This window comes from uncultured Collinsella sp. (genome assembly GCF_959026545.1).
Lineage (GTDB): Bacteria > Actinomycetota > Coriobacteriia > Coriobacteriales > Coriobacteriaceae > Collinsella.
The window spans coordinates 1-180,001 of the sequence record NZ_CAUFLV010000003.1 but is presented as its reverse complement, the minus strand read 5'-3'; the positions used below and the strand labels follow the sequence as shown (position 1 = coordinate 180,001).

160 protein-coding genes and 1 other RNA gene are annotated in these 180,001 nt (G+C 62.3%); 123 read left to right on the top strand and 38 right to left on the bottom strand.

Translation table 11 applies throughout. The features are described from left to right. Positions 1 to 85: 85 nt before the first annotated feature. The gene (locus tag Q5Q88_RS02845) at positions 86 to 2,305 is read right to left on the bottom strand and encodes a transglycosylase domain-containing protein (RefSeq protein WP_302741719.1); all 2,220 of its coding nucleotides are present in this window, start codon (positions 2,303 to 2,305) and stop codon (positions 86 to 88) included. A gap of 181 nt (positions 2,306 to 2,486) precedes the next feature. Between Q5Q88_RS02845 and Q5Q88_RS02840 the strand changes: the two genes are divergently transcribed. The 17 genes from Q5Q88_RS02840 (at position 2,487) to Q5Q88_RS02760 (ending at position 24,439) form a co-directional block, all read left to right on the top strand. Further along, positions 2,487 to 4,583: a U32 family peptidase gene (locus Q5Q88_RS02840; RefSeq protein WP_294159518.1), complete on the top strand. Its 2,097-nt coding sequence runs from the start codon at positions 2,487 to 2,489 to the stop codon at positions 4,581 to 4,583. A 113-nt stretch (positions 4,584 to 4,696) separates the two neighbouring features. After that, entirely contained in the window at positions 4,697 to 5,911 is a 1,215-nt protein-coding gene (gene tyrS / locus Q5Q88_RS02835) for a tyrosine--tRNA ligase (RefSeq protein ID WP_302741718.1), read from the top strand. 319 nt (positions 5,912 to 6,230) lie between these two features. Beyond that, positions 6,231 to 8,114, top strand: coding sequence for an adenine deaminase (locus tag Q5Q88_RS02830; RefSeq protein WP_302741717.1), 1,884 nt, complete (start codon positions 6,231 to 6,233; stop codon positions 8,112 to 8,114). Between the two features lie 177 nt (positions 8,115 to 8,291). Beyond that, positions 8,292 to 9,095, top strand: coding sequence for a Cof-type HAD-IIB family hydrolase (locus tag Q5Q88_RS02825; RefSeq protein WP_302741715.1), 804 nt, complete (start codon positions 8,292 to 8,294; stop codon positions 9,093 to 9,095). 226 nt (positions 9,096 to 9,321) lie between these two features. After that, positions 9,322 to 9,609 carry an ACT domain-containing protein gene (locus tag Q5Q88_RS02820; RefSeq protein WP_118653592.1) on the top strand — a complete coding sequence of 96 codons (288 nt, stop codon included), beginning with the start codon at positions 9,322 to 9,324 and terminating at the stop codon, positions 9,607 to 9,609. A gap of 116 nt (positions 9,610 to 9,725) precedes the next feature. Next, positions 9,726 to 11,174 (top strand): citrate synthase, encoded by a 1,449-nt coding sequence (locus Q5Q88_RS02815; RefSeq protein WP_294122516.1) that lies wholly within the window; start codon positions 9,726 to 9,728, stop codon positions 11,172 to 11,174. A gap of 181 nt (positions 11,175 to 11,355) precedes the next feature. Further along, positions 11,356 to 11,796 (top strand): 50S ribosomal protein L31, encoded by a 441-nt coding sequence (rpmE, locus tag Q5Q88_RS02810; protein ID WP_118653590.1) that lies wholly within the window; start codon positions 11,356 to 11,358, stop codon positions 11,794 to 11,796. A gap of 337 nt (positions 11,797 to 12,133) precedes the next feature. Continuing rightward, positions 12,134 to 15,109, top strand: coding sequence for a preprotein translocase subunit SecA (secA, locus tag Q5Q88_RS02805; RefSeq protein WP_118653589.1), 2,976 nt, complete (start codon positions 12,134 to 12,136; stop codon positions 15,107 to 15,109). Further along, positions 15,109 to 16,239, top strand: a complete 1,131-nt coding sequence (prfB, locus tag Q5Q88_RS02800; RefSeq protein ID WP_302741712.1) for a peptide chain release factor 2 — start codon at positions 15,109 to 15,111, stop codon at positions 16,237 to 16,239. Before secA ends, prfB begins: the two co-directional genes overlap by 1 nt. Before the next feature lie 7 nt (positions 16,240 to 16,246). Continuing rightward, entirely contained in the window at positions 16,247 to 17,134 is an 888-nt protein-coding gene (locus tag Q5Q88_RS02795) for a YitT family protein (protein WP_294159510.1), read from the top strand. Between the two features lie 109 nt (positions 17,135 to 17,243). Continuing rightward, positions 17,244 to 18,407, top strand: a complete 1,164-nt coding sequence (ftsE, locus tag Q5Q88_RS02790; protein WP_302741710.1) for a cell division ATP-binding protein FtsE — start codon at positions 17,244 to 17,246, stop codon at positions 18,405 to 18,407. After that, positions 18,394 to 19,341 carry a permease-like cell division protein FtsX gene (ftsX, locus tag Q5Q88_RS02785; RefSeq protein ID WP_302741709.1) on the top strand — a complete coding sequence of 316 codons (948 nt, stop codon included), beginning with the start codon at positions 18,394 to 18,396 and terminating at the stop codon, positions 19,339 to 19,341. Before ftsE ends, ftsX begins: the two co-directional genes overlap by 14 nt. A 421-nt stretch (positions 19,342 to 19,762) precedes the next feature. After that, positions 19,763 to 21,877: a ribonuclease R family protein gene (locus Q5Q88_RS02780; RefSeq protein ID WP_302741708.1), complete on the top strand. Its 2,115-nt coding sequence runs from the start codon at positions 19,763 to 19,765 to the stop codon at positions 21,875 to 21,877. A gap of 119 nt (positions 21,878 to 21,996) precedes the next feature. Beyond that, positions 21,997 to 22,854 carry a lipopolysaccharide assembly protein LapB gene (locus Q5Q88_RS02775; RefSeq protein ID WP_118653583.1) on the top strand — a complete coding sequence of 286 codons (858 nt, stop codon included), beginning with the start codon at positions 21,997 to 21,999 and terminating at the stop codon, positions 22,852 to 22,854. A 2-nt stretch (positions 22,855 to 22,856) separates the two neighbouring features. Further along, complete coding sequence (gene smpB, locus Q5Q88_RS02770) at positions 22,857 to 23,345, top strand: SsrA-binding protein SmpB (protein WP_118653582.1); 489 nt, start codon at positions 22,857 to 22,859, stop codon at positions 23,343 to 23,345. A gap of 219 nt (positions 23,346 to 23,564) precedes the next feature. Then, entirely contained in the window at positions 23,565 to 24,074 is a 510-nt protein-coding gene (locus Q5Q88_RS02765; RefSeq protein ID WP_302741707.1) for a flavin reductase family protein, read from the top strand. 227 nt (positions 24,075 to 24,301) lie between these two features. After that, positions 24,302 to 24,439 (top strand): rubredoxin-like domain-containing protein, encoded by a 138-nt coding sequence (locus Q5Q88_RS02760; protein WP_118653581.1) that lies wholly within the window; start codon positions 24,302 to 24,304, stop codon positions 24,437 to 24,439. A gap of 108 nt (positions 24,440 to 24,547) precedes the next feature. Here the strand turns inward: Q5Q88_RS02760 and Q5Q88_RS02755 are convergent, their stop codons facing one another. After that, positions 24,548 to 25,270, bottom strand: coding sequence for a M48 family metallopeptidase (locus Q5Q88_RS02755; protein ID WP_302741706.1), 723 nt, complete (start codon positions 25,268 to 25,270; stop codon positions 24,548 to 24,550). Positions 25,271 to 25,542: 272 nt separating this feature from the next. Between Q5Q88_RS02755 and Q5Q88_RS02750 the strand changes: the two genes are divergently transcribed. The 3 genes from Q5Q88_RS02750 (at position 25,543) to Q5Q88_RS02740 (ending at position 28,243) form a co-directional block, all read left to right on the top strand. Next, a complete protein-coding gene (locus Q5Q88_RS02750) occupies positions 25,543 to 26,826 on the top strand; it encodes a uracil-xanthine permease family protein (RefSeq protein ID WP_302741705.1) in 1,284 nt (427 codons plus the stop codon). A gap of 114 nt (positions 26,827 to 26,940) precedes the next feature. Beyond that, complete coding sequence (locus tag Q5Q88_RS02745) at positions 26,941 to 27,711, top strand: AAA family ATPase (RefSeq protein WP_118653578.1); 771 nt, start codon at positions 26,941 to 26,943, stop codon at positions 27,709 to 27,711. Positions 27,712 to 27,814: 103 nt separating this feature from the next. Further along, positions 27,815 to 28,243 (top strand): peptidylprolyl isomerase, encoded by a 429-nt coding sequence (locus Q5Q88_RS02740; RefSeq protein ID WP_039910319.1) that lies wholly within the window; start codon positions 27,815 to 27,817, stop codon positions 28,241 to 28,243. 117 nt (positions 28,244 to 28,360) lie between these two features. On the opposite strand, the gene Q5Q88_RS02735 is transcribed toward Q5Q88_RS02740, so the two are convergent. After that, a complete protein-coding gene (locus Q5Q88_RS02735; protein ID WP_302741704.1) occupies positions 28,361 to 29,776 on the bottom strand; it encodes a hypothetical protein in 1,416 nt (471 codons plus the stop codon). A gap of 282 nt (positions 29,777 to 30,058) precedes the next feature. Here Q5Q88_RS02735 and Q5Q88_RS02730 point away from each other — a divergent pair, with 282 nt between their 5' ends. From Q5Q88_RS02730 to Q5Q88_RS02695, 8 genes are all read left to right on the top strand, one after another. Further along, the gene (locus Q5Q88_RS02730; RefSeq protein ID WP_302741703.1) at positions 30,059 to 30,859 is read left to right on the top strand and encodes an SDR family NAD(P)-dependent oxidoreductase; all 801 of its coding nucleotides are present in this window, start codon (positions 30,059 to 30,061) and stop codon (positions 30,857 to 30,859) included. A 697-nt stretch (positions 30,860 to 31,556) separates the two neighbouring features. Then, positions 31,557 to 32,015, top strand: coding sequence for a hypothetical protein (locus tag Q5Q88_RS02725; protein ID WP_294122536.1), 459 nt, complete (start codon positions 31,557 to 31,559; stop codon positions 32,013 to 32,015). Between the two features lie 213 nt (positions 32,016 to 32,228). Continuing rightward, positions 32,229 to 33,368, top strand: a complete 1,140-nt coding sequence (gene tgt / locus Q5Q88_RS02720) for a tRNA guanosine(34) transglycosylase Tgt (protein ID WP_302741702.1) — start codon at positions 32,229 to 32,231, stop codon at positions 33,366 to 33,368. A gap of 245 nt (positions 33,369 to 33,613) precedes the next feature. Then, positions 33,614 to 34,327, top strand: coding sequence for a zinc metallopeptidase (locus tag Q5Q88_RS02715; RefSeq protein WP_302741701.1), 714 nt, complete (start codon positions 33,614 to 33,616; stop codon positions 34,325 to 34,327). A 199-nt stretch (positions 34,328 to 34,526) separates the two neighbouring features. Then, positions 34,527 to 35,984 (top strand): exodeoxyribonuclease VII large subunit, encoded by a 1,458-nt coding sequence (gene xseA, locus Q5Q88_RS02710; protein WP_302741699.1) that lies wholly within the window; start codon positions 34,527 to 34,529, stop codon positions 35,982 to 35,984. Positions 35,985 to 36,043: 59 nt separating this feature from the next. After that, positions 36,044 to 36,310, top strand: a complete 267-nt coding sequence (gene xseB, locus Q5Q88_RS02705; RefSeq protein ID WP_294122546.1) for an exodeoxyribonuclease VII small subunit — start codon at positions 36,044 to 36,046, stop codon at positions 36,308 to 36,310. A gap of 201 nt (positions 36,311 to 36,511) precedes the next feature. Continuing rightward, positions 36,512 to 36,847: an HIT family protein gene (locus Q5Q88_RS02700; RefSeq protein ID WP_294122549.1), complete on the top strand. Its 336-nt coding sequence runs from the start codon at positions 36,512 to 36,514 to the stop codon at positions 36,845 to 36,847. A gap of 135 nt (positions 36,848 to 36,982) precedes the next feature. Then, positions 36,983 to 38,152, top strand: a complete 1,170-nt coding sequence (locus Q5Q88_RS02695; RefSeq protein WP_118653569.1) for an acetate/propionate family kinase — start codon at positions 36,983 to 36,985, stop codon at positions 38,150 to 38,152. A 63-nt stretch (positions 38,153 to 38,215) separates the two neighbouring features. On the opposite strand, the gene Q5Q88_RS02690 is transcribed toward Q5Q88_RS02695, so the two are convergent. Both Q5Q88_RS02690 and pta read right to left on the bottom strand, forming a co-directional pair. Further along, positions 38,216 to 38,698, bottom strand: a complete 483-nt coding sequence (locus Q5Q88_RS02690; RefSeq protein ID WP_302741695.1) for a universal stress protein — start codon at positions 38,696 to 38,698, stop codon at positions 38,216 to 38,218. A 159-nt stretch (positions 38,699 to 38,857) separates the two neighbouring features. Then, positions 38,858 to 39,838, bottom strand: coding sequence for a phosphate acetyltransferase (pta, locus tag Q5Q88_RS02685; RefSeq protein ID WP_302741693.1), 981 nt, complete (start codon positions 39,836 to 39,838; stop codon positions 38,858 to 38,860). Between the two features lie 186 nt (positions 39,839 to 40,024). Here pta and glf point away from each other — a divergent pair, with 186 nt between their 5' ends. From glf to polA, 3 genes are all read left to right on the top strand, one after another. Further along, positions 40,025 to 41,227 carry a UDP-galactopyranose mutase gene (glf, locus tag Q5Q88_RS02680; RefSeq protein ID WP_118653566.1) on the top strand — a complete coding sequence of 401 codons (1,203 nt, stop codon included), beginning with the start codon at positions 40,025 to 40,027 and terminating at the stop codon, positions 41,225 to 41,227. Beyond that, positions 41,220 to 42,353: a glycosyltransferase family 2 protein gene (locus tag Q5Q88_RS02675; RefSeq protein WP_302741692.1), complete on the top strand. Its 1,134-nt coding sequence runs from the start codon at positions 41,220 to 41,222 to the stop codon at positions 42,351 to 42,353. Before glf ends, Q5Q88_RS02675 begins: the two co-directional genes overlap by 8 nt. Positions 42,354 to 42,557: 204 nt before the next feature. Beyond that, complete coding sequence (gene polA, locus Q5Q88_RS02670; protein ID WP_294122555.1) at positions 42,558 to 45,356, top strand: DNA polymerase I; 2,799 nt, start codon at positions 42,558 to 42,560, stop codon at positions 45,354 to 45,356. Between the two features lie 357 nt (positions 45,357 to 45,713). Here the strand turns inward: polA and Q5Q88_RS02665 are convergent, their stop codons facing one another. After that, complete coding sequence (locus Q5Q88_RS02665) at positions 45,714 to 46,547, bottom strand: HAD family hydrolase (RefSeq protein ID WP_118653563.1); 834 nt, start codon at positions 46,545 to 46,547, stop codon at positions 45,714 to 45,716. A gap of 312 nt (positions 46,548 to 46,859) precedes the next feature. Here Q5Q88_RS02665 and Q5Q88_RS02660 point away from each other — a divergent pair, with 312 nt between their 5' ends. The 7 genes from Q5Q88_RS02660 to Q5Q88_RS02630 all read left to right on the top strand — a co-directional run bounded on the left by Q5Q88_RS02660 (position 46,860) and on the right by Q5Q88_RS02630 (position 55,835). Next, positions 46,860 to 47,780, top strand: coding sequence for a transporter substrate-binding domain-containing protein (locus tag Q5Q88_RS02660; RefSeq protein WP_233546131.1), 921 nt, complete (start codon positions 46,860 to 46,862; stop codon positions 47,778 to 47,780). Between the two features lie 169 nt (positions 47,781 to 47,949). Further along, complete coding sequence (locus tag Q5Q88_RS02655) at positions 47,950 to 49,143, top strand: amino acid ABC transporter permease (RefSeq protein WP_199588893.1); 1,194 nt, start codon at positions 47,950 to 47,952, stop codon at positions 49,141 to 49,143. Positions 49,144 to 49,146: 3 nt separating this feature from the next. Further along, entirely contained in the window at positions 49,147 to 49,923 is a 777-nt protein-coding gene (locus Q5Q88_RS02650; RefSeq protein WP_294122561.1) for an amino acid ABC transporter ATP-binding protein, read from the top strand. A 779-nt stretch (positions 49,924 to 50,702) separates the two neighbouring features. Then, a complete protein-coding gene (locus tag Q5Q88_RS02645) occupies positions 50,703 to 52,004 on the top strand; it encodes an argininosuccinate synthase (protein ID WP_302741686.1) in 1,302 nt (433 codons plus the stop codon). A 37-nt stretch (positions 52,005 to 52,041) separates the two neighbouring features. Further along, the gene (gene argH / locus Q5Q88_RS02640) at positions 52,042 to 53,469 is read left to right on the top strand and encodes an argininosuccinate lyase (RefSeq protein ID WP_118653561.1); all 1,428 of its coding nucleotides are present in this window, start codon (positions 52,042 to 52,044) and stop codon (positions 53,467 to 53,469) included. Between the two features lie 392 nt (positions 53,470 to 53,861). Further along, complete coding sequence (gene ndk, locus Q5Q88_RS02635) at positions 53,862 to 54,269, top strand: nucleoside-diphosphate kinase (protein ID WP_118653560.1); 408 nt, start codon at positions 53,862 to 53,864, stop codon at positions 54,267 to 54,269. A gap of 201 nt (positions 54,270 to 54,470) precedes the next feature. Further along, positions 54,471 to 55,835, top strand: a complete 1,365-nt coding sequence (locus tag Q5Q88_RS02630; protein WP_302741722.1) for a serine dehydratase subunit alpha family protein — start codon at positions 54,471 to 54,473, stop codon at positions 55,833 to 55,835. Between the two features lie 177 nt (positions 55,836 to 56,012). Here the strand turns inward: Q5Q88_RS02630 and Q5Q88_RS02625 are convergent, their stop codons facing one another. After that, positions 56,013 to 56,759: an HAD family hydrolase gene (locus Q5Q88_RS02625; protein ID WP_302741682.1), complete on the bottom strand. Its 747-nt coding sequence runs from the start codon at positions 56,757 to 56,759 to the stop codon at positions 56,013 to 56,015. 523 nt (positions 56,760 to 57,282) lie between these two features. On the opposite strand from Q5Q88_RS02625, the gene Q5Q88_RS02620 reads away from it, so the two are divergent. The 8 genes from Q5Q88_RS02620 to Q5Q88_RS02585 all read left to right on the top strand — a co-directional run bounded on the left by Q5Q88_RS02620 (position 57,283) and on the right by Q5Q88_RS02585 (position 64,464). Then, positions 57,283 to 58,368: a DUF871 domain-containing protein gene (locus Q5Q88_RS02620; RefSeq protein WP_302741680.1), complete on the top strand. Its 1,086-nt coding sequence runs from the start codon at positions 57,283 to 57,285 to the stop codon at positions 58,366 to 58,368. Positions 58,369 to 58,515: 147 nt separating this feature from the next. Next, positions 58,516 to 59,835 carry a 6-phospho-beta-glucosidase gene (locus Q5Q88_RS02615; RefSeq protein ID WP_302741678.1) on the top strand — a complete coding sequence of 440 codons (1,320 nt, stop codon included), beginning with the start codon at positions 58,516 to 58,518 and terminating at the stop codon, positions 59,833 to 59,835. Between the two features lie 196 nt (positions 59,836 to 60,031). Beyond that, positions 60,032 to 60,337, top strand: a complete 306-nt coding sequence (locus tag Q5Q88_RS02610; protein ID WP_118653556.1) for a PTS sugar transporter subunit IIB — start codon at positions 60,032 to 60,034, stop codon at positions 60,335 to 60,337. Between the two features lie 90 nt (positions 60,338 to 60,427). Beyond that, the gene (locus tag Q5Q88_RS02605; protein WP_233546129.1) at positions 60,428 to 61,849 is read left to right on the top strand and encodes a PTS sugar transporter subunit IIC; all 1,422 of its coding nucleotides are present in this window, start codon (positions 60,428 to 60,430) and stop codon (positions 61,847 to 61,849) included. Between the two features lie 141 nt (positions 61,850 to 61,990). Beyond that, positions 61,991 to 62,164, top strand: coding sequence for an LPXTG cell wall anchor domain-containing protein (locus tag Q5Q88_RS02600; protein WP_118653555.1), 174 nt, complete (start codon positions 61,991 to 61,993; stop codon positions 62,162 to 62,164). A gap of 4 nt (positions 62,165 to 62,168) precedes the next feature. Next, entirely contained in the window at positions 62,169 to 63,551 is a 1,383-nt protein-coding gene (locus Q5Q88_RS02595; protein ID WP_302741673.1) for a glycoside hydrolase family 1 protein, read from the top strand. 51 nt (positions 63,552 to 63,602) lie between these two features. Continuing rightward, positions 63,603 to 64,145, top strand: coding sequence for a DUF3284 domain-containing protein (locus tag Q5Q88_RS02590; RefSeq protein ID WP_294123896.1), 543 nt, complete (start codon positions 63,603 to 63,605; stop codon positions 64,143 to 64,145). Between the two features lies 1 nt (position 64,146). After that, entirely contained in the window at positions 64,147 to 64,464 is a 318-nt protein-coding gene (locus Q5Q88_RS02585) for a PTS lactose/cellobiose transporter subunit IIA (protein ID WP_294123898.1), read from the top strand. 105 nt (positions 64,465 to 64,569) lie between these two features. Here Q5Q88_RS02585 and Q5Q88_RS02580 read toward each other — a convergent pair whose 3' ends face one another. Beyond that, complete coding sequence (locus tag Q5Q88_RS02580; protein WP_118653552.1) at positions 64,570 to 65,571, bottom strand: LacI family DNA-binding transcriptional regulator; 1,002 nt, start codon at positions 65,569 to 65,571, stop codon at positions 64,570 to 64,572. Between the two features lie 300 nt (positions 65,572 to 65,871). On the opposite strand from Q5Q88_RS02580, the gene rpsA reads away from it, so the two are divergent. From rpsA to Q5Q88_RS02540, 8 genes are all read left to right on the top strand, one after another. Then, positions 65,872 to 67,032, top strand: a complete 1,161-nt coding sequence (rpsA, locus tag Q5Q88_RS02575) for a 30S ribosomal protein S1 (RefSeq protein WP_118653551.1) — start codon at positions 65,872 to 65,874, stop codon at positions 67,030 to 67,032. Positions 67,033 to 67,145: 113 nt separating this feature from the next. Next, positions 67,146 to 67,820: an HAD family hydrolase gene (locus Q5Q88_RS02570; RefSeq protein ID WP_302741669.1), complete on the top strand. Its 675-nt coding sequence runs from the start codon at positions 67,146 to 67,148 to the stop codon at positions 67,818 to 67,820. 150 nt (positions 67,821 to 67,970) lie between these two features. Next, on the top strand, positions 67,971 to 69,398 hold the full coding sequence (locus tag Q5Q88_RS02565; RefSeq protein WP_294159457.1) for a Sapep family Mn(2+)-dependent dipeptidase: 1,428 nt from the start codon (positions 67,971 to 67,973) through the stop codon (positions 69,396 to 69,398). 713 nt (positions 69,399 to 70,111) lie between these two features. Then, on the top strand, positions 70,112 to 71,044 hold the full coding sequence (locus tag Q5Q88_RS02560) for a phosphate ABC transporter substrate-binding protein (RefSeq protein ID WP_118653548.1): 933 nt from the start codon (positions 70,112 to 70,114) through the stop codon (positions 71,042 to 71,044). A gap of 33 nt (positions 71,045 to 71,077) precedes the next feature. Then, positions 71,078 to 71,989, top strand: coding sequence for a phosphate ABC transporter permease subunit PstC (gene pstC / locus Q5Q88_RS02555; RefSeq protein ID WP_294159455.1), 912 nt, complete (start codon positions 71,078 to 71,080; stop codon positions 71,987 to 71,989). Beyond that, complete coding sequence (pstA, locus tag Q5Q88_RS02550; protein WP_233546127.1) at positions 71,982 to 72,923, top strand: phosphate ABC transporter permease PstA; 942 nt, start codon at positions 71,982 to 71,984, stop codon at positions 72,921 to 72,923. The genes pstC (Q5Q88_RS02555) and pstA (Q5Q88_RS02550) overlap by 8 nt, the downstream gene beginning before the upstream one ends. A gap of 62 nt (positions 72,924 to 72,985) precedes the next feature. Beyond that, a complete protein-coding gene (gene pstB / locus Q5Q88_RS02545; RefSeq protein ID WP_118653628.1) occupies positions 72,986 to 73,795 on the top strand; it encodes a phosphate ABC transporter ATP-binding protein PstB in 810 nt (269 codons plus the stop codon). 297 nt (positions 73,796 to 74,092) lie between these two features. Beyond that, on the top strand, positions 74,093 to 76,105 hold the full coding sequence (locus Q5Q88_RS02540) for an ABC-F family ATP-binding cassette domain-containing protein (RefSeq protein WP_302741661.1): 2,013 nt from the start codon (positions 74,093 to 74,095) through the stop codon (positions 76,103 to 76,105). 191 nt (positions 76,106 to 76,296) lie between these two features. Here Q5Q88_RS02540 and ppk1 read toward each other — a convergent pair whose 3' ends face one another. Then, positions 76,297 to 78,681, bottom strand: a complete 2,385-nt coding sequence (ppk1, locus tag Q5Q88_RS02535; RefSeq protein ID WP_302741659.1) for a polyphosphate kinase 1 — start codon at positions 78,679 to 78,681, stop codon at positions 76,297 to 76,299. A gap of 283 nt (positions 78,682 to 78,964) precedes the next feature. Here ppk1 and Q5Q88_RS02530 point away from each other — a divergent pair, with 283 nt between their 5' ends. Then, positions 78,965 to 80,047, top strand: coding sequence for a 6-phosphofructokinase (locus tag Q5Q88_RS02530; RefSeq protein WP_302741657.1), 1,083 nt, complete (start codon positions 78,965 to 78,967; stop codon positions 80,045 to 80,047). 5 nt (positions 80,048 to 80,052) lie between these two features. Here the strand turns inward: Q5Q88_RS02530 and Q5Q88_RS02525 are convergent, their stop codons facing one another. After that, positions 80,053 to 80,757, bottom strand: coding sequence for a response regulator (locus tag Q5Q88_RS02525; RefSeq protein WP_302741656.1), 705 nt, complete (start codon positions 80,755 to 80,757; stop codon positions 80,053 to 80,055). Beyond that, on the bottom strand, positions 80,750 to 83,485 hold the full coding sequence (locus Q5Q88_RS02520; protein WP_302741655.1) for a sensor histidine kinase KdpD: 2,736 nt from the start codon (positions 83,483 to 83,485) through the stop codon (positions 80,750 to 80,752). The genes Q5Q88_RS02525 and Q5Q88_RS02520 overlap by 8 nt, the downstream gene beginning before the upstream one ends. Before the next feature lie 321 nt (positions 83,486 to 83,806). Between Q5Q88_RS02520 and kdpA the strand changes: the two genes are divergently transcribed. The 7 genes from kdpA (at position 83,807) to Q5Q88_RS02485 (ending at position 93,221) form a co-directional block, all read left to right on the top strand. Continuing rightward, positions 83,807 to 85,630 carry a potassium-transporting ATPase subunit KdpA gene (kdpA, locus tag Q5Q88_RS02515; protein ID WP_302741654.1) on the top strand — a complete coding sequence of 608 codons (1,824 nt, stop codon included), beginning with the start codon at positions 83,807 to 83,809 and terminating at the stop codon, positions 85,628 to 85,630. A gap of 16 nt (positions 85,631 to 85,646) precedes the next feature. Beyond that, entirely contained in the window at positions 85,647 to 87,701 is a 2,055-nt protein-coding gene (kdpB, locus tag Q5Q88_RS02510; RefSeq protein ID WP_302741652.1) for a potassium-transporting ATPase subunit KdpB, read from the top strand. A 12-nt stretch (positions 87,702 to 87,713) separates the two neighbouring features. Continuing rightward, positions 87,714 to 88,304 carry a potassium-transporting ATPase subunit KdpC gene (kdpC, locus tag Q5Q88_RS02505; RefSeq protein ID WP_118103666.1) on the top strand — a complete coding sequence of 197 codons (591 nt, stop codon included), beginning with the start codon at positions 87,714 to 87,716 and terminating at the stop codon, positions 88,302 to 88,304. 174 nt (positions 88,305 to 88,478) lie between these two features. After that, positions 88,479 to 89,063, top strand: coding sequence for a hypothetical protein (locus Q5Q88_RS02500; RefSeq protein ID WP_302741648.1), 585 nt, complete (start codon positions 88,479 to 88,481; stop codon positions 89,061 to 89,063). Between the two features lie 186 nt (positions 89,064 to 89,249). Then, on the top strand, positions 89,250 to 90,620 hold the full coding sequence (locus Q5Q88_RS02495; RefSeq protein WP_302741647.1) for an FtsX-like permease family protein: 1,371 nt from the start codon (positions 89,250 to 89,252) through the stop codon (positions 90,618 to 90,620). Positions 90,621 to 90,661: 41 nt separating this feature from the next. Next, on the top strand, positions 90,662 to 91,381 hold the full coding sequence (locus Q5Q88_RS02490; RefSeq protein WP_147587979.1) for a metallophosphoesterase family protein: 720 nt from the start codon (positions 90,662 to 90,664) through the stop codon (positions 91,379 to 91,381). A gap of 223 nt (positions 91,382 to 91,604) precedes the next feature. Next, positions 91,605 to 93,221, top strand: a complete 1,617-nt coding sequence (locus tag Q5Q88_RS02485; RefSeq protein ID WP_278540685.1) for a CTP synthase — start codon at positions 91,605 to 91,607, stop codon at positions 93,219 to 93,221. 26 nt (positions 93,222 to 93,247) lie between these two features. Here the strand turns inward: Q5Q88_RS02485 and Q5Q88_RS02480 are convergent, their stop codons facing one another. The 3 genes from Q5Q88_RS02480 to Q5Q88_RS02470 are packed head-to-tail and all read right to left on the bottom strand — an operon-like array spanning position 93,248 to position 96,647. Beyond that, a complete protein-coding gene (locus tag Q5Q88_RS02480) occupies positions 93,248 to 94,441 on the bottom strand; it encodes an ABC transporter permease (RefSeq protein WP_302741643.1) in 1,194 nt (397 codons plus the stop codon). Beyond that, positions 94,428 to 95,651 carry an ABC transporter permease gene (locus tag Q5Q88_RS02475; RefSeq protein ID WP_302741641.1) on the bottom strand — a complete coding sequence of 408 codons (1,224 nt, stop codon included), beginning with the start codon at positions 95,649 to 95,651 and terminating at the stop codon, positions 94,428 to 94,430. The genes Q5Q88_RS02480 and Q5Q88_RS02475 overlap by 14 nt, the downstream gene beginning before the upstream one ends. Before the next feature lie 9 nt (positions 95,652 to 95,660). Further along, on the bottom strand, positions 95,661 to 96,647 hold the full coding sequence (locus tag Q5Q88_RS02470; RefSeq protein ID WP_302741639.1) for an ABC transporter ATP-binding protein: 987 nt from the start codon (positions 96,645 to 96,647) through the stop codon (positions 95,661 to 95,663). Positions 96,648 to 96,809: 162 nt separating this feature from the next. Here Q5Q88_RS02470 and Q5Q88_RS02465 point away from each other — a divergent pair, with 162 nt between their 5' ends. From Q5Q88_RS02465 to Q5Q88_RS02460, 3 genes are all read left to right on the top strand, one after another. After that, a complete protein-coding gene (locus tag Q5Q88_RS02465) occupies positions 96,810 to 97,637 on the top strand; it encodes a helix-turn-helix transcriptional regulator (protein ID WP_302741637.1) in 828 nt (275 codons plus the stop codon). 110 nt (positions 97,638 to 97,747) lie between these two features. After that, a complete protein-coding gene (locus Q5Q88_RS09250) occupies positions 97,748 to 97,888 on the top strand; it encodes a DUF4160 domain-containing protein (RefSeq protein WP_368076127.1) in 141 nt (46 codons plus the stop codon). 3 nt (positions 97,889 to 97,891) lie between these two features. Further along, complete coding sequence (locus Q5Q88_RS02460) at positions 97,892 to 98,338, top strand: DUF2442 domain-containing protein (protein WP_281656462.1); 447 nt, start codon at positions 97,892 to 97,894, stop codon at positions 98,336 to 98,338. A 128-nt stretch (positions 98,339 to 98,466) separates the two neighbouring features. Here Q5Q88_RS02460 and Q5Q88_RS02455 read toward each other — a convergent pair whose 3' ends face one another. Continuing rightward, positions 98,467 to 99,585 (bottom strand): 5-methyltetrahydropteroyltriglutamate--homocysteine S-methyltransferase, encoded by a 1,119-nt coding sequence (locus tag Q5Q88_RS02455; RefSeq protein ID WP_302741635.1) that lies wholly within the window; start codon positions 99,583 to 99,585, stop codon positions 98,467 to 98,469. Positions 99,586 to 99,731: 146 nt separating this feature from the next. After that, positions 99,732 to 100,631 carry a LysR family transcriptional regulator gene (locus tag Q5Q88_RS02450; RefSeq protein WP_302741633.1) on the bottom strand — a complete coding sequence of 300 codons (900 nt, stop codon included), beginning with the start codon at positions 100,629 to 100,631 and terminating at the stop codon, positions 99,732 to 99,734. 163 nt (positions 100,632 to 100,794) lie between these two features. Here Q5Q88_RS02450 and Q5Q88_RS02445 point away from each other — a divergent pair, with 163 nt between their 5' ends. From Q5Q88_RS02445 to Q5Q88_RS02425, 5 genes are all read left to right on the top strand, one after another. Further along, entirely contained in the window at positions 100,795 to 101,052 is a 258-nt protein-coding gene (locus Q5Q88_RS02445; RefSeq protein ID WP_281656465.1) for a 2-keto-3-deoxygluconate permease, read from the top strand. A 390-nt stretch (positions 101,053 to 101,442) separates the two neighbouring features. Beyond that, a complete protein-coding gene (locus tag Q5Q88_RS02440) occupies positions 101,443 to 101,844 on the top strand; it encodes a helix-turn-helix domain-containing protein (RefSeq protein WP_302741630.1) in 402 nt (133 codons plus the stop codon). Positions 101,845 to 101,998: 154 nt separating this feature from the next. Further along, positions 101,999 to 102,754 carry an ABC transporter ATP-binding protein gene (locus Q5Q88_RS02435; protein ID WP_281656466.1) on the top strand — a complete coding sequence of 252 codons (756 nt, stop codon included), beginning with the start codon at positions 101,999 to 102,001 and terminating at the stop codon, positions 102,752 to 102,754. Beyond that, positions 102,751 to 104,118 (top strand): hypothetical protein, encoded by a 1,368-nt coding sequence (locus Q5Q88_RS02430; RefSeq protein ID WP_302741623.1) that lies wholly within the window; start codon positions 102,751 to 102,753, stop codon positions 104,116 to 104,118. The genes Q5Q88_RS02435 and Q5Q88_RS02430 overlap by 4 nt, the downstream gene beginning before the upstream one ends. A 144-nt stretch (positions 104,119 to 104,262) precedes the next feature. Then, a complete protein-coding gene (locus tag Q5Q88_RS02425) occupies positions 104,263 to 105,339 on the top strand; it encodes an AAA family ATPase (RefSeq protein WP_302741621.1) in 1,077 nt (358 codons plus the stop codon). Positions 105,340 to 105,434: 95 nt separating this feature from the next. Here the strand turns inward: Q5Q88_RS02425 and Q5Q88_RS02420 are convergent, their stop codons facing one another. From Q5Q88_RS02420 to Q5Q88_RS02405, 4 genes are all read right to left on the bottom strand, one after another. Beyond that, entirely contained in the window at positions 105,435 to 106,394 is a 960-nt protein-coding gene (locus Q5Q88_RS02420; RefSeq protein ID WP_302741619.1) for a DUF4097 family beta strand repeat-containing protein, read from the bottom strand. Further along, positions 106,387 to 107,097, bottom strand: coding sequence for a DUF1700 domain-containing protein (locus Q5Q88_RS02415; protein WP_294123961.1), 711 nt, complete (start codon positions 107,095 to 107,097; stop codon positions 106,387 to 106,389). Before Q5Q88_RS02415 ends, Q5Q88_RS02420 begins: the two co-directional genes overlap by 8 nt. Then, positions 107,094 to 107,408 carry a PadR family transcriptional regulator gene (locus tag Q5Q88_RS02410; protein ID WP_294123963.1) on the bottom strand — a complete coding sequence of 105 codons (315 nt, stop codon included), beginning with the start codon at positions 107,406 to 107,408 and terminating at the stop codon, positions 107,094 to 107,096. Before Q5Q88_RS02410 ends, Q5Q88_RS02415 begins: the two co-directional genes overlap by 4 nt. A 204-nt stretch (positions 107,409 to 107,612) precedes the next feature. Beyond that, complete coding sequence (locus Q5Q88_RS02405; protein WP_294159362.1) at positions 107,613 to 108,443, bottom strand: helix-turn-helix domain-containing protein; 831 nt, start codon at positions 108,441 to 108,443, stop codon at positions 107,613 to 107,615. 506 nt (positions 108,444 to 108,949) lie between these two features. Between Q5Q88_RS02405 and Q5Q88_RS02400 the strand changes: the two genes are divergently transcribed. The 7 genes from Q5Q88_RS02400 (at position 108,950) to Q5Q88_RS02370 (ending at position 113,127) form a co-directional block, all read left to right on the top strand. Continuing rightward, positions 108,950 to 109,777, top strand: a complete 828-nt coding sequence (locus Q5Q88_RS02400) for a hypothetical protein (protein ID WP_302741615.1) — start codon at positions 108,950 to 108,952, stop codon at positions 109,775 to 109,777. A 9-nt stretch (positions 109,778 to 109,786) separates the two neighbouring features. Then, complete coding sequence (locus tag Q5Q88_RS02395) at positions 109,787 to 110,188, top strand: hypothetical protein (RefSeq protein ID WP_302741613.1); 402 nt, start codon at positions 109,787 to 109,789, stop codon at positions 110,186 to 110,188. A 21-nt stretch (positions 110,189 to 110,209) separates the two neighbouring features. After that, a complete protein-coding gene (locus Q5Q88_RS02390) occupies positions 110,210 to 110,548 on the top strand; it encodes a hypothetical protein (protein WP_302741611.1) in 339 nt (112 codons plus the stop codon). 127 nt (positions 110,549 to 110,675) lie between these two features. Further along, a complete protein-coding gene (locus Q5Q88_RS02385) occupies positions 110,676 to 111,581 on the top strand; it encodes a hypothetical protein (protein ID WP_302741610.1) in 906 nt (301 codons plus the stop codon). A 103-nt stretch (positions 111,582 to 111,684) separates the two neighbouring features. Further along, on the top strand, positions 111,685 to 111,999 hold the full coding sequence (locus Q5Q88_RS02380) for a TfoX/Sxy family protein (RefSeq protein ID WP_302741609.1): 315 nt from the start codon (positions 111,685 to 111,687) through the stop codon (positions 111,997 to 111,999). 35 nt (positions 112,000 to 112,034) lie between these two features. Further along, positions 112,035 to 112,316 (top strand): hypothetical protein, encoded by a 282-nt coding sequence (locus tag Q5Q88_RS02375; RefSeq protein ID WP_302741607.1) that lies wholly within the window; start codon positions 112,035 to 112,037, stop codon positions 112,314 to 112,316. Between the two features lie 34 nt (positions 112,317 to 112,350). Then, positions 112,351 to 113,127, top strand: coding sequence for a class I SAM-dependent methyltransferase (locus Q5Q88_RS02370; RefSeq protein WP_302741605.1), 777 nt, complete (start codon positions 112,351 to 112,353; stop codon positions 113,125 to 113,127). A 191-nt stretch (positions 113,128 to 113,318) separates the two neighbouring features. Here Q5Q88_RS02370 and Q5Q88_RS02365 read toward each other — a convergent pair whose 3' ends face one another. Beyond that, positions 113,319 to 113,753, bottom strand: coding sequence for a hypothetical protein (locus Q5Q88_RS02365; protein WP_302741603.1), 435 nt, complete (start codon positions 113,751 to 113,753; stop codon positions 113,319 to 113,321). Positions 113,754 to 113,940: 187 nt separating this feature from the next. Between Q5Q88_RS02365 and Q5Q88_RS02360 the strand changes: the two genes are divergently transcribed. The 3 genes from Q5Q88_RS02360 to Q5Q88_RS02350 all read left to right on the top strand — a co-directional run bounded on the left by Q5Q88_RS02360 (position 113,941) and on the right by Q5Q88_RS02350 (position 115,212). Next, entirely contained in the window at positions 113,941 to 114,573 is a 633-nt protein-coding gene (locus Q5Q88_RS02360; protein ID WP_302741601.1) for a GyrI-like domain-containing protein, read from the top strand. A gap of 77 nt (positions 114,574 to 114,650) precedes the next feature. Next, complete coding sequence (locus Q5Q88_RS02355; protein WP_072414369.1) at positions 114,651 to 114,917, top strand: hypothetical protein; 267 nt, start codon at positions 114,651 to 114,653, stop codon at positions 114,915 to 114,917. Continuing rightward, the gene (locus Q5Q88_RS02350) at positions 114,907 to 115,212 is read left to right on the top strand and encodes a type II toxin-antitoxin system RelE/ParE family toxin (protein ID WP_302741596.1); all 306 of its coding nucleotides are present in this window, start codon (positions 114,907 to 114,909) and stop codon (positions 115,210 to 115,212) included. Before Q5Q88_RS02355 ends, Q5Q88_RS02350 begins: the two co-directional genes overlap by 11 nt. 121 nt (positions 115,213 to 115,333) lie before the next feature. Here the strand turns inward: Q5Q88_RS02350 and Q5Q88_RS02345 are convergent, their stop codons facing one another. Together Q5Q88_RS02345 and Q5Q88_RS02340 are read right to left on the bottom strand one after the other, a co-directional pair. Continuing rightward, a complete protein-coding gene (locus Q5Q88_RS02345) occupies positions 115,334 to 115,540 on the bottom strand; it encodes a helix-turn-helix transcriptional regulator (protein ID WP_294159341.1) in 207 nt (68 codons plus the stop codon). 7 nt (positions 115,541 to 115,547) lie between these two features. Then, entirely contained in the window at positions 115,548 to 115,862 is a 315-nt protein-coding gene (locus tag Q5Q88_RS02340; protein WP_294159339.1) for a DUF6442 family protein, read from the bottom strand. Positions 115,863 to 116,556: 694 nt separating this feature from the next. Here Q5Q88_RS02340 and Q5Q88_RS02335 point away from each other — a divergent pair. The 6 genes from Q5Q88_RS02335 (at position 116,557) to Q5Q88_RS02310 (ending at position 121,544) form a co-directional block, all read left to right on the top strand. Next, on the top strand, positions 116,557 to 116,814 hold the full coding sequence (locus Q5Q88_RS02335) for a hypothetical protein (RefSeq protein ID WP_118654193.1): 258 nt from the start codon (positions 116,557 to 116,559) through the stop codon (positions 116,812 to 116,814). 67 nt (positions 116,815 to 116,881) lie between these two features. Next, on the top strand, positions 116,882 to 117,568 hold the full coding sequence (locus Q5Q88_RS02330) for a response regulator transcription factor (RefSeq protein ID WP_302741592.1): 687 nt from the start codon (positions 116,882 to 116,884) through the stop codon (positions 117,566 to 117,568). Further along, positions 117,555 to 118,460, top strand: coding sequence for a hypothetical protein (locus Q5Q88_RS02325; protein WP_302741590.1), 906 nt, complete (start codon positions 117,555 to 117,557; stop codon positions 118,458 to 118,460). The genes Q5Q88_RS02330 and Q5Q88_RS02325 overlap by 14 nt, the downstream gene beginning before the upstream one ends. 153 nt (positions 118,461 to 118,613) lie before the next feature. Next, entirely contained in the window at positions 118,614 to 119,045 is a 432-nt protein-coding gene (locus Q5Q88_RS02320; protein ID WP_118654190.1) for a YjdF family protein, read from the top strand. A gap of 162 nt (positions 119,046 to 119,207) precedes the next feature. Then, positions 119,208 to 120,095 (top strand): helix-turn-helix domain-containing protein, encoded by an 888-nt coding sequence (locus Q5Q88_RS02315; RefSeq protein WP_302741587.1) that lies wholly within the window; start codon positions 119,208 to 119,210, stop codon positions 120,093 to 120,095. A gap of 138 nt (positions 120,096 to 120,233) precedes the next feature. Then, positions 120,234 to 121,544: an MFS transporter gene (locus Q5Q88_RS02310; protein ID WP_302741585.1), complete on the top strand. Its 1,311-nt coding sequence runs from the start codon at positions 120,234 to 120,236 to the stop codon at positions 121,542 to 121,544. Between the two features lie 35 nt (positions 121,545 to 121,579). Here the strand turns inward: Q5Q88_RS02310 and Q5Q88_RS02305 are convergent, their stop codons facing one another. Both Q5Q88_RS02305 and Q5Q88_RS02300 read right to left on the bottom strand, forming a co-directional pair. Beyond that, positions 121,580 to 122,038, bottom strand: coding sequence for a zinc ribbon domain-containing protein (locus Q5Q88_RS02305; protein ID WP_302741583.1), 459 nt, complete (start codon positions 122,036 to 122,038; stop codon positions 121,580 to 121,582). A gap of 356 nt (positions 122,039 to 122,394) precedes the next feature. After that, positions 122,395 to 122,757 (bottom strand): helix-turn-helix domain-containing protein, encoded by a 363-nt coding sequence (locus tag Q5Q88_RS02300; RefSeq protein ID WP_302741581.1) that lies wholly within the window; start codon positions 122,755 to 122,757, stop codon positions 122,395 to 122,397. A 916-nt stretch (positions 122,758 to 123,673) separates the two neighbouring features. Between Q5Q88_RS02300 and Q5Q88_RS02295 the strand changes: the two genes are divergently transcribed. Continuing rightward, positions 123,674 to 124,747 carry a helix-turn-helix transcriptional regulator gene (locus Q5Q88_RS02295; protein WP_302741579.1) on the top strand — a complete coding sequence of 358 codons (1,074 nt, stop codon included), beginning with the start codon at positions 123,674 to 123,676 and terminating at the stop codon, positions 124,745 to 124,747. A 200-nt stretch (positions 124,748 to 124,947) separates the two neighbouring features. Here Q5Q88_RS02295 and Q5Q88_RS02290 read toward each other — a convergent pair whose 3' ends face one another. Further along, positions 124,948 to 125,568, bottom strand: coding sequence for a helix-turn-helix transcriptional regulator (locus Q5Q88_RS02290; RefSeq protein ID WP_302741577.1), 621 nt, complete (start codon positions 125,566 to 125,568; stop codon positions 124,948 to 124,950). A gap of 343 nt (positions 125,569 to 125,911) precedes the next feature. Between Q5Q88_RS02290 and Q5Q88_RS02285 the strand changes: the two genes are divergently transcribed. Further along, complete coding sequence (locus tag Q5Q88_RS02285; RefSeq protein ID WP_302741575.1) at positions 125,912 to 126,718, top strand: hypothetical protein; 807 nt, start codon at positions 125,912 to 125,914, stop codon at positions 126,716 to 126,718. After that, positions 126,705 to 127,256 (top strand): helix-turn-helix domain-containing protein, encoded by a 552-nt coding sequence (locus Q5Q88_RS02280; protein WP_302741573.1) that lies wholly within the window; start codon positions 126,705 to 126,707, stop codon positions 127,254 to 127,256. The genes Q5Q88_RS02285 and Q5Q88_RS02280 overlap by 14 nt, the downstream gene beginning before the upstream one ends. 108 nt (positions 127,257 to 127,364) lie before the next feature. Here the strand turns inward: Q5Q88_RS02280 and Q5Q88_RS02275 are convergent, their stop codons facing one another. From Q5Q88_RS02275 to Q5Q88_RS02250, 6 genes are all read right to left on the bottom strand, one after another. Continuing rightward, positions 127,365 to 127,985, bottom strand: a complete 621-nt coding sequence (locus tag Q5Q88_RS02275; RefSeq protein ID WP_302741571.1) for a helix-turn-helix domain-containing protein — start codon at positions 127,983 to 127,985, stop codon at positions 127,365 to 127,367. Between the two features lie 459 nt (positions 127,986 to 128,444). Next, entirely contained in the window at positions 128,445 to 130,130 is a 1,686-nt protein-coding gene (locus Q5Q88_RS02270; protein ID WP_302741569.1) for a hypothetical protein, read from the bottom strand. A 6-nt stretch (positions 130,131 to 130,136) separates the two neighbouring features. Then, positions 130,137 to 130,856 carry an ABC transporter ATP-binding protein gene (locus tag Q5Q88_RS02265; protein ID WP_302741567.1) on the bottom strand — a complete coding sequence of 240 codons (720 nt, stop codon included), beginning with the start codon at positions 130,854 to 130,856 and terminating at the stop codon, positions 130,137 to 130,139. A gap of 205 nt (positions 130,857 to 131,061) precedes the next feature. Then, positions 131,062 to 131,394 (bottom strand): MGMT family protein, encoded by a 333-nt coding sequence (locus Q5Q88_RS02260; RefSeq protein WP_302741565.1) that lies wholly within the window; start codon positions 131,392 to 131,394, stop codon positions 131,062 to 131,064. A gap of 38 nt (positions 131,395 to 131,432) precedes the next feature. Then, positions 131,433 to 131,624, bottom strand: a complete 192-nt coding sequence (locus Q5Q88_RS02255; RefSeq protein ID WP_302741563.1) for an Arc family DNA binding domain-containing protein — start codon at positions 131,622 to 131,624, stop codon at positions 131,433 to 131,435. 140 nt (positions 131,625 to 131,764) lie between these two features. Further along, the gene (locus Q5Q88_RS02250) at positions 131,765 to 132,796 is read right to left on the bottom strand and encodes an SPFH domain-containing protein (protein WP_302741561.1); all 1,032 of its coding nucleotides are present in this window, start codon (positions 132,794 to 132,796) and stop codon (positions 131,765 to 131,767) included. Between the two features lie 448 nt (positions 132,797 to 133,244). On the opposite strand from Q5Q88_RS02250, the gene Q5Q88_RS02245 reads away from it, so the two are divergent. From Q5Q88_RS02245 to Q5Q88_RS02225, 5 genes are all read left to right on the top strand, one after another. Continuing rightward, positions 133,245 to 134,495 carry an MFS transporter gene (locus tag Q5Q88_RS02245; RefSeq protein ID WP_302741560.1) on the top strand — a complete coding sequence of 417 codons (1,251 nt, stop codon included), beginning with the start codon at positions 133,245 to 133,247 and terminating at the stop codon, positions 134,493 to 134,495. A gap of 105 nt (positions 134,496 to 134,600) precedes the next feature. Continuing rightward, complete coding sequence (locus Q5Q88_RS02240) at positions 134,601 to 135,695, top strand: hypothetical protein (protein ID WP_302741559.1); 1,095 nt, start codon at positions 134,601 to 134,603, stop codon at positions 135,693 to 135,695. A gap of 235 nt (positions 135,696 to 135,930) precedes the next feature. After that, positions 135,931 to 136,374 carry a MarR family winged helix-turn-helix transcriptional regulator gene (locus tag Q5Q88_RS02235; RefSeq protein WP_302741558.1) on the top strand — a complete coding sequence of 148 codons (444 nt, stop codon included), beginning with the start codon at positions 135,931 to 135,933 and terminating at the stop codon, positions 136,372 to 136,374. 136 nt (positions 136,375 to 136,510) lie between these two features. Further along, positions 136,511 to 138,271, top strand: coding sequence for an ABC transporter ATP-binding protein (locus Q5Q88_RS02230; RefSeq protein ID WP_294121777.1), 1,761 nt, complete (start codon positions 136,511 to 136,513; stop codon positions 138,269 to 138,271). Beyond that, positions 138,272 to 140,512 (top strand): ABC transporter ATP-binding protein, encoded by a 2,241-nt coding sequence (locus Q5Q88_RS02225; RefSeq protein WP_294121780.1) that lies wholly within the window; start codon positions 138,272 to 138,274, stop codon positions 140,510 to 140,512. Positions 140,513 to 140,797: 285 nt separating this feature from the next. On the opposite strand, the gene Q5Q88_RS02220 is transcribed toward Q5Q88_RS02225, so the two are convergent. The 3 genes from Q5Q88_RS02220 to Q5Q88_RS02210 form a co-directional block, all read right to left on the bottom strand. Further along, positions 140,798 to 141,628, bottom strand: a complete 831-nt coding sequence (locus tag Q5Q88_RS02220; protein WP_294121782.1) for an HAD-IIB family hydrolase — start codon at positions 141,626 to 141,628, stop codon at positions 140,798 to 140,800. A gap of 1 nt (position 141,629) precedes the next feature. Continuing rightward, positions 141,630 to 142,679 carry a tryptophan--tRNA ligase gene (gene trpS / locus Q5Q88_RS02215; RefSeq protein ID WP_294121784.1) on the bottom strand — a complete coding sequence of 350 codons (1,050 nt, stop codon included), beginning with the start codon at positions 142,677 to 142,679 and terminating at the stop codon, positions 141,630 to 141,632. Between the two features lie 73 nt (positions 142,680 to 142,752). Continuing rightward, on the bottom strand, positions 142,753 to 144,009 hold the full coding sequence (locus tag Q5Q88_RS02210; RefSeq protein ID WP_302741554.1) for an MraY family glycosyltransferase: 1,257 nt from the start codon (positions 144,007 to 144,009) through the stop codon (positions 142,753 to 142,755). A gap of 656 nt (positions 144,010 to 144,665) precedes the next feature. On the opposite strand from Q5Q88_RS02210, the gene arcA reads away from it, so the two are divergent. The 29 genes from arcA (at position 144,666) to Q5Q88_RS02065 (ending at position 177,011) form a co-directional block, all read left to right on the top strand. Next, positions 144,666 to 145,907: an arginine deiminase gene (arcA, locus tag Q5Q88_RS02205; protein ID WP_118654171.1), complete on the top strand. Its 1,242-nt coding sequence runs from the start codon at positions 144,666 to 144,668 to the stop codon at positions 145,905 to 145,907. Between the two features lie 99 nt (positions 145,908 to 146,006). Continuing rightward, positions 146,007 to 147,002, top strand: a complete 996-nt coding sequence (gene argF / locus Q5Q88_RS02200; RefSeq protein WP_302741551.1) for an ornithine carbamoyltransferase — start codon at positions 146,007 to 146,009, stop codon at positions 147,000 to 147,002. A 144-nt stretch (positions 147,003 to 147,146) separates the two neighbouring features. Continuing rightward, positions 147,147 to 148,739 (top strand): YfcC family protein, encoded by a 1,593-nt coding sequence (locus Q5Q88_RS02195; protein WP_330005776.1) that lies wholly within the window; start codon positions 147,147 to 147,149, stop codon positions 148,737 to 148,739. A 287-nt stretch (positions 148,740 to 149,026) separates the two neighbouring features. Further along, positions 149,027 to 150,508 (top strand): DUF1846 domain-containing protein, encoded by a 1,482-nt coding sequence (locus Q5Q88_RS02190; protein WP_118654169.1) that lies wholly within the window; start codon positions 149,027 to 149,029, stop codon positions 150,506 to 150,508. A 12-nt stretch (positions 150,509 to 150,520) separates the two neighbouring features. Then, entirely contained in the window at positions 150,521 to 151,429 is a 909-nt protein-coding gene (locus tag Q5Q88_RS02185) for a site-specific tyrosine recombinase (RefSeq protein WP_302741548.1), read from the top strand. 352 nt (positions 151,430 to 151,781) lie between these two features. After that, entirely contained in the window at positions 151,782 to 152,216 is a 435-nt protein-coding gene (locus Q5Q88_RS02180; protein WP_118654167.1) for a division/cell wall cluster transcriptional repressor MraZ, read from the top strand. A 36-nt stretch (positions 152,217 to 152,252) separates the two neighbouring features. Continuing rightward, on the top strand, positions 152,253 to 153,203 hold the full coding sequence (gene rsmH / locus Q5Q88_RS02175; RefSeq protein WP_302741546.1) for a 16S rRNA (cytosine(1402)-N(4))-methyltransferase RsmH: 951 nt from the start codon (positions 152,253 to 152,255) through the stop codon (positions 153,201 to 153,203). 72 nt (positions 153,204 to 153,275) lie between these two features. Continuing rightward, entirely contained in the window at positions 153,276 to 153,749 is a 474-nt protein-coding gene (locus Q5Q88_RS02170) for a hypothetical protein (RefSeq protein ID WP_118654165.1), read from the top strand. A 17-nt stretch (positions 153,750 to 153,766) separates the two neighbouring features. Then, positions 153,767 to 155,608, top strand: coding sequence for a peptidoglycan D,D-transpeptidase FtsI family protein (locus Q5Q88_RS02165; RefSeq protein ID WP_368076126.1), 1,842 nt, complete (start codon positions 153,767 to 153,769; stop codon positions 155,606 to 155,608). An 88-nt stretch (positions 155,609 to 155,696) separates the two neighbouring features. Next, positions 155,697 to 157,145 carry a UDP-N-acetylmuramoyl-tripeptide--D-alanyl-D-alanine ligase gene (murF, locus tag Q5Q88_RS02160; protein ID WP_302741543.1) on the top strand — a complete coding sequence of 483 codons (1,449 nt, stop codon included), beginning with the start codon at positions 155,697 to 155,699 and terminating at the stop codon, positions 157,143 to 157,145. Beyond that, positions 157,135 to 158,166, top strand: coding sequence for a phospho-N-acetylmuramoyl-pentapeptide-transferase (gene mraY, locus Q5Q88_RS02155; protein ID WP_118654163.1), 1,032 nt, complete (start codon positions 157,135 to 157,137; stop codon positions 158,164 to 158,166). Before murF ends, mraY begins: the two co-directional genes overlap by 11 nt. Before the next feature lie 9 nt (positions 158,167 to 158,175). Next, positions 158,176 to 159,573: a UDP-N-acetylmuramoyl-L-alanine--D-glutamate ligase gene (gene murD / locus Q5Q88_RS02150; protein ID WP_302741540.1), complete on the top strand. Its 1,398-nt coding sequence runs from the start codon at positions 158,176 to 158,178 to the stop codon at positions 159,571 to 159,573. A 6-nt stretch (positions 159,574 to 159,579) separates the two neighbouring features. Beyond that, positions 159,580 to 161,283 (top strand): putative lipid II flippase FtsW, encoded by a 1,704-nt coding sequence (gene ftsW / locus Q5Q88_RS02145; RefSeq protein ID WP_302741538.1) that lies wholly within the window; start codon positions 159,580 to 159,582, stop codon positions 161,281 to 161,283. Continuing rightward, positions 161,273 to 162,403, top strand: coding sequence for an undecaprenyldiphospho-muramoylpentapeptide beta-N-acetylglucosaminyltransferase (gene murG / locus Q5Q88_RS02140; protein WP_294121798.1), 1,131 nt, complete (start codon positions 161,273 to 161,275; stop codon positions 162,401 to 162,403). Before ftsW ends, murG begins: the two co-directional genes overlap by 11 nt. 177 nt (positions 162,404 to 162,580) lie before the next feature. Continuing rightward, positions 162,581 to 164,005: a UDP-N-acetylmuramate--L-alanine ligase gene (gene murC, locus Q5Q88_RS02135; protein WP_302741535.1), complete on the top strand. Its 1,425-nt coding sequence runs from the start codon at positions 162,581 to 162,583 to the stop codon at positions 164,003 to 164,005. 3 nt (positions 164,006 to 164,008) lie between these two features. Beyond that, complete coding sequence (gene murB, locus Q5Q88_RS02130) at positions 164,009 to 164,920, top strand: UDP-N-acetylmuramate dehydrogenase (RefSeq protein WP_302741534.1); 912 nt, start codon at positions 164,009 to 164,011, stop codon at positions 164,918 to 164,920. After that, on the top strand, positions 164,877 to 166,259 hold the full coding sequence (locus Q5Q88_RS02125) for a cell division protein FtsQ/DivIB (RefSeq protein ID WP_302741533.1): 1,383 nt from the start codon (positions 164,877 to 164,879) through the stop codon (positions 166,257 to 166,259). The genes murB and Q5Q88_RS02125 overlap by 44 nt, the downstream gene beginning before the upstream one ends. A 260-nt stretch (positions 166,260 to 166,519) precedes the next feature. Then, a complete protein-coding gene (gene ftsZ / locus Q5Q88_RS02120) occupies positions 166,520 to 167,647 on the top strand; it encodes a cell division protein FtsZ (RefSeq protein ID WP_118654156.1) in 1,128 nt (375 codons plus the stop codon). Positions 167,648 to 167,885: 238 nt separating this feature from the next. Next, on the top strand, positions 167,886 to 168,713 hold the full coding sequence (locus Q5Q88_RS02115) for a polyphenol oxidase family protein (protein ID WP_302741530.1): 828 nt from the start codon (positions 167,886 to 167,888) through the stop codon (positions 168,711 to 168,713). A 274-nt stretch (positions 168,714 to 168,987) separates the two neighbouring features. Further along, positions 168,988 to 169,830 (top strand): phosphate uptake regulator PhoU, encoded by an 843-nt coding sequence (locus Q5Q88_RS02110; RefSeq protein WP_302741528.1) that lies wholly within the window; start codon positions 168,988 to 168,990, stop codon positions 169,828 to 169,830. A gap of 144 nt (positions 169,831 to 169,974) precedes the next feature. Then, on the top strand, positions 169,975 to 170,910 hold the full coding sequence (locus tag Q5Q88_RS02105) for a phosphate ABC transporter substrate-binding protein (protein WP_233546222.1): 936 nt from the start codon (positions 169,975 to 169,977) through the stop codon (positions 170,908 to 170,910). Continuing rightward, positions 170,907 to 171,815, top strand: a complete 909-nt coding sequence (pstC, locus tag Q5Q88_RS02100; protein ID WP_294159285.1) for a phosphate ABC transporter permease subunit PstC — start codon at positions 170,907 to 170,909, stop codon at positions 171,813 to 171,815. The genes Q5Q88_RS02105 and pstC (Q5Q88_RS02100) overlap by 4 nt, the downstream gene beginning before the upstream one ends. A 3-nt stretch (positions 171,816 to 171,818) precedes the next feature. Further along, positions 171,819 to 172,754 (top strand): phosphate ABC transporter permease PstA, encoded by a 936-nt coding sequence (gene pstA / locus Q5Q88_RS02095; protein ID WP_233546221.1) that lies wholly within the window; start codon positions 171,819 to 171,821, stop codon positions 172,752 to 172,754. A 10-nt stretch (positions 172,755 to 172,764) separates the two neighbouring features. Continuing rightward, positions 172,765 to 173,568, top strand: coding sequence for a phosphate ABC transporter ATP-binding protein PstB (gene pstB / locus Q5Q88_RS02090; RefSeq protein ID WP_302741523.1), 804 nt, complete (start codon positions 172,765 to 172,767; stop codon positions 173,566 to 173,568). Positions 173,569 to 173,643: 75 nt separating this feature from the next. Then, positions 173,644 to 174,480 carry a PhoU domain-containing protein gene (locus Q5Q88_RS02085; RefSeq protein WP_302741522.1) on the top strand — a complete coding sequence of 279 codons (837 nt, stop codon included), beginning with the start codon at positions 173,644 to 173,646 and terminating at the stop codon, positions 174,478 to 174,480. 6 nt (positions 174,481 to 174,486) lie between these two features. Then, positions 174,487 to 175,224, top strand: coding sequence for a YggS family pyridoxal phosphate-dependent enzyme (locus tag Q5Q88_RS02080; protein ID WP_302741521.1), 738 nt, complete (start codon positions 174,487 to 174,489; stop codon positions 175,222 to 175,224). 39 nt (positions 175,225 to 175,263) lie between these two features. After that, complete coding sequence (locus Q5Q88_RS02075; protein ID WP_302741520.1) at positions 175,264 to 176,004, top strand: cell division protein SepF; 741 nt, start codon at positions 175,264 to 175,266, stop codon at positions 176,002 to 176,004. 12 nt (positions 176,005 to 176,016) lie between these two features. Further along, entirely contained in the window at positions 176,017 to 176,295 is a 279-nt protein-coding gene (locus tag Q5Q88_RS02070; RefSeq protein ID WP_302741518.1) for a YggT family protein, read from the top strand. 62 nt (positions 176,296 to 176,357) lie between these two features. Then, positions 176,358 to 177,011 carry a DivIVA domain-containing protein gene (locus Q5Q88_RS02065; protein ID WP_302741516.1) on the top strand — a complete coding sequence of 218 codons (654 nt, stop codon included), beginning with the start codon at positions 176,358 to 176,360 and terminating at the stop codon, positions 177,009 to 177,011. Between the two features lie 433 nt (positions 177,012 to 177,444). Here Q5Q88_RS02065 and Q5Q88_RS02060 read toward each other — a convergent pair whose 3' ends face one another. The 3 genes from Q5Q88_RS02060 to rnpB all read right to left on the bottom strand — a co-directional run bounded on the left by Q5Q88_RS02060 (position 177,445) and on the right by rnpB (position 179,731). Beyond that, entirely contained in the window at positions 177,445 to 178,068 is a 624-nt protein-coding gene (locus tag Q5Q88_RS02060) for a DUF47 domain-containing protein (RefSeq protein WP_302741514.1), read from the bottom strand. A gap of 42 nt (positions 178,069 to 178,110) precedes the next feature. Further along, complete coding sequence (locus Q5Q88_RS02055; protein WP_294121823.1) at positions 178,111 to 179,160, bottom strand: inorganic phosphate transporter; 1,050 nt, start codon at positions 179,158 to 179,160, stop codon at positions 178,111 to 178,113. Positions 179,161 to 179,364: 204 nt separating this feature from the next. Beyond that, positions 179,365 to 179,731, bottom strand: an RNA gene (rnpB, locus tag Q5Q88_RS02050) — RNase P RNA component class A. Positions 179,732 to 180,001: the final 270 nt, after the last annotated feature.

The following is a 180,001-nucleotide window of genomic DNA, read 5'->3' as shown; positions in this document are numbered from 1 at the left end:
AACCTCCCATCTCGAGGACTTTATTTTCCAGTCCAAGAAATGGGAGGCAGTTCACTGTGGACGAGGGTTTTTGTATGGCTGTCTCCTATGCGGTTGGCGTCGTGGTTTGTCCGCCGCCCGTTGTACCGCCACCGGTGGTGCCGCCGTCGGGCACCTCAGGCTCGGGTTCGGGCGTGGGCTCAGGCTCGGGTTCCGGAGTAGGCGTCGTGGGCTCCTGAGGCGTGGTCGGCCGCTCCGGCGTGGGCGTCGTGGTCTGCTGCTGTTCGGTTTCCTCCGTCGTCTCCTCTTCCTTCTCCTCTGTCTCCTCATTCTCGTCTCCGCCCTTGGGGTTGGTCTTGGAGAACTTCCACTCGGAGTCCTTCTTGTAGGTGGGTGTTTCTCCGGTGGGGAACTCCTCGCGAGCAAGCCCGTTCAGAATCTGTTGCATCAGGCTCTTGAACACCGGGAGCGTCATCTGGTTGCCCATAAGGGAACCGAGGTCGACGGTGCCGTTGTAGCCGCCCACCCAGATTGCGGTGGCATACTGCGGGGTGTAGCCCACAAACCACAGGTTGGTTGCGGTGTCCGCGGTGCCGGCCGTACCAGTCTTACCGGCGACGGGCTGGTTCATGTACGGGTTGCCAGGAGCGCCCAGGCCGTTGGTCATGACGCCCTCGAGGACATCGGTCACGGCTGCGGCCACTCCAGCGGAAATGACCTGCTTGCCAGCGTCTTCGTGCTTGTACACGGTTTTGCCGCCGCGCCCCACGATCTCGGAGATCGCGACGGGCTCACGATAGTAGCCACCGTTCGCGAAGACGGCGTAGGCGGATGCCATCTCAACGGTGGAGAAACTGCCCGTACCAAGGGTCATGGACAGGACATCGTTCATCTCGGAGGTGTCGAGCCCAAGCTTCTTGCACATGGCGATGATGTTCTGGTTGCCGATGGTCTCTGCTACCTGCAGGTAGCCGGTGTTGGACGAGAGCTCGGTCGCGCGGGCGAGCGAGATGTAGCCCATGCTCTGGTTGCCGTAGTTTTGCGCCACGTAATCTGCCTGCCCGGCGATCTTCCAGGTGAGCGGCGAGTTGCAGTTGATCGTGATGTTGGGGTTCATGCCCATCTCGATGGCGGTGGCGAGCGTGAACGTCTTGAACGATGAGCCGGGCTGGTTGCGCGAAGTCGCATGGTTGATGTGGAGGACGCTGCCGTCGTCCTCGACGCGGTTGTAATCGCGCCCGCCAACCATCGCCTTGATGTACCCGGTCTTAGGGTCGATGACCGTCATGCCGATGTCGAGGTCCTTGGCGTCGCGTGCGGCGGCGGGGTACTTGTTGATGTTCTCCACCGCGGCGGTCTCAGCGGCCTGCTGCACCGCGGGGTCGAGCGTCGTCTTGACGGTGAGACCGCCTTTGAACAGGACGTCGGTCGAGAACTCCTCTTGAAGGAGGGTTTTGACGTAGTCGACAAAGTACGGCTGTGAGAAGACGTTGATGCCGGACTCGGAGACCTCGGTCACGTTGAGCGCGAGCGGCTCGGCCACGGCGGCGTCGTATTCTTCTTGGGTGATGGTGCCCAGGCGGAGCATGTTGCCCAACACCTTGTTGCGTCGCTCGACGGCGACGTCTGGATTAACGGTGGGGTCGTAGTATGAGGGCGAGTTGGGTAGGCCGATGAGTAGGGCTGCTTCGGCGAGCGTGAGGTCGCTCGCGTTTTTGGAGAGGTACGTTTGTGAGGCGGCTTGGATGCCGTAGGCTCCGTGGCCGTAGTAGATGCAGTTGAGGTACATCATCAAGATCTCGTCTTTGGAATAGATCTTTTCCATTTCGAGGGCGATGTAGGCCTCGCGCACCTTACGCTCGATGGTCTGGTCGAATTGCTCCTCCGAGAGGATGGTATTACGCACGAGCTGCTGGGTGATGGTCGAGGCGCCCTCGGAGCGACCGGTGAGCTGCGCGAGCACAGCGCGGCCGATGCCGATGATATCGACGCCCGGATGCTCGTAAAAGCGCTCGTCCTCAACGTCGACGGTGCCCTGGAGAACCCACGGCGATACCTGGTCGGCGGTGACGCTCTCGCGGTTCTGGACAAAGAACTCGGCGATCTCGTTGCCCGCGGCGTCAAGGATGTGCGTGGGCTCGCTCACGAGGTACTCGTCGGCATTCGTGTAGTCGGGAAGATCGGAGAGCCAGCGGTTCACGTTACCGATCATGCCAATGCCGAACGCGATGCCCGCCACGAGCAAAAAGCCGAGAGCGGAGACGAGGATGACGGGGACGGCGTGCGTTTTTGCGCGGCTGCGCGCGTAGCGCTGTCGATGACCCATAAACGACCTCCCATATACAGGTGGGCGCGTGCCCAAAAGCCGTAACACATAGATATTCATACGATAGCGCAAGCGGCGCAGACGTCCGCTCGGGTATCCTTACTCAATGCGAAAAACACGTTGGAGCGTTCAGATTGCGCCGTACAGGTTGATGGGGCGCGTGAGAGGGGAGGCATCGAGTATGGTCGAGTTGCTGGCTCCGGCGGGCACGCCGGATGCGTTTCGAGCGGCGATTGCGGCGGGGGCGGATGCCGTGTACGTGGGGCTCGGCTCCTTTAATGCGCGTGCGGCGAACGGCGGGTTCTCGCTCTCCGAGCTTTCGCGCGGCTGCGCCCTCGCCCACGCACATGGCTCACGTGTTTATGTGGCCCTGAACGTCTGCATGCACGATGACGAACTCGCTTCTGCGCTGGAGCTTGCGTCGGCCGCGCTTGACGCGGGCGCCGATGCGCTGATCGTCGCCGATGTGGGTCTGTGCGACCTCATTCATCGCGAGCTGCCCGGCGTGGAGCTCCACTTGTCCACGCAGACGGGCGCGCAGTCCGTTGGTGCCGTCCGCCTTGCCGTGCGCGAGCTGGGAGTGTCACGCGTGACGTGCGCGCGCGAATTGTCCTTGGCGGAGCTCGCGGGTCTTTGCGCTGGGGGAACGCCCATCGAGGCGTTCTGTCATGGCGCCATCTGCATCTGTTATTCGGGCGCGTGCTCCTATTCGGCTCTCATGCGCGGGCGTTCGGCCAACCGCGGGGACTGCACCCAGCCCTGTCGTCTGGCCTATGCGCTTGAGGACGATGAGGGCCGTCTGCTCGCGGGCGGGGCGTGGGAGCGGGACGTTTCCGAGGCGAGGGGCGCCGGACGCTCCGCCGCACAGGGCGACCGCCTGCTGTGCCCGCGTGATTACCTGGGGATCCGTCATGTTTCCGCGCTGGTTGGCGCCGGAGTCGCGTCCCTTAAGATCGAGGGTCGCATGAAGGGGCCCGATTACGTGTACAACGTCGTGGGCTGTTATCGTGAGGCGCTCGATGCCGCGCTCGCCGGGGTCGAGCTCGATGAGTGCGAGCTGGACGAGTTGGAGGCACGGCTCGCACGGTCGTTCAATCGCGGATTCACCGATGGCTACCTGCGTGGAGGTCACACCGCGACGGGGGCTGGGCTTATGAGCGTAGAGCGCGCCATCAACCAGGGTCTTGAGGTGGGCATCGTAGATGAACCCGGATACGAGGGCGCATGGGTGAGATTTACCCGCGAGGTCGCAGCCGGGGATATGTTGGAGATTTGCTCGACCCCAGGTGCCAATGCCCCTGCCGACGTGCCCAAGCGCTGGCCGATCGTCCCGTGCCCGGCCAACGTGGGCGCCCAAGACCGCGCGTTCGTGCGATGCAAGCGCAAAGTCGAGGTGGGCAGCGCGGTTCACCTGGTTAGGTCTGCTGCGCTGGTTGCTGCCTCGCGTGCCGCCGTCGATATCGTGCGAGACGAGGAACTCTCGTTGGGCTCGGCCCTTACGGAGCCGTGTGAGGGGGATGGGCGTCTGGACGACGGAGGCCGATTCGCCCACGCGCGCCGTAAGTCGCCGCATCTGTCCCCGGCGGAGCGGCGACCTGTCCGCGAGAGTGAACTCTCGCGGCACGATTGCGCGCAAATGAACGATTTTGCTCATCGAGAGTTAACTCTCGGGGCTGCGGGAGGAGCCGAGGGGGCGAGAGCCGCGGGAGGAGCCGCGGAAGGAACTGGGGATGCCGTGCGCGAAGCAGGCGAGCTCGATGGCGTCATCGATTTGGGTGAGGTCTGCCGAGCGGGGGACATACCGTTCGTGGTCGAGGCATGCGCGGCGGTTGCGCGTGGCGAGGCCGACGCCTTACTCTGTCGCAACATCGGGCAAGTCGACGCTGCGTGCGAGGCGGCAGTTGCGTGGGAGGTCGCACCGCCGCTCAATGTGTGGAACGCACAAACGGCGCGCGTCCTACAGGGTTTGGGCGCTCGTCGTATCTGGTTGCCCGAGGAGCTTTCCGATGAAAATGTTGTCGGCGTGCAGAATGCCGCCCGCCTTGCAGGTGTGTCTGTTCCCGTTGCGCGGGTCGCAAGCGGATCGACTCCGCTGATGGTCATGGAGCATTGCGTACTTACTGCCGAGGGACCCTGCGATGGTGCATGCGCGACGTGTTCCCGGCGCCTGGCGAGCGAGCGCGGCGATCGCTTTTTGGTGGAGCTCGACCGAAATGCCTCCGATGCCCGTCTTGCGGTGCGCGTGGACGAGCGGGGGAGGACGCGGCTGTACCGCTGAGGGCGGTTCTGCGTTACACTAATGCCCATATGTCGTTCCCCAGCACCGCCCGTCCGCGCGAGTTCCCGTCGGCACGTGGCGAGGGTGCTATGACCTTGCAGAAAGGTGCACCTATGTTGCCCGTAGACGAGCAGATGCGCATCATCACCTCCGGCGCCGCCAAGATCGTGCCCGAGGCGGACCTCAAGAAGAAGCTCGAGCGCGGCGTCCCGCTCAACATCAAGCTCGGCGTCGACCCCACCAGCCCCGACCTGCATCTCGGCCACGCCGTCCCGCTGCGCAAGATGCGCCAGTTCCAGGACCTCGGCCACCGCGTGACCCTCATCATCGGCAACGGCACCGCCACCATTGGCGACCCGTCCGGTAAGAATTCCACGCGCCCTCAGCTCACCCAGGAGGAGGTCGAGGCCAACGCCGCGACTTACGTCTCCCAGGCCATGAAGATCCTCGACCCCGAGAAGACGACCATCGTCCACAACGGCGACTGGATGTTCCCCATGGACCTCAAGGAGCTCCTCTCCATCGCCTCCAAGTTTACCGTCGCCCGCATTCTCGAGCGCGATGACTTTACCAAGCGCTATCAGTCCCAGACGCCCATCGCGCTGCACGAGTTCCTGTACCCCATCATGCAGGCGTACGACTCGGTCAAGATCGAGGCCGACGTCGAGATGGGCGGCAGCGACCAGCTCTTCAACCTCCTCGCCGGCCGCGAGCTCATGGAGAAGATGGGTATGGAGCCGCAGATCGCGCTCACCATGCCGCTGCTCGAGGGCACCGATGGCACCCGCAAGATGTCCAAGTCCTACGGCAACTACATCGGCCTCACCGATGCGCCGGCCGATATGTTCGGCAAGACCATGTCGATTCCGGACGAGATGATCGGCAAGTACTATCGCTTGGCAAGCTCGCTCGCGCCCGCCGAGGTCGACGCCATCGATGCCGCGCTGGCCGACGGCTCCGCCAACCCCTACGAGCTCAAGCGCGCTCTTGGCCGTGATTTGGTGACCACCTATCACTCCGCCGAGGACGCCGTGGCAGCCGAGGCCGAGTTCGACCGCGTTCACAAGAATCACGACCTTCCCACCGACATCGCCGAGGTTTCCGTCGAGGTCTCCGTCAATGACGAGGGTCTCGTGTACCTGCCCGCCGTGCTGCAGGCCGCCGGTCTGGTCCCGAGCGCCGGCCAGGCTCGTCGCGACATCGACGGCGGCGGCGTCAAGCTCGACGGCGAGGCCATCGCACCCAAGACCTACAACGTGGACCCCGCGGCCCTCAAGCCCGGCACGGTCCTGCAGGTCGGCAAGCGCCACTTCGCCCGCCTGGCGTAGGGCGTGCCCCTGCGTGTACGACTCCCTGTCCTCGGATGGCGGCGGCGCCTGTACGTCCTTTGGACCGCAATAGCGTCGAGGCGCCCTTCGTCCGCGCTCGCATCCGGTATCCGGATATTGAAGAAAGGTCGACCGGTTTTCTCGGTCGACTTTTTGTTTTGATAAGCGTTTGGGTGCCCTTGCGAAACGAACCCCATTCAGGAGCGGTTTCCCGATGCGCTCGCTCGCGGAAAGGCTGCGCCTGCGATCAGCCGTGAAGGGGCCACGACCAAAAAGGCAACGCTCCTTTCGCATCGGTTCGGCTGCCGCATTGGGTACCATGGATGAAATGACGGCTCACATGAAGGGCGGTGCCAAGGATATGGAACCCAATCTGGTCAAATTGATGCAGGCTCTCATCGACACGGCGGAGGGTCGCGTGCCGGCGGACACGGTGTTCGTGAACGCGCAGATCGTCGACGTGTACCGTTTGCGCGTGGCACGCGGTCAGGTCGCGGTTACATGCGGCTGCATCGCGGGCGTCCTGTTCGAGGGGCGCGACTGCGCAGACGCGTCCGTTCCCGCCTGGGAGGCCGCCCGCGTCGTCGATTGCGAGGGCCGCTACCTCGCCCCCGGTTTCATCGACGGCCACCTGCACATCGAGAGCTCCAACATTCGCCCGTCCGAGTACGCCCGCATGGCGCTCACCCGGGGCACCACCACCGCCATCGCCGACAGCCACGAGATCGCCAACGTATGCGGCCTCGAGGGCCTTGCGTTCATGATCGAGGACGCCTCCCGTGCGCCGCTCGACATCAAGTTCATGATGCCCTCCTGCGTGCCCGCCCTGCCTGACGAGCAGGCCGGAGCCGTGATCACCGCGGCGGACATGGAAGCCTTTATGAACGAGCATCACGGTGCGATCTTCGGCTTGGGCGAGATGATGAACCTGCCCGGCGTGTACGGCGCGGACGAGGAGACCTGCCGCCGCATCGCGGTGGGCGCGAAGACCGCATCCGGCCAGGTGGACGGCCATGCGCCCATGGCGTGCGGCAACGACCTCAACGCCTACGTCGCCGCGGGCATCATCGCCGACCACGAGAACACGGGCGTCGAGGAGGCCCTCGACGAGCTCTCCCGCGGCATGTACGTAATGCTGCGCGAGGGCACCTGCAGCCACGACCTTGCGAACCTCGCCCCGCTCATCGTCGAGAACCCCGCGCTCGCGCGCCGCTGCTGCTTTGCCACGGACGACCGCGCCCCCTCGGACGCCCTCAACATCGGCATGATCGACAACGCCTGCCGCGCCGCCGTCGAGGCGGGCATCGACCCGGTGGTCGCCATCTCCATGGCAACGCTCTCAACTGCCGATGTCTTCGGCTTCGACCATGGCAGGCTGTGTGCGCTTCACCGTCGCGGCGCCATCGCCCCGGGCAAGCGGGCGGACATCCTGCTGCTCGACGACCTCGCGTTCGAGACCGCGCCGCATCGCGTGTACAGCGCGGGCGAGCTCGTTGCCGAAGACGGCGTCTTTGTGGGGACGGTCGCGTCGGCCGGCTCGCGTCGCGGCCTCGACAAGCTGGAGTTCCGCTTGCGCAACTCCGTCCGGCTGCCCGAGCTCTCGCTCGACGTCTTCTCCTACGTGTTCCGCCCCGGCGAGGCCGTCATCGACGTGATTCCCGGCAACGCCGTCACCGGCATGGCGCGCCCCGAGTCCGCCGAGGGCCTTCGCCGCATCATGCTCATCGAGCGGCACGGGCGCGGCGTCGAGGCGCAGGGCGCCGGCATCGACGGCGATGGCGCGCCGGGCACGGGGCTCGCGGGCAGGCACATCGGGCAGGGGTGGGTGCGCGGCTTTGCCATCCGCGGTGCCATCGCGAGCACCATCGGCCACGACTCCCATAACGTCTGCGTGGTGGGTGATAACCCCACCGACATGCTCGCCGCCGTGCGCGCGGTGGGGCAGGGCGGCTTTGTTCTTGTGCGCGATGGCGAGGTCAGGGCCAAGATCGACCTGCCGCTCGGTGGTCTCATGAGTGACAAGACGGCCGAGGAGGTCGCGCGTGAGCACGACGCCTTCATGGACGCCGGGCGCGCGATGGGCATCGAGCCCCCGCTCGACCCCATCATGGGCATGATCTTCCTGCCGCTGCCGGTTATCCCCACCCTGCGCATCCGCCCCGAGGGCATGTTCGACGTCACCACGTTCGCCTACGCCGAGTAGTTTGTGACGCCTCCCGGCTCCCTTAGCAAGGCCCCAAAAAAAAGTGCTGGGTAAGGGTTTCGGGCTCTTTTGGTGAGTGGTGCTTGCGTCCGGCTTCATGGGGGTACGCTTCTCGACAGGTTGCGCCCCGCGGCCGCATGGCTGCCGCGGGGCCTGTACGCGTAAGGAAGCGTCATCATGGCACGACACATCAAGCTCATCGCCTCCGACATGGACGGCACCCTCCTCGACGAGAGCGGAATAGTTCCCGCCGAGACATACGATCTCATCCTCGAACTCAAGGAGTACGGCGTTCACTTTGCGGCAAGTTCGGGCAGGCGGTATGACCGACTGTGCGAGTTCTTCGCCCCCATAAAGGACAGCATGGACTTCGTCGCATCTAACGGGGCCCAAGTCTACGCGGATGGTGTGCAGATTGACCGAGAGGTGTACTCGCACCTGGCGATTCGCCGCCTGGCACGGACCGTGGCCATGTTTCCTAACATGCATCTGGCGTTATTCGATCGTACAAAGTCCTACCTGCTCGACGATGAGGACATATTTGTACGGGAGGTCGATAAGGACCTTCCCAATGCGGAGCGTATCTATGAGCTTCCGTCGCCGAAGGTCAACATCATCAAGGCGAGTATCTTTTGCGACGATGGTAACGTGATGGACAACGCCTATGTCCTCCAGCGCGAGCTCGGCGATCTGTTCACTTTCGCGCCTTCGGGCAACTCCTATATCGACGCGATGCAGCCCGGGGTGTCCAAGGCGTCGGGCATCGCGTTGCTCATGGACCATTACGGCATCGAGCGTGATGAGGTCATGGCCTTTGGAGACGCGATGAACGATTACGAGATTATCCGATTTGTCGGCACGGGTTGCGCAATGGCCAACGGCCGCCCCGCCTTGCAGGCTGTCGCCGACAGGGTCGTTGGGTGCAACGCCGACCATGCCGTGCAGGCGGAGATGCGCCGAGTCCTCGAGTCGCTGCGGTAACGCGGAGATTTGCAATTTGATTGCATTTGTCGATGCGGGGGTCTCGGCGTGCCTTGTGACACGCGAAATCGGCTAGACTGGGAACACTGCATCGCAATGGAGTGCGCTTGGACATGCCGGATGCTGGCTTAGCGCCGCGTGGCTCCACCCGTCTTCCGCACGCCGTCGAGGGCGGGCACTTTGCAACGATTTGGGCGGCATCGCCGCATGACCCGAAAGGAACCCCATGGCAGAGACCTCTTCCAGCCGCGTCGTCATCACTGTCCTCGGTAAGAACCGCCCCGGCATCGTCGCCGGCATGACGTGCGTCCTATCCGAGGCGAGCGTCGATATCCGCGACATCACGCAAAGCATCATCGAGGACATCTTCACCATGACCCTCATCGCCGACGTGTCCGCCTCGACGCTCGGCTTCTCCGAGCTCCAAGAGGCGCTTTCCGCTAAGGGTGATGAGCTCGGCGTCACCGTCGAGATGCAGCGCGAGGATGTCTTCCAGTTCATGTACCGCCTGTAGCCTGTGCCATTTGGTGACGGGTGCATGTTTGCGCACGGCGTGATCCTCGACTCCGTCCATCGTTCCTCGTTCGCCCCGGCGATATGCCGGGGCGCTTGCCAAATAAGGAGCCCGCTATGTCGTACGACGCCCACAACATCTACTATCGCTTCGACGATCACCTGAGCCGCTTGGTTCTCGATTACGAGGCGAGCCGCCGCGTTGATGAGAATTCCGACCGTCTCTACCACGATATTCCCTCTGAGGAATACTCCGAGGACCTGTTCCGCACCCACAACGTGAAGCGCGGCCTGCGCAATGCGGACGGCTCCGGCGTGGTCGCCGGCCTCACGCGTATCTCGGACGTGCACGGATACAACGTGGTCGACGGTCGGGTCGTGCCCGACGAGGGCCATCTTATCCTGCGTGGTTACGACATCGAGGACCTTATAGAGAATGCCCAGAAGGAGGACCGTTTTGGGTATGAGGAGGTCGCGTATCTGCTCATCACCGGCGAGCTGCCCACTGCCAGCGAACTCGACGATTTCAACGGTCGCCTGGGCGCGTATCGTCATCTGTCGAGTGAGTTCGTGCGTCAGTTTCCCATCACCACGGTGAGCCCCTCGATCATGAATGCGCTGCAGCGCGCCGTGCTGCTGCTCTACGCCTTCGACTCCGATCCGGATTCCATAACGCCCGAGCACGAGGTCGACGTCGCCATCTCGCTGCTGTCCCGTCTGCCCCGTCTTGCCGCCTTTGCCCAGACGTTCCGCACCGCCCAGGTGAGCGGCAAGCGTGCGCCCGTTCCCATTCCGGAGCCCGGCTTCTCCACGGCTGAGGCGATTTTGCAGATCCTTCGCGGCGAGGACGGGTATACCCGCGCCGAGGCCATGCTGCTCGACGTCATGCTCATGCTCCATGCCGAGCACGGCGGCGGTAACAACTCGACGTTCGCCTGCCGCGTGCTGTCCAGCTCCGCAACGGATGCGTATTCCGCTTATGCCGCCGCCATCGGCTCGCTCAAGGGTCCGCGCCACGGCGGCGCCAACGCTAAGGTTGTGGCGATGCACGAGGACATCCGCGCGCACGTGACTAATTGGGATGATGAGGATGAGCTCGCCGCGTACCTGGAGAAGATCTTGCGCCGCCAGGCCTTCGACGGCAGCGGTCTTATCTACGGCATGGGGCACGCGGTCTATACCCTGTCTGACCCGCGCGCCGTGCTGTGCAAGCGCTATGCCCGCGGCCTGGCCCACGCCAAGGGCATGGGGGAGGAATTCGAGCTGATCGAGCGCATCGAGAAGCTCGCCCCGCAGGTGATGGCCGATGTGCGTGGTACCACCAAGCCCATCTGCGCGAACATCGACTTGTACACGGGCTTCATCTACAAGATGCTGGGTATCCCCGACACCCTGTTCACCCCGTTGTTCGCCGTGGCACGCACTGCCGGTTGGGCGGCACACCGCATGGAGGAGCTCATCTGCGCGCACCGCATCATCCGCCCCGCGTATCGCTCGGTGCTCGAGTCGGGCAGATACGTGCCGCTGGCTGAGCGCAAGGGCCGCCGCGAGTGCTTGGCGGGGTAGGTCCTCGCATAAGGAACGCGGTGAGGCACGCTGCCCCCATGCGCCCATGGACCTTTTGTGCACGTTCGCTGCCGCGCGGTGCGTGTGGTAGCATTGACAAGCTATTTTGACTTGGTCGGAAACCAAGTCACCCCTTTGTCCTGGTCGGTAACCAGGACGTGACCAGAAGAGGAGCCCTGCCATGAAGTCTGGCATCCATCCCGAGTATGTGGAGTGCACGGTGCGCTGCAGCTGCGGCAACACCTTCAAGACCCATTCCACCAAGTCCGAGATCCAGGTCGAACTCTGCAACGAGTGCCATCCGTTCTACACCGGCCAGCAGAAGTTCGTCGACACCGGTGGACGCGTCCAGCGATTCGCCGACAAGTTCGGTGGCGCCGCTCAGGCCGCCCTCGAGCGCGAGGCCGCCAAGAAGGCCGCCAAGCAGGCCGCTGCCGAGGAGGCCGCTGCCAAGAAGGCCGCCGAGCGCGAGGCCAAGGCCGCCGAGAAGGCCAAGCGTGCCGCTGAGTACGAGAAGAAGGCCGCCGCTGAGGCCGCCAAGAAGGCCGCTGAGGCTCCTGCCGAGGAGGCTGCCGCTGAGGCCGAGGTCGCTGCCGAGGAGACCGCTGAGGTCGCCGAGTAGCCTTCGCCTTTAGACGTACGCGTGAAACCCCGCGCCCATCTGGGTGCGGGGTTTTCATTTTGCGATCATCTTTTTCCCCGCCTTTCGGCGATATCCGTAACGTTTTCCGGTATTCGAATCGAGTGAGCGCAAAACCAACGTCTGGACCATCGCAAACGTAGGTTTTGCGCTCACTCGGCCCGCCGCCGTGTACAGGGTCGTTTTGTGTGCACATACATCCTGCGCATAGCTTGTGCGCCATTTGGCTAAAGTTTCCTTAACTGTGTCTATGCGTCAACGCGAGTATCGCGCGCGAATGTGCGCTGCCCGCTCTGGCGCATCGTGAAGAGGAAACCACATGGGATTCGTTTCTAAGCTGCTGTCCTTCGGCTCCGACAAGGACCTCAAGCGCTATTGGAAGACCGTCGACGCCATCAACGCGCTCGAGCCCGCGTATGAGGGCATGGGCGACGAGGAACTCCGTGACCAAACGCGTGTGTTCCGCGACCGCCTGGCCGCCGGGGAGACGCTCGACGCCTTGCTGCCCGAGGCGTTTGCCGTCGTGCGCGAGGCGTCCAAGCGCACCATCGGTCTTCGCCACTTCGATGTGCAGCTCATCGGCGGCATGGCTCTGCACGAGGGGCAGATCGCCGAGATGAAGACGGGCGAGGGCAAGACGCTCGTGTCCACGCTCGCCGGCTACCTGAACGCGCTTTCCGGCAAAGGCGTGCATGTCGTCACGGTCAACGATTACCTTGCCAAGCGCGACTCCGAGTGGATGGGCTCCATCTACCGCTTCCTCGGACTCAAGGTGGGTCTGCTTCAAAACGGCATGCCGCTATCCGACAAGCGCGACGCCTATCAGTGCGATGTCATCTACGGTACCAATTCCGAATTTGGTTTTGACTACCTGCGCGACAACATGGTTTTGCGCGCCGGCCAGCGCGTCCAGCGCGATCACGCCTTCGCCATCGTCGACGAGGTCGACTCCATTCTCATCGACGAGGCGCGCACCCCGCTCATCATCTCGGGCGCGGGCACCAAGAGCGCCAGCACCTACAAGGATTTCGCCCGTGCCGTGCGCGGCCTCACGCAGGGTGAGGAGGCCCAGTTCGACATGCTCGCTGCCGGTGAGCCCGTGGAGGCGACCGGAGACTTCGTCATGGACGAGGCCAAGCACACCATCGCCGCCACTGAGCAGGGCTTGAAGAAGATCGAGCAGCGCCTCGGCATCGACGACATCTACAGCGACCTCTCCGGCGCCCTCGTCAACCACCTGCAGCAGGCGCTCAAGGCGCAGTACATGTTCCATCGCGATAAGCAGTACGTCGTCACCAACGGCGAGGTCAAGATCGTCGACGAGTTCACGGGTCGCATCATGGAGGGTCGCCGCTACTCCGAGGGTCTGCACCAGGCGATCGAGGCGAAAGAAGGCGTGCTCGTGCGCGAGGAGAACCAGACGCTCGCCACCATCACGCTGCAGAATTATTTCCGCCTGTACGACAAGCTCTCCGGCATGACCGGTACCGCCATCACCGAGGACGCCGAGTTCCGCGAGATCTACAACCTGCCGGTCCAGGTGATCCCCACCAACCGACCCGTCGCCCGCGTCGACCACGATGACCTGGTGTACCGCACCATCGACGCCAAGTTCAACGCCGTCGCCAGCGAGATCGAGGTGCGCCACGCGAACGGCCAGCCCGTGCTGGTGGGCACCGTCTCCATCGAAAGCTCCGAGCGCCTCTCCCGCCTGCTCAACAAGCGCGGCATCAAGCACGAGGTCCTGAACGCCAAGTTCCACGAGCGCGAGGCACAGATCGTGGCCCAGGCGGGACGCTTGGGCGCCGTCACCATCGCCACCAACATGGCCGGCCGCGGAACGGACATCCTACTCGGCGGCAACGCCGAGGAGATGGCGCGCGACGAGCTCATGCGCTACGACTTCGGCATCGACGCCGAGGTGCTCGATCGCATCCTCCACGAGGCCAACTGGCGCCTGCTCGCCAAGGACGAGAAGGAACTCGAGCCGGTGGAGCGCACCGTCTTCAACCAGGTACTCGAAGGCATTCGTGCACTTGGCATCGATATCGACACCGCAACCTTCGCCGAGATCGCCCGTGTCTACGAGGACCTGGTGCGCAAGACGAAGGCCGTGTGCAGCGCCGAGCACGACCAGGTGGTCGCCGCCGGTGGCCTCACGGTGATCGGCACCGAGCGCCACGAATCCCGCCGTATCGATAACCAGCTTCGCGGCCGCGCCGGCCGTCAGGGCGATCCCGGCGAGACCCAGTTCTATCTCTCGCTCGAGGACGACCTCATGCGCATGTTCGGCGGCGAGCGCATGGACAAGATCTCCAACCTCATGATCGCGTCCGACATGGGCGACGATATGCCCATTCAGCACAAGATGATCTCCAAGGCCGTGGAAGGCGCCCAGCGCAAAGTCGAGAACATCAACTTCTCCATGCGCAAGAACGTCCTCGAGTACGATGACGTTATGAACAAGCAGCGTCAGGTCATCTACGCCGAGCGCAACAAGATTTTGGACGGCAAGGATCTCTCTAACCACATCGACGAGGTCATTGACGACACCATCAAGCGCTGCGTGACCGAGTTCTGCCCGGTTGACTCGCATGAGGGCGAGCGTGATCTCGAAGGTCTGCATAAGTGGGTCGTGGAGCTCACCGGACGCCCGGATGCCCCTCAGTTTGCGGACGCCCCCTATGGGGAGCTCTGCGATGCGGTGCTCGCGTTTGTGGAGAAGGCCTACGACGCCAAGGCCGAGCGCCTGGGCGAGGGCCTCATGCAGGAACTCAACTGCCAGGTCATGCTGCGTGTCATCGACACCCGCTGGATGGGCTACCTCCAGGAGATGGACTATCTCAAGCAGGGCATCGGCTTGCGTGGGTTCGGTCAGCGCGATCCGCTCGTCGAATACAAGACCGAGGCGTTCCGTGCGTTCCAGACGCTCGTCAACACCATGTACGAGGACTATCTGCGCACGGTGATGCATGCCGAGTTCAAGAACCCCGATGCCGCCCGCGCGCGGATCGAGGGGGAGCGCAACCCCGCCCTCGCCGGCGCCCGCATGAGCGGTCCGGCCGAGGTCGATGGCGACACCGGCTCATCCACCATCCAGCGCCAGGCCGCGCAGCAGGCGGTGACCGCCGGTGCTGGGCGGGCACCCCAGGGGACCTTGGGTAACGCCGGTTCCACCGTGCGCACGTACCGCAAAGACCAAAGCGGCGACCCGTACTCAAACGTGGGTCGCAATGATCCGTGTCCGTGCGGCAGCGGCAAGAAGTTCAAGAACTGCCACGGTAGGAATCGCTAATGGCGGCGGATGCAAGCGCTGAGTCGATTCTGACAGAGCTGGATGCCCTCGCCGCGCGTTTGACAGAGGTCGAGGCGTATCTGCATATCGACGAGGCCAGGGGTCGTGTGACCGAGCTCGAGCAGGCCAGCTCTGCGCCGGGATTTTGGGATGACGCCGACGCTGCTCGCGCGCATATGGCGGAGCTCTCCCAGGTGAAGGGCGACGTCGAGCTGGTTGACCGCGCGCACGAGCGTCTTTCCGACGCCCGCGCCGCACTCGAGCTGGCCGAGGAAATGGGGGAGGACGGAGCCGAGTTCGTGGCGGAGGCCGTGACGGCTGCCGAGGAGCTTACCCGCGCCATCGATGAGATGGAGCTTTCCAGCTGGTTCACGGGAGAGTTCGACCACGGCAGCGCCATCTTGTCCATCAAGCCCGGCCAGGGCGGCCTAGAGGCCCAAGACTGGACCTTCATGCTGTTCAAGATGTACATGAAGTACTGTGCCCGTCGTGGCTGGAAGGTCACGGTGAACGATTGCCCCGCAGCGGAGGTCATCGGCATCGACCGCGCCACCATCACGGTCGAGGGCAAGGACGCGTTCGGCATGCTCCGTGCCGAGGCGGGCGTGCACCGCCTGGTGCGCATCAGCCCCACGGATGCCAAGAAGCGCCGCCAGACCACCTTCGCCGGCGTCGAGGTCATCCCCGTTCTGCCCGATGACATCGAGATCGAGGTTGCGCCCGACGACATTCGCGTGGACGTCTACCATGCGAGTGGCCCTGGTGGACAGGGCGTCAATACCACCGACTCCGCCGTTCGCGTCACGCACATGCCCACGGGTATCGTGGTCACCTGCCAAAACGAGCGTAGCCAGATCCAGAACAAGGCGGCGTGTATGCAGATCCTGAAGGCACGCCTGTACGAGCTGGAGCTCGAGAAGCGCGGTGAGATGCTAGACGAGATTCGCGGACCCAAGACCGACATCGGCTTTGGCAACCAGATTCGCAGTTATGTCCTGTACCCCTATCAGATGGTGAAGGACCTGCGCAGCGGCGTGGAGACAAGCAACGTGGACGGTGTACTCGAGGACGGAGATCTCGATCCGTTCATCATCGGCTACCACCGCTGGGCTACCGAGCAGGCGGAGTAAGGGTCATATGGCACGGCGCATCGACATCAACCGCATCATCCAGTCGCAGTTCGTGAGCGACCTGCCGCTTATCATCGCGGGTTGCGCGATCGCCGCGTTCGCGACGGATGCCTTCATGATTCCCAACGGCCTTGCCGCCGGTGGCCTGACGGGTCTCGCCACCATCATCGCCGAGCTCGGGCGACGCGTGGGGATTAGTCTGCCCGTTGGCTTGCAGACCATTATCATGAACGCGTTGCTGCTGCTCGTGGTCGTGCGGTCGGGCGGGCTCAAGTACGTGGTGCAGACGGTCACGGGCTTTGTGCTCTTCGGTTTCTTCACCGATCTGTTCGCCCCGTTCGTGCTCCAAGTGAGCCATAGCGACCTCATGCTTTCGGCGTTGTGGGGCGGTATCATCTCGGGTATCGGTTACGGGCTTGTGTTCCGCTGCGGAGCCAACACGGGCGGTTCGGATACCATTGGCCAGATCATCGCACGTAAGAGCTCGCTGCCGGTGGGTGCCACGGTCATGGCGATAGACGTCGCGGTGTGTGCCGCCTCCGCCCCGGTGTTTTCCCTCACCAACGCACTGTACGCCGCCCTTGCCATGGTCGTCATGGGATATGTCGTGGATGCGGTGGTCGATGGTGGCAACAGCCAGCGCGCCGCCTTCATCATCTCCGATGCCTACGAGGATATCGAGCACGATATCCTGCATGCCATGGACCGCGGCTGCACACGTCTCATGGCGCAGGGGTCTTGGACCAAGAAGGACCGGCCCGTGCTGTTCTTTGTGTTGAGCCGCCGCGAGGTCTCGATCATCAAGACGGTCGTCTACGAGCACGATGCCAACGCTATGCTTATCATCACCGATGTCAACGAGGCGATTGGATACGGGTTTAAATCCATTGGGTAGAACTGGTCCCCGATGCCCCGGCGCTTGCCGTGTTGCTTTGATGGTAGACCCGCCGTATTGCTAAAATAAGAGAGTCTGTAGTTCAAACGCACGACTCTAAGGAGCTCTAGTGGGTAACCACTTCCGTACCCCCGGAGACGAGCAGGCTGCACCTCAGGTGCCCCAGGTTGATCCTGTGAGCCCTTTGCACGCCGCTCCGTCACCGGATGTGCAGGACCGGTTGTTCGATCAACCCGTTCCGCAGAACACCCCCCAATCCATGTTCGATGCTCCGGCCACGCCCGATGCGCTCGAGTCTCAGGTGTTCGCCGCCGCCCAGCAGGGCGAGGCGGCTCCGTCTCCGCAGCCTGCGGCGAATCCGCTGTTCAGCGTGCCCGCGCCCGATGCACCCGCCGCAACGCCCCTGAGTGTTCCGTCCCCCATGGACGCACCGGCCCCTGCGGTTACGCCCGACCAGGCCGCCGAAGTCGCGTCCCTCGATGCGGCGCTCGCGAACAATCCGGACTTCACCACGGTATTCGCCCCGGTCGATGATTCTCGCGTCCGCCAGGCCCGCGAGGCCGGTGTCGAGCCCGTCATCCTCATGGAGCACGTCACCAAGATCTACCCGGCGCAGCCCAACAAGCCCGCGCTCGACGATGTGAATATCGAGATCTATCCGGGCGAGTTCGTCTTCTTGGTTGGCCACTCCGGTTCTGGCAAGACTACCCTGCTCAACACCATGCTGCGCAATGTTAAGCCGACCAGCGGCCGCGTGATGGTGGCGGGCCAGGATCTCATGAAGATCAAGAACCGTAAGATCCCGTTCCTGCGTCGCCAGATCGGCGCCGTGTTCCAGGATTACAAGCTGCTGCCCAACCGCACCGCCTACGAGAACGTGGCCTTTGCCCTGCAGTGCATTGGCAAGCCCAAAGCGGTCATCAAGGCCCAGGTCCCCGAGGTCCTGCGTCTTGTCGGCCTGGGTGATCAGATGGATTCTCTGCCAGACCAGCTTTCCGGCGGCGAGCAGCAGCGTGTCTCCGTTGCCCGCGCTATGGTCAACCGGCCGCCCCTGCTCATTTGTGACGAGCCAACGGGCAACCTCGACCCGGCGATCTCGCTCGGCATCATGAAGCTCCTTGAGCGCATCAACCGTACCGGCACGACCGTGATCGTGGCCACGCATGACCGCGCCATGGTCGATTCCATGCAGCGTCGCGTCATCGCCCTTGAGGGCGGTCGAGTGGTTCGCGACCAGGAGAGGGGAGGCTACGGCAACTATGGCGCCTTCTAATCTCGGATATTCCACCAAAGAGGCCTTCCGCCACTTCTTCCGCAATTGGACGACGTCGTTCGGCGCCGTCATCACCATCTTCCTGTCCCTGTTCATCATCGGCTTGTTCATCGTCGGCTCGGTGCTCGTCAACTCGGCCATCGGCAACGTCGAGGACCAGGTCACGATCCAGGCCTACATCTCCGATGACGCCTCCGATGAAGCCGTCGAGGCCTATCAGGACAAACTCGAGCGCATGGACAACGTCAAGAACGTCGAGTTCGTGAGCAAGGAGGACGCTCTCGAGGAGTACAGATCCTCGATCTCGAGCAATGCCGACGCCACCCTCTCGGCGCTTGACGGCCAGAATCCGCTGCCGCGCTCCTTCCGCATCGAGATGGAGGATCCCTCTCAGGTCGAGGCCATGGCCGATGAGATCAAGGCCGACTCCGACTTCCGCGAGATCGTGGACGATGCCAACACCGACGTCGACGACAAAGACGCCGATGTCGCTGAGAACGTTCGTTACGGCCAGGAGGAGGTCTCCCGCCTGTTCCAGCTTACCAACTACATTCGCATCGCGGCTGTGGTGTTGGTTGCCTTGCTGACTTTTGTGGCGTTCATCTTCATCAACAACACGATTCGCCTGTCCATCACCGCGCGTCGCCGTGAGATCGCCATCATGCGACTCGTTGGCGCGTCCAACGGTTTCATTCGCGGGCCGTTTATCACCGAGGGTGTGCTCCAAGCTCTGCTTGGCGCGCTGTTCTCCATTGGCGTGCTTGAGCTGTTCCGCAACCTGGTGATTCCAAAGGTAGCTTCCGGCATCAGCTTCATGAGCTTCAATGTGCCCATGGAGATCTACTATGCCACGTACGGCGCACTCGTCCTCCTCGGCGTGATCATCGGCCTGTTTGGTTCGGCGATTGCGATGAGGCGCTATCTCAAGGTGTAGAGCGCGAACGTCGTTCGATCCCATCGGAGACCCCCTGGGTCATCCCACGTAAACGTCCTCGGCCGGCGAGCTTTGCTCGGCGGCCTGCGGAATGTTTACTTAGGGATGACCCAGGGGGTCTCCTGCTCTCACGGCGCTGCGCGCGTGGTGGCGGGGGTTTGGTGTTGTGGGGTTGACGTTGGGTCTGACGGGGTCTTTGTTGTGGCGGCCTCGGGTTTTGCCGGGGACGGGGCTGGTGTGCAGTGACCTGAGGTTCGGTTGAGGGTTTGTCGGGCACCCTTGGGTTTGGGTACAAGAGAGCTGGTTTGAATCGGCTCTATTTGGACGAGAGGAATGCATGGGTAGAGGAAAGCGCGGGAAGAACGGACGGCACGGGCCTGCTCGGTCGCGGCGGTTGCCGGGGCTTACGGGGACGGTGCGCGTGTATGACTCGCACGCCGAGGTCGAGACAGCGGAGGGTACGTACCGCTTGGGCTCGCGCTCGATGCGCGAGGCGATGCCTGGCGACCGTGTGTACGTAAGCTTGCATCGCGGTCGCGGCGGAGCTCGTCGCGCGGTTGTGGAGCACGTGATCGAGCGTGCGGCCGAGGCCGTTGTGGGCACCTTCGAGCTGGCTGGTCCTCTGGGCGCCGTACGTCCGCTCGACGCGCGCATCAAGCAGGATTTCTTCGTCCTTCCCTCTGATGACTCCCCTGCGCGTCTCAAGGTCACGCCAGGCGATATCGTCGCAGCGCACATCGTCGAATATCCTTCCCGTGCGGAGGCCGGTGTGGTCACCATCGAGCGCCGTATCGGCGATGCCAACGAGCCGAGCCTGGGCATCGAGTGCATCATGGCGCGGTATGGACTTACGGACGGGTACCCTCAGGAAGCGATCGATGAGGCCGCGGGGCTCTCGGTCGATGTCGAGGCCGCTTTGGCCGATCCGCTGCGTCGCGATATCCGCGATAGGTTCGCCATCACGATCGACCCCGTCGATGCTCGTGATTTTGACGACGCGATCTCCGTTGCGCGCACCGTGCGTGGCGGGTGGATGCTCGGCGTGCACATCGCTGACGTGTCCCATTACGTTGACTGGGAAAGCTCGATTGACCTGGAGGCGCGTCGCCGCTCGACATCGGTGTACCTTGCCGACCGCGTGTTGCCCATGCTTCCCGAGCGCCTGTGCAACGATCTGTGCTCGCTGCGGCCCAATGAGGACCGGCTCGCCTTTACCGTCGACATCGAACTCGACGCGCGAGGCCGCGTTCGTGCATATGAAGCGTATCCGAGCGTGATTCGCTCGCGCGTGCGCTTGGATTACGGTGCTGCAGACGCCCTACTTGCTGGAGATGTTCCCGCTGCGGCGTCTGCTGTACACGACTCTGTGCCCGCGCCCGTTCATGGAGGACCGGGCTGTGGGGCCGGCGACGCGCTTGATTGCCCACGGACGCCTGAACCTGGCACGGCGGACGCTGCGACCGTTCGCCGTGCCCACGCCGCCCTCGACGCTGCTCGCGTCTCTGGCGTCGACCTCGCCTCCTTCCTCAGAAACGCAGACGCGCTTGCCTGCGCTCGGCGTGAGGTTCGTCGTAAGCGCGGCTCGATCGATTTCGAGACGTCCGAGGTTCACGTGCTCTTGGATGACGAGGGCATTCCCATCGACATCGTCACGCGCGAACGTAGTGCCGCCACCAGCTTGGTTGAAGAGGCGATGTTGCTCGCCAACGAATGCGTCGCTGAGTTCCTCTCCGACCACAATCTGACTGCGGCGTACCGCGTGCATGAGGAGCCCTCGGCAGACACGCTAGCCTCTGCCGTCAAGACGCTCACCGAACTCGGTGCACTTGAGGGTGGTCTTGCAGCGGGCATCATGCTGGGGGAGCCGCGTGCCATCGCCAGCGCGGTCGTCGATGCCCATGGCACGCCGATGGCGCCGCTGGTGAACGCCCTGCTCCTGCGTGCTCAGCAGCGTGCTGTGTACCGGTCGGAGAACGGCGGGCACTATGCGCTCGGTGCCCGCGCGTACTGTCACTTCACGAGCCCCATCCGCCGTTACCCCGACCTTATCGTGCACCGTGTGCTCAAGGTGGCGCTTGCCAAGCGCGAGCTGGGGAAAAAGGAAGCTGCGGCCCGATCCCCCCGTCTCGTGGGCAAGGGGCCCCAGTCGCTCGTGCAGGTGTGTTCCGCACTCTGCCGACAGGCGAGCGACAACGAGCGTGCTGCCGACGCGGCGGCGACGGCCTCGCAAAAAATCAAGGTCGCACAGTTCTTCGCGGGGCGCGTGGGGGAGCGCTTTGCTGGAACGGTTTCGTGGATTTCGGACATGGGCGCATTCGTGCGTTTGGATGACACGGGTGCCGAAGGCCTGATGCGCATGGCGGCGCTTGGTGCCGAGTGGTGGGAGTACGACGACATCCGCCTGCGTCTTGTGGGTGAATCGAGTGGCACGGTGATCGAGCTCGGGCAGCGTGCGATAATCGAGGTGGCTTCCGTCGACGTGTTGCGTGGGCACCTGGATTTCAAACTCATCCATATCGAGGGCCCCAATCGCTAGCCCGTGAGGGCTCCCGTATGCCGATGAGATGGGGCGTCCGGCACCGGGTCTTTCGTGTGTTTCGTACCTGTACGCTTCTGCGCTACACTGAAGCCTCGACTCTTTTCTAGGAGGACACCATGGATATGCCCATTGCGGCGCATGACATCGATTATGCCGAGGATCTGCTGGCGGAAGGCGAGCTCGATACGGCGCGCATGCTGCTCGAGGAACTTGCCGCCGAGGCTGGTGAGTATGCCGATACCGCTTGCATCGCCACCGAGGCACGCCAATGGTTCAGCTTTGCCAACCCGTTCGAGCGTCTTGCCTATCGTCGCGTGGAGCAGGATCCCCGCGAGCTCACGCAGGTAGACGCTCCGCTCGATCGTCTCTATGCGGCACTTGCCTATGTGTACGTGCAAAAACGCGACTATGAGCTTGCGCGCGATGCGCTCAAGCAGGCCGTGCGCTGGAATCCCATGAATTGCGCCCACCGCCTGAACCTCGCCGAGGTCTATCGTGCGCTCGGGGACACCAGGGAGTGGGCGGCGCTTTCGGCTTCAGTTCTCGAGCGTGCCACGACTCCGCAAGCGCTTGCGCGTGCCTTTGCGAATTTGGGCCATTTTTTCCTGTCGTGCGATAAACTCCCCGCCGCGGAGGGTTGCCGTCGGGCGGCGATTCGCGCGTGCGCCGATGACGCCGCCGCCACGGCTCTCGCCTCGCACCTTGACCGTGAGCATCCCGAACTCGCCGAGCTCTCCGATGCCGATGCGAACGCTGCGGTCGAGGGGGAGGGCCTGGCAACCGGTGCCAATGCCGAGATCGCCGTGTGCCTGCTCATGTGCGCAACGGACGCGGCCGATGAGGGCGACCGCAATGAGGCCACGCGCCTCACCCTGCTCGCCCGCGATTTGGTCGGAGCTCCGGCGTGTGAGGCCCTCCTTCGCCTCATTCGCGAGTCTGACGCGGAGCTTTCCAACGAACAGGGAGGTGAGTAACTATGGCAGACGGATTTGCTCGTAAGCCGCGCAGGGAAAAGAAGCTTATCGCCAAGAACCGTTCGGCTCATCATGAGTACTTTATTGACGAGACCTTCGAGTGTGGGGTCGAGCTTGCCGGTACCGAGGTACGCAGCCTGCGTGAACGCGCCTGTCAGATCACGGACTCCTTCGCCCTTATCCGCAACGGCGAGTGCTGGCTTCATAACGTGCACATTCATCCGTATTCCAACGGATCGATTTTCAACCGTGATCCCGATCGCCGTCGCAAGCTGCTGCTTCACCGCAAGCAGATCGACTATCTCGACGGTAAACTGCGCACGCGCGGGGTGGCGCTCGTGCCCTTGGAGTTGTATTTCAACGAGGATGGCCGTGTCAAGCTTCTGCTTGGCCTTGGCCGAGGTAAGAAGCTGTACGACAAGCGCGAGGACATGGCCAAGCGCGACGTGCAGCGCGAGATCGATCGGGCTCTCAAGCAACGTAGCCGGTAATCGCCCATTTTCCTTCAGACGGGCACCCATGTGCGATCGGGTGCCCGTTTGCGTTTGAGGCTCTCGGCATTCGATGCCCATGCAATGGACGCTGCCTGCGCGGACGCGTTCGACGTCCCTCCCACCGACTCATACGGATGCGACCGTCCCCGCGCCTTTGTAATCCCTATACTGGTGATAAGCGCGTGGCACGCGAGACATTTGAGAAAGGGGAATGTCATGGCTATCGATTCCACGGCGATGTTCGCGATGAGCTATGGGTTGTATGTCGTGTCTGCAGAGGCGGACGGCACCAAGGCGGGATGCGTGGTCAATACGGCGGTGCAGGTGACCGCCGAGCCCATTCGCATGACGGTCGCGGTGCACAAGGACAACGTGACATCTGGGGTCATCGCAAAGGCGGGGGCGTTCACAGTTACCGCAATCGATCAAACGGCGGACATGCCCTACATCGGCAACTTCGGCTTTCGCTCCAGTGACACCTATGACAAATTCGAGAAATACGAGACGGCAATCTCGGAGGTGGAGAGCCCCTATTGTCCGGAGCACGCGTGCGCGGTATATGCATGCAAGCTGATCGACAGCGTCGACGTGGGGACACATTATCTGTTCGTCGGCGAGGTCGTGCAAGCCGAGCGGCTTTCCGATGAGCCTCCTCTCACGTATGCTTACTACCACAGCACGCTCAAAGGCAAGACGCCCCCCAAAGCGAGTTCGTATCAGGGGTAGCGTCCCCGCTGGCATGGCCGGCTTGAAGTCTAGCGGGACGGTTACTGCGCGCTGCCCGATGCGTCGCATCCTTAGAGAAACTGCTTGATAATAGGAAACCATTCCGATAACATATCGGAACGTTTGAGGGAGATCCGAGATCGTTCATGGGAAGCTTGGCGTGTCTCATGTTCGGTAAACTTGGGTATACTCAACCTACGTTCAATCGCCTGTGAAAGGAGCCAATCATGGCTGACAAGACTTACAAGTTCGTTTGCGTTGTTTGCGGTTTCGAGGTCGAGGTCGACACTCCCGAGCTGCCCGAGGATTATGTCTGCCCCGTCTGCGGCGTTGGCCCGGATCAGTTCGAGCTCGTCGAGGAGTAGCTTCGAGTTTCGAGGGGCGATTCGTTCGCTCGTAACAAGCAACTCAATTTGCAGCAGGGACGTCTCTTCGGAGGCGTCCTTTTCATTGTGGGAGATATGCCGGGGTAATTACAAATCAGCCATAGGCAGTTTTGCCTCGAGCTCGTCGTCGTGATCGCTCCGCTTCTCCGTGTCAGGCGAAACGGGGCCTTGCCTGAGACGCCGGGCGAGAGCCCGGTTGTCGGGGCAGAATTCGTCGAGTAATGCGTGGAAGCGTGCGTTGTGGTTGGGTTCCAGCAGGTGGACGAGTTCATGGGCGACCACGAACTCAAGGCATTCGGGCGGATAGGCGGCGAGGCGAGCGTTGATGCGAATGGCGCCTGTGGACGGGGTGCACGAGCCCCATCGGGTTTTCATCGTGCGGATGCTCCACCGCGAGGCGCGGACGCCCATCCTCCGCTCCAGTCGAGCAGCGATGCGGGGAAGGACGCGCCCCAGTTCTTCGCGGTAGAGGTTGTCGATGAAGTCTTGACTGCCGTGATCGAAGCCGAGGGGCGTGAGGTCTCCCCACAGCGGGTACGAGGTTCGTCCATCGCCGTCGCTTTCCCCCTCGGTTGGGGAAATACGCGTGTTCCGCATCTGGGCGCGGCGGACGCGTTCGATTATCCAGCTTGCCTTGCAGTCCAGAAACGCCTGCGCGCGGGTGAAGGAGAGGCGCTGTGGAATGCTGAGTGCGACCGACCCGTCGCCGCGGACGCGCAGGTTGAGGTTCTTTACGTGTTTGCGAGTGACCTCGACGGGGATCTCGAGCCCATCGGCGTGCAGGGTGAGGACGAGGCGGGTGTCGCTCATGCGTTGCGGGCTCCTTTCGAGGTCGGCGGGCCTTTGGTTGGTGGCGCCTTGTCGCGCCGCTGGTGCACCGCGCATGGACGAGCGGCCTCGGCCGCGGGTTACGTGGCTGACGTGAACTGGGGTGCAGCGAGTCGCGGGGCGAGACGGATGGATCAGCTGCAGTCCGCATCACATCGCTGCGCAAACTCTTCTAGCTTGCGCGCGTCGTCGCACTTCTGTTGCGGGTTACACGGTACCATAGACTGAACTGTCGCCTACAGAAAGGACCGCCCATGAGCAACCGCGAACGCGAGGTCATCGGCGTCGACGACCGGGTCTCCCCGGCGCGCGCCATTCCGCTGGGAATCCAGCACATGATGAGCATGTTCGGCTCCACGGTGCTCGTACCCGTGCTGACCGGCCTCGATCCCAACGTCGCCATCATGTGCTCGGGCATCGGCACCATCTGCTACCTGCTCGTGACCGGCAACAAGATTCCCAGCTATCTGGGCAGCTCGTTCGCCTTCATCAGCCCCATCCTCGCGGTGGGCGCCACGCGCGGTCTCGACGCCGCCATGTCCGGTGTGATTGTGGCGGGCGCAGTGTTCCTCGTGGTGGCGGGCATCATCAAGCTCGTCGGCACGGGCTGGCTTGACCGCCTGCTGCCGCCCGTGCTCGTTGCCTCCGTCATGGTGGTCATCGGCGTGGGTCTGTCCGCCACCGCCGCCAACATGGCCTTTATGGGTACCGACGCCGCGGGTGCATCGGTGTTCAACCCGCAGGGCGCCCTGGTCGCCGCCGTCACGCTGCTCGCGGCGGTGATCTTTTCCGGGCGCGGCGGCATCGTCGGCACGGTGCCGGTGCTGCTCGCCATCATCGTGGGCTATGCGGTCGCCGTGGCGTTCGGCATGGTGGATTTCGCGCCCATCGCCCAGGCCGCATGGATCGGCCTGCCCAGCATCAGCTTCCCCAAGTTCGACATGGGCGCCATCGCGCTCATCGCGCCGGTCGCCGTGGTCACGGTCATCGAACATATCGGCCACCTGCTCGCCGTGGGCGAGATCGTCGACAAGGACTATCGCCCGCTGCTGCCGCGCTCACTCGCCGGCGACGGCCTGTCCACCATGATCTCGGGCTTCCTGGGAGGTCCTCCCACCACCACGTATGCCGAGAACATCGGCGTCATGAGCGTCACGCGCGTCTACTCCACCCAGATCTTCTGGTACGCGGGCGGATTCGCGCTCATCGTCGGCGGCCTGTGCCCCAAGCTCGCTGCGCTCATCAACTCCATCCCGAGCCCGGTCATGGGCGGCGTGTGCCTGCTGCTGTTCGGCCTCATTGCCTCCAACGGCCTGCGCATGCTCGTGTCCAATGGCGTGGATTTCGACGTGAACCGCAACCTCATGATCGCTTCGGTTGTCATCATCCTGGGCGTGGGCATGGAGACAGCGGGCATTGCCATCCCGTTGGGCGACTATACTCTGCCCGGCATGGCGACCTCCGCGCTCGTGGGCATCATCTTGAACCTGGTGCTCCCGCCGGAGAAGAACGCCGAGCCGAAAGGGTCTGACGAGTAACCAACGAACTGCCTCATGTGACGAAAGCCCTCTGTCACCTCATCGTGACGGAGGGCTTTGTCTTGGCGCGCGCGTACAATGACAGCATTTGGGGCACGGACGATAGGGGGCGTCATGCTCGATGGTGAGCTGTTCATATCTTCCGTTTCGATTCTGTGGGAGCTTGTCCACGGAGACGAGTACCTGCGCCGTATCTCCGCGCTCGCGTCGCTGGGCGAGCGTTCGCTCGCCTTCGACTCGAACGTCACGTTTTTCGTTGGCGAGAACGGGTCGGGTAAGTCGACCCTGCTCGAGGCCATGGCGGTCGCGTATGGCCTCAACGCCGAGGGAGGCACGTCCAACTACACGTTTGCCACGAGGGATTCCCATTCCGTCCTCCACGAGGGCATTTACATGGAGCGGGGGCGTTTGGCGCCGCGCAGCAGCTTCTTTTTGCGGGCGGAGAGCTTCTATAACGTCGCGTCCGAGGCCGATCGGTGCAGCATGAGGCCGGGGCTTCCGGGTGCGATGTACACGAATCCCGTTACAGGCGCAAGGGTCCCGCTGCACGAGATGAGCCATGGGGAGGCGTTTCTCGGATTCATCCAAGACGGCTCCCGGGACAATGGCCTGTATTTTCTCGATGAGCCCGAGGCGGCCCTTTCGCCTGCGCGGCAGCTGACCTTGCTGTACGAGATGGACCAGCTTGCACATCACGGCAGCCAGCTCATCGTGGCTACGCACTCGCCCATTCTCTTGGGGCTTCCGGGTGCGCGCATCATCTCATTTGACGATGGTGAGTTGCATGAGATCGGTTACGAGGAGACTGAGAGCTATCAGGTCACGGAGCTCTTTATCAATAATCGGGAGCGCATACTGCATGAGCTGCTCGAGCCTCGGGTATAGTGGTTCAACGTGCCGGCGGGGAGGCCTGAACTCGCCTTCGGCCATTTTGCAAGCCTTCCGCCTTCATCCGGGCGGGGATTACTACTATTGAAAGAGGATGCACATGTCCAACCAGGGTAAGACGGTCAAGGCCCACTACCGCGGCACGCTCGACGACGGCACCCAGTTCGATTCCAGCTACGATCGCGGCGAGCCCATCGAGTTCGTGGCCGGCGCCGGCCAGATGATCAAGGGCTTCGACGCCGCCGTGCTCGACATGGAGGTGGGCGAGAAGAAGACCGTCCACATCCCGGCCGCCGAGGCGTACGGTGAGCGCTCCGAGGACATGATCCTCTTCTTCCCGGCCGATCAGGTGCCGGATTTCGAGAAGATCGAGGTCGGCATGAAGCTCTTCCTGCAGGGTCCCGGCGGTATGCCCGTGCCCGTGACGGTCGTCGAGGTCTCGCCCGAGGGCGTCAAGCTCGACGCCAACCACGAGCTGGCAGGCTGCGACCTCAACTTCGACATCGAGCTCGTCGAGGTCGTGGAGTAGCGTCGCGTTCGCGCCGTCGCTAGGGCCGATGGCCCCTTGGCTCAAGTCGAAGCCCGGCTCCTCATAGCGGGGGCCGGGCTTTTGCGTGATTGCCGCCGTCACGTCGGGGCAATGGGGCTATTGGGCGAGATACGTCCAAACCAGCATGAGCACCACGACGAGCACGATGCTGGCAATTGCAAGTACGAGCTTCAAGCGCGCCCCTCGCGTGCGCTCGCGGACGGTCTTTTCGGCGGCGGCGAGCTCCTCGACTTCGGCGACGCGGTCAATGCGCTCGGCACGATCTGCCTCGAGGGCATGGGCAAGAGATACGGTCGCCTCGGGATGCGCGTGGATCTCATTGGCTTCATCAAGCGTCGATTGGGCGGCGTCCGCCTCCTTTTGCGCAACTTGGGCGGCGTGCTCTTCGGCTTTTGCCTCCTTTTCGCGTTCGGAAATCTCGCCACGCAGTTTTTTCTGACGCTTCTCGGCGTCATCTTTTGCCTCGCTGTACGCATCTCGCGCGCGGTCCGCCGCCGCTGCGACGGCGTTGAATGCCTCGCGTGCCGACGCCATGGGCTTCTCTGCCTCGGCGACGGCGGCGCGAGCCTCGTCAATTGCCGCTTGGGTTTCTTGTTCGATGCGCGGAACGTCATCCTTTGCCGTTCGCAGCGCGCACGCCGCGTCGGAGATCTCATCTTCGAGCTCGCGTTTGCGCACGGAGTACCCAGCGGGATTGGCGGAAGGGTTGCGCTGGATCTCGGCGTATTCGGCATTGAGCGTCGCCAGCAGCGACTCGGCGCTCTTGACCGTCTGCTGTGCGGCCGAGACGCCTTCGTCGTGCTCCTTGACCGTACGCTCGAGATTCTCCTGCGCATCATCGAGCCGACGCTGAAGGCGTTTGCCGGATTCGCGCGATGACCGCTCCTTGTCCTTCGCCGCATCGACGGCGGACTTGAGGCGACGCTCAACGGAGGCGTCCTCGTCTCGCATCTTCTCCAGGTTGTTTTTGAGTTCGGCGACTTCTGCGGCTATTGCGGCGCGACGCTCCTCGGCGGCCTCACGTGTCTGAACGGCGGCGTTCTTGCGAGCTGTTTCTTCTGCGACGATCTCGTCATAGCGCGACTCGATGTCGCGGCGGCGCGCGAGTTCGCGTTCGCGAGCGGCTATGGTGTTGTCCAGGCGCTCGAGCTCTCCGCGCGCCTCGCTGTGAGCGCGATGGGCTGCGCTCATCTCCTTCATGCTCGCCACGCCCTCTGCAAAGAACGCACCTACTGCCCGCGCGGCGTTGGTTTCTGTCCGGTCAGGCATGTTGGCCAAATCGGTTGAGCCGGCTGGCTCGGTGGTGCCGGTCGCGCCGGTCGAATCAGCCGAGATGGCCGAACCTGTCGAATTGGCCGAACGGGCCGAACCGGTCGGCTCAATGGCTCGGTTTTCGGGCTCGACTGCGACCCCATCTGCGTGTACTTCTTTGGCTGAGTCGCTGTTGGTTGCCGTCTCGTCGTTTGGGTTTGACGTCGCATCAACAGGCTGCATATCGTCACGTTCGCTCATGGTGCCCCTTTCGCATGCGGTCGATGCCCGCCGTTCGTATGGCTCTATCATACGGCGCGGTGCGGACGCATGGCTTTGGCTACCTTGATTCCAAGACGTTTTCGCATACTTGTCTTAGCGCTGCCTCTGGGAATGGGCGGTCTTGTTTATCCGTTTGGCGAATCGCGGAACGCCGCTTAACGAACAGCGTTGCCGGCTTTGATTGCGTGAGGTGTAAGAGGGGTATGGTTGCGGTAGTTGTGTGCAGGTTTCTGCACAATAATTAATTGAGAGGAGAAAGACATGGGGCTTTTCACCGGTAAGACCGTAATCGTCACGGGTGGCGGCAAGGCCACGCTCCAGGATGGTTCCGCCGGATCCATCGGTTACGGCATTGACATCGCATTCGCCAAGGAGGGCGCCAACCTCGTCATCACTGGCCGCAACGTGGCAAAGCTCGAGGCGGCCAAGGAATCGCTCGAGGCCGAGTACGGCATCGAGGTCCTTCCCGTCCAGGCAGACGTCTCCGCCGGCCAGGACAATGAGGCTATCGTGCAGCACGTCATCGACGAGGCGATTGCCAAGTTCGGTCGTATCGACGCGCTCGTGAACAACGCCCAGGCCTCTGCATCCGGTGTCACCATTGCCGACCACACCATGGAGCAGTTCGACCTGGCCCTGTACTCCGGACTGTACGCGACGTTCCTCTACATGCAGAAGTGCTATCCGCACCTCAAGGAGACCAAGGGCTCCGTGGTGAACTTCGCCTCCGGTGCAGGCCTGTTCGGCAATTACGGCCAGTGCTCATACGCCGCCGCCAAGGAGGGCATCCGCGGCCTGACGCGCGTTGCCGCGAACGAGTGGGGCAAGGACGGCGTCAACGTCAACATCGTCTGCCCGCTTGCCTGGACCGCCCAGCTGGAGAACTTCCAGAACGCGTATCCTGAGGCCTTCGAGGCCAACGTCCACATGCCGCCGGCGGGCCACTACGGTGACGTCGAGACCGAGATCGGCCGCGTCGTCGTTCAGCTGTGCGGACCCGACTTCAAGTACATGAACGGCGAGACCCTCACACTTGAGGGCGGCATGGGCCAGCGCCCGTAAGGCAAGACTGCGTTGCAAGGCCACATCGGCGGACCTGATGCCGATGTGGCAATCGCCCCCGGCGAACGGCCTAGCACCGAATCGTTACCGCCTTTGACGGGTGGAATCAAGGCGTGCTTTGGGTTGTAATCGATGCGTTCATGTTCCCATTGGCAAGGGGCGACTGGATTGGCGTGCGATTCGGTCGGACGGACCCGCATTCGGCCTCCCATTTCCCGGCAAGAGGCAAAAGCTGGGGGTGGGAGGCTTTTGCATGGCTTCGCGAGGCGAGGCGAGCCGCCTTTCCGCAAGGGTGAGCCGACTGCCCGTAAGTCTGAGCCGCCTTTCCATGGTCGAAACGGCACGCAAGCCGCCTTTCCCGTGGCCGAAGCGGCTCGCAAGTCGCTCATTGCTCACAAACTTGAGCTTTTTCGTATTGAAAATTGGTTTCGTGAAGTAGGGGCGGCTCTGCGTCCATAATCGCCACAGGTCATGCGCTTGCCACTGTTGTCGCTACTTTCTATTTCTCGATATCGATACGAAAAACCTCAACTTGTCCTGTCTCTCGCCCGTTCCGTATGCTCGTGGCGCGTCTCGCGCACTCGGAGTCGGCTGATTTGCCATCGGCTGGTGCATGCAATGCCGCCATCCCTGCGCTTGGAAGAACGAACGGGTCCATAGCGGGTAGAATTGAGCAACCGACTTGGAAGGGAAGACGATGGCACGTCAGGATATCGAGATTGATGAGGCGCTCACGGCGGTGGAGGACGCGCTTAACTGCCTTGACGCCGCGGCGCGTGATCTCAAGAGCGCCGGCAACTGGGGATGGTTTGACATCTTCGGTGGGGGATTCTTTAGTTCACTGATTAAGCACGACAAGATGCAGGCCGCGCGCCGCCACCTCTCCGCTGCTCAAGCGTCACTGGCACGCCTGGCAGACGGGCTGGATGACGTTCAGGGCTTCGCCGGGCTCGGCCCCGACGTCGGCGACTTCCTCCTCACTGCCGACTGGCTGTTCGACAACGCCTTCATGGACGCCATGGTCCAGCAGCGCATCATGGAGTCGAAGGGGCGCGTTGACAAGGCGATTTCCCAGTGCGAGCAGGTGCGCGATCAGCTCCTCTCTCTCAAGCGTCCCAACCGCGGCGCAAATAACGGACTACCGGGCGCGGAGTAGGCAAAACGACAGATGTAAAAGGGTTTGGACAGACATATTTTGTGCTGCTCAGGCGGGAGTGCGCGGAAAGGGCGTGCCCGATAGTACAATAAGCGGCTGATATCGCGCGGTGCCGCCGGCGCGCGGATGCGAGGTCCCCTTCGCGGGAGCGCCTCGCACGGAAGGGTGATCGCCCCGTGTGCGCCCGGCACCGAATAACCGAGGAGCCGTTTCATGGATCAGTCCCTGTTCAAGTACGAGATCGTCGCCGAAGACCCCAAGACGCATGCCCGTGCGGGCATTCTACACACGCCGCACGGTGATATCGAGACCCCGATTTTCATGCCGGTGGGCACCAAGGCGAACGTCAAGGGCATCCCCACCGAGACGGTCAAGGACCTTGGCGCCCAGATCGTGCTCGCCAATACCTATCACCTCGCCATGCGCCCCGGCGCGGACACCGTGGCGGAGCTCGGGGGCCTGCACGACTTCATGAATTGGCACGGCCCCATCCTCACGGACTCGGGTGGCTTCCAGATCTTCTCCCATTCCGACGCAGTCAAGCTCACCGACGAGGGTGTGCGCTTCATCGCCACCGATTACGACGGCTCTCACGTCTTCTGGACGCCCGAGGACAACATGGAAATCGCCATGAAGCTCGGCAGCGATATCTGCATGCAGCTCGACCAGTGCCCCGGGTACCCCGCCACGCGCAAGTTCGTGGAGCGCGCCGTCGAGCTCTCCAGCATGTGGGCCGAGCGCTGCTGCAAGGCCCATACCCGCGACGACCAGGCCCTGTTCGGCATCGTCCAGGGCGGCATGCACCTCGATCTGCGCTTGCGCTCCCTCAAGCACCTCGAGGAGATCGGCGACTTTCCCGGCTACGGCATCGGCGGCTATTCCGTGGGCGAGCCCCACGAGGTCATGTTCGAGACGCTCGAGCCGCTCGTGTCCGAGCACATGCCGCGCCGCAAGCCCCGCTACCTCATGGGCGTGGGCAACCCCACTACGCTCGTGCGCGGCGTGGGCTGCGGCATCGACATGTTCGACTGCGTCCTGCCCACGCGTACCGGCCGTATGGGCACGGCGTTCTCCAGCACCGGCCGCATGAATCTCAAGAACGCCAAGTTCGCGAAGGACCCGCGCCCCATCGACGAGAAGTGCACCTGCCCGGTGTGCACCGGCGGCTACTCTCGCGCGCTCATCCGCCACATGGTCACACAGAAGGAGATGCTCGGCGGCATTCTGCTGTCCCAGCACAACATTTACTTCCTGCTCGACCTCATGCGTCGCGCGCGTCAGGCCATCATCGAAGGCCGCTACGCCGAGTTCCAGGCCGAGTGGATGGCTGGCGAGGGAGCCGTGGACTTCTAGTCTGCCCGGCAATTGAAAGAGCGGAGGGTTCATCGCCCCCGTCCGCATTGCGCAATCGTCCCCGTTTGCGCTGCGTAGAGGGTAGGAATGTCGAAAATCGAGCCTCTCTCGCCCTCGTTTTTCGACATTCCTACCCCCTTTTGGTTCTCTTTTCATTGTGGGCGCCCATCTCCCGCGCCTTGGGCGCTGTTTTGGGTAGAACTACCTGCATGTGCGAATGGACGCGTGCTTGAAAGGATTCGCAGATGCCTTACTACGGCTATGGATATGGCTACGGGTTTGGATTTGACCCGTTGTATCTCGTTATCGTGCTGGTTACCACGGTTATCGGCCTGATGGCGCAAAACTACGTCAACTCGACCTATCGTCGCTGGTCCAAAGTCGCCTCGGACGGGGAGACGGGCGAGCAGGTTGCGCGTCGCATGCTCGACGACCTCGGGTGCGGTCGCGTGGGCATCAGGGGCACCTCGGGTCACCTGTCCGACCACTACGACCCGCGCGATAACAACCTCTACCTCTCCCGAGAGAACCTCAGCGGCGGATCGGTCGCGAGTGTCGCGGTCGCCTGCCACGAGGCGGGCCACGCCGCGCAACGCGAGAGCGGGTATTTTATGATGAAGGTCCGTCATGCGCTTGTGCCCGTGGTGAACTTCACCCAGAACATTTGGACCATCGTGTTCTTACTCGGCATCATGATGAATGTGGCCGGACTCACCACGTTCGCCATCGCACTGTTCGCGTTCTCCGTCATCTTCCAGCTGGTTACGCTCCCCGTCGAGATTGACGCCAGCCGCCGTGCGGTGGCCTATATCGAGCGTTCGGGCATGAGCGAGGTCAACGTTCGCGGTGCCCGCAAGGTGCTCACCGCAGCCGCCCTCACCTACGTGGCGGCAGCGCTTGCCAGCGTGATGCAGCTGCTCTATCTGCTCGCCCGCACCAACAGGAATCGCGACGAGTAGCCCTTCGCGAGCAGCCATACGTGAGCAGCCCCTGCGCGGTGCCCCACGCACCGTTGCGTGGCCGTGCTCGGGGCGCGTGGCTGCGAGGGGGCGCGGCGCGTGCCCGGGTGCGGTTCTGCTCGCTCACGCGGTGCTTCGTTTTGTCCGCACGCGTTGCTACACTGGTTCGAGTTCGAAGATACGAGTGAGAGGAGGGCATATGAACGCGTGGAACCTGACGGGCTCCTCGCCCGAGGCACCTTCCGCGGTGCCCGATGAGGACGCGCTTTCCGTCTCGCAAGCGGCAGAGCTCGCCGCCGGTGCGCTCCACGACATTCCCAAGATCACCGTGCTCGGCGAGGTGACCGGCTTTCGCGGTCCAAACGCTCGTAGCGGCCATTGCTATTTTCAGATCAAGGACGAGTCTGCGGCGCTCGATTGCATCGTGTGGAAGGGCACGTACGACAAGCGCGCCTTTGATTTGCGCGACGGCCTGCAAGTGCTGTTCACGGGGACGTTCGACCTGTACAAGCCCACGGGGAAGATGAGCTTCAAGGCGAGCTCCTTCACCTTGGCGGGGGAGGGCCTGCTTCGTCAGCAGGTTGCCCAACTTGCGGAGAAGCTACGCCGCGAGGGCCTCATGGAACCCGAGCGCAAGCGCCGCATTCCGGTCTTTTGCACGCGCATCGCCGTCGTCACGTCGCTATCCGGTGCCGTCGTCAACGATGTCAAGCGCACGCTGCGCCGCCGCAACCCGCTGGTCGAGGTCGTCTGTGTGGGGGCGAAGGTCCAAGGGGAGGGTGCTCCCGCCGAGCTCATCGAGGGGCTGCGCCGTGCGGCCGCGATTTCGCCCGCACCCGATTGCATCCTGCTCGTTCGCGGTGGTGGTTCCTTCGAGGATCTCATGACCTTCAACGACGAGTCCCTCGCCCGCGCCGTCGCGGCCAGTCCCGTGCCCGTGGTGACCGGCATCGGACACGAGCCCGACAATTCGATTTGCGATATGGTGAGCGACCGCCGGTGCTCCACACCCACAGCGGCGGCGGAGTCGGTGGCCCCCGAGTTCGCCGAACTCGTTAATGTGCTGAATATGCGTGAGCAGCGGCTGCAGCGCTCCCTGGTATCGTTGACCGCTTCCGCGGATGCGGAATGTGAGGGCATGCTGGGGAGGATCTCCCGCGCGATGTCCATGCGGCTCGAGCGTCTTGCACTCGAGGTCGATGGCTATGCGTCGCGTCCGTGCCTGGTCGACCCCACGAATGTCGTCGATCGTCGCCGTGCCGAGCTCGCGCAGACGGCGGATCGATTCGCCGTCGTGTGCGACCGCTCGCAGGAGCGCTTTACCGGTGCGCTCGACCGCCTGGCACCGCGCCTGGAGGCGAGCGTTTCCGGTCTGGGCGTCAAACGTCACGCCCTGGACCTGTACACCTCTAAGCTACGTGCCAAGGGTTCGATCATCTTGAGCGGCCCCTTGGCGGATCTGGGGAAAAACGCGGCAGCACTCGATGCGCTCTCGCCGCTCAAGGTCCTCGGCCGCGGGTACTCCATCGCCTACGACGGTGCCGGGCGCGTCGCGACGAGCGTGGACGTGTTCGCGCCGGGTGACGAAGTGCGGGTACGCATGGCCGACGGCGAAGTGAGTGCATCTGTCCGCAACATCACACATGCTGGGAAATAAGCCGAGAAGATACAGGAAGCTACGCGTCGCCCGGAGTGGCGCCGAGTAAGGAGAAGAACATGGCAGATCGCAAGAACGTTGAGGAGCTTACCTACAAGGAGGCGTCCACCGAGCTTGAGCTTATCATCCGCAGTCTCGAGTCAGGTGATATGGAGCTCGAGGAATCGCTCGAGAGCTACACGCGCGGCGTGGAGCTTCTCAAGAGCCTCCGCGGTCGTCTGGCAGCGGCCGAGCAAAAGGTCTCCGTCCTGCTGCAAGATGTCGACGGTACCGATCAGCTTGTCCCGGGTGAGCCCGCGGATGACGCCGACAGCCTCAACCTCTAAGAGCCATCCCCTCAACCCGTAGTCGCCCTTTCGATGCGATAATCGAGGGGGACGTCGTTTGTCGGTAGGGGGCATATCGTCCCGCGCGCAGTTCCGCAAGAGCCGGACCGTCCGGTGGACGGTCCGTGCGAGCCGGGACTGTTTGAGCACGGGTCGATATGCCCCCCCTGCCGACACGGGAACACAATTGAAAGGAGCCCCATGTCCGACTGCATCTTCTGCAAAATTGCCGCCCACGAGATCCCCTCGACCATCGTCTACGAGGATGACCTGGTCATCGCGTTTGACGACCTCAACCCGCAGGCGCCCGCGCACACGCTCGTGATTCCCAAGGAGCACTACGACAACATCATCGATGGCATTCCCGCCGAGACGCTCGCCGCCATGATGCACGCAGTGGCCGAGGTCGCCCGCATCAAGGGCCTCGATGAGGGCTTCCGCGTGATTTCGAACAAGGGCGAGGCCGCCGGTCAAACCGTCATGCACGTTCACTTGCACGTGCTCGGCGGCAAGCCGCTCGGCGAAGGACTCATTTGAGGCCGCAGGGCCCGCATGCAAAATATCGTTGTGCGCGCGGTGGGATGCCTGCGTGCGCACATTCGCGCTATGATAGAACCGTTGTAACGTCCTGCGCGACGCACGATTGTCCGCGCATCATTTGTAGGGAGTGTCATGAACGTCCTCGTTCTCAACGCCGGTAGCTCGAGTCTCAAGTTCCAGCTCATGAACACCAAGACTCGCGAGGTCTTCACCAAGGGCAACTGCGAGAAGATCGGCCTCGAAGAGGGAATCTTCGGTCACAGCGAGGGTGGGGAAAAGGTCAAGGAGGCCGTCGTTCTACCCGACCACGGCACGGCCGTTCGCATGGTCATCGATCTTATCAACGAGCATGGCTTCGAGATGGACGCCATCGGCCATCGTATCGTCCAGGGCGGCTGGCACTTCACCGATTCTGCCCTCGTTGACGACGACGTGCTCGCCAAGATCTACGAGGTGGCGCCCCTCGCCCCCCTGCACAACTACGCTGAGGCCGGCGTAATCGAGTTCTGCCGCGATGCCTATCCGAGTATTCCGAACGTCGCTGTGTTCGACACCTCCTTCCACATGGGCATGCCCGAGATGTCCTACACCTACCCGCTGCCTCGCGAGGTTCGCGAGAAGTACCACGTGCGCAAGTACGGCGCGCACGGCACGAGCCATCGCTATGAGTGGAAGACCGCCAAGGAGATGCTCGGCGACCGCTGCCACCGCCTGCTGTCCTGCCACTTGGGCAATGGCAGCTCCCTGTGCGCCATCGAGGACGGCGTGTGCCGCGACACCACGATGGGCCTGACCCCGCTCGACGGCCTCATGATGGGCACCCGCTGCGGCTCCATCGACCCCGCCACCGTCTGCTACCTGCAGCGCGTGGGTGGCTACACCGCCGACGAGGTCGATACCATGATGAACAAGCAGTCCGGTATCCTCGCCATGTATGAGAAGACGAGCGATGCGCGCGACATTCGCGAGGCGGCGCTCGAGGGCGACGAGAAGGCGCTGTTCACGCTCGACCTGTTCGCCTACAAGGCGATGCTGCACTCCGGCTCCATGATCTTCTCCATGGCCGGCGTCGACACCATCACCTTCGCTGGTGGCATTGGCGAGAACGACTGGGCGACCCGTCAGGCGTTCTGCGAGTTCCTCGAGTGGCTCGGCGTTCGCGTTGATCGCGCCAAGAACAGGGAGTGCGTGGGCGGCAAGGGCGGCGTCATTTCCGCTGCCGGCTCTAGCGTCACCGTCGTGGTCATTCCCACGGACGAGGAGTATATGATTTCGCTGGACGTCGAGCGCTTGGCCAAGTAACCTCGCTCACCAGAGCATCACGCGAAGCGGCCCCTCACATGAGGGGCCGCTTTCAGTTGGGGACTACTTGACCGTGAGGACGGGAATCTCGGACGAACGCAGAACGCCGTAACTCACGCTGCCGAGCATGCCGCGCAGGGCGCCCAAGCCGCGCCGGCCCATGATGATGAGGTCGCAGCGATGGTCGGCGGCGTAGTTGGTGATCCCGTCCACAGGGGAGGGTGCCAGGCGCGTATCAATGACGACCTTGGCCTTGATGGCATCTAGGTCCTTGCCAAGGATGCTGCCGATGCTGTCGCGCAGCTCGCGGTCAGAGCGCTCGGCGATCGAGGTGAGGAGTGACTCGTAGCTCGTGTAGTCGATGGGGGCCTCTCCAAAGGCACCAGCGGCGGAGATCATCGAGGGCGGCATGATATCGTTCGATACGACCGTGACGATATGGATCGTCGCCGTGGGGTCGTCCCCCACGAAGTCGATGGCAAGATGGAGCGCCGCCTGCGCGTGCTCGGACTCATCGAAGGGAACCAAAACGTTCTTGAACAACATGGGTGCCCCTTTCTCTCGCCTTGGCATCCGTTATGACATCTGTACCCTTTGGCGGGCAACCGTAGTCGTTTCGGCCGCACCTTGCGTTTTGATAGGGAAAGGGCCGGGCGCTGCCAAAGCAACGCCCGGCCCCATGGCCACGTGCGATGAATCGGAGGCTTACTCGGCCATCTGAGCCTGAACGGCCGTGATGGCCACCACGCCCACGATGTCCTCGGCCGAGCAGCCGCGCGACAGGTCGTTCACCGGTTTGGCGATGCCCTGCAGGATCGGGCCGTAGGCATCCGCACCGGCGAAACGCTGCACGAGCTTGTAGCCGATGTTGCCGGCCTCGAGGTCGGGGAACACGAGTACGTTCGCCTTGCCGGCGACCGGGGAGCCCGGGGCCTTGAGTTGCGCCACGGTGGGCACGATGGCGGCATCGAGCTGAAGGTCGCCGTCGATGGCGAGCTCGGGAGCCTTGTCCTTGCAGAACGCCACAGCCTCCTGGACCTTCTTGGCGACCTCGCCGCCAGCCGATCCCATGGTGGAGTAGGAGAGTAGCGCCACGTGCGGCTCGGCACCTCCCATGAAGGTCTGCCAGCTCTTGGCGGACGCGATGGCGATCTCGGAGAGCTCGTCGGAGGTGGGGTTGATGTTCAGGCCGCAGTCGGCGAAGATCAGCGTGCCGTCGGTGCCGAACTGCGGGGTCTGGGTGCACATGATGAAGAATGCGGAGACGAGCTTGGTGCCCGGGGCGGTCTTGAGGATCTGCAGGGCGGGGCGCAGCGTGTCGGCGGTGGAGTGGCAGGCGCCGGACACGAGGCCGTCTGCATCTCCCATCTTGACCATCATGGTGCCGTAATAGGTGGCGTCGTTCATTTGGGCGCGGGCCTGTTCGATGGTCACGCCCTTCTTTGCGCGGAGCTCGGCGAACTTCTGGGCGTACTCTTCGTGCTTGGGGCCGCACTTGGGGTCGATCACGGTGACGCCGGGGACGTCGATCTTCTCGGGATCGCCCAAGATGACCAGGTTGGCGAGATCCTCCTCGACGATGATCTTCGCTGCGTCGATGGTGCGCTGGTCTTCGCCCTCGGGCAGGACGACGGTCTTTTTATCCGCCTTGGCGGTGGCTTTCATGCGGCTCAGGAAATCGCTCATGTACGCTCCTCAGAATGAATCGCTCATCGCGTGCCGCTGCGCGCGATGAGCATTATTGGTGTGACAGAGGTAATTATATGACTCGACCGCTATAATCATTTGGATGAAAACGCGATATGCGGGCCATGGCGACCCCGCTCGTCGCTTCATGGGAAGAGATGTCGCCACCGCCTGCAAGGAGCTGTCATGCAGATCACTTTCGGTCTCCCGGAGGACTTCAACCCGAACGCGTACGACATGATCGTCGTCGGCGCGGGATACGCTGGCGCCGTGTGCGCCCGTCGCCTCGCCGAGACCGTCGGATTCCGCGTCGCCGTCTTGGAGCGTCGCGACCATATCGCCGGCAACGCGTATGACTATTACGACGAGGCCGGGATTCTGGTGCATATGTACGGCCCGCATATCTACCATACGTTCAACGAGAACGTGCACAATTTCCTCTCCCGCTTCACCGAGTGGACCGATTATCAGCACAAAGTGCTCGCCAACGTTCACGGCACGTTCATGCCGGTGCCCTTCAACCACAAGAGCCTGTTGCTCGCTTTTGGCGATCAGCGCGGTGAGGAGCTCTACAACAAGCTCGTCGACACGTTCGGCAAGGATGTGAAGGTTCCGATCCTGAAGCTTCGCGAGAAAAACGACCCGGACCTGGCCGAGGTCGCCGACTACGTGTACGAGAACGTATTCCTGCACTACACGATGAAGCAGTGGGGTCAGACGCCCGACGAGATCGATCCGTCCGTCACTGCGCGCGTCCCCGTGTTCGTGGGTGACGATGACCGTTACTTCCCCCAGGCCCCCTTCCAGGGTATGCCCGCGGAAGGCTACACCGCCCTGTTCGAGAACATGCTCGACCATGATTGCATCGATGTGTTCTGTGGTGTCGACGCACGCGACATCTTCGAGCTCGACGAGACCACGGTTAAGGTTCGCGGCAACGTCTACGGTGGCGAGGTCATCTACACCGGTCCGCTTGATGAGCTGTTCAACCTTGATCTGGGCGCTCTGCCGTACCGTACGCTCGACATGAAGTTCGAGACCCTCGACATGGATCGCTTCCAGCCGGTTGGCACGGTTAACTACACGGTGTCCGAGGACTTCACGCGTATCACCGAGTTCAAGAACATGACAGGGCAAGAGGTCGAAGGCAAGACCACCATCATGAAGGAGTACAGCCACGCTTACGAGCCGGGTAGCGGCCAGACCCCGTACTACGCGATTCTCGACCCCGACAACCGCAAGCTCTACGAGCGGTATCTCGAGCGCGTGCAGCACATCACGAATTTCCACCCGGTCGGCCGTCTTGCCGAGTATCGTTACTACGATATGGATGCCGTGACCGCTTCCGCCCTTAACCTCTCCGACGAGATCATCGCCTGCCATGCCTAATACCGAACAGAACTGCGTTGCGACTGCTTACGATATCGAGGCTGCCCGCGTCGCGTTTCCCATCAGGACGATTTCTGTGACGCCGGCGGGGGAGGGCCACAAGGTGCTCTCTTTTGGCATCCCCAGTTACAATGCCGCTAAGGATATGGATCACTGCATCACCTCAATCCTCGAGGGATCCAAGTTCGCGTCCGACATCGAGATCATCATCGTCGATGACGGCTCGGAGGACGAAACGGGCGCCAAGGCAGATGAATGGGAGGCGCGGTATCCGGGCATTGTCCGCGTGGTGCATCAGGAGAACGGCGGCCATGGCATGGCTGTGCGTGCCGGCCTGCGCGAAGCCCAGGGTACGTACTACAAGGTCGTCGATTCCGACGACTGGCTCGACGCCGCCGCGCTTTCCACCATGCTCACCATTCTTCGCGGATTTGAGGAGCGTAACCTGCGCGTTGACCTGTTCATCTCGAACTACGTGTACGAGAAGGTTCACGAGGGCACGCACACCACGATCAGCTATCGCATGGCGTTGCCGCGCAAAAAGGTCTTTTCCTGGGAGGAGATCGGGCGCTTCCGCCCCGATCAGAACCTGCTCATGCACTCTTTGTGCTACCGCACGGATGTCTTGCGCGGGCACGACCTCCCCATGCCACCGCACACCTTCTACGTGGACAATATCTACGCGTACGTGCCGTTGCCCAACTGCAAGACTCTCTATTACGCCGACGTCGACCTGTATCGTTACTTCATTGGTCGTGAGGGTCAGAGCGTAAACGAGGCCACTATGGTCAAGCGCCTGGACCAGCAGTTCCGCATTACGCGCATCATGATGGAGTCCTACCACCTGTACGAGGACGTCGAACAGGAGAAATTGCGCTCCTACATGATGGGTTACTTCACCATGATGATGGCCATCTGCTCGGTGTTCACCAAGCTTTCCGACAAGCCGGGCATCGATGATGAGCTTGCTGCCCTATGGAACGATCTGCGCACGTATGACGAGAAGATGTACCGCAAGGCGCGCCACGGCGTGATTGGCTGGGGCACGAACCTGCCGGGCAAGCTGGGAGAGAAGACCACCATCGGTATGTACCATCTTGCGTCTAAGATCTTCAAGTTCAACTAGGGTTTGCCGAGCGGACGTGCTCGGTCGGCCCCGGAAAGACATCCCTCCCCAAACGCCCTCGGATCTGCGCTTTGCGCAAATCCTCTGGAATGTTTAGTGAGGGATGTCCTTCCGGGGCCTACTGCCATCTATCGGCCTGCGCCTACTTGTCCGGGCGGTGGGGTAGACTGGTTTGCGAGAGAAAACGGACGAGAGAGGTCCTCCATGCCTGATTTCACGCCTGCCCGTGCCCGACGCGTCATCGCCGTCATCGATGGCAACTCGCTCATGCACCGCGCCTTCCATGCTGTGCCCCCCACCATGAACGCGCCGGACGGCCGCCCCACCAACGCAGTATTCGGCTTCCTCAACATGTTCCTTAAGATGGTCGACGAGTTCTCGCCCGACGGCGTGGTCTGCGCGTTCGACAAGGGCCGTCCGAAGGTCCGCATGGAGATGCTGCCCCAGTACAAGGCCCAGCGTCCACCCATGGATCCGAATCTTCGCAGCCAATTCCCCATGATCAAAGAACTGCTGAAGAACCTCTCGATCCCCGTGATCGAGCTCGAAGGCTGGGAGGGCGACGATATTCTGGGTACGCTCGCCCGCCGCGGTGAAGAGGCGGAGTGCGATATGTATCTCGTCACCGGTGACCGCGATATGTATCAACTTGTGACAGAACACGTGCATGTGGTCTCCACGCGCAAGGGCCTTTCCGACATCGCTATCATGACACCCGAGAGCGTGGACGACCTCTACCATGGCATCACGCCCAATCTCGTACCCGATTTCTACGGTCTCAAGGGCGACTCTTCCGATAACATTCCCGGCGTGCCGGGCATCGGCCCCAAAAAGGCGAGCGCATTGATCGCCCGGTACGGCAGCTTGGACGAGGTTATTGCCCATGCCGACGAGGTCAAGGGCAAGATGGGCGAGAACCTGCGCGCGCACATCGATGACGCGCTCATCTCCCGCAAGATCGCCACGATCATGACGGACGCGCCCATCGAGTGTGACCTGACCGAGGTGGCGTTCCCGGCGTTCGACGCGTCGTCCGTTTCTGCCGCCCTGGGTGAGCTCGGCATCATGGCGATGCAGAACCGCTTCCTCGCGCTGCTCGGGGAAGGCGCCGCTTCGGCTCCTGTGGCTACGAGCCTGGAGATGCCCGAGGTGCTGCGTGTTGCCCTCGACGCCTCTGCGGCCCAGAAGGGCGATGAGGAAGAGCGGGCCGCATCTGAGGAGATGAACGCGTGCTTCGACGAGCTCTGTCGTGCCCTCGATGCGGACGAGTGGCTGGGTGTCGCCATGGAGGATGACAAGGAAGATGGAGCGCTCTTCGGCATGACGCGTCGCCTGTGGGTCGCCACCGACCGCGCCCTGCTGTCATTCGAGGAACCGCTCGGCCCCTGTGCGATATCCACGATCGACCTTGACCTCTCGGCGGGGGTCATTCCTGGGGTGCTGCATCATATCCTGAGCGAGGGGCGCGTGATCTCTTGCGACGTTAAGGCGTTGCTCCACGAGCTCTCGCCCGTCGATTCGAGTGAGACGGAGCTCCTGGACCCGCTGTTGGTTGACTCTTCGCGGTTATTTGACACGGTGGTTGCCGCGTACCTGCTCGATTCCGTGCGTTCGGATTTTGCCGATTCCTATCTTGCCGAGACGTACCTGCATGCCTCGTTGCCACCCGCGGCGGGGGAGGCGGGCGCGCCGGCGGATGCCGTGAGCGCCTCTGCTCGATCCGCCTGGCTCGCCCGCATCCTGCGTGAGCCGCTCGCCGCCGCGCTTGGGGCTCAGGGCGCGGAGGACATTTTCACCAAGATCGAGATGCCGCTCGTGCGCGTGCTTGCGTCCATGGAGCGCGCGGGCATGTACGTCGACCCCGCACGATTGGCGGCGCAGTCCGAGGAACTCGTTGGTCAAATCCAGTCGCTCGAGCTTCGCATTCGCGAGCTTGCGGGTGGCGAGGAGTTCAATCTCTCGAGCCCTATGCAGCTCTCCCGCATTCTCTTCGACAAGCTCGGCTTGCCCACGGCTGGCCTCAAGAAAACCCAGCGCGGCTACTACTCCACCAACGCCAAGGTCCTCGAGGATCTCGCGAAGGACCACGAGATCGTCCGCCTCATCCTTGAGTACCGCGAGAAGACCAAGATCAAGTCGACGTACCTGGACACCCTCGGCGGCCAGCGCCGCAACGACGGCCGCGTACACACAACCTACAACCAGACCATCACCGCGACGGGCCGCCTATCGAGCTCCAATCCCAACCTGCAGAACATCCCCACTCGCTCCGAGCTGGGCCATGCGGTCAAAAAGGCGTTCTCGGTGGAGGAGGGCTCGGTCTTTGTGGCCATCGACTACTCGCAGATCGAGCTGAGGCTGCTGGCGCACCTCTCGGGCGACGAGCATCTGGTGAGTGCCTTCAACGAGGGCGAGGACTTCCATGCCGAGACCGCCGCGCGCGTGTTCGGTGTCGCGGTTGACGAGGTGACCCCGCAGCTGCGCAGCCGCGCCAAGGCGGTGAACTTCGGCATCGTGTACGGCCAGCAGGCATACGGTCTGTCGCAGACGCTCGATATCCCCATGGCGGAGGCCCGTGAGATGATCGACGCCTACTTCCGCGCGTACCCGGGCGTGCGCACATACCTGGATGAGACGGTGGCCTTCGCGAAGCAGACCGGATATGCCGAGACCATGTACGGGCGCCGCCGCCCCATCCCTGAGTTGCGCGTGCCCGCGCAGCGCATGTTCGGCGAACGCACGGCGATGAATCATCCGATGCAGGGCTCCGCTGCAGACATCATCAAGATCGCCATGGTGCGCGTGGCCGAGCGACTGCGTGCCGAGGGCTTTGCCGCCAAGATGATTCTGCAGGTGCATGACGAGTTGGACTTCGAGTGCCCGGCATCCGAGGTCGACGCGCTCGTGGCCATGGTGCGCGAGGAAATGGAGGGCGTGGCTCAGCTCCGCGTGCCCCTCATCGCGGACGCCAGCATCGGCGAGACCTGGGCAGAGGCGAAGTAGCTCTTTGCGATATCGCGGTTTTCCCGCCGAGCTACCGCGAATCGCTCGATTTTGTAACGAGTTTCGAGACGCCCCGAGTAGACGGCCGGTCTGGATGGTAAAACCCCAGTTGGCAGGAGGCCAAAACCCCCGTCTACTCGACCCCTTCGAGAATTCGTTACATTTTCGTCCGATTCGCGGCAGAGTCTCGCTGGCCGTGCGTTGGTAGATGGAAGAAGGGGCGTGGAGGCTGGTGCTGGGCCTCTGGCTTCTGATCATTCCGCATCATCAGCGGTGCGAAACTCGATTTTTAATCGACTGCATGTCGCTGGTGATGGGCTTCGCGGTTTTGGTTTGCGAGTCGATCGTGATGGGGCTTTATGCCATCGCCTCGATGATGCGGTCGATGACGGTGAGCACGCCCGCCTCGTTGTTGCTCGGGGCGAGGAACTTGCCGTGGGCATGCATGTGCTCGGCGGCATTGGCCATCACGTAGCTGTGGCCTATGATGTCGAGCATGGGGATGTCGTTATAGGTGTCGCCGAAGGCGGCGATATCGGTGAGCTTGATGCCCAGATGTTCCGCTAGATGGCGAATGCCCGACCCCTTGTCGATACCGAGGTTCATGAAATCGAGCCATTCATCACCGGCGCACGTGACGTACAGGCGCTCTCCGAATTCCGGCCCATACACCTCATCGAAATTGCGCTTGCTGTCCCAGTTGGGGAAGTATATCGAGATCTTATTCGAGTCGACATCGATTTCCTCGAAGGTGTCGATGTAGATGATATTGCGGTAGTAGATGCTCACCACGTCATGGTGCACACGGTCGCGCTCAAGCGCGTACGCGACGTCGAAGGCGCAGAGCACGGGGACGCCGCACCCCGATTCGACGCAACGCGTGAGGACCTCGCGGTACAGGTCGTGATCGATGAGGTCGCGGTAGATGAGCTCATCGCGCAGGTAGACGGATGCCCCGTTGTCGGCGACGAGCGCCATATCTTGGTGATGGGCCGGGAAGGATTCGCGCAGGGCGAGCGCGGGCCTGCCGCTCGCCGCGCAGAACACGACGCCGCGTCGCGCGAGTGCGTCAATGCGTTCGTCAACGCCCTCGGGCATGGATTTGTCATCGGCGAGCAGGGTGAGGTCCATGTCGGTGGCGACGAGTCTGATCGAGGAGAGGTCGGTATCGGCGAGGTACGAGGGAAGCATGTGATCCTTTCCGGTTTGGGCGGCGCGCGCCTTGATGTTCGCAGGTATTGTATAGCCTGAGTGCCGCACATCGGTACAAAAGCGGTTACCGCGCTCGATTTCTCTGCCCGCTGAAATTCTATGCATGTGCATGTATAAGAAATGTAACTAATCTATTTCTTGGTATACCTCCTGATTATGCTCCACCAAAACGGAGTATCCTGCCCTACAGCACGCGGAACTTTCACGCATTAAGTTGCAAGGGAGAGGGGGATGGGCCCCCTCTGGTTGCGTCGTGCGGAAGGGGTCTCAGACAAACATTGGAGGTTCATCATGACTCGTGAGACTGTTGACGTATCTATCCAACCCGCTATGCGTTCGCGCAGGGAGTTCCTTAAGCTCTCCGGCATAACGGCTATGAGCGTGGGAGGCATGATGTTCCTTGCGGGCTGCGGCCCCGCTGCCCAGGATGCAGGACAGAGCGGTAGCACCGACGCTTCCGCATCGGCGGCTCAGCTGGGCGATGGCAAGACGCTGCGTGTTGGTATGGAGGCCGCATACGCCCCGTATAACTGGCAGGTCTCCGAGGAGTCTGAGTACACCATTCCAATCGAGAACGTCTCGGGTGCTTACGCCGACGGCTATGACGTCCAAGTTGCCAAGATGATCGCCGAGGGCCTGGGTATGGAGCCCGTCGCGGTCAAGCTCGAGTTCGGCTCGCTGATCGACGCGCTCAACAACGGTCAGATCGATATCGTGTGCGCCGGTATGTCCGTCACGCCCGAGCGCGAGGACGCCGCCGCGTTCTCCGACTCCTATGTCGATGACGACATCATCATGATTTGCAAGAACGATTCGGCCTACGCCGGTGCCACGACGTTTGCCGAGCTTGCGGGCGCCTCGATTCTCGGCCAGGCGGCGACCATGTACGACGACGTGATCGAGCAGATTCCTGACGTCAACCATATGACGCCTGCTGAGACGCAGCCCATGGTCGTCGAGAACCTGATGAACGGTACGTGCGACATCATCACCTATTCCATGCTCTCCGCCCCCAAGCTGCTCGAGGTCTATCCGGAGCTCGTGGTGCTCGACATGGAGGACTCCTTCGAGGATTCCCTCATGCCCGATAACGCCGCGGTGGCCAATGAGAACAAGGCCGTCCTCGACCAGATCAACGAGATCATCGCGGGCATCGATGACGAGGAGCGTCAGGACATGTGGTCCGCCTGCATGGATCGTCAGCCTGCATAACGTATCCAAACCGCCTGCGCGCGGACATAATCTCTTCGGGCGTGGTTGCGCTTCGCTCCACAAAACGCCCTACGAGAATATGTTCGCGCTCGGGCTTTATACATCTTGCTGGGCCGCCATCTCACGATCGGTGGCCGTATCGCTATTATTCAATTAAAGGAGTCGATCCATGACCACCGCATCGGCGGGTGCTCGCCCGCTTGGTCGCTTGGCCTCGTTTGTTTTGGATGATCATCGCTACGTGTTGTTGGGAACGAGTGTGATTGCGGCGATGGGCATGAGCCTGTCCAGCCAGCCGCGCCCCGCACTGAGTTTCCTTGCCGGTGCGTATGCGCTTGAGGTCGTCTTGTACTACCTGCTCGTTGCTTGGCTCGTGCTTGCCGCCGTGGCCTTGGCGTTCAAGCTCGCTCGGTGGAAGACGTACGCGCAGGTGTCGCCCTTTACCCAACCTACCGTTGCGCGCGCGTTGCGCTACGGATCGTATGCGGTGTGCGGTATCACTGCCGTACTCGCGCTCGACCGCCTTGGCATGGGGATCGCATCTGCTTGGCAGGTCGCGGTTACGGCCGAGACGCGTCCCGCCTCCACGCTCGAGAGCATGCTCTATATGCTCTACAACAGTCGCGCCATCTTCTTCTCCGGCTTCAAGACCACCGTCGCGCTCGCGGTGTTCGGCACGGTGATCGCGTTTTTCCTCGCACTGCTCTTGGTGTTCCTGCGCATCCAGGTCATCGACCGTTCCGACAACGATTTCGTTCGCTTTTGGAAAGTCGTGGGCAGCGGTTTCGCGCGCCTTTACAGCACCGTGGTCCGCGGCACGCCCATGATGGTCCAGGCCATGATCATCTTCTTCGGCGTGTTCGCGCTTTTTAAGATGACCGACCTCACCACCACGCAGATCAACGCGATCTGGAGCACGTTTACCGCCGGTCTCGTCACCATCGTCCTCAACTCAACGGCGTATATGATGGAGGTGCTACGCGGCGGCATCGAGTCGGTTGACACCGGTCAGACCGAGGCGGCCCGTTCGCTTGGCCTGTCCCAGTGGGAGGCCATGCGCAAGGTCGTGTTCCCCCAGGGCGTCAAATTCGCCATCCCCGGTCTTTCCAACGAGCTCGTCATCAATATCAAGGACTCGTCGGTCCTTTCCGTCATTGGCACCTTTGACCTTATGTTCGCAACTACCACCGTGGGCGGCATCTACTATGCCAAGTTCGAGGCGGCGCTCGTGACGAGCGTGATCTACCTGTGCCTCACCATGATCGCTTCGTGGCTGCTTGGTCGCCTGGCGAACCGCCTCAACGTCAAGTCGGTGAAGCTTGGCAGCACTTCCGATCAGCCCGTCAACGTCGAGGAGCACTAGACCATGGCTATGAACGACAACACCGCCGTTACGGCTCCCGCCGGCGATTACATGGTGCGTATCGAGGGCCTGCGCAAGTCCTTCGGCGACCTCGAAGTCCTGCGCGACGTCAATCTGGAGGTCGCACCCGGCGAGGTGGTGACGATCATCGGTGCCTCCGGATCGGGTAAGTCGACGCTTCTGCGCTGCATCAACCTGCTCGAGACGCCCGACGCGGGACACGTGTGGTTTCAAGGAAGCGACCTCACCGCCGACCACGTGGACGTGAACTCGCTACGCGAGGACATCGGCATGGTCTTCCAGGGATTCAACCTGTTCAACAACATGGATGTGCTGGCAAACTGCACGCTGGCTCCCGTAACGCGCAAGAAGATGTCGAAGGGGGAGGCCGAGACGGTCGCTCTCGAGCACTTGCGCTCGGTGGGTCTGGCGGATTTTGCCCACGCTGCGCCCTCGACGCTATCCGGTGGCCAGAAGCAGCGCGTGGCGATTGCCCGCGCCTTATGCATGCGTCCCAAGATCATGCTGTTCGACGAGCCTACCAGCGCCTTGGACCCGCAGATTGTCGGAGAGGTGCTCGAAGTCATGCGAGGCCTGGCCAGCGACGGTATGACGATGGTCGTGGTGACGCATGAGATGGAGTTTGCGCGCACCGTGTCCGACCGCGTGGTCTTCATGGACAAGGGCGTGATTGCCGAGCAGGGCGACCCCGAGCAGATCTTCACTGCGCCACACCACGCACGTACCCGTGAGTTCCTCTCGCGTTATCTCAAAGAGTAGACAGGCGCTCGCCGCCCCGCGTCTCGGACCGTATCATCCGGCGCTCGAACAGTTTTTCACCTCATCACTTCAAGGCGAACGCGCCCCCTCCGCCCATATCATCCCGTGCTCAAACAGCGCTGTCGCGAACTGCGCGCGGGACGATATGGGCGGAGGGGGCGCGGCACATGTTTGGGGAGAGGCGTAGTACGTGGAATTTCTATTCGTTGCCGTAGCCCGTCCCCTGGCGCGCATCATCCGCCGCGAGTTCCGCACGAGCCGAAGGCCACTTAATGTGGCCTTCGTGCGAGCAGGATTGTTCGAGCGCCGGATGATGCGCGCCAGGGTACGGGGTGGTAACAAAGTCGCAACATAACAGAACGTCGCGTGAATCGATGTCACTTTAGGCTACTATAGTGACCAACGATTGACACGGCTGGTTTCGAAGGGATGAGTAACCGTGGCACAGCTTCTGGCTACATATGAGGGCATGGCGCACATCGCCATCATGCCTTGCCAGAACGCCGCCGATGCGGCCGCCCGACGCCAGCGTTCAATCTCCCGACGACGATAACTCGTTGTCTCTGTTCGCATGGAGGTCAAGTCCTCCAAGCAGAGTCCAACTGATATCGTCGAGGGAGGGTCCGCCGCAAGGCGGATTTTTCTTACCAAACGGCCGCACGCGACTCGCGGCGCGTTTGGTGCAATGGGGACGTACCCCAATTGCACCATGTGGGGATATCACAATCAGTTGGGCTCACCCGTTCTCAAGCCGAATGGCATATCGAAAGGATGAACCCATGAACACCGTGAACACTGTCTCCAAGGAAAAAGTCGTACTTGCCTATTCTGGCGGCCTCGATACCTCCGTCTGCATCAAATGGCTGCAAAACGAGATGGGTCTCGACGTCATCGCCATGCTCGGCAATGTGGGCCAGGAGCACGACGGCCTGGAGAAGGTTGCCGAGAAGGCCAAGATGCTCGGCTGCATCGCCGTCGAAGTGGTCGACATGACCGACGAGTTCGCCTCGGACTACATCACCTGCGCGCTTGCTGCCAATGCCATGTACGAGAACAAGTATCCGCTGCTTTCCGCGTTGTCCCGTCCGTTGATCTCCAAGCACCTTGTTGAGGTGGCTCACAAGTACGGCGCGGCGAGCGTTGCCCACGGGTGCACCGGTAAGGGCAACGACCAGGTGCGCTTCGAGACCTCCATCACGGCCCTCGACCCCTCTCTCAAGGTCATCGCCCCGGTGCGTGAGTGGGACCTCGGCATGCGCCCCGACGAGATTGCTTATGCCCAGAAGCATGGCGTGCCGGTTGCGCAGAGCATCGAGAAGCCGTATTCCATCGACGATAACCTCTGGGGCCGTGCCATCGAGGCCGGCGTCCTCGAGGATCCGTGGGCGGAGCCCCCGGCGGACATCTGGACGATGACCGTTGACCCCGTTGACGCGCCCGACGCGCCCACCTATGTCGAGATCGGCTTCGTCGCTGGCGTGCCGGCGAGCCTTGACGGGCGGGAGCTGCCGCTGGCGGAGCTCATTGCAAAGCTCAACGCCATCGCAGGCGCGAACGGCTACGGCCGCATCGACATGATCGAGAACCGCTACGTGGGTCTCAAGTCTCGCGAGTGCTACGAGGTCCCGGCGGGTCTTGCGCTCATTCAGGCTCACAAGGCGCTTGAGGATCTGTGCCTGGAGCGCGACGTGCTCCACCACAAGCTCGCCCTTGAGCAGCTTTGGGCCGACCAGGTCTACAACGGCCGTTGGTTCAGCCCCTTCAAGCAGGCGCTCGATGCCTTTATGGGCGCCACGCAGCAGGATCTCACCGGCGCGGTGAAGCTCAAGTTCTACAAGGGCGGATGCGTGGTCGTGGGCCGCAAGAGCGCCGCTGCCCTGTACGACCCCGCGCTCGCCACCTACGACAACGACGATGCGTTCGACCAGAAGGCCGCCAAGGGCTTCATCGACATCCAGGGCCTCTCCATCAAGACGTGGGCCACCAAGCAGGCGCAGCTCGCCGGTGCTGGTCAAGATGTCCATTTCGAGGTCGTGGCGGATGCCCAGTCCACTGCTTGCGACCAGGTCGTGAATTACTAACGAAACCGCATCGAGTTTACCTAAGGAGAGCGGATATATGGCACTTTGGGGCGGACGGTTCGAGGGCGGCGTGGATGTGTCCACGCAGGAGTTCGGTGCATCGCTTCCCGTCGATAAGCATCTGTATAAACAGGATATCGCCGGTTCGCGCGCACATGCCGCGATGCTCGCTAAGCAAGGAATCATCACCGAGGCGGATTATGAAGCCATCGCCAGCGGTCTCGCGGCGATTGAGGCCGAGATCGATGCGGGCGCGTTCGTCTTTGACATCAATGACGAAGACATCCATATGGCCATCGAGAGCGAGTTGACGCGCAGGATAGGCGAAGCGGGCAAGCGCCTACACACGGGTCGCTCGCGCAATGACCAGGTGGCCACCGACACGCGCCTCGCCGCCAAGGCTCTTTCCAAGCAGCTCATGGAGGCCAACCTCAAGCTTCGGCAGGTGTTGGTGCGCGTGGCGATCGATAATGGCACGGTGGTCCTGCCCGGCATGACGCACCTGCAGCACGCGCAGCCGGTCTTGCTCTCGCATCATCTGCTCGCGTATTACTGGATGTTCACGCGCGACTTCAAGCGGCTCGATGCGGCGTTTGAGGCCGCGGATGCCTCTCCGCTCGGTGCCGCTGCGCTTGCGGGCACCACGTATCCGCTCGACCGCGTGGCAACCGCTTACGCCATGGGTTTCACGCGCGTGATCCCCAATTCGCTTGACGCCGTGTCCGATCGAGATTTTCTTCTCGATTTGCACTTTGCCTGTTCGACCATGGCCATGCACCTCTCGCGTCTGGCCGAGGAAATCGTGCTGTGGAGCAGCTCCGAGTTCGGGTACATCACGCTGTCTGATTCCTTCTCGACCGGCTCGTCCATCATGCCGCAAAAGAAGAACCCCGATTTCGCCGAACTTATCCGCGGTAAGACCGGGCGCGTGTACGGTAACCTCATGCAGCTGTTGGTGACCTGCAAAGGTCTGCCGCTTGCGTACAACAAGGATCTCCAAGAGGACAAGGAGGGGGCGCTCGACTCCGCTCGTACGCTTAGCCAGTGCCTCGAGGTGATGGCGGGCATGGTGGACACGATGCACATCAACGCCGAGCGCATGCGCGCCGCCTGCAGGGTCGGTCATTTGGCAGCCACGGATGTTGCCGATTATCTCGCCAAGAAGGGCATGCCCTTTCGTGAAGCCCATGCCGTCGTGGGGCATTTGGTGCTGGAGTGCGACCACCGCGGATGCCAGCTGGAGGATCTGCCGTTCGAGGTCTTCCAAGAGGCGAGCCCGTTGTTCGCGCCCGACATTACCTCGGCACTCGATATCGATGCGATTGTCGCCGCGCGCACCACGGAGGGCGGGACGTCGCCTTCCGCGGTGAAGGAGCAGCTCAAGTTCGTTCGCACGTCGCTCGTGGGCGACGAGGCGCGCGTGGGCGGTCTGGGCTATGTAGTCTCCATGGGTGCGGGCGCGTAGGGACCCTTGGGCTCCGGTTGAAGGCGCGGTTGCGGCTCCTGATGCCGCTCTCGCTGGCCACCCGACCGAGGCCGCGCCTCCGTCGGGTGGCAATTGCGGCAAGACACCAGCTCCGGGTGGTCGCTGCGTCCCGGATACCGATGCGACCCGGATGGCGCCTCTGCCCGAACACCGTTGCGGTTTGGACGTCGTTGCTGCATCGAGAGTTAACTCTCGATGGTGATTTCCCGCAGATAGCTGAATTGAAGCGTTCCAAAGTGAACTTTGGGAGAGGGTGGAGAATCGTCAAGGGTGGCATGGGGTAAGATGAGGCCAGCGCGTCGCCGTCAATGAAGGCTCCTCATGGGTGCCCGACCTGCGCGCACCGTTGATACCTGTTGAAAGGGGACGTCATGCCCGCTATGGAGCAGACCTTCATCATGATTAAGCCCGATGCCGTGCGTGACCGCAAGACCGGGCTCATCATCGACCGCATCGAGCGCTCCGGTCTTACCATCGAGAAGATGGAGAAGTGCGTGCTCGACGACGAGACCGTCAAGGTCCACTACGCCCACCTCGCCGACAAGCCGTTCTTCCCCAATCTCGTCGCGTTCATGACGAGCGGTCCCGTGGTCAAGATGGTCGTCTCGGGCCTCTCCGCAGTCTCCAAGATGCGCACGCTCATGGGCGCCACCAACCCGCTTGACGCCGCGCCCGGCACCATCCGCGGTGACTTCGCCGTCGATGTGAACGCCAACGTCATCCACGGTTCCGATTCGCTGGAGAACGCCGCCATCGAGATCGAGCGCTTCTTCGGCTAGTTTCCCAGTTGGAGACGTAGTCCAATTGCAAGCCGTGTCGGGGGTCGAATCGCACGGTACCCCCTAACGACCCCGCGCCATCTGCCTAACGGCGGACGGCGCGGGGTTTGTTATGGCGCGGAGCCGCTCGGGTTCGCTACACTGAAGAGCATCGGACATACGAACGAGGAGGTTCCCGTGGCAGAGAAGAGCGTAGACGAGATGACAGCCGAGGCGCGCGACGCCGCGTTGGGGGACCTGCTGAACGGAGAGCTCATCTGCGCGCTGGGATGCACGGAGCCGATTGCGCTGGCGTATGCCGCCGCCCTTGCGCGCCTGGTGCTCGGCTGCGAGCCCGAGAAACTCACGGTGGGCTGTTCGGGCAACATCATCAAGAACGTCAAGAGCGTCACGGTCCCCAACTCGGGAGGTATGCGTGGAGTTGAGGCCGCGGCGGTTTTGGGCGCCGTGGGCGGTGACGCTTCGGCCGCCCTTGAGACGCTTGAGCGCGTCACCGATGCCGACATCGCCCACACGCGCGAGCTGCTCGCTCGAGAGGGCTATATTGATGTCTCCCTCATCGAGGGCGTGCCCAATCTGTATATCGAGGTGCGCGCCGAGGCTTTCGGGCATGCGGCGGAGGTCGCCATCTCGGAGCACCACACCAACGTTGTCCGCTGTACGCGCGACGGCGTACCCGCGATCCAATTGTGCCCCGCCGCGCGAGCCGAGCGTGACGTCGAGGACGCGTGCTCGGGGACGTGCGCGCTCATGAGTGCCGTCTCGGTTCAGGAGGCCGCCGAGGATGTGTCTCAGGCGGCTCCGGTGCCGGGGTTGTCGCTCGACGTCATCCTCGATTACGCTGAGTCGGGCGATATCTCTCGCGCCCGGGCATCTCTTGAGCGCCAGCTCGCGCTCAATGCCGCCATCTCTGCCGAGGGCCTTGAGAACGCATGGGGTGCCGAGGTCGGACGCACGCTGCTCGCCACGCGCGGCGACGACCTCGCCTGCCGCGCCCGGGCCCGCGCCGCCGCTGGTTCCGACGCCCGTATGAGCGGTTGCGCCCTGCCCGTCGCGATCGTATGCGGCTCGGGCAACCAGGGCATCACGTGCGCCCTGCCGGTGCTCACCTACGCTGAGGAGCTCGGCATCGAGGGGGAGCGTCTCACGCGCGCCCTTGCGCTGGCGGACCTCGTCGCCATTCATACCAAGAGCTATATCGGAGCTCTCTCCGCGTTCTGCGGCGTTGTGTGCGCCGCGTGCGGTGCGGGCGCGGCCATCTGCTGGATGCGCGGCGGCACGCGCGAGCAGATCGGCGCGACGGTGGTGAACACCCTCGGCAACGTGGGCGGCATCGTGTGCGACGGTGCCAAGGCGAGCTGCGCGGCGAAGATCTCCGCCGCGGTGGATGCCGCCATCCTGGGATGCGACATGGCGCTCGCTGGCCGCGGCTTCCGCGCGGGTGAGGGCATCGTGCAAGACACCGTCGAGGAGACCATCGCCAGCATGGGTTACGTTGGCCGCGTGGGCATGAAGGACACCGACGTCGAGATCTTGAAGATCATGACGGGCGAGACACGGTTGTAGGCGTGCTGCCTCTGCCTATGTGGCAGCTTCGCTTACAGAGATGATCCGAGCGCGTAATGTCGAAAAATGAGGACTGTGAAACGCTTCATTTTCTACATTCCGCTCTCAGCGCAATATTGGTCTTCGTTTGAGTTCGATGCCGCTCCTGGGGTGTATTCGGGTGAAGGCTCCATGGCGTCAGTCGCCCGTGCAGAACCGCTCTTCGATCTCGTCAAAGCCCTTGGCGAAGTCCGCCATGCTGCCGCACCAAAGGGCGCGCGGCTGGTTGCCGTTGCCCACGTAGGCGGTCTTGAGCCCGATTGCGGGGGAGGGGAAGTCGCGCTTGGGGTCGTTGCCTACCATGAGCGTCTCCTCGGGGGCGAGTCTGAGTTTGCCGAGCGCCTCGAGGTAGTAGCCGGAGCACGGTTTACAGCGCGTCGAGTTCTCCCAGGTGGTCACGAGCTCGAAGGGCATGCCGAGCATGTCGCCCCAGCCCATGCGGCACTCGATGCAGGCGCGCGAGAAGCTCGGGTTGGTGAGGAGGGCGATGCGCATCCCGCGATTGAGTACGGCCTCAATCGCCTCGTGGGCTCCCTCGCGTGGACGCGCGGCGATGAGGCGGTCGTTCTTCTTGGGGAGGATCTCGCGCTCGTAGAACTCGAGCATGTCGAGGATTGCGGGCTCGAGCAGGGGCACGCCACAGCGGCGCTCGACCTCATCGGCGAAAAACCGCTGGTTCGTCCGTATGTCGCCCTCGGCGCGCTCTCCGTTGTTGAGCTCCAACATGGCACTTCCCACCGAGGTGAAGAGCGCCACGGTACTCTTGCGTGCCGCTTGGGCGAGAAGGTTTGCCTCATCAAGTGCGAACATGCCGATGAAGGCGTTCAGGTTGATGCTGAGCAGCGTGTCGTCCATGTCGAAAACAACCGCTTTGAGAGCCGTCATGAACGCCTCCTTTCCGTTTATATGGGCATGTTTATGAATTATGCCCATAATCGCTGCGTTCCAGCCATGGAAATGAATGAGGGCTGCAATCTCCTTGTGGCATGGCGGGGGAGGGTGGCCTCGAAGTACCTGAGCCACGCTTTCCCGCCGTTGCCCTGCATCGTCCCTCGTACCTTCGCATCGCCTTAGCCGCGACCGGGCGGGGCGTCGTCTCCCTCATGGCCCTTCGCCGCCGTCGTCTCTGCGCGCGACATGCCGGTGGCTAGCCGGAGACGTTTTTCGTCGCTTGCCCCCATCCGCTCACCGGTAAATCGCTACCGTTCGCGGTTTTACTCGATTATGCAGACTAAAATTAAATCGATACAAATAGCTGGCATTACGCCAAGAAATAGCGTTTTAGCACCTGAGAGGGGTGGAGTATTCCTACTGCCGGACTCCAATTGAATCGATATAATTCCAACCACCAGATGTACACAATTGCCGTGTGCGCCGACGCAGGCCACGTGAGGAAGGACGTCCGCGTATGAAGTGGGGTATCTCCCTGTATCCGGAGCATTCGACGGTTGAGCAGGATTGCGCATACATCGAGCGCGCCGCGGCACACGGCTTTAGCCGCATCTTCTCCTGCCTGCTGTCGGTCGAGGGGGATCCCGATCAGGTCAAGCGCGAGTCTGCCGAGCTCACCTCCTGCGCCCACGCGAACGGCATGGAGGTCGTCTTCGACGTCGCCCCCAGCGTCTTCGCCAAACTCGGCATCTCCTATGACGACCTCTCGTTCTTCCACGAGATCGGCGCCGACGGCATCCGCCTCGACGAGCCCTTCCAGCCCAGCCAGGTCGCCGACATGACCCGTAACCCCTACGGTCTCATGATCGAGCTCAACGCCAGCTGCGCCGATGGCATCCTGGCCGCGACGCTCACGCATGATCCCGACCGTGCGCGTCTCATTTCCTGTCATAACTTCTATCCGCAGCGCTTCAGCGGCCTCGACACTGCCTTCTTCGAGCGTGAGAGCGCAATCGTCTGCGAGCTTGGTGTGAACCTCGCCGCGTTCATCGGCATCCCCCGCGCCGATGCCTTCGGCCCCTGGCCCCTGCGTGAGGGCCTCGTCACCCTCGAGTGCCATCGCGAGCTTCCGCTCGACTTCCAGGCGCGCCACCTGTCCGCCATTGGCCTGGTCGACGACATCATCATCTCCAACTGTTTTGCCACCGAGGAGGAGCTGGCTTCTATTGAGCAGATCGATCGCTCCCTCGTCCAGATGCGTCCTGTCGCCGATTCCGGCTTGACCGACAACGAGCGCATGGTTGCTCTCTATCCCAAGCACAGGGTCCGCGGCGACCTGAGTCCCTATCTGCTGCGCAGCACGTGGTCGCGCGTCGAGTTCGCCGACCTCGACATCCCGGTGCGTCCGGTCGGCCGCGACCTCAAGCGCGGCGACGTGGTGGTTGTCAACAACGCCAGCCCCCGCTATAAGGGTGAGCTGCAGCTGGTGTTGCAGGACATGCCCGACGACGGCACGCGCAACGTGGTTGGCACCTTGCCCGCCTACGAGCAGATGCTGCTCGACTACCTGGATTCCTGGTCGCGCTTCGGCATCCTGCTCTAGGGAAGTACAACGTAACCCAAGAGCTGTTATTCAACCCGTCACACGCCATCGACAAAAGGCAGGACGGCCTCAAGGGCGAGCAGCCTAATTGAGGAATATCGCGTTGAGCAGATCATCCTGAACTTGTTGAAGAGGAGGAGAGGACTTATGGCAAACGGTATCAAGATCGCGACCATCGGCGGCGGCTCGAGCTACACCCCCGAGCTGGTCGAGGGCTTCATCAGGCGCTATGAGAACCTTCCCGTGGACGAACTGTGGCTCGTCGACATCCCGGAGGGCCAGGAGAAGCTCGACACGGTGGGCGCACTGGCCCAGCGCATGGTCAAGCGCGCCGGCCTTCCCACCAAGGTCGTCCTCACGACCGATCGCCGCGCCGCGCTCGACGGCGCCGACTTCGTGACCTCTCAGGTCCGCATCGGCCGTCTTCCCGCCCGCGTGCTCGACGAGCGCATCCCGCTGTCCCACGGCATGCTCGGCCAGGAGACGAACGGCGCCGGCGGCATGTTCAAGGCGTTCCGCACCATCCCGGTCATCCTCGACTTTGTCCGTGAGATTCAGGAGCTCTGCCCCGATGCGTGGATGATCAACTTCTCCAACCCCTCCGGCATGATCGAGGAGGCCATCCTCAACTACACCGACTTCGACCGCGCCATCGGCCTGTGCAACGTGCCCATCAACATGCACGCCGGTATCGCCCGCGTGCTCGACGTCGATGAGAGCCGTCTCGAGCTCCAGCTCCAGGGCGTGAATCACTTCGTCTTCGCCACCGGTGTGTTCGTGGATGGCGTCTCCGTCATCGACGAGGCGGTCGAGAAGTACGCCCACGTCTCCGAGGACGAGGCCCTCTCCATGAAGAACTTCATGTCCATCCCGTTCTCGCCGGCGTTCATCCGCGGCATCCACGCGATTCCGTGCCCCTACCACAACTATTACTTCCATACCGACGAGATGCTCGCCGAGGAGCTCAAGGAGTTCGAGGAGGGCAACGTCCGCGGCGAGGTGGTCTCCCGCCTCGAGGACGAGCTCTTCGAGATCTACCGCGACGAGAATCTCGACATCAAGCCCAAGCAGCTCGAGCAGCGCGGCGGCGCCCGCTACAGCGACGCCGCCTGCAGCCTCATCGAGTCCATCCACACCAACCGCGGCGACATCCAGTACGTCGACGTCCGCAACGACGGCTGCATCGAGGGCCTGCCCTCGACGAGCGCCGTCGAGGTGGCGTGCCGCATCACCGCCGACGGCCCCAAGCCGCTCACCACGGGCGAGCTCAAGCCCCGCATCGCCGGCTACGTGCAGATGATGAAGGGCTTCGAGCGCATGGTGGTCGAGGCGGCGATTACTGGCGACCGCGACCTTGCCGTCGCGGCGCTCGAGATGAACCCGCTGTGCCCCTCCGACAAGCTCGCCAACATCGTGGTGGATGAGCTTATCGAGGCCCACAGGCAGTACCTGCCCCAGTTCGCTTAAGGGGCCTGCGCGAGGCGGTCCGGGCGGGCGACCCCCTGCCCACCCGCCGCTTGCGCGGCGCACGTCAACTTTCGTTGGGTATTCCTCGCTCCACGGCGTATCATCAAGGTGGGGTGATGAGAATATTGCGGTCGCATTTCCACGGCCGCGCAATGTCGTTCCCGCACCGCGCGGGAGAAGGAAAGGAGGAGAGCTCATGGTCAACATTCTGCTTTGCTGCTCCGCAGGCATGTCCACGAGCCTGATGGTCTCCAAGATGCAGGCGAGCGCCGAGGAGCGCGGCATCGAGGCCACCATCTGGGCCGTGCCCGAGGCCGAGGCTCAGGCGAACGCCGAGAAGGCCGACGTCATCCTGCTCGGTCCGCAGGTTCGTTTCCTGCTGGACAAGGTCAAGTCGGTCGCCGGCGACACGCCGGTCGAGGTCATCGACATGATGGCATACGGCATGATGGACGGTGCCAAGGTCCTCGATCAGGGTCTCAAGCTCATCGGCCACGAGTAATCGGCCGCGCGCCCGGCGCGCCCGAACCCGCGGGGGCACCCGCATCCGTGTCTATTCGATCATCACCCCACTTTTTTAAGGAGAGACGACATGGCATCACCCATGGACGGTTTCATGCACTGGATGGAGACCAAGTTCATGCCGATCGCGCAGAGGATCGGCAATCAGCGTCACCTCGTCGCCATCCGTGACGGCTTTATCTCCATCATGCCGGTCACGATGGCCGGCTCCGTCGCAACGCTTCTGAACGTGTTCTTCCGTGACCTCCCCAACACCTGGTGGGGCGCGGGCAACGCCTTCACCGAGGCCTGCACCCAGCTCATCAACGTCAACGTGAACGTGTACAACGGCTCCATCTCCATTCTCGCGCTCTGCTTCGCGTTCACCCTCGGCTACCACCTCTGCAAGTCCTATGACGTCTCGCCGATTTCCGGCGGCGCCGTCTCCCTGGCTTCCGTCGTGGCCACGATGAACTTCGCCCCGAGCTTCGCCTACACCCTGGCCGACGTCACCCCCGATGCGGTCAAGGCTCTCGAGGCCGCCGGCCTCACCGGTCTTACGGTGACGGACGCCGGTGCGGTTACGATGGACGTTGTGGGCTCGAGCATGATCTCCACGGCGCTCACCAGCGCCACGGGCCTGTTCACCGCCCTGATCTTCGGCCTCGTCTGCACGATGATCTACATCAAGCTCATCCAGGCCAAGCTCACCATCAAGCTGCCCGATTCCGTGCCGCCCGCGGTCAACAGCGCCTTCGTGGCCATGATCCCCGGCGTCGCGGCGATCTTCGTGTCCGCCATCATCACGCAGATCTGCGTCGTCGTCTCCGGTTCCTACCCGAACGACCTCATCTCCGAGTTCATCCAGCGCCCGCTGCTCGGCATGTCCTCCGGCTTCTTCACGGTCCTGCTCGTCGAGTTCCTCGCCCAGCTCTTCTGGTTCTTCGGCATTCACGGCATGAACGTCCTCGCCCCCATCACCGAGGGCATCTACACCCCCGCTCTGCTCGAGAACCTCGCCGTCTGGAACGCCACCGGCGACCTCTCCCAGCTTCCCTACATGTGGACCCGCGGCTCCTTCGACGCTTACACCATGATGGGTGGCTCCGGTCTTACCCTCGGCCTGATCATCGCCATCCTCTTTTTCTCCAAGCGTGAGGATTCCAAGACCATCGCCAAGTTGGCCGCTCCCATGGGCGTGTTCAATATCAACGAGCCCATCATCTTCGGCATGCCCATCGTGCTGAACCCGATCTACTTCTTCCCGTGGCTGCTCGTCCCGGTGATCACCGCCGCTATCGCGCTCGGCTTCACCTACGCCGGCATCATTCCGCCGGTCTACATCCAGGTTCCCTGGATTATGCCCGTTGGCCTGTACGCCTTCTTCGCCACCGGCGGCAACGTCATGGCCGCGCTCGTCGCGCTCCTGAACCTCGCTGTCTCCTTCATCATCTGGCTCCCGTTCGTCATCCTTGCGAACAAGGAGCAGGAGAAGACCGAGGCCGCTGCCTAGGCGTTAAGGGCTTCGGCTTTCAACGATTGATTCGCGTGGCCCACAGTGGTTGCATATGCTCCATGCGGGTCACGCCCGTCGGCCGCCGGTGGTCTGCTGACTCGCCGGTGGCCCTTTTACCTAGAGGAAGGTTTGCTACTCATGGGATTTCGATCTCCTTGGGCCGTTTTCATCATGGGCCTGGGCTTCTTCTTCATCGTGATGTCGAATTTCGGTGCCGCCGCCGGCTCTGAGATGAGCCTCGGCCTGCTCGTGGGCGGCTTGGCAATCGTCATCGTGAGCGGCATCTACCTGTTCGTGAAGAGAAAGAGGTAAGACGATGGACGTCAAGTTCCCGGAAGGGTTCTACTTCGGTAGTGCCACGAGCGCGGCCCAGGCGGAGGGCGCTCATACCGCCGATCACAAGGCCCCGGATATCTGGGACCTCTGGTTCGAGGAGGAGCCCTACAAGTTCCACGGCGGCGTCGGTCCAGCCGACACGTCGACGTTCTTCGAGCATTGGCGCGAGGATATCGAGCTGCTGCACGAGACGGGGCATAACTCCTTCCGCACCTCGATCAGCTGGTCGCGCCTGCTGCCCGATCCGGAGGGCGACCCCAACCCCGAGGCCGTCGAGTTCTACCGCAACGTGTTCGGCACGCTGCGCGACGAGGGCATCGAGCCCTTCGTGAACCTGTTCCACTTCGACATGCCCGTCGCCCTGCAGGAGCGCGGCGGCTGGGAAAGCCGCGAGGTCGTCGACCTCTACGAACGCTATGCCCGCATTGCGTTCGAGCTGTTCGGCGACGTCGTCAAGCGCTGGTACACGTTCAACGAGCCCATCGTGCACGTGGAGTGCGGCTATCTGCAGCAGTACCACTATCCCTGCAAGGTCGACCCTAAGGCCGCGGCACAGGTTGCCTACCACACGGCGCTCGCCAGCGCGCTGGCTGTCCGTGCCTGCCATGAGGTCCTGCCCGACGCCAAGATCGGCATCGTGCTCAACCTCACGCCCGCCTATCCGCGTTCCGAAAATCCCGCCGACGCTCGCGCCGCCCACATCGCCGAGCTCTTCGCCAACAAGAGCTTCCTGGACCCGAGCGTGCACGGCGCTTACGATCCCGAGCTCGTCGAGCTCATCAAGAAGCACGGCCTCATGCCCGTGGTCGACGAGACCGATCTCGCCATCATCCTCGACAACACGGTGGATTACCTGGGCGTTAACTTCTACCAGCCCTTGCGCGTCTGCGCCCGTGCGAGCCTGCCCAACCCCGAGGCGCCCTTCATGCCCACGTACTACTACGACGTGTACGCCATGCCGGGTCGTCGCATGAACCCGCACCGCGGCTGGGAGATCTATCCGCACGCGCTGTACGACATCGCCATCAACCTGCGCGACAACTACGGCAACATTGAGTGGATCGTGTCTGAGAACGGCATGGGCGTCGAGGGCGAGGAGAAGTTCCGCGGATCCGATGGCGCCATCCAGGACGACTATCGCATCGACTTCATCAAGGAGCACCTGACCGAGCTCGCCCGCGGCATCGATGAGGGCTCCAACTGCATCGGGTATCATCTCTGGACGTTCATCGATTGCTGGAGCTGGCTGAACGCCTACAAGAACCGCTACGGCCTGGTCGAGCTCGACCTCGAGACGCAGGAGCGCCGCATTAAGAAGAGCGGTCGCTGGTACAAGCAGCTCGCCGAGTCCCGCGGCTTCTAGCGACACGAGGGCGCCCTTGCGCGTGGCGGGGCGCCCCTATGAGGAGGGTTAATGAAAGTACAGGTCAAGATGGGCATCAGTGCCGATGACCTCTTCGACAGCATCGTCACGTCGGTGCTTTACGACGTCGAGCAGGCGCGCGGCAAGAAGGTGCCGGCAAAGAAGCTCAAGGCGGGGTTCACCTATCAGAAGACGCTGAACGCCAAGCTCGGCGGTGCCCAGCATGTCACCACCAAGATCACCGAGTTCGAGCCCCCGCGCCTGTACGCCGCCTCCATCACCTCGTCGCGCGGCGTCAACACCGTGCGCTACGAGATTGAGCCCATCGAGGGACAGGACGCCATCAGCGTCGTCTACGAGGAGGGCTACGAGGGCGACAAGACCCTCAACGACCTCAACGGCAAACTCATGGGTACTCTGTACAGCCCCTTTGCCAAGCGTAAAATCAAGAAGCGTTTGCGTGACATGGAGGCCTACATCAAGGCGAGCGGCGCTTCCGTCCGAGACGACGAGTCCGATTCGGTATCCGCCAACGGCGAACTGCCGGAGGAGAGCCAAAGTGCGGCTGACAACGCCGCGGAGAGCGAGGAATAACATGGAAGACATGAACAAGATCGAGATGGCCTGCTTCGAGATCATCGCCAACGTGGGCTCCGCCCGCAGCTGCTTCATCGAGGCCATCGACCTCGCCGGCGAGGGCAAGATCGACGAGGCCGAGGCCCGTGTCGCCGAGGGCGAGCAGTTCTTCCTGGTCGGTCACGCTAAGCACGGCGAGATGATCGCCCAGGAGGCCTGCGGCGACCACATCGACCCGAGCATCATCCTCATTCACGCCGAGGACCAGCTCATGAGCGCCGAGACCTTCAAGATCTTGGCCGGCAAGTTCATCGACCTTGCGAAGAAGAACGCCTAGGCGCGCTCAACGACCGACCGACATCTTGCAGAAACGCGATGGCCCCGCAACCCAAGTCGGTTGCGGGGCCATCGCGTTATGGGCCGGGCGCCAATTACCAGTGCGCTATGCGTCCAGGCCGATGATGGAGGGCAACCAGGCGATGTCCTCGTCGGTATACGTGATGCGACCCCTGCCCAAACGCCCCTCTTGAATCATGGAGAGGATCTCGCGCGCGGCGTTCGTGCCGATTTCGAGCGAGGGCGGGCACACCGTGGTGATGCTCGGGTGAAAGTAAGTCTTGGTGTCCAGGTAGTCATAGCATGCGAACGAGATGTCTTCGCCGATGCGCAGCCCAAGCTCGTTTAACGCCTGCTGGGCGCCTTGACTACGCCCGTAGTTGAGTGCGAAGACACAGTCCACGTGATCCTCGCAGACGAGGTGCATCATGTCGCGATACCCGCATTCGCGCGGATAGTCGCCAATGCGCACCACGGCGTTGTTGCGCGGCAGGCCCGCCTCGTCAAATGCCTCGAGCACACCTGCCAAGCGCTCGCGCGAGACGTATTCCTCTTGGATGCCGGCGAGCACGCCAATGCGTGCGTGGCCTGCGTGTATGATGCGGCGCGTCACTTCGCGGCAGCTTTTGCGATTGGCGGCGAGCATGTTGTCGACACATGGATAGGGAAGGGGGTTGGATATGGAGATGGTTGGGATCCCGCTCTGCTCGATGAGCTTGCGTGCGCGTTCGTCCTCAATCGCCTCGAAGAGGATGAGGCCGTCCACGCGGCGGTCGATGAGATTTTCGAGCTTGCGTATGAAGACCTCGCGATCCTCGCGAAATCCAGAGAGGATGATATTGTAGTCATTGAGCTCCATCTCGCGTTCCACCTGCGCAACAACGCTCACGGCAAAGTGGTTCAGCATATTGTTGATAAGCAGACCGATGGACATGCTCTGGTTGGAGCGCAAGCTGCGGGCAAGGTAGTTGCTGCGGTACCCGAGTTCCTCAATCGCCGCCTCGACGCGAGATTGATTGCCCGCTTTGAGTTGATGGCCGTTGAGGTAGCGCGAGACCGTTCCCGCCGACACACCGGCCCGTTTGGCGACTTCTTGGATGGTGGACACAAGGGCTCCTGGAATTGAATCGATTTGTGTATAGCATTTTACGTGAGGGCTCGAGGAAGGGGCGCGCCATTCGCGAAAGGTTTATTGCCGAGTACGAAAAAATCGCAGTTGACGCTTGAAAACGACTTTGTTTCCACGTAACCTACTGTTTCGTGAATGCATATGCTTCACGATAGTATCTGTCGGCCCCCGAGATTGTTCCAAACGGTGCGCGCGCGCTGGCGGCGATATCGCCCTCAAAGCACGCAACCATCTGCAGGTCAGGTAATCGGGGCCCCGTAGTTCGAAAGGGGTCCACCTTTGAGTGAGATTCAGAACTCGTCCATCTTCTCCCTCGACGACGTCGATACCGAGGAGATGAACAACCTCATCGACAACTCCATCACCGATTTCGATGAGGGCGACCTGGTCAACGGCACCGTTGTGAAGATCGAGCGCGACGAGGTCCTCGTCGACATCGGCTTCAAGTCCGAGGGCGTCATTCCCGTCCGCGAGCTCTCCATCCGCAAGGATGCCAACCCCGCCGACCTCGTGGCGCTGGGCGACTCCATCGAGGCGCTCGTGCTCCAGAAGGAGGACAAGGACGGTCGTCTGGTTCTCTCCAAGAAGCGCGCCGAGTACGAGCGTGCCTGGAACCGCATCGAGGAGAAGTTCAACGCCGGCGAGAACGTCGAGGGCGAGGTTATCGAGGTCGTCAAGGGCGGTCTTATCCTCGACATCGGCCTCCGCGGCTTCCTGCCTGCCTCCCTCGTTGACCTTCGCCGCGTGAAGGATCTCACCTCCTACCTCGGCACCTCCATCGAGGCCCGCGTCATCGAGATGGATCGCAACCGCAACAACGTCGTGCTCTCCCGCCGCGTTGTCCTCGAGGAGTCCCGCAAGGCCGAGCGCTCCGAGATCCTCTCCAAGCTCAAGAGCGGTATGCGTCTCAAGGGCACCGTTTCCTCCATCGTGGACTTCGGCGCCTTCGTGGATCTGGGCGGCATCGACGGCCTCATCCACATCTCCGAGCTCTCTTGGAACCACGTCAACCACCCCTCCGAGGTCGTCAAGGTCGGCCAGGAGGTCGAGGTCGAGGTTCTCGACGTCGATCTGAATCGCGAGCGCATCTCCCTCGGTCTCAAGCAGACCACCGAGGATCCGTGGCGCGCGCTCGTCAAGAAGTACCCCGTCGGCGCCATCGTCGAGGGCACCGTCACCAAGCTCGTGCCCTTCGGCGCGTTCGTTGACCTCGGTGACGGCATCGAGGGCCTGGTCCACATCTCCGAGATGGCTAACAAGCACGTTGACCAGCCGGCCCAGGTCACCGCTGTGGGTGCCAAGGTCCAGGTCAAGGTCATGGAGATCGACCTCGATCGTCGTCGCATCTCCCTCTCCATGAAGTCTGCTGCCGAGACCCTCGGCATCGAGATCGAGGTCACCCCGCTCGAGGGTGAGGAGAAGGCCGAGGACGCCGAGTAGCACTCCGGTGTAGCGCCTTTGAACCTTAGGTTCGCTGCAGACCCCGACGGGCACGGGCCCGTCGGGGTCTTTTCATCCCAAATGGCATATATGGACGTTGAAGGGAGCCGTATATGATCGCCGACTCCGAGATGCCCGCGCGTCTTCGAGACCGTTCCGTCGTCCTCTTCGACTTCGATGGCACGCTGGCAGACACTGGCGGAGCCGTCATGCGAACTGCGCGCGCCGTGCTCCGCGCGCGGGGCATCGAGCCCACCGATGCCGATTTGCGCAAGCTCCTGGGCCCGCCGCTCGTGTTGGGATTCGAGCGCGCGTTCGGCGTGACGCACGACACTGCGCTCTCACTCACTCAAGAGTATCGCGAGCTGTTCGACAAGACCGTCACTCCCTCCGACTTCCCGCCAATCGACGACGTGCCCTTCCTGCTCGATCGTCTAACGCTTGCGGGGCGGCGTATGTCGATCGCGACGTCGCGTAAGGAGTCGGGTGCTCGGAGTATGGTCGATCAGCTCGGCTGGACCGATCGGTTCGAGTGCGTCATGGGCCTCAATGAGCCCGTTCGCCTCACCAAGGCGGACTCCATCCGCGATGCCCTCGAGTATATGGGCGTTGACGCCGCCGACGTTGTGATGGTTGGGGACCGCCTCAACGATATCGAGGGTGCCCACGCCTGCGGTGTCCCCTGTATCGGCGTGTACACGGGTGCCGCCCAACCCGGTGAGCATGATGCCGCGGATGTGTCTTGCGGTTCTATGCTCGAGGTGGCGCGCGTGCTGGGTGTGGCCTAGCGGAATCGCGGCTCGCACCTCGGTCGCGCCGCGCCGCTTGTTTGCCGAGAGACCCGGGTCCGCTTGCCGAGGGTTTGCTCACGGGCTTTGCCCCATCCGGTTTATGGGGCACAATGGTCTAGATTGAACGTCTTCATGAAGGGAGTGCCCATGCGCACTGGAAGTATGGATGACATTGAGGCATATGTCGATGAGGTCTGGGAGGATGTGGTGGCCGACATCGCCGCCCTCGTCGCGCATCCTTCGGTCGCCGATGCTGGGAAATCGATGCCCGGCGCTCCTTTCGGTGCCACCGTGCGAGATGCCCTCGACTGCGCTCTCGGCATCGCCCATCGCCTTGGATACGAGACGGGGGACGATGAGGGCTACGTCGGCATCGCCGATATCGCGGGGGAGCTTGATGGGCACATCGCTACGATAGCGCATGTCGACGTCGTTCCCGCTGGTCCCGGTTGGGCAACCGACCCCTATGTGATGGAGCGCCGCGAGGGTTGGCTGCTTGGCCGCGGCGTGATCGACGACAAGGGCCCGGCGGTGCTCTCGCTATACGCCGGTGCATACCTGCTGAGCCGCGGTATCAAGCCCCGCTACGGTTTCCGCGCGCTTTTGGGGTGCGATGAGGAGGTCGGGATGACCGACGTCCACCATTACCTCGAGTCTCATGAGCAGCCGCTGTTCCTCTTCACGCCGGATGCAGAGTTTCCCATTTGCAATGCCGAGAAGGGTTGCTTTGGCGGCATGTTCGTGAGTGCGCCTATCAAAGACGGCGCCATCGAGTCGTGGAGTGGCGCGGATGCCACCAATGCCATTCCGAGCGAGTCGGTGTGTGTGCTTGCAGTCCCCGTCTCTGAGCTTCCCGCACCGCGGTCTCATGCGGAGCGCTTGACGGTTGAGCCGCTCGGGGAGGGGCGGTCCCGCATTTTCGCCAAGGGCATCGGCGGACATGCTTCGCTGCCTCAGGGTACCGTCAATGCCATTGCTCTGATTGTCGACTATCTGCAGGAGATCTCGGCCGAGCGGCCCGATCTCCTCTCTGAAGGCGAGCGCACCTATCTCAACCTGCTTTCCATCGTGCATGAGGGAACGGCAGGCGAGGGTTTGGGCATCGAGGCGGAGAGCGCGGCTTTCGGTCCGCTCACCTGCAACGCGGGCACGATCAAGGTTTCTGACGGGCGTATCTCGCAGACCATCGACGTTCGCTATCCCGATTCGATCACCTGCGACGAGATGTCCATGATCTGCCGTGCCCACGCGGCGCGGTATGGTGCAGAATTCGTGCTCGACAGCACCAAGGAGCCGTTCTCAACCTCGGCGGAGAGCCCCGCCGTGCAGGCGCTGCTCGACACATATCGCGAGGTTACGGGCAAACATGCCGAGCCGTTCTCCATGGGAGGCGGCACTTATGCCCGCAACTTCAAGAGTGCGGTGTCGTTCGGCCCCGAGGACAACGACCTCGAACTTCCCGAGTGGGCAGGCACCATGCACGGTCCCAACGAGGCGGCGAACGAGGCGCTTTTGCGCGACGCTCTCAAGATGTATATCTTGGCTATTCTTCGCCTCAACGAGCTCGAGCTGTAAGAGACGCGGGCGCCGCGGAGAAAGAGCCACGGTGCCCCATTGCACGTGTGTATCGTATGCATGCAGGGATAGGACGGGAGGCAATCGTGCCCAATTTCTGGGAGCAAATCTTCGGCTTCGTGATCATTGCGCTTTCCATGGTGTTTGGCGGCTACCTGTACCGCAGACGCCATGGCGACGACTCGGGACGAACGGGTACCGCGGGCCGCCCGAGGACGAAACGTCCCCGTAAGAGGGGTTAAAAAATAGAATATGAGCGGTTATCCCGGCTCGCCGTATGCACACGCTTTAGCTGGACCATATCCGCATGATTCGACGGAAGAACGTGCGTGTATATTCAGCTGTTGCCAAATAAACCCCTCACTTTTTAAATAAAGACCCCCTTTATCGGCTTGGAAGATGCTTCAAACGCCGTTCGCCCTCGAATGGGCAGGGGGAATGTGGCGGGTTGGCCGGGTGGTTGTCCACGGCATAACGCATGGGCGTCAATCTCAGTCGTCTATGTAAGCCGCGGGTAAGCTGGGGCGCAGCGGGCGGTAATGGATGGTCAGAGAGCCGTAAGAGACGGCGAACGTGGAGGAATGGGCGGCGAACGCGCGGTATTGTGCTTGCGGTACGACGGATGGGGAGTTGAAGGTTCCCCATGGGGGCCTTAAGGACACGCCCCGGACCGTCCGCGCGCATTGCGCACGTTTGCTCTCGAAGGGAGAACCATGTTCGATTATTCCTGCTCTCGTCGCTCCTTCCTCGGTCTCGCTGGCAGTCTTGCCGCTGTCGCCGGTCTTGGTCTGGCTGGCTGCGGTGGCTCTGACGCTCCCGCTGCCGGCTCCGCCGATGCCGCCGCTACCGTGACGGGCGAGGTCACCTATGACGGTGCCTCCTCCTTCCAGGCGCTCGTCGAGGCTGCGGCCGAGCAGTTCATGAACGAGAACCCCGACTGCGTCATCTCTGGTTCCGGCAATGGTTCCGGCGCCGGCCTCACCGCCGTTTCCTCCGGAACCGTGACCATCGGCAACTCCGACGTCTTCGCCGAGACCAAGCTCGATGCCGACGCTGCCGCCAAGCTCGTCGACCATGAGGTCGCCGTCGTGGGTATGGGCCCGATCGTCTCCAAGAACGTTACCGTCGACGACCTGACCCTCGAGCAGCTCAAGGGAATCTTCGGCGGCACCATCACCAACTGGAGCGAGGTCGGTGGTGACGACGCTGAGATCGTCGTCGTCAACCGCAAGGAGGGGTCCGGCACCCGCGCCACCTTCGAGGCCGCCGTCTTCGGTGACGAGAAGAATACCTATAAGCCGGCTCAGCCCGAGCAGGACAAGTCCGGCGACGTCCAGACCCTCATGGGCTCCACCGATAACGCCATTTCCTACATCGACTTCTCCCACTTCGATGACTCCAAGTTCACCGCCATCAAGGTGGGCGGCGTGGAGCCGGAGAGCAAGAACGTCCTCGACAACAGCTTCCCCATCTGGGCGACCGAGCACATGTACTGCGCCGAGGATGCCGACGACGCCACCAAGGCGTTCCTCGATTACATGCTCTCCGACGACGTCCAGGGCTCCCTCGTTGAGGAGCAGGGCTTCATCCCCGTCTCCGAGATGCTGGTGACCAAGGATGCCGAGGGCAAGGTCTCCAAGAAGTAACTGTTGAAGTCACGAATTCTCGAAAGGTGCGGTATGGCAAAGCACATGCCCAAGCGCAACCTTGAGAGGGTCGGTCAGGGCGTCACGGGCGCGTGTGTAGCGCTCGTGACGCTTCTTGTCCTTGCGCTGATCGTCATGGTGGCGCAGAAGGGCATCTCGACCTTCGTCAAGGACGGTGTCGACGTCGTTGGGTTCTTTACCGGGACTGATTGGAGCCTCGCCAATGTCGACGAGGCGACGGGATTGCCGCAGACCGGCGCGCTTCCGCTTATCATCACGTCTTTTGCGGTCACGCTGCTTTCGACGGCAATTGCGCTTCCCATCGCGATTGGTTCCGCCATCTTTGCGGTTGAGATCGCCCCGGCGTTCGGAAAGCGCGTGTTCCAACCCATGGTCGAGCTGCTGGTGGGTATCCCGTCGGTCGTGTTCGGTCTCATCGGCTTCCATGTGGTGGTCGCCGCCTGTAAAGCCGTGTTTGGGACGCAGACGGGCATGGGTATCCTGCCCGGTGCCATCGTGCTCTCCGTCATGATCTTGCCTACCGTCACGACGCTTTCCATGGACGCGCTGCGCGCCGTACCCGATGGATATCGTCAGGGCTCGCTCGCCCTAGGCTATACCCGCTGGCAGACGATTTGGCACGTGGTGCTCAAGAGCGCCCTTCCCTCGCTCATGACCGCGGTTATTCTCGGCATGACGCGCGCCTTTGGCGAGACGCTCGCGGTGCGCATGGTCATCGGTGGCGCTGAGGTCATGCCCGCGTCCCTGTTGTCACCGGCATCCACCATCACGACCACGCTTACCACCAGCATGGCGATTTATGCGGATGGCTCCGTGCAAAAGGACGTCCTGTGGTCGCTGGGCCTGCTGCTCATGGGTATGTCGCTCATTTTCATCCTGATCATCCATCTCATTGGCAAGAAGGGGGCGAACGCCCGTGGCTGATATCTCTCAGGCGGCGTCCGCTCAGATGGGGGACATGCGTATCATTCGCCGTTCCCGCCGAGCCGATCGCTTCGCAACCGTGGCGCTTGCCGCCATCGCGGGACTCGTCATGCTCATCGTGGTCTCGATGGTCGCCTACATCCTATATGAGGGCCTTTCGACCTTGTTCACTCCTGGGTTCCTCACGCAGCCCAGCCGCTCCAACGGCGCTGCCGGTGGTGTGGCTTACCAGCTCTTCGATTCGTTCTATCTGTTGCTCATCACGCTGATCATCTCCGTTCCCGTGAGCTTGGGGGCTGCCGTGTTCCTCACGGAGTACGCACCCGACGGCCCCATCACGAGCATCGCGAGTACCGCCATCGAGACGCTGTCCTCCCTGCCGTCGATCGTCGTCGGCATGTTCGGCTTCCTCGTGTTCTCGGTGAATTTTGGCTGGAAGTACTCGATCATTTCCGGTGCGGTCGCGCTCACCATGTTCAATATCCCTATCTTGGTGCGCGTTATCCAGCAGGCCCTCGATGACGTTCCTCAGCACCAGCGCGATGCATGCCTGGCCATGGGCCTTACGCGCTGGGAGGCGACGGTCCACGTGCTGATTCCCGCCGCAATGCCCGCCATTGTGACGGGCGTGGTTCTTTCCGCCGGGCGTGTCTTCGGCGAGGCCGCGGCCCTGCTGTTCACCTCGGGCATGTCGAGCCCGGTGCGCCTGAACTTCCTCTCGCTCAACTTCTCAAGCCCCACGTGCGCATGGAACATCTTCCGACCGGGCGAGTCGCTTGCGGTGCACATTTACAAGATTTACGGTGAGGGAAGCCCCGAGGCGCAGCACATCGTATGGGGAACCGCCGCATTGCTGATGATTTGCGTCCTGCTGTTCAACGTGGCTTCTCGTTTGGCCGGTAAGGCTCTGGCGAAAAGGATGACGGCCGAATGAGTAACAAGTCTAACCAACATGACGTTTCCGCCCCCGTGGAGTCGAGTGCGTCCGAAGCCTTCATGGATAGCGTGCGCGCCGGTGCCGCCTCCGCGCAGCCTCGCGGTGCGACCGATGGCGAAGTCGTTCTCGAGGCGCGCGGCGTCAACGTGTATTACGGCGACAACCATGCGCTGCATGATACGTCCCTCGAATTCCACAAGGGCGAGATCACCGCACTCATCGGCCCTTCCGGTTGCGGCAAGTCGACGTTCCTACGCTCCCTCAACCTCATGAATCGAGAGATCCGCGGATGCCGCGTTGAGGGCGAGATCCTCTACGATGGCCGGAACATCAACACCCGCGAGGAGAACCTTTACGAGTTGCGCCGTTCCATCGGCATGGTGTTCCAGCAGCCCAATCCGTTCCGCAAGTCCATCTACGAGAACATCGTGTTCGCGCCCAAGCGCCATGGCCTCAAGGGCAAGGAGAACCTCGATGCGCTCGTGGAGGAGAGCCTGCGCGGCGCCGCCCTGTGGGACGAGGTCAAGGACAAGCTACACCAGAGCGCCTTTTCGCTTTCCGGTGGCCAGCAGCAGCGTCTGTGCATTGCGCGCACCCTCGCCATGCATCCCGACGTGATCTTGTTCGATGAACCGTGCTCTGCGCTCGACCCCATCTCCACGCTGGCGATCGAGGAGCTCATGCAGAGCATCGTGAAGGAGCGCGCCATCGTCATCGTGACGCACAACATGGAGCAGGCGAGCCGCGCCTCCAACCGAACGGCGTTCTTCTATATGGGCGACATGGTGGAGTACGGCGAGACGGAGCAGATCTTCCAGCGTCCTCGCGATAAGCGCCTGAACGACTACCTGACCGGCATGTTCTCGTAGACCGCCTATCACGCTTCGCGCCGTACCCTCGGGCATATCATCCCGTGCTCGGACAGTCCTGAGCTCGCACGAAGGCCCCACTGGGGCCTTCGGCTCGTGCGGAACTGTGCGCGGGACGATATGCCCGAGGGTACGGCGCGGCACACTGTGGTTAAGTGCTCGTGTCTGCAATGTGGCGGGCGGGGCGGGACATATAAGGTCCGAGTATCGGACCTTATATGTCCCGCCCCGCCTGTCTCGGGTAGACGCCCTGCTAAGATGGATGGCTGTGAATACGATAGCGAGGAGCGTTTCGATATGGCCATTCTGCTCGGTTGCGACAGCGTGCATCTTGAGTTTCCTACCAAACTGATTGCGCAGAACGTGACGCTCGGCGTGAACGAGGGCGACCGCATCGGCATCGTGGGCAAGAATGGTGATGGCAAGTCGAGCCTGCTCGGCATTCTCTCGGGTGCGATCGAGCCGGACGCCGGACGCGTGACGCGCCGTCGTGATGTGACGGTGGGCGTCCTCGGTCAGCGCGATGCGCTTGATGACGGCATGACCGTGCATCGTGCTGTGGTGGGCGACCTTCCCGAATACGAGTGGGCGTCGAGCCCGCGCGTGCGTCAGATTCTTGACGGTCTTATCGCCGACGTGCCCTGGGAGGGCCTGGTGGGCGAGCTCTCTGGTGGACAGCGTCGTCGTGTGGACCTGGCGCGCCTGCTTATTGGCGACTATGACGCGCTCATGCTCGACGAGCCCACCAACCATCTGGACATGCGTACCATCAACTGGCTCGCCGAGCATTTGAAGGCGCGGTGGCAGAAATCGAGCGGCGCAATGCTCGTGGTCACGCACGACCGCTGGTTCCTCGATGAAGTCTGCACCTCCATGTGGGAGGTGCACGACGGGTGTGTCGACCCCTTTGAGGGTGGGTACTCCGCCTACATCCTGCAGCGCGTCGAGCGCGACCGTATGGCGCAGGTAACCGAGGAGCGTCGCCGCAACATGGCCCGCAAGGAGCTTGCCTGGCTCTCTCGTGGTGCGCAGGCGCGTAGTACCAAGCCTAAGTTCCGCGTTGAGGCTGCCCGCGAGCTTATTGCCGACGTGCCTCCCGTGCGCAACGAGCTCGAGCTCAAGCGTCTCGCGGTGAGCCGCTTGGGCAAGCAGGTCATCGATGTGATCGATGTGGACGCGGGTTACGCAAGCTCCTTGGCCGCCGTGCGTGGCTCCAAGGAAGGCACAAGTTCTCTTGGCGGCTCCGCCGTGCCGGACAATCCTTCTGCTGTGGGCAATTCCGCTGCGGCGGACGGCTTCGCTGCCCGCGGCGTGTCTCCTGACGCCGTGGCTTTGGGTCGTCCCGTTCTTTCCGATGTGACCTGGCTTATTGGTGCGGGCGACCGCTACGGCCTGCTCGGCGAGAACGGCGCCGGTAAGACCACCTTGCTCAATATCATCCAGGGCAAACTCAAGCCGCTCCGCGGACGCGTGAAGATTGGTTCCACGGTCCGGTTTGGCGTGCTGTCCCAGCAGCTCGACGAGTTGAAGCCCGTCGAGGACGACACCATTCGCGAGGTGCTTGCCCGCGGCAAGCGTTACGTGATGGTCGAGGGCAAGGAGACGAGCCCCGAGAAGCTGCTCGAGCGCCTCGGATTTACGCAGCAACAGATGTGGAGTCGTATCAAGGATCTTTCGGGTGGTCAGAAGCGCCGTTTGTCGTTGCTGCTGACCATTTTGGAGGAACCGAATGTCTTGATTTTGGACGAGCCGGGCAACGACCTCGATACCGACATGCTCGCTCTCGTGGAGGACCTGCTCGACAGCTGGCCGGGCACGCTCATCCTCGTGACGCACGACCGTTTCCTCATGGAACGTGTGACTGACCAGCAGTGGGCCCTCATAGGAGGCACGCTTCGCCACGTACCTGGTGGCGTGGACGAGTACCTGCGTTTGACGGAGGGCGCGTCTGCCGGCGGAGCGTCCCATCCTCAGGCGCCCGGGTTCGGTGGTGCTTTGGAAGCGGGGTCACCTTTGGGCGGCGGCGCGTCCGGTCAAGGAGCCGTCGCATCTGCCGTGGCGACACCTTCCCAGGCATGCGGACTGTCGAATGCGGAGCGCCAGCGCCTCAAGAAGGAGGTTGCTTCGCTCGAACGCAAAATGGAGACGCGTCGCGGCAAGGTCGAGGAGCTTGAGCAGGGGATGTTCGCCATCGACCCCACCGACTTCGCCGCCCTCACTGCGCAGCAGGAGGCAATTGCCCACGCTCGTGAGGAGCTTGATGAGCTCGAGATGGCTTGGCTCGAGGCCAGCGAGCAGCTCGAGGGCTAATGCGTATAACGTACCTGCCTCCTCGTGCATGATGTGAGGCGGCGCGGCATGTCAGCCGGATTTGACGGATCCGCGCGTAGAATGTCGAAATTGACGCGCTTCAATCGCGTATTTTTCGACATTACACGCGCGGTGCGCCGGCTGCCCGTCGAATACGAAAGCGTCCTCGTCTTGAAAACGGGTAATGGCGGCTAGGAGAGCATCTCGCGGAAGCCGCGCATCACCATGTGCCAGCCGCGCTTGAAGTTGCTCTCTTTGCCCTGTTCGGTACCCTTGTGGCCGTCTGTCTCTTGGGGCTCGACAGCTTGGTTGAGCTCGTTGGTTTCCGTTGTGGAGGCAACCGGTTGCGACGGCGTCGCATCGGCATTCGACGTGTCGGGCGCCCGGCCTGCACGGGGGTTCACCGTTTCCGCGTCATGTGCGATTTCGTCACGCGCGGCACGTTCGACCTCGACGGCTCGAGCCGCGCGTCGTTCCTCTGCGGCGCGAGCGCGGTTGGCAGCCTGCGTCATGAAGTGCTCCTGTGCATTGAAGGGCTCATCGCCCTCCGCTCGGGCAACGGGCTCCCAGGTGCCCTGCGCGCTCAGCTCACGAGCCTTCACGTTGTCGCGCAGCTGATCGGCCATGTAGTCGCGCACCATGGCGCGACACGTGGGGTCGAGAACGGGATAGGCGATCTCCACACGGTGCTCGGTGTTGCGCGTCATCATGTCGGCGCTCGACAGGTAGACGGTGTCGGCGTCCTCACCGAAGGAGTACACGCGCGCGTGCTCCAGGAAGCGACCCACGATAGAGCGGATGTGCACGTTCTCGGTGCTGCCCTCGATGCCCGGCAGCATGCAGGATATCCCGCGGATGATCATATCGATGCGGACACCCGCTCGGCTTGCCTCGGCGATCTTATCGATGACCTCTCGGTCGGTGAGGGAGTTCATCTTGAAGAAGGCGTGGGCGGGCATGCCGGCGCGCGCACGGGCGATCTCGCGGTCGAGGCCGTCCATCACGAGGGGCTTGAGCCCGGCGGGCGCCACGCCGAGGTAGCGGTACTCGCCGCGCAGGTTGCCCAGGGTGAGGTTTCGGAAGAACGCGTTGGCGTCCTCGCCGATGCCCTCGTGCGCAGTCATGAGCATGAAGTCCGAGTACAGGCGTGCGGTCTTCTCGTTGAAGTTGCCGGTCCCCAGTAGGGTAATGCGGCGAATCTTCCCCTGGTCATGATAGGTGAGTTGGCAGATCTTGGAATGGCATTTGAAGCCCTCCGCACCGTAGATGACGGTGCAGCCCGCCTCCTCGAGGCGCTCCGCCCAGGCGATGTTGTTCTCCTCGTCAAAGCGCGCGCGGAGTTCCATCAGCACGGTCACCTCTTTGCCACGCTCGGCTGCGGAGATGAGCGACTCGCACAAACGCGACTGACGCGCTACGCGGTAGAGCGTGATGCGCAGCGAGATACAGGTGTCGTCGTGGGCGGCCTCGTTGATGAGGCCGAGAAGCGTGCCCATCGACTCGTAGGGGTAGAACAGCAGCTTGTCGCCGGCGAGCACCTGATCGCGCATGGAGTCACCCGGGCAAAACAGCGGGCTCGGCTGGGGGGCGAACGGAGGGAACAGGAGCCGGTCGCGCACGGTGGCGGGCAACTTGCCCTCCAGGGAGTAGATATATCCCAAGTCAAGGGGCATGGTAACCGACAGGACGGCCTGCTGGCTCAGTCCCAGTGCCTTGCGGATCGACTTGAGGGACTCGCGGGCGAGATCTCCGTGCACGGCGAGGAGCACGGGCTGGAGGCGCAAGCGCTTCTTGAGCACCTTCTTCATGTGCTGGCGGTAATCCTCGTCTTCCTCGACGCCCTCGCCGTCCGGGTCGAGGTCGGCGTTGCGCGTGACGCGGATTACCGCGCGATCCTGCGGGACATAGGAGCCAAAACACGATTCCAGGCACGCCAAGATGACATCCTCGAGCAGGATGTAGCGCAGCTGGCCGTCGTTTCTCGTGATCTCGACGACGCGGGGGAGCGAGCTTGGGACCTCGATGATGCCGAGGAGCCCTTGTTCGTCTTCGGAGGCGGCGGCGAGCGTGCAGACGATGTAGAGGGCTCCGTTGCGCAGGTTGGGGAAGGGGTGGCGCGGGTCGATGATGAGCGGCGAGAAGATGGGGAGCACGTTGCGGTCGAAGTAGCTGCGCACCGCATCGCGCTCGGCACCTATGAGCTCGGAGGGCGTGATGCGCTCGATGCCCTTGGCGCGCAGGAGGGATTCGATGGCGTCGAGGGACGAGGCGGCTTTGGAGAACAATCCCGGTAACGCCGAGAATACGGCCGCCACTTGCTCGGAGGGGGTCATGCCGCTCTTGTTGTCGCGTGGCTGCCGCTTGAGGGTCGCCAGGCTTGAGAGTCCACCCATGCGGACCATGAGGAACTCATGCATGTTGCTCTCAAAAATCGCGATGAATTTGAGGCGCTCGAACAGCGGCACCGTGTCGTCGAGGGACTCGGAGAGCACGCGTTCGTCGAAACGGAGCCAGGAAAGTTCACGGTTTTGGGTGTAACTCAAATCACGCTGCTTGTTGTGTCCGTCGTTGCCCATGATGGCTCCCTCGTGTTGCGGTGCTTGCCGGAAGTGGTGGTACCTGTGAAATCGCATGGATGTCTTTAGGTTATCGCCGTGCCTCGGTTCATGGTGAGTGTAACGCGCAAGCATGATGGACTCTTTACGCGATGCTTTCGAGCATGTTAAAGAATCGCGCGTATGTAAGCGATACGCGCGGACACGCTGAGCGGGGCCTCGTTGGGCGTACACTGTTGAATATGTGAATAGACCGCGCTCGCCGCCCTTCAGGCGGCGTGTGCCATGAGCGTGAGGGGTACCTATGGTGCGAATCGGCCTTCTGACGAGCGGCGGCGACTGTCAGGCGCTCAACGCCACCATGCGTGGCATCGTAAAGACCGTCGTCAACCTGTCGACGGAGCCCGTCGAGATCTACGGGTTCGAGGACGGGTACCAGGGCATGATCTACAAGCGCTATCGCAAGATGGCACCGGTCGACTTCAGCGGCATCCTCACGCGCGGCGGGACCATCTTGGGCACGAGCCGCACGCCCTTCAAGCGCCTCGACACGCCCGAGGCCGACGGTGTGGACAAGGTCGCCGCCATGAAGGAGACCTATCGCGAGCTCAAGCTCGATTGTCTGTTTATGCTGGGCGGAAACGGCTCCACCAAGACGGCCAACCGCTTGCGCGAGGAGGGTCTCTCCGTCATTGCCCTGCCCAAGACCATCGACAACGACACCTGGGGCACCGACCTTACCTTTGGCTTCACGAGCGCGGTCGAGATCGCCACCAAGTGCATCGACGACATCCACACCACCGCGAGCAGCCACGGACGCGTCTTCGTGATCGAGATCATGGGTCATAAGGTGGGTTGGATTCCGCTGTACGCCGCGGTTGCGGGCGGTGCCGACGTCTGTCTGATTCCCGAGATCCCCTACGACATGGACAACGTGATCGCCGCGATCAATCGCCGCATGCAGGCCGGTGCCCGGTTCACCATCATCGTGGTCGCCGAGGGCGCTATCTCGCGCGATGAGGCGACGCTGTCCAAGAAGGAGTACAAGAAGCTCGTCGCGGCGCGCACCTCTCCGTCCATCGTCTACGACATCGCGCGCGAGATCGAGGCCCGCACCGGTCGCGAGACGCGTGTGGCAATCCCCGGTCACACGCAGCGCGGAGGCCAGCCCGATGCGCAGGACCGCGTGTTCGCCACGCAGTGCGGCGTCGAGGCGGCTTTGGGTTTCCTGGAGGGGGAGAGCGGCTTTATGGTCGCGCAGCGCTCTGGCAAGATGTGCCGCGTGCCGCTGGAGGAGGTCGCCGGCAAGCTCAAGTACGTCGACCCCGGCAGCGACCTGGTGCACGAGGCGCGTTCCCTGGGCATCTCCTTTGGCGACGAGGCCTGATCGGACTAGAGTCGCTGCATGCGGTAGCCCACGCCCACGTGCGTCTGGATCATCGTCGGGTGCGAGGGGTCGGCCTCTATCTTCTTGCGTAGGGTCCGCATGAACACGCGAAGACTCGCGATGTCGCTATCCCAGCTCGTCCCCCAGATTTCGCGCGTGATGAACGTGTGCGTGAGCACCTTGTCGACGTTTTTCGCCAAAAGCACGAGGAGCTTGTACTCGGTGGGCGTGAGCGAGAGCCGCTCGCCGTCGAGCTCGGCGTACCCCGCGGCATAGTCGATATGCAGGCCCCCGTTGTCGAAGGTGCTCGACTCGACGGAATCGGCCGCGGGCATGGCCGAGCGTCGCAAGTTGGCGCGCACGCGGGCGAGCATCTCCTCCACCGAGAAGGGCTTCGTTAGGTAGTCGTCCGCGCCGGCGTCGAGCGCGCCGATTTTATCCGAGTCTTCGGTGCGTGCCGAGATGACGATGATGGGCACCGCCGACCAGCTGCGGACCTTGGATATGACGTCCACGCCGTCGATGTCGGGCAGGCCGAGATCGAGCATGATGAGGGCGGGGTTGCGCGAGGCGGCGTCCAAGATGGCCGTCTCGCCATTCGTCGCCGCCTCGACGTCGTATCCATGCAGGCCGAGCGCGGTCGTCACGAGGTTGCGGACCGCCGGGTCGTCTTCGACCACGAGGATGCTTGGGCGCGCGGCGTCATTCATGTATCTCGATCTCCTCGGCGGGAAGGGTGAAGCGGAAGATCGCTCCATGGGGCTTGTTGTCGGCGACTTCGATGATACCCCCGTGCGCCTCGATGATGGAACGGCACAGCGACAGGCCGAGACCGAAGCTTCGATGGGAGTCGACGGGGCGGGAGCCCTCAGCGATGAAGAAGCGGTCGAAGACGCGGGGTTTGTCGCGATCGGAGACGCCCGGGCCGTCATCGGCGACCTCTACGACGACGGATGAGCCCTCCCGTCGCGCGCCGATCGTCACGGTCGAGCCCTCCGGCGTATATTTGAACGCGTTCGTGATGAGGTTCGTGAGCACCTGCATGATGAGGTGGACATCGATTTTCACCAAAAGGATCTCGTCTGTGTGCGTGATGGTCACGCGGTGCCCGTGCGATTCGCGAGCGACATGGCTGAGCGCCGCGGCGATGACCTCGTCCATGAGCTCCGACGTGAGGTTGAGTTGCATGTCGGCATCTTCGATGCGGGTGATGGCGAGGAGGTTCTCGACGGTGTCGATCAGCCAGAGCGAGTCGTCGTAAATGGCGTCCGCGAGCTCGAGCCGTTTCGCGTCCCCGAGCTTCTTCCCACCATCGCGCAGCACCGCGGCCGACCCCGAGATCGCGGTGAGGGGCGTCCTCAGGTCATGGCCGATGGATCTAAGCAGGTTGGCGCGCAGTTGCTCGTTTTTGGCGAATACGGCGGCCTCCTCCCGCTCCCGCGCCGCCTTGTCGCTCTCGAGGGCGAGTGCGCACTCGCCGACGATCGACAAGACGATGGAGTGCTCGAACGCCTCGAGCTCGCGCCCCTTCAGGTCGATGCCCACGACGCCGAATACCTCGTTGCCCGCGCGCACCGCAAGGTAGAGGCACTGCGCCTCTGGCAGGGTGTGAGTGCTCGCCCCGGCGTGCTTGTTGTTGTTGAAAGTCCACGTCGCCACGGCTCGCTCGTATTCGGTGAGCAGGGACGTGCGGTGGTCTTCGGCCCCGGCGCTCTCATACAGCGGCTCCCCGAGCAGGTCGCCGTCTGCGGGGTAGAAGACGACGTCGAGCCTGAGGAGCTTCACGAGCTGGCTCATGGCGACGCGCGCTCGTGCCTGGGGTCCCTGGGCCCGCTGCAGGAGCTGGTTGGTTTCGAGGAGCACGCGGGTTCTGAAGGCGTTTTTCGCCGAGGTGCGCGCGTTGTCGGTGAGGCGCGCGGTGAGTTCGGCGGCCACCATTGCGGTTGCGAACATGATGACGAAGGTCACGAGGTAGCTTCGGTCGTAGCTGTCGAATGAGAACAGCGGCGTCACGAAGCAGAAGTTGTAGAGCACCACCGAGAGGATGCTCGACACGATGGTGCAGACGCGCCCCGTGGTCGTGACGGCCGTGAGCAGGGCCGTGAGGATGTAGAGGGAGATGATGCTCGAGTCGGCGAACCCGAGTCCGCGGAATGCGGTGCCAACTGCCGTGGCGATGGCGGATAGGCCCAGCGTGAGCAACATGTCCCGCCTGCTCGGCAGATGGGGTTCCGAGGCCGTTGGCCGGTCCTGGCCCCGCCTGGCCGGCACCGGCTGATCGGGGATGATGTAGATGTCGAGGTTCGGCGCGATGGCGATCAGCCTCTCCACGAGCGACTTGCGCCCGAAGAGCGCGTGATGCAGGCCGCGCGCCTCGCCGGTGCGCCCCATGACGATCTTCGAGATGCCGGACAGCCGCGCGAACTCGGCGATCTGAAAGGCGATGTCGTCCCCATACACCGTTTCCACCTGCGCGCCGAGCTGTTCGGCGAGGGCGCTGTTCGATGAGAGGCGCGCACGTTCGTCCTCGTCCATGGTCTGGGTTCGCGGACTCTCGACGAACAGGGCGACGAGTTCGCCGTGGAAGGCCTTCGACAGCCGCGCGGCCGCCCGCACGATGCGCGGGTTCGTGGGGGCGGGGGAGAGGCAGACCAGGATGCGCTCGCTGGTGTAGTAGTCGCGGTTGCCGAGCACGCGCGCGGCGTCGGCGAGGCGCCCGGTGCGGTCCGCGCATCTGCGGAGGGCGATCTCGCGCAGCGCCGTGAGGTTCTCGATGCTGAAGAAGTTGCGCTGCGCGCGGTCGGCCTGCGCCGCGCGGTACACGAGTCCGGCCTTGAGGCGCTCGAGCAGGTCCTCGGGCTCGATATCCACGAGCTCGACCTGGTCGGCGTCATCGAAGACGCGGTCGGGGATGCGCTCGCGCACGACGACGCCCGTGATGGAGGCCACCATGTCGTTCAGGCTCTCGATGTGCTGGACGTTGACCGTGGTGTAGACGTCTATGCCGGTGCGCAGGAGCTCCTCGACATCTTGATAGCGCTTTTCATGGCGGCACCCCGGTGCATTGGTGTGCGCGAGTTCGTCGACGAGGATTAGCTGCGGCGCCCGGGCCAGGGCAGCGTCGAGGTCGAATTCCGCGAGTTCGATGCCGTTGTGCTCGATGGGCATATGCGGGATGCGCTCGATGCCCCGCGACAGGCGCGCCGTCGCGGGGCGCTCATGAGGTTCGATATAGCCGGCGACGACGTCCACGCCGCGCTTTTTGGCGGCGTGCGCGGCCTGGAGCATGGCGTAGGTCTTGCCCACGCCCGCGGCGTACCCGAAGAAGATCTTGAGATGCCCTCGGCGTCCGCGGCGCTCTTGTGTGTGGGTGTCCTGTTCGAGCGCTCTGAGCAGGAGGTCGGGGTTCGCCCGTACGTCGGATGCAGCGCGTGACATTGCGAGGCCTTTCTCGCCGATGTGGATCGATTGCGGCGGCGGGATGGACCGCCTCGGGCATGCGATGAGTATAGGGCTCCGTACGGGGTGCCGCATCCGCCCAACTGCATCTTTACGGCATCTTAAGGCCGGAGGGCATCACTCTAACACCGTTTTAATCCGCTTCGCCGTTTACTGTTCCCAGGCACTCGGGGAAGGGTGCCACCCGTGATTCTCGGAAGGAGCGGTTACATGAACGTCCTGATCCCGATCATAGGCATCACCTGCATCGGCCTGTTGATCTACTACATCTATATTTTGATGAGGAGTGATTCGTAACCTATGAGCGCTGCAATTCAGTACGTCCTGTACGTCGCCGTGCTCGTCGTTTTGGCCATTCCGCTCGGTCGGTTCATGGCCCGCGTCTTGGACGGCGAACACACCTTTTTGTCACCCGTGCTCGCACCCGTCGAGCGGGGCGTCTATCGCCTGCTCCGCATCGACCCGCATGAGCAGATGGGCTGGAAGCGCTACCTGGTGAGCGTCCTTGCCTTCTCGGGTATCGGGCTCGTGGTGCTCGTCGCGCTTCAAATGCTTCAGTCCGTCTTACCGGGTAATCCGCAGCACCTGCCGGGCGTGCCGTGGGACCTGTCGTTCAATACGGCGGCCTCCTTCATCACCAATACCAACTGGCAGTCCTATTCCGGCGAGACCACCCTGTCCTACCTTGTGCAGTTCATGGGCCTCACCGTGCAGAACTTCGTTTCCGCCGGTACCGGCATCGCGGTCATGTTCGCGCTGATCCGCGGCTTCCGTCAGGTCAAGGAGCAGGGTCTGGGTTCCTTCTGGGTCGACCTCACCCGCACCGTCCTGTATGTGCTCATCCCGCTGAACCTCGTGTTGGGCGTCTGCCTGGCTGCCGGTGGCGTCATCTCCAACTTCCAGCCGGCTCAGAAGGCTGAGCTCGTAGAGCCCGTTGCCGTTCAGCCTAATGCAGACGGCGGCTGGAGCGTCATCGACGACGCCCAGATCGAGGGAGACACGGTCAAGGTCGACGGCAAGGTTGTCGAGGACGCGCGCGTGGTCACCGAGCAGTTCCTGCCCCAGGGCCCCGCGGCTCCTCAGGTCGCCATCAAGCAGTCCGGCACCAACGGCGGCGGCTTCTTCGGCGTGAACTCCGCCCATCCGTATGAGAATCCCAGCGCCTTCACCAACATCATCGAGATGACCAGCCTGCTGCTGATCCCGGCCGCCTGCTGCTTCACCTTTGGCATCGGCGTCAAGAACACCAAGCAGGGCAAGGCCATCTTTGCCGCCATGTTCATTCTGCTGGTGATCTTCACCGGCATCATCGCCGTCAACGAGCATGCGGGCACCCCGCAGCTGGCCGATGGCGGAGCGGTCAATATCGAGATGACCGACGGCCAGGCCGGCGGCAACATGGAGGGCAAGGAGAGCCGCTTCGGTATCGCCGCCTCCTCCACGTGGTCGGCTTACACCACCGCCGCTTCCAACGGCTCGGTTAACTCCATGCACGACTCCTATACCCCGCTGGGCGGTTTTGTCCAGATGCTCCAGATGGCCCTGGGCGAGGTCGTCTTTGGCGGCGTGGGCTGCGGCCTGTACGGCATGGTCGGCTTCGCCATCCTCACGGTGTTCATCGCCGGCCTCATGGTCGGACGCACGCCTGAGTTCCTGGGCAAGAAGATCGAGCCGGGCGAGATGCGCTGGGCAGTTGTCCTGTGCCTTGCAACTCCGTTTGCCATTCTGGTGTGCTCGGCCATCGCCTGCATGGTGCCCGGTCTTGCCGACCAGCTCAACAATGGCGGCGCGCACGGCTTCTCCGAGGTGCTGTATGCCTTCACCTCATGCGGCGGCAACAACGGCTCGGCGTTTGCAGGCATGAACTGCAACATTCCCTGGATCAACGTCATGCTCGGCCTCGAGATGCTGTTCGCCCGCTTCATGCCCATCATCGGCACGCTGGCTATCGCCGGTTCGCTGGCCAAGAAGGGTAAGGTCGCCGAGAGCGCCGGCACCCTGTCTACCACCAACGGCATGTTCGTATTTCTGCTCGTGTTCATCGTTCTGCTGATCGGTGCCCTGAGCTTCTTCCCGGCCCTGGCGCTTGGCCCCGTTGCCGAGTTCTTCCAGATGATTGCGTAAAGGAGGGCACAGATTTATGGCTATGCAAAAAGACATGATGGGCCGCGCGGTCCGCGACTCGTTTGCCAAGCTGGATCCTCGCGTCCAGATTCAAAACCCGGTCATGTTCCTGGTGTGGCTTTCCGCCGTCATGACCTCCGTCCTGGCCGTCGCTTCCATCTTCGGTGTGCAGGACGCGGGTGTGCCCACCTACTATGTGGTCGCCATCGCGGTCATCCTGTGGCTCACCGACCTGTTCTCGAACTTCGCCGAGGCGCTTGCCGAGGGCCGCGGTAAGGCTCAGGCCGATTCCCTGCGTGCGGCCAAGAAGGATGTCGAGGCGCATCGCATCGAGTCCGTTGAGGACAAGGAGCACTTCACCGTCGTTCCCGGCACCGAGCTCACGCGCGGCGACCTGGTGATCGTACGCGCCGGCGAGCAGATCCCCGGCGACGGCGACGTCATCGAGGGCGCTGCCTCCGTTGACGAGTCCGCCATCACCGGCGAGTCCGCCCCCGTGGTCCGCGAGGCCGGCGGCGATCGCTCTGCCGTTACCGGTGGTACCACGGTGCTGTCCGACTGGATCATCGTCAAGATCTCCAGTGAGCCCGGCCAGAGCTTCCTGGACAAGATGATCGCGATGGTCGAGGGTGCCGCGCGCAAGAAGACCCCTAACGAGATCGCTCTGGAGATCTTCCTGGTGGCCCTCTCCATCGTCTTTATCCTGGTCACGCTGGCCCTGTATTGCTACTCTTGCTTCTCGGCCGGTCTTAACGACATGGTCAACCCCACGGCCGTGACCACGCTCGTGGCGCTGCTCGTGTGCCTGGCTCCCACTACCATCGGCGCGTTGCTGTCCGCCATCGGCATCGCCGGCATGAGCCGTCTGAACGAGGCCAACGTGCTGGCCATGTCCGGTCGCGCCATCGAGGCCGCCGGCGACGTCGACATCCTCATGCTCGACAAGACCGGCACCATCACCCTGGGTAACCGCCAGGCCGCCGAGTTCATTCCAGTCGACGGCGTCGATCCCGCGGAGCTGGCCGATGCCGCCCAGCTTTCCTCGCTGGCCGACGAGACCCCCGAGGGCCGTTCCATCGTCGTGCTCGCCAAGGAGCAGTTCGGCCTGCGCGGCCGCACGCTCGAGGATAAGGGTATGGAGTTCATCCCGTTCACCGCGGCAACGCGTATGTCCGGTGTGAACTACGAGGGCAACGAGATCCGCAAGGGCGCTGCCGATTCCGTGCGCACCTATGTGGAGGCAGCCGGCGGCGTGTTCTCCCAGGAGTGCGACGAGGTCGTCGAGCGTATCGCCAAGGCCGGCGGCACCCCGCTGGTCGTGACCAAGAACTGCCGCGTGCTGGGCGTTGTGTACCTCAAGGACATCATCAAGTCCGGCGTTAAGGAGAAGTTCGCCGACCTGCGCCGCATGGGCATCAAGACCATCATGGTGACGGGCGACAACCCGCTCACCGCCGCGGCAATCGCCGCCGAGGCCGGCGTTGACGACTTCCTGGCCGAGGCCACCCCTGAGGGCAAGCTCGAGAAGATCCGCGAGTTCCAGCGTGAGGGCCACCTGGTCGCCATGACCGGCGACGGCACCAACGACGCGCCCGCTCTGGCCCAGGCCGACGTCGCCGTGGCCATGAACACGGGCACCCAGGCTGCCAAGGAGGCCGGCAACATGGTCGACCTCGACTCCAGCCCCACCAAGCTCATCGAGGTTGTGCGTATTGGCAAGCAGCTGCTCATGACCCGCGGTTCGCTCACGACCTTCTCGGTGGCCAACGACGTGGCGAAGTACTTCGCTATCATCCCGGCCCTGTTCTCGCCGATCTACCCGGGCCTTGGCGCGCTCAACATCCTCGGTCTGGCAAGCCCGCTGTCCGCGGTTCTTTCGGCCATCATCTATAACGCGCTCGTTATCGTCGCGCTGATCCCCGCCGCGCTGAAGGGCGTTAAGTACCGCGAGGTCCCGTCCGGACAGCTGCTGACCCACAACCTGCTCGTGTGGGGTCTGGGCGGCATCGTTGCCCCGTTCGTATTCATCAAGCTCATCGACATGCTGCTCGCGTTCTGCGGCATTATGTAAGTGGAGGTTTGTATGTTCAAAGGTGTTGCATCGCGTGCACTGGGTGTGTTCGCGCTGTTTACCGTTGTCTGCGGCCTGGGCTATACGCTCGTCGTGACCGGCATCGCCCAGGTTGCGTTCCCGTATCAGGCGAACGGCTCTCTCATCAAGGTCGACGACAAGATCGTGGGCTCCGAGCTCATCGGTCAGAGCTTCGAGGATGAGGACCACATGTGGGGCCGTATCCAGAACGTGACTATCGTCGAGGGGGAGGACGGCGGGCTCATGGCCTACGGCGCCCCGTCCAACCTCTCCCCGGCGAGCGAGGAGTACCGGCAGCTTGTGGACGAGCGCGTCGAGAAGATTCGCGCCGCCAATCCCGACGCCGACATGGATGCCGTGCCCGTCGACCTGGTGACGTGTTCCGGCTCAGGGCTCGACCCCGAGATCTCCCCCGATGCCGCCGAGTACCAGGTACCGCGCCTGGCAAAGGCCACGGGCAAGAGCGAAGGCGAGGTGCGCGACATCATCGCCCAGTGCACCAAGGGCCGATTCCTGGGCGTCTTTGGCGAGCCCACGGTCAACGTGCTCAAGGTGAACCTCATGTTGGATGGTGTGCTGTAGGCGGCGTTTTCGACTAGAGATGCTTGCATGCCCCCGGTGCGACCGCGCCGGGGGCATGATTGTTTTAACCAGCGGTTAGATTTCCTGCCGAAAACATGAGGGCGTGTCAATTGTGCTGACGGTCGCTAGCTGATGAAGAGCGTTGTGCCGGCAGTGAGGGATCAGGCGTCCGCAATGCTCATCGCGAAAGCCATGCAGGAAGAGCGGTATGAGGATACCCAGCGTATCCTGGACGGCATCCCCGACCGCACGGTGGATAAGGAGGAGCGCCAGGCGATCTTGTATGCGCGCGAAGGAAAGGACGAGGACGCCGCGCGCACTTGGGAGGCCCGCGTGATTCGCATTGCCGCCGATTTGATGGGGGCGATTGTCGGGTTGATCGAAATTGCGTTGAGGGATGGCCGCAAAGATGATGCGCTCGAGTGCGCGCACCGCGCTCAGCTGGCATTCGAGGCACTTGGTCAGCCTGCATGGATGAGTCTGATGCCGCGGCTGGCGGCCGTGACGGCATCGGGCGATTCTGGTGAGGCGATTGAGCTTCTCGACGCCGTCATGACCTCGTTGCATGGGGGCGACTCCGCGGCACTCCAGGGGCCGCTTTACCGCTATTCGGACCTGAATGACTTGACCGACTTGACGTCCAGGATGGGTGCGCTGCTGCTTTCGGAAGTCGAGAATGAAGACGAGTATGCTTTTGTGCGCGAAGTCCCTGCCTACCGTTCGTTCGTGGAGAAATGGAAGGCCGTGGGTTCGGTGTAGGGAACTCGGTCCGGTCATCCAAAGTGCGGGTGTTTTCGGCCGTGAACGGAGCGGTTGTCTTTACTTTGGTTCGCTTCGAGGATGAGAGCCTTACATTTTCGTATGCCGCGCGTAAGCCGAATCGATGGCACGGGAGGGACGAGTTCACGAGAATGGGTGCGGTAATAACCCTTGGAAGGACTCGCCATGCAGCTATATCTCAAGCTCGCCGTCGGCAACGTGCGCCGCAGTGCCCGTGACTACTCGGTGTATTTCGCGACGCTCGGGTTCGCGGCATGCCTGCTGTACTCGTTCGTCGCCTCGACCGACCACCTGCGCGCCATGGGGCTCTCGCCCGAGCAGCTGGGCGTGCTGGGGAGCGCGGGCGATATCCTGCAGGCGTTCTCCGTCTTCACGGTGCTCGTGTTCCTCTTCCTGGTGCGGTATGCCAGTCGGTTCCTGCTCCGCCGGCGCAAGCGCGAGTTCGCCCTCTACGAGCTGTGCGGCATGGGGCGCGGTGCGGTATCGGTCGTGCTCGTGGCCGAGACGGCGCTCGTGGGTGCCGGCGCGCTGGCGTGCGGTTTGGCGGCGGGTGCGGCACTGTCGCCCGCGTTCGGCGCGGTCGCGGCCTTCGTGTTCGACGCTCCCTGGCGGCTCGCGTTCTCCTTCTCGCCCGACTCCGCGGCATGGACCGCCGGATGCTTTGCCGTGGTGTTTGCGGTGAACGCTGTGGACGGCGCGCGCGATATCGCGCGGCGCCCGCTGATCGAGCTCATGTCCGCTGAGCGTGCGCCGGAGCGCATGCGCCTCGGCGGTCGGGTCGTTCGGGGCGGCCAGGCGGTGCTCGCCGCGGTCCTGCTCGCGGTCGTATGGGGCTCGTGCGTGTTCCAACCGGTGTACTTCATCGCGTTCATCATCCCCATGGGCTTCGCCGCCTGCTTCGCCACGTCGCTCGTCGCGCGCCTGGGCGTGGCCGCATGGGGTGAGCGGGCGCGCGAGCGCTCCGAGCGGTACTGGGACGGGCTCACCGGCTTCACGGTGCGGCAGGTCGAGGCGCGCGTGTCCAGTACCTCGATGGCGCTCGCCTGCGTATGCGTGCTCGTCGCCGTCGCCGTGTGTATGATGGTCGCGGGATTCGTCTTCAGCATCGGGCTGCGCACGCCCGAGATGGTCTCGGCCGGCATCGCGGCGTCGATGGCGCCGATCGGCTACATCGGCATCTTCTACGGGGCGGTGTTCCTGCTAAGCGCCGTCGCGGTGCTCGCGCTCCAGCAGCTTTCGGGCGCGGTCGATGCACGGCGCGCGTACGGCGTGCTGGGGCAGCTCGGGTGCGACCGCGCCCTTATGCGCGCGTCCGTGCGCCGGCAGCTCGCGCTCTACTTCGCCGCGCCGCTCGCCGGGGCTCTCGTCCACGATGTATTCGGGTTGTTCCTCGTCGCGTTCCTCGCGTTCGCGCTCGGTGCCGAGGGCCTGTTCGCGATCGTTGCGGGCGTGCTCGCCTTCACGGTCGGCCTCATGGCGGCGTACGGGGCGATCACCGCCCACGCCGTCGAGCGGGTGGTGCTGCCGAGGGTATGATTATCGGACTATGTCACTCCGCGTGACGGGAGGTCCGTCTCATGATTTGGTTTACATCGGACACGCACTTCGGCCATGCCAACGTGCTGAATTTCACCGATCGCCCATTTGGCGATATCGCGCATATGAATCGCGCGCTCATCAACGCGATCAACGAGCGTGTGGCGCCCACCGACGACCTGTACATCCTCGGTGATTTCTCGTATCAGATGACCGCGGTCGAGGCGGCGGCGCTGCGCTCGAAGATCAATTGCCGCAAGGTGCACATCGTGCCGGGCAATCACGACAAGGACTGGACGCACAAGGACGTGGCGGGGACGTTCATCGTCGAGCCGCCCATCGTGCGTATCAACATCCACGGGCAGAAGATTGTGCTGTCGCACTATCCGCTCATGGAGTGGCAGTCCATGTCGCGCGGGTCCTGGCATCTACATGGGCATATCCACAGCGCGGGTAGCGTGTATAACGAGCTCAACCGCAAGCAGGGCCTCATGCGCTATGACGTGGGCGTGGATGCGAACGACCTGGCGCCGGTGAGCCTGGAAGAGATTCGCGCCTGGTTCGAGGGCGTGGAGTTCTACGGCCGTGCCCGCTGGTGGGAGTGGGTGAACGGGACGGGTGATCCTGCGGTGGCCGAGGATTGCGAAGCGGTCCGCGAGCTCATGGTCGAGGTGGATCGCGACCATGCGACCGCGCAGGAGTCTGCGGAGGCGTCGCGGCGTTGCGCCTCGGCGCTGCGGGAGCTCGGACTCGGACGCTAGCACCACGCGGAGCACCGGCCTTCACCGCGGCCTTCGCTTCGAATGCATGGGACTTCAACCTCAAATTAGGGACTGTCCCTCATTTGAGGTTGAGAGGGGCAATCGTTTCCAGTGCGTGAATTCGCCATGCTCCCCATCGTCATGGTAGGCGGGTAGTACACTGAAATCCCGTGGAAGCGCCGGACTCCGGTGCAGATTTCGACGGGAAGTGCAGGTAAACACCATGACAAAGCATATATTCGTGACCGGCGGCGTGGTCAGCTCGCTGGGCAAGGGCATCACCGCGGCGTCGCTGGGGCGTCTGCTCAAGTCGCGCGGCTATCGGGTGACCATGCAGAAGGCCGATCCGTATCTCAACGTGGACCCGGGTACCATGAGCCCGTTCCAGCACGGCGAGGTGTTCGTCACCGAGGACGGCTACGAAAGCGATCTCGACCTCGGCCATTACGAGCGCTTCATTGACGAGAACCTCACGCGCGACTCCAACTTCACCACGGGCGCCATCTATCAGGACCTCATCGCGCGCGAGCGCCATGGCGACTTCCTCGGCGGCACGGTGCAGGTCATCCCGCACGTGACGAACGCCATCAAGGCCAAGTTCCGCGGCGTCGAGGAGCAGACGGACGCCGACGTGGTCATCACCGAGCTCGGCGGCACGATCGGCGACATCGAGGGCCAGCCGTTCGTCGAGGCCATCCGTCAGTACAAGAAGGATGCCGGCGCCGAGAACGTTTGCTACATCCACGTCTCGCTCGTGCCCTATATCGCGGCGGCCCACGAGGTGAAGACCAAGCCGACGCAGCACTCCGTCAAGGAGCTGCGGAGCTTTGGCATCCAGCCCGACATCATCGTGCTGCGCAGCGACCATCATATCGAGGACGACGTGCGCGCCAAGATCGCCTCGTTCACCGACGTGGACGTGGATTGCGTGTTCACCTGCGAGGACGCCCCGTCCATCTACGATGTGCCGCGCATGATGGCCGAGCAGGATTTCGACCTGCGCGTCTGTGAGCGCCTGGGGCTCGATCCGCGCGAGCGCGACATGGCGGATTGGGAGGGGTTCCTCGCTGCGAAGGACCATGCGGAAAACGAGGGCGACCCCGTGAAGATCGCGCTCGTCGGCAAGTACACCCAGCTGCCCGACGCGTACCTCTCCGTCATCGAGGCGCTGCACCACGCGGGCACGCACCTGGGCAAGCACGTAGAGGTCGAACTCGTCGATGGTGAGGCGCTCTCCGATGACAACGTCGAGCAGGTGCTGGGCGACGCGTCGGGCATCCTCGTGCCGGGAGGCTTCGGCAAGCGCGCCTTCGACGGCAAGATCACCGCTGCCCGCTACGCGCGCGAGCACCAGGTGCCGTATCTGGGCATCTGCCTGGGTATGCAGGTCGCCGTGTGCGAGTTCGCGCGCGACGTGCTGGGCTATGCGGACGCGAGCTCGTCCGAGTTCGACTCGCAGTGCGCGCACGCCGTGATCGACCTGCTCGATGAGCAGGAGGGCGTGACCGAGAAGGGCGGCACCATGCGCCTTGGCGCATACCCGTGCGCGCTCGTCGCAGGCACGCTCGCTGCGGAGGCGTACGGCGAGGCGCTGGTGCAGGAGCGCCATCGTCATCGTTACGAGTTCAACAGCGCGTACCGCGAGGAGCTGGAGGCGGCCGGCTTGGTCGTGTCCGGCACGAGCCCGGATGGCGAGCTGGTCGAGATGGTCGAGCTGCGCCGCGACCTGCACCCGTGGTTCGTCGCCACGCAGGCGCATCCCGAGTTCAAGAGCCGCCCCACGCGTCCGCACCCGCTGTTCCGTGAGTTCGTCCGCGCGGCTGCGGTCATCTCGATGTAGGGACAGTCCCTGCATCGCGAGGTGCGTTAGACCTCGCGCACGCGCAGGCGGGCGGCCACAAGGCCCGCGGACACGATCGCGACAGCGAAGAGCGCGATGATACCCAAGTCGATACCGACGGTGGCCAGAACGCTCGCATTCACCTCTTGGGCGCCGAGCGCGCAGGTCACGGCATCGTACATCCAGAAGGTGGGCGTGAAGTGCGCGACCGCTTGCACATTCGCGCCCATGAGCGACAGCGGCACCCACGCCCCGCCCAAAAACGACATGATCATGCCGCCCAGGTTGGCGATCGCGTTGAGTGCCTCCTCCCTAAAGCCGAATTGCGCGAGCGTGTAGGCGAGCGAGAGCGGGACGAGTGCGAACGCGCAAAGCGACGCGATGGCGAGCGCCACCTGCGCACCTGCGCTTGAAAGCAGTGCGCCTGCCCCGGAGGCGCCGATGCCGACGAGTGCGACCCATGCGCACACGCCGACCGCCAGCACCGCGCATCCGGCGATGCTCTCGAATCCCATGCGCCAGCTGCTCACGGGCGCAGCGAGCTGTCGCCGCCGCACGTCGGGCTTGTTGAGCGTGGAGAGCACCACGCCGGCGACCACGACGATGGACGAGGTGACGGTGTACGAGCTAAAGGTGAGGTAGAACGCCAGGCGCGATGCCGCGGTGCTTTCCTCGGTCGTCTCAATAGTGTCGACGGCGGGTGCGATGTCGGAAAGCTTGCGCATGCCGTCCAGCACCTGCTCGGCGCTCGCGTGGGACGTGAGCGCGGCGCGGCTCGCGATGAGCGATGCCGTGCGGCTTGCGCGCTGGGATGCCAGCGCCGCCGCCTGCATGTCGCCGCCGGTCGCCGCCTCGAGCTCGGGCAGGTCGCCTCCTGTTCGCGCGGCATCCATGAGGGCATCGCCAAAGCCCGCGGGAATAACGAGCACGGCGTCGGCCTTGCCGGTCGCGAGCGCATCCTGCAGGGCGAGGGGCTCGTCGGCAACGGTTATGAGCTCGTCCGTCTGGAAGAGCATCTCCTCGAGCGATTGTGCTACGGCTGATCCGTCGCGATCGACGAGTGCGATGCGGGCGCGGGGAACCTCGGTGGCCTCCCGCGCGCCGCTTCCGCCCACCTCTCCCATGAGCACAACGCCCATGCTCGATAAAAAGCCGATGTAGATGATGAGGTAGAGCGGGTGGCGAAGCGCGATAGTGAGCGCCCGTTTACAGATGTTCATGCGCGGACCTCCTCATGCAAGCGGCCGATACGGCAAGCAGCACGGCTGCGATGCCGGCGCACGCCGCTAGGCGAAGGGAGAACGGGACGAGTGTGTCGTAGTAGTAGACGGTGTAGAACAGGTCGCGGATCAGGCAGACCGGGTTGAGCCACGTCGCAGCGGGGAAGACATGTGCGACGGTATCGGCGAGCTCCATCGTGGGCTCTCCGTAGAGGCCGGCAAAAAGCGACAGCAGGCAGGTAAGCGCCGTGAGGATGCCCCTGCGCGAGTCTGAGCCCATACGTCCGGGCAACGCGCCCACCAGGGCTCCGATGCCGCAAGAAAGCAAGCTCGACGCCGCGATTCCAACGAGGCAGAGTCCCTCGCGTCCCGAGAAGTCGATGTGCGCGGTCAGGCAGATGTAACCAAAGGCGATAACCAAAAATGTGGTGGAGACCGCCCAGCAGGCGCCGATGGTGGGGATGAGCAGGCGCATGCGGCTCGTGCCCGAAACGGCGCGCCGCGCGCCGGCGGCGGACGAGGTGGGTTGCAGGCGCCAGACGCTTTCCCCGGCGAGCTGCGCGGCAAAGATCGAGGCCATGCCGAGCAGCGCGTAGTAGAAGCGCGCCATGCTATCGGGCTGGGCATGCGTGAACGAGACCTCCCGCACGGAGACGCCGAGACCGAGTGCATCTTCGAGGGCGATAGGGTCGCTCAGCGCCGCGGGGTCATGCGCGGAGAGGTCTTCGATGAGCGCCACGCGTTGCAGATAGCTGGTCGCGACCGATTCGAGGATGGCGCGGTTGACGTCGTAGGAGGCGTCGCTGCTCGTGCCGGACCCGGCGGGGGCGAGGATGATGCGGGGTGCGCCCGCGGCGCTGGCGGAGGGCGTGGCGGTCGACTCTCCCGCAGCGTCGACGACGTACGCCCCCGCCACGGACCCCTCGGCGAGCAGGACGCGCGCCTCATCCTCGCCGGCCACGGGATGAACGGCGAGAAGGGGTTCGTCTGCCTCGCTCAAAGTATCGACTATCTGCGAGAAGGGAGAATCCTCCCAGGCGTCGTCGGCGACGACGGCGACTTTCACCGCCTCGACGGAGCCCGTGGAGCGCATGGGCTCGAACATGAAGTTGAACACCGTGGCAAGCACGATGGGGAAGATGAGCGTCCATATGACGGCGCTCGGCGTGAGCAGCAGCGTGCGCACGGTCGCTTTGAAGGTGGTCCACATGGCGCTCTCCTAATCGCGCAGCTCGCGGCCGGTGATCTCGAGAAACACGTCGTTTAAGGTAGGCGGCGCGCAGGTGATGCGGCCCAGGCGCGCGTTGCTTGCGCGCAGCGATGCGAGGACGTCGGTGAGGTTGTGCTCGCTTGCCTCGCAGGAGACGGTGAGCAGGTTGCCGGCGAGCGAGACGTCGAGGACGTGGGGCAGCGCGCACAGGCGTTCAAGCTCGCGGGTGGGGAGCGCGTCGCCGTCGCTCGCGCGAGAACCCGGTCTCGCGCGTGGGCCCGAGGGGTCTTCGAGCTCGATTACGATGCGCTCGCCCGTGCGGATCGAGCGCTTGAGCTCGTCGGGCGAGCCCTGCGCGAGCGCCCGGCCGTGGTCCATGATCATCACTCGGTCGCAGATCTGCTCGACCTCCTCCATGTAATGGCTGGTGTAAACCACCGTCGCCCCTTCGGCTCGCAAGCGCTGGATGCCGTTGAGGATGGCGTTGCGGCTCTGCGGGTCCACGGCCACGGTGGGCTCGTCAAAGAAGATGAGTTCAGGCTTGTGGGCGATGCCACAGGCGATGTTGAGGCGGCGCAGCAGTCCGCCCGAGAGCTTGCCGGGGCGAAAGCGGACGAATTCCTCGAGCTCCACGAACTCGATCGCCTCGTCCACAAGCGCGCGACGCCGGGCGCGGTCGTTCACGTAGAGTGAGCAGAAGTAGTCGATGTTCTCGCGCACGGTAAGCTCGTCGATGACCGCCACCTGTTGCGGAACGATGCCGATTCGGCGCTTGAGGTCGTAGCGCGTGGGCGCCATGGACTCGCCGAACAGGCGGATGCTGCCGCGGTCGTAGGTGAGCAGGGCGAGCATGCAGTTAATGCTCGTGGTCTTGCCCGAGCCGTTGGGGCCCAGCAGGCCGAAGATCTCGCCCTGGTCGACGTGCAGGTCGAAGTGGTCGAGGGCGAGCAGCTCGTCATAGCGTTTGACGAGCCCCTCGATCGCGATGACGTCCATGGTTCCTCCGCTCCACCTCAATTTGGGGACAGTCCCTAAATTGAGGTTTTCGATTCCGTGCTTGCTGCGAACATGGTGCCCGACGCCCTCGCAACGCGATAGTGACAATTGTCACGACTTGGTTTTACCTGCCCTAACTTGCTTTTGCTACCATGGGGAGCCATGGAGAGAATCATCGACATAGTGTTGGTGCTCGTCGCGTGCGTGCTGTTCCGCGTTGCCGCCGGGGTCGTGGGCGCGGCGTCGGCCGTTGCGGGACTCGCGGGGGATGCACTTGCTGTCCCGACGGTCGTCTGTCTGCTTGTGGCGATCATCGCGGTGCTGACATGTGAGTGGGCGCAGGGGAAGTGGTGCGTGCTCGGCCCGTTGGCGTATTGCGTTGTGAGTTCGTTTGTTCCGGAGGGGCTATTTCTGCTTCCCGCCGTTGTGTACGAGTTGCTCCAATTCGCGCGGGAGCTGCTGCCGTGGCGCGCGGCGCCGATTGCTTTGCTATTGCCCGTCGCGCGCATGGTGGTCGCGCCGCGTGTTTCTGGGACGGAGCTTGCGTGCGTGGGCGCTCTGTCTACGTTGGCGGGGCTGTTGTCCTGGCGGACGAGCATGCTGCTTGCCCAGCGCGACTTGCGGCATCGGACCCGGGACGAGTTTCGCGCGCACGAGCTGTTCGGCGCGGAGGGATCGAGCGGTGTCGTCGCGGCGGATGGTTGTTCGGAGCCTAGCGCGGATGCGGTATCCGAGTGCGCCGTAGCTGACGTTGATGCTGCCGCGCGCTCGCCCGAAGGGCGCTGTCGTGCCGCCTTTTCGGAGTTGACCGAGCGCGAATACGAGGTGGTACGCTTGGTTGCCGAGGGTCTGGACAACCATGAGATCTCCGCCGCCGCGTTCATCAGCGAAGGCACGGTGCGCAATCGGATCAGTTCCGTTCTGCAAAAGACCGGGCACAAAAACCGCACCCAGCTTGCCGTCGCCTGGTGGCAAGCACGCGAGCGGTAGCCTCAAATTGGGGACAGGCACTAATTTGAGGTGAGACCGTGCGAGGGGTGAGTGTCGGGGCTGCTAAAACCTCAGATTGGTGCCTGTCCCTATTTTGAGGTGCTCATGACATCAGATCTGGCGAAATAATAGACGGTCATCTTCCAAAGCGCGCTGCCTCATTGGTGAAAGAGTGGATGACGATGCACAAGGATGAGCGTATTGAAATGTGGGAGACCCAAGAATTCAAGAAGCTCGATTCACTTGAATAGGAGATGCCTGTGTTTCACAAAGTGAAAGAAGTTGTTCCTTTGCAGGACATGAGGCTATGTGTGCGTTTTGCAAATGGATCGACAAAGGAATATGACGTAGAGAAGCTCGTCTCTCGATTTTCCCAGTTTGCCGCTTTGGAAGATGAGCACCTCTTTGAGGAAGTGCAAGTTGATGTCGGTGGCTATGGCATCGTTTGGAACGACGATCTCGACCTTTCCTGCGATGAGCTTTGGAAAAACGGCGTCGACGTGAAGACGCCTTTTGACGGACTCATGGCGTTTTCCGATGCAAGTGAGCTTTGGGGCCTGAGCGAGTCTGCCCTGCGTAAGGCTGTGGCATATGGAAAGATAGAAGCGGGGATTGACGCACGTAAATTTGGTAAGCAGTGGGTTGTGACCCAAGAGGCAATGAGGCGAGAGTACGGTAATCCGGTCGAGGTGCTCCGGTAATTTCGATGTGTCGTTATCGCAAGGCGAGGTTTTGGCTTCTGTTGGCCTGAGCAGGGTGGCTCAACGATCGGAGTCACCCTGCTCAACTTTGCCAAGCTTCTAAGGTCGCTGGGCAACGAGCGGCGCAGCTAGGCCCCCCAGACCTCCTCGGCGATGCTGCGCACGAGCGCGATCTTGGCCCACTGCTCGTCCTCGGTAAGCTTGTTGCCGATCTCGCAGCTGGCAAATCCGCACTGCGGGGAGAGGCAGAGGTCCTCGAGCGGGACGAAGCGCGTGGCCTCGTGGATGCGCGCGATCACGGCGTCGCGGTCCTCCAGCTCGGGGCGTTTGGTGGTCACCAGGCCAAGGACGACCTTCTTGCCCGGCGCCACGTGCGCGAGCGGCTCGAAGCCGCCGGAGCGCTCGTCGTCGAACTCCAGGTAGAAGGCGTCGACGTTCTCGCGGGCGAACAGGACGGGGGCCACCAGGTCGTACGGGCCACTCGAGGCGTGGGTGGAGTGATAGTTGCCGCGGCACACGTGCGTGGTGACGGCCATGTCGGCGGGGCGTCCCTCGAGCGCGAGGTTGTTCACGCGCAGGTACTTCTCGGCCTCGGCCTCGGGCGTGGAGCCGGTGGCGCGGATGCCCGCCTGGAAGTGCTCGTCAACGAGCGCACCCCAGGTGCAGTCGTCGAGCTGCAGGTTGCGGCAGCCCGCGGCGTAAAGTTCGGCGATCACGGTGCGGTACGCGGCGCCGATATCCTCGAGCAGCTCGTCCTCGTTCGGGTAGAAGCTGCGCGTGCGCTCGGCCGCCGCCTCGTCACGGTAAAGCTCGAGCAGGAGCTGGGCGGGGGCGGGGATGGTCTGCTTAGCCGTGTGCCCCGGCTCCTCGAGCACCTGAACGAACTTGAAGTGCTCGACGAAGGGGTGGTTCTCACCGGAGATCTTGCCCGTGAGGACGGCCGAGCCGTGCGTGGTCTCCTCGCCCACGAAGAAATAGCCGTGGTCGAGCTCCACGTGCTCAATCCCGCCGAGTCCCCACATGAAGTCGAGGTGCCAGTAGGAGCGGCGGAACTCTCCGTCGGTGAGCAGCGGCAGACCGGCGTCCTTCTGCTTGGCGACGAGCTCGGCGATGCAGGCATTCTCGACGGCGATGAGACCTGCGTCGTCAAGTTCGCCGGCGGCGTGTGAGGCGCGGGCCTGCTTGAGCGTCTCCGGGCGCAGGAAGCTGCCGACGACGTCGAATCGGGTGGGTGCGATGGCGGCCATGATGGGTTCCTTTCGGTAGATGCGATATCTGATGAAAGGAGTATGCGGGACGCGCATCCGATTGGGAAATACTTAAAACAATCCAATATTGATAGGAAAAACCTATGGGACTGGGTAGGTAGCGAAGGTTTTCGATCTCATGGGTGTCACGGGATATGCGTGCGGATCGCCTCGACGAACGCCTTCCCATAGCGGGAGAGGTGGGTGTCGCGCCGCGTGACGATGCCGACTTCCATGCGGTCGTCGACCTCGAGTGGGACGGCGATGATGTCCTCGCCGTTGAGCTCGTGCGAGATCACGCCCGAGCACACCGTGTAACCATCGAGGCCTATGAGCAGGTTGAACAGGGTCGCGCGGTCGCGCACGCGGATGTTTTTGGGGCGGCCGAGCGTGGACAGTGGTTCCTCGGAGAAGTAGAACGAGTTGAAATCCCCCTGCTCGTAGGAGAGGTACGGATAGTCTGCGAGATCCTCGAGCGTGACCGAGGCACGTTCCGACAGGGGATGGGTCGAGGAGAGGAACACGTGTGCGGCAGTGGAGAACAAGGGCTTGAATTCGAGCTCCTCGGCACGCAGTATGCGGCCGATCACGTCGCGATTTGCATCAGATAGGTAGATCACGCCGAGTTCGCTCTTCATATGGGCAACGTCCTCGATGATCTCGTGCGTCTGCTCCTCGCGCAGAGTGAACTCGTAGCGCGCGGCGTCGTATGCACGGATCACGTCGACGAAGGCATTCACAGCAAACGAGTAGTGCTGGCAGGAGACAGCGAAGCGGGGCACGGGTTCAGTGTCGCGTTTGTAACGCTCCTCGAGCAGGTCCGCCTGTTCGAGCACTTGACGAGCGTAGCCGAGGAACGTCTGGCCCTCGGTGGTGGTCACCATGCCCTTGCTCGTCCGGTCGAACACCGTGATGCCCATCTCGCGTTCCAAATCGCGCACGGCGGCGGTCACGCTCGGCTGTGACACGAACAGGCGCCGTGCCGCCTCGGTGACGCTGCCGCACGAGGCCACCTCGACGATGTATCTGAGTTGTTGGAGTTTCACCGGGTTCCCTTCCGTTTGCAACTGCCCGTGCCGTACATCTCGTAACGGTTTCGACATATTACGACACTCCGACCCTGCCGCTATCCGAGGCGCGAAGCCATCTGTTGGCATGTCAACACTTTACTGAAAGAAAGCGCAGCACGAAAAGACGGAGGACGCGCATATGGCGACTGACGGCAACAGGGCAACGACGGCGCGGGCGCTTAAGGTCCCACGCCTTCCGGGCGACATCATGATCTACCCCATGATCGCGGGTCTGCTCATTAACACCTTCTGCCCCCAGGTCCTGGAGATCGGCGGCTTCTTCACGGCGGCTACGCGCGGGGGTGCCAACGCGGTGGTCGCGACCGCCGTCATCGTGACGGCGCTGCTCGACCCGATTCTCACGGGCTGGTTCGACAAGCGCTTCTGCCGGGGCTGACGTCGTCTGTTTCTCTGTTTCGGTGTGATTGGGGCCCAGCCGCCTTTATCGCAGCTAGAGGGCAGCGGCCTGTAGGATGGCGAACGCCGCGACTCCCGTCACGATGCACCAGACGAGCGACTTGGTTTTGATCCCGACTGCCGCAACGATGCCAACGGCGGGGCGAAGCTGGGTTCGAAGCTGCGAGTATTCGCCCTGCATCCTCACCGCAACGGGCGGTGGCGGAATTGTCGCGATGTGTTGCTACAATTGTCGCTGCTAGATGGTGGAGCGCAACGGCGGTTGCGAGGATAGTCTTGCGCTGAGGCCCGATGGCCAAAGGGGGCGAAAGCATCCCATGACGGCTGCCGTCGGGCCCCGGAATATCAGCGCTACAAGGAGGCTTTCATTATGGATGACGCGACGACGCAGCTAGCCGACCGTCTGCTCGACCTTCGCCGCAAGGCCGGTTACTCGCAGGAGCAGTTGGCGGACCTGCTTGGTGTTTCCCGTCAGGCCATCTCGAAGTGGGAGGGCGCCCAGGGCCGCCCCGAAGTCGACAACGTGGTCAAGCTCGCGCGGATTTACCGTGTGAGCACAGACTTCATCCTCACGGGCTCGGCGAGCGTCCCGTCGGTGTGCGAGACGCCCTCGGCGCCCGCCCCGCGCGAGCTGTCGCGTGAGTACCGCTTCGCCCTCAGTGCCCTCATGGTCATCGCGGGCACTGCGGTTGTGTTCCTGCTGATCGTCGTTATCCTGACCATCCTGTCCACGATACTCACCTCGGGTGCCGACATCCCCGGCTGGAAGTAGCCGCTGGCCGAGGCCTCGTATTCACTATCAACTGATGAGGCGCGTGCAAGGCAACTTGGCGCTTGTCCGATACGCCCTTTCTTGCAGGGTGCAGGGCTCGTGCGCCTTGGCCTTGCATGCTCACGGGCGGGTTGGCAAAAGGAGCGAAAGAATTATGGGCATCCTCGTTGAGGCGTGTGGCGTATGCAAAAGTTATAAGCATGGAAATCTGAACACCGAGGTTCTTCGCCACGTTGATATGAATGTGTTGGCAGGTGAGATGGTATCCATCGTGGGACCATCCGGTTCGGGCAAGTCGACGCTGCTGCATTGTCTGGCGGGGCTTGAGGTCCCCGATGCGGGCGAGATTCATCTTATGGGCGTGGATGTCGTGCGAGCGAGGCGCGGCGAGCGCGCGAAGGTCAGAGCTCGGCATGTCGGGTTCGTGTTCCAACAGTACAATCTCATGCCCTCGCTCTCCGTGGGTGAGAACGTCTCACTGTCCGCGCGCTTTGCCGGTCGCAGGGTGAGCGGGAAGGATGTGTGTGATCTCTTGGAGCGGGTCGGTATGGGAGGGAAGGAGCATGCCCGTCCAGCCGAGTTGTCCGGCGGCGAGGCACAGCGAGTGGCGCTCGCCCGGGCTATCGCTTCCTGTCCGGACATCGTGTTCGCCGATGAGCCCACCGGCGCCCTCGACACGGCGAACGGGAACGTGGTCCTCGACATACTGCGAGCCATGGCGGATGGGGAGAGCCGGGCCGTCGTCATGGTGACGCACGATCTTGAGGCGGCCGCTCGTGCCGATCGGGTGTTTGTAATGCGTGACGGGAAGATCGTCAACATGATGACTCGTCCTGCGTCGCGGGAAATCCTCACCGCGATGGAGATGGCAGGGGCGCGCGATGCCGCGGAAGGGGTGATTTCACGATGATCCGCCTGCTTGTGGGTGATGTTCGGGAGCATTGGCATGTGTGGTTCGGTGTGCTCGCCGTTGCTACCGCATTTGGCTATATGGGAGGTTGGTTCGCATCGTTTTCCGCAACGGCGGCCGCGGACCCGATGGTCTCGACTTCTTTCTTCTTTAGAAGCGCCGCCCAGGCGATTCTCATGTTCTCGGCGATTTCCGGATGCGTCGTTCTCTCCTCAACGGCTCGGGGAAGCGTCGTCTCGTTGCGGCGAACCTACGCCCTGTGGCAGGTGATCAACATCCCTCCGGTTGTGGTGGGCTATGCTGTCATCGTTCAAATTGCACTCGTGGGGGTCTTCGGTTCGTGCTTGGGCTTGGCCTTGTGCTGGGCAAGCTCATCCACCGTGTTCAGCGCTCTGTTCATGGATATCGACTTGTTCGAAGGGGTGCGGCTTCTGCCGGGATTTTCCCTCTGTCCTGCGGTTCTTGGAGTGTCGCTATTTTTGTCGGTGCTGGGCGGGGCGCGCGCCGCAAGGGCGGCGGCGTGTACGCCGCCCGTGATGGCTTTGCGTGACGAGTGGTCGGTCGAGGGCGCATCCGAGCGCATGATGCCGCTGCGCTGGCTTGCCGCCCTTGCCGCATGCGCCGCTGTCGCATGGTGTGTGTCCACGGTTGACCCCGTCTTAGCCCCTGTCGATTTCGGTCAGAGCACCTGGCTCGTCTTTTTGCCTATTGCAATCCCGGCGCTAATTACGGCTCTCGCCCCTGTACTTTTGCCGAGGATCCTGCGAGCGGCGACGTGTCCGTTGTCGCGCTGGACGGCGTGGCTTCTCGCGCGCAGGAGCGCTCAGCACGCCTTGACACAAAGCTTGTCGATTGAGACATCCCTCGTGGTTGCCATGGGTGTCGTTGCGGGCTTCTATTCGATGATGAGCCTGATGGAGCGGTATGCCACGGCATACGACTTGCCGATTGGGAGCGGATTCGGTCTCGACCCGCGCCTCGCGTGCGTAATGTTCGCGGGGCCGGTTATCTTGGCGGCTGTGGGGTCGTGCGCAAACGTGGTTCTCGCCTTGCGTGTGCGGGAGCGTGACGCATCGTTGCTGGAGGTGCTGGGCGCCACCCCACGCCAAGTCTGTGTCGCCTCGGTTCTCGAGGCGTTTATGCATGTGGTAGCAGCGGGTTCGGCTGCATTACTTGCGGTTGTGCTTTCCAACATGATCGCGGCCCATGCGTTGGGCTTGGGTGCTGGGAGCGCGATGCTGTCCGTGCGTTTTGTCCCTGCCGTCCTCATCGCCGTCGCAGGTTTCGTCGTGCTGGTCGTAGCAGGGCTGATGCCGGTGCTGCGCATGATCAGGACCGCACCGGTGCGGTTTCTCAATGAGTGACAGAATTTGCGAGTGAGCTGATTGAGCGGGCGTTTCTTCTATCGAGCCCTCTGTATGAGTTTTGTTCAACTTGTTAAACCTTGTTCAACTTGTTAAACTTTGTTCAACTTGTTAAACTTCTTTGACCGCAGAGGGTGATGTGCGGTGGTGCGCGTTAATCCGTTCAAGCCGACGGCTGGAATGAATCCACCTGAACTTATCGGTCGAGATGAGATTCTCGACGACTTTACCGAAGCGCTTGAAAACGGCCCCGGAGCTCCTGACAGATTACTTCGCGTTTCCGGGGTCCGTGGCGTGGGTAAGACCGTGCTCCTTAACGCATTTGGAGACATCGCGCGCGAGCATGGGTTCCATGTTGTTGACGTCGCCGCGAACGCGGGCTTTTGCGATCGCATTCTCGGTGCCCTCTCGCGGAATCGCGAAGTGTCCTCGCTGTCGATATCCCCTTCTATATTGGGCGTGAGCTTGGGTTCCGTCGAGATATCCAAGTCGGCGACGCAGCTGGGGGAAGCCATGTACGAGGCTTCGCGCAACGGTGGTCTCTTGATCACGCTCGATGAAATTCAAGATGCGCCGCTTGATGAGATGCGCGAGCTTGGTAACGAGATCCAGCTGCTGGTGCGCCAGGGTGCGAACGTCGCCTTTGCATTCGCGGGTCTTCCCGCTTCGGTCGACGGTGTCGTGGTGGACGAGACCCTGACGTTTCTACAGCGGGCCAAGCATGTCGAGCTCAAGCGCCTTATGGACTTTGAGGTCGGAGATTCGTTTGAGGACACGATGGTGCGCGCGGGTAAATCTGTTGCGCCTGGGGTGTCCGGTGTGCTCACGGCCGCCGCTGCCGGCTATCCCTTCATGGTCCAGCTTGTCGGATATTACACCTGGCAGTCAGCTTCGCGCCGCGGTTCTGATGCGGTTGAGCTGCTCGATGCGCAAAAGGGCATCGCGACGGCGCGCAAGAGCTTCGATAACATGGTGATTGAACCGGCGCTCAGGCGCGTCTCGGGCAGGCAGTTCGAGTACCTTGCGGCCATGGCGCGATGTGGGTCTGGACCCGTGGCGTCTGGCGATATCGCGCGCGAGATGGGGGTCGCCCCCACGTCCGTGAGCACCTATCGTCGCCGCCTCGTAGATGCGGCGCTCATCGAGGCGCCGTCATACGGCATGGTCAGCTTTGCGATCCCCTACATGCGCGAGTATCTGATCGAGCATGTGAGGGAGTAGGGCTGGCCCGTTGTTATCGCTGCATGTGCGCGTAGAGGGCGAGCGCGATCACCTCAATTTAGGGACTGTCCCTAAATTGAGGTGAGGGCTGATTCCTATTTCGAGGCGAAGTTGATCTGGATGTCGCCCAGGTTGCTGTCGACGCTAATGGTGCGCGCGGCGTCGTCGGCACCTTGCGGCGACACGATGTCGCCCTGGTTGGTGTGGGTGTCGATGTGGTAGGAGTCTTCTGCCCCCAGGTACGACAGGCAGATGTCCCCGTTCACGCTCTCAATCCGACTCGCGGTGACGTCGAGCCTCTGCGCCGAGATGTCCCCGTTCACGGATTCGCACAGCAGGTCATCCTGCAGCGCCGTGTCCACCAACATGATGTCACCGTTCTCGTTTACGACCTGGGCCTTGCGTGCCGTGGCTCCTCCCAGCGAGATGTCACCGTTGAAGTTGGTCGCGAGGACCGCCTCGGCTTCGACGCCGGAGAGCAGGGTGTCTCCGTTCTCGTTGATCGCGTCGAGCTTGGCGGCGGAGACATTCTTCGCCACGACGTCTCCGTTGCTGTTGGAAGCTCGCAGCCCGGCGAGCCCGTGCACGTTAGTCGCAACGACATCGCCCGAATCGGAGTGCACCTCGATCTCACCGGTGAACGAGGCTGGCACGCGCACTACGGTCGTAGTGTCGTCGACGCCGCCGGCCTCAGCAGGGGAGAGGTCGATCATGACGCCCTCCATGGGCTGCGAGTCGACGTCGATCTTGAGCACACCGTCAGTGTCTTCAACGGAGACACTCTGGCAGTTTCCCGTCCAATACTCGAGTTCGATGGCATCGCCGTCGGCGGGTTCGAGGAGGACGTTCTCGAATTCGGACGTGATGACGATGCTTTTGTGCGGCGAAGTCGCTTCGTCTTCGAGCGCGCTTACCGTTTGATGCCAGTCGTAGTTCACGGTGGACAGGCGGGCGGTGTCGAATCCGGCCGCCGCCCAAGCGCCGCACGAGAGCACGGTTCCGGTCCCGATGAGCGCCGCGGCGGCGATGAGGATGATCTTGGGCGCCTTACGCATTGTGGACGCCTCCTTCCGGGAGGGTGGCTTGGCCGGGGCGGGTGCTCTCGGCGGCCGACGGCATGCTCGGGGCGCCGTGGGTCTTTGCGCTATTGGGCGTGTCGCCGTCACCTTCGCCGCTCACGCGCACGAACAGGCTCGCGATCCAGCGCGCGAAAGCTCGCGTTGCCTGGAAGAGCAGCTTGCTTGCCCAGAACACGGCGAAGGAGGCGATGAGCCCGAAGCCGCTCGACACGAGCGAGAGGCCGAGGACGAAGATGCCGGGCAACGGCATCCCGCCTCCCAGGGTCGAGGTGAGCGCGGCGATTCCCGCGAAGGGCATGAGCACGAGGACCGCGTCGACGGCCCACAGCGCAGCGATGACCGCCCAAATCGCGACGTACACGGCAAGCGCCGCAGCCGCGAGTGCAAGCACGACGGGCACCCAGATGGGGGAGAACACCGCGAGCAAAACGATGTTCAGGGTGCGGCTGCCGGTGTTGGCCCGCGCGATGGCGCGCGGTATGGGCGGCGTCTCGGCGGCGATCTGCGCCGCGATCTCATCGATTGGGCCCAGGTCTGCCACCGCCTCGGATTCGGAAAGACCGTCCTCCATGCGGTCGCTGATGGCCTCGTCGTAGAACGCGAGCGCCTGCTCGACTTCGGCGTGCGGCAGCTTACCCAGCGCCCGCTCGAGCTCGGAGAGGAATTCCTGCTTGGTCATGCGTGTGCACCTCGTTTCACGAAATCGTAGATCGACATGATGTCCGCCTGCTCTGATAGGAACTCTGCGATGCGCTCCTCGCCTGCGGGCATGAGCCGGTAATACTTGCGCAGCCTGCCGTTGTGCTCCACGGAGTAGGCGGTCAAGCACTCGGCCTTCTCGAGGCGCTTGAGCAGCGGGTACAGTGTCGACTCGGTGAGCCCCAGGATGTCGGGCACGTCCTTCACGATCTGGTAGCCGTAAGAGTCCCGTTCCTGGAGCGATGCGAGCACGCACATCTCGAGGAAGCCGCGCTTCATCTGAGCATCCATGATATCTCCCTTCGACCGATACTATACGGCGCATAGTATAAGGCGTCAACTACCTAATGGTTGAATCGAACGCGTATTTTTACGTGAGAGTAATGCCCGCGCTTGTGCGCGGGCATTGCCAGGGGAAGATGATGTAGCTGGGTTGAAATGGACGCATGGCCGGGAAATGTACCGCAATTCGCAAAGTCCCGGCCATTCAAAGGTTCAGATAGAAGCTTTGCCCGCGCCGCGCACCCACACGCGGTCGTAGTCGCGGAGCATCAAGATCGCGAACGTCACGCCGAGTGCGAGGGGAGCCGAAGCATCGTCCACGATTTCGATGCCATATGCGGTCCGGTTGAGGGCCCGACGTGCGTTGATGTGGGCGATTGCGCTGTTGTTTCGTGCTATCGAGAACTCGTCCCCCATGAGGTTGCCTTCCACGCCGACGCCGCCGCCGTCGAACCGTATGACGTCTTTGTAGCCGTTGTCGATGCGGGTCTCGCGACGGAGTTGGATTCGGTCGAATCCCTCCATGCGTACTTGGAAGACGGGGTGCTGGAGAGCGTGTCTGCGTGTGATAGAGCCAACTTTGTACCCATGTTCATCCAAGATGTGGTAAAGGCTTCTGCTGAATAGCGTCGCGATGCGCACCAGGCGATACGCAAGCCCGTGTGAATCGGTGACATCGGCATCCTCGAATTTGCCGTGTGCGGGCCCGCCCGTCGAGCGAAGTTCGAAGAGGCCCAGCGTGGATGTATGGTTCCAGTCGGCGGCTTGCCGATTTCCAGGGTTGAACGTCTCTCCTGCAATGAGGAGGTGATTCTTGTCGCGTTCGAGCGCCTGGGCCATCACCTGCTCGTCGCCCTTCACCATCTCGTCGAGAGAGAGCCCGAAGAGCGCGCCCATCAGCACGAGGCTTTGAATGTCAGGCGTGGTATCGCCCCGTTCCCAGTTGCTGACGGTGTTTCTTGACACCCAGATGGCGTCGGCGAGATCGGCTTGCGACATCCCGAGTTGTTTGCGTCCAAGCTTGATCTGTTCCGAGAGAATCATCTGCGCTCCCTTCGTTGGAGTCGAACATGTTTGTCCTTTTCCAAGTTCACCTTACCGCCTCGAGATGACTCGAGCTGCCAAATCTCTTGTGCATTGCCTTTAGTTGAGCTTTTTCGTATCCATTTTTGAACTCGCGAAGTACGGCGGGTATCTCGTGCGGCAAAAGTGCAGGTGACTGCGCATCTTATGTTGGTGCTACTTGGCGTTTTCCGATTTGAATACGAAAAAGCTCAAGAAGCCAAGCTCCCATGCCCTCACCTCGCTTTCTCGGGTGGTTTCGATGTGCGAGGGACCGGTTTGCGATATCTCCCTCTATCAACAATACGTGAGCGCGCCGGATAGTTGGCATAATTGGCTTGAGCATTTGCCTCGATTCCGTTTCGCGCAGGCCGACCCCTCCGCGCCCTTTACCGAACCTCCGCCATGGGTTGGTTTGCCCTGTGCTAGATTCGTCTGAATTATCGGCCCGGGGACGGACCGGGCCGCATCGACGTGAGCGAGGAAGCATGGGACGTTTCACCACCGCGAGGGACCGCAAGCAGGGAGCCGTCGCCATCATCGGCTGTGTCTTCCTCTTCACCGCGTTCGGCGTGCTCGTCTACGGCCGCTTCGCCACGAGCGTCGGGGCGGCGGCGCTGTACAACCGCGCATCGGTCGGCGTCGGGTTCATCCTGTTCGGCATCTCCATGCTGTGCTTCACGCCCATGGTCTACCTGCAGCGCATGCACCGCAGGCGTATCGACCCCGCCGTCCTCGCCCGTGAGCTCAAGGGCATCCTGCTCGGCTTTTTCTGCTACGTGGTGCCGTTCTTCCTCGCCATGGGCGCGCTCTCCTCGGCCGATACCACGGGGGTGTTCGGCCTTGTCCTCATGGTCGCTTTCGGCGCGATTCCTTTTGTGTATCGCCGTCACCGCAAGAAGGACCCCATCTCCTACAAGCACACCGGGTCCGCCGCGATCGTGGCGTTCTGCGGCGTGTTCGCCGTCATCTCGATCGCCGGCGGCGCGTTCTCCTGCAGCGAGATGCTTGACGACCTCAACGGGGGATGGCGGCAGGAGCGCTTCGCCTTCTACGGGGCCGAGATCAATAAGCCGCGCGGCCGCGGGGCGGCGCTGTCGCCCACCACGTTCGAGGTCTCGCTCTACAGGGACGGGGAGTCGGTGGCGAACCACCATGTGGACGCGCGCCTCAGCGTGAACGCGGCCGACTGGCCCGAGGTCGCGCTTGTCCTCGATGAGCCGATGGCCGAGGTTCGCTGGTACCCCAAGACCCGCACTCTCGTGGGCGCGCGCGACGTGGACGGTCCTGCCACCGCGGGCGACCCGATCGAGTAGGGGGCGGCAATGGCGCGCGCGACTGAGAGAACGGCTCCTGTGACGGAGTCCCCTCACGCCCGGTCGACGCTCAAAAGCAGCTGTCCCGCGGGGCCGACTCTCGTCGCGTGTCAACGGTGCCGCCGTCCTATCCGCTCGTCCGCGCGCCTGTACAGCCCCGGGGGATGCGGGTGCGCCCTGCTCATGGCGCCGGTCATGGCCGCCGCGGTTGGCTTGGCGGCGCTCTCGCTCGGCATGGCCGCGCTGGCCGTCGGCGGATTGGCTGTCGCCGTCGCCCTTACGGTTCGGGAGGTCCGCCGCGCGAGGGGAGGGGCCAGCGTCTGGCCCGGGTTCGCGGTCGCCGCGGGAGCCCTGTACCTGGCGAGCGTCCCGTACCTAGTGTTCTTCATCTGGCTCTGGTTCGTCGACTGACCGTTTTGGAAAGGGGCTCACATGCTCTTCTCGCTGTATAAGGCCACGCTTGATGATGAAATCAGGAGAGGCTTGGAATCCTCCGCGTATTCTGAGATGGAGATCGAGGGCGTGCGCTGCAAGTTGAGGCGCCAAATCGAGGAGCGGACGAGGGCGACGAGCGGCGTGCTCGCCCTCTTCGCCGCCTTCGATGCCATGTTGGTGATGACCAAGAGCTCCGTGCCCGTCCTCATCGCGATGCTCGTCGTCGAGGGCCTTGCCCTGTATGCGGCGTGGTATTTGCAGGCGGGCTGCCTCAAGCGGCAGTTCAACAAGGCCCTGCGGCGCGGGTATCCGGGGTTCGATCATTTGAAGCTGTGAGGCGAGCCACCCGCCCTGCCAATCGAAGGTGGCGGCCGCGCTTGTCTTGCCAGCTGAAACGCCGGCACGGTGGCCGGCAATCCCGGAGGGGGTACAATCCCCAAAACCTACCGAGGAGTTGATCGTTATGAGTAGTCTTCCGACCCCGCCCGCCCCGGCACTGGAGCCCAACCGCATCGACAACATCTCGCCGTCGGGTGACGGGCGCTCCTCCTACTGGGGTTTGGATGCGCAGGAGACCGTTGCCACGTATGTCAAGCGGGTGCGCGCGATCAAGGCGCAGTCCATCGCGCTGATTCTCGCCAACCTCGTTGCGATGATCTGGTTTGTCAAGGAGGGCCACTTCGCGCTCTACCTCGTCTGCTTTGTCCTCCTGTTCGCCATCGTGCTCATCGCGCGCGTGCGCATGGGCGCACTGTTCCTCAAGCTCGGAGAGGTCGTCTCCCAGGATTGCGACCCCGCCCGCTATCGCACGGTGCTCGATGTGCTTTCCGCCCGCGACCGCTTCGGCCGCTCCGCGAACACCATCGCCATCGAGCTCGCGTACTGCGACTACCTTGAGCTCGATAGCGCCGGTGCCCTGTGCCGCCTCGAGTCCGTCACCTTCAAGCGCAAGGACAACGTCAGGTGGTTCCGAGCCATGCAGATCGAGTTTTTGAGCCGGATCGATGTGGGCGATCTCGAAGGCGCGCGCGATGCGCTGGCGAGGCTCGCGGCGTTCCGGAAGAACTTCAAGGAGGGTTCGCGCAACCGTGCTTCCGCCGACCTGCAGGTCGCCGATTACGCCGTGCTGGTGCGCCCGCCCGCCGAGCGGGACGCCGCCGACGCCGCGCGCATGCGCGAGCGCATGGCCCTGGCCGATTGCCATCAACAGCGTGCGAACTGGCAGCTCTATCTCGCCGAGTACGAGCTACTGCACGGGTCGCCCGAGGAGGCGGCGCGCCTGGCGTCCGATGCCTCCCTCGAACCGCTCACGCCCCGCATGGAGCGCCTGCGCGCCGAGGTGCTGTCGGGGCTGGAGGTGAGCGGGTAATGGAATACGCCGTCTTCAGGCTCGCTGTGGAGTACCTGCCGCACACGGGCTACGGCGCGATCGTCGAGCGGGGCTGACCGGATTTGAAGCAAAGGGGGCTGTCATGGCGTCTTCGCAAGGCTATCTCGATTATGTCCTCGACCTTCTCTCGGGTGTTGAGGGCTTGACTACGAGGAAGATGATGGGGGAGTACCTCCTCTACTCGGAGGGCACGTTGTTCGGCGGCGTCTACGACGACCGGCTGCTCATCAAGGAGACCCCCGCGTCCGCGTCGGCGCTGGGCGCGACCGCCGTTCCCTACGAGGGCGCGAGGCCGATGAGGCTCGTCGATTCAGATGACGGCGATTCGCTCTCCCGCTTGGTGGGGGCTGTCTGCGCGGAGCTCCGCGGCGCCTCGGCTCGGAAGGCCCGTCGATGATGGGGGAGATGACCTGCGCTCATTGCGGGCGGAGGGTGCCCGTCAGGTTCGGCGTCATGCCGAGGCGGTGCGCCTGTGGGGCGGAGTTCGAATGGGCGCCGTTCGGAGGGGCGGGGAGGGTCGCCGCCGCCCTTGCGGCGCTCGCGCTGCTCATGTCGCCGCTTTTCATCCTCATGTGGGCCGCGAGGCCGCTTCTCCGGGATTCGATCGCCCTCTACGCCGTCGGGCTTGCCGCTGCCCTCTACTGGCTGCGCGTGTGCGAGACGCTGCTCGTGCGCCTCGGCCTGCTGCGCATGGAAGGCGTCGACGTAGCATAATCGATATCACGTCCCGAATTGAAAGGACCTATCTGTGACGGATATAACCAGAGATACTTATGCCGATGTGAACGCCCGCGCCATCGATGGCTGGAACGCACAGGGCTGGGAGTGGGGCACCCCCTTGAGCCATGAGGAATACCTCGAGGCGCGGCAGGGCGAGTGGCGCATGCTGCTAACCCCCACCAGGCCCGTTCCGCCCGCATGGTATCCGAGCGACCTGTCCGGCCTGCGCGTGCTGGGACTCGCCAGCGGCGGAGGTCAGCAGATGCCCGTCTTCGCTGCCCTCGGTGCGCGGTGCACCGTGTTCGATTACACGCCCAGCCAGCTGGAATCCGAGCGGATGGTCGCCGAGCGCGAGGGCTACGAGATCGAGATCGTTCGAGGCGACATGTCCCATCCGCTTCCCTTTGCGGACGGGGAGTTCGACTTCATCTTCCATCCCGTCTCGAACTGTTACATAGAGGAGGTCAAGCCGCTTTGGCGCGAGTGCCATCGCATTCTGAAGCCTGGTGGTCGCCTGTTGGCGGGCATGGACAACGGCTTCGGGTACGTGTTCGACTACCCCGAAGAGGAGCGGGCGGTGTACAACCTGCCGTTCAACCCGTTGAAGAATCCCGATCACATGGCGGCGCTCGATCCTGTTGAGGACGGCATTCTGTTCTCACATACGATGGAAGAGCAGATTCGCGGTCAGCTGCAAGCGGGTTTCCAGCTGGTCGACTGCTACGAGGACACCTATGGCGAGGGCCGTCTGCACGATCTGAACATTCCGACCTTCTGGGCGACGTACGCCGTGAAGGGCGCCTGACGCCCCTACCGCCCATCTCGCCGTCCGACTGGATGGGGGAGAAAGATGACTACCTGGGTATCGAGGCTCTGTTCATCTATGATTCCGATCAGGGGGAATTCTACTTTGACGGTCTGAACACGGATGCGATCTAGCGGTTGGGCGCTGGCTTGCACGGGGGGACGGCCGCGTGGTGCATCACCGCAGCGTCATCAATAGCCCCAGTCGACGATCTTCCATGGGGCGTCTTGCGAAGGCCTGGTGAGAATCCATTGCCAGCCTTCGTATCTGTCGTTCGGCGAAAAGCCCTCGTCAGCTGCCCGCCAGTCGGTCGTGAATTCGGATAGCACGACGATAAGGTCCCCTTTGCCTTTTTGCCCATGCTCGAGTATTTCGTCCAGAAATGTGGACTCAACCTCGTCGTCGTAGCGAAGCTCATCAAGCGAGCATCCCTTGAAGCCTGAGGCGAATTCCGATTCGACGGCATTGAACGCATCGTCTATGTCGTCTTTGCTGTAAAGATCGGTCGCCTGCGCGATGCGCTCGACCGATTTCACGTTTCCGCCGGAGGGACCGACGAGCGCCACCAGGATGCCAAGAGCGGCGAGAGTGCCCGTTATCGCGATGAGAACCGTTTTCCTGTTCATTGCGCCCCCTTGGAATCGCCGTGCCGAGTGCCCGGATGCAGGTTCCTCAATGGTAGGTGACATCTATGCGAATTGCAACGAGGCGAGACCCGCTTCGTTTTGAATTCGGCAAGGTGTTATGGTCAACTTGACAAGAACACATGTTCTATTATCATAGGGTCAGGGTTGCTTGCGAAAGGGGATTACGATGGCATTTGACTACAAGAAGGAATACAAGGAGTTCTACCTTCCGCCCAAGAAGCCGATGCTCGTCGAAGTTCCTGCGATGACGTTCATCGCCGTCCGCGGCCATGGTGACCCTAACGAGGAAGGCGGGGCGTACAAGGATGCGCTTGAGGCGCTCTACGGCGTGGCGTACACCATCAAGATGTCCAAGAAAGGCGACCATCGCATCGAGGGCTACTTCGACTTCGTCGTGCCGCCTCTTGAGGGTTTTTGGTGGCAGGACGGCGTTCTGGGCGTGGATTATGCGCGCAAGGAGGACTTCAACTGGATATCCGCCATCCGCGTGCCCGAGTTCGTGACGCGCGAGGAGTTTGAATGGGCCGTCGCGGAGGCCGCCGCCAAGAAGAAGCGGGATTTCTCGATGGTGGAGCTGCTCAATATTGAGGAGGGACTGTGCGTTCAGTGCCTGCATGTCGGGACGTATGACGGCGAGCCGGCGACCGTCGAAGCCATGTGCGATTTCGCCGAGGAGCAGGGCTATGTCGAGGATTTCTCCGACGAGCGCCTCCATCACGAGATCTACCTCAACGATGCCCGACGCACCGCGCCCGAGAAGCTCAAGACGGTGATCAGGCATCCGGTTCGCAGGGCGTAGATGGGTACCGCCGTTGGCCGCTGCTGCTTCTATTGATGAACGTGGTATAGTTAGGCCACAAGTTGAAAGGGGTGCATATGGCTATCGCAGTCCCAGTTCGCGATATGAAGGACACCGCGGCTTTTACCGCGCTTGTCAGTCGAGAGCGTGATGTTACGGTGACGCGTAACGGTTACGAGGCATTTCATTGTCTGTCGGCAGAGGAGTGGGCTGCTCAGCGCGATGAGGTTGCGAAGGCGCGCCTGTTTTCTCGGATTCTGCTCGCGGAGCAGGAAATCGAGAACGGCGAGGTGGATGAGTACGACGTCTTCGCGTCGAAGCTCAGGGAAGAATATGGGCTATAGGTTATCGATTGCTCGCGAGGCGCAGCGCGAGTACCGAGATATCGTCTCCTACCTTGTCAACGTAGTGAAGAGCCCTCAGGCCGCCCGTCATTTCATGACGGAGTTCGATGCCAAGGTGGAAAGCGTTCGGAACCATCCCGAAGCATTCAGCCTATGCCATCTGCCTGAGCTTGCTGCAAGGGGATACCGGTCCGCCTCCGTGATGAGACATACGTTTCTCTATACGGTGCGCGGCGACGACGTGACCATCGCCCACATCTTCCATCAGTCGCAAGATTACGCTCGACTCGTATAGTGCTTTTATAGATGTTCGCAACGTGTCAATGAGGTGCGTGAAAGGGGGTGTGAGCGGTACGGGTTCCATCGCAGGAAACATCGCCGTTTGCATCGAGGGGGATAACCTGCTCCACAGGCGCCTAGAAATAGAACAGTTCCTCAAACTTCTTGTCGAGCGCAATGCAGAGGACGAGCGCAAGCTTGGCTGTAGGGTTGAACTGTCCCGTTTCGATGGAGCTGATCGTGTTTCGGGACACCCCCGTCAACTCGGCAAGTTGTGTCTGCGAGAGTCCACGCTGCTTGCGAGCCTCTCGCAGTGAGTTTTTAAGTGTCAGCGATTCCTTCACAGTGGCATCAACCCAACGACGCGTAGGCACATAGCCAGGCCACGACGAGGGCTGTGTACAGAACAGATGTTATGAATGTCCAGCGCGACCTTGTTTTGCTCCATTTGTACGCGCTCCCTGCGGAGAGGTACGCGAACAGGATGGCGAGCAGGTCGTATGAATTCCCACCCTTTGTGAGCAATCGGATGAGAAAGATCACGGCAACGGCAGCCGTTAAGGCTATCACTCCCCAAGCGCTCGCTTCGTCAGCTAACCTGTGATCCCGCTCATCAAGGTGTCGGTTGTCCATGCGATTTCTTGCAAGGATTTCATCTCTGTCCATGTCATCCTCAATTCTGCCAAGTTTTATTGTCAGTGAAAGGATATCACTGACAATAAAACTTGGCAGAATGATTATGGTAGGCTATGAAAAATGCCGACGGGAGTGGATGGGAAGGATGTCTAGGTTCTTCGTCTTTTAAGTGATTGTCCTGCGTTGACGGCAGCGTTGTAAAACGGTGCCGAGCCCGCGAAGCCCGGCACCGCCCAGAAACCCGCGGGTGGCGTGCAGGGGCGCCGGAAAAGCGGGTATACTGGTAGCGACTAGGGAGGCGTACGCCCTCCTGGATTGACCTAGTGGGGTAAAACCCGCACGAACAGCCGCTCCGGCCAGGGCGGCTGTTCCCTTAAATGGCGAGTTTCACCCCTTGGCCGCTAGAAAACGGCAAGATAAAGAAGCGCGATCGATAGAACGAGCACGGAAGCTGCGAGCAGCAACGCGGTGAACTTCGCCATGGGAACCCTCCTAACCCCCTGCAAGGACTCGGAGGGCACCGCCCATGTCGCTGTCTCTATGATAGCATAAAGCACGAACATCTGTTCTATACTATGGCACGCTTGTTCGCCGGCGCCGCCAACAATTGCATCCCCTATTTCCAGATGTAAAGCAATCCTAAAGCTTCGCCTTCTACCATGAGGTCATGGAGATCTCCAATCCTAGCCGTGCGTCATGGACGCTGTATGTTTGGAGGGTGAAGATGAAGAATATGGGCAAGCTGGCACTGGCTGCTACGGGTTTGGCCGTGGCGGTGTTTGCGGCTCTCGGGATGCTCTTGCCCGCGTCTGCCGTTGCCGATGAAGAGGCGCCTGGGACCCGCGGAATCGTGATCGGCTTGGGCGAGGCGACGCCGCGTTCCGATGGGGGCATGGAGTTCGATGTTGTTCGCTGGGTCGAGGACGGCACCGAGGTGGCGCCCGTGCCCGATGTGCGGGTATTCGCCGACGTCGCGGAATAGGCGCGACGGACTGTTGCGGCGGCGCGGGCCGAGGTGGTTCGCGCCGCCCTTGTAAAAGGGGGCTGGTATGAGGCTTTTGCTGGTAGAGGATGCCCGGCTCATCCGGGAGCCGCTTTCTCGGGCGCTCGAGCTCACCGGGTGGGAGGTGGAGGCAGTGCCAGATGGCGAGGCGGCGCTCGCGCGTCTTGCCGTGGCTCCTGTAGATGCCGTGGTGCTCGACATCATGCTGCCCGGCAAGGACGGCCTTTCCGTTCTGTCGGAGTTGCGCGCACGTGGTGACGCCACGCCCGTCATCCTGCTCACGGCCCGCGGTGACATGCGCGATCGCGTGCGCGGCCTGGACCTCGGCGCGGACGACTATCTTGCCAAGCCCTTCCATGTCGAGGAGCTTCTGGCGAGGCTGCGCGCCGTTCTCAGACGGCGCGGCGGCGCGGATCCGTCCACAGTGATTGAGGCGCTCGGCATGTTCTACGCACCCGATTCCCGCGAGTTGACGTATGGTGAGGGATCTTGCGTTCTTACGCCCAAGGAGGGCCTGGTGCTCGAAGCATTGATGCGCCATGCGGGGACTCCGGTGCATCGGGAGCGAATCATGGCCTCTGCGTGGGGCGCCGATGGCGGGTCGAGTGCCGGTAGGATCGAGACGCAGGTCTCGCTGCTTCGTTCCAAGATCGCCGTCCTCGGCGCCCCGGTTTCAATTCGCGCCATTCGTGGAATCGGCTACGTGTTGGAGGCCAAGCATGAAGATGCCTAGGGACCTCGCGGTGTTCCGCCGACGCATCGTCGTGGTTTCCGCCGCCCTCATCGCCCTATGTACCGCGGCGTGTATGGCGCTGCTGGCGACACCGCTCATCGATGCGGATATGACGGCGCGCAGGCATATGCTTGAGGAGTTCTCAAACCAGCCGTTTGACATCGACCGGACGGCCGCGGACAGCGAGGCTGATGGGACGTCAGGTTTGGTCGTTACCGGCCCCGACATTTCATGGTGCCGGGTTGCCGTGGACGAGTCGGGCGAGGCGGGTGCGGTGGAATGCGGGGGAGCGGCTGCCGTCGATCGCCTCTCTGAAAGCGTCGCGACGCAGCTCGTGAGTCTTCGCGATGAGGTCGGAAGCCAGCCTTTCTCTTTTGACGGGCGCAAGTGGATCGGCCTCTGGCAGCCCCTCGGTGCCCAGAATGGTGCCGTGACGGTCTCGAATGGAAGCGTTGCGGCGGTCGAGACCGCTCCAAGCGGGATACGTGTCTACACGTTTCTTGATGTAACGCCCCATGGCGATTATGCTGCCTCGCTCATCCTCCGTTGCATCGCTTCCGGGGCGGTCATCGTGTTGTGTGCAACGGCGGTTGCGGCTTTCGCGACAACGCGGTCGCTGCGACCGGTTATGGAGGCTCGCAAGCGCGAGAGGGGGTTCGTCCTTTCCGCCTCCCACGAGCTTATAACCCCTTTGATGGCAATCACGAGCGCCTGCGACGTGCTTGAAGCGGAGACCGCGATTTCTTCTGACGTGTCCGACGATTTGTCAATCGGCGACTCATCGGTCGGTGTGGATAGCCTTTCTCGCTGGCTCGGAATTATTCGTGAGGCATCGGATGAGATGGCTCGCAGCATCTCCGATATGCTCAGAAGCTTGGACGGAGGCGTTTGATGATACGACAGGACGTGGCGCTATACTGATATCCATCGAAGATAAAAACACAGCGCCCGTCGGGTAGTCGGGCCGCGGGCATGAGCCTGCCAGTAACCTGCCTCCTTGGTTGTCCCTTCTTCGCGTAGCCCTACATAGAAGGAGGTCGCGGCTATGCGAAAGAGTGAGGTCTCATCGACCCTGACTGTCTATCACGATGGTCAGTTTTGGGTGGGCGTGGTCGAGCATGTCGAAGACGGCATGCTTCGTATTGCGCGCGTGGTATATGGTGCGGAACCTTCGAATGAAGAAGTCTATACGTGGGTGCTTGAGCGTTGGTCGAGCCTGCACCTGAGTGCGGAGGCGGAGCCTGTTGGGCCACGTGTCGGGCGGACCCCTGGCAACCCCAAGCGTCGTGCGCGCGAGGCAGCCAAGGTGATGCGCCAGCACGGGTCATCGACAGCTTCGCAACTTGCGCTCGCCCGCGAGCGGGAACGCATCAAGGACGAATCGCGAAGCGAGCGAGCGGCGCGGCGCCAGGATGAAGCGCGTTCGCGCTGGGAACACCGGCGTGAAAGGAAGCGCCGCAAGCATCGCGGCAAGTAAGCAGTTCCTGCCTCTGTCCGCGGGACGTGGCTGGCCTGCCTGGATGAGCGGAAGGTGGCGCCCCAGCCGGACTCTCGAGTGAGCTCGCATAATCTGCTCTATTAATGCGAGGATTGAAAAATCACATTGCCCCATGCTTGTTTTCGGAAGGATGGTGACCCTATGGGCTGGATAGAAGGGTTGAATGCCTCTGTGGACTACATAGAGGAACATCTTGACGGCGATGTCGATATTGCGCGTGCGGCGTCTTTTGCGTCTTGCACCGAAGGGCAGTTCCGGAGGATCTTTTCCTATCTTGCGGGGATGGGGCTGGCGGAGTACGTGCGCAAACGTCGTTTGTCGTGCGCCGCGCTCGATCTGTCTAGGGGCGAGCGTGTGCTCGATGTGGCAGTGCGGTATGGCTACTCTTCGCCAACGGCGTTCAATCGAGCATTTCAAGAGGTCTTAGGCATGTCTCCCAGTGAGGCGAGGTGCCCCGGCGCCCATCTTCTCGTCTTCCCGCGGTGCACGTTCGCCCTTACCGTTACGGGTGCGGAGCCCTTGCCGTGGAGGGTTGTGCCCCAGCAGGGGATGCGCCTCGTGGGAATATCCGCATCCTGTGGAGCTGCTCAAGGTAATCCGCTGGTTCAAATGTCCTCTTCAGGCAGAGAGAGCTTGGGCAGTCTTTGGGAGAGAGCTTCGCAAGATCGGGTTATCGAACGGCTTCTCGCGCTGGCGGATGGGTCGGGGCCTCAAGGAATCCTCGGGGTCAACGTGTCAAAGGACGATGGCCAAAGCTACCAGATAGCCGTCGTGTCGTCACGTGAGGCGCCGGTATGGGCGGATGAGATGCATGTTCCATCCGGTCTTTGGGCCGTGTTCGATTGTACGGGCCCCTGCGACACGGCGACGGCGGAGTGCTATCGCAGGATCTACTCCGAGTGGTTGCCCTCGTCAGGATACAAGCTATTGGGAGACGTGAGCATCGAGGTGTATCCGCAAGGCGATTTCTCGTCCACGTCATATCGTAGCGAGATATGGATGCCCATCTCGAAGCGGATCGGTGCATAGCCATCCTTCCTTCTGTTCGCTGCGGGTTTGCCGCATGGTTCGTCCATGAGGACGAGGAGAAGGAGGAATACAACAATGAAAGAACCCTGTGTCGGTGAGGTCCATCAATCTGTTGGCGGGTTGATGATGGCGGGACTCATGCTCGCTTTGTTCACAGCTGCGCTTGATTCCACCGTGGTGGCAACGGCACTTCCAACGATTTCGGCTGCCTTAGGTGGGGTGGCGCATTATGCCTGGCCTATGACTGCATATCTTGCTTCAAGCACTGTGTCCACGCTCCTGTGCGGCGGCCTTGCGTTTCATTTCGGTTTGAAGCGAACGTATACGTTCGGCCTGACTCTCTTTGCCATAGCGTCTGCGCTGTGTGCCGTGGCACCTACCATCGAGGTGCTAGCTGCGCTTCGCTTGCTTCAGGGAATTGGCGGCGGCTTGCTAGAAGCCGGCGTCTTCATAGCCGCTGCCATGATGCTTCCGCCGCGCGATAGGGGTCCCTATCTTGGAGTGGCGTCTGCCATGTACGGTGTGGCGAGCGTAATAGGACCCGTGATTGGAGGGGCCGTTGCCCAAGGGCTGTCCTGGCATGTCATATTCGTTGTGAACATTCCGATTGCGATTGTTGCGTTTGCGCTATCGTCAAGCAGTCTGCCAGGTAGGGGCGATGGGCCCCGCTCGGCGCAATTCGATGCGGCAGGAAGCGTGCTAGCATCGTTGAGCGTATTGAGCCTTGTTGCTGTGTTCAGTTTGGCGGGTGACGCGTTCCCCTTGGCGTCGCCCCAGGCAGCTGCTCTTATAGTGGTATTTGTTATCCTCACGTTTGTCCTGTACAGGATTGAGGCTGCTGCGAGTGCTCCCGTGATTCCCATGGGACTGTTCGGCCGCCCTAGGGTTGTCGCAGGATTCATCTCGGGCTTTTGTGTGCAGTTTGCGCTCATGGCGGGCGTGACGTATCTGCCGAGGCTTTTGCAAGAATCGATGGGTATCGCCGCCGCTTCATCGGGTGCGGCGCTCATTCCCATGACGCTCGCCCTCATGCTCGGAAGTAATGTGTCGGGTGCCCTGTTCAGGAAGAATGGCAGGCTTCGTGCGCTTGCGGTGACATTTTCGTTCGTGATCTTAACTGCGGCTGCAGCGTTCATTGTTAGGGCGCAAAGCCTGACCGCACCTCTGGTTACATTGCTCGCGGCGGCGCTTGGATTGGGCGTCGGCGTGGGAATGCCGGTTTCCAATCTATCGGCGCAGACGGGGGCAGATGCCCGCGACGCTGGCAAGGCAACATCCACGGCGATGTTCTTTAGGGGATTTGGCGGAACCGTATCCACTGCTGTATGCGGAATGCTTGCCCCCGCTGCATCCCCTGCCGGCACCACTTGGGTGTTTTGCTCCGTGCTTGCGTCTGCAGCGGTGGGCCTTGCGGTGTCGATTCCTATTGCAAGGAGAATCTCGTCCTAAAAGATTTCAGGGTGATGCTTGCGTTAGCACTTGCCTTACTTAACCGTTGCATTCCACCTGCGCAGATTGGGCAAGATCGCCCCTAAAAGCGACGCACATTCGTCCACTGACCAGTCCATGTTCTGGGCCATGCGTGGCGCGCAGTCCTCGATCATCTCTTCCATGGTGGTCTCGTAGGTATACGCGCCCTGGTCGTAGCACCAACGGCAGAAGTCTTCGACCTCGGTGCTGTCTGCTTCGCGCCCATGTTGGTCGGGCCCGGTGAACATCATGCCGCAGCTTTGGCAGTAGTGCTCCGGCATGTCGAGCAGTCGCATCACGGGCACCTCGAGCTCGCGAGCGATGAGCTTGATCATGTCGATGCCGGGCTCGGTCGCTCCGGTCTCCCAACGGCTGACCGCCTGGCGCGTGATGTAGAGGCGCGCGGCAAGTTCTTCTTGGGTGAGGCCGCGTTCGCGTCGGGCTTGGGCCAGGGCGTCTTTAAGCAGGATCATGGCGGGTCTCCTTTGATCGGGGTGTGGGCGGCGGGATTTGATCCCGCCGCTTGCCTGCGATTATCCCGCGATGCACCTTGATGGTCGAGCAACGCTTTGTTGCGGGCGTGGTCGGTTCTACGCTGATTCGCATCGCATCCGGTTTTCCGTGTCGAAGCCCACCTTAAAGCTCTTTAAATGCGTGATTTCATTAATCGGATTCATGATCTTTAGCTTTTTCGTACTAATTTTGGAAACCGTGAAGTATAAGGTCGTAATTGCCTGTTCAATCCAGCACCTTTTTCGCCGCATTACCCTCCTCTACTTTGCGGAACGGAAAATCAATACGAAAAACCTCTTTTTCGTGTGGTCATTGTTCAATGTGCGGCCCATTGCGGGACGGTGCCCACGGTAAATCGATCGCGAAAGCGATGAGAGACTTTATTTACGGGACGCAAATGCACCCGCGATCGAGCCAGCCAGTATGATTGGTGCCATTCGAGCTTTTCGGAGAGCGCTTGCAGGCCCTCGGGCTCGGATGCGGGTACGGTCTCGCCCAGTAGCGTGCTCACCGGGGTGTCGAGCACCTCTCCGATGGCGACGAGCATCTCAGCATCGGGCACCGAGAGTCCGCGCTCCCATTTGGAAACCGTCTGCCTCACCACGTTCAGTTTAAGAGCGAGCTCCTCTTGCGAGAGGCCCTTCGATTTCCTGAGGGCATGGATGTTCTCGTTCAGCATGGCGGATCCTTTCTCTCGCCTGGCTCCTACGTTACCGCAATGCTGCACGCAGATGGCTCGTTGCCGCAAGCAACGGGTTGTAACGTTGGTGAGGACTGTTTGAGTTCACATGGGATACAAGCTGCTGAAACCCGATATGAAGATGGTCGATTGCCCTTGTGCTCAGTTCTCGAAACCAGGGCTAGGTTCTTCGTTATCTAAATTGATTGACCCGCCTTGACGGTATCGCTGAAAAACGGCACCAGGCTCGCGAGGCCCAGTGCCGCCTAGAAACCCGCGAGAGGCGTGCAGGGGCGCCGAAAAAGCGGGTATACTAGTAGCGACTTGGGAGGCGTACGCCCTCCTGGAGTAGAAGCAGTGGGGTGAAACCCGCACGAACAGCCGCTCCGGCACAGGGCGGCTGTTCCCTTATATGGCGAGTTTCACCCCTATATCGCTAGCGAGCGATAAGGAAGAGCAGCACGATTGACAGAACGAGCACTGATGCCGCAATAAGCAGCATGGTGATTTTCGCCATGGGAACCCTCCTAACCCCCTGCAAGGACTCGGAGGGCACCGCCCATGTCGCTTACTCTATTATAACCCAATATACGAACGTATGTTCTATAGTATTATCAAAAGGATATAATTTTCTCAGTGACGAACGGCATGGTTTTCGCACCGCGCTTCCACTGCGAGGATTATCCGTAATAAAGGGTGCAAATTCCCGCTTATCGTCCGTGCAGGCAATCTACCTGCGGATTGCAACCGCAGGGTGCCTGTAAGTTGCGTAAAATGAAGCCTCAAGTTGGTGGTTCTCGACGCGTGGCTACCGTGGTGTGTAAGTCGCCGGCAGGAATACGCCAAATGCTTGGGACGCCGCGCCCGCTCCAAAGCGGGCAGCAAGACGCGTCCCGGGCCAACGAGAGGACCCACCATGAGTTTTCGCGACAACCTCCAGCATCTGCGCGCCATGCGCAACATGACGCAAGAGCAGCTTGCCATGCTTCTTGGCGTGTCACGCCAGTCCGTCACCAAGTGGGAGGCGGAGAAGTCCTATCCAGAGATGGACAAGCTCATCAAGATCTGCCAGATCTTTGAGTGCTCGCTCGATGACCTCGTCCAAGGCGATCTCACTGACAGCGCCCCGGTGCCGGATGCCAAGGCGGTGCCAGCCGGTCCCGCGACCGATGTTTGCGGCTACGACGAGCACATGCGTCGCTTCGCGAGGCGCGTTCCCGCGGGTGTCGCCGCCTTTGTGCTGGGCGTGGTGGGGCTTGTGCTGTTTGAGGAAGGGACGGCCCTGCGCGGCCTGTTCAATAGCGGCATGGCGGCTAGCTGGGGAGAGTTTTTGGGCCTCGGTGCCCTGTTCGCCGGCGTGCTCGTGGGCGTCGGCATTTTGGTTTCCGCCGGCATGGAGCACTCCGCCTTTGTGAAGGCGCATCCCTTTATCGAGGATTTCTATACGGACGAGGACCGGCTCCGGGCGCGCCAGGTGCTGGTGCGCGGTCTGGTCGCCGGTCTTATGTTCATCATGATGGGCATTCTTTTGGGTAACTTCATCGAGCATGAGTCTGGTGCGGAAGCTCCCGCGGGCGCCGCGCTGCTCGCGCTGGTAGCGCTTGGCGTGTGGCTGATTGTCTACGCGGGCATGATGTACGGCCGCATGGATATCGACGAGTACAACCGAGACGCGGTAGAGGAGCTTGAGGTCGAGGACATCGCCCGCATCGACGTGCCCGAGGCGGTGCGGGCCGAGCTGCGCTCCGCTAAGCGCACGCATAAGAAGGTCGAGGTTGCGTGCGGTGTCATCATGCTCGTCTCAACTCTTGTCGCCCTCATTTGGCTGTTCATGGGTCCTTCGATCGCCGGGACCACCTGGGGCGCCATTGGCAGCGGTCACGCGGCGGCGGACTCACCCGCCAGCTACTTCTGGCTCCCCTGGGTGGTCGGCGGCATTCTGTGTGGAATCGTGTCGATTGTGTTCAAGGCCTTCGACGGCGAGCGATAAGGATCGAGAAGCGTTCCGCTTTCTAACCTCAGTTTTAGGGCGCTCGGCTTGGGACAGTCTCCAAACCGAGCGCCCTGATATGCCGCCCCGAAGATTGCCTATGGCGCCCGGGGATTGTTTATGAGAATCTCCCGGTCGAGCTTGGCAACTGACAGATATCCATAGGCAATCGAAGAACGCCTTGCCGGACAACCGACAACTTAGTGCAGGAACCCCCAGGCGATGTATCCGAGCACGCCGCCGATGAGCGCCGCGGCTAAGAACGTCAGCAAGTCGTACGCCAGCCGGTGCTTCGCCGCCCAACCTCGGCGGGGGAGCGCGTGCGGATCACGCTCGATGTCCGCCTCGCCGTTCACAAATGCAAGAATCTCTTTGTACGTCACCAAATCATTTTTGCGCTTAATGTTATCAATGGTCACTGCAACCACGAGGCCGATGACCGCCGGTAGCGCTGAGATGGTGTATGCCGCATCGGATCCCCATGTGCTCTCCATCCAGTCAAGCGCGGGCGACAGCATTAACGTGAACGACAATGCCAACAGCGCGAGCATCAGCACGGCCAGCCGCAGCATCCGCGTTCCCATGCGCTTGCGGTCCCTCTCGACAGCCTCTTCCATAACGGTCACGTCTCCTTTCACGAGCGTGTCTATGGAGGTGTCGAACAGGATGCTCAGCATGAGCAGGCTCTGGACGTCCGGATACGTCTTGTCCCGCTCCCAGTTGGAGATCGTCTGACGCGATACGTAGAGCTTCTCGGCGAGCTGCTCTTGCGAAAGGCCCATCGCCTCGCGTCGCGTCTTGATCTGGTTACTGATGTCCATCGTCACCTCCCGGTCGTGAAGGAGCGTCCCGCGGATATACCGCATGCGCTATCGAATCTGTTGTACATCTTACGCGGCGAGGTCCGCTAGGCGCTGCAAAATCTGTTTTGCGCTATCGCTACCTGCGGAAATTAACGCTGCTTGAGGTGAAGCGAGGACTGACCGCACGAGGGAAGGGGCACCTTTGGATCGAGCGATCCATGTTGTGCGCGTATGCACTCGGTGGAATCTGACTTAGTAATTCCACTGAGAGACTTCGTGTACGTGACCTGAATATTCTTCATGGTGTATGATTATATAATATAAGATATATACCTGCAGTATAGTGAGGAGGGGAGGCACGGTGCGTTCATATGACATCGTCCAAAAGGAGCAAGACCTCACGGCGCTTGAGTGGGGCGAGCGCGTCAATTCGTCGGGAACGGCGGGGACGTACCTCAAGGCACGTACGGGGCAGGGCGCGCGTGCCATCTACTACAAGCTGCCTCGGTACAACGGAATCGAGTTTGATGGACACGAGTGCATAAACGAACTCGTCGCGGCACGTCTGATGCGGCTCTTGGAAATCGATCACTTGGAATATCGCCTCATCCACGCGCGCGTTGTGGTTGATGGTCGAGAGCGGGAGGTCTGGCTCAACAGCTCCAAGAATTTCCGCAAGTCAAGAGAGCGCAAGCTGTCCCTCTCCGCATATGTGAGCCTCTACGGCGAGCAGGGCGCATCGCCTTATGAAGTGTGTCGCGCACACGGTTGGGAAGGGCAAATCAAGCAGATGATGCTCGTCGACTACCTTATTGCCAACCGCGACCGGCACGGCTCGAACATCGAGGTCATTTTGTCTCCCGACGGGTCGGCCAGGCTTGCGCCCATTTTCGACAACGGCCTGTCATTCGTCGCCCCCTTCGCGGGGCAGCGGGATGCTATCGAGGCGTTCGATCCACTCCGTCGCGTTGCCACGACGAACTACATCGGTTCGCGTTTCTTGGAGGACAATCTGCGCGATATCGCCCCGGTAGAGCTTACGCATGAGCTTAAGTTGGAAGATCGTGCCGCGCTGTTCGCCGGGTTGGAACATGCCGCCCCGGATTACCTACTCGAAAAAATGTGGGAGATCGTTCGAGAGAGATGGTCTTACTATGCGGCGCTTTGAGTTGATTGACGGTGAGGGGCGGGAGTTGCGCCCCAGTGCGATTATTTCGTATGACGAAGCGACCGGCGCGTATGGCGCTCGTGTTGAGGATTGGGCGGAGCCGGGGGACGTGCCGGCGATCTTCGCGGCGTTTGTCGCCCGAGGGGAACGGGACATACCGAGCAAATGGGTTCAGGCTTGGGTCGATGAGCGGATTGCCCCTCCCGGCCGTCAGAATATCGGTGAGGTGCTCAGGTCTCACGGGTTGATGGAATATGATTCCGCCGCCCTGCTCGCAAGCAGTGCAGGGAGAAGCTCGCAGGACGGGTTTTACATGCGTGAGATTGGGGCATCCGCCAAAAGTGCTCGGTGCCTTGGGCGTTTAGTCGAAAAGGAGCGCCTTGCGGCAGGGAAGACGCAGGTCGATCTTGCCGGGCAAAGCGGAATGACCCAGACGGCGGTGAGCGTACTTGAGCGCGGCGGTGCCAACCCCACGCTCAAGACGCTTGAGAGAATTGCCGATGCGCTGGGAAAGAATCTGATTATCAAGTTCGAATGAACGCGCAGGCTTACCCGGGCGCCTGTTCTCAAATCGAGGCCCCGGTCATGCAAAAGCGGCGAGGACGTCTAGCTTCCTCGCCGCTCGTGATATGCGTGAAGATCGCCTTTAGCTCAACATCTTGGCAAGCATGCCGATGCCGACGCCCACCATGCCGCCGGCGATCGCGCCGAGGATGATCTGCACGCCGTTACGCGCGCCCTTAACCCAGGGGCTCATCTCGCGCTCGCGGTGTCCCTCGAGCGTGTCGCGCTCGACCTGCTCGCCGCGGCTGAACGCCAGCACCTCGCGGTACGTGACGAGGTCGTGCTGCTTCTTCATGCGCTCCATATACACGAACGCCATGAGCATCACGACGAGCGCCACGGCGGCGAACGCCGCGGTGGGCGCGATGTGAGCGCCCCAACCCCATTCGAACTGGAACGCCGCCCACGCGCTCAGCCCCAGGAACACGACCGCGCTCACGACCGTGACCGTGGAGAGGGCGTTGTACTTCTTGACCGCTGCGTTCATCACCTGTGCCATGGTTTCCACATCTCCTTTGATGAGGGAGTCCACGGTCACCCCGAACACGTTGGAAAGCAAGAGTAGGCTCTGGACGTCAGGATACGTGCGGCCGCACTCCCAGTTGCTGATGGTCTGGCGCGACACGTAGATGCGCTCCGCCAGGTCGTCTTGGGACAGTCCGAGCTCCGTGCGATGCTCCTTGATGTGAGAGCCCAGCTCCATGCGTTTGCTCCTTGCGGGTCGGGGTGACCCTTGTCGAGGGTCACCATGGCATTGACGGGCAAATCGTACCATCAAAGGTCTTTATAGCGAGTCCCCGAGGGGTTAAGTCGCGCTGCCAAAAGGCTTTATACACGGCGCTGAGCTGGTGGAACCTTTGCCCATCCATCGCGGGCACGCACCTTGCAAGCGCGCTTGAAATGGGTTCCTGGCACGACATCCCAGGGGCGCGGTGGCTCTATGGACAGCAGACCTCGATTTGGGGACGGCCCCCCTCAATCGGGGTGGGCTAGGGGCGGGGCGGGGTCATTTTTCCGGATGTGCACGCTTCGGGTCCGACTGGTCGAGTAGGTGGACATTTCGCCCGACGAAATCCTGCGGTTTTGCCGGGCGGAGGCGGCCGCCACTCCGCGCTATGAGAACGAAGTGTACACATCCGAAAGTTTTGCACCGGATCTGCGCCTACGCGCGCAGTGCGGGCGTTGACGTCACGGTGTGGTGGAAGATGAGTGCTCCCAGACAAAGCGAGGCGATGCCGAGCGCGACGTTCGCCACGTGGCCGATGACCAGCCCAAGCGAGAGCGATGCGGCGAACACGAGGGCGCCCGCCAAGAACGTGTAGACGAGCCCGCCTAGGATGCACGTGTTCATCGGTGCTCCGCGCTTGACCACATCCTGCGGGTTCATCCAACTCAAATTGGGGCGCCGCACATCGACCGACATGCCCAGGCATACCCAGAGCGCGAAAGCACCCAGCCCCACCAGCAGGCATTCGAGGGCCATCAGGGGAGTTGCTTCGCCGCTCGCGAACAAGATTGCCACGGCGACTGCGAGTGAGGCGCCAAAGGGAATCGCGCTGCTCGCGAGCTTTGCCCCCAGCATGGTGCGCGTGCTCACGGGGGCCGTCGCCATGAGCCATGCCGCGCGTCCCTCGATCGAGATGGACACGACGGAGCTCGTGCACATGATGCCGCAAAACGAGAACGCCCACGGCAGGATCAGGCGGATGTTGCCGATCATCTCGGCGGCCTGCTCGGCATTCACCTCGATCCCGTTGATCGACCCCGAGGCGACGAAGTCCTGCAGCCCGGTCACACCCAGGAACACGGCGATGCCGATGGTAAAGACATAGCCGAACAGGCAGTTGAACGCATAGGTGGGGATGCCGATGAGCGTGCGCAGCTCCTTGTGGACGATCGTCCAAAACGGCGTGCGCGTGCGTGCCGCGCCGCCCATGGGCGCCTGCTCGCCTGTGGCCGTCCGCCCGGAGCGCGTCTTGAGTTTGCGCGCGGCGAGTGAGGCGTTGAGCGCGAGGTAACGCTGCTGCATGACCTCGAGGCATGTGCCGGCGACGCCCAGCGAGAACGCGGTGAATTCGATGAGCCCGGCAAGCGAGCCCTCGGTAATCGCCGAGCCCGCCCAAGCCGCGGGCGGGTAGAGCGCGCAGACGGTTCCTTCGAGCATGGTGCCCGTCTGGCCGAGCCCCTGTAGGACCTCGGCGCTATTTTGGCTGTTCACGCTTGCGGAAAACGAGGCCGATCCCCCGAAAAACGCCAGCAGCGCGATGAAGCCGAGGGCGACGAACGCGAGGTTGGCGTGGCGAAAGCGCGCGGCGACCCATGTCACGGCGTATGCCGCGAGGGTGGCGAGGGCGGTGGGAGCCAGCGGTGCTAGCACCATCGACGCGACGGCAGCGAAAACGGAGAGCGCCCTTGGCGGCACTGAGATGAAGTACACGGCATAGAGGGGAAGCATGGCGCAGAACGCCAAGGTAATTGAGCTTCCCATTAGCGCCGCCATGCGCGACGCAACCAGCGCGCGGCGCGAGACGGGGAGGGACATGACGAGGTCGTAGTCTTTGAATCCAAAGAGCGTCCCGTTTGCCTTGAGGAACGTGAACACCACGCCCGCAAGCGAGCCCAGGGCGACGGCGAGGGCGGGAAGCACCCGCGCGAGCCCCAGAACTGCAAGGCCAAACGCCATGATGGCCAGGTACCCCATCATGATGATCGCGAGCAGGGCGAACCCGCATGCGATGAGGGCGATGCGCCCGCGTCGCTGGCTTCGCGAAAGCCCGCTGCGCACCGGTGCGAGTGAGTTGACGAGCCCGAGCACCTGGACGCGCGTGAGCAGGAGAAAAGCGCGCATGGGTCGTTACGCCTCCCGTTCCACTAGATCGAGGAACACGTCTTCGAGCGTGTCGTCACCGCGCACCTGTTCGGTGGCGCCCTGTGCGAGCACCTCGCCCGCACGGATGATCGTCAGCTTGTTGCAGAGCTTCTCAACCACCTCGAGCACGTGCGAGGAGAAGAACACCGCGGCGCCCGCGTCCGCGCGCTCGCGCAAGATCAGCTTGAGTTCGTGTGAGGCGACGGGGTCGAGGCCCACAAAGGGCTCATCGAGCACGAGCAGGCGCGGGTCGTGGACGAGCGCCCCGATGATGACGAGCTTTTGCCTCATGCCGTGCGAGTAGGAGGAGATGGGGTCGCCGAGCGCGTCGACGATATCGAGCCGACGTGCCAGCCCCTCGATGCGCTCCATGCGATTCTGCGCAGGCACCTCGTAGATGTCCGCCAGGTAGGTGAGATACTGCATGCCGGTCATGAACTCGTAGATGTCGGGGTTGTCGGGCACATAGGCGAGCACGCGCTTGGCTGCGATGGGCTCACGCGCGATGTCGTGCCCGCAGACCTCGATGGCACCTCCGTCGAAGGCCTGCGCGCCCACAATCGAGCGGATGAGCGTGGTTTTGCCGGCTCCGTTATGGCCGATGAACCCGTAGATGTCGCCCGCCTCCACGGTGAGCGAGAGGTCGCGCACGGCGATCTTGTCGCCATAGCGCTTTTGGAAACCGCGGACCGACAGGATGTCCATTATGTCTCCTTTGCTAGAGGAACAATTAGAAGAATATCTAACAATCGAGGATTATGGTACAAGCCAGCGGAATGTCAAGAAGAGCAGAAGGGGCGTCCGTCCTTTTCCGGCCTTTCTGCGCTGCATTTCGCGCCATGTTCGCGTGATGTGCTGCAAAGACTCTTTGCGGGCGCGGTGCGGAGGTTTCGTGGATGCTGCGCAGAGGCTATTCCGTGCCCGCGGGCCAGCGATGACGCGCGAGGTCGACGCGCCCGTCCGGCAAAAAGGACACGCCCTCGCCCGCGAGCATTTCATGTTGCGCCTCGGGCCCGCCAAAGGCAAAGCCCTCGCACAGGCGCCCATCCGCGAACACGATGCGATGGCAGGGGATGATGCCCGGCCGGGGGTTGACGTGCAGGGCAAAACCCACGTATCGCGCCTTGCGCGGCTCGCCCACGAGCTTCGCGATCTGACCATAGGTCGCCACCATGCCGGCGGGGACCTGCGCCACCATCTCGTACACGCGGTCGAAGAAGCCGTCTTGTCCGGATTCGGTCATGTGCCCTCCTTCGGTATCCTTCTCGGTGCGCCTTCCCATCACGGGGTGCGCGCGTGCTCATTGGCCCTTTGCACGTCTTCCTTTTTCGGCAGCCTTCCCGCGCGTTTGAGGGCGTCGCGCAAGATCCACTCCACCTGGCCGTTGGCGCTGCGCATCTCGTCGTCCGCCCAGCGCTGAATCGCCTCCCATACGGCGGGGTCTATGCGGAGGGGGTATTGCTTGCGTGCCATGTTCCTATCGTCTCTATCCCAACGCCTTTCCCAGGCACCGCATCTTGGGGTTCAATCATCGGGCGCCGCACGCCAGGCGCGCGCCCTCCTCTTTCGCCCCAATCTGCAGCACCTGGAAAAGGCGTACACGCGAGTAGATGTTAGTACAGAGAACCTGCGTTCAGAACCGGGTGCGCCTCGGATTCACCGCAGAGAACCACCATGAGGTTGCTGGCCATTTGCGCGCGGCGCTCGTCATCCAGCTCGATGGTGCCGCCGGCGGCCATCTCCTTAACGGCCATGTCGACCATGGAGACGGCGCCCTCGACGATCTTCTTGCGCGCGGCGATGACGGCCTCGGCCTGCTGGCGGCGCAGCATCGCCTGGGCGATCTCGGGGGAGTAAGCGAGGTGCGTGAGGCGGGCGTCGTCGACCTCGACGCCGGCGGGCGCGAGGCGCATCGCGAGCTCGCGACGAAGGGCCTCGGAGACCTCCTCGACGTTGGCGCGAAGGGTGATGGCGCCGGAGGCGTCGGACTCGTCCTCCAGGTGGTCGTAGGCGTACACGCTCGCCACGTGGCGCAGCGCCGTCTCGGCCTGCATGGCCACGTAGCTCTGGTAGTCGTCCACGTCGAACAGGGCCTTGGCAGTGTCGGCCACGTGCCACACCACGACGGTCGCGATCTCGATGGGGTTGCCCATCTTGTCGTTGACCTTCAGGCGCTCGCCGTTCAGGGTGCGCACGCGGGTGGAGATGGTGGTGGACAGGCCCTTGGCGGCGTTGCCCGCCGCCTTGACGCTCTCGCTCAGGGAAAGACTTGCCTTTGCGGCGGCTGCGGCCATGGCGTCCTCGGAGGCGCCGCTCACGCCCATGCTCTTGCTAAAGAACGGGTTCGCCCAGAAAAAGCCCTCGTCGCGCACGGTGCCCACGTACTTGCCAAAGAGAATGCACACGCGAGCTTGGCCGGGCTGCAGCGAGAAGAAGCCGTTCAGCGGCAAGAACCAAAAACAAAAGGCGACGATGCTGAACCCTAGGCCCCAGCCGTAGGCGGCCGGAGCGTCGACGCCGTCGGGTGTGCCGGCTAGCCCCGCGACGCTCCAGATGAAGAGGCCGACGATGGCGATGAGCGCCACGATGACGACGGCGAGCATACCGTAGCCCGACGTGGCCTTGAGTTGCTTTTCCACGCTCATGTGAGTTCCTTTCACGACTGCGCCGGCGTTTGCGTGACGGCCCCGGCGCCGCTCCTCAGATTGCGATGGGGAGAGGGCGAATCCCCGAGCAGTCCGTGCGGCTGCTGATTGCATTGTGATATCACATTGAGACCAAGTCAAGAAGAATCGAAACGCAGCTGCGTTCTTTTCGCCGGTCGCGATCGGAAGCGCTTCAGCTGTTGGATGCCGTCTCACATGGCATAAGTGGTGCGGGGCGCCCGGCATCTACGCTCCGTAGATGCTTCCCCGTTGCAAATCGACTCACAAGCCCCTACAATAACCCCCACTCACGACTGAAGGTTTACCTGGATAGTAGGAAAGGGGAGCCGCATCATGCTTGCTTCCATGAGGATTTGGCTCTAGCCACGGTCGCGTGAGCGACCGGTATCTCACTCGTGTATCACCGATCGCATCAAAGGATTATTCCATGACACAACCGAATCCCCGCGCTTCTTGGAAGCGCTCGCTCGCCATCGTCTGGATCGGCGAGTTCTTCTCCGTGCTCACGAGCTCCATCTTGCAGATGGGCCTCATCTGGCACGTCACCCTCACCACCGGCTCCGCGAGCGCCCTGTCGTTCGTGAGTCTGGCGGCCTTCCTGCCCATGGCGCTTCTCGGTGCCTTCGCGGGCACCATCGTGGACCGCACGTCCATCAAGCGCCTCATGATTGGCGCCGACCTCTTCATCGCGGCCGTGAGCCTCACGCTTGTCTTCGGCTCGCTTGGGGGCGGCCTCTCCGTCGCCGCCGTGGCGGGGGTGTTGTTCGTCCGCGCGCTGGGCAGCACGCTCCATACGCCCGCATTCAACGCACTCACGCCGCTCATCGCCCCGGCCGAGGCGCTCAGCAAGCTGGCGGGCATGCTGCAGTTCATGCAGTCGGGCAGCTACATCATCGGCAACGCCATCGCCGCGGTGGTCTACCCGGCGTTCGGCCTGACCTTCATGATCGCGCTCGACGTCGCCGGTGCGGTGCTCGCGAGCATCGCGGTTGCGGTCTCCGGCATTAAGACCCCGGCGCCCGAGCGCCACACGCCCGAGGAGAACGCCGAGGCTTCGCGCCACGCGGTGCGGGCCTTCCTGTCGGAGACGGCAGACGGCTACCGTGAGCTCAAATGCCATCGCGGCCTGTTCGCCATGCTCTGGATCGGCTTCGCCTTCTCGGTGTTGTTCTCGCCCATATCCGCGCTGTTCCCGCTCATGGTGTTTGACCACTTCGGGGGCACCACCACGCAGTCGGCCATCGCCGAGATCGCGTTCTCGGTCGGCATGATCGCGGCGAGCGGCTGGATCGGAGCGACGGGTGGCCTCAAGAACCGTGCGCTCTCATGTACGCTCGCCATCGCCCTTTTCGGCGCGGTCACGCTTGCGAGCGGCCTCGTGCCCCCTTCGGCGCTCGCCGTGTTTCTGGGACTCACGTTCGTGATGGGCGTCTCGAGTCCGTTGTACACCGCGCCGCAGATGGCGCTCATGCAGGAGCGCGTCGAACCCGAGTGCATGGGTCGCGTCTTCGGTCTCTACGGGGCGGTCTGCAGCTGGGCCATGCCCGTGGGCCTTATCGCATCGACCTTGTTCGCCGACGCCATCGGCGTGAGCGTGTGCTTCGTGCTCATCGGCGCGGCGATGGTGATTCTCGCGGGCATCACCTGGGCGATCCCGAGCATCAGGAAGATCGGGTAGCGGCCGCTGCCGTTCACCGAAGAGCAACATTCGGTGTCGGGTGCTTGTTGCTGCTCTGGTAAAGTGCTCTCTATTATCTGACCTTATTCAAAGGCGGTGCTTGCGGTGAGCGACCTGTTCGAATCATTCCTACGTGTGGCGATGGTCATTTTCATCGTCGGCCCGCTCACCGCTTGGGTCGCCCGCCGCGGCGCGCGCGAGCGCAGCGAGGCGACGGACAGCCTCGATCGCTTCACGGTGCGCATGCCCGCTGCCATCCGCGTGATCCTCGCGTGCTGCGCCGTCGCGTTCGAGCTGCTCATGCTGGGCGTCTATGTCTGGCAGGGCGTCTCGCTGGGGGAGTGGGACCACGAACTCGTGTGGTTCGGCCACGCCATGGCGCTTGCTGGCATGGCCATCTGGGCGCTGTTGAGCATCCCGCGCATCGACGTGGACGGCGATCGAATCCTCTCGCGCAGCGCCTTCGGCATCCGCAAGGAGTCGACGTTCGGCAACATCACCCGCGCAACGCTTCACACGCAGATGATGAGGATCGACCTGTATGAGGGCGAGCGCAAGTTCTGCTCGGTGAGCCTCGAGGGTGTGTGCTCGCTCAACCTCCTCGCCCGACTGGAAGAGGAGGGGATCGAGGTCGTCGACGCCATTAAGGGCCCTATGACCAAAGCGGGCCTGTGCTGGGCTGCCATCAAGCCGCTGACGATTGTGTTCAACAGCATGGCGCTCGTCTTCTCGCTCGTAATCGTCTTCATGGCCCTCTTCACCGAAGATGGCGCTCGTCTGCTTCTGCTTGTTCCGTTTCTCTTCCTATTCATCGGCGTTCTCCTGCCCCTGCTCATGTTGAGCATGCCCCTCCGCGGAATTTACGAGATCGGCAGGCAGGAGCGCGAGCTCGGTTTCTCTTTCTCCGACGAGATGGCGGCTCGAGGTGCCACGGGGACGGAGCTTGAGGATGATGATTGGTTCGTCTCGATCGGCAACGCGCGCATCGTGGCGTTCCGACGCGACTACCTCAAGAAGGTGTCCGCGCCCGAGGGGAGCGAGAGCGGCGACCGTTGCATCGTGACCACGAAGGACGGTCGGAAGATCAAGGTGTACGCTGCGGCCAGCACGCTTGAGGGCTTGCGCGATTGGTTCAGGAGCAGACCCAGGGAGAAGAACATGATGCAGCGTGGCGAGGACGTACTAGAAGCGATCGGCTAGGCTGCTCGAGGTGGCGCCGATCGCGCTCGCTCAAAAGACCCCCTACAGCTCAATTGCAAGCAACGTCGCCGCAGCGGTCAGCCGGAGGCCGGATGGCGCCAGGCATATGGTGACACGATGGAGGTGCGATGGCATCCATCATCCCAAGAAACATCTAACCCTATGAGGTAATAATGGCTCATGCGGTAACGCTCGCATCCCAACAACGGGCACCTTCGATTCCGAAAGGAGCGATATGGCAACAGAGACGCAGGTTGATGAGATCATTCGTCTGGCCGAGCGTGTCCATTCGTCCGATGCGTTTCGCTGTATGGACGAGGCGAACGCGGGCATTGGCGGAACGCTCCGTATGCTGGCGGAGGCGCGTAAGGCCGAAACCGTGGTAACGGCGGGAGACATAGCGGAGCGGCTCGGCGTGACGACGGCGCGTGTCGCCGCGCTGCTCAAGCGCCTGGAGTCCAAGGGGCTCATCGCGCGCAGACGTAGCGAGGCGGATGCCCGCGTCACCGAGGTTGTGCTCACCGATAAGGGCGCGGCTTGCGTGCACGCGTTTTACGGGGAGATGCGCGCCCAGGTGGCCATGTTGATCAACGAGCTGGGTGAGGAGCGTCTGCGAGCGTTCTTCCTCACGGCATGCGAGATTCGGTCGCGCCTGCGCCCGCCCACGATGCAGCTGTAGGATGCCCGCGCTGCACGTTCGGGTTTCCGATGCGTCCTTGCGTTCGTCGTACGTCCTGTCGTCTTGAACCGACCTGCGCGCATGGCGGAGCCGGTTCGGCACGCGTATATATCTCATAGGGTTAGATAAGGAGAAGATGTTGCTCAAGCTATTTCGAAATCTAACGAAGCAGGAACGGGGGCTTGCCGTCCTGGCGCTGGCGTTCATCGTCGCCCAGGTGTGGCTGGACCTCAAGTCCCCGGAGTACATGGCCGAGATCACCCGCCTCGTGCAGGTCGAGGGCTCGACCATGCCCCAGATCCTCACGGCAGGCGGCAAGATGCTTTCCTGCTCGCTCGGCAGCCTGCTCGCCTCGGTCGCCACGGCCGTGTGCGCAGCGCGTATCGCAACCGGGTTCGGCGGGACCATGCGCGCCAAGCTGTTCGGCAAGGTGCAGTCGTTCTCCATGGAGGAGATCGGACGATTCTCCACGCCGAGTCTCATCACGCGCTCCACGAACGATGTGATGCAGATCCAGACGCTCATCGTCCTGGGCCTGCAGATGCTCATCAAGGCCCCCATCACGGCGGTGTGGGCGATCACCAAGATCGCCGGCAAGCGCTGGGAGTGGACGGCTGCCACGGCCGTCTCCATCGTGGTGCTCCTCGCCGTGGTGGCGGTCTGCCTCGTCATCGCGACACCGCGGTTCCGCCGCATGCAGCGCCTCACCGACGACCTCAACCGCGTCTCGCGCGAGAACCTCTCCGGCCTCTCGGTCGTGCGCGCGTACAACGCCGAGGGCTACCAGCAGAACCGCTTCGATACGGTGAACGACACGCTCACCAACAACCAGCTCGTGGGCTACCGCACGATGGTGTTCCTCATGCCCACGATCCAGGCCACGATGAGCGGCTTGTCGCTCGCCATTTACTGGATCGGCGCCGTGCTCATCAATTCCTCCGCCATGGCGGATAAGATCTCCCTGTTCTCCGACATGATGGTGTTTTCCCAGTACGCCATCCAGGTGGTCATGGCGTTCATGATGCTCGTGATGATCTTCATGATTCTGCCGCGTGCGCAGGTGGCCGCGGACCGCATCAACGAGGTACTCGAAACCGATGCGACCATCAAGGACGGCACACGCGAAGAGGGCGAGCCTGGTCGCGTGGGCGAGATCGAGTTCCGCGATGTGACCTTCCGCTATCCAGATGCCGAGGGCAGTATGCTGCGCCATGTCTCCTTTACTGCGCATCGTGGCGAGACGGTTGCGTTCATAGGCTCCACCGGTTCGGGCAAGTCCACCGTGATCAATCTTATCCCGCGGTTCTATGACGCCACGTGGGGCAAGGTCCTCGTGGACGGCGTGGACGTGCGCGATTATTCCGTGCGGGCCCTGCGTAACAAGATTGGATATGTGTCGCAGAAGGCGACGCTGTTCGGCGGCACGGTGAGTACCAACGTGGCATACGGCGACAACGGTCGCGGCCCGGTGGGCGAGGAGGACGTGGCGGACGCCATCGAGACCGCTCAGGCATCCGAGTTTGTGGAGAAGATGGAGGGTGCCTATCACGCACGGGTGGCTCAGGGCGGCGCGAATCTGTCCGGCGGACAGCGGCAGCGCCTGTCCATCGCCCGTGCGGTTGCCCGCAAGCCCGAGATCCTGATCTTCGACGACAGCTTCTCGGCACTCGATTACAAGACCGACCGCGTCTTGCGCGATGCCCTCGAGCGTGAGTTTGCGAATACCACGCGCATCATCGTGGCGCAGCGCATCGGCACCATCCGCGATGCCGATCGCATTGTGGTTCTGGACGAAGGCCGCGTGGTGGGGCAAGGGACCCACGAGGAGCTCATGCACGATTGCGAGACCTATCGGCAGATCGCCCTGTCCCAGCTGAGTGAAGAGGAGTTGATGTAGATGGCGGGCATGCATACTTCGTCTGCGCCGCGCGGCCCCATGGGCCACGGGTCCGTGGGGCACGGCGCACGTGGAGCCGCGGGACAGCGTATCGATCGGGGGACCTGGGGCAGGCTGTTCAAATATTGCCGGCGCTTCCTCCCCGCCGTTGCGGTGGCGCTTATCTGCGCGATGGTGGGCACGGTGCTCACGCTGCTGGGCCCCAACATGCTCTCCGATATCACGGATGCCGTGCAAGACGGCATCGCGCCAAATAGCGACAAGCTCGAGCAGGTTGTCGAGGCCGTCACGCGCAATATCGAGGCAAACGCCGAGGCGATGGCGCAACAGCAGGCTGCCGCGATGGCCGCCGCCGGTGCGCCTGTGGGTGTGGGCGATGTCGACGCGATGTCGGCGGCGGGGATGGGTGCCGCCGCCACCGGCTCAGACACCGCGGAGGGCGCCACATCCGCCGCGCCCTCCCTGGACGACCTCGCGAGCATGCCCGCTGAGACGCGAGACGCGCTGCTCACCGACGTCGAGGTGGACGGTGTCATCATCACCGGTGCCGACCAGCAGAAGTTGCTCGACATCTTCTCCAACCTCGACATGAGTGACACCGAGGCGGCCATGGCGGCCCTCGATGAGCTTCCCGCCTCCGTCAAGAGCCTGGTCGAGCCGCGCATCGACATGGATCTGATCGCCCGCATCGCGCTCACCCTCGTCGCCTTCTACGTGGCGAGCTACGTGCTCTCCGTGGTCCAGGGCTGGATCATGACCACCGTCACGCAGCGCATCGGCCGTAGCATGCGCGCCGACATCTCGGCCAAGATCAACCGCCTGCCCATGTCGTACTTCAACACGGTGCCCACCGGCGACATCCTCTCGCGCATCACCAACGATGTCGATACGCTCGGCCAGTCGCTCAACCAGAGTGTGGGCACGCTGCTCTCAGCCGTGGTGCTGTTCTTTGGCAGCCTGTTCATGATGATCACCACCAACGGTTGGATGACGCTGGCGGCCGTGGGTGCGAGCCTGCTCGGCTTCGCGCTTATGATGGGCATCATGGGCCGCAGCCAGAAGTACTTCGTGCGCCAGCAGTCCGCTCTGGGGGCCCTGTCCGGCCATATCGAGGAGTCCTACACCGGCCATTCCGTCATCGCGGCCTACAACGCCGAGGACCGCGTGCGCGCCGAGTTCGACCGCATGAACGGCGAGCTCGTGAGCGCGGGATTCCGCGCCCAGTGCCTGTCGGGTCTCATGATGCCCATCATGATGTTCATCGGCAACTTCGGCTATGTGGCGGTGTGCGTGGTGGGCGGTGCCCTGGCGCTCGACGGCCAGATCGGCTTCGGCGTAATCGTCGCCTTTATGCTGTACGTGCGTTATTTCACCCAGCCGCTCTCGCAGATCGCCCAGGGCGTGCAGGCGCTGCAGTCCGCAGGCGCCGCGGGCACGCGCGTCTTCGAGTTCCTCGAGGCGCGCGAGATGGCCGACGAGTCCGCCAAGCCGGCGCGCCGTGCGCAGGGCGTACGCGGCGAGGTCGAGTTCGACCATGTGCGCTTCACCTACGCCGGTTCCGACAAGCCGGTCATCAAGGACTTCTCCGCGCACGCGCTGCCCGGCCAGAAGGTCGCCATTGTAGGTCCCACGGGCGCGGGCAAGACCACCATGGTCAACCTCCTCATGCGCTTCTTCGAGATCGACGGCGGCCAGATCCGCATCGACGGTGTACCGACCAGCGAGATGCGCCGCGAGGACGTGCATGCGCTGTTCTGCATGGTGCTGCAGGACACCTGGCTGTTCGAGGGGACGGTGCGCGAGAACCTCGTCTACTGCGACGAGGGGGTGACCGACGAGGAGGTGCAGCGCGCCTGCCGCGCCGTCGGGCTCGACCACTTCATCCGCTCGCTGCCACATGGCTACGACACGGTGCTGAACGACCAGGTCAACCTCTCCCAGGGGCAGAAGCAGCAGATGACGATCGCGCGCGCGATGATCGCCGACAAGCCGATGCTCATCTTGGACGAGGCGACCTCCAACGTGGACACGCGCACCGAGCTCAAGATCCAGCAGGCGATGGATGAGCTGATGCGCGGCCGTACGAGCTTCGTCATCGCGCACCGCCTCTCGACCATCAAGAACGCCGACCTCATCCTGGTGATGAAGGAGGGTGACATCATCGAGAGCGGCACGCACGACGAGCTGCTGGCCGCCGGCGGCTTCTATGCCGACCTCTACAACTCCCAGTTCGCTGAATAACATTTCAAGCAAATGGCGCCGCCTTCCAGCAGGAAGACGGCGCCAAATGTAGTCGCGCGCAGAGGGGAGGGAAAAACGCGCTTCCGAGCAATAACGAAGGTCCTTGTATCGCCTGTGTCCTTCGCTGCGATGAATATACCTGCAGTCGTCGTCAAAGATGCGCTAAAGAAGGCGATACATATCGTCTCCATAAGTTAACTAAGGGTTACAAATGCGTATCGCTGGAGATGGCGCGTCGGCTCGGATGGGGCGGGTCGAGCTGTGCTCGAACGAAGTCGCAGGTTTTCACGTAGTGAGGAATCGTTCGACAAGCTCCCCGAATGCCCCGTCCATGCCCGTCGTCTCGAGGATGGCGTCGCAGTAGGGGCGTACGTCGTCGGTGACGTTTGCCACGCCCACACCCAGGCCTGCCCCTTTGATCATGGCAAGGTCGTTTGCCGAATCGCCGACGGCGATCACCTCGGACATCGGAATATCCAGCATCTTTGCTAGATGCGCAAGACCGGTGCCCTTGTCCACGCCCGCGGGCATGAATTCGAGATAGCGCTTGGACGAGAACGTGATCTCGACCCCAAGGCGTTTCGCCATGGGTGCCAGGTGTGGCTCCAGACCCTGCAGCGCCTCGAAGTCACGGTTCACGTACAGGATCTTCACGATATCGCGTCCATCGAGAAACGACAGGTCCGGATGGTCGGCGCTGGAGATGTGGGTCACGCCGGAGATCAAGCTAAGGTACGCACGCTCGTCCTTGTCCGCATCGGGTACGAAGACGTGGCCGTCGGCGACGTTGATGTGCATGCACAGACCGAGTTCGCGACCCCTCGCGTACAGCTCTTCCGCGCAAGCGCGCGAAAGGCCGCAGGTTCTGAGGGGCGTCTCGTCGCCCACGCGGTTGATGAAGCCCCCGTTGTATGACAGCACATAGCTGCCTTCGAGCAGTTCCCGAGCTTCGCCCGTGAAGTTGTCCATGATGCTGGAGTACCAACGGCCGCTGGAGGGGACGAACAGCACGCCGAGCTCCCTCATGCGCCGCAGCGCGTGGAGATTCGCCTCGGGAATCACATGGTTGGCATCGAGGAAGGTTTCATCCATGTCGCTGGCGACAAGACGGTACATGTTAGTACACCATGCCCATCGCCTCGCGCACCTCGGCAAGCGTCGTCTCGGCGACCTCGTTGGCGCGACGATTTCCCTCACGCAGGACGTCCTTGATGTAGTCCATGTCACCTGCGAGTTCCTCGCGGCGCGCGCGGATGGGGGCGAAATACTCGTTCACGCTCTCGGTGACGTACTTCTTGAGCTGGCCGGAGCCGCCCATGCCGATCTCCTCCGCGATCTCGACCTCAGAGCGGCCGGTGCAGATGGCGGCAGTGGAGAGCAGGCCGGACACGCCGGGCCTTCCTTCCGGATCGAACGTGATCATGCGTTCGCCGTCGGTCTGGCTCTTCTTGATGCGCTTGGCGGTTTCCTCGGCGGTCATCGAGATGTTGATGGCGTTGCCGTAGGACTTGCTCATCTTGCGCCCGTCGAGTCCCGGCAGTAGCGGGGTATCGGAGAGCAGGGCATCGACCTCGGGAAACACCTGGCCGTAGCGGTTGTTGAACTTACGGGCGATGGTACGGGTGAGCTCGATGTGCGGCAGCTGGTCGCGGCCGACGGGCACGACGTTGCCCTTGCAGAAGAGGATGTCGCATGCCTGGTGCACAGGGTAGGTGAGGAGCAGCCCCGTGAGCTCGTGGCCGCTTGCCTCCATCTCGGCCTTGACCGTGGGGTTGCGCTGCAGCAGCGCTTCGGAGACCAGGGAGAGGAACGGCAGCATGAGCTGATTGCACGCCGGGACGGCTGAGTGCGTGTAGATCATGGTCTTGTCGGGGTCCAGGCCGCAGGCGAGGTAGTCGATGACCATGTTGTAGACGTTATCCTGGATGTTGTCCGTGCTGTCGCGGTCGGTGATGACCTGGTAGTCGGCGATGAGCACATTGGTGTGGACGCCCATGTCCTGCAGCTCCACGCGACTCTTGAGCGTACCGAAGTAGTGGCCGAGGTGCAAACGCCCGGTGGGGCGGTCGCCGGTGAGCATGGTGTACTTCTCGGGATGCAGCGGCAGGTCGGCGCGGATCTGGTTGCTGCGCTCGAGGCTGACCTCGTAGCTGAGCTCGTTGGGCATGATGTCTCCTTTGCGTGTTCGATCGATGGCACATCCCGTTCGCGCTCTACGCTTGCACGAAGGGGACAAGAGGTTACTGGTCGGTGTGGTCGGATGAGCTGTGGCTGTGCGTTGGGCCCTTTCCGGGCAGCATCTCCTCAAGGCGTTCGATCCGGCTTTCGTGTAGCTCCTCCGCAGCGCGCTCCTCGTCGGCGAACGCCGGATCCTCGGGGGTCACGATTTCGTCTTGCTGCGTCTTTGGGTTGTAGTGATGCCGTAAAACAGGCTCGAACAAATGAAGGCGCGCCGCGAAAATCGCAGAACAGGCGAGCAACGCAAGGAAGATCGCAATGCGCGCCTCGATGGCAACCTGGTTGATGAGAGCCGCACCCAGCGAGAGCAACAGGCACCACGCGTAGATGAGCAGGACCGCCTGACGCTGGTCATACCCCTCTTGGATGAGGCGGTGGTGGATGTGGCCCTTGTCCGCCTGACCAATGCTCACGTGCGCGCGCTTGCGACGGACGATGGCGGAGAGGGTGTCGAGGATGGGAACGCCTGCGACGATGAGCGGGATGATGAGCGAGGTGAGCGCCGCGGTTCGACTCACGTTGAGCAGCGAGATGGTGCCCAGGCCAAAGCCCAAGAGCAAGGACCCCGAATCGCCCATGAAGATGGATGCGGGATGGAAGTTGTAGCGCAGGAAGGCGAGACACGCACCAAAGAGCGCGATGGCGAGAGAGGCGGCGTCGAGACGCCCCGCGAGAACGGCAAAGGAAAACATGGAAAGCGAGGCGATGCCCGAAATGCCCGCGGCGAGTCCGTCGAGTCCGTCGATGAGGTTGATGATGTTGGTGAACGACACGAGGTAGATCACTGTGATGGGGTAGGCGAACCACCCGAGGTCGATCTCGGCTCCCGGGATGAACGGATTGACGATATTCCCAATGAGCAGGCCCGCGGTAGCTGCCACGCATGCGGCGACAATCTGGCCGAGCAGCTTTTTCTTAGGGCTGAGCGAACGCACGTCATCTACCGCACCCGTAATGACGATGATGAGAAACGCGACGCCCAGCAGGGGGTAGTTGATCGTCATGCTTGGATGGGGAATGAGAATGGGGGGCCATCCGAGAAGTTTGATCCCCGCAATCTCGACGACGAGCGCGAGACAGAGCCCGGCGAACATGGCAAGGCCTCCCAAACGTGGGATGGGCTTGGTGTTGATGCGGCGTTTAGAGGGGTAGTCGATGGCACCAAGCCTCCGCGCGAGGAGCTTGACGGGCGGGACGCATAGGTAAGTGGCAAGGAAGGCGGCGGCAGCCACAAGGAAATATGGCATGGCTTGTTCCATGAATACCACCATCGGTCGGGAGTGGACGTCATACGCGAAACGCGCAATCTAAATCATGATACTAGAAGCGCCTCGCTCGATACGCCGCGTTCGCGCATGGGCACGGTACAAGCACAAGGGGCAGGAGGGGCGGCTGGTTTCGGCCGTGCGATGGATGCCCTTCCAAGGAGTCGGCTCCCGCTTTTGGAAATCGTGGTGCCGGTGGCAAGTTTTAGCTCACAGCGTGGGGCACTCCCGTGCACAAAAAAGCGCGTAGACGGTCGTAATAATGCCATGAGCGGCCTTAATTCACAGGCAATTGCATAAATAGTTGATTAAAATGCATATTAACAGACCGTAAATTAGGCTTTTGAATCTTCTTCATAATATGCAGGACAAGTAGAAAAATATTCACTTTGAGGTATAGATTCAGGCATTTATCCCTTGCCTTGCACATGCCATGTGCTGCTATTCTACCATGTAAAACGCTTTACTGGATAAAAGTAACGACCTGCGGGAGTTTTGAGGATATACCGTTCCCGCCAGTTTTACGACCGTTTGGCGGTGACGGTATCATTGAGCTGAATATTGGATATAACGGTAGGTGTGAACGGAGTCCCGTAAAGGACTTAAGACGGGATCGCCGTGCGGTCCCAGAATAAGAAAGGTAGGAGGCAATGACGAAAGGCTTGCATGTCCCAAGTGAGATTGGGCAGCTCAAGAAGGTCTGCCTGCACAGGCCCGGCGAGGAACTGCTGAATCTGCCGCCGTTCGAGCTTGAGCGTCTGCTCTTCGACGACGTCCCGTTCCTCGAGGTCGCTCAAGAGGAGCACGACACCTTTGCCCAGATTCTTCGTGATCAGGGCGTCGAGGTTCTCTATCTCGAGAAGCTCGTCGCCGAGGTCTTTGATGCCAACCCCGACGCCCGCCAGGAGTTCCTGGATCAGTACATCGCCGAGGCCGGCATCAAGGGCAAGGAGATGCCCCGCGTCGTCCGAGAGAAGCTCGATTCCATCAAGGACAACCTCGAGTTTGTCCAGAAGACCATGGCTGGTCTCACCAAGGCCGAGATCGAGATGCCGCATGTGAGCTCCGTCACGCTCGACTCCATGGTCAACACCGAGTCCGAGTCCGATCTCATCATCGACCCGATGCCGAACCTCTACTTCACCCGCGACCCGTTCGCGGTCGTTGGCAACGGCGTCTGCCTGAACCGTATGTACTCCGTCACCCGCAACCGCGAGACCCTGTACGGTAAGTACATCTTCAAGTATCACCCGGATTATAAGGATGTCTCCCTGTACTTCCGTCGTGACGCCGCCTACCACACCGAGGGTGGCGACGTGCTCAACATCAACGAGCACACCCTGGCCGTCGGCATCTCCCAGCGCACCCAGGCTGCCGCCATCGACGTCATGGCCCAGAACATCTTCTGGAACAGCGATTCCAAGGTCGATCGCATCCTCGCCTTCGACATCCCGAACAACCGCGCCATGATGCACCTCGACACCGTCTTCACCCAGATCGACGTGGATAAGTTCACCATCCACCCGGCGATCATGGGCACCCTCAAGGTGTACGAGCTCACCCCGGGCAAGAACCCCGGCGAGGTCAACATCAAGGAAATGGTCGACACGCTCGAGCACGTCCTCGAGGACGCCACCGGCGTCGACCAGATCAAGCTGATTCCCTGCGGCGGCGGCGATCCCATTGCGGCTGCTCGCGAGCAGTGGAACGACGGCTCCAACACGCTGGCTGTCGCCCCCGGCAAGATCTGCGTCTATGCCCGCAACACCGTCACCAACGACGTGCTCTACAAGGAGGGCTTGGAGCTTCTGGTCTGCCCGTCCGCCGAGCTCTCCCGCGGCCGTGGTGGCCCGCGCTGCATGAGCATGCCCTTCTGGCGCGAGGATCTCTAAGCACTAGCTTCGACGGCGCATCGGCTCCGGTGCGCCGTCGCACTTCGCCGTGGTATCATCCGCGGCATTCGTTCTACCTTCTATGTGAAAGGAGCCCACATGGGCGTTAACCTCTCTGGCCGCAGCTTCCTGCGTCTGCTCGACTTTACCACTGAGGAGATCGAGTACCTGCTCAAGCTCTCCAAGAACTTCAAGGACCTCAAGCGCACGGGCACCCCGCACCGCTACCTCGAGGGCAAGAACATCGTCCTGCTGTTCCAGAAGACCTCCACGCGCACCCGCTGCGCCTTCGAGGTCGGCGGTATGGACCTTGGCATGGGCGTCACCTACCTCGACCCCGGCTCGTCCCAGATGGGCAAGAAGGAGTCCATCGAGGACACCGCCCGCGTCCTCGGCCGCATGTATGACGGCATCGAGTTCCGCGGCTTCGACCAGGAGGACGTCGAGGAGCTCGCCGCCAAGTCCGGCGTTCCCGTGTGGAACGGCCTGACCGACCTGTGGCACCCCACCCAGATGCTCGCCGACATCCTGACCGTCCAGGAGAACTTCAATTACGACATCAAGGGCAAGACCCTCGTCTTCATGGGTGACGCCAAGAACAACGTCGCTCGTTCCCTCATGGTCGTGTGCGCCAAGCTCGGCATGAACTTCGTGGCTTGCGGCCCGAAGGAGTGCATGCCCGCCAACGATGTGGTCGACGCCTGCAAGCCGATCGCCGAGGCCAATGGCTGCACCATTACCCTTACCGAGGATCCCAAGGAGGCCTGCACCGGCGCTCACGTCATCTATACCGACGTGTGGGTGTCCATGGGTGAGCCCGACGAGGTTTGGACCGAGCGCATCAAGCAGCTCGAGCCCTATCGCGTCACCACCGAGCTCATGGCCATGGCCGATCCTTCCGCCATCTTCCTGCACTGCCTGCCGGCCTTCCACGACACCAACACCACCACTGGTGCCGAGATCGCCGAGAAGTTCGGCGTCACCGAGATGGAGGTCGAGGACGCCGTCTTCGAGTCCCCGCAGTCCAAGGTGTTCGACGAGGCCGAGAACCGCATGCACACCATCAAGGCGATTATGTACGCCACGCTCAAGTAAGAGCGCATCGTCTGCCCGCTCGGGGCGCATCGCTGCGCGTCCCGAGCGGTCCTTTTGGTAGTTTTCCCGCCGCTTGGGGCGTCGCACGGCACGGATTGCGCCCCGTCCATGCGGGATAAGCCTAAGTAATACAAAGAAGGGGGGATGAGAACAATGACTGAAACCGCCAAGAAAAAGCGCGGCATGCCCTCATCGTTCACCATTCTTCTTGCCCTATTGGCAATCGTCGCCGTCATCACCGTAATTGTTTCCGGTACGACGGATGCCGTGACCGCTGCTACGTTCAGCGACTTCTTCACGGCACCGGTCAAGGGCTTCGCCGATGCGTTGCCCGTCTGCCTCTTCGTAATGATCCTCGGCGGCTTCCTCGGCATGATGACCGAGACCGGCGCGCTGGACAACGGCATCGCCGTGCTCGTTCAGAAGCTCAAGGGCCGTGAGATTTGGATTATTCCGGTGCTCATGTGCCTGTTCGCCCTCGGCGGAACCTCCTACGGTATGTGTGAAGAGACGGTCCCGTTCTACGCCCTGCTCGCCGCCACCATGATGGCTGCCGGCTTCGACCCGCTGGTCGGCGCCGCTACCGTCCTGCTCGGCGCGGGATGCGGCTGCCTGGGTTCCACGGTCAACCCGTTCGCCGTCGGTGCCGCCGTCGATGCCCTTTCCTCCAAGGGCATCGAGGTTGATCAGACCATCATCATTGGTCTGGGCTTCCTGCTCACCGTCGTGACCACGCTGATCTCCATTATCTTCGTGATGCGCTACGCCAAGAAGGTCAAGGCCGATAAGGGTTCCACGTTCCTGTCTTTGCAGGAGCAGAAGGACGCCGAGGCCGCCCACGGCGCAGCTGCCGCCGAGGCAGCCAAGGAGGTCAAGCTTACCGGTCGTCAGAAGGCCGTTCTGGGCATTTTTGCTTTCACCTTCGTCGTCATGATCGTCGGTTTCATCCCACTGGGCGACCTTAATGCGGGAGTCGCAGGCTTCTTCGACAATTCGACCCACGAGACGGTCGAGACTGAGGTTACCGGTGGTGACCTCGCCGGCTTCTACGATGAAGAAAACGGTACTGCCACTGAGCTCGGCGGCAACCTCGCTGACGAAGTCGTGGGCGTTTCCTCTTCCGACGTCGAGACCTCCCAGGCTTGGTCTGCGGTTATCACCGGCCTTCCCATTGGCCAGTGGTATTTCGATGAGGCTTCCACGTGGTTCTTCGTCATGGCGATCGTCATCGGTATCGTGGGCGGCCTGTCCGAGAAGCAGATCGTGAACACGTTCATCACCGGCGCCGCCGACATGATGTCCGTCGTCCTGATCATCGCGCTGGCCCGTGGCATCTCCGTTCTCATGGCCGCCACCGGTCTGGACATGTACGTGCTCGACGCCGCCGCCGCCATGCTCAGGGGCGTTCCGAGCTTCATCTTCGCCCCTGTGGCGTTCCTGGTCTACTTTGGCCTTTCCTTCCTGATTCCGTCCACGTCCGGTATGGCAACCGTGTCCATGCCCATTATGGGTCCGCTGGCTGCCGGTTTGGGCTTCTCGCCCGAGGTCATGGTCATGATCTTCTCGTCCGCCATCGGTGTCGTGAACCTGTTTACTCCCACCTCCGGCGCGATCATGGGTGGCTTGTCGCTCGCCAAGATCGAGTGGACTACGTGGCTCAAGTTCGCCATGCCGCTCATTGTGATCCTCACGCTTGTGAGCATGGTTATCACGACGGTGGCCTGCATGGTGATCTAGTACCCGATGGGTGCTTTGCGGCCGCGATCATAGCGTAAGCACCCCATGTGGGCTCCGCGGTCGCTCAATAGCCGTCCGACCGGTCACTTGAATCGTCTTGCGATCGGTTGCGACCTACCTTTCTGCCCCCTCCCGTTTCCGTGCGCGGGAGGGGGCGCTTGTGTTTCGCGGCGGTGGGGCCTGTGCGTGTCGGGGCGATTGCGTGAAATGCGCGTGCGGCACGGGCGGGGGAGCGAAACTCGGCTACTATGTTTCGGTACCGCCATATGACAAAAGGAGCCGAACGCATGCGCCAGGGTTTCGATAACGAGAAGTACATTGCCAACCAAGCCGAGCACATCAAGGAGCGCATCGCCCAGTTCGGCGGCAAGCTCTACCTTGAATTCGGCGGCAAGCTGTTCGACGACTACCATGCGAGCCGCGTGCTGCCCGGCTTTGAGCCCGACAGCAAGTTCCGCATGCTTAAGAGCCTGGCGGATGACGTTGAGATCATCATCGCCATCAACGCCAACCATATCGAGAAGAACAAGGCCCGCGGTGACCTTGGCATCACGTACGACGAGGATGTCTTGCGCCTTGCCGACATTTTCCGTTCCAACGGATTCCTCGTGGGTGCCGTCGTGCTCACCCAGTACTCCGGTCAGCCTGCCGCCGACCAGTTCCGCCGCCGCCTCTCCATGCTCGGCATTACCTGCAAGCTCCATTACCCCATTGAGGGCTACCCCCACGATATCGACCTTATCGTGAGCGAGGAGGGCTACGGCAAGAACGAGTTCGTCGAGACTTCTCGTCCGCTCGTCGTCGTGACGGCGCCTGGTCCGGGCTCCGGCAAGCTCGCTACCTGCTTGTCCCAGCTCTACCATGAGCACAAGCGCGGTGTCGCCGCGGGCTATGCCAAGTTCGAGACCTTCCCCGTGTGGAACCTGCCGCTCACGCATCCCGTCAACATCGCGTACGAGGCAGCGACGGTCGACCTCGACGACGCGAACATCATCGACCCGTTCCATCTCGAAGCGCATGGTGTCACCACGGTCAACTACAACCGCGACGTCGAGGCGTTCCCCGTGGTCAAGGCGCTCATGCAGAAGATCTTGGGCGAGAGCCCCTATCAGAGCCCTACGGACATGGGCGTGAACATGGTGGGCTACGCGATCAGCGACGACGACGCTTGTCGCGAGGCGGCCAACATGGAGATCGTCCGCAGGTACTTCGGCGCCGCGGCCAACGTCAAACGCACGGGTTGCGGCTCTGAGCAGGTCGACAAGCTCAAGGCGATCATGCAGAAGGTCGGCGTCACCAAGGATCAGTCTCCGGCTCGTTCCGCAGCCTTGCTTAAGGAGGAGACCACGGGGTCGCCCGCGGGAGCCATGGTGCTGCCCGACGGCACGGTCGTCACGGGCAAGACGTCCACGCGCCTTGGTGCCGCGAGCTCGCTCATGATGAACGCGCTGAAGGCCGTTACCGGCGTCGACATTGAGCTCGAAGTCATCTCCAACGATGCCATCGAGCCCATCAGCCGCCTCAAGACGAGCCAGCTGGGCAGCGTCAATCCGCGTCTTCACCCGGACGAGACCCTCATTGCACTGTCCATCACCTCCGCTACGAGCGAGGTTGCTGCGCGCGTGCTCGCCGGTCTCCCCAAACTGCGTGGCTGCGATGCGTTCTTCTCGGTGATCATCTCGAGTTCGGATGAGGCGCTGCTGAGGAAGCTCGGCATCAACGTATGCTGCGAGCCCAAGTTCGAGCGTAGCGGGTATTATCACCGCTAAACCATGCTCCCCATGACGGACCTCGAAGACTGCTGCCGGGAATACCTTGCCCATCTGGTGGTGGAGCGCAACCTCTCGCGGAATACGGTGGCTGCGTACCGCCGCGACCTCGAGGGGTATCGAGCGTTCCTGCTCGGACGCGGTATCACAAGTCCATCCGCGGTGACCCGACGTGATGTGGAGGAGTTTGTGGCCTCGCGTCGCGACGCCGGGTCGGCGGATGCGTCGGTCAATCGCGCCCTTTCGGCCGTCAAGGGCCTTCACCGCTTTCTTGTCCGCGAGGGGCTGGTCGATACGCATCCGACATCGACCATTCGACTTCCCAAGGCCGAGCAGCGCCTTCCGGACGTCATCTCGATCGAATGCGCAAACGCCCTGCTCGATCAGGAGTTTCCTCAAACCGCCGCCGGAGAGCGGGACCATGCGGTGCTCGAGGTCCTTTACGGATGCGGGATGCGGGTGAGTGAGCTCACGGGTCTCGACATTCGTGACCTATATCTTGACGATGAGTTTGTCCGTGTGGTGGGAAAGGGATCCAAGGAGCGCCTTGTCCCCATCACAGGCTCCGCGCTCAGGGTTCTGCGCTCCTATCTTATAAATGGTGCCCGCAATGACCTGCTCCGCCATTCCCGCGGCACCGCCGTCTCCCCGTCGGTGTTCCTCAATGCTCGTGGCACCAGGCTCTCGCGTCAAAGCGTTCACGCTATCTGCGAGCGCTACGGCCGCATGGTTGGCATCGAGGGCCTGCATCCCCACACCTTGCGCCACTCATTCGCGACGCATATGCTCGCCGGTGGCGCCGACCTGCGCGCTTTGCAGGAGATTCTGGGGCATGCCGATATCTCCACGACCCAGCTGTACACGCATCTCGATCAGACGCAGCTGCGCGAAGTCTACCTTGCCGCCCATCCACGCGCCTAGGTTCATGGCCTGCCTTGGCGTCTGCGCCGCCGCATGGGGTGGGATGCTCGCCCACACGCCGCCCACAAGTCAGGCACAACTCGAAAATCGGTTCAACCTCAACTAGAAGGTTTAACCTGCGGATATCGCATCGACCCGTGGTGGTCGTACATTGCCCAAACACAAGATGTTGTGTGTGTCCAAACGGCTGTTCGCGTCCGTTTGATGGGGCGTTCGGGGTGCGTGGGGAGCTGTGGGGGAGAAAGTGGGAAAAAGTGTTGCGAAAGGGGAGAAGCCCCCATAGAATGAAAAGCGTCGACGGCGGGGTGGCTCCCGCATATGCCCACGAGTAAGCCTAAGGGGGTGTGCGCCAGTGTATTTCAACGGTACCTACGATCGAAATCTCGATGCGAAGGGACGTTTGTCCCTGCCGCCCGCCTTCAAAAAGCAGCTCGAGGGTCATGTGCGCGTCCTTCCCGCTCCTGAAAAGGAAGTCGATGCCCTGTACGTGTTCACTGAGGACACGTTCAAGGTCTGGGTTGACTCTGTGTTTGAGGCAAAGGGCGGGTTCAATCCCACCGACCGTTCTCACCGCATGGTCAAGGAGGCTCTGTACGGCGCGGCAACCACACTCGAAATAGACTCCGCCGCCCGCATCAGCCTTCCCGAGCATGACCGCAAGAAGGCTCACCTGGATCGCGAGGTCACGGTCGTCGGTGGCGACGACCGCCTGGTGATTTGGGATCGTGAGACCTATGCGGCACGTCAGGCTGAGACCGAGGATATCCTCGCGGGCTTCTTCGATTAGGAAAGGCCTTATGGACGCGAACGGGGGACAGGTACGTTGACACCTGAATATCGGCATGAACCAGTCATGCTCCAAGAAGTGCTCGAGCAGCTCCAGCTCGCAAGCGGGTCCGTTGTGTGCGATTGCACGCTCGGCGGTGCCGGACACTCGGTGAAGATGGCGGCGCAGGTTGGACCCCAAGGGCTGTTGCTCGGGATCGACCAGGACGACATGGCGCTCGAGGCGGCGGGAAATCGGCTTGACGTCGAGGCCCCGGGTACGCCCCACAAGCTCCTCAAGGGAAACTTCGGGGACTTGGACGAGCTCCTGTGCGCAGCGCAGGTGCCTGGCGTCGATGGATTCCTGTTCGATCTGGGTGTCTCGAGCCCCCAACTCGATATCCCTGGTAGGGGTTTCTCGTACAACGAGGATGCCCCGCTCGACATGCGTATGGATCCGGGAACCAACACCCTAAACGCAGCTGAGGTCTTGAACACCTATACCGAAGCCGACCTCGCCCGGATTCTTCGCGTTTATGGAGAGGAGAAGTTCGCTCGCCAGATCGCGCGTGAGATCGTGCGCCGTCGGCAGGTGACGCCGCTCCAGACGACGGGAGACTTCGTCGAGGCGATCAAAGCCGGTATACCGGCGGCGGCGCGTAGGCACGGAGGGCATCCGGCCAAACGCAGCTTCCAGGCGATTCGCATCGAGGTCAACCATGAGCTCGATGTGCTCGAACGCGGCCTCGAGGCGGCGGTTCGTTGGTTGAACCCGGGAGGTCGCGTATGCGTCATCTCGTACCACTCGCTTGAGGATCGCATCGTCAAGCAACATTTCCAGGAGCTCTCCAAAGGATGCACCTGTCCGCCGGACATTCCGGTGTGCGTGTGCGGGAACGTGCCGATAGTCAAGGTCACCACCCGCAAACCGCTGGTTGCGACGGCCGAGGAGGTCGCCCGCAATCCACGCGCGAGATCGGCGAAGATTCGCTGCGCAGAGCGTCTATAGCTCCGCGTTCGCCACCCGTTCGTCTCGCGCCGCTCGTATTATCACTGCTTCCGGGACGGAGGGTTGCATATCATGGGTTACCACACCTCAAACGCAGCATATGCCTATGATATGCAGCCCGAGACGTATGCCGGGCACGCTTCCGCCCCCACACCTTCTGCGCGTCCTCGCCTTGATGTCGTCACCGGTGCGGGCCGTGAGGCGAGCCAGGAGGTCAGCCCCCAGTTCACGCATTGCGTCAAGGTCTTCGCCGTGCTCGCGGTTCTGTTCGTCGCGATTGGCGTCTTCCGCGTGGCTCTTGCCGGCCTTACCACCGCAACGCTCAACAACGCCGCGACCCTCTCCAACGAACTTACCGAGGCTCAGGAGCAGAGCTCCGAGCTTGAGGTCATGCGTGCCGTGTATGGCTCGTCCACGCGCATCCGCGACCTTGCGGAGGGCTACGGCATGGTTACCGCGGACAGCGGTATCACGCTCGATTTCACCGAATATGTCGATTCGAGTGCCGACACCGGCGCGAGTGCGCTCTCTGCGCTCGGCCAGTAGTTGGGCGGCACGTCTTCATGTCTTCGAATTACGATAGGAGGCGGGGCTCCGGCCGCGCGGGCGGCTCGCGTGGCGGTGCCCAAGATGGGCTCCGTGGCTCGCGCAGCCCGCGTGGTGCACGCGGTGCACGTGAAGAGTCGCGTGGGCGCGATGCCCGCGTCAAGACCGATCTGCTTCATTCCGACTTGGCGCGTGAGAACATCTCGCGCCACGGCTTTCTCATGGGCGGTTTGGGGCTCGCCGGTCTGCTCATCACGGCGCGCCTTGCCGATTACCAGATCTTCAACGCCGACCGCTACCTCGCCGAGGCGGATGCGCGCCGCATGATAAGCCAAACGCTCTACGCCAAGCGCGGTACGATTTACGACCGCAACGGCACGGTACTCGCCTCGAGCGTCGAGTGCAAGAACGTCTACGTGAATCCGCAACTCATTGAGAAGAAGCAGCGCAAGAAGGCGATCGCCGCACTCGTTGACGTTTTGGGCGTCGATGAGGAGTACGTGGCCGATCTCATCGACCAAGACACGACCTTCGCCTATGTGAAGCGCCAGGTTGATGACGAGGATGCCGAGTTGCTCGCACAGAAGGAGATCGCGGGCATCGAGTTCGAGCCGTCAATCAAACGCGTGTATCCGAATGGCACGCTGGCGTCGCAGGTGCTCGGCATCGTGAACGTGGACAATGTGGGCGTTTCGGGCCTCGAAAAGCAATATGACGAGATATTGACGGGCGTGAACGGCTCGTTGGTTCGCGAGCGCGCCTTGGATGGCACGTTCATCGCCGGTGGAGCGTATAAGAAGATCCCCGCCCAAGATGGCATGGACATCGTGCTTGGGATCGACGCGAATATCCAGCGCGTCGCCGAGGACGCCATTGCCGAGGTGGTGGAGCGTGTGGGCGCCAAGAACGGTTCCGTTTTGGTGAGTGATCCCACGACAGGCGAGATCATCTGCGCGTGCTCGTATCCCACCTATGATCCTACTGACTTGGCAAACGCCTCGAACGAAGATCTCAATCTGCGCGTGGTGACCGATGTCTACGAGCCGGGCTCGGTCTTTAAGTCCTTCGTGGCGGCCGCGGGAATCGAACACGAGGGGATGACCCCCGACACCGCCATGGACGTGCCCGCCATGGTCCGGGTGGGCGATGACGAAGTCCGTGACGCCGATAAGCGCGATTATGGCCTCAATATGACGCTGCGCGAGATGATGCGGCGCTCCTCGAATACAGGGTTCGTCTTGGTGGGCGAGAAGATCGGTGCGGACGACTTCGACCGGTACGTCATCAAGGACTTCGGGTTCGGCACCTCGACGGGCATTGATTTTCCGGGCGAATCGCTTGGCATCATCAAGGGTCGATCCGAGTATGATGGCGCGACCCTGGGTTCGATGTCGTTTGGTCAGGCGCTTGCCGTCGAGCCGGTGCAGATGGTGCGCGCCATGAGCGCGATTGCGAACAAGGGCGTCATGACGACCCCTCATTTCCTCAAGACACGTGCCGGGCAAGAGGTCGATTGGACCGATGGCGAGCAGCAGGTGCTGAGTGCTGAGACCGCCGCCGCCGTTGCGGATATGATGCGAACGGTCGTCGATGAAGGTACCGGCACCGGAGCGCAGGTCTCCGGTTACGAAATCTCGGGAAAGACGGGAACCGCGGAGCGCGCCGTGGAGGGCACATCTGGCTATCAAGAGGGAAACTACATGTCTTCCTTCATGGGTTTCGCGTCCACCACTGATGCGCGCGCGATGTGCTACATCACGCTTGACGGCACGGCTGCCGGCTCCGATGCGGCGACTCCGGTGTTCAAGACGATCATGGAGACGGCGTTGCCGGCGTTGGGCATCAAGCCCACGCGATAGGGTTCACACAGCCTGCACCACATCGAAGGGCGGGCGGGGTACCATATCACGTTGCAAGGAGCGCGATCAGGAAGGGTTACCACTTAATATGGTTGAGATCGCAGTCAAGTACCTCGAGAGCACCACGGGCGCGCGCCGCGTCGCGGGTGATCCCGATCGCGTATGCCGCGGCGTCGTCATCGACTCCCGCGAAGTCGGGCCGGACGCCATCTTCGTCGCGTTCCCCGGCGAGCGCGTCGATGGAAACGATTTCGCCGCCGCCGCTATTGAGAAGGGCGCCGCCGCCGTCGTGATGACGCGGGAGCCCGACCAGACTCTCGTCGATGCCGCCCATGCGCGCAATTGCTCGTTGTTGATCTGCGACGACCCCACCGAGTTCCTCTTGCGCCTCGCCCAGGGCTACCGCGCGCGCCTGCACTGCACCGTGATTGGTGTGACGGGCTCCATCGGCAAGACCACCACCAAGGACGTATTGGCCGCCTGCCTGGCAAAGCGCTTCCGCGTTCACGCCACCGCGGGCAACTACAACAACCTTATCGGCTTGCCGTTGACCATCCTGTCCGCCCCCGCCGACACGCAGATGCTCGTCCTCGAGATGGGTATGAACGATTTCGGCGAGATCGCTCGCCTCACCGCGTGTGCCCAACCGACCTTTGCCATCATCACCAAGGTGGGCACCTCGCATATCGGCATGCTCGGGAGCCGCGAGGGGATCGCCCGCGCCAAGGCCGAGATTCTCCAGGGCATGCCTCCGAGTGCCGAGAACTTCGAGGGGCACCATTCCGCCCTCGTGCTGCACGGCGAGGATGATTTCACCCCGCTCATCATCGAGAAGTATGCGCGGCCTCGCGGCATCGATGTGGTGCTTGCGGGCACCTCGACCGATGATGACGTCTATGCGACCCATGTAGAGCTTGATGAGACGGGGTGTCCGCACTTCGACATCACGTTCGAGGATGGCTTGAGCTTCAAGACGCACCTGTCCATTCCGGGTGCCCAGTCGGTGCCCAACGCGCTGTTCGCCGCGACCGTTGCGCACCGTCTCGGCGTTCCGGGTTTCGAGATCGACGAGGCGTTTTCCTCGCTTGCACTGACTGGCCGCCGCGCGCAGGTCCGCCATGCGACCTGCGGTGCCCGCGTTATCGACGATTCGTACAACGCCAGCCCCGAATCCATGGCAGCCGGCCTCAACTTGCTCGAGAGTCTTCCGTGCTCCGGCACGCGTATCGCCATCTTGGGCGAGATGGGCGAGATGGGCGAGGAGGCTCCGCGTCTCCATGCGCTCACCGGTGCCTATGCCGCCGCGAAGCGTCCCGGCCTGCTCATCTGCGTGGGCGGTGAGCTTGCCGAGGAGATGGCCACTGCCGCGCGTCTCATGGGTCTCGACGAGGGCGACGTGCACGTCGTTCCGTCGTGCGACGTGCTTATCAAGCGCTTCGCCGGGGTGATCGGCGAACGCGACCTCGTGTTGGTGAAGGGTTCGCGTTTCGTCGGACTCGACCGATTTGTGGAAGAGGTGTGCGCCGATGCTCGGTAACCCCGCGTATCCCACGTACCAAGTCTTTTTGGCCATTTTCATCTCGGCGGTGATCGCCGGGCTGATCATGCCGCTGTGGATCCGTTTCCTTAAAAAGGACGGCATCGGTCAGCAGATCCGCGCGGACGGCCCGCAGTCCCACCTGGTGAAGGCGGGAACTCCCACCATGGGCGGTGTGATCATCTTGCTTGCCGTGGTGCTCACCTGCTTCATCATGGCTAAGCCCACCATCGACCTCATGCTCGCCGTGGGCGCGATGCTCGCCACCGGCGCACTTGGGCTCTTCGACGATGTGACCAAGGTCGTGCAGAAACGCTCCCTTGGCCTCACGCCCGCGGGCAAGATGATCGGTCTTACGCTGATCGTCTGCGTCTTCTTCGTCATCGCGGTGAACTACTGCGATGTGGCCCCGGTGATACGCTTTCCCGGCGGTTTTTCCATCGACTTGGGAATCCTCACCACGACGCTGACCATCTCCGGGATGACGATCGATATTCCGTGGCTGTACCTTGTGTTCGTGTTCTTGCTGCTTGCGGGCATGTCCAACGCCGTCAACCTCACCGACGGCCTCGACGGCCTGGCGGGCGGTACGGTCATGATCTCCATGATCGTGATGGCCGCCGTGTGCTTTGTGTGCCACGACGCCAACCTCGCCATATTCTGCGCGGCATGCGCTGGCGGCTGCATCGGCTTTTTGTGGTTCAACGCCTATCCCGCGCAGATCTTCATGGGTGACACGGGCTCCCTCGCCCTGGGTGGTGCTTTGGCCGCCGTCGCCGTGCTTACCAACACCGAGGTCGTCTCCCTTGTCGTGGGCGGCTTGTTCATCACCGAGACGCTTTCGGTGATGATTCAGGTTGCGAGTTTCAAGGCTACCGGCAAGCGCGTGTTCCTCATGGCGCCCATACACCATCATTTCGAGAAGAAGGGCTGGGCGGAGACCAAGGTGGTCATCCGGTTCTGGATCGTCTCCGCGGCGTTCGGAGCCCTTGGCCTTGCACTCTTCTTCCAGCTGGGTTAGGAAGTTCATATGCCGTTGCCGCAACGTTTCAGCCTTCTCGTCCTCGGGCAGGGAGGGTCCGGTCTCGAAGTCGTCTCATGGGCCGTCGATCACTTGGGCGAGCGTGTCAGCTCGGTCACAACGTACGGGGGCGCGAGTTCGGAACCCTCAGATCGCACGCGTGCGCTTGAGGCGCGAGGCGCCCGGTTCGTCTATGGGACCGAGGTTGTCGAAGGCACATACGATATTTGCGTGGCGAGTCCGGGTATCTCCGAGTTTTCCGAGTTTTTCCGCAATGCCGGGGCGGTGAGTGGCGAGATCATGGGCGAGCCTGAGTTCGCGTGGCGCCTATCGCCCGAACGCTGGTGCGCCATCACCGGTACCAACGGGAAGACGACGGTGACGTCGCTCACCAACGAGCTCCTGCGCGCATCGGGCCTGCCGAGCGTCGCGGTGGGCAATATCGGCAACGTCTGCATCCACGATGTCGATCGCCGCGTTGAGGGGGAGTGGTTCGTCGCCGAGCTTTCGAGCTATCAGATCGCCACGACGAGCGAGCTGCATCCGCGTGTCGCCGTTCTGCTCAATATCACGCCCGACCATCTGGGTTGGCACAAGACGCATGAGAATTACGCTCTGGCGAAGATCGGCTTGTTCCGCAATATGGACGAGAGCGATATCGCCATCGTCAACGTGGAGGACGAGGGCATTGCGGCCTTTGCCGACCGCGTGTATGTGCCGGGACGCCGCGTGCTCAAGCTCTCGCTTTCCGATGCCGGTGGCCCGGATGCCGCGTTCGTGCGTGACGGGAATCTTGTTGTGCGCCTGCACGGCGAGGAAACCGCCCTCGTGCGCGTGGACGAGCTCAATATCGCAGGCGCCCATAACACGTTGAACGCTCTCGCCGCGTCCACGGCGGCACTCGCCTGCGGGGCGAACGCGGAGGGTATCCGTGCCGGCTTGGTCGCGTTTCAGCCGCTGCCTCATCGTATTGAGCCCGTCGGTGAGGTTGCCGGCGTGACTTATATCAACGACTCCAAGGCGACGAACACCGACGCGGTCGAAAAGGCCCTCACTGCCTTTCCCAACGATCGCGTGATCTTGTTACTGGGCGGTGCCGATAAGGGTACTCCGCTCGATGAGTTCATGTCCGTCGTGGTGGAGCACGCCACTGCCGTCGTGTGCTTCGGAGCCGCCCGCGAGCGATTCCGCGCCGCCTTGGCCGAGGCTCCCGCTTCCACCGAGATCGATATCGCCGAGGCCGATGACTTGCGCGATGCCGTGGACGTTGCCCGCTCCCTCGCGCAGCGCGGCGACGTCGTGTTGCTGTCGCCTGCGTGTGCGTCATTTGACGAGTTTTCCGGCTTCGAGGAACGCGGCGATGCGTTCCGATCTTACGTGGCGGAGCTTTCCGCCCTCGAGGGGTAACGCACCGTGGATGAGCCCAACGTCGTCTCCGGCGTGGCCGACGATGCCAAAAAAGACAAAAGGCCGTTTGGCGCGTTCCGTCGCACGCGCGATGAGCGCTCGGTAACTTCGGGCGGTTCGAGCGCGTCTCAGGCGCGTCCCGGCAAGAGATCTCGCCGTGGTGCCACGGCGACCAGTCATTCCGAGTTGGGGGAGAAGCTGATCGCCGGCGTTCCCGCGCGGATTATGCGTCCCCGCCTCGTGTTCATCTCGTGCCTGATCGCGATCTGCGCCTTCGGGTTGCTGATGGTGTACTCTGCATCGTCTGTCGAAGCCCTCAAGGAGGAGGGAAGCTCCTGGCACTACGTCTTTCGCCAGGCCATCTTTATGGTCATCGGGTTCAGTGCGTTCGCGGTTATCGGCACGCGCAAGATCATTCCCTGGCAGGCGTTTCGCACTCGTTTCGTGACGAGCGTGTGGTGGGCAGTCGTCGCGCTGCTCGTCATTGTGTTGGCGGTCGGTGCCGGTGGCGAGACGTGGGGCGCCTCTCGTTGGATTCCACTGGGCTTCTTCAACTTGCAGCCCGCCGAGCTCGCCAAGCCCGCGGTCATCGTCTACGCGGCAAACATCCTCGCCGCGTATTACGACGATGGCACCCTCGACACCTCGTCGTTCTTGTTTTACCTGCTGCTTTGCGTGGGTGTGCCCGCGGTGCTCATCTTTGCCGAGCCCGACCTGGGAACCACGATCATCATTGTGGCGACGGTCTTTGCCATGGCCTACATCTGCGGCATTTCATACCGCCTGATCGCCGGCGCATTCGTGCTGATGGTCTTGGCGGGTATCATTCTGGCCGTCGCATCGCCCTACCGTTTCGCCCGCCTCCTCGTCTTCCTCGACCCGTGGAGCGACCCGTACGGCGACGGCTTCCAGGCGACGGTCGCCATCATGGCATTCGCCTCGGGCGGTCCGTTCGGTCGCGGCATCGGTAACGCGACCATGAAATATTACTATCTGCCCGAAGCCCACAACGACTATATCCTTGCGATTATTGGTGAGGAACTCGGTTTTGTTGGCATGGCCATCTTCGTCGCCGTGTTCCTTGCCATGATCGCCGCGGGGTTCTACATCGCGCGCCGCTCGCCGACCCTCCATGGCCAGTTGGTCGCTGCGGGCTGTTCGTTTGTCTTGCTCATCCAGTTCATCATCAACTCGTTTGGCATCTTGGGCCTTTTGCCGATGACGGGTAAACCGCTTCCGTTCGTCAGCTACGGCGGTTCTTCGGTGCTCACGTCGCTCATACTTGCGGGATTCATCTTCCGCGTCTCGGTCGAAAGCAACGTCCAAACCTCTGCCGACCGCCGTCGCGCAAGCTTCCATGTTATGGCTGCGGGTAACGTGGAGGAGGATTCCGGTGTGGGCGATCCTATGCCGCGCGGTCGTGGCGGATTGCGCGTATACGAAGGGGGCGCCCCATCTTTGCCCGATCGTCCGCGCGGTCCGCGTCCGCGTGGCGCGCGGAATGTCCGCGCATCGGAGCGGATGCCGCGCCCAGGTGGGTATCAGCGCGTGGATTTGGGCGGCGGTGCCTCCGAACGACTCCGTTCGCGTGACGCACGGCCTCGGGTGGATTATGGTGGTATCGCAGGCAACCCTCGCCCGCGCCGTTCCGGTGAGTCTGGTCGCGGTGATGGTAGAGGGCGAACGGGGAGGAGCCGTTATGACCGATAGCAGGCATTTGGTGGTCGCCATCGCCGCAGGTGGCACCGCAGGCCATGTGAATCCCGCCTTGGCACTCGCGGATGAATTGCGCTCCCGTGGGCACGAGGTTCACTTTTTTGGCGAGACGCGTCGTTTGGAGGGCTCACTTGTGCCCCAGGCGGGCTTCCCGTTCCACCCCGTTCACGTGACAGGCTTCGATCGACAGCGTCCGTGGACGCTCGTCACGGCCCTTATGCATCTAGCGCGTGAGGAGCACCGCTTGGTGGGCGAGTTTCAGTCTGGCTCCCTGCTCATGCCGGATGTTGCGATCGGTTTTGGGGCATATCTCGAGTTGCCGCTCGTGCGCGCCGCGGCTAAGCTCGGCATTCCCGTTGCCCTGCACGAGCAGAACTCCGTTCCCGGTCTTGCCAACAAGCGCTCCGCCAAGCTCGCGCGGCTCATCGCAACCGGTCAGCCGAGCGTGGGGGACATCCTTCGCGAGCATGCCGGCTCTGCCACGCGCATCGTGTTCACCGGCAATCCTGTACGCCGCAGCGTGCTTGACGGCGACCGCGCACGTGGCCGCGCCGCTCTTGGAATCGATGAAGACGCGACGGTGTTGTTGGTCTTTGGCGGGTCCCTGGGAGCCAAGCACCTCAATGAGCGGCTCGCGGAACTCAAAGGCGCACTGCTCGCGATCGAGGGCCTGCATGTGGTTCAGTCGACGGGCAAGGGTGGCTACGATGACGCCGTCGCGGCCCTCGATCTGAGTGGCGACGAGGGCGCACGCTGGCAGGTCCGATCCTATATCGACGACATGGGCGATGTCCTCGCCGCCGCCGACCTTGTCTTGTCCCGCGCCGGCGCATCCTCAGTGGCCGAGATCGCCGCCCTCGCGGTGCCCTCTATCCTCGTTCCGTACCCCTTTGCCACGGCCGACCATCAAACCACCAACGCCCGCTTGCTTTCCGACGCCGGTGCCGCTGTGGTCTTTGCGGATGCGGACATCGATGGCGATTCTTTCCGCGAAGAGCTGCTCACCTTGTTGCACGACCCCGCCCGCCGCTCCGCGATGCATGACGCCGCCTGCGGCCTAGCCCAAGATAAAGCCGCCCAAGTCCTAGCCGACGAGCTAGAAGCCCTCGTGTAAGGGGGCCCATCGACAGAGTCCCCGCAGCCCCTCTCCTGCGGACATCGTCCCGCGCGCAGTTCGCGAAGCGCTGTTTGAGCACGGGATGATATGCCGTGGGGCGGGGCGATGGGACCCGAGGCAATGCGAATGGCGTATACTAGATTAGTTTACGTATGCGATCATGCGAGGAGAGTCATGTCGACCATTGCAGTTCCCGAGGCGACGACCGCCCCGATGTTCAAGAGCGCTCACTTTATCGGCGTCGGCGGTGCCGGCATGAGCGGCATTGCCTTGGTTCTCCATGAGCGTGGGTTCACCGTCACGGGTTCCGACCTCAAGACCTCCCGCTATGTCCGTCAGCTCACGCGCTCCGGCGTCAACGTCCACGTGGGGCATAAAGCCGCCACGATCGATGAGGTCAAGCCCGATGTCGTGGTGGTTTCCACGGCGATCCCCGAGACTAATCCGGAGCTCATGCGCGCGCGTGAGCTCGGTATTCCCGTTTGGCACCGCGCCAAGATGCTTTCTGCCCTCGGGTATGGCCGCACGACGGTCGCCGCTGCTGGTACGCACGGCAAGACGACGACCTCTTCTATGGTTGCGACTATGCTCGACCGCATGGGGCTCGACCCGAGCTTTTTGATCGGCGGTGTCGTTGAGGGCTATGGGACCAACGGCAAGAACGGCGATGGGGAGTACTTCGTCGTCGAGGCGGATGAGTCGGACAGCTCCTTCCTCTACCTCGATCCCCATGTTGTCATCGTGACCAACGTCGAGGCCGACCACATGGACCACTATAGCTCGCTCGCCGAGATCGAAGACACGTTCTGCGCGTTTATGCGTTTGGTGGACGAGGGCGGCGCGGTTATCGTCTGTGGTGAGGATCCGCGCCTCGTCGAGCTCGCCCGTTCGACTGGTCGTTCGGTGTTCACCTATGGTGAAGGCGAGGGTTTCGACGTCGTTTGCACGCCGCGGGCTTCCAGCCATACCTTCGGTACCGATTTTACGGTCGCTCTTCCCGATGGGGCTGTTCGCTCCGTCTCCATTAAAAACAATCCCGGTCGTCATAACATGCTGAACGCCACTGCCGCCCTTGTTGCGGCCTATGTGCTCGGCCTCGATACACAGGAGGCCGCGACGGCCCTCTCCACGTTCGAGGGTGCCCGCCGCCGTTTCTCGCACGTGGGTGAGACCCGCGGCGTCATGCTCGTGGATGACTACGGCCATCACCCGACCGAAGTGAAGGCGACGCTTCATGCTGCCAAGTCTTTGGACTTCCAGCACGTTGTCGTCGTGTTCCAGCCGCACCGCTATTCGCGTCTCCAGGCGCTGTGCGATGACTTCGTCGACGCGTTTGCAGATGCGGATACCGTTGTGCTCGTAGATGTCTTCCCTGCGGGCGAGATGCCCATCCCCGGCGTGACGAGCAAGATGCTCGCCGATAAGATTCGCGCCGCCCACCCCGACAAACAGGTGCGTTACGCGTCCGACCATCAGTCCCTCATGGCCTGTTTGGATGAGGTCGCGCAGGCGGGCGATCTGCTCATCACCATGGGTGCGGGCGACGTCACCGCCGTCGGCCCCGATTATCTCGAGTATGTCGCGAGCAAGGATCAATAGTCGATGGGTGTGTTCAACGCCGTCATGTCGCTCTCGGGCACGATCGACACGGACATTATCGAGCAGGAGAAGCTCGCCCGTCACACGAGCTATCGCATTGGCGGCAAGGCCGATCTGTTCGTGACCTGCCATAGCTATCATTCCCTGCGCCGCACCATCGAGGTGCTCGCCCGCGAGCGGGTGCCATGGGTCATTATCGGAAAGGGCTCCAACCTGCTCGTCGCCGATGAGGGTTATCGTGGGGCGGTCATCACGCTCGGCAGTGAATTCTCCCGCTTCGTGCTGGGTGAAGATGGTCGAACCATCACCGTCGGTGCCGGTGCCATCCTCGCGCGCCTGGTGAACGAAGCCCTTTCCAAGGAGCTCGCGGGCCTTGAGTTCGCGGTGGGCATTCCGGGAACCGTGGGAGGCGCGATTTCCATGAACGCCGGCTCGCGAACCGAGTGGATTGGAACGCTTGTTCAAGATGTCATGACGTATAAGCCGAGCGAGGGGATGCGTCATTACGGGCACGACGACATCGCCTGGGGGTATCGCGAGTGCGGAATTCCGCGCGATGAGATCATCCTCGAGGCGACACTTGAACTCATGCCGGGCGTGAAAGATGAGATTCGCACTCGCATGGAGCGCGCCCTAACGCGTCGCCGTCGTACGCAGCCGCTCGGCGTTCCGTCCTGCGGCTCGGTGTTCCGCAACCCCCCCGATCGCGCCGTGGGCGCCATGATCGAGGAATGCGGATTAAAGGGTTTTTCTCAGGGCGGGGCGGAAGTCTCGTCCGTTCACGCTAACTTTATCGTGAACAAGGGAACCGCTTCCGCGGCAGATGTCTCCGCGGTCATACGGCACGTGCACAAGACGGTAAGGGAGAGGTATGGCGTCGAGCTACAACCAGAAGTCAAATTCCTCGGCTTCTAGGGCTCCCAAGCCTACCTATCGTCGTGCCGCGGCAGCCAAGAAGACCCCGGCTTCCAGGAACCCGTCGTCGGCTCCTCGGCCCGCTCCCGCCTCGAGGGCGTCGACGAAGCCCAAGCCCGTCTCTGCGCGTTCGCAGATTGCCCGGCCTGCGTCTGCCATGGGCGTCTCGAAGGCAAAGCGCCCTGTCCCCACCAAGCGTGGCGTGGTTCCCGGCAAGAGCGCCAAGGCCTCTGCCCGGCAAAGGCAATTGCCCCACGGCACGCGCCCCGTCGCTTCCCCCGCGGCGGTTCGAGCTGCCGAGAAAAAAACTTCCACCGCTCATGTTTCGTCTTTGACATCCGGTAAGAATAAGGCCGCAAAGATCGCCGTGCCCGGGGTCAAGCGCGCGAGCATGCCCGCTGCTGGTAAGCCCAGCTCGAAAAAAACGGGTGTCGTCCGCGTCCTGCGTCCCCTCATGGGGGTCTTCACGGCAATCGGGGGCTTCTTTACCGCGCTCGCTTCAAAACTCAACATCCGCAAACCGAGTCGAGGCGTGCTCATCGCTGGCGTGGGCGGATTTGCCGCCGTGGCACTTGCCGTCGTCGTCATTGCGAACTCTGCGCTCTTTGAGGCCTCCGATATTCAAGTGCGGGGTAGCGATCACGTTGAGCAACAGACGGTGCAGGCTCTTGTCGATATTCCCGAGGGGACGACCCTGCTCAACGTCGACGAGAAGGCTATTCTCGAGCAGCTCCAGGCGAGCCCGTGGATCAAGGGCGTTCAGATTGAACGCTCCTGGCCGCATGCGCTCGTCATCACGCCTGTGGAACGCCAACTGAAGGCCATCGCGTATATCACCGCGGACGAGATCGCCTGGGCGATCGGCGATGACGGTACTTGGATTGCTCCCGTGACCCTTCTGGTCGCCGTCGATGCGGAGGGCAACGAAGTGGAGGTGGGCGAAGATGGGTCTGTGCCCGAGGGTGCCACCCTGCTGTCCTCCCAGGAGGCCGCGTTGAGGGTCGCACAAGATTCCGGCGCCCTTCTTTTGACCGATGTGCCCAGCGATATCTCCCCCAAAAGCGGCGAGCCGGTGAATTCGGACGTGGTTTTGGCGGGACTTGAATACGCAAACGGCTTTTCCTCGGAGTTCGTGGCGCAGATCAAGAGTTTGTCGGTCTCGTCGGTGGAGGCAATTTCGGCATATCTGATCTCCGGCGTTGAGGTCTCGCTCGGCGCGCCGGACAATATCACCGAGAAGGAGCGCGTGGTCACCAAGCTGCTGTCCCAAGAGACGGGTGTGTCGTTCATCAACGTCCGTGAGCCTGGCGCCTACACGTTCCGTAGCGCTCCACAATAGGCTGCCGATGAGGGTTGACTGGTAATGCTCACGAGGTCTGGCGCGTTTCTGACGCGCGCCATTTTTGCGCTCGCCGAACGGTCTTTGGGAATACCAGCGGAAATGCCGTATACTTCACAATATGCGCAGGTCGGTTTGACTTGAGAGCCTACTTTGTGCAAACATAGCACGGTTTACCTTGACTTTTAATCTCTAGTTGAGGGTTAACGTCGTGACGTTTCGCCTAAGGGCTAGCAACATAGCGTTCGAAAGGACCGCACATGCACGAGAACGAGATCAACAACTACCTTGCTGTCATCAAGGTCGTCGGCGTGGGCGGTGGCGGCACGAACGCCGTGAACCGCATGATCGAGGAGGGCATCCGCGGCGTTGAGTTCGTCGCCATCAACACGGACGCTCAGGCCCTGGCCATTTCCGATGCCGACATCAAGGTTCACATCGGCACCGACATCACCCGCGGTCTAGGCGCGGGCGCCAACCCCGAGGTCGGTCGTAAGGCCGCCGAGGAGAGTCGTGACGACATCGCCGAGGCGCTTGCCGGAGCCGACATGGTCTTCATCACCTGCGGTGAGGGTGGTGGCACCGGTACGGGCGCTGCCCCCATCGTGGCCGATATCGCGATGAACGACGTGGGCGCCCTGACCGTCGCCGTCGTGACCAAGCCCTTCACCTTTGAGGGCCGCAAGCGCAAGAATTCCGCCGAGGAGGGCATCAAGACCCTCGCCGAATCCGTCGACACCATGATCGTCATCCCGAACGACCGCCTGCTCGACATCGCCGAGAAGAAGACCACCATGCTCGAGGCCTTCACCACGGCCGACGGCGTCCTGTCCCAGGGCACCCAGGGAATCACCGACCTCATCACCGTCCCCGGCGTCATCAACCTCGACTTCGCCGACGTCAAGACCATCATGAAGCAGGCCGGCACCGCCATGATGGGCATCGGCGTCGCCTCCGGCGACACCCGCGCCGTCGATGCCGCGCAGCAGGCGATCTCCAGCCCGCTGCTCGAGAGCTCCGTCGACGGCGCGACGCGCGTCCTGCTCTCCATCGCCGGCTCCAAGGATCTCGGCATTCAGGAGATCAACGACGCGGCCGACCTCGTCGCCAACGCCGTCGACCCGGATGCCAACATCATCTTCGGTACCGTTGTGGACGAGTCCCTGGGCGATCAGGTTCGCATCACGGTAATCGCCACTGGTTTCTCTGATTCCAACGTGAACCGCCAGGACGAGCTCTTCGCTGCTTCCAAGGCTCCCCGTTCCGAGCGTTCCTCTGAGCCTGCCGCTGCTCCTGCGGCAACGCGCAACATCGGCGGCACTGAGCTTCCGAATTTCGGCAACGATCAGTTCGAGCTTCCCGACTTCCTCAAGCGCGGCAACTTCTAATTCGTCCACGTGACTTGTCGGAGGGGTCCGGCACTTGCCACGCAAACGTCCTCGCCGTCGAGCTTTGCTCAACGGCTGCGGAATGTTTGCTTAGGCAAGTGCCGGACCCCTCCTTGCGTTAACGTGGTAGAGAATTTGAAGGTGCCGAAAGCTCGGAGGCTTCGCGGCTCTCACGCGTAAGGTGGGGCGGCGGGGCGGCTTGCTGGAACTTGTGTTTGACGAGATGGGGGATATCGCTATGGAACGCGTTGTGGTTGATGGGGTGGCGCTTGTCGGTGGGTGCGACGGCGGGGTGCGATTCGGCTTCACGGAGCGCACGGGCGGCGTGTCCGAGGCTCCGTACACCTCGCTGAACCTCGGGTCCCACGTGGGAGACGATCTCGAAGCCGTTCTCGAGAACCGGCGGCGCGCGCTTCATGCGCTGTGTAAAGCCGCGCCTTTCGGCGGTCGCCCGGGCGCGTGGGCGGCCGAGGGCTTTGACGGTCTGCTCGACCGTCTCCTTGTTCCCAACCAAGTCCATGGCGACCATGTCGCCGTGGTGCGCGATTCGGACCCCGCCTCCCTGGCTTCTGTGCGGACCGAAATCGCCTCGGGCGCCGACGCGATCGTCTGCGTGGCCCCCGGTACGCCGGTGATGCTCTGCTTTGCCGATTGTGTGCCGGTCGTCCTTACGGCTCCATCCGGATTCGCCGTGATCCACTCCGGCTGGAAGGGGACGATCGCGCGTATCGCCGCCAAGGCGTCCCGTGCTCTCGCAGACGAGGCCGCCTGCACGTCCGAGGACATACGGGCCTATATCGGGCCGCACATCCAAGGTGATGAGTACGAGGTGTCCGATGAGCTCATCGGACGATTTGATGATGAGTTCGGCTGGCACGGCTCCGGTGTGACGCGCCTGCTCGACCTGTCGCGCGCCATCCGGCAGGCGCTCGTCGAGGCCGGCGTCCCCGCGTCGAGCATTTGGGAACAAGGCCTGTCCACCGTTCGCGATAACGATCGCTTCTTCTCATATCGGGCCGAGGGCGGGACGTGCGGGCGGCATGCCGCTGTCGCGGTGATCGCCTAGCCGGGAGCCTCGGGCTGGCCAGTGCTCCCGTTAGACGCCCTTATACGCGTGATTCTGGCAGGATGCTAGGAGTCGAAGCCGAAGGAGGGTAACAATGTCGAAAAGCGGCGCGATTTGAAGCCTATTTTTCGACGTTGTCACCCTCTGGATCGGTGATGGTCAACGGCCTCCCTTAGGGCAGCCCTTTCATTTCCCTGACATTGCGTTTACGCGAGGCGTGCGGGGCCGACGTTAGACTTGCCTGGTGTAAAACCACACGTCGCGAAGGACCCCCATGCGCAAACTGTTTTCCCGCCGGCTTATCGAGGCACGTCACGAGATGCTCTCCATCTACGAGGCGGTCGACCTTTCCTTGCACGATGCCGTGAACGCGTTTATCGCCAACGATAAGGATCTCGGCAAGAAGGCTCAGCGGGCCGCCGATCACGTCGATGCGCGCAGTGCCAACCTCGAAGCGGTCTGCTACAACCTCATTGCCACGCAGTCACCGGTCGCCTCGGACTTCCGCTTGCTGCAGACAATCATCTACGTGAACTTCAACCTCCAGCGCATGAGCGACAAGGTCCGCCGTATCGCACGTGCCGCGCGTCACAAGGTCGCTCAGGAAATTGAGCTTCCCGCCGAACTCGTTGACCTTATCGAACGTGAGGCGGAGAGCGTGTATCGCGTGCTCGGCGCATCGGTGTCCGCCCTGGTGAACAACGATTTGGGGATCGTGCTCGATCTCTCCAACCAGGACGAGGCGGTTCACGAGATCTACGAGCAGTTCTTCCGCACCTTCAACCGTATGAACGCCGAGGACATGGCAGATGATTCATCGCTCGACGACCTGCGCCGTGTCATCATGGTGTCGCGCTACCTCGATCGCATCGCCGCCATCTCCATCGACGCCGCGTTCCGTTTGACGTTCCTGCTCACGGGCCAGCGCCTGTGCGCCGATGACCTCGCCGATGCCGATGAGGATGAGCTGGAGAGCATGCGCGTTCCCGCGGGTGAGGGCGTGACGCTCGATCCCGCTCGTGACGCGCGCTACGTCGCCGCCCTTGCGCCCGACGAGGTGGGCGAGGCGCTCGCGTCGCTTATCGAAGACGGCGCCGATACCGAACAGACGGAATAGTCGCGCCCAAAGGGTGTTTATAGGGGCTTGGGCTCGTCGAGCACTTGCGCAGGTACAACATTTGATACCATATCGGGATGTGGCGCGGGTGTAGGGTGCACCCGCGTGCCTGCGTCAATCGCTCGAAGAGATCGGAGTCCCTCCGTGCGACGTATTCCCTCCGCCCAGTTCTGCAATGCGCGTGCAGCGACATCTTTCGCAGATCGAGGGCAAGAAGGTTCGGTTCCGCTCAAGCGCCGCCGCATCCCGCTGTTTCTCGCGACAGCGGTTGTGTCCCTGTCGACTATGGCGGCCCTGTCCGCCTGCAGCTCGGAGGGTGCGACGGAATCCATTACCGTGGCCGGCTCTACGACCTGCCTGCCCATCGCCGAACAAGCCGCTGAGCTCTTTAAGGAAGAGGCCGGCATCGGCGTGCTCGTGAGCGGTCTTGGGTCCTCTGCCGGCATCGAGGCCGTCTCGACCGGTACCGCCGAGATTGCGACGTCCTCGCGCGGGCTCAATGCCGAGGAGTCCAAGCTCGGCCTCACCACGGTGCCGGTGGCCCATGACGGCATCGCGGTGATTGTGAACACGGAGAATCCCGTGCATGACCTCACGATTGAGCAGCTGCGTGGCATCTATTCGGGCCAAATCACCAATTGGAGCGAGGTCGGTGGCGAGGATCTGACGATTCAGCTCGTCAACCGCGATGAGGCCTCCGGCACCCGCGAGGCGTTCAAATCGATCGTCATGGACGGCTCCGCTTTCGACCGTCGCGCCGCCGTGCTCTCCGGCACGGGCCAGGTGCGCGATGTCGTGAGTCGTTCCCGCGGTGCCATCGGCTATATTTCCATGGGCTTCGTCGAGTCCAAGTACGCTCAAACGAGCGTGCGCGCCATGAGCGTCAACGGCGTTGCTCCGTCCGAGGGGACCATCGCCACGGGCGAGTACCCCATCTCACGCGATTTGTACTTCTTCACGAAAGGCGAACCGACGGGCGCCGCTGCGGAGTACATCGAGTACGTCCTCTCCGACGAGATGGATGAGCAGATCCGCGAGGCCGGCTTCATTCCGGTCGAAACGAGTGGGGAGGGAGCATGAGCCAAATGACCGAGCAGAACGCTCCGCGCAAGCGTGACTTGGCGCTCGTCTCGCGCAGCACCTATCTTAAGGAGAAGGCGCTGCAATACCTGTTTTTCGGCTGCGCGTTCCTGGCCGTCGTCACGGTCGTGCTCATCTTCGCGTTCACGATGATGCAGGCCGTCCCCGTGTTCACCGATATCGGCCTGGCGAACTTCTTCAGCTTCACCTGGGCGCCCACTGAAGGACACTATGGCATCCTGTCGCTCGCTGCCGGCACGGCGCTCGTGACGGTCGGCGCACTCGTCCTGGGCGTTCCGCTCGGCGTGGGAACCGCCGTGTACCTCACCGAGATCGCATCTGCTCGCGTGCGCGCCCTCATCAGCCCTGCCGTCGATCTGCTTGCGGGCATCCCGTCGATTATTTACGGCTTCTTCGGTATGGTCATCATCCGCCCCTTCGTCGCCGATCTCACGGGCGGTTTGGGCTTCGGCGCGCTCACCGCGTGGTTCGTGCTCGCCATCATGATCGTCCCCACGATCACCACGCTCACCATCGACGCGCTTAATTCCATACCCATGGGTATCCGCGAGGCGAGTTTCGCGATGGGGGCCACCAAATGGCAGACCATCTACAAGGTCGTGCTTCCTGCCGCGAAATTCGGCATCGTCGACGCCGTCGTGCTCGGTATGGGTCGCGCCATCGGCGAGACCATGGCCGTCCTCATGGTCGTGGGTAATGCCCCGGTCATCCCCGAGTCTATCTCGAGTCCGGTCTCCACGCTCACGAGCCAGATCGCGCTCGACATGAGCTATTCCTCCGGTCTGCACCGCACTGCCCTGTTCGGCATGGGCGTGGTGCTCTTTATCGTATCGGCCGCGCTTGTGGGCATCGTTCGCCTGCTTTCCAAGATGAGGAAGGGGTAGGCCATGTCCCAAGCACAAGACGCCTCCAAGGTCCCCAACGCCGCTCCTGAGGCGGTTGTCCAGGCCGAGTCCTCCGCCCAGCGCATCAAGCGCGCGCTCGCTTCTGGTAAGAAGGAACGCATCTCCAAGAACACGAGCAACAAGATTATGCTCGGTGTGTTTCGCGTCGCTGCGGCCATCACCACGCTCGTGCTCGTTGCCATCATCGCCTACGTGGTGGTCAACGGCCTCCCGCATATCTCACTCGACTTCATCTTTGGGTGGCCCGAGGGCGTCAATGCCGAAGGCGGCATCTGGCCCACGATCGTGTCGACCGTCTACGTGACCGCCCTGGCGATGCTCATCTGCACACCCATCGCCGTGCTCGCGGCCGTTTACCTCGCCGAGTACGCCAAGCAGGGTCGTCTGGTCAACATTATCCGCTACGCAGCCGATACGCTCGCCTCAGTGCCCTCAATCGTCATGGGCCTGTTCGGCTACGCGTTGTTCGTCGAGGCGATGGGCTTTGGCTTGTCCATGATCTCGGCCGCCCTGGCCCTCGCGCTGCTCATGCTGCCCATCATCATGCGCACCACCGAGGAGGCCATCCGCGCCGTGCCCCGCTACATCCGCTGGGGCGCCTACGGCCTGGGCGCCACCAAGTGGCAGGTCGTGAGCAAGATCGTCCTGCCCTCGGCGTTCGGTCGCATCGCCACGGGCATCGTGCTCGGCATCGGTCGTGCCATCGGCGAGACGGCCGTGGTGCTTTATACGATGGGACAGGCCATCAACATGCCCATCACGCCCCTCGACTCCGGCCGCCCCATGACGGTCCATCTGTACCTGCTGGCGAATGACGGCATCAACATGAATGCGGCGTATGGCACCGCCCTGCTGCTCATGGCCATCATTCTCGCTTTCAACCTGTTCGCCCGCTGGCTTTCCCGCAAGAGCAAGTAAGGAGCTCCACGTGACCGTCTACCGTAACGCGCCCGAGGCGGCGCAGAGCGCCATCACCGTCAAGGACTTCAACTTCTGGTACGGCGACTTCCATGCGCTCACCGATGTGAACCTGAATATCGCCAAGAACAAGATCACCGCGTTCATTGGACCCTCTGGTTGTGGTAAGTCCACGTTCCTGCGCTGCATGAACCGTATGAATGACCTTATCGAGGGTACGCGCAACGAGGGCGCGATGGAGCTCGACGGCTCCAACATCTACGCGGAGGGCGTCGACCCCGTTGACCTGCGTCGCCGTGTGGGCATGATCTTCCAGCAGCCCAATCCCTTCCCTAAGTCGATCTACAAGAACGTCGCGTTCGGCCCGCGCCTTCAGGGCGTCACGAGCAAGAGCGATCTGGACGACATCGTCGAGGAGTCCCTCAAGCGTGCCAACCTCTGGAAGGAGGTCTCCAACCAGCTATCTAAAGACGGTCTGGCCCTCTCGGGCGGTCAGCAGCAGCGTCTTTGCATTGCCCGCGTGCTCGCGGTGCAGCCCGACGTGCTGCTCATGGACGAGCCTTGTTCCGCCATCGACCCCACGAGCGTGCAGAAGGTCGAGGACCTCATGGCCGAGCTCGCGCCCGAGATGACGATCATCATCGTCACCCACAACATGCAGCAGGCCGCGCGCATCTCCGACCACACCGCGTTCTTCCTGCAGGAGGTTGCAGGGGAGCCCGCGACGCTCATCGAATACGGCGAGACCGACGCCATCTTCACCACTCCCATGGATAAGCGCACCGAGGATTACATCACCGGTCGTTTTGGGTAACCTGCATCATGATGTGCGATTGGGGGTTAGGCCCCTTTTCACACATTTCTACCACCTGCCTGTTAGGAGGCGCACATGCGCAAATTGTTTTCAAGCCAGCTCATCGAGGCGCGCCACGAGATGCTTTCCATTTTCGAGTCGATCGACCTCACGCTCCACGATGCCGTCACCGCGTTCGTGACCGACGACATGGAGCTCGCGCGCCGCGCCAAGAAGAAGACGTACAAGATCGACGCCCGTTGCGCCAACCTCGAGGCCGTCTGCTACAACCTCATCGCCACGCAGTCGCCGGTCGCCTCAGATTTCCGTCTGCTGCAGACCATCATCTACATCGACTTCAACCTCCAGCGCATGAGCGACAAGGTCCGGCGTATCGCGCGTGCCGCCAAGCGCAAGGTGAACAACGACATCGAGTTCCCCGCCGAGATGGTTGCCCTCATCGAGCAGGAGGCGGCGAGCGTCTACCAGGTTCTCGGCTCAACCGCCGCAGCGCTCGTGAACAACGACCTCGCCGCGGTGCTCGCCCTCTCGGAGGAGGACGAGGCCGTGCACGGTGCGTATCAGGAGTTCTTCCGTGTCTTTAACCGCACTGAGACGATGGAAGTGGCCGATGACGCCCAGATGGACGACTTCCGTCGTACCGTCATGGTCTCGCGCTACCTGGACCGCATCGCCAACATCGCCATGGAATCCGCCTATCGCCTCGTGTTCCTGCTCACCGGTCAGCGTTGGGGCGCCGACGACATCGCCGATGCGGATGAGGAGGAGTTGGAGAGCATGCGCATCCCCTCGGGCGAGGGCGTGACGCTCGACCCCGTGAGTGATGCGCGTTACGTCTCCGCCCTTGCGCCCGACGAGGTTGGTTCCGAGCTCGCGGCCCTCATTGCCCGCGTCGGGACGGATGGTGAGTAACCGACCATGAATGCTTCGTACGCAAATGATATCGTTGAGCGTCGTGCGGAGATCCTCGCGCGTATGGATGCGGCACTGGCAGTGAGCGGCCGTACGTCCGGTGACGCGACCCTCGTGGCGGTGTCGAAGACGGTTGGGGTGGGGGAGGTTCTCGCTGCGATCGACGCCGGGTATCGCGTGTTCGGAGAGAACCGACCGCAGGAACTCAATCGCAAGCTCGAAGGACTATCGGCTGTTCACGACCTGCCCGACGTGCGTTTCGATATGATCGGCAATCTTCAGACGAATAAGATTAATGCCGTACTTGGGCGCGTCGGCCTCGTCCACTCCATCGGCTCGCTGCACCTCGCATGCGCCGTTGCATCGCGTGTGGAGCGTCGCATGGAGACTGGCGAACTCGACGTCCCGCAAGACGTCCTCATCGAGGTGAACGTGAGCGGCGAGGAGACAAAGGGGGGATTTTCTCCTGCGGATCTTCGCCGTGAGTTCAACGAACTGCAGGGTCTTTGTGGAATCCGCATCAAGGGGCTTATGACCATGGCTCCCCGTGGGGATAAAGATACGGCTCATGCGTGTTTTGCCGGCTTGCGCGAGTTGCGTGACGAGCTTTCGCGGGAGAGCGGCCTGCCGCTTTCCGAACTTTCGTGCGGTATGAGCGAGGACTTCGAGGTGGCGCTTGAGGAGGGTTCCACCATCGTTCGACTCGGGCGTGTGGTCTTTGACCCATCCTTTGCAGTAAGATAGGCGGGTACGCCCATACAAGGCGCGAAGAGAGGTAGAGACGTGAGCTTTTTAGATGATATCAAGAGCCGTTTTGGCGCAGGGCGCGGTAGCGCCTCGGAGCCGTACGGCGATGATCAGTATGACGATTACTATGGCGAAGACGGCGATGCCGGTTACGAGGATTACCCGGCGGGATACGGACAGCCCGCACAGGATACCTACCGCGGTTACGAGCCCTCGGATTCCGGGAACGGCATGCTCGGTCAGACGCGCCGTGGCGAGGCGGAGTCCGTTGCCGTGTATACACGTTCCGGACAGCTGGTCGGCGAGGCGGATCGTCATGCCAGCTCCTATGGCGCCCCCACGGCAACCGGCCGCGATGGTGCCTATCGCCCGGGCGCCTATGACACGCCCTCCAGTTATGCCCAGGCGCAGTCGCAGCGCGCCGCGATGAGCTCCGTGCCGACTCCCGCCGCTCCAACGTCCACCGAAGCCCGTGTAAGCGCCGTGCTCGAAGGCACGCCTCAGCTCCCCGCCTACGTTCTGCGTCCCGAAAGCTACGATGATGTCGAGACCGTCGTTCGCCGCGTCCGCACGCGTCAGCCCGTCGCGCTCGTGTTCGCGGGTGTGCGCACCGAGGTCGCCAAGCGCGTCCTCGACTTCAGCTACGGCTTCGCCTGTGGATCTGGAGCGAGCGTTCGCGAGGTGGGCGACCGTGTATTCATTGTTTTGCCGCAGGGCTGCGAGGTCAAACAGACCGATCTCGCCAACCTCCGCAAAGATGGCTATCTTAAGCAGTAGGAGCCGCCTGACGTGATTTCGATTAACGCCCTTACCATCGCACGACTTGTTCAGACGCTGTTCAACTTCTACAGTTTTTTGGTTTTGGCCTACTGCCTGCTCAGTTGGTTTCCCATTCGTTCCGGTGGTCTCATGGAGGACATCGGGGCGGTTCTGCAGAGCATCGTCGGACCGTATCTGAACCTGTTCCGTAGATTCCTGCCTCCCATGGGGGGAATCGACTGGTCTCCCGTTCTTGCGATACTTGTGTTGAATCTGCTGGAGAACCTCATAATAAGGTTATTATTGTAGCGATTGACGCCGAGCGGAGCGCACCCCCAGTTGGTGCCCCTCGCGTACGAAAGGATTGACTCATGGCAATTACTCCCGCTGACATCCAGGCGCAGACCTTCTCCGAGGCCAAGCGCGGTTACGATCCCGCCGAGGTCGACGTTTTCCTTGAGAGGCTCGCCTCTGAGGTCGACGCCATGCTCAACAAGATCGTTGATCTCAAGACGCGTCTGACGGCAGCTGAGCAGGAGCTCGCGGCCGCCCAGACCCAGGCTCAGGCTGCTCCGGCTCCCGCGGCTGCACCGGCTCCTGCGCCCGTTGCGAATCCCGAGTACACGGCTACGGCAAGCCAGATCTCCGCTGCGCTCATCGCGGCTCAGCAGTCTGCCGACAACATTGTCGCCGACGCTCGCGAGAACGCCGACCGCATTCGCGCCGAAGCCGACGCCAAGGCTCGTGAGGTCATTCGTCAGGCTCTCGCCGAGAAGCAGAATGAGATCAACGAGATCGATCGTCTCAAGGCTTCCCGTGAGGAGTTCAAGGCCGAGTATCTCAAGCTGATCCAGCACTTCATGGATGAGGCTCAAAATGAGTTCCCTGCCGATTTACTCATGGGCACCCCTACGGGTTCCGAGGCCGTTGTTGCTGAGCCCGTGTCCGTACCGGCCCCTGAGCCGATGCCCGTCGCCGACCCGTTCGCACCGCTTCCGAATTTCGGCTCCGACGATCTAGACTAGACATCGGTCAAGACCGGGGCTCGATTCGATTTGAGCGGTCGCTCGGTCCGAGATGCAGTGCGACACTTTGATTTCACCATCGTTGAAAGTGAGCCCGCGCCATATGGCGTGGGCTCGCTGCGTTGTAGAGACAGAATTTAAAAAATCGAGGCATGTGGACACTGTATGACCGACTTGATATGCAGATGCCCATCTGTTGAATCGTGCACTGCTCAAAGTTCAGCTTTTTCGTATTGAATTATAAAAAGTCGATGTATAGCGGGTTTTCATCCAGCCATTCGCTGGCGTTTTAACGAATGTTCGTCGTCTTCTACTTGTTACTTTCGAAAACTAATACGAAAAAGCTCAAGTTCCTGCGGCAACGCACTCGTGCGCGGAAACTTGAGCTTCAAATCTCTTAATCCTGTTCGGCATGTGTCGAGCACTCGTCTGTTTAGCTGTTCTTCATCACGATGGACTCGACGGTGTCGGCGACGAACTCGCAGGAGTCGGCACAGTACTCGAGGAACGTATAGACATCGCGCCAGGAGATGACGGTCAGCGGGTCAAGGTCCGCGGTGTGCAAGCCGCGCATCGCAGCGATGTAGATATCGTCGCACTCGCTTTCGATGGTATTTACCGTTACCACGTGCTCGCGCAGGCTCTTTGAGCGCTTGAACTGCGGAAGTTCGAGTACCAGGTCGTGCATCTGCTCAGTTGCGCGCATGACCTTGGCGGACATCTCGAGGGCGGCGGGGTAGATCTCCTGAACGTTGGTGAAGTAGATGCGGTGCAGGACGCCCTCGATGCGGTCGATGACGACGTCGATGCTGTTGCTCAGGGTGGCGATATCCTCGCGCTCGATGGGGGTGATGAAGGCGGTGATCAGTGCGTCGTTGACCGCATGGACGATCTCGTCGGCCTCCTGCTCAATCTCGTGCATCTCGGCGACGGCCTCCTCGATTTTGTTTGGGTCGAAGTGACGCATGATGTCGTCGAGCTTTTGCGCGGCCTTGCAGGCGAGCTCCGCGGCGCTGGCGAAGCTGTCGAAGTAGAAGGCGTCATTTTTCTTGGCCATGATGGGTCCTTTCACATATGGTTCGGTTCTGCCCGATACGTCTTAGATGAATAGCAGGAACAGCTTCGCCATGAGGAAACTGATGAGGCCGCAGCCGGGGAAGGTGAACACCCAGGTGAGCAGCATGTCCTTGACCACGCCGAAGTTGATGGCGGAGATACGCTTAACCGCGCCCACGCCCATGATCGCGGTCGTCTTGACGTGCGTGGTGGAAACCGGGATGCCGGTGAGGGTCGCGAGCAGCAAGCACAGCGAGCTGGAGAGGTCCGCGGAGAAGCCCTGGTACTTCTCGAGCTTGACCATGTCCATGCCCACGGACTTGATGATCTTCTCGCCTCCGACGCTCGTGCCCACGCCCATGACGACGGAGCACAGTAGCATGAGCCACACCGGGATGATCATGTTGTCAACCGAGGACTGGCCGTTGCAGAAGGCGACGCCGAGGAACAGGACTCCGATGAATTTCTGCCCGTCCTGGGCTCCATGCATGAAGCTCATGCCGGCGGCGCCGGCGATCTGGGCCCAGCGGAAGAACGTGTTGGATTTGCGGCGGTCCGTCGAGGCAAAGAGGAGGGTGACCACCTTGCAGACGACCCAGCCCATGGCAAAGCCGAGGCCGAGGGAGAGGACGAGGCCATAGAGGACCTTGACCCACTCGTTCATGTTGACGCCGTCTGCGCCGCCCAGGGCGATCGCCGCGCCGGTGAGGCCGGCGATGAGGCTGTGGCTCTCGCTGGTGGGGATGCCGAAGATGCTCGCGCCCACGGAGTACACCACGATGGAGAACAGCGCAGCGCACAGCGCTATGAGCGCGATCTGGGTGTTCGCGCCGAAGTCGACCATGTTGGAGATGGTCGAAGCCACGCTCGCGTTGATGTGCGTCATGATGAACACGCCGAGGAAGTTGAAGATGGCGCTCATGATGATTGCGGTCTTGGGCGGTAGGCAGCGCGTCGTGACGCAGGTCGCGATGGCGTTGGGCGCGTCGGTCCAGCCATTTACGAAGATGACGCCCAGCGTGAGCAGGACCGTCATGGCAAGTATTGGATTTGAAAAGACTTGCGCAATGAAATAGGAGAAGGATACGTCCACTGATACCACATTCCCGTTCGGCGCGCGAACGCGCCCGTTTACACAGCCTTGTTATTCTACTCCTTACAAACACATGACACGGAGCTGAAGCACGAACGGTATGTAAGGCTTCTGTAAGGAAAAACCAGCTACAAGGTCTGGTGGGACGGGCCACGCATTTTGAGAGGGGAGTCAGAGGGGGAGTCGGCAAGATGATCCTCAAAGGGGCGAAGGCGGGCCGATAAGCCGGGTTCTGTCGTGGACGATCATTTATCTCGCCTGCACGTCGCCGTGCAGTTCCTCGCACGCTACCCGAGCGCGGGCCGGGCCGGCCCATGGCGCTCCTATTCGCGCTTGCTCCGGAAGGGGCTTGCCAAGCCGCCGTGTTGCCACGACGCTGGTGGTCTCTTACACCACCGTTTCAGCTTTTCTCTCACCCGCATGAATGCGGGCAGCGGGAGTCTTCTTTTCTGCGGCGCTAATCCGTCGGGTCGCCCCGCCTGGCCGTTAACCAGCTTCCTGCCCTATGGAGCCCGGACTTTCCTCACGCCTGCCACGTAGTGACTGGTCGCGCGATCGTCTGGCCCGCTTCGCGAGGAGGTATTGTACCATGAGCTCGAGGAGTTGTTCCCCCTCTCCCGCACTCCCACATCGTCCGTGCTCAAACAATCCCGCGCAAGACGGAGAGCCCACTGGGCTCTCCTTTGCGTGCGGAACTGCGCGTGGAAGATGCGGCCGCGCTGTTCGCCGGTCCAGGGAGCTGTGGTTCAATACGGTGTAATGAAAAAGACGAAAGAAGCCTTTATATATTAGGCTCTGTCACAACAGTTAGTTGATATATATGCACTGAGCTGGGTACAAG

Bases quoted from the DNA above. Each gene is read 5' to 3' on its own strand.
- Q5Q88_RS02725 (WP_294122536.1), top strand. From the start codon at position 31,557: ATGGCACGTCAGGATATCGAGATTGATGAGGCGCTCACGGCGGTGGAG.
- Q5Q88_RS02080 (WP_302741521.1), top strand. From the start codon at position 174,487: ATGAATGCTTCGTACGCAAATGATATCGTTGAGCGTCGTGCGGAGATC.
- Q5Q88_RS02265 (WP_302741567.1), bottom strand. From the start codon at position 130,856: ATGGACATCCTGTCGGTCCGCGGTTTCCAAAAGCGCTATGGCGACAAG.
- Q5Q88_RS02295 (WP_302741579.1), top strand. From the start codon at position 123,674: ATGAGTTTTCGCGACAACCTCCAGCATCTGCGCGCCATGCGCAACATG.
- pstB (WP_118653628.1), top strand. From the start codon at position 72,986: ATGGATAGCGTGCGCGCCGGTGCCGCCTCCGCGCAGCCTCGCGGTGCG.
- ftsZ (WP_118654156.1), top strand. From the start codon at position 166,520: ATGCACGAGAACGAGATCAACAACTACCTTGCTGTCATCAAGGTCGTC.
- Q5Q88_RS02165 (WP_368076126.1), top strand. From the start codon at position 153,767: ATGTCTTCGAATTACGATAGGAGGCGGGGCTCCGGCCGCGCGGGCGGC.
- Q5Q88_RS02490 (WP_147587979.1), top strand. From the start codon at position 90,662: ATGATTTGGTTTACATCGGACACGCACTTCGGCCATGCCAACGTGCTG.
- Q5Q88_RS02480 (WP_302741643.1), bottom strand. From the start codon at position 94,441: ATGAACATCTGTAAACGGGCGCTCACTATCGCGCTTCGCCACCCGCTC.
- Q5Q88_RS02320 (WP_118654190.1), top strand. From the start codon at position 118,614: ATGCGAAAGAGTGAGGTCTCATCGACCCTGACTGTCTATCACGATGGT.
- argH (WP_118653561.1), top strand. From the start codon at position 52,042: ATGGCACTTTGGGGCGGACGGTTCGAGGGCGGCGTGGATGTGTCCACG.
- rpmE (WP_118653590.1), top strand. From the start codon at position 11,356: ATGAAGTCTGGCATCCATCCCGAGTATGTGGAGTGCACGGTGCGCTGC.
- Q5Q88_RS02815 (WP_294122516.1), top strand. From the start codon at position 9,726: ATGTCGTACGACGCCCACAACATCTACTATCGCTTCGACGATCACCTG.
- Q5Q88_RS02190 (WP_118654169.1), top strand. From the start codon at position 149,027: ATGCGCCAGGGTTTCGATAACGAGAAGTACATTGCCAACCAAGCCGAG.
- Q5Q88_RS02730 (WP_302741703.1), top strand. From the start codon at position 30,059: ATGGGGCTTTTCACCGGTAAGACCGTAATCGTCACGGGTGGCGGCAAG.
- Q5Q88_RS02340 (WP_294159339.1), bottom strand. From the start codon at position 115,862: ATGGACAGAGATGAAATCCTTGCAAGAAATCGCATGGACAACCGACAC.
- Q5Q88_RS02305 (WP_302741583.1), bottom strand. From the start codon at position 122,038: ATGATCCTGCTTAAAGACGCCCTGGCCCAAGCCCGACGCGAACGCGGC.
- Q5Q88_RS02485 (WP_278540685.1), top strand. From the start codon at position 91,605: ATGACAAAGCATATATTCGTGACCGGCGGCGTGGTCAGCTCGCTGGGC.
- pstC (WP_294159285.1), top strand. From the start codon at position 170,907: ATGAGCCAAATGACCGAGCAGAACGCTCCGCGCAAGCGTGACTTGGCG.
- ftsX (WP_302741709.1), top strand. From the start codon at position 18,394: ATGGCGCCTTCTAATCTCGGATATTCCACCAAAGAGGCCTTCCGCCAC.
- Q5Q88_RS02405 (WP_294159362.1), bottom strand. From the start codon at position 108,443: ATGATTCTCTCGGAACAGATCAAGCTTGGACGCAAACAACTCGGGATG.
- arcA (WP_118654171.1), top strand. From the start codon at position 144,666: ATGACGAAAGGCTTGCATGTCCCAAGTGAGATTGGGCAGCTCAAGAAG.
- Q5Q88_RS02185 (WP_302741548.1), top strand. From the start codon at position 150,521: ATGACGGACCTCGAAGACTGCTGCCGGGAATACCTTGCCCATCTGGTG.
- Q5Q88_RS02260 (WP_302741565.1), bottom strand. From the start codon at position 131,394: ATGACCGAATCCGGACAAGACGGCTTCTTCGACCGCGTGTACGAGATG.
- Q5Q88_RS02230 (WP_294121777.1), top strand. From the start codon at position 136,511: ATGTTGCTCAAGCTATTTCGAAATCTAACGAAGCAGGAACGGGGGCTT.
- Q5Q88_RS02585 (WP_294123898.1), top strand. From the start codon at position 64,147: ATGGAAGACATGAACAAGATCGAGATGGCCTGCTTCGAGATCATCGCC.
- Q5Q88_RS02465 (WP_302741637.1), top strand. From the start codon at position 96,810: ATGGAGAGAATCATCGACATAGTGTTGGTGCTCGTCGCGTGCGTGCTG.
- murC (WP_302741535.1), top strand. From the start codon at position 162,581: ATGTCGACCATTGCAGTTCCCGAGGCGACGACCGCCCCGATGTTCAAG.
- Q5Q88_RS02065 (WP_302741516.1), top strand. From the start codon at position 176,358: ATGGCAATTACTCCCGCTGACATCCAGGCGCAGACCTTCTCCGAGGCC.
- Q5Q88_RS02275 (WP_302741571.1), bottom strand. From the start codon at position 127,985: ATGGAGCTGGGCTCTCACATCAAGGAGCATCGCACGGAGCTCGGACTG.
- Q5Q88_RS02170 (WP_118654165.1), top strand. From the start codon at position 153,276: ATGGGTTACCACACCTCAAACGCAGCATATGCCTATGATATGCAGCCC.
- Q5Q88_RS02410 (WP_294123963.1), bottom strand. From the start codon at position 107,408: ATGGATGCTCAGATGAAGCGCGGCTTCCTCGAGATGTGCGTGCTCGCA.
- Q5Q88_RS02605 (WP_233546129.1), top strand. From the start codon at position 60,428: ATGGCATCACCCATGGACGGTTTCATGCACTGGATGGAGACCAAGTTC.
- Q5Q88_RS02385 (WP_302741610.1), top strand. From the start codon at position 110,676: ATGAGTAGTCTTCCGACCCCGCCCGCCCCGGCACTGGAGCCCAACCGC.
- secA (WP_118653589.1), top strand. From the start codon at position 12,134: ATGGGATTCGTTTCTAAGCTGCTGTCCTTCGGCTCCGACAAGGACCTC.
- Q5Q88_RS02455 (WP_302741635.1), bottom strand. From the start codon at position 99,585: ATGGCCGCCATCGCACCCACCCGATTCGACGTCGTCGGCAGCTTCCTG.
- pstC (WP_294159455.1), top strand. From the start codon at position 71,078: ATGGCAAAGCACATGCCCAAGCGCAACCTTGAGAGGGTCGGTCAGGGC.
- Q5Q88_RS02840 (WP_294159518.1), top strand. From the start codon at position 2,487: ATGGTCGAGTTGCTGGCTCCGGCGGGCACGCCGGATGCGTTTCGAGCG.
- Q5Q88_RS02745 (WP_118653578.1), top strand. From the start codon at position 26,941: ATGCTCGATGGTGAGCTGTTCATATCTTCCGTTTCGATTCTGTGGGAG.
- Q5Q88_RS02615 (WP_302741678.1), top strand. From the start codon at position 58,516: ATGGCAAACGGTATCAAGATCGCGACCATCGGCGGCGGCTCGAGCTAC.
- xseA (WP_302741699.1), top strand. From the start codon at position 34,527: ATGAACGCGTGGAACCTGACGGGCTCCTCGCCCGAGGCACCTTCCGCG.
- Q5Q88_RS02210 (WP_302741554.1), bottom strand. From the start codon at position 144,009: ATGGAACAAGCCATGCCATATTTCCTTGTGGCTGCCGCCGCCTTCCTT.
- prfB (WP_302741712.1), top strand. From the start codon at position 15,109: ATGGCGGCGGATGCAAGCGCTGAGTCGATTCTGACAGAGCTGGATGCC.
- murB (WP_302741534.1), top strand. From the start codon at position 164,009: ATGGGTGTGTTCAACGCCGTCATGTCGCTCTCGGGCACGATCGACACG.
- Q5Q88_RS02475 (WP_302741641.1), bottom strand. From the start codon at position 95,651: ATGTGGACCACCTTCAAAGCGACCGTGCGCACGCTGCTGCTCACGCCG.
- Q5Q88_RS02495 (WP_302741647.1), top strand. From the start codon at position 89,250: ATGCAGCTATATCTCAAGCTCGCCGTCGGCAACGTGCGCCGCAGTGCC.
- tyrS (WP_302741718.1), top strand. From the start codon at position 4,697: ATGTTGCCCGTAGACGAGCAGATGCGCATCATCACCTCCGGCGCCGCC.
- Q5Q88_RS02610 (WP_118653556.1), top strand. From the start codon at position 60,032: ATGGTCAACATTCTGCTTTGCTGCTCCGCAGGCATGTCCACGAGCCTG.
- Q5Q88_RS02400 (WP_302741615.1), top strand. From the start codon at position 108,950: ATGGGACGTTTCACCACCGCGAGGGACCGCAAGCAGGGAGCCGTCGCC.
- ndk (WP_118653560.1), top strand. From the start codon at position 53,862: ATGCCCGCTATGGAGCAGACCTTCATCATGATTAAGCCCGATGCCGTG.
- Q5Q88_RS02715 (WP_302741701.1), top strand. From the start codon at position 33,614: ATGCCTTACTACGGCTATGGATATGGCTACGGGTTTGGATTTGACCCG.
- Q5Q88_RS02270 (WP_302741569.1), bottom strand. From the start codon at position 130,130: ATGCGCGCTTTTCTCCTGCTCACGCGCGTCCAGGTGCTCGGGCTCGTC.
- Q5Q88_RS02255 (WP_302741563.1), bottom strand. From the start codon at position 131,624: ATGGCACGCAAGCAATACCCCCTCCGCATAGACCCCGCCGTATGGGAG.
- Q5Q88_RS02795 (WP_294159510.1), top strand. From the start codon at position 16,247: ATGGCACGGCGCATCGACATCAACCGCATCATCCAGTCGCAGTTCGTG.
- Q5Q88_RS02845 (WP_302741719.1), bottom strand. From the start codon at position 2,305: ATGGGTCATCGACAGCGCTACGCGCGCAGCCGCGCAAAAACGCACGCC.
- Q5Q88_RS02290 (WP_302741577.1), bottom strand. From the start codon at position 125,568: ATGGACATCAGTAACCAGATCAAGACGCGACGCGAGGCGATGGGCCTT.
- Q5Q88_RS02110 (WP_302741528.1), top strand. From the start codon at position 168,988: ATGCGCAAACTGTTTTCCCGCCGGCTTATCGAGGCACGTCACGAGATG.
- Q5Q88_RS02695 (WP_118653569.1), top strand. From the start codon at position 36,983: ATGAACGTCCTCGTTCTCAACGCCGGTAGCTCGAGTCTCAAGTTCCAG.
- pta (WP_302741693.1), bottom strand. From the start codon at position 39,838: ATGAGCGATTTCCTGAGCCGCATGAAAGCCACCGCCAAGGCGGATAAA.
- Q5Q88_RS02750 (WP_302741705.1), top strand. From the start codon at position 25,543: ATGAGCAACCGCGAACGCGAGGTCATCGGCGTCGACGACCGGGTCTCC.
- polA (WP_294122555.1), top strand. From the start codon at position 42,558: ATGCCTGATTTCACGCCTGCCCGTGCCCGACGCGTCATCGCCGTCATC.
- argF (WP_302741551.1), top strand. From the start codon at position 146,007: ATGGGCGTTAACCTCTCTGGCCGCAGCTTCCTGCGTCTGCTCGACTTT.
- Q5Q88_RS02310 (WP_302741585.1), top strand. From the start codon at position 120,234: ATGCTCGCTTTGTTCACAGCTGCGCTTGATTCCACCGTGGTGGCAACG.
- smpB (WP_118653582.1), top strand. From the start codon at position 22,857: ATGGCAGACGGATTTGCTCGTAAGCCGCGCAGGGAAAAGAAGCTTATC.
- Q5Q88_RS02520 (WP_302741655.1), bottom strand. From the start codon at position 83,485: ATGTCACGCGCTGCATCCGACGTACGGGCGAACCCCGACCTCCTGCTC.
- Q5Q88_RS02600 (WP_118653555.1), top strand. From the start codon at position 61,991: ATGGGATTTCGATCTCCTTGGGCCGTTTTCATCATGGGCCTGGGCTTC.
- Q5Q88_RS02525 (WP_302741656.1), bottom strand. From the start codon at position 80,757: ATGAATGACGCCGCGCGCCCAAGCATCCTCGTGGTCGAAGACGACCCG.
- Q5Q88_RS02420 (WP_302741619.1), bottom strand. From the start codon at position 106,394: ATGCGTAAGGCGCCCAAGATCATCCTCATCGCCGCCGCGGCGCTCATC.
- Q5Q88_RS02280 (WP_302741573.1), top strand. From the start codon at position 126,705: ATGCGGCGCTTTGAGTTGATTGACGGTGAGGGGCGGGAGTTGCGCCCC.
- Q5Q88_RS02570 (WP_302741669.1), top strand. From the start codon at position 67,146: ATGATCGCCGACTCCGAGATGCCCGCGCGTCTTCGAGACCGTTCCGTC.
- Q5Q88_RS02690 (WP_302741695.1), bottom strand. From the start codon at position 38,698: ATGTTGTTCAAGAACGTTTTGGTTCCCTTCGATGAGTCCGAGCACGCG.
- Q5Q88_RS02540 (WP_302741661.1), top strand. From the start codon at position 74,093: ATGGCCATTCTGCTCGGTTGCGACAGCGTGCATCTTGAGTTTCCTACC.
- murG (WP_294121798.1), top strand. From the start codon at position 161,273: ATGACCGATAGCAGGCATTTGGTGGTCGCCATCGCCGCAGGTGGCACC.
- Q5Q88_RS02620 (WP_302741680.1), top strand. From the start codon at position 57,283: ATGAAGTGGGGTATCTCCCTGTATCCGGAGCATTCGACGGTTGAGCAG.
- xseB (WP_294122546.1), top strand. From the start codon at position 36,044: ATGGCAGATCGCAAGAACGTTGAGGAGCTTACCTACAAGGAGGCGTCC.
- Q5Q88_RS02765 (WP_302741707.1), top strand. From the start codon at position 23,565: ATGGCTATCGATTCCACGGCGATGTTCGCGATGAGCTATGGGTTGTAT.
- Q5Q88_RS02390 (WP_302741611.1), top strand. From the start codon at position 110,210: ATGCTCTTCTCGCTGTATAAGGCCACGCTTGATGATGAAATCAGGAGA.
- Q5Q88_RS02660 (WP_233546131.1), top strand. From the start codon at position 46,860: ATGACTCGTGAGACTGTTGACGTATCTATCCAACCCGCTATGCGTTCG.
- Q5Q88_RS02735 (WP_302741704.1), bottom strand. From the start codon at position 29,776: ATGAGCGAACGTGACGATATGCAGCCTGTTGATGCGACGTCAAACCCA.
- Q5Q88_RS02225 (WP_294121780.1), top strand. From the start codon at position 138,272: ATGGCGGGCATGCATACTTCGTCTGCGCCGCGCGGCCCCATGGGCCAC.
- Q5Q88_RS02445 (WP_281656465.1), top strand. From the start codon at position 100,795: ATGGCGACTGACGGCAACAGGGCAACGACGGCGCGGGCGCTTAAGGTC.
- Q5Q88_RS02740 (WP_039910319.1), top strand. From the start codon at position 27,815: ATGTCCAACCAGGGTAAGACGGTCAAGGCCCACTACCGCGGCACGCTC.
- Q5Q88_RS02500 (WP_302741648.1), top strand. From the start codon at position 88,479: ATGCTCATCGCGAAAGCCATGCAGGAAGAGCGGTATGAGGATACCCAG.
- mraY (WP_118654163.1), top strand. From the start codon at position 157,135: ATGCTCGGTAACCCCGCGTATCCCACGTACCAAGTCTTTTTGGCCATT.
- Q5Q88_RS02825 (WP_302741715.1), top strand. From the start codon at position 8,292: ATGGCACGACACATCAAGCTCATCGCCTCCGACATGGACGGCACCCTC.
- murF (WP_302741543.1), top strand. From the start codon at position 155,697: ATGGTTGAGATCGCAGTCAAGTACCTCGAGAGCACCACGGGCGCGCGC.
- Q5Q88_RS02115 (WP_302741530.1), top strand. From the start codon at position 167,886: ATGGAACGCGTTGTGGTTGATGGGGTGGCGCTTGTCGGTGGGTGCGAC.
- Q5Q88_RS02560 (WP_118653548.1), top strand. From the start codon at position 70,112: ATGTTCGATTATTCCTGCTCTCGTCGCTCCTTCCTCGGTCTCGCTGGC.
- Q5Q88_RS02755 (WP_302741706.1), bottom strand. From the start codon at position 25,270: ATGAGCGACACCCGCCTCGTCCTCACCCTGCACGCCGATGGGCTCGAG.
- Q5Q88_RS02470 (WP_302741639.1), bottom strand. From the start codon at position 96,647: ATGGACGTCATCGCGATCGAGGGGCTCGTCAAACGCTATGACGAGCTG.
- Q5Q88_RS02430 (WP_302741623.1), top strand. From the start codon at position 102,751: ATGATCCGCCTGCTTGTGGGTGATGTTCGGGAGCATTGGCATGTGTGG.
- tgt (WP_302741702.1), top strand. From the start codon at position 32,229: ATGGATCAGTCCCTGTTCAAGTACGAGATCGTCGCCGAAGACCCCAAG.
- Q5Q88_RS02330 (WP_302741592.1), top strand. From the start codon at position 116,882: ATGAGGCTTTTGCTGGTAGAGGATGCCCGGCTCATCCGGGAGCCGCTT.
- Q5Q88_RS02060 (WP_302741514.1), bottom strand. From the start codon at position 178,068: ATGGCCAAGAAAAATGACGCCTTCTACTTCGACAGCTTCGCCAGCGCC.
- Q5Q88_RS02325 (WP_302741590.1), top strand. From the start codon at position 117,555: ATGAAGATGCCTAGGGACCTCGCGGTGTTCCGCCGACGCATCGTCGTG.
- Q5Q88_RS02460 (WP_281656462.1), top strand. From the start codon at position 97,892: ATGCCTGTGTTTCACAAAGTGAAAGAAGTTGTTCCTTTGCAGGACATG.
- Q5Q88_RS02565 (WP_294159457.1), top strand. From the start codon at position 67,971: ATGCGCACTGGAAGTATGGATGACATTGAGGCATATGTCGATGAGGTC.
- Q5Q88_RS02335 (WP_118654193.1), top strand. From the start codon at position 116,557: ATGAAGAATATGGGCAAGCTGGCACTGGCTGCTACGGGTTTGGCCGTG.
- Q5Q88_RS02665 (WP_118653563.1), bottom strand. From the start codon at position 46,547: ATGCTTCCCTCGTACCTCGCCGATACCGACCTCTCCTCGATCAGACTC.
- pstA (WP_233546221.1), top strand. From the start codon at position 171,819: ATGTCCCAAGCACAAGACGCCTCCAAGGTCCCCAACGCCGCTCCTGAG.
- ppk1 (WP_302741659.1), bottom strand. From the start codon at position 78,681: ATGGGCAACGACGGACACAACAAGCAGCGTGATTTGAGTTACACCCAA.
- Q5Q88_RS02645 (WP_302741686.1), top strand. From the start codon at position 50,703: ATGAACACCGTGAACACTGTCTCCAAGGAAAAAGTCGTACTTGCCTAT.
- Q5Q88_RS02360 (WP_302741601.1), top strand. From the start codon at position 113,941: ATGGCATTTGACTACAAGAAGGAATACAAGGAGTTCTACCTTCCGCCC.
- Q5Q88_RS02650 (WP_294122561.1), top strand. From the start codon at position 49,147: ATGGCTATGAACGACAACACCGCCGTTACGGCTCCCGCCGGCGATTAC.
- kdpB (WP_302741652.1), top strand. From the start codon at position 85,647: ATGGCTATGCAAAAAGACATGATGGGCCGCGCGGTCCGCGACTCGTTT.
- Q5Q88_RS02630 (WP_302741722.1), top strand. From the start codon at position 54,471: ATGACAGCCGAGGCGCGCGACGCCGCGTTGGGGGACCTGCTGAACGGA.
- Q5Q88_RS02125 (WP_302741533.1), top strand. From the start codon at position 164,877: ATGGCGTCGAGCTACAACCAGAAGTCAAATTCCTCGGCTTCTAGGGCT.
- Q5Q88_RS02675 (WP_302741692.1), top strand. From the start codon at position 41,220: ATGCCTAATACCGAACAGAACTGCGTTGCGACTGCTTACGATATCGAG.
- kdpC (WP_118103666.1), top strand. From the start codon at position 87,714: ATGTTCAAAGGTGTTGCATCGCGTGCACTGGGTGTGTTCGCGCTGTTT.
- Q5Q88_RS02380 (WP_302741609.1), top strand. From the start codon at position 111,685: ATGGCGTCTTCGCAAGGCTATCTCGATTATGTCCTCGACCTTCTCTCG.
- Q5Q88_RS02435 (WP_281656466.1), top strand. From the start codon at position 101,999: ATGGGCATCCTCGTTGAGGCGTGTGGCGTATGCAAAAGTTATAAGCAT.
- Q5Q88_RS02830 (WP_302741717.1), top strand. From the start codon at position 6,231: ATGGATGAAATGACGGCTCACATGAAGGGCGGTGCCAAGGATATGGAA.
- murD (WP_302741540.1), top strand. From the start codon at position 158,176: ATGCCGTTGCCGCAACGTTTCAGCCTTCTCGTCCTCGGGCAGGGAGGG.
- Q5Q88_RS02300 (WP_302741581.1), bottom strand. From the start codon at position 122,757: ATGCTGAACGAGAACATCCATGCCCTCAGGAAATCGAAGGGCCTCTCG.
- Q5Q88_RS02415 (WP_294123961.1), bottom strand. From the start codon at position 107,097: ATGACCAAGCAGGAATTCCTCTCCGAGCTCGAGCGGGCGCTGGGTAAG.
- Q5Q88_RS02350 (WP_302741596.1), top strand. From the start codon at position 114,907: ATGGGCTATAGGTTATCGATTGCTCGCGAGGCGCAGCGCGAGTACCGA.
- Q5Q88_RS02775 (WP_118653583.1), top strand. From the start codon at position 21,997: ATGGATATGCCCATTGCGGCGCATGACATCGATTATGCCGAGGATCTG.
- Q5Q88_RS02590 (WP_294123896.1), top strand. From the start codon at position 63,603: ATGAAAGTACAGGTCAAGATGGGCATCAGTGCCGATGACCTCTTCGAC.
- Q5Q88_RS02700 (WP_294122549.1), top strand. From the start codon at position 36,512: ATGTCCGACTGCATCTTCTGCAAAATTGCCGCCCACGAGATCCCCTCG.
- Q5Q88_RS02595 (WP_302741673.1), top strand. From the start codon at position 62,169: ATGGACGTCAAGTTCCCGGAAGGGTTCTACTTCGGTAGTGCCACGAGC.
- Q5Q88_RS02220 (WP_294121782.1), bottom strand. From the start codon at position 141,628: ATGTACCGTCTTGTCGCCAGCGACATGGATGAAACCTTCCTCGATGCC.
- Q5Q88_RS02530 (WP_302741657.1), top strand. From the start codon at position 78,965: ATGGTGCGAATCGGCCTTCTGACGAGCGGCGGCGACTGTCAGGCGCTC.
- Q5Q88_RS02235 (WP_302741558.1), top strand. From the start codon at position 135,931: ATGGCAACAGAGACGCAGGTTGATGAGATCATTCGTCTGGCCGAGCGT.
- Q5Q88_RS02440 (WP_302741630.1), top strand. From the start codon at position 101,443: ATGGATGACGCGACGACGCAGCTAGCCGACCGTCTGCTCGACCTTCGC.
- Q5Q88_RS02355 (WP_072414369.1), top strand. From the start codon at position 114,651: ATGGCTATCGCAGTCCCAGTTCGCGATATGAAGGACACCGCGGCTTTT.
- Q5Q88_RS02085 (WP_302741522.1), top strand. From the start codon at position 173,644: ATGCGCAAATTGTTTTCAAGCCAGCTCATCGAGGCGCGCCACGAGATG.
- Q5Q88_RS02245 (WP_302741560.1), top strand. From the start codon at position 133,245: ATGACACAACCGAATCCCCGCGCTTCTTGGAAGCGCTCGCTCGCCATC.
- Q5Q88_RS02365 (WP_302741603.1), bottom strand. From the start codon at position 113,753: ATGAACAGGAAAACGGTTCTCATCGCGATAACGGGCACTCTCGCCGCT.
- Q5Q88_RS02655 (WP_199588893.1), top strand. From the start codon at position 47,950: ATGACCACCGCATCGGCGGGTGCTCGCCCGCTTGGTCGCTTGGCCTCG.
- Q5Q88_RS02250 (WP_302741561.1), bottom strand. From the start codon at position 132,796: ATGAGCGTGGAAAAGCAACTCAAGGCCACGTCGGGCTACGGTATGCTC.
- trpS (WP_294121784.1), bottom strand. From the start codon at position 142,679: ATGCCCAACGAGCTCAGCTACGAGGTCAGCCTCGAGCGCAGCAACCAG.
- Q5Q88_RS02195 (WP_330005776.1), top strand. From the start codon at position 147,147: ATGAGAACAATGACTGAAACCGCCAAGAAAAAGCGCGGCATGCCCTCA.
- Q5Q88_RS02760 (WP_118653581.1), top strand. From the start codon at position 24,302: ATGGCTGACAAGACTTACAAGTTCGTTTGCGTTGTTTGCGGTTTCGAG.
- Q5Q88_RS02820 (WP_118653592.1), top strand. From the start codon at position 9,322: ATGGCAGAGACCTCTTCCAGCCGCGTCGTCATCACTGTCCTCGGTAAG.
- kdpA (WP_302741654.1), top strand. From the start codon at position 83,807: ATGAGCGCTGCAATTCAGTACGTCCTGTACGTCGCCGTGCTCGTCGTT.
- Q5Q88_RS02395 (WP_302741613.1), top strand. From the start codon at position 109,787: ATGGCGCGCGCGACTGAGAGAACGGCTCCTGTGACGGAGTCCCCTCAC.
- glf (WP_118653566.1), top strand. From the start codon at position 40,025: ATGCAGATCACTTTCGGTCTCCCGGAGGACTTCAACCCGAACGCGTAC.
- Q5Q88_RS02315 (WP_302741587.1), top strand. From the start codon at position 119,208: ATGGGCTGGATAGAAGGGTTGAATGCCTCTGTGGACTACATAGAGGAA.
- Q5Q88_RS02625 (WP_302741682.1), bottom strand. From the start codon at position 56,759: ATGACGGCTCTCAAAGCGGTTGTTTTCGACATGGACGACACGCTGCTC.